General features: G+C 67.4%; 160 protein-coding genes (1 of these 160 only partly in view). 71 read left to right on the top strand and 89 right to left on the bottom strand.

All coding sequences use genetic code 11. The annotated features are described in order from the left end of the window. Window positions 1-118 precede the first annotated feature (118 nt). Window positions 119-634 carry a DUF664 domain-containing protein gene (locus tag HF877_RS13670; protein WP_169621696.1) on the top strand — a complete coding sequence of 172 codons (516 nt, stop codon included), beginning with the start codon at window positions 119-121 and terminating at the stop codon, window positions 632-634. An 8-nt stretch (window positions 635-642) separates the two neighbouring features. On the opposite strand, the gene HF877_RS13665 is transcribed toward HF877_RS13670, so the two are convergent. Further along, window positions 643-2,481: a DEAD/DEAH box helicase gene (locus tag HF877_RS13665; RefSeq protein ID WP_169621695.1), complete on the bottom strand. Its 1,839-nt coding sequence runs from the start codon at window positions 2,479-2,481 to the stop codon at window positions 643-645. A 143-nt stretch (window positions 2,482-2,624) separates the two neighbouring features. Here HF877_RS13665 and HF877_RS13660 point away from each other — a divergent pair, with 143 nt between their 5' ends. The 3 genes from HF877_RS13660 to HF877_RS13650 all read left to right on the top strand — a co-directional run bounded on the left by HF877_RS13660 (window position 2,625) and on the right by HF877_RS13650 (window position 6,583). Further along, window positions 2,625-3,899, top strand: coding sequence for a TrpB-like pyridoxal phosphate-dependent enzyme (locus HF877_RS13660; protein ID WP_169621694.1), 1,275 nt, complete (start codon window positions 2,625-2,627; stop codon window positions 3,897-3,899). 69 nt (window positions 3,900-3,968) lie between these two features. Further along, a complete protein-coding gene (locus HF877_RS13655) occupies window positions 3,969-4,607 on the top strand; it encodes a phosphoribosyltransferase family protein (protein WP_169621693.1) in 639 nt (212 codons plus the stop codon). Between the two features lie 173 nt (window positions 4,608-4,780). After that, window positions 4,781-6,583, top strand: a complete 1,803-nt coding sequence (locus HF877_RS13650; protein ID WP_169621692.1) for a long-chain fatty acid--CoA ligase — start codon at window positions 4,781-4,783, stop codon at window positions 6,581-6,583. Window positions 6,584-6,698: 115 nt separating this feature from the next. Here HF877_RS13650 and HF877_RS13645 read toward each other — a convergent pair whose 3' ends face one another. The 3 genes from HF877_RS13645 to HF877_RS13635 all read right to left on the bottom strand — a co-directional run bounded on the left by HF877_RS13645 (window position 6,699) and on the right by HF877_RS13635 (window position 9,280). Next, entirely contained in the window at window positions 6,699-7,313 is a 615-nt protein-coding gene (locus HF877_RS13645; RefSeq protein ID WP_169621691.1) for an alpha/beta fold hydrolase, read from the bottom strand. A gap of 78 nt (window positions 7,314-7,391) precedes the next feature. Further along, window positions 7,392-8,567: an amino acid deaminase/aldolase gene (locus HF877_RS13640; protein ID WP_169621690.1), complete on the bottom strand. Its 1,176-nt coding sequence runs from the start codon at window positions 8,565-8,567 to the stop codon at window positions 7,392-7,394. 44 nt (window positions 8,568-8,611) lie between these two features. Continuing rightward, complete coding sequence (locus HF877_RS13635; RefSeq protein ID WP_169621689.1) at window positions 8,612-9,280, bottom strand: TetR/AcrR family transcriptional regulator; 669 nt, start codon at window positions 9,278-9,280, stop codon at window positions 8,612-8,614. A 75-nt stretch (window positions 9,281-9,355) separates the two neighbouring features. Between HF877_RS13635 and HF877_RS13630 the strand changes: the two genes are divergently transcribed. Next, window positions 9,356-10,663 (top strand): D-arabinono-1,4-lactone oxidase, encoded by a 1,308-nt coding sequence (locus HF877_RS13630; RefSeq protein ID WP_169621688.1) that lies wholly within the window; start codon window positions 9,356-9,358, stop codon window positions 10,661-10,663. A 15-nt stretch (window positions 10,664-10,678) separates the two neighbouring features. Here HF877_RS13630 and HF877_RS13625 read toward each other — a convergent pair whose 3' ends face one another. From HF877_RS13625 to HF877_RS13610, 4 genes are all read right to left on the bottom strand, one after another. Continuing rightward, window positions 10,679-11,656 (bottom strand): adenosine deaminase, encoded by a 978-nt coding sequence (locus HF877_RS13625; protein WP_346765156.1) that lies wholly within the window; start codon window positions 11,654-11,656, stop codon window positions 10,679-10,681. Window positions 11,657-11,699: 43 nt separating this feature from the next. Then, window positions 11,700-12,461 (bottom strand): crotonase/enoyl-CoA hydratase family protein, encoded by a 762-nt coding sequence (locus HF877_RS13620; protein WP_169621686.1) that lies wholly within the window; start codon window positions 12,459-12,461, stop codon window positions 11,700-11,702. A gap of 113 nt (window positions 12,462-12,574) precedes the next feature. Continuing rightward, window positions 12,575-13,633, bottom strand: coding sequence for an AMP-binding protein (locus HF877_RS13615; RefSeq protein WP_206037057.1), 1,059 nt, complete (start codon window positions 13,631-13,633; stop codon window positions 12,575-12,577). A 94-nt stretch (window positions 13,634-13,727) separates the two neighbouring features. Then, window positions 13,728-15,239 carry an MFS transporter gene (locus HF877_RS13610; protein ID WP_346765155.1) on the bottom strand — a complete coding sequence of 504 codons (1,512 nt, stop codon included), beginning with the start codon at window positions 15,237-15,239 and terminating at the stop codon, window positions 13,728-13,730. Window positions 15,240-15,277: 38 nt separating this feature from the next. Between HF877_RS13610 and HF877_RS13605 the strand changes: the two genes are divergently transcribed. Together HF877_RS13605 and HF877_RS13600 are read left to right on the top strand one after the other, a co-directional pair. Then, window positions 15,278-15,970 carry a GNAT family N-acetyltransferase gene (locus tag HF877_RS13605; protein ID WP_169621684.1) on the top strand — a complete coding sequence of 231 codons (693 nt, stop codon included), beginning with the start codon at window positions 15,278-15,280 and terminating at the stop codon, window positions 15,968-15,970. A 33-nt stretch (window positions 15,971-16,003) separates the two neighbouring features. Continuing rightward, a complete protein-coding gene (locus tag HF877_RS13600) occupies window positions 16,004-17,062 on the top strand; it encodes a glutathione S-transferase C-terminal domain-containing protein (RefSeq protein WP_169621683.1) in 1,059 nt (352 codons plus the stop codon). Here HF877_RS13600 and HF877_RS13595 read toward each other — a convergent pair. Next, a complete protein-coding gene (locus HF877_RS13595; protein ID WP_169621682.1) occupies window positions 17,044-17,493 on the bottom strand; it encodes a VOC family protein in 450 nt (149 codons plus the stop codon). The two genes, HF877_RS13600 and HF877_RS13595, sit on opposite strands and share 19 nt — an antisense overlap. 24 nt (window positions 17,494-17,517) lie before the next feature. Then, entirely contained in the window at window positions 17,518-18,351 is an 834-nt protein-coding gene (locus HF877_RS13590) for an AraC family transcriptional regulator (RefSeq protein ID WP_346765154.1), read from the bottom strand. 45 nt (window positions 18,352-18,396) lie between these two features. Here HF877_RS13590 and HF877_RS13585 point away from each other — a divergent pair, with 45 nt between their 5' ends. Then, the gene (locus HF877_RS13585; protein ID WP_169621680.1) at window positions 18,397-19,086 is read left to right on the top strand and encodes a hypothetical protein; all 690 of its coding nucleotides are present in this window, start codon (window positions 18,397-18,399) and stop codon (window positions 19,084-19,086) included. A 66-nt stretch (window positions 19,087-19,152) separates the two neighbouring features. Here HF877_RS13585 and HF877_RS13580 read toward each other — a convergent pair whose 3' ends face one another. After that, window positions 19,153-20,301 carry a cytochrome P450 gene (locus HF877_RS13580; protein ID WP_169621679.1) on the bottom strand — a complete coding sequence of 383 codons (1,149 nt, stop codon included), beginning with the start codon at window positions 20,299-20,301 and terminating at the stop codon, window positions 19,153-19,155. A gap of 294 nt (window positions 20,302-20,595) precedes the next feature. On the opposite strand from HF877_RS13580, the gene HF877_RS13575 reads away from it, so the two are divergent. The 4 genes from HF877_RS13575 (at window position 20,596) to HF877_RS13560 (ending at window position 30,408) form a co-directional block, all read left to right on the top strand. Next, complete coding sequence (locus HF877_RS13575) at window positions 20,596-21,756, top strand: ATP-binding cassette domain-containing protein (RefSeq protein WP_206037105.1); 1,161 nt, start codon at window positions 20,596-20,598, stop codon at window positions 21,754-21,756. Beyond that, a complete protein-coding gene (locus HF877_RS13570; RefSeq protein ID WP_169621677.1) occupies window positions 21,753-22,532 on the top strand; it encodes an ABC transporter permease in 780 nt (259 codons plus the stop codon). Before HF877_RS13575 ends, HF877_RS13570 begins: the two co-directional genes overlap by 4 nt. Before the next feature lie 46 nt (window positions 22,533-22,578). Then, entirely contained in the window at window positions 22,579-26,415 is a 3,837-nt protein-coding gene (locus tag HF877_RS13565) for an ABC transporter ATP-binding protein (RefSeq protein ID WP_169621676.1), read from the top strand. Window positions 26,416-26,619: 204 nt separating this feature from the next. Further along, window positions 26,620-30,408 carry a multifunctional oxoglutarate decarboxylase/oxoglutarate dehydrogenase thiamine pyrophosphate-binding subunit/dihydrolipoyllysine-residue succinyltransferase subunit gene (locus HF877_RS13560; protein ID WP_169621675.1) on the top strand — a complete coding sequence of 1,263 codons (3,789 nt, stop codon included), beginning with the start codon at window positions 26,620-26,622 and terminating at the stop codon, window positions 30,406-30,408. A gap of 63 nt (window positions 30,409-30,471) precedes the next feature. Here the strand turns inward: HF877_RS13560 and HF877_RS13555 are convergent, their stop codons facing one another. Further along, complete coding sequence (locus HF877_RS13555; RefSeq protein WP_169621674.1) at window positions 30,472-31,185, bottom strand: TetR/AcrR family transcriptional regulator; 714 nt, start codon at window positions 31,183-31,185, stop codon at window positions 30,472-30,474. A 97-nt stretch (window positions 31,186-31,282) separates the two neighbouring features. Here HF877_RS13555 and HF877_RS13550 point away from each other — a divergent pair, with 97 nt between their 5' ends. The 4 genes from HF877_RS13550 to HF877_RS13535 all read left to right on the top strand — a co-directional run bounded on the left by HF877_RS13550 (window position 31,283) and on the right by HF877_RS13535 (window position 35,290). Beyond that, entirely contained in the window at window positions 31,283-32,869 is a 1,587-nt protein-coding gene (locus HF877_RS13550) for an NAD(P)/FAD-dependent oxidoreductase (protein ID WP_169621673.1), read from the top strand. Continuing rightward, on the top strand, window positions 32,866-33,693 hold the full coding sequence (locus HF877_RS13545) for an SDR family NAD(P)-dependent oxidoreductase (RefSeq protein ID WP_169621672.1): 828 nt from the start codon (window positions 32,866-32,868) through the stop codon (window positions 33,691-33,693). The genes HF877_RS13550 and HF877_RS13545 overlap by 4 nt, the downstream gene beginning before the upstream one ends. A 9-nt stretch (window positions 33,694-33,702) precedes the next feature. Continuing rightward, window positions 33,703-34,620, top strand: coding sequence for an alpha/beta hydrolase (locus HF877_RS13540; protein WP_169621671.1), 918 nt, complete (start codon window positions 33,703-33,705; stop codon window positions 34,618-34,620). Between the two features lie 67 nt (window positions 34,621-34,687). Further along, window positions 34,688-35,290 (top strand): DUF1707 domain-containing protein, encoded by a 603-nt coding sequence (locus HF877_RS13535; protein ID WP_169621670.1) that lies wholly within the window; start codon window positions 34,688-34,690, stop codon window positions 35,288-35,290. A 21-nt stretch (window positions 35,291-35,311) separates the two neighbouring features. Here the strand turns inward: HF877_RS13535 and HF877_RS13530 are convergent, their stop codons facing one another. The 4 genes from HF877_RS13530 to HF877_RS13510 form a co-directional block, all read right to left on the bottom strand. Further along, window positions 35,312-35,926 (bottom strand): glycine betaine ABC transporter substrate-binding protein, encoded by a 615-nt coding sequence (locus tag HF877_RS13530; protein ID WP_169621669.1) that lies wholly within the window; start codon window positions 35,924-35,926, stop codon window positions 35,312-35,314. Window positions 35,927-36,090: 164 nt separating this feature from the next. Continuing rightward, window positions 36,091-37,281, bottom strand: coding sequence for an NADP-dependent malic enzyme (locus HF877_RS13525; RefSeq protein WP_169621668.1), 1,191 nt, complete (start codon window positions 37,279-37,281; stop codon window positions 36,091-36,093). A 436-nt stretch (window positions 37,282-37,717) separates the two neighbouring features. Next, window positions 37,718-38,236 (bottom strand): hypothetical protein, encoded by a 519-nt coding sequence (locus tag HF877_RS21370; RefSeq protein ID WP_240952359.1) that lies wholly within the window; start codon window positions 38,234-38,236, stop codon window positions 37,718-37,720. Next, entirely contained in the window at window positions 38,233-39,087 is an 855-nt protein-coding gene (locus tag HF877_RS13510) for a PHP domain-containing protein (RefSeq protein ID WP_169621665.1), read from the bottom strand. The genes HF877_RS21370 and HF877_RS13510 overlap by 4 nt, the downstream gene beginning before the upstream one ends. A gap of 81 nt (window positions 39,088-39,168) precedes the next feature. Between HF877_RS13510 and HF877_RS13505 the strand changes: the two genes are divergently transcribed. Both HF877_RS13505 and HF877_RS13500 read left to right on the top strand, forming a co-directional pair. After that, window positions 39,169-40,251: a magnesium and cobalt transport protein CorA gene (locus HF877_RS13505; protein WP_169621728.1), complete on the top strand. Its 1,083-nt coding sequence runs from the start codon at window positions 39,169-39,171 to the stop codon at window positions 40,249-40,251. Further along, window positions 40,248-42,056 (top strand): hypothetical protein, encoded by a 1,809-nt coding sequence (locus HF877_RS13500; RefSeq protein WP_169621664.1) that lies wholly within the window; start codon window positions 40,248-40,250, stop codon window positions 42,054-42,056. Before HF877_RS13505 ends, HF877_RS13500 begins: the two co-directional genes overlap by 4 nt. Window positions 42,057-42,067: 11 nt before the next feature. Here HF877_RS13500 and HF877_RS13495 read toward each other — a convergent pair whose 3' ends face one another. Both HF877_RS13495 and HF877_RS13490 read right to left on the bottom strand, forming a co-directional pair. Further along, the gene (locus HF877_RS13495) at window positions 42,068-42,664 is read right to left on the bottom strand and encodes a suppressor of fused domain protein (protein WP_169621663.1); all 597 of its coding nucleotides are present in this window, start codon (window positions 42,662-42,664) and stop codon (window positions 42,068-42,070) included. Window positions 42,665-42,710: 46 nt separating this feature from the next. Next, window positions 42,711-43,838, bottom strand: coding sequence for a winged helix DNA-binding domain-containing protein (locus HF877_RS13490; RefSeq protein ID WP_169621662.1), 1,128 nt, complete (start codon window positions 43,836-43,838; stop codon window positions 42,711-42,713). Between the two features lie 73 nt (window positions 43,839-43,911). Between HF877_RS13490 and HF877_RS13485 the strand changes: the two genes are divergently transcribed. Further along, complete coding sequence (locus HF877_RS13485; protein WP_169621661.1) at window positions 43,912-44,757, top strand: chromosome partitioning protein ParB; 846 nt, start codon at window positions 43,912-43,914, stop codon at window positions 44,755-44,757. A 29-nt stretch (window positions 44,758-44,786) separates the two neighbouring features. Here HF877_RS13485 and ugpC read toward each other — a convergent pair whose 3' ends face one another. The 10 genes from ugpC to HF877_RS13435 form a co-directional block, all read right to left on the bottom strand. Then, complete coding sequence (gene ugpC, locus HF877_RS13480) at window positions 44,787-45,962, bottom strand: sn-glycerol-3-phosphate ABC transporter ATP-binding protein UgpC (RefSeq protein ID WP_169621660.1); 1,176 nt, start codon at window positions 45,960-45,962, stop codon at window positions 44,787-44,789. 5 nt (window positions 45,963-45,967) lie between these two features. Further along, entirely contained in the window at window positions 45,968-46,798 is an 831-nt protein-coding gene (locus HF877_RS13475) for a carbohydrate ABC transporter permease (RefSeq protein WP_169621659.1), read from the bottom strand. A gap of 2 nt (window positions 46,799-46,800) precedes the next feature. Then, window positions 46,801-47,682, bottom strand: coding sequence for a sugar ABC transporter permease (locus tag HF877_RS13470; RefSeq protein WP_169621727.1), 882 nt, complete (start codon window positions 47,680-47,682; stop codon window positions 46,801-46,803). Between the two features lie 65 nt (window positions 47,683-47,747). After that, complete coding sequence (locus tag HF877_RS13465; protein ID WP_169621658.1) at window positions 47,748-49,091, bottom strand: ABC transporter substrate-binding protein; 1,344 nt, start codon at window positions 49,089-49,091, stop codon at window positions 47,748-47,750. Window positions 49,092-49,217: 126 nt separating this feature from the next. Then, window positions 49,218-50,450, bottom strand: a complete 1,233-nt coding sequence (locus HF877_RS13460) for a GNAT family N-acetyltransferase (protein ID WP_169621657.1) — start codon at window positions 50,448-50,450, stop codon at window positions 49,218-49,220. Window positions 50,451-50,537: 87 nt separating this feature from the next. Next, window positions 50,538-51,464, bottom strand: a complete 927-nt coding sequence (locus HF877_RS13455) for a hypothetical protein (RefSeq protein ID WP_169621656.1) — start codon at window positions 51,462-51,464, stop codon at window positions 50,538-50,540. A 67-nt stretch (window positions 51,465-51,531) separates the two neighbouring features. Continuing rightward, window positions 51,532-52,020 carry a general stress protein gene (locus tag HF877_RS13450; protein WP_169621655.1) on the bottom strand — a complete coding sequence of 163 codons (489 nt, stop codon included), beginning with the start codon at window positions 52,018-52,020 and terminating at the stop codon, window positions 51,532-51,534. Between the two features lie 88 nt (window positions 52,021-52,108). Next, window positions 52,109-53,071 carry a CoA ester lyase gene (locus HF877_RS13445; RefSeq protein ID WP_169621654.1) on the bottom strand — a complete coding sequence of 321 codons (963 nt, stop codon included), beginning with the start codon at window positions 53,069-53,071 and terminating at the stop codon, window positions 52,109-52,111. A gap of 134 nt (window positions 53,072-53,205) precedes the next feature. Then, window positions 53,206-53,667 carry a DUF6098 family protein gene (locus tag HF877_RS13440; RefSeq protein WP_169621653.1) on the bottom strand — a complete coding sequence of 154 codons (462 nt, stop codon included), beginning with the start codon at window positions 53,665-53,667 and terminating at the stop codon, window positions 53,206-53,208. A 96-nt stretch (window positions 53,668-53,763) separates the two neighbouring features. Continuing rightward, entirely contained in the window at window positions 53,764-54,207 is a 444-nt protein-coding gene (locus HF877_RS13435; protein ID WP_169621652.1) for a DUF4383 domain-containing protein, read from the bottom strand. A gap of 268 nt (window positions 54,208-54,475) precedes the next feature. Here HF877_RS13435 and HF877_RS13430 point away from each other — a divergent pair, with 268 nt between their 5' ends. The 5 genes from HF877_RS13430 to HF877_RS13410 all read left to right on the top strand — a co-directional run bounded on the left by HF877_RS13430 (window position 54,476) and on the right by HF877_RS13410 (window position 59,624). Continuing rightward, the gene (locus tag HF877_RS13430) at window positions 54,476-55,747 is read left to right on the top strand and encodes a CBS domain-containing protein (RefSeq protein ID WP_169621651.1); all 1,272 of its coding nucleotides are present in this window, start codon (window positions 54,476-54,478) and stop codon (window positions 55,745-55,747) included. After that, window positions 55,744-56,268, top strand: a complete 525-nt coding sequence (locus HF877_RS13425; protein ID WP_169621650.1) for a DUF1003 domain-containing protein — start codon at window positions 55,744-55,746, stop codon at window positions 56,266-56,268. Before HF877_RS13430 ends, HF877_RS13425 begins: the two co-directional genes overlap by 4 nt. Window positions 56,269-56,359: 91 nt before the next feature. Continuing rightward, on the top strand, window positions 56,360-57,295 hold the full coding sequence (locus HF877_RS13420) for a hypothetical protein (protein ID WP_169621649.1): 936 nt from the start codon (window positions 56,360-56,362) through the stop codon (window positions 57,293-57,295). Between the two features lie 300 nt (window positions 57,296-57,595). Continuing rightward, a complete protein-coding gene (locus HF877_RS13415) occupies window positions 57,596-58,465 on the top strand; it encodes a lytic murein transglycosylase (RefSeq protein ID WP_296551712.1) in 870 nt (289 codons plus the stop codon). 25 nt (window positions 58,466-58,490) lie between these two features. Next, entirely contained in the window at window positions 58,491-59,624 is a 1,134-nt protein-coding gene (locus tag HF877_RS13410) for an Mrp/NBP35 family ATP-binding protein (protein WP_206037053.1), read from the top strand. A gap of 75 nt (window positions 59,625-59,699) precedes the next feature. Here HF877_RS13410 and tatB read toward each other — a convergent pair whose 3' ends face one another. The 4 genes from tatB to sigE form a co-directional block, all read right to left on the bottom strand. Beyond that, a complete protein-coding gene (gene tatB, locus HF877_RS13405) occupies window positions 59,700-60,095 on the bottom strand; it encodes a Sec-independent protein translocase protein TatB (RefSeq protein WP_169621646.1) in 396 nt (131 codons plus the stop codon). Between the two features lie 81 nt (window positions 60,096-60,176). Further along, a complete protein-coding gene (locus tag HF877_RS13400; protein ID WP_206037100.1) occupies window positions 60,177-61,676 on the bottom strand; it encodes a trypsin-like peptidase domain-containing protein in 1,500 nt (499 codons plus the stop codon). Window positions 61,677-61,845: 169 nt separating this feature from the next. Continuing rightward, window positions 61,846-62,220, bottom strand: a complete 375-nt coding sequence (locus HF877_RS13395) for a zf-HC2 domain-containing protein (RefSeq protein ID WP_169621644.1) — start codon at window positions 62,218-62,220, stop codon at window positions 61,846-61,848. A 16-nt stretch (window positions 62,221-62,236) separates the two neighbouring features. Further along, window positions 62,237-62,872: an RNA polymerase sigma factor SigE gene (gene sigE / locus HF877_RS13390; RefSeq protein WP_240952358.1), complete on the bottom strand. Its 636-nt coding sequence runs from the start codon at window positions 62,870-62,872 to the stop codon at window positions 62,237-62,239. Between the two features lie 284 nt (window positions 62,873-63,156). Here sigE and HF877_RS13385 point away from each other — a divergent pair, with 284 nt between their 5' ends. Then, window positions 63,157-63,792 (top strand): O-methyltransferase, encoded by a 636-nt coding sequence (locus HF877_RS13385; RefSeq protein WP_169621643.1) that lies wholly within the window; start codon window positions 63,157-63,159, stop codon window positions 63,790-63,792. 102 nt (window positions 63,793-63,894) lie between these two features. On the opposite strand, the gene glgC is transcribed toward HF877_RS13385, so the two are convergent. Further along, window positions 63,895-65,109 (bottom strand): glucose-1-phosphate adenylyltransferase, encoded by a 1,215-nt coding sequence (glgC, locus tag HF877_RS13380; RefSeq protein WP_169621642.1) that lies wholly within the window; start codon window positions 65,107-65,109, stop codon window positions 63,895-63,897. Between the two features lie 134 nt (window positions 65,110-65,243). On the opposite strand from glgC, the gene HF877_RS13375 reads away from it, so the two are divergent. Both HF877_RS13375 and glgA read left to right on the top strand, forming a co-directional pair. Further along, window positions 65,244-65,582, top strand: a complete 339-nt coding sequence (locus HF877_RS13375; RefSeq protein WP_169621641.1) for a metal-sensitive transcriptional regulator — start codon at window positions 65,244-65,246, stop codon at window positions 65,580-65,582. Window positions 65,583-65,647: 65 nt separating this feature from the next. Further along, window positions 65,648-66,820, top strand: coding sequence for a glycogen synthase (gene glgA, locus HF877_RS13370; RefSeq protein WP_169621640.1), 1,173 nt, complete (start codon window positions 65,648-65,650; stop codon window positions 66,818-66,820). On the opposite strand, the gene HF877_RS13365 is transcribed toward glgA, so the two are convergent. From HF877_RS13365 to dapE, 10 genes are all read right to left on the bottom strand, one after another. Beyond that, window positions 66,807-67,694, bottom strand: coding sequence for a putative RNA methyltransferase (locus HF877_RS13365; RefSeq protein ID WP_169621639.1), 888 nt, complete (start codon window positions 67,692-67,694; stop codon window positions 66,807-66,809). The genes glgA and HF877_RS13365 overlap by 14 nt on opposite strands. A gap of 88 nt (window positions 67,695-67,782) precedes the next feature. Beyond that, window positions 67,783-67,950 (bottom strand): DUF3117 domain-containing protein, encoded by a 168-nt coding sequence (locus tag HF877_RS13360; RefSeq protein ID WP_006554284.1) that lies wholly within the window; start codon window positions 67,948-67,950, stop codon window positions 67,783-67,785. A gap of 97 nt (window positions 67,951-68,047) precedes the next feature. Next, window positions 68,048-68,677 carry a DNA-3-methyladenine glycosylase I gene (locus tag HF877_RS13355; RefSeq protein ID WP_169621638.1) on the bottom strand — a complete coding sequence of 210 codons (630 nt, stop codon included), beginning with the start codon at window positions 68,675-68,677 and terminating at the stop codon, window positions 68,048-68,050. Next, window positions 68,674-69,123 carry a DivIVA domain-containing protein gene (locus HF877_RS13350; RefSeq protein ID WP_169621637.1) on the bottom strand — a complete coding sequence of 150 codons (450 nt, stop codon included), beginning with the start codon at window positions 69,121-69,123 and terminating at the stop codon, window positions 68,674-68,676. The genes HF877_RS13355 and HF877_RS13350 overlap by 4 nt, the downstream gene beginning before the upstream one ends. Before the next feature lie 59 nt (window positions 69,124-69,182). Beyond that, a complete protein-coding gene (locus tag HF877_RS13345) occupies window positions 69,183-70,100 on the bottom strand; it encodes a glucosyl-3-phosphoglycerate synthase (RefSeq protein ID WP_169621636.1) in 918 nt (305 codons plus the stop codon). Continuing rightward, a complete protein-coding gene (gene folP / locus HF877_RS13340) occupies window positions 70,097-71,038 on the bottom strand; it encodes a dihydropteroate synthase (RefSeq protein WP_169621635.1) in 942 nt (313 codons plus the stop codon). Before folP ends, HF877_RS13345 begins: the two co-directional genes overlap by 4 nt. A gap of 52 nt (window positions 71,039-71,090) precedes the next feature. Next, window positions 71,091-72,875 (bottom strand): long-chain-acyl-CoA synthetase, encoded by a 1,785-nt coding sequence (locus tag HF877_RS13335; protein ID WP_346765152.1) that lies wholly within the window; start codon window positions 72,873-72,875, stop codon window positions 71,091-71,093. A 98-nt stretch (window positions 72,876-72,973) separates the two neighbouring features. Beyond that, window positions 72,974-73,540 (bottom strand): TIGR00730 family Rossman fold protein, encoded by a 567-nt coding sequence (locus HF877_RS13330; protein WP_169621634.1) that lies wholly within the window; start codon window positions 73,538-73,540, stop codon window positions 72,974-72,976. Beyond that, entirely contained in the window at window positions 73,534-74,343 is an 810-nt protein-coding gene (locus tag HF877_RS13325; protein ID WP_169621633.1) for a TIGR00730 family Rossman fold protein, read from the bottom strand. Before HF877_RS13325 ends, HF877_RS13330 begins: the two co-directional genes overlap by 7 nt. 10 nt (window positions 74,344-74,353) lie before the next feature. Further along, window positions 74,354-75,430: a succinyl-diaminopimelate desuccinylase gene (dapE, locus tag HF877_RS13320; protein WP_169621632.1), complete on the bottom strand. Its 1,077-nt coding sequence runs from the start codon at window positions 75,428-75,430 to the stop codon at window positions 74,354-74,356. Window positions 75,431-75,529: 99 nt separating this feature from the next. Here dapE and dapD point away from each other — a divergent pair, with 99 nt between their 5' ends. Together dapD and HF877_RS13310 are read left to right on the top strand one after the other, a co-directional pair. Next, a complete protein-coding gene (dapD, locus tag HF877_RS13315; protein WP_169621631.1) occupies window positions 75,530-76,483 on the top strand; it encodes a 2,3,4,5-tetrahydropyridine-2,6-dicarboxylate N-succinyltransferase in 954 nt (317 codons plus the stop codon). An 80-nt stretch (window positions 76,484-76,563) separates the two neighbouring features. Beyond that, window positions 76,564-77,895 (top strand): amino acid permease, encoded by a 1,332-nt coding sequence (locus HF877_RS13310; RefSeq protein ID WP_240952402.1) that lies wholly within the window; start codon window positions 76,564-76,566, stop codon window positions 77,893-77,895. Here HF877_RS13310 and HF877_RS13305 read toward each other — a convergent pair. From HF877_RS13305 to HF877_RS13270, 8 genes are all read right to left on the bottom strand, one after another. Then, on the bottom strand, window positions 77,864-79,486 hold the full coding sequence (locus HF877_RS13305) for a substrate-binding domain-containing protein (protein WP_346765151.1): 1,623 nt from the start codon (window positions 79,484-79,486) through the stop codon (window positions 77,864-77,866). The genes HF877_RS13310 and HF877_RS13305 overlap by 32 nt on opposite strands. Window positions 79,487-79,584: 98 nt before the next feature. Further along, a complete protein-coding gene (locus HF877_RS13300) occupies window positions 79,585-80,790 on the bottom strand; it encodes a helix-turn-helix domain-containing protein (RefSeq protein ID WP_346765149.1) in 1,206 nt (401 codons plus the stop codon). A gap of 208 nt (window positions 80,791-80,998) precedes the next feature. Next, window positions 80,999-82,441, bottom strand: coding sequence for an acyl-CoA synthetase (locus tag HF877_RS13295; protein ID WP_169621629.1), 1,443 nt, complete (start codon window positions 82,439-82,441; stop codon window positions 80,999-81,001). A gap of 43 nt (window positions 82,442-82,484) precedes the next feature. Then, on the bottom strand, window positions 82,485-83,180 hold the full coding sequence (locus tag HF877_RS13290; RefSeq protein WP_346765147.1) for a rhomboid family intramembrane serine protease: 696 nt from the start codon (window positions 83,178-83,180) through the stop codon (window positions 82,485-82,487). 85 nt (window positions 83,181-83,265) lie between these two features. Continuing rightward, a complete protein-coding gene (gene dapC / locus HF877_RS13285) occupies window positions 83,266-84,351 on the bottom strand; it encodes a succinyldiaminopimelate transaminase (protein ID WP_169621721.1) in 1,086 nt (361 codons plus the stop codon). Window positions 84,352-84,408: 57 nt separating this feature from the next. Continuing rightward, a complete protein-coding gene (gene fdxA, locus HF877_RS13280) occupies window positions 84,409-84,732 on the bottom strand; it encodes a ferredoxin (RefSeq protein WP_072699889.1) in 324 nt (107 codons plus the stop codon). A 186-nt stretch (window positions 84,733-84,918) separates the two neighbouring features. Further along, the gene (locus HF877_RS13275; protein WP_240952395.1) at window positions 84,919-87,474 is read right to left on the bottom strand and encodes a bifunctional FO biosynthesis protein CofGH; all 2,556 of its coding nucleotides are present in this window, start codon (window positions 87,472-87,474) and stop codon (window positions 84,919-84,921) included. An 80-nt stretch (window positions 87,475-87,554) separates the two neighbouring features. After that, window positions 87,555-87,755, bottom strand: a complete 201-nt coding sequence (locus HF877_RS13270; protein WP_169621627.1) for a hypothetical protein — start codon at window positions 87,753-87,755, stop codon at window positions 87,555-87,557. A 210-nt stretch (window positions 87,756-87,965) separates the two neighbouring features. Here HF877_RS13270 and HF877_RS13265 point away from each other — a divergent pair, with 210 nt between their 5' ends. The 3 genes from HF877_RS13265 (at window position 87,966) to HF877_RS13255 (ending at window position 90,747) form a co-directional block, all read left to right on the top strand. Next, the gene (locus tag HF877_RS13265; RefSeq protein ID WP_169621626.1) at window positions 87,966-88,442 is read left to right on the top strand and encodes a PH domain-containing protein; all 477 of its coding nucleotides are present in this window, start codon (window positions 87,966-87,968) and stop codon (window positions 88,440-88,442) included. A gap of 95 nt (window positions 88,443-88,537) precedes the next feature. Further along, entirely contained in the window at window positions 88,538-90,004 is a 1,467-nt protein-coding gene (locus HF877_RS13260; RefSeq protein WP_169621720.1) for a PH domain-containing protein, read from the top strand. Beyond that, window positions 90,001-90,747 (top strand): uracil-DNA glycosylase, encoded by a 747-nt coding sequence (locus HF877_RS13255; protein WP_169621719.1) that lies wholly within the window; start codon window positions 90,001-90,003, stop codon window positions 90,745-90,747. The genes HF877_RS13260 and HF877_RS13255 overlap by 4 nt, the downstream gene beginning before the upstream one ends. Here HF877_RS13255 and HF877_RS13250 read toward each other — a convergent pair. The 5 genes from HF877_RS13250 to typA form a co-directional block, all read right to left on the bottom strand. Beyond that, entirely contained in the window at window positions 90,701-91,141 is a 441-nt protein-coding gene (locus HF877_RS13250) for a hypothetical protein (RefSeq protein ID WP_169621625.1), read from the bottom strand. The genes HF877_RS13255 and HF877_RS13250 overlap by 47 nt on opposite strands. 52 nt (window positions 91,142-91,193) lie before the next feature. Then, on the bottom strand, window positions 91,194-91,352 hold the full coding sequence (locus HF877_RS13245) for a hypothetical protein (protein ID WP_169621624.1): 159 nt from the start codon (window positions 91,350-91,352) through the stop codon (window positions 91,194-91,196). An 85-nt stretch (window positions 91,353-91,437) separates the two neighbouring features. Next, window positions 91,438-92,343 carry an N-acetyl-1-D-myo-inositol-2-amino-2-deoxy-alpha-D-glucopyranoside deacetylase gene (mshB, locus tag HF877_RS13240; protein ID WP_169621623.1) on the bottom strand — a complete coding sequence of 302 codons (906 nt, stop codon included), beginning with the start codon at window positions 92,341-92,343 and terminating at the stop codon, window positions 91,438-91,440. Then, window positions 92,340-94,283, bottom strand: a complete 1,944-nt coding sequence (locus HF877_RS13235; RefSeq protein ID WP_169621718.1) for an ABC transporter family substrate-binding protein — start codon at window positions 94,281-94,283, stop codon at window positions 92,340-92,342. The genes mshB and HF877_RS13235 overlap by 4 nt, the downstream gene beginning before the upstream one ends. A gap of 79 nt (window positions 94,284-94,362) precedes the next feature. Beyond that, entirely contained in the window at window positions 94,363-96,261 is a 1,899-nt protein-coding gene (gene typA / locus HF877_RS13230) for a translational GTPase TypA (RefSeq protein WP_169621622.1), read from the bottom strand. Between the two features lie 354 nt (window positions 96,262-96,615). Here typA and HF877_RS13225 point away from each other — a divergent pair, with 354 nt between their 5' ends. Continuing rightward, window positions 96,616-96,795, top strand: a complete 180-nt coding sequence (locus HF877_RS13225; protein WP_169621621.1) for a hypothetical protein — start codon at window positions 96,616-96,618, stop codon at window positions 96,793-96,795. A 2-nt stretch (window positions 96,796-96,797) separates the two neighbouring features. Here the strand turns inward: HF877_RS13225 and HF877_RS13220 are convergent, their stop codons facing one another. Next, window positions 96,798-97,202 carry a (deoxy)nucleoside triphosphate pyrophosphohydrolase gene (locus tag HF877_RS13220; RefSeq protein WP_169621620.1) on the bottom strand — a complete coding sequence of 135 codons (405 nt, stop codon included), beginning with the start codon at window positions 97,200-97,202 and terminating at the stop codon, window positions 96,798-96,800. Window positions 97,203-97,227: 25 nt separating this feature from the next. Here HF877_RS13220 and HF877_RS13215 point away from each other — a divergent pair, with 25 nt between their 5' ends. Then, complete coding sequence (locus HF877_RS13215) at window positions 97,228-97,524, top strand: 4a-hydroxytetrahydrobiopterin dehydratase (protein WP_169621619.1); 297 nt, start codon at window positions 97,228-97,230, stop codon at window positions 97,522-97,524. Here HF877_RS13215 and HF877_RS13210 read toward each other — a convergent pair. After that, a complete protein-coding gene (locus HF877_RS13210) occupies window positions 97,460-98,743 on the bottom strand; it encodes a mannosyltransferase (protein WP_169621618.1) in 1,284 nt (427 codons plus the stop codon). The genes HF877_RS13215 and HF877_RS13210 overlap by 65 nt on opposite strands. Window positions 98,744-99,121: 378 nt before the next feature. Here HF877_RS13210 and HF877_RS13205 point away from each other — a divergent pair, with 378 nt between their 5' ends. Together HF877_RS13205 and HF877_RS13200 are read left to right on the top strand one after the other, a co-directional pair. Further along, a complete protein-coding gene (locus tag HF877_RS13205) occupies window positions 99,122-99,958 on the top strand; it encodes a hypothetical protein (RefSeq protein WP_169621717.1) in 837 nt (278 codons plus the stop codon). Between the two features lie 207 nt (window positions 99,959-100,165). Beyond that, window positions 100,166-101,605: an MFS transporter gene (locus HF877_RS13200; protein ID WP_169621617.1), complete on the top strand. Its 1,440-nt coding sequence runs from the start codon at window positions 100,166-100,168 to the stop codon at window positions 101,603-101,605. Here the strand turns inward: HF877_RS13200 and HF877_RS13195 are convergent. Continuing rightward, window positions 101,592-102,314: a DUF1906 domain-containing protein gene (locus tag HF877_RS13195; RefSeq protein WP_206037051.1), complete on the bottom strand. Its 723-nt coding sequence runs from the start codon at window positions 102,312-102,314 to the stop codon at window positions 101,592-101,594. The genes HF877_RS13200 and HF877_RS13195 overlap by 14 nt on opposite strands. Before the next feature lie 112 nt (window positions 102,315-102,426). Then, window positions 102,427-103,359, bottom strand: coding sequence for a winged helix-turn-helix domain-containing protein (locus HF877_RS13190; RefSeq protein WP_169621616.1), 933 nt, complete (start codon window positions 103,357-103,359; stop codon window positions 102,427-102,429). Between the two features lie 188 nt (window positions 103,360-103,547). Between HF877_RS13190 and HF877_RS13185 the strand changes: the two genes are divergently transcribed. Next, on the top strand, window positions 103,548-104,936 hold the full coding sequence (locus HF877_RS13185) for a carotenoid oxygenase family protein (RefSeq protein WP_169621615.1): 1,389 nt from the start codon (window positions 103,548-103,550) through the stop codon (window positions 104,934-104,936). 26 nt (window positions 104,937-104,962) lie between these two features. Beyond that, entirely contained in the window at window positions 104,963-105,550 is a 588-nt protein-coding gene (locus HF877_RS13180) for a mismatch-specific DNA-glycosylase (protein ID WP_169621614.1), read from the top strand. Here the strand turns inward: HF877_RS13180 and HF877_RS13175 are convergent. Then, window positions 105,522-105,872 carry a DUF1330 domain-containing protein gene (locus HF877_RS13175; protein WP_169621613.1) on the bottom strand — a complete coding sequence of 117 codons (351 nt, stop codon included), beginning with the start codon at window positions 105,870-105,872 and terminating at the stop codon, window positions 105,522-105,524. The two genes, HF877_RS13180 and HF877_RS13175, sit on opposite strands and share 29 nt — an antisense overlap. A gap of 85 nt (window positions 105,873-105,957) precedes the next feature. On the opposite strand from HF877_RS13175, the gene HF877_RS13170 reads away from it, so the two are divergent. Both HF877_RS13170 and HF877_RS13165 read left to right on the top strand, forming a co-directional pair. Then, the gene (locus tag HF877_RS13170) at window positions 105,958-106,737 is read left to right on the top strand and encodes a helix-turn-helix domain-containing protein (RefSeq protein ID WP_169621612.1); all 780 of its coding nucleotides are present in this window, start codon (window positions 105,958-105,960) and stop codon (window positions 106,735-106,737) included. A 95-nt stretch (window positions 106,738-106,832) separates the two neighbouring features. Next, window positions 106,833-107,048: a maltose regulon activator MalT gene (locus tag HF877_RS13165; protein ID WP_169621611.1), complete on the top strand. Its 216-nt coding sequence runs from the start codon at window positions 106,833-106,835 to the stop codon at window positions 107,046-107,048. A 50-nt stretch (window positions 107,049-107,098) separates the two neighbouring features. On the opposite strand, the gene HF877_RS13160 is transcribed toward HF877_RS13165, so the two are convergent. Continuing rightward, window positions 107,099-107,878 (bottom strand): type II CAAX endopeptidase family protein, encoded by a 780-nt coding sequence (locus HF877_RS13160; protein ID WP_169621610.1) that lies wholly within the window; start codon window positions 107,876-107,878, stop codon window positions 107,099-107,101. Between the two features lie 244 nt (window positions 107,879-108,122). Here HF877_RS13160 and HF877_RS13155 point away from each other — a divergent pair, with 244 nt between their 5' ends. After that, window positions 108,123-109,820: a fumarate hydratase gene (locus HF877_RS13155; protein ID WP_169621609.1), complete on the top strand. Its 1,698-nt coding sequence runs from the start codon at window positions 108,123-108,125 to the stop codon at window positions 109,818-109,820. A 72-nt stretch (window positions 109,821-109,892) separates the two neighbouring features. On the opposite strand, the gene HF877_RS13150 is transcribed toward HF877_RS13155, so the two are convergent. Continuing rightward, window positions 109,893-110,279, bottom strand: coding sequence for a hypothetical protein (locus HF877_RS13150; RefSeq protein WP_169621608.1), 387 nt, complete (start codon window positions 110,277-110,279; stop codon window positions 109,893-109,895). 120 nt (window positions 110,280-110,399) lie between these two features. Beyond that, window positions 110,400-111,146, bottom strand: a complete 747-nt coding sequence (locus HF877_RS13145) for an ABC transporter ATP-binding protein (protein ID WP_240952353.1) — start codon at window positions 111,144-111,146, stop codon at window positions 110,400-110,402. Window positions 111,147-111,575: 429 nt separating this feature from the next. On the opposite strand from HF877_RS13145, the gene HF877_RS13140 reads away from it, so the two are divergent. From HF877_RS13140 to HF877_RS13095, 11 genes are all read left to right on the top strand, one after another. Continuing rightward, on the top strand, window positions 111,576-112,931 hold the full coding sequence (locus tag HF877_RS13140; protein ID WP_169621606.1) for an 8-oxoguanine deaminase: 1,356 nt from the start codon (window positions 111,576-111,578) through the stop codon (window positions 112,929-112,931). A 41-nt stretch (window positions 112,932-112,972) separates the two neighbouring features. Continuing rightward, on the top strand, window positions 112,973-114,556 hold the full coding sequence (locus HF877_RS13135) for an ABC transporter permease subunit (protein ID WP_169621605.1): 1,584 nt from the start codon (window positions 112,973-112,975) through the stop codon (window positions 114,554-114,556). 11 nt (window positions 114,557-114,567) lie between these two features. Continuing rightward, on the top strand, window positions 114,568-115,602 hold the full coding sequence (locus HF877_RS13130; protein ID WP_169621604.1) for an ABC transporter substrate-binding protein: 1,035 nt from the start codon (window positions 114,568-114,570) through the stop codon (window positions 115,600-115,602). A gap of 381 nt (window positions 115,603-115,983) precedes the next feature. Next, window positions 115,984-116,238: a hypothetical protein gene (locus HF877_RS13125; RefSeq protein WP_169621603.1), complete on the top strand. Its 255-nt coding sequence runs from the start codon at window positions 115,984-115,986 to the stop codon at window positions 116,236-116,238. Then, complete coding sequence (locus HF877_RS13120; RefSeq protein WP_169621602.1) at window positions 116,235-116,891, top strand: Rieske (2Fe-2S) protein; 657 nt, start codon at window positions 116,235-116,237, stop codon at window positions 116,889-116,891. Before HF877_RS13125 ends, HF877_RS13120 begins: the two co-directional genes overlap by 4 nt. Further along, window positions 116,888-117,472: a glutathione S-transferase family protein gene (locus HF877_RS13115; protein ID WP_169621601.1), complete on the top strand. Its 585-nt coding sequence runs from the start codon at window positions 116,888-116,890 to the stop codon at window positions 117,470-117,472. The genes HF877_RS13120 and HF877_RS13115 overlap by 4 nt, the downstream gene beginning before the upstream one ends. 20 nt (window positions 117,473-117,492) lie before the next feature. Next, the gene (locus HF877_RS13110; protein WP_169621600.1) at window positions 117,493-117,993 is read left to right on the top strand and encodes a thiamine pyrophosphate-binding protein; all 501 of its coding nucleotides are present in this window, start codon (window positions 117,493-117,495) and stop codon (window positions 117,991-117,993) included. Beyond that, window positions 117,990-118,613: a thiamine pyrophosphate-dependent enzyme gene (locus HF877_RS21365; RefSeq protein ID WP_240952351.1), complete on the top strand. Its 624-nt coding sequence runs from the start codon at window positions 117,990-117,992 to the stop codon at window positions 118,611-118,613. The genes HF877_RS13110 and HF877_RS21365 overlap by 4 nt, the downstream gene beginning before the upstream one ends. After that, window positions 118,600-120,153 carry a GMC family oxidoreductase N-terminal domain-containing protein gene (locus tag HF877_RS21645; RefSeq protein WP_346765144.1) on the top strand — a complete coding sequence of 518 codons (1,554 nt, stop codon included), beginning with the start codon at window positions 118,600-118,602 and terminating at the stop codon, window positions 120,151-120,153. Before HF877_RS21365 ends, HF877_RS21645 begins: the two co-directional genes overlap by 14 nt. Further along, window positions 120,150-121,040 carry an aromatic ring-hydroxylating dioxygenase subunit alpha gene (locus HF877_RS21360; RefSeq protein WP_169621598.1) on the top strand — a complete coding sequence of 297 codons (891 nt, stop codon included), beginning with the start codon at window positions 120,150-120,152 and terminating at the stop codon, window positions 121,038-121,040. The genes HF877_RS21645 and HF877_RS21360 overlap by 4 nt, the downstream gene beginning before the upstream one ends. Then, complete coding sequence (locus tag HF877_RS13095) at window positions 121,037-122,530, top strand: aldehyde dehydrogenase family protein (protein WP_169621597.1); 1,494 nt, start codon at window positions 121,037-121,039, stop codon at window positions 122,528-122,530. The genes HF877_RS21360 and HF877_RS13095 overlap by 4 nt, the downstream gene beginning before the upstream one ends. Window positions 122,531-122,576: 46 nt before the next feature. On the opposite strand, the gene HF877_RS13090 is transcribed toward HF877_RS13095, so the two are convergent. After that, the gene (locus HF877_RS13090; protein ID WP_169621596.1) at window positions 122,577-123,533 is read right to left on the bottom strand and encodes an isopenicillin N synthase family oxygenase; all 957 of its coding nucleotides are present in this window, start codon (window positions 123,531-123,533) and stop codon (window positions 122,577-122,579) included. Window positions 123,534-123,622: 89 nt separating this feature from the next. Continuing rightward, complete coding sequence (locus HF877_RS13085) at window positions 123,623-124,201, bottom strand: helix-turn-helix domain-containing protein (RefSeq protein WP_169621595.1); 579 nt, start codon at window positions 124,199-124,201, stop codon at window positions 123,623-123,625. A gap of 150 nt (window positions 124,202-124,351) precedes the next feature. Here HF877_RS13085 and HF877_RS13080 point away from each other — a divergent pair, with 150 nt between their 5' ends. From HF877_RS13080 to add, 5 genes are read left to right on the top strand one after another with little or no spacing between them, the layout of a single operon-like run. Next, complete coding sequence (locus tag HF877_RS13080; protein ID WP_169621594.1) at window positions 124,352-125,908, top strand: ABC transporter ATP-binding protein; 1,557 nt, start codon at window positions 124,352-124,354, stop codon at window positions 125,906-125,908. Next, window positions 125,905-126,984, top strand: a complete 1,080-nt coding sequence (locus HF877_RS13075; protein WP_240952348.1) for an ABC transporter permease — start codon at window positions 125,905-125,907, stop codon at window positions 126,982-126,984. The genes HF877_RS13080 and HF877_RS13075 overlap by 4 nt, the downstream gene beginning before the upstream one ends. After that, a complete protein-coding gene (locus HF877_RS13070) occupies window positions 126,981-127,943 on the top strand; it encodes an ABC transporter permease (protein WP_169621593.1) in 963 nt (320 codons plus the stop codon). The genes HF877_RS13075 and HF877_RS13070 overlap by 4 nt, the downstream gene beginning before the upstream one ends. A 57-nt stretch (window positions 127,944-128,000) precedes the next feature. After that, window positions 128,001-129,026 carry a BMP family protein gene (locus HF877_RS13065; RefSeq protein WP_346765143.1) on the top strand — a complete coding sequence of 342 codons (1,026 nt, stop codon included), beginning with the start codon at window positions 128,001-128,003 and terminating at the stop codon, window positions 129,024-129,026. A gap of 4 nt (window positions 129,027-129,030) precedes the next feature. Beyond that, window positions 129,031-130,047 (top strand): adenosine deaminase, encoded by a 1,017-nt coding sequence (add, locus tag HF877_RS13060; protein ID WP_169621592.1) that lies wholly within the window; start codon window positions 129,031-129,033, stop codon window positions 130,045-130,047. On the opposite strand, the gene HF877_RS13055 is transcribed toward add, so the two are convergent. From HF877_RS13055 to HF877_RS13030, 6 genes are all read right to left on the bottom strand, one after another. Beyond that, window positions 130,044-130,616, bottom strand: coding sequence for a TetR/AcrR family transcriptional regulator (locus HF877_RS13055; RefSeq protein WP_169621591.1), 573 nt, complete (start codon window positions 130,614-130,616; stop codon window positions 130,044-130,046). The genes add and HF877_RS13055 overlap by 4 nt on opposite strands. Further along, entirely contained in the window at window positions 130,613-131,413 is an 801-nt protein-coding gene (locus HF877_RS13050) for an ABC transporter permease (protein ID WP_169621590.1), read from the bottom strand. Before HF877_RS13050 ends, HF877_RS13055 begins: the two co-directional genes overlap by 4 nt. 30 nt (window positions 131,414-131,443) lie before the next feature. Continuing rightward, window positions 131,444-132,379, bottom strand: coding sequence for an ABC transporter ATP-binding protein (locus HF877_RS13045; protein ID WP_169621589.1), 936 nt, complete (start codon window positions 132,377-132,379; stop codon window positions 131,444-131,446). A gap of 73 nt (window positions 132,380-132,452) precedes the next feature. Next, complete coding sequence (locus HF877_RS13040) at window positions 132,453-133,214, bottom strand: alpha/beta fold hydrolase (protein WP_169621588.1); 762 nt, start codon at window positions 133,212-133,214, stop codon at window positions 132,453-132,455. Continuing rightward, complete coding sequence (locus HF877_RS13035) at window positions 133,211-134,266, bottom strand: isopenicillin N synthase family oxygenase (RefSeq protein WP_169621587.1); 1,056 nt, start codon at window positions 134,264-134,266, stop codon at window positions 133,211-133,213. The genes HF877_RS13040 and HF877_RS13035 overlap by 4 nt, the downstream gene beginning before the upstream one ends. After that, entirely contained in the window at window positions 134,247-135,644 is a 1,398-nt protein-coding gene (locus HF877_RS13030; protein WP_169621586.1) for a nucleobase:cation symporter-2 family protein, read from the bottom strand. Before HF877_RS13030 ends, HF877_RS13035 begins: the two co-directional genes overlap by 20 nt. A gap of 224 nt (window positions 135,645-135,868) precedes the next feature. Here HF877_RS13030 and HF877_RS13025 point away from each other — a divergent pair, with 224 nt between their 5' ends. Next, complete coding sequence (locus HF877_RS13025; protein ID WP_169621585.1) at window positions 135,869-136,243, top strand: helix-turn-helix transcriptional regulator; 375 nt, start codon at window positions 135,869-135,871, stop codon at window positions 136,241-136,243. A gap of 1 nt (window position 136,244) precedes the next feature. On the opposite strand, the gene HF877_RS13020 is transcribed toward HF877_RS13025, so the two are convergent. From HF877_RS13020 to HF877_RS13005, 4 genes are all read right to left on the bottom strand, one after another. After that, the gene (locus HF877_RS13020) at window positions 136,245-136,841 is read right to left on the bottom strand and encodes an ATP-dependent Clp protease proteolytic subunit (protein ID WP_169621584.1); all 597 of its coding nucleotides are present in this window, start codon (window positions 136,839-136,841) and stop codon (window positions 136,245-136,247) included. Beyond that, on the bottom strand, window positions 136,838-137,449 hold the full coding sequence (locus HF877_RS13015; protein WP_169621583.1) for an ATP-dependent Clp protease proteolytic subunit: 612 nt from the start codon (window positions 137,447-137,449) through the stop codon (window positions 136,838-136,840). The genes HF877_RS13020 and HF877_RS13015 overlap by 4 nt, the downstream gene beginning before the upstream one ends. A 74-nt stretch (window positions 137,450-137,523) precedes the next feature. Continuing rightward, the gene (locus tag HF877_RS13010) at window positions 137,524-138,855 is read right to left on the bottom strand and encodes an MFS transporter (protein ID WP_169621582.1); all 1,332 of its coding nucleotides are present in this window, start codon (window positions 138,853-138,855) and stop codon (window positions 137,524-137,526) included. 58 nt (window positions 138,856-138,913) lie between these two features. Then, window positions 138,914-139,387: a VOC family protein gene (locus tag HF877_RS13005; RefSeq protein WP_169621581.1), complete on the bottom strand. Its 474-nt coding sequence runs from the start codon at window positions 139,385-139,387 to the stop codon at window positions 138,914-138,916. Window positions 139,388-139,669: 282 nt separating this feature from the next. Here HF877_RS13005 and HF877_RS13000 point away from each other — a divergent pair, with 282 nt between their 5' ends. Next, window positions 139,670-140,095 carry an ATP-binding protein gene (locus HF877_RS13000; RefSeq protein ID WP_169621580.1) on the top strand — a complete coding sequence of 142 codons (426 nt, stop codon included), beginning with the start codon at window positions 139,670-139,672 and terminating at the stop codon, window positions 140,093-140,095. 129 nt (window positions 140,096-140,224) lie between these two features. Then, entirely contained in the window at window positions 140,225-140,725 is a 501-nt protein-coding gene (locus tag HF877_RS12995) for a hemerythrin domain-containing protein (protein WP_169621579.1), read from the top strand. Window positions 140,726-140,769: 44 nt separating this feature from the next. On the opposite strand, the gene HF877_RS12990 is transcribed toward HF877_RS12995, so the two are convergent. From HF877_RS12990 to HF877_RS12965, 6 genes are all read right to left on the bottom strand, one after another. Beyond that, complete coding sequence (locus tag HF877_RS12990; protein WP_169621713.1) at window positions 140,770-142,203, bottom strand: lipase maturation factor family protein; 1,434 nt, start codon at window positions 142,201-142,203, stop codon at window positions 140,770-140,772. A gap of 75 nt (window positions 142,204-142,278) precedes the next feature. After that, a complete protein-coding gene (gene recD / locus HF877_RS12985) occupies window positions 142,279-144,174 on the bottom strand; it encodes an exodeoxyribonuclease V subunit alpha (RefSeq protein WP_169621578.1) in 1,896 nt (631 codons plus the stop codon). Next, window positions 144,171-147,500, bottom strand: a complete 3,330-nt coding sequence (locus HF877_RS12980) for a UvrD-helicase domain-containing protein (RefSeq protein ID WP_346765142.1) — start codon at window positions 147,498-147,500, stop codon at window positions 144,171-144,173. Before HF877_RS12980 ends, recD begins: the two co-directional genes overlap by 4 nt. 14 nt (window positions 147,501-147,514) lie before the next feature. Continuing rightward, the gene (gene recC / locus HF877_RS12975; RefSeq protein ID WP_169621576.1) at window positions 147,515-150,805 is read right to left on the bottom strand and encodes an exodeoxyribonuclease V subunit gamma; all 3,291 of its coding nucleotides are present in this window, start codon (window positions 150,803-150,805) and stop codon (window positions 147,515-147,517) included. Window positions 150,806-150,964: 159 nt separating this feature from the next. After that, window positions 150,965-151,156 (bottom strand): hypothetical protein, encoded by a 192-nt coding sequence (locus HF877_RS12970; protein WP_169621575.1) that lies wholly within the window; start codon window positions 151,154-151,156, stop codon window positions 150,965-150,967. A gap of 117 nt (window positions 151,157-151,273) precedes the next feature. Continuing rightward, entirely contained in the window at window positions 151,274-151,552 is a 279-nt protein-coding gene (locus HF877_RS12965; protein ID WP_169621574.1) for a hypothetical protein, read from the bottom strand. A 304-nt stretch (window positions 151,553-151,856) separates the two neighbouring features. Here HF877_RS12965 and HF877_RS12960 point away from each other — a divergent pair, with 304 nt between their 5' ends. Together HF877_RS12960 and HF877_RS12955 are read left to right on the top strand one after the other, a co-directional pair. Next, window positions 151,857-152,813: a ferritin-like domain-containing protein gene (locus HF877_RS12960; protein WP_169621573.1), complete on the top strand. Its 957-nt coding sequence runs from the start codon at window positions 151,857-151,859 to the stop codon at window positions 152,811-152,813. Window positions 152,814-152,954: 141 nt separating this feature from the next. After that, window positions 152,955-153,659, top strand: a complete 705-nt coding sequence (locus HF877_RS12955; RefSeq protein ID WP_169621572.1) for a type 1 glutamine amidotransferase domain-containing protein — start codon at window positions 152,955-152,957, stop codon at window positions 153,657-153,659. A 27-nt stretch (window positions 153,660-153,686) separates the two neighbouring features. On the opposite strand, the gene HF877_RS12950 is transcribed toward HF877_RS12955, so the two are convergent. The 3 genes from HF877_RS12950 to HF877_RS12940 all read right to left on the bottom strand — a co-directional run bounded on the left by HF877_RS12950 (window position 153,687) and on the right by HF877_RS12940 (window position 156,454). Next, window positions 153,687-154,715 (bottom strand): alpha/beta hydrolase, encoded by a 1,029-nt coding sequence (locus HF877_RS12950; RefSeq protein WP_346765141.1) that lies wholly within the window; start codon window positions 154,713-154,715, stop codon window positions 153,687-153,689. 117 nt (window positions 154,716-154,832) lie between these two features. Next, a complete protein-coding gene (locus HF877_RS12945; protein ID WP_169621571.1) occupies window positions 154,833-155,321 on the bottom strand; it encodes an FBP domain-containing protein in 489 nt (162 codons plus the stop codon). An 83-nt stretch (window positions 155,322-155,404) separates the two neighbouring features. Next, window positions 155,405-156,454 (bottom strand): ABC transporter permease, encoded by a 1,050-nt coding sequence (locus tag HF877_RS12940; RefSeq protein WP_206037049.1) that lies wholly within the window; start codon window positions 156,452-156,454, stop codon window positions 155,405-155,407. A gap of 150 nt (window positions 156,455-156,604) precedes the next feature. On the opposite strand from HF877_RS12940, the gene HF877_RS12935 reads away from it, so the two are divergent. Continuing rightward, window positions 156,605-157,159, top strand: a complete 555-nt coding sequence (locus tag HF877_RS12935; RefSeq protein ID WP_169621570.1) for a TetR/AcrR family transcriptional regulator — start codon at window positions 156,605-156,607, stop codon at window positions 157,157-157,159. A 221-nt stretch (window positions 157,160-157,380) separates the two neighbouring features. Beyond that, the gene (locus HF877_RS12930; RefSeq protein ID WP_169621569.1) at window positions 157,381-157,905 is read left to right on the top strand and encodes a CarD family transcriptional regulator; all 525 of its coding nucleotides are present in this window, start codon (window positions 157,381-157,383) and stop codon (window positions 157,903-157,905) included. A gap of 53 nt (window positions 157,906-157,958) precedes the next feature. Here HF877_RS12930 and mqo read toward each other — a convergent pair whose 3' ends face one another. Then, complete coding sequence (mqo, locus tag HF877_RS12925; RefSeq protein WP_346765140.1) at window positions 157,959-159,413, bottom strand: malate dehydrogenase (quinone); 1,455 nt, start codon at window positions 159,411-159,413, stop codon at window positions 157,959-157,961. A gap of 94 nt (window positions 159,414-159,507) precedes the next feature. Between mqo and HF877_RS12920 the strand changes: the two genes are divergently transcribed. The 3 genes from HF877_RS12920 to HF877_RS12910 all read left to right on the top strand — a co-directional run bounded on the left by HF877_RS12920 (window position 159,508) and on the right by HF877_RS12910 (window position 161,773). Next, window positions 159,508-160,413, top strand: coding sequence for a LysR substrate-binding domain-containing protein (locus tag HF877_RS12920; RefSeq protein WP_169621567.1), 906 nt, complete (start codon window positions 159,508-159,510; stop codon window positions 160,411-160,413). A gap of 201 nt (window positions 160,414-160,614) precedes the next feature. Further along, window positions 160,615-161,406, top strand: a complete 792-nt coding sequence (locus tag HF877_RS12915; RefSeq protein WP_169621566.1) for a hypothetical protein — start codon at window positions 160,615-160,617, stop codon at window positions 161,404-161,406. Window positions 161,407-161,500: 94 nt separating this feature from the next. Beyond that, entirely contained in the window at window positions 161,501-161,773 is a 273-nt protein-coding gene (locus tag HF877_RS12910) for a hypothetical protein (protein ID WP_169621565.1), read from the top strand. 136 nt (window positions 161,774-161,909) lie between these two features. Here the strand turns inward: HF877_RS12910 and HF877_RS12905 are convergent, their stop codons facing one another. Beyond that, window positions 161,910-163,175, bottom strand: coding sequence for an alpha/beta fold hydrolase (locus HF877_RS12905; protein WP_169621564.1), 1,266 nt, complete (start codon window positions 163,173-163,175; stop codon window positions 161,910-161,912). A gap of 197 nt (window positions 163,176-163,372) precedes the next feature. Between HF877_RS12905 and HF877_RS12900 the strand changes: the two genes are divergently transcribed. The 3 genes from HF877_RS12900 (at window position 163,373) to HF877_RS12890 (ending at window position 166,207) form a co-directional block, all read left to right on the top strand. Further along, window positions 163,373-164,161 (top strand): alpha/beta hydrolase, encoded by a 789-nt coding sequence (locus HF877_RS12900; RefSeq protein ID WP_169621563.1) that lies wholly within the window; start codon window positions 163,373-163,375, stop codon window positions 164,159-164,161. Window positions 164,162-164,223: 62 nt separating this feature from the next. Then, window positions 164,224-165,174: a pseudouridine synthase gene (locus HF877_RS12895; RefSeq protein ID WP_169621562.1), complete on the top strand. Its 951-nt coding sequence runs from the start codon at window positions 164,224-164,226 to the stop codon at window positions 165,172-165,174. A 430-nt stretch (window positions 165,175-165,604) separates the two neighbouring features. Then, window positions 165,605-166,207: a YdhK family protein gene (locus HF877_RS12890; protein ID WP_169621561.1), complete on the top strand. Its 603-nt coding sequence runs from the start codon at window positions 165,605-165,607 to the stop codon at window positions 166,205-166,207. 6 nt (window positions 166,208-166,213) lie between these two features. On the opposite strand, the gene ychF is transcribed toward HF877_RS12890, so the two are convergent. Next, complete coding sequence (ychF, locus tag HF877_RS12885; protein ID WP_169621560.1) at window positions 166,214-167,293, bottom strand: redox-regulated ATPase YchF; 1,080 nt, start codon at window positions 167,291-167,293, stop codon at window positions 166,214-166,216. Between the two features lie 36 nt (window positions 167,294-167,329). Next, window positions 167,330-167,785, bottom strand: a complete 456-nt coding sequence (locus HF877_RS12880; RefSeq protein ID WP_240952346.1) for a hypothetical protein — start codon at window positions 167,783-167,785, stop codon at window positions 167,330-167,332. A gap of 157 nt (window positions 167,786-167,942) precedes the next feature. Here HF877_RS12880 and HF877_RS12875 point away from each other — a divergent pair, with 157 nt between their 5' ends. Then, window positions 167,943-168,639: the 5' portion of an AI-2E family transporter gene (locus HF877_RS12875; protein ID WP_240952345.1), read on the top strand. 530 nt of this gene lie beyond the right edge of the window; 697 of the gene's 1,227 nt are visible here — the first part of the coding sequence; its start codon is at window positions 167,943-167,945; the stop codon falls past the right edge of the window.

Below are 168,639 nucleotides of genomic sequence, written 5' to 3'. Positions count from 1 at the left end.
ACGACTCGGGCGGACCTGCTGCTGATCAAGCAGTCGCGTAACTCCCGTTGGACTCAATCACCTTGACAAGTTCCGATTCAGGACCGAAGTCGTCCGCGTTGGTTCCCACACTGGGGTCATGACTACGAACGAATCGGAACTGATCCTCTCACTGCTCGACAACCAGTACTCGGCGCTTCGCAATGCGGTGTCGGACCTGACCGAGGAACAGGCACGTTCTGTGCCGAGCGCGTCGTCGCTCAGCCTCGCGTCACTGCACAACCATCTCGTGCAAGGGCATGCCGCTGCCGCCGACCGGATCGCGGGCACGGTGAACCCGGACCGCGATCCCGTCGAGGACTGGCAGTCGGCGTGGCTGGTCGACGACACCGACAGCGCGGCAGGCCGGCTCGCACGACTCGACGCCGTCGCCGAACAGTTCGCCGCGGTGCTGCGTGCCGAGCCCGACCTCGACCGTGTCGTCGACCTGCCGGCGGATGTCGCCCGGTGGCTGATACACGACGGCCCACTCACCGTCCGGTTTCTTGCTCTACACCAGATCGAGGAGTGGGCTCGTCATGCAGGTCATGCCGACGTCATTCGTGAATCGATCGACGGCGCGACCGCCGCTACGCTCAGCGGTGCGACGTGGTGACCTGACGGTCAGTCGCGGCCACGGAATCCGCCGCCGCTCTGCTCGCGACGGTCGCCGCGATCCTTGCGGTGGGTGAAGTCTCCGCTGCCGCGGCGCTCGCCACCGCTTCGACGGTCGCCGCCGCGGTCGTCGCGACCACGGTAGTTGCTGCTCGGCCGGCCTCCGGGTGCACCCGAATCGGGCTGCAACTGGATGAGCACACCCGAGATGCGGGTTGCCCGCAGCGCGTCGAGCGTCTGCGCCGGCAGATCCTTCGGGAGTTCCACCAGGCTGTGGTCGGCGCGGATGCTGATGTGTCCGAAGTCGCCGCGGCGGAGGCCGCCCTCGTTGGCGATGGCACCGACGATCGCACCCGGCTGCACGCGGTGCCGCTTGCCCACCGAAATCCGGTAGGTAGCCATCTCCTGGCCGTCGCGACCGACCTTCGGACCGTCGTCGAATCGACGCGCGGGGCGCTCACGCGGCTCGCGTTCACGGCGCGGAGCGGCGACGGGCTCGGGCTCGTGCTCCAGGAGGAACGACTCGCCGTCGCGCGACATCAGGGCCAGAGCGGCCGCGATGTCCGCGAGCGGTACGTCGTGCTCGCGCTCGTAGTCCTCGATGAAGGTGCGGAACAACTGGAGGTTCTCGGACGCGAGCGCCTCGGTGATCGCGTCGTAGAACTTCGACACGCGCTGCGCATTGACATCGTCGATGCTCGGCAACTGCATTTCGGCGACCGGCTGGCGGGTGGCCCGCTCGATCGACTTGAGGAGATGCCGTTCACGCGGGGTCACGAACAGCAGCGCGTCACCGGTGCGCCCGGCGCGACCGGTACGGCCGATGCGGTGCACGTACGACTCGGTGTCGTGCGGGATGTCGTAGTTGACCACGTGGCTGATGCGGTCGACGTCGAGGCCACGTGCCGCGACGTCGGTCGCCACGAGGATGTCGAGCGCACCGCTCTTGAGCTGTCCGATGGTGCGCTCACGCTGCGCCTGCACGATGTCGCCGTTGATCGCGGCGGCGGAGAACCCACGGGCGCGCAGCTTCTCTGCCAGATCCTCGGTGGCCTGCTTCGTGCGGACGAAGATGATCATGGCCTCGAACGACTCGACCTCGAGGATCCGGGTGAGGGCGTCGAGCTTGCGCTGATGGGATACCGACACCCAGCGCTGGGTGGTGTTCGCAGAGGTCGTCGTCTTCGACTTGACGGTGATTTCCTGCGGGTCCTTCAGGTACTTCTTCGACAGACGGCGGATCGCGCCCGGCATGGTCGCCGAGAACAACGCGACCTGCTTGGTCTCCGGGGTGTCGGCGAGGATCCGCTCGACGTCTTCCTGGAAGCCCATCGTCAGCATCTCGTCGGCCTCGTCGAGGACGAGGTATTCGAGTTCCGAGATGTCGAGGGTGCCCTTGGCAAGGTGATCGATCACACGTCCGGGGGTACCGACGATGACCTGTGCGCCGCGGCGCAATCCGGCCAGCTGAACGCCGTAGGCCTGGCCGCCGTAGATGGGCAGCACATGCAGCCCGGGGATGTGTGTGGAGTACTTGCCGAAAGCTTCCGCGACCTGCAGTGCAAGCTCGCGGGTCGGCGCAAGGACCAGCGCCTGCGGCCGCTTCTTCGTGGTGTCGATCCGCGAGAGGATCGGCACCGCGAATGCGGCAGTCTTGCCGGTGCCGGTCTGAGCGAGACCGACGACGTCCCGTCCCTCCAGCAGTGGTGGTATGGTCGCCGCCTGAATCGGCGACGGGGTCTCGTAACCCACGTCCGAAAGGGCCTGCAGCACACGGGGGTCGATGTCGAGATCGGCAAACGTGATAGCTGCGGTCTCCTGGTTGGGGGCGTCTTCGATTTCACTCATTTGACCAGCAGTTTATCGGATCGGTGCGGCTTGCCGCGCCATACCCCGGCTATGAGAGTGCTTTCACCTCCCTGCCAGGGCGTGTTCGCTCACACCTTAGGGCACGCGACCACGCCTTCCCCGACAACGAGAGGACCGCCGCTGTGCCGGACTCCCAGGCCATCCCCACCCACTGGTACAACATCGCCGGAGATCTGGACGTCGCGCCTCCTCCACACCTGCATCCCGGCACCCGCGAACCGGTGACCGCCGACGATCTCGCACCACTGTTCGCGACAGGCTTGATCGAACAGGAGTTGTCCACCGAGACGGACATCGCGATCCCGGACCCCGTCCGCGAGGCGTATGCGAACTACCGCACCACGCCGTTGATCCGCGCCCGCTCGTTCGAGAAGGCACTGGGGACCCCGGCCCGCATCTACGTCAAGTACGAAGGGGTCAGCCCTGTAGGCAGTCACAAAGTCAACTCCGCCGTCGCGCAGGCCTACTACAACTCCCTCGACGGGGTCACCCGGCTGACCACCGAGACCGGCGCCGGGCAGTGGGGCTCGGCACTGGCGTTCGCGTGCGCCAAGTTCGGTATCGACCTCGAGGTGTGGCAGGTGCGCGCCTCGTACGACTCCAAGCCCTACCGGCGCTTCCTGATCGAGACCTACGGCGGCACGGTCCACGCGAGCCCGTCGGAATTGACCGAGGCGGGGCGTGCGGTGCTCGCCCGGGACCCCGACACCCCGGGCTCGCTCGGCATCGCCGTGTCCGAAGCCGTCGAGGTCGCGGTGAAGGACCCGCACGCCCGGTACACGCTCGGCAGCGTGCTCAACCACGTCGTGCTCCACCAGACGGTGATCGGGCTGGAAGCGGTCGAACAGCTACGCGCAGCGGGCGAGGACAACGCCGACGTCGTGTTCGGCTGTGCCGGTGGCGGTTCCAACCTCGCCGGCCTGGCGTTCCCCTTCATCCGGGAAGTGATCCACGGTCGAGCGAGAACGCGTGTCGTGGCCGTCGAGCCGACCGCGTGCCCCTCGATCACGCAGGGTGAGTACCGGTACGACCACGGCGACATCGCCGGACTGACGCCGCTGCTGAAGATGCACACCCTCGGACAGGACTTCATTCCCGATCCGATCCACGCGGGTGGGCTCCGGTACCACGGCATGGCGCCGCTGCTGAGCCACACCGTCGAACTCGGATACGTCGAAGGCCGCGCGGTCCGTCAGACCGACGCCTTCGCCGCCGCGGTCGAGTTCGCGCGGAACGAGGGAATCGCTCCCGCCCCCGAGGCGTCCCACGCGATCGCGGCAGCCGCCGACTACGCCCGGGGGCTCACCGAGCCCGAGGTCATCGTGATCGGCCTGTCCGGACACGGCCAGCTCGACCTGCCCGCCTACGACGCCTATCTCTCCGGGCGCCTGACTTAGCCGATCCGGGCGGTAGCCGATCCGGGCGGCACGCGGTCCACGACGTGCCGTCCGGCCCATACTGGAGAGGTGCCGTATGCCTCTCGAGAGGACGCCGGGCGGAAGCTCGCCCGCGCGGCAAGGCACCTGCGCGACACTCGGGATCCCGTGGTGCTGGCTCTGCCGCGCGGGGGGATCCCCGTCGCGCGGGAAGTCGCCCTCGCTCTGAGCGCACCGCTCGACGTTCTGGTGGTGCGCAAACTCGGGGTGCCGTGGCATCCCGAGCTTGCGATGGGAGCCATCGCGGAGGGCGGGTTCCGCGTCCTCAACGAGGACGTCGTCCGGGTGAGCCGGATCGACGACGACACGATCGATGCAGTCGAAGCGCGAGAGCGCACGGAACTCGAGCGGCGGGCCGCCCTGCTCCGCGCCGGGCACGCGCGACTCGAGTTGTCGGCCCGCACCGCATTGATCGTCGACGACGGGATGGCTACCGGCGCCACGGTCGCGGTGGCGTGCCTGGCGGCGCGTGCGAGCGGCGCCGTCGTCGTGATCGTGGCCGTGCCCGTCGCCTCCCCCGAGGCTGCCCGCCGGGTTGCCCGGGTCGCCGACGAGGTGCTCTGCCCGTGGATTCCGCGCGATACGAACAGCGTGGGTGCCGCGTACGACGACTTCCATCAGCTCGAGGACGACGAGGCCGTCCGGATCCTTCGCAGCACTCGGTTGTGATCTGCAACTCATCGACCATGTAGCATCGTGCCCATTACCCGGCGGTAGGTTGTGTTGTGCACATCACGCTTATCGGACTGTAAATTATTCGCAATTCGGACGCCCGGGTGATGCAAATCCCAATGAACTGTGATGCAATGCACACCGCAGATTCAAAAAGATGGAGGGTCGCAGTGAGTGAGATTGCCGTACCACAGTCGTTCTCGATTCCGGAGAACGTCTCGATGGCCGATTCGGTGTTCCGGCACGAGAAGGAATCCCCGGAGTTCGTAGCGTTCGAGCGGCCCATGGACGGCAAGTGGGTGAAGGTCTCCGCACGAGAGTTCGCCGACCAGGTCCGCAGTGTCGCCAAGGGCCTGATGGCCTCGGGCGTCGAGTTCGGTGACCGCGTCGCGATCCTCTCCGGGACCCGCTACGAGTGGGTCCTGCTGGACTACGCGATCTGGACCGCGGGTGGCGTCACGGTGGCCATCTACGAGACCTCCGCCGCCGATCAGTCCAAGTGGATCCTCGAAGACTCGGGCACCTCGATTCTCGTGGTGGAGAAGGACGAGTACGCCGACGTCGTGCGCGAGGTCGCCGACGCCGCACCCGCCCTTCGCGAAATGCTCACGATCGAGCCCGGCTCCGGCGGCAAGAGCGCCGTCGAGGAACTCATCGCCCGCGGCGCGGCGATCACCGACGAGCAGGTCGAGGAACGCCGGGCTCAGGTCGTCGCGGAATCCGGCGCGACCCTCATCTACACCTCGGGCACGACGGGCCGCCCCAAGGGTGTTCTGCTCAAGCATCGTCACCTCTACGCCGAGTCGACGGCGTGCGCCATCGCCCTGCCCGAGAGCATGCAAGCCGGCCGTCGCACGCTGCTCTTCCTGCCACTCGCGCACGTCTTCGCACGTCTGATCTCGTTCTCGGCCTTCGACAGCCGGGTGACGGTCGCGCACACCTCGGATCTGACGACCCTGCTCGACAAGTTCGCCGAGTTCCAGCCCGACTTCATCCTGTCGGTGCCCCGGGTCTTCGAGAAGGTCTACAACTCCGCGAAGCAGAAGGCCTACGACGGCGGCAAGGGCAAGATCTTCGAGAAGGCCTCCGACGTCGCGATCCAGTACAGCCAGTCGCTCGAGACGGGCGGACCGGGCCTGGGCCTGAAGATCAAGCACGCGGTCTTCGACCGGCTCGTCTACAGCAAGCTGCGTGCTGCTCTCGGCGGCAAGGCGAGCATGGCCGTCGCCGGCGGTGCCGCACTGGGCGCGCGCCTCGGACACTTCTTCCGCGGAGTCGGCGTCAACGTGCTCGAGGGCTACGGCCTGACCGAGACCACCGGCGGCATCATCATGAACACCCCCGCCGCACAGAAGATCGGCAGTGTCGGCAAGCCGTTCAACGGCTGCGCCGCGAAGATCGCCGAAGACGGCGAACTGCTGCTCAAGGGCCCACAGGTCTTCGAGGGTTACTGGCAGAACGACGAAGCCACCAAGGACGCGATCCGCGAGGGCTGGTTCCACACCGGCGACATCGGTGCGATCGACGAGAACGGTTTCGTCTCGATCACGGGCCGCAAGAAGGAACTCATCGTCACCGCGGGCGGCAAGAACGTCGCTCCGGCGATCCTCGAGGATTCGCTGCGTGCGCACCCGCTGATCAGCCAGGTGCTCGTCGTCGGTGATTCGAAGCCCTTCATCGGCGCACTGATCACCATCGATCAGGAGGCGCTGCCGGGCTGGCTCGAGCGCCACAGCCTGCCGGCCGGGACTCCCGTCGCCGACCTGATCAAGAACGCGGACCTGATCGCCGAGATCGACACTGCGGTCGCCGACACCAACAAGAAGGTGTCCAAGGCCGAAGCGATCAAGAAGTACCGGATTCTCGATACCGACTTCAGCATCGAGACAGGCGAATTGACGCCGACGCTCAAGCTCAAGCGGAACATCATCCACGAGAAGCACGGCTCGGAGATCGCCTCGATCTACAACTGATCGAGACAGCTTCGTAGCAACACTGCGCACTGTACCCCTCGCCCGACCGGCGAGGGGCACAGTGCGTTTCACACCAGCTGGGTCACACCATCGGGCACGCCGCCGCCCGGCGCGTTCACGACACCTCGAGCACGAAGCCGGCGACCTCGTCCGTCACGAGCCGGTGTCCGGGCTCGTGCAGCAGGTCGTGCCCGGCATCGGCAAAGTCCCGCCAGCGCAGGGTGGGGATCGACGCGGCCCACTCGCGCACGGGTCCGACGGGAGCCAGCCTGTCGTCGAGGCCGTGCAGTGCGAGGGCCGCCAGGCCGGTCGCGGAGAGCAGAGCCGCGGTCTCCGGAACCGCAGCCCGGCGCGGCGTGCCGCACAGCACCACACCGCGGAACCGTGCGGCATCGGAGCGCAGAAGTGCCAGAGACGACGCCGCGCCGAGCGAATGGCCCATGAGCACGAGCGGCACTCCACTCGGTTCGGCGACAGCGGTGAGTGTCGCCAGATCCGCGGCATGGTCCGCTGTGTCTCCGGCCTGCCCCGGTTGCCCTTCCGACAATCCGTGGCCCGCCAGATCGAGGCCCCACAGTGCGATACCGTGCGCGGCGAGTCCCCCGGCGAATCGGTGGTAGTGACCGGTGTGCTGCCCCATCCCGTGCGCGAAGATCACTCCGGCGCGGGGTTCGTCGACGGACCAGTGCCGCCAATGCATCCGGCCGGTGCTTCCCGGGAAGAACGGCATGGGCGCATCCTTCCATCCGGGTGCTCAGCCCGGGGTCATCGGCCCGAGGTCACCGGCCCTAGCTCACCGGCCGGGCGATCACCAGCAATGCCCCTCGCCACGGTAAGTGGGTACCTCGACGCGGGTCTCGCCGTCCACGACGTACAAACGGTCGAAACGCTCACACAGTTCACCGGCCTTCGCGTGCCGAAACCAGACCCGGTCGCCGATCGGGATGTCCCGTGCCGCACGACCCGTCACCGGTGTCTGCACCTCGCCGGCACCCTCGTTACGGAGCAATCTCAGTCCCGCAGGGCGCACGGGGCGCGGCACCCGCGAGGTGGAGGCCGGTCCCGAGGCGATGTACCCGCCGCCGAACAAGGTCGTGATCGCCGCTGCGGGTTTCCGCACCGCGGGCAACGCGAAGAAGAGCGACGGCTGGGGCGTGAACGCGCGGTAGTGGTCGAACAGGGTGGGGACGTAGAGTCCCGATCCGGCGGTGACCTCGGTGACGACCGCATCGGCGGAGCTGACCTCGAGAGAACCCGTTCCACCGCTGTTGACGATCTCGAGGTCGCCGACGACGGCACGCACCGCGTCGACCACGGCGCCGCGCCGGGTGGCGAGTTCGGCAGCGGACGCGCGTTTGACCCAGCGGACCGGAGCCGAAGAATCCGGGAGACCTGCGATCTGGGCTTCGTAGAACATCACTCCGACTACGGCGAAGCCGGCCGAGTCGGCACGACGCGCCAGCGCGGCCACCTGGTCCGGGGTGCGCAGCGGCGAACGCCGCACCCCCAGATGCACCGGTCCGACGCGAAGCGATGCGTCGACATCCACGCACACCCGTGGCCGTACACGCGCCTGCCCCATGGCATTACGGATGATGCTCAGGTGCGCGTCCGAGTCGATCATCAGCGTGATGGAGTCGAGCGCGGCAGGGCGGGAAGCCAATTCGGCCAGTGCGCCCCGGTCGACGGTCGGGTAGCCCATCAGTACGTCGCGCGCTCCTTGTTCCACGAGCCACAACGCCTCCCGCAGGGAGTACGCCATGATCCCCCGAAATCCCTCACGCTCCGTCAGTCCGGGGCCGAGAACCTCCTCGAGGACCGCGCGGCACCGCACCGATTTGCTCGCGACCCGGACGGGCGTGCCTCCCGCACGCCGGACCAAGTCCCGCGCATTGCCGCGCAGGGTCTGCAGGTCGAGTGCGGCGAAAGGCGGATCGAGCTCGGTGGTGGCGGCGTCGAGTCGGTCGAGGGCAGCGTGGAGCAAGGCACATCCATCCGGTTGTCGGTCGGAAACGTCGGTCGGGTCGATCACGGTCGTTCGATGGCGCGGGAGGCGATGATCTCCGCCAGGTTGTCCAGTTCGATGGTCACCGCGTCGTCGTCCTGATCGACGAGCCAGCGGAGCACAAGCCCGTCGAGTAACGCCAGAGCAAGTCGCGCGAGGCTCGGGACGGGTTCGATCCATTCGGTGCCGGATCGGTCGGCGCACGCCAGCAGGAAGCGGCCGGCATGGTCGTCCATCCGCTGGTACTGCAGTGCCGCGATGTCGCCGCTTGCAACGGGCGAACCCGCACCGGTGGGCGCGATCCCGGCGGGCCGGTGCCGCAACGAGTACGCGGTGATCTCGTAGGTGAGCAGCTGGCGTCCGGCCGTGAACTCGAGAGCGGGCCACGTCGCGGTGAGGCCCGCGTGCAGAAGCTGACGGAGTCCGCCCAGCCCCTCCGGGCCGGGCACGTCGTCGGGAATGTCGAAGGCCGCGTTCATGGCCTCTCCCAGCTGGTCGATGAGCGTTTCCGCCATCGCGACGACGAGCGCTTCCTTGTTCTCGAAGCAGTAGTGCACGACGCCGAGGGATACGCCGGCCTTCTCGGCGACCGCACGGACGGTCACCGCGCCCACTCCTCCCTGCTCGGCGAGCGCGAGCGCCGACTCGACGAGTTGTGTCCGGCGCTCATCCGCGGGCAACCGATTCAGCATGGTCCGATCGTAGATCCCGGCGTCACTCCGGTGTGGCTATTGACCTGAACGCTTGTCCAAGATCATGATTGTGTGATGGCAACCTGGCACAACTGGGCGCGGACCGAAGCGGCGTCACCCCGGCGTTTCGACACCCCCCGCACGATCGACGACCTCGTCGCCGTGGTTGCGCGCGCGTCCCGGCGCGGCGAGCACGTCAAGGCGGTGGGCGCGGGCCATTCGTTCACAGGCGTCGCCGTCACCGACGGCACGCTGGTGTCGCTCGGCGCTCTCTCGGGGATCCTCTCGACGGAACAGACCCCCACCGGAGCCCTCGTGACCGTGTCCGCCGGCACGCGCCTGCGCGACCTGAGTGCGATGCTGTGGGAGATGGGACTGGCGGTACCCAACCTCGGCGACATCGACGTCCAAACCATCGCGGGCGCCATCTCGACCGGAACACACGGCACCGGAACGGGTTTCACGGGCCTCGCGGCTTCGGTGCAGGGATTGACCGTCGTCCTCGCCGACGGAAGCGTGGCGGAATGTTCACCCGAGCACGACCCGGCGCTGTTCGAAGCCGCACGGCTGGGCCTCGGCGCACTGGGTATCCTCGCAACGGTCACCCTCGACTGCGTGCCGGCGTTCCGGTTGCGCGCACACGAAGCGCCGTCGTCCTTGCACGAGACACTCGAAGACATCGAGTCGCTGCGGACCGGCGTGGACCACTTCGAGTTCTACTGGTTTCCCCACACCGACGGTGTGCTGACCAAACACAACACCCGACTCGACGGCGCCGCGCCCACCCAGCCGGTCGGACGGTTCAGAGGACTGCTCGACGACGAGGTCCTCTCCAACGGCGTCTTCGGAGCTTTCCAGCACGTCGGCACCCGCGCTCCCGGCGCCATCCCGCAGCTCAACCGGATCGCCTCGCGTGCCCTGTCCGCCCGCACCTTCGTCGACCGCAGCTACCGGGTGTTCGCGTCCCCGCGCCGGGTCCGCTTCCGCGAGATGGAATACGCCGTCCCGGTCGAGGCCCTGCCGGAGGTGCTCCACGAGATCGACTCCTGGCTGGAGGCAAGCGGCACCCGGATCGGGTTCCCCGTGGAGGTGCGCTTCGCCGCACGGGACGACGTCTGGTTGTCGACCGCGTACGGCCGCGAGACCGCGTACGTCGCAGTGCACCAGTATCACCGGCGCGATCACCGCGCGTACTTCGATGCGGTCGAGTCGATCATGCGTGCCGTGGACGGCCGTCCGCACTGGGGAAAGATGCACGGACGCGCCGCCGCCGACCTGCGTGCGGCCTACCCACGATTCGACGATTTCCTGGCTGTCCGCGATCGCGTGGACCCCGCCCGCATGTTCGCCAATCCGTATCTCGACCGAGTGCTCGGCGCATGACCGGCGCCGCCGCGCTCAGGTGAACGCGGCTCGGATCGAATTGCGCGCGAGGAGCTTCCGCTCCTCTTCGGTGAGACCGAGCTCGTCGTGCAAGGCAGCGAACACGTCGTCGACGTAACCGCCGAAGTACGCGGGATCATCGGAGTTGATGGTCACCGCCAAGCCTGCATCGAGCATCCGGTGCAACGGGTGCACTGACAGCGACTCGACGACGTGCAACCTCACGTTCGACAACGGGCAGGTGGTGAGCGGGATCTGCTCCTCGACGAGGCGCTCGACGAGAGCAGGGTCTTCCAGCGAACGAATCCCGTGGTCGATGCGTTCGGCCCCGAGCAGATCGAGTGCCTGCCACACGTACTCGGGCGGCCCCTCTTCCCCGGCGTGCACGGTGATGTGCAGACCCTCCGCCCGGGCGCGCGCGAAGACGTCTTCGAAGAGTGACGGCGGGTACCCGACCTCCGCCGAATCGAGGCCGAGCGCGACGATCGGGGCCTGAAGCCGCATCAGCTCGCCGAACATCGCGTGGGCGTCCGGTACCGGATGGTCGCGCACGATCGAGGCGATCATGGCCGCGTCGACACCGAACTCCCGGCGGGACACCGCGACGGCATCGGACAGTCCCTCCACCACGTCCTCGAGCGGGACTCCGCGCACCACATGCGCCTGCGGATCGAAGAAGAACTCGGCGTGGGTGATCCCGGCGCGTGCAGCGCGCGCAAGGTAGCCGCGCGCGAGATCGGAGAAGTCCTCGGCGGTACGGAGAACCTCCATGTTCGCGTAGTACAGATCGAGAAACGACTGCAACCCCGAGAACTCGTGCCCGGACAGAAGGTAGTCGACGTCTCCGTGCGGCAACGTCACGTGGTTGCGTTCGGCCAGTTCGAGCATCAGTTCCGGCTCGAGCGTGCCCTCGATGTGCACGTGCAGTTCGGCCAGTGCATCTTCCGGCGACGCGTGCCGATCCACGTCGCCGAGATCGTCTCTCGATGTCACGGGCGTGTCCTCTCTGTCGGCTCTTCCGGCCCTGCTCAGGGCACTAGCGGCCCTGCCACACGGGTGGCCGCTTTTCCGCGAATGCCGTCGCACCTTCGCGCGCATCTTCGGAGACGAACACGGGAGCGGCCAGCTCCATCTGCTTCGAGAACGCTTCGTCCGCCGCCCAGTCCACCGACTTGGCGATGATCTCCTTGGTCACCGCCACCGCCAGCGGGCCGTTGGCGGTGATGCGCTCGGCAAGCGCGAGGGCGCCGTCGAGTGCCGCGCCGGGCTCGGTCAGGGTGTTGACGAAACCGAAGCCGTGGGCTTCTTCCGCGGTGAAGGAGTCGCCGGTCAGAGCCAGTTCCATCGCCTTCTGGTACGGAATGCGGGACGGAAGCCGCAGCAGGCCACCGCCTGCCGCGACCAGACCTCGTTTGACCTCGGGAATGCCGAACTTCGCGTTCTTCGCGGCGACCACCAGATCGGTCGCGAGAACCAGTTCGGTGCCGCCGGCCAGCGCGAAACCTTCGACTGCCGCGATGAGCGGCTTGCGGGGCGGGGCTTCGGTGAAGCCGAGTCCCTTGCCGGGGATCGCAACGTTCTCACCCGCGACGAATGCCTTGAGGTCCATGCCGGCGCAGAAGTTCCCGCCGGCGCCGGTCAGCACACCGACCGAGAGTCCGGCGTCCTCGTCGAGGGTGTCGACCGCGTCGGCGAGACCGCGACTGACCGCCGCGTTGACCGCGTTTCGGGCGTCGGGCCGGTTGATGGTGATGACGAGGACTCGGCCACGACGCTCGAGCAGGACTTCGTCGGACATGAAAACATCCTTCTGTTGTGGGGTGCGGACCGTCCCCGCTCGCTCGGCCGGAGAATTCGGTTACCCGGTGTATACCGGACGCCGGCGGTCGCGAGAATGCCGTGTCCCACCGCTCACGCCACCCGCACGGCCACCGGATAGACGAACCCCTCGTCGTCGATGTACACCTGGTCGCCGGTACGGAACCACCCGTCGTCGGAGAACGTGTCGGCCGTCCCTACCGGGTCGTTCCAATAGCGTCTCGCGACGCTGGGGCCCCGGCACAGCAACTCACCTACACCGCTTTCGGCACCGGGACCGAGGAGACCCACCTCGATTCCCCCGAACGGGACACCCACACTGCGGGGATGCTGCTTGCGGTACTCGGACGGCAGTAACAGCCCGATGCCGCCCGTCTCGGCCACTCCCCACCCGCGGACGCATCGCGCGGAGGGGAACGACGCACGAGGATGCCGCCACGGCACCCTGATTCCGCGCGAACCCGACGCGACCACCGTGCCGCCGAACGCCAAGGTGGGCAGCAACTGCACACTGCACCCGACCGACGTCGACAGCGGCGCGGTGATGACCGTGCGGGCACTCTCGCCCGCCAGATTCATCGCGCGCGCAACTGCTTCGATCGTCGACAGCACGTTGGTGTTGGTCAGTTCGACCCCGTGCATGCCTCCGCCCCATCTGCGCACGTAGTACAGCAGCGCGAGTTCGTCCGGCGACGCTCCGCCGTCGAGGAACGCGATGCCGTCGGGCGGCGGGCCCTGGAGGCAGAGCACCGCACCGCTGTCGGCCACGATCCACTCGAGTTCGGCTTCGCTGCATGCCGGATCGGGCAGAACGGGTACGGCACCGGCGAGTACGACGCCGAGAAACGCTCGCAGCCACTCGAAGCCGTTGCAGTAGTCCACGACCACCCGGTCTGCCGGTCCGACACCTTGGTCGAGCAACCCGCCCGCCACCCTGGCGGCAGCCGACCACAGCTCGCGGTAGGTCAGGGTGTGTCCCGAACGATCAACCGCCGCAACATTGTTCGAGAATCTGAGCGCACTGCGGTCGAGGAGTTCCGCCAGGCACGGTTCGAGCCCTTCGTACTGGAGGATACCTCCGGAACGGCGCGTGACACGCTCGTCCCTCAACCACCCGGCCCCAGCGGGAATCTCCACCACCGCCAATGACATGCCACCTCCCACGGCTGCGCGTGGTTGAACTATATGGCGCGCGTCACACTCGGGGGGCGTGAACGACAAAGCGGCGTAGAACGCACACGCCGGGTCACAGTGCGGCGCTCTCGGCGGCAGTCTGCGCGCCCGCCTCGCGGCGCAGTCTCTGGCTCCGCGGACGTTCGAACGCCAGCGACGCGACGAGCCCCACCAGCAGGACTGCCGTCGGCAGCCACATGGACTGGGCCATCGCCGCCGCGAACGGTTCGTGCAAGGAGACCGGCATCTCGAGGGCATCCATCTCGGACGCACCACCACTGCCCAAGCCGTTCGCCGACAGTCGCGCGGCCATGAGCGATCCCAGTGCCGCGCTGCCGAGTACCGCCCCGACCTGCCGGGTGGTGTTGTACACGCCGGAACCCGCACCGGCCAGGGCCCGCGAGAGGTGGTGGGTGGCGGTCGCCGACAACGGCGACCAGATAGCGGCGCTCGCGACACCCATCAGCCCGATCGGCAGCAACAACTGCAGACTGGACGTGTCCGGCGTCATGACCAGCGACAGCCACGCGAACGCGACGGCGAGGAGGGCGAACCCGGCGGACGCGATCACCCTCGGATGCACCCGGTCGACCAGACGGCCCACGCCCGGCGCGAGCACCCCGCTCAGCACGGCCATCGGAATCATGAGCACTGCCGCGCCGGTCGGGCTCAGTCCCCGCACCGCCTGGGCGTAGAACATGAACGGCAGCATCACGGACGTGATCGCGAAGCCGATCGAGGCGATTCCCACGTTCGCCAGGCAGAAGTTTCGGTCGCGGAACAACACGAGCGGCACGAGTGGCTCGCCGCGGGTGACCGCCTGATACCGGACGAACACCACCAGCAACGCGATGCCGGCACCGATCAGCAACCACACCCGCGCGGACCAGTCGTACGAGTTGGCTTCCTGGATGCCGAACACGAGACAGAACAAGCCCAGTCCGCTCAGGATCACGCCTGGAATGTCGAGGCGGTGGGCGTGAGTCGGCAGAACCGGCACATACCGTACGGCGAGGAGGAAACCGACGATGCCGACGGGGACGTTCACGAAGAAGATCCACTCCCACCCCAGGGCGTCCACCAGAACGCCCCCGGCGAGGGGACCGGCCAACGTCGCGATGCCTGCCACCGCGCCCCACAACCCCATGGCACTGCCACGACGGTCGGGCGGGAAAATCCTGGTGATCACGGTCATCGTCTGCGGGGACATCATCGCCGCGCCGAACCCCTGGAACACGCGCGCCACGATGAGCATCTCGACCGTCGACGACATGCCGCACCACAGCGACGCTCCCGTGAACACGACGAGACCGCCCAGGTACATCCGCCGGGGGCCGAAACGATCGCCCAGGCGTCCGGTGACCAGTAGCGGCACCGCATACGCGAGCAGATAGGCGCTGGTGACCCAGACGACGCTGTCGATGTCGGTGTCGAACGCACGCAGGATCGCCGGGTTCGCCACGGCGACGATGGTGCTGTCCACCAGGATCATGAAGAACCCGAGGCACAGCGCGGCCAAGGCCGCCCATTGCCCGCCGGCCCCCTCCGGTGTGGCCGTACCGCTCCCCTCGGTGACACCGCTCACGAAAACCCCTCCGCTCCTCGAAGGTCTACGGTATCCCGGTGGACCCGCATCTCTCGAGCATCGCCACCTTGGCATGGTGCCGTGCGCTCGGACTCGCCGACAACGCACTCACCACGCCGGGTGCGGTACTGCGCGTGGACGCGACGACGCGCACCCTTCGCATCCTGCGGGTGGGCGAGGCCGTCGCGGTGGTCGGTCCCGAATCGGCCGTGTCGGCGATCGCGGAACTCACGCCGGACCGAATCGACGAGACCGCGGTACGCGACGCCACCGGCGGGCGCGCGGTACGCATCGAGAACCTGGGACTGTGCGCCGATTGGGTGGACGCGACGCGCGTACGCGACCCCCTCGTCTCCCACGAGGCCGAGGACCTCGCCGAACTCTTGCGCCACTGCCCTCCCGACGACGTGACCGAAACCGATCTGCCGCTCGCGTGGCCGAGCCGATCGTTCGTTCTGCTCGACGACGATCGCCGGCCCCTCGCCGGAGCGGGCTACCGCGAACTGCATTCGCTGCTCGCCGACGTGCGTGTGATCTCCGCACCCGAGTACCGGCGGATCGGACTCGCCGCGACCGTGACAACGCTCGCGACCCACGACGCGCTCGACACAGGCCTGATCCCCATGTCCCGTGTGCGGCGGGGCAACGCCGCCGCGCGTGGACTCGCTGCGGTGTCGGGGTACACCGAATGGGGAACACAGATGACCGTGCGACTACCCGCCGACCCCTAATACGCGTCGGCACGAGACAGAGCGAGGTGCGCCGTGGCCGAGAACCGCGGATCAGACAAGAAGACCGGCGGCACCTACGTCGAGCCGGGTTCCGGCTTCACCCGTGACACCCGGTACATCGACACCCGCATCACCGCCGACGGCCGCGACGGCTATCCCGTCGAGCCCGGGCGTTACCGGCTCGTCGCGGCACGGGCGTGCCCGTGGGCGAACCGCGCCGTGATCGTGCGGCGACTGCTCGGGCTCGAAGACGCGCTGTCGCTCGGCTTGTGCGGTCCCACACACGACGAACGCAGCTGGACCTTCGACCTCGATCCCGGCGGTGTCGACCCGGTACTCGGCATCCCGCGGCTCCAGGACGCCTACTTCGCCCGGTTCCCCGGGTACGACCGGGGGATCACCGTTCCCGCGATCGTCGAGGTCCCGACCGGCGAAGTCGTCACCAACGACTACGCGCAGATGACGCTCGACTTCTCCACCGAGTGGACGCGGTATCACCGCGACGGTGCACCCGAGTTGTATCCGGAGAGGTTGCGGGACGAGATCGACGAGGTGTCCGACGCCGTGTACCGCGATGTGAACAACGGCGTGTACCGGTGCGGGTTCGCAGGTTCGCAGGCGTCGTACGACCAGGCGTTCGACCGGCTGTTCGCGCGACTCGATCAGCTCGAGGAACGACTGGGCACCCGTCGTTACCTCGTGGGCGAGTCGATCACCGAGGCCGACGTGCGGCTGTTCACGACTCTGGTGCGCTTCGATCCGGTCTATCACGGCCACTTCAAGTGCAACCGGAATCCGCTCACGGCGTTTCCCGCGTTGTGGGGATACGCCCGAGACCTGTTCCAGACGCCCGGTTTCGGCGACACCGTCGATTTCGTGCAGATCAAACAGCACTACTACCTGGTGCACACCGATATCAACCCGAGCCGGATCGTTCCGCGGGGACCCGATCTGGCGAATTGGCTCAGCCCGCACGGACGCGACGTCCTGGGCGGGAGGCCGTTCGGCGACGGCACTCCGCCACCGCCGCCGCGCGTGGCCGAGAGTGTTCCTCCCGACCACGCGCCGCGTCGTCACTCTCCGAATCCGTGACCGGGGTAGGTGCCGATGCTGAAGTACACGCCGTGCGGGTCGCGGCAGACGAACCCGTGTGATCCGTAGTCCTCGTCACGGAGTTCGACGGTGACGGTCGCACCCGCGTCGACGACCTTCCGGTACAGGTCGTCGGCTATGGAGTCCTCGGGAACGACGAGATACACCGAGCCGTCGTCGGGGTGCTGGCTCAACTCGGTCTCACGCTTGACGGACCCGAGCATGAGTCCGCCGCCGTACGGCCACGTCAGTTCGGCGTGGTCGACGCGGTCCCCCTCCCCGTAGACGGCGCTTTCGGCGAATCCGAGGGTGTCGACGAGGAACCGGATCGCGGCCCGTGCGTCGCTGTAGGACAGGCACGGCCATACTCCGGGGGCGTGGCCGCTGCCGGTGGTTGTCGTGGTTGCTGTGGTCTCCGATGTGTTCGTCATGACCCCAGTCTTCGCGCCGGTGGCTCACTCGTCTTGGACGATTGGGAACACTTCCTCGGCCAGCCAGCGGGACGGCGGCACACCGGCGAGGTCGCGCCACTCCCGGGCCAGGTGGGCTTGGTCGTAGTAGCCGCACACAGCGGCGACGTCTGCGAGGCGGTGCGGTCCCGCGGTTCGCAACAGACTTCGTGAGCGGTGAAAACGCGCGACCCGCGCGACCTCCTTGGGTGGGAGGCCGAATTCTGCGACGAACCGGCCGGTGAGATGCCTACGGCTCCAGCCGAGTTCGTCGGCCACTGCCCGAACCGGACGTCCGGGGTCGGACACCAGCATCCGCCACGCCTGCGAGAGTGCGCTGTCGATTCCCACCTCGCCACTCGCCACGAGGCGTCTGGCGAGGATGCGATCGAGAATCGCGAATCTTTCCGGCCACGTCGGCGTGCCGGCCAGACCGTCGTTCAATTCCCGATAGTCCACACCCAGCACGTCCTCGAGATCGACAGCCCACGACCCCAGTGCGGCAGCAGGTACGCCGAGGAGGGCGCGGGCGCCGGCGGGCGTGAGCGACAACTGGATTCCGTGCTGGAATCCGGTGTGCGCGATGATCACCGGCGCGGACGACAAACCACTCGCGAGTGCGTCGAATGTGTCGGGCGGTCCGACGTCGGGAAGCAAGGCAACCGGCTCGCCAAACGTGATAATTACCGTAACTTCCGGTGACGGCATACCGCGATGGATTCCGGGCGGAAAGCCCGCCAGCCGATATCCTTCGTACCAACGCACGAACGGTCTCAGCAGCGGCGCAGGCCGCTGCCGAGCACCCTGGGAAACCCCGACTGCGCCAGAAGAGCCGGTCACTCGACAAGCGTAACCAGCTCCCGCAGAAAAGAGGACAGAAGCCGAATGAAGGACACCACGGGACCCGTCGAGAAAATGCTCGTGCGGTTGCTCGACAACGGCAGCAAGCTGCAGGGACCCGCAGTTGCGAAGTACGTCGACCTCCTGCGTCGTGCGCATCCGGACGAATCCCCCGCGCAGATCATCACGCGTCTCGAAAAGCAGTTCCTGCTCGGCGTCACGGGCAGCGGATCCGCGGTGGGCGCGACCGCAGCCTTCCCCGGAGTGGGCACCGTCGCGGCACTCGGCGCGGTGGGCGCGGAGACGATCTTCTTCCTCGAAGCGTCGGCTCTGCTCACCCTCGCGATCGCGGCCGTACACGGCATCGAACCCCACGACCACGAACAGCGACGGGCACTCGTGCTGGCGGTCGCGCTCGGCGACACCGGCAAGGAGATCGTCGCGGCGGCCACAGGTACGTCGATGAAGAACTTGCCGAAAGCGCTCACCGGCCAACTCGACAACAAGCAGTTGAAGGTCGTGAACAACTCGCTCGTGAAGGGATTCGTTCGCAAGTACCTCGCCAAACGGAGCGCACTGGTGCTGGGCAAACTGGTCCCCGCCGGAATCGGTGCCGCGATCGGTGGCGCGGGCAACCGTGCGATCGGGAAGCGCACCATCACCAACGCCCGCGACGCCTTCGGCCCGCCGCCCGCGACCTGGAGCGAACTCCGGACGGTGCCTCCCGTGGCCTGACGGTGGACGTGCCGTCCGCGTACGTCCGGCGGCTGTCCCACACCCGGGTACCGATACGGTCCCGGCTCACCTCCGTACGAGCGAGACCGAAACCTCGCTGTACCCGCCGGCCGGATAGGTGGCGTAGACAAGGTGGGCGCCCTCGGCCGCGGTCAGCGAGGTGGTCGCGCCGAGCAGTTCCTCGACGAGCACGGTCAGTTCGAGTCGCGCGAGCGGTGCTCCGGGACACGCGTGGACGCCACGTCCGTAGAGCAGGTTCGGTTCCGGGTCACGGTCGAATGAGAATTCGTCGGGATCGCCGAAGATCTCCTCGTCACGGTCGGCGGACGCCCACAGCACCAGGACGCGTTCGCCCGCCGGGATGGCGCGATCGGCGACGACGACATCGCGCGTCGTGCGACGCCGATTGGCGATGAGCGGCGGCCGGATTCGCAGGATCTCGTCGCACGCGGCGCGGATTCGGTCCGGCTCGGCTCTCAGCACACTCTGCACGTCGGGGCGGGATGCCAGGAATGACGCGACGATGCCGACACCCGCACTGATGGTGCTCAGTTCCCCGACCGTCCAGTTGCGGATCATGGAGACGAGTTCGTCGTCGGAGAGCGGCCTTCCGTCGACCCGCTCTGCGAGCAGTTCGGAGGTCACGTCGTGCGTAGGGTTCTCACGCCGCTCGTCGAGTTGTTCGCGGATGTAGCTGTCGAACTCGCCGGCGACGGCGGCCATCGCCTCACGGTCGAGTGCGAGCGTGGCCTCGCGATTCCTGCGAGCCCACTCGCGGAGCGGTTCGTGCAACCGTTCGGGCCAGCCCATGAATCGGCACTGCATGTGGTTCGCGAACGGCTCGGCCAGAGCCGACATGATTTCCACTTCCCCGTCGCCGAGCGCGTCCAGCAGTCCGCGCGTCACCTCACGGCAGTCGGGTTCGAAGGCGCGCATCCGTTCCGGAGTGAAGTACCGGTCGTTGATGTCGCGGAACAGGGTGTGCTCGGGCGGGTCCATGCCGTTGGGGACGGACCGTCGAGGGGAGACCCGATTGCTGAAGGCCGCGGGGTCGTCGAGGATGCGCACCACGTCGGCGTGGCGGAACACCGCCCAATTGCCGTACGCGCTGTGGGCCACGGGGCACCGGTGCCGCATGTCGTCGTAGGCGGCGATCTGGTTGTCCTGAACGGCAGACGAGCGGGGGTCCCAGTCCACGGGCATTTCGTCGGACATGTGCCCTCCTCGTCGGAGCGGTACGGGCGTGTCCAGTGTGCCGCCCCTGAACCGCTCCCCGGGTGCGTTTGCGTCCACCCTCGTGAACTCGTCGTGTGCCCATTCCCGCCATGCGGACATCGTGAGTCGTCGCGGTCCTGCACGTAAGCTCACGAAGGCTCGTGGCACGGTGCCGCGTGGCCGAGTGCAAGGGGGTTCTCACCGGTGACAACACCGTCAGCGCACACGCCGTACGGCGGTGCAGGATTCGGTGGGCAGCCGTCTGTGCCGCCCGCGGGGATCGTCGTCCAAGGACTGACCAAGGCGTTCGGCACTCACACCGCGGTGGCGGACCTGAGTTTCACGGTTCCTCCCGGTTCCGTCACCGGTTTTCTCGGACCCAACGGTTCCGGTAAGACGACCACGCTGGGCATGGTGCTCGGCCTCATCCGCCCGACCTCCGGAGCCGCTTTCGTCGACGGTGTCCCGTTCGCAGACCTCGAGCACCCCGCACAGACCGTGGGCGCGGTACTCGACGCGCGCAGCGCACACCCGAAACACACGGCTCTGACACACCTGCGCGTGTACTGCGCGGCAATCGGGGTTCCCGACACCCGCGCGACCCAGATGCTCGACCTGGTCGGCCTGGCGCCCGCCGCGAAGCGCCGTATCGGTGAGTTCTCGCTCGGCATGCGGCAGCGCCTCGCGCTCGCGACCGCGCTGCTGGGGCAGCCGCGGTACCTGGTCCTCGACGAACCGGCCAACGGTCTCGATCCCGAGGGCATGGCCTGGCTACGCGATTTCCTCGTCTCCTACGCCCGCAACGGCGGGACCGTGCTGATCTCGAGCCACATCCTGCGCGAGGTCGAACAGATGGCAGACCACCTCGTCATCATCAGCAACGGAGCACTCGTGGCCGCGAGCAGCATGGAGGAACTCCGTGCGACGTACCGGCCACGTGTCCTGGTGGCCGCATCGGACCCTGCCAGGCTCGCCACCGCCCTCGCCGCGGCCCGGCACACCGACGCGCAGGTCCAGCCCGACGGGCGTCTGGCGGTCGTGGGCCTCTCGGTCGACCGGATCACCACGCTCGCCGCCGAATCACAGGTCACCCTCTTCGGCACGACCGTCGAGAGTGTCGACCTCGAGCAGGTGTACCTGTCGATGACCGCCGGTCGCTACACGGCTACGCACCCCGGGCCCGGCGGCCCGTGGAACGGCCCCGGCTGGGGACAGCCGCCGCACCCGGCCCAGCAGTACCCGGGCTACCAGCAGTATCCGGGACCCGCGCAGATCACTCACCCGCCGCAATACGCGAATCCCCAGCACCCCGGGCCCCACCAGCAGTACGCGCCGCAGCCGTACCCCCCGCAGCCGTACCCCCCGCAGCCGTATCCCGCCCAGCCGAACCCGCCACAGCAGTACTACGGCCCACCGCAGCAACAGCCGACCGGATCAGAAGGACCCTCCGCATGACCGCGCTCCTGACCGCCGAGTTCCGCAAAGTGCTGAGCTTGCGCTACTGGTGGATTCTCGGCATCGCTCCGCTCCTCGTCGGACTGTTCTGCGGGGCGCTGACGCTGCCGGTGATGCGTCAACTCGAAGACGTGGTCGGTGAGGACTTCGCGGAAGCCGCCGCAGCGGCAGTGGGCATCTCACTGGCCCTGGCACTGGTGTTCCTCTTCGCGGCATTGTTCGGGGTGGTCAACACCGGCAGCGAATTCCAGCACCGCACGGTGATCACGACGTTCCTCACCACGCGGGGCCGCGACCGGGTTCTCGCAACAAAGCTGGCGGTCGTCGCGATCTTCGGTCTGGCGTACTGCCTCGTCGCCGAAGCAATCTCCGCCCTGACCATTTTGTTGTTCGGCGGCGGGTTCAGCGGTGCCGATTTCGGAACGGTCGGCGCGGTCCTCGGCACCGGTCTGCTCTGCGCCGTGCTGTGGGCGCTGATCGGCGCGGGACTCGGACTGCTCACCGGCTCGATGACGGGTTCCGTTCTCGCGATCTGCGCGTGGATCCCGTTCGGTGAACTGATCGTCTCGCTGGTCCTGCACGGGATCGGGCTGGGCGCGATCGCGCAGTACCTGCCCGGACAGGTCACCTGGTACACGCTGTTCTCGGTGGTCGAAATGCCGGACGACGTCGAGATGGCGGTGCGGTGGCCGCTCGCACCCCTCCTCCTGATTCTCTGGACGGTGCTGTTCTGTGGCCTCGGCTGGTGGCGGACCCGCAACCGCGACTTCGTCTGACCCCGCGCGCTCACCGGTGTCGCCGGGCGGCGATAGTGTCGATCGGATGGCACACCTCACCGCACCGGAGTCGCCTCCGACCGGCTGGATACGCCGGCTCGGAGGCGAAGCCCTGCGCCACCGCACTCAGGCGCTGGGGGCTCTCGCGGTCACGATCGTCGCTGCACTGATCGATATCGCGTTCCCGCTGCTGACGAAGGTCGCCCTCGACAGTGCGACCGGACAGGGCGACGTCGCCCCGGACGACACGCGACTGATCGGGCTGGCCGCGGGTGCGATCGCTGCCGGTGCGGTCGTCCGGTTCGGATGCCAGTACGGCCGGCGCATGCTCGCCGGACGCTTGTCTCTGAACGTCCAGCACGACCTTCGGCTCCGGCTGCTCGGATCGCTGCAACGGCTCGACGGTCACGGACAGGACCGGATCCGGACCGGCCAGGTGGTGTCCCGGTCGATCACGGACCTGCAACTCGTCCAGGGATTGCTCGCACTCGTACCGATGTCCGCGGGTGCGCTGTTGCAGTTCGTTCTCTCCGTCGTGATCATGCTCGCGCTGTCCCCGCTGCTCACACTCGTCGCGGTGGTGGCGGTGCCGATCATCGTGACGGTGGTCCGCGTCGTCCGTCCCACACTGTTCGCGGCCACGTGGTCGGCGCAGCAGCGCGCGGCGGATCTCGCACAGCACGTCGAGGAAACGGTCACCGGCGTGCGGGTGGTCAAAGGTTTCGGACAGGAAAGCCGGGCGGTCGATCAACTCGAGGATCACGGGCGCCGGCTCTACGCCGAACGATTGCGCGCGGCCCGGGTGAACTCCCGGTTCGCCGCACCGATGGGCGCCATCCCCCAGCTGGGACTGGTAGCCACCATTGCGATCGGCGGCTGGCTCGCCCTCGAAGGCACGATCACCGTCGGTACGTTCGTCGCGTTCACTGCCTATGTCGCAACGACCACCGCGACGACCCGGACCCTCGCCCAGGTCGTGATCATGGCGCAACTCTCCCGCGCGGCCGTCGAGCGTGTGTACGAAGTGATCGACACCGAGCCCGATGTCGCCGATCCCCCGCACCCTGCGACCCTCCCCGAGGGTCCGCTCGGACTGGCGTTCCGCAACGTCACCTTCGGTTTCGAACCCGGCCGCGATGTCCTGCGCGGTGTCGACCTCGAACTGTCCCCCGGCGAGACCGTCGCGGTCGTCGGCCCCGCCGGTTCCGGCAAAACCGCCATGTCGCTGCTCGTCCCGCGGTTCTACGCGCCTCACGCCGGATCGGTGTGCGTGACCTCGAACGGCGAGGACGTCGACGTCGCATCGCTGCGCGCCGCCGACGTGCGTTCGGCGGTGAGCCTGGTCTTCGACGAACCGTTCCTGTTCTCCGACACCGTCGCCTCCAACATCGCGCTCGGTCGCCCCGATGCGACCGACGAGGAGATCCGCGCCGCCGCCACGGCGGCACGGGCGGACGAGTTCATCGAGGCGCTGCCCGACGGGTACGACACCGTCGTCGGCGAACGGGGCCTGACGCTGTCGGGCGGACAGCGACAGCGCGTCGCACTCGCCCGGGCTCTGCTCGTCGACCCGCGTGTCCTGATTCTCGACGATGCGACGTCCGCGGTGGACGCGGAAACCGAAGCCGCGATCTACGCCGCGCTCCGGGCACAGCCCCAGCGCACCACCCTCGTGCTCGCCCACCGCCGCTCCACGCTGGCTCTCGCCGACCGCGTCGCGGTGCTCGACGGTGGCCGGATCGTCGACGTGGGCACCGCCGACGAACTCGACGCACGCAGTCCCGTGTTCCGGCGGCTTCTGTCGAGCAGTGAGGTTCTCGACGAGGACCTGCCCGGCGAGCCGGAGTCCCTCGACGCCCATGTCCTCTGGCCCACGGAATTCGAGCCCGAGGCCACCACACCGGCGGCCACCGGGGCACCGCCCGCTCCACGCGGCCCCGGAGGCGGTGGACCGGGCAGCGGCGCACTCGGCGCCGTCGCTCCGACACCGGAGTTGCGCGCAGCGGTGGCCGCACTGCCACCGGCTACCGAGACCCCGGGTGACGCCCCGGCATTGCGTTCGGATGCGCTGCGCCGACCGGATCCCGAGTTCCGCTTGTGGACCACCCTGCGGCCGGTGCGGCTGTTGCTCGCCGCCGTGGCAGTGTGCCTGGCGGTCGAGTCGCTCATCGGAATCGCGTTTCCGACGATCGTGCGATTCGCCGTCGACCGCGGCGTGACGCCCGGCAACCCGCAGGCGCTGTGGGAAGCGGCGTTCGCGGGCACAGTCCTCGCGCTGCTCGGCTGGGCGGCGGTGGCGATCCTGACGATCCTGACCGCCCGGGCCGGCGAGCGGGTCCTGTTCGGACTGCGCGTCCGCAGTTATGCGCACCTGCAGAGACTCGGGCTCGACTACTACGAACGGGAACTGTCGGGCCGGATCATGACGCGCATGACGACGGACGTGGATGCGCTGTCCCAGTTCATCCAGACGGGTCTGTCGACCGCGGTGGTCAGCGTGCTGACGCTGACCGGCATCTCCGTCGCGCTGATCGTGACCGACGGATCGCTGGCCCTCGTCGTCCTGGCGGCGATCCCCGTCCTCATCGCGGTGACGTTCTGGTTCAGGTCTGTCTCACGCGATGCATATGCGCAGTCCCGCGAGCGCATATCGCAGGTCAACGCGATGTTCCAGGAGAACGTGACGGGTCTGCGGGCCGCGCAGGCCTATCGCCGTGAGGAGAACGCGGCCCGGCTGTTCGCCGAGCGTGCCGACTCGTACCGTCGCAGCCGCATGCGGTCGCAGCGAGCGATCTCGCTGTACTTCCCCTTCATCTCGCTGCTTTCGGACCTCGCGCTGGCGGCTGTCGTGTTCGTCGGCGCGCGCGAGGTCGCGTCGGGTGCTGCCACTCCCGGTGTGCTCATCGCCTTCGTGCTCTATCTGAACCTGCTCTTCGCTCCCATCCAGCAGTTGTCGCAGGTGTTCGACGGTTACCAGCAGGCCCGCGTCGGGCTCCGCCGCATCGGCGACCTTCTGCGCACCGAGAGTTCCCTCGAAACCGGGCCGACCGGGGACGTTCCCATTTCCGGTCACCTGCACGGCGACGTGAGCCTTCGCGGCGTCGGGTTCCGGTACAGCGGCGCCGACAGCGATGCGCTCACCGACGTGGATCTCGACATTCCCGCGGGCGCGACCGTGGCGCTGGTCGGCCGCACCGGCGCCGGAAAGTCGACGGTCGTCAAACTGCTGGCGCGGTTCTACGACCCCACCTCCGGTGCGGTGCGCGTCGACGGGACCGATGTGAGGCGTTACCGCCTGCCGGACTACCGCGCAAGGCTCGGCGTGGTGCCGCAGGAGGCGCACCTGTTCACCGGGTCCATCGCGAGCAACATCGCCTACGGCCGGCCCGAGTCGAGTCGCGAGCGCATCGAGAGTGCGGCCGGGGCCGTCGGTGCTCTGGACATGATCGCCGGGCTGAGCGGCGGTATGCACCATCCCGTCGGTGAGCGCGGGCAAGGACTGTCCGCGGGGCAGCGCCAGCTCATCGCGCTCGCCCGCGCGGAACTGGTCGACCCCGACCTGTTGCTGCTCGACGAGGCGACCGCGACCCTCGATCCCGCCACGGAACGCGCGGTGCTCGAGGCAGGGGCGACCGTCACGCGTTCGCGCACCGCGGTCGTCGTAGCGCATCGCCTCGCAACGGCAGCGCGCGCCGATCTCGTCGTGGTGGTCGACGGCGGACGGATCGTCGAAGCCGGACCCCACGAGACGTTGCGTCGTGCGGGCGGTCTGTACACCACGTTGTGGCAACTCGCCAGCGGAGCGCTCGTGCCGGAGACGGTGGGCGACGGCGTCGTACACCCGTCTTCGTCACAGATCACACGTGAGTCCTCGCATTTGTAACGGGGTCCGTTCTGCGGCGATGCACGATTGAGGGAATAATCGGCGGTCGAGAACCGTCGTCGATGGTGACCCCGTCGACTCAGATTGTGAGGTGGCTCTCGGGCATGGATGATCAGTTCGGATCGTCACACACCCACCAGCTAGCCTCATATGCATAGGCGCTCCGATCGGGTACCGAAGAAAGAAACGAGGCGAACAACTGCCGTGAGCAGCAGCTCTACATCACAGTTCGGACAGAACCAGTGGTTGGTTGACGAGATGTACCAGCGGTTTCAGGACGATCCGTCGTCCGTGGACGAGAGCTGGCACGAGTTTCTCACCGACTATTCTCCCGAGGCACACGTGGCCGGAGGCTCCAACGGCGCCGAGGTGAAGACCCCCGAGAAGTCCACTCAGCCCTCCGCCACCAAGACTGCCCCGGCTGCTGCACCCGCAGCGCCGAAGGCGTCCGCCTCGTCTACCAAGGCTCCCGCGAAGTCCTCCGACAACGCCGGTAACTCTGCTGCGAAGCCGGCTGCCGCGCCGGCGAAGGCCGCACCGGCCAAGCCTGCGACCGCGTCCAAGCCTGCGACCGCGTCCAAGCCTGCTCCGAAGCCGGCGAGCGCCTCTTCCGACAAGAAGTCCGAGGAGACCAAGGTTCTCCGGGGCGCGGCTGCTGCCGTCGCGAAGAACATGAACGCCTCGCTGTCGATCCCGACGGCCACCAGCGTTCGCGCGGTCCCCGCGAAGTTGATGTTCGACAACCGCATCGTCATCAACAACCACCTCGCCCGCACCCGGGGCGGCAAGGTCTCGTTCACTCATCTTCTCGGCTACGCGATCGTCCAGGCGGTCAAGGCGTACCCGAACATGAACAACCACTACGCCGAGATCGACGGGAAGCCCAACCTCGTCACCCCCGCGCACACCAACCTCGGTCTCGCGATCGACCTGCCGGGCAAGAACGGTTCGCGTTCGCTCGTCGTCGCCGCAATCCGCAACTGCGAGACGATGAACTTCGCGCAGTTCTACTCGGCGTACGAGGACATCGTCCGCCGCGCGCGCGACGGCAAGCTCACCGGCGAAGACTTCTCCGGCGTCACCATCTCGCTGACCAATCCGGGCGGCATCGGCACCGTGCATTCGGTGCCGCGCCTGATGGGCGGCCAGGGAGCGATCATCGGTGCCGGTGCGATGGAGTACCCCGCCGAGTTCCAGGGCGCATCCGATGCGCGTATCGCCGAGATGGGCATCGGCAAGCTGCTGACGCTGACCTCGACCTACGACCACCGGGTCATCCAGGGCGCCGAATCGGGTGAGTTCCTCAAGACCATCCACCAGCTGCTGATCTCCGACGAGTTCTACGACGAGATCTTCCACACGCTGCACATTCCTTACGAGCCGGTCCGCTGGCGCAAGGACGTGCCCGAGGGCCTGGTCGACAAGAGCACCCGCGTGCTCGAGCTCATCGCCGCCTACCGCAGCCGCGGCCACCTCATGGCCGACACCGATCCGCTGCAGTTCGTCCGCGACAAGTTCCGGTCGCATCCGGATCTCGACGTGATCACCCACGATCTGACGCTGTGGGATCTCGATCGCGAGTTCAACGTCGGCGGCTTCCACGGCAAGCAGAAGATGAAGCTGCGCGACGTCCTGTCGGTGCTGCGCGACGCGTACTGCCGCCACGTCGGTATCGAGTACACGCACATCCTCGAGCCCGAGCAGCAGCAGTGGATCCAGGAACGCGTCGAGGCGCACCACGTCAAGCCGACGGTCGCCCAGCAGAAGTACATCCTCAGCCGTCTCAACGCCGCCGAGGCGTTCGAGACGTTCCTGCAGACCAAGTACGTCGGCCAGAAGCGTTTCTCGCTCGAGGGGTCCGAGTCGGTCATCCCGATGATGGACGCCATCATCGATCAGGCCGCCGAGCACCAGCTCGACGAAGTCGCCATCGCGATGCCGCACCGTGGCCGCCTCAACGTGCTCGCCAACATCGTGGGCAAGCCGTACTCCCAGATCTTCACGGAGTTCGAGGGCAACCTGAACCCGGCCGCCGCACACGGCTCCGGCGACGTGAAGTACCACCTGGGCGCCGAGGGCACCTACATCCAGATGTTCGGCGAGAACGACATCAAGGTGTCGCTCACCGCCAACCCGTCGCACCTCGAAGCCGTCAACCCGGTGCTCGAGGGCCTGGTTCGCGCCAAGCAGGACATCCTCGACAAGGGCGAGAGCGGCTTCACCGTTCTGCCGCTGCTGCTGCACGGCGACGCCGCGTTCGCGGGTCAGGGTGTCGTGGCGGAGACGCTCAACCTCGCATTGCTGCGCGGCTACCGCACCGGCGGCACCGTGCACATCGTGGTCAACAACCAGGTCGGCTTCACCACCGCCCCGGAACACTCGCGTTCGTCGGAGTACTGCACCGATGTGGCGAAGATGATCGGTGCGCCGATCTTCCACGTCAACGGTGACGACCCCGAGGCGTGTGTGTGGGTCGCGCAGCTCGCCGTGGACTTCCGCGAGAAGTTCCACAAGGACGTCGTGATCGACATGATCTGCTACCGCCGCCGCGGCCACAACGAGGGCGACGATCCCTCGATGACGCAGCCGGCGATGTACGACGTCATCGACACCAAGCGCAGCGTCCGCAAGAGCTACACCGAGGCCCTGATCGGCCGCGGGGACATCTCGCTCAAGGAAGCCGAAGACGCCCTGCGCGACTACCAGGGTCAGCTCGAGCGGGTCTTCAACGAGGTGCGCGAGCTGGAGAAGTACCAGCCGGAACCGTCCGAATCGGTCGAGCTCGACCAGACTCCGCCCGCGCGTCTGAAGACTGCTGTCGACAAGGACGTGCTCGAGCGGATCGGCGACGCGTTCGCCGATGTGCCCGACGGCTTCAGCGTGCACCCGCGCGTCAAGCCCGTGATCGAGAAGCGCCGTACGATGTCGCGCGAGGGCCACATCGACTGGGCCTACGCCGAGCTCCTCGCATTCGGCTCGCTCGTCGAGCAGGGCGCACTCGTGCGCCTGGCCGGCCAGGACTCGCGTCGCGGCACCTTCACGCAGCGTCACTCGGTGCTGATCGACCGCAAGACGGGCGAGGATTACAGCCCGCTCGCGGCAGTCGCCGCCGAGGCCGGTAACGGCGGACGCTTCATGGTGTACGACTCGGCTCTGACCGAGTTCGCAGGCCTGGGCTTCGAGTACGGCTACTCGGTGGGCAACCCCGATGCACTCGTGCTGTGGGAGGCGCAGTTCGGCGACTTCGTCAACGGCGCGCAGTCGATCATCGACGAGTTCATCTCGTCGGGTGAGGCCAAGTGGGGCCAGCTTTCGGACGTCGTGCTGCTGCTGCCGCACGGCCACGAGGGTCAGGGCCCCGACCACACCTCGGGCCGTATCGAGCGCTGGCTCCAGCTGTGCGCCGAGGGCTCGATGACCGTGGCGATGCCGTCGACCCCGGCGAGCTACTTCCACTTGCTGCGCCGTCACCACCTGGACGGCATCCGCCGCCCGCTCGTGGTGTTCACGCCGAAGTCGATGCTGCGCAACAAGGCTGCGGTCAGCAACATCGAGGACTTCACCGAGGGCAAGTTCCGTTCCATCCTCGAAGAGGTCCCGTTCGAGGACGGATCTGCCGACCGCTCGAAGGTCGAACGTGTCCTGCTGACCTCCGGCAAGATCTACTGGGAACTGCTCGCGAAGAAGCAGAAGGAAGGCCGCGACGACATCGCGATCGTCCGTGTCGAGCAGCTGTACCCGGTGCCGCGTCGCCGTATCGCCGAGACGCTCGAGCAGTACCCGAACGCGTCCGAGTTCTTCTGGGTCCAGGAAGAGCCGGCGAACCAGGGTGCATGGCCGTTCTTCGGTCTGGCGCTGCCCGAGATGCTCCCGGAGAAGCTGGCCGGGATCAAGCGGATCTCGCGTCGCGCGATGTCCGCGCCGTCCTCGGGATCGAGCAAGGTCCACGCTGTCGAACAGCAGGAGATCCTCGAGAAGGCCTTCACGCGGTAAGAAGCCCCGTTGCGGTCCCTCACGGGGGCCTGACGGTTCTCATGCGAGCCGGGTCGGTTCGTCCTACGGGACGACCGGCCCGGCTCGCGAGGTTTCGACGGCGATCGGCTCCGACGGCAGCCCGCCGATCGAGTCCGGCTGAGCCGACGCCACCACCGCAGGAAGCGCGGCGACCGCCAGATCGACGAACTGCTCGCGGGTGAGTGCGGAGTCGTGGTTCGGCGCGGTGTCCGGGTCGTGCGCCGGAGACGGCGAGATGCCCTGCTCCTGCAGCCACGCGATCGTGATGTCCTCGACGAACGCCACCCAGCCGCGGACCGCGAGGCGGACCATTGCGTCGACATCGATACCGATGCTCGGCAGGTGCGTGACCGTGCGCTCGACCATGGCGCGCCGAGTCTCCTCGAAGACCGCCCGCATGTCGGGGTCGCCGCTGACCGAACCCCGGAGCATCGAGACGTAGGTGGCGGGGCGTTCGGTGACGTAGTCGACGTACGCGACGACGGTGCCGCGCAGCATCTCCATCGGATCCAGGCTCTCGTCGGGAGCGGTCCGTTCGAGCATGTCGCGGCTGATGTGCTGCACGACCGCCACCTGGAAATCGTGCTTGGACCCGAAGTAGTGGAACAGCAGTCCGCGCGACACCCCGGCGCGGTCGGCGATGTCCTCGACCGAGATCTGGTCGAGGGAGCGACTGGCGAGTAGCTCCACGCCGAGCTCGATCAGTTGAGCACGGCGTTGCTGTGGACTCAGGCGGGTTCGCCGCCCTCGTTTCACGGAACTGTTGCCTTTCACCGTTCCATGCAAGCATTCTTATTGAATAATGGTCAACAACCTATTGACCACGTCACGCCGACCCCTTAATCTCAGATACATGAGTCTTCCGGTTACAGACACCTCCGCCGGTGAGAGCACCCGCCGGATCGATACGCTGATCATCGGCAGTGGGTTCGCCGGACTCGGCGCCGCCATCAAGCTCTCGCAGGCCGGCAAGGAATTCCTGGTCCTCGAACGCGCGGCCGAGGTGGGTGGCACCTGGCGCGACAACACCTATCCCGGTGCCGCGTGCGACGTGCCGTCGAACCTCTACTCCTACTCGTTCGCACTCAATCCCGGATGGACACGCTCGTTCTCGCCCCAGCCCGAGATCCAGGCGTACATCACCTCCGTGGCCGACAAGTACGAGGTCCGCCGGCGCACCGTGTTCGGCTGCGACGTCCAGGACGCACACTGGAACGGCGACACGCACCGCTGGGACGTGCGCACCACCCGTGGCGATTTCAGCGCCAAGAACCTCGTCTCCGCGGTCGGCGCCCTGTGCGAACCCTCGCTTCCCGACATCGCGGGACTCGACCGCTTCGGCGGCGAGATCTTCCACTCCGCCCGGTGGAACCACGACGCCGACCTCACCGGTAAGCGGGTTGCCGTCATCGGGACCGGCGCCTCTGCCATCCAGATCGTGCCCGCTATCGCCGGCACGGTCGCGCACCTCGACGTGTACCAGCGCACCGCGCCGTGGGTGCTCCCCCGCGCCGACCGCGAATACACGAAGGCCGAAAAGTTCGCCTTCCGGTACATTCCCGGCTTCCAGCGACTCTCACGCACCCTGCAGTACCTCATGCGGGAAACACAGGTGGTCGGGCTCGCCAAGGCACCCGTCTTCATGAAGCCGCTCGAACTCGCCGCGAGGGCGCAGATCCGCCGGGGCATCTCCGATCGCGCCCTGCGGCGCAAGGTCACCCCGAATTTCGGAATCGGCTGCAAGCGCATGCTGATCTCCAACAACTACTACCCGGCACTCGACCGCCCGAACGTCGACCTGGTCACCGACGGCATCGCCGAGGTCACCACCGACGGCATCGTGACGAAGGACGGCACCACCCGCGAGGTCGACGCGATCGTCGTCGCCACCGGATTCCACGTCACCGACTCCCCGATGTTCGCGGGGATCTTCGGCAAGGACGGTCGCTCTCTCGCAGACGTATTCGACGAAACCGGCATGCAGGGATACAAGGGGTCCACGGTCGCGGGGTTCCCGAACCTGTTCTTCCTCGTCGGCCCCAACACCGGCCTCGGACACACGTCCATGGTGTACATGATCGAGTCGCAGCTCAACTATCTCGTCGACGCGATCGACACGATCGATCGGCATCGTCTCGGCACCGTCGAAGTGCGCCAGGACGCCCAGGACGAGTACAACCGGGGAATCCAGGACGCACTGAAGAACAGCGTGTGGAACAACGGCGGCTGCGCTAGCTGGTACCTCGACAAGCACGGCAACAACACGACGCTCTGGCCCGGTTTCACTTTCGAATTCCGCCGCATCACCAAGCATTTCGACCTCGACGCGTACCGTAGCGTGGCCGAGTCCGATCTCCCGGCACCTGCCGAAGCCGTCGAATCCGCCGGCACCACCACCGAGCGCACCGCGCCCGCATCCAGGAAGGCTGCACTCCAGTGAGCGAATTCGAGGGCCGGGTCGTCGTCATCACGGGAGCCGCATCCGGAATCGGGCGGGCGCTCGCCGTCGACCTCGCCGGTCGGGGCGCCGCACTCGCACTGTCCGACGTCGATACGGTGGGTCTCGCGGAAACCGCGCGCCTGGCAAGCAGTCTCGGTGCCGAGGTGAAGTCCGATCACCTCGACGTCACGCAGCGGGAAGCTGTGTACGCGTACGCCGACGCCGTCGTCGCCCGCTTCGGCAAGGTCAACCAGTTGTACAACAACGCGGGGATCGCCTATCACGGCGAGTTCGAACGGTCCGAGTTCAAGGACATCGAACAGATCGTCGATGTGGATTTCTGGGGCGTCGTCAACGGCACCAAAGCCTTTCTGCCGCACCTGATCGCATCCGGAGACGGGCACCTGATCAATGTCTCGAGCCTGTTCGGCCTCCTGGGCATCCCCGGCCAGACGGCATACAACGCCGCCAAGTTCGCGGTTCGCGGATTCACCGAATCCTTGCGCCAGGAAATGCTGATCGCCAAGCATCCTGTCCGCGTGACCTGTGTGCACCCGGGCGGTATCAAGACCGCCATCGCACGGAACGCGGCAGTGCCCGACGGCGACGACCAGCAGAGCTTCGCGCAGTTCTTCGACAGCAAACTCGCCCGTACCACCCCGGAGGCTGCCGCGAAGACGATCCTCCGGGGCGTCCGGAAGAACCGCCCCCGCGTGCTCATCGGCGCCGACGCCAAGTTGCTCGACGGCTGGGTCCGGATCGTCGGTCCGTCCTACCAGCGTGTCGTAGCGACGGTTGCGGGTCGCATCATGCCCAAGAACTAGGCTGCGCCGATGCCACAGCTTCCACTGCGCCTCGTGCGGACGACCCTGCGTCCCCTCTACCGGCTCACTCTCAACGCGCGGCTGCCGTACTCGGTGCAGCGGCGATTGCTCGAAGCCGCCGCACCGATCCAGCCGTTGCCGGAGGGCACCGTCGTCCGGAAGGTCACGCTCGGCGGACGACCCGCCGAACGGGTCACGGTAGGGGCGACGGAGCGACCCACAGCGGTGCTGTATCTGCACGGCGGCGCATACACCTGCGCCTCCCCCGCCACCCACCGATCGCTGGTCGCGCATCTCGCGGCCGCGACCGGATCGGTGGTGTACGCACTCGACTACCGCCTCGCTCCGGAACACCCGTACCCGGCCGCTCTCGACGACGCGGTGGCCGCGTACATCGATCTGATCACCGAGCACGGCGCAGATGCGGCGACCACCCCGCTCGCCGGTGATTCCGCGGGCGGCGGCCTGTCGGTCGCCACCGCGCGCCGGCTCATCGACCGGCACGGCGTCACACCGGCAGCGCTGGGCCTGCTGTCGCCGTGGGTCGATCCGGGCTCCCGCACCGTGCCGTTCGACCGGGACGTCGTCGTCAACACCGCTTGGGCGTTCTCGTCCGCCGAGGCCTACCTCGGCACAGGCGACCCGGCCGATCCCGGTTACGCGCCGCTGCACGGAGACCTCACGGGACTCCCCCCGACGCTGATCCAGGTGGGCGTGAGGGAAGTGCTGTACCCGCAGATGTCCGAGTTCGCGGAGAAGCTGCGTGCGGCGGGCGTCGATCTGGAGTACACCGAACAGCCCGAGTTGTGGCACGTCGCGCACCTGCAGGCCGGACTCGTACGCGAGGCGGCCGAGGCGGTGGACGATGTCGGAACGTTCCTGCGACGGCACATGTCCGGTGCGGCACCGGCAGGCACACACGACTGACAGTCGACCGGAAGAGCCGATTAATTCTATAGTTGAGATCCGACAATTCGACCGGACGGCGGATCTCATGACGGACGACCCGAACACCCCGGACATCCTGCTCAGCGATAGCGAGCGTCTGCACGCGCTCAACGTCCTGAGTGAGCACTACGCCGCAGGCCGGCTCGACTCGTCGGAGTTCTACGACCGATCCGGCTGGGTCGCGCAGGCACGCAGCCTGTCCGCCGCCCGGCCGGCCTTCGACGGCCTTCCGGGTGGTGTACCGCTGGAAATCGCCGACGGGCATGTCCGGGTGGTCGACGGGTCCGCATCCGTTCCGGCGGTGCGCCCGAACGATGCGCCCGCACCCACCGATCCGGAAACCGAACTCGTCTCGCTGCGCCAACGGGGAAGCGTCGTCGAGTCTCTCGACTGGATCATCATCGGCATCACCCTGATGACGTTTCTCGTGCTGCAGATGATCGTCGATTGGGAGTACGCCTGGGTGGTATGGCCGTCGCTGATCGTCACGCTGAGTGTGCCCCGCATGATCCTGGGTTTCAGCGACGAGGACGAAGAGCTCTACGAGGAGCTCAAGGAATCGAGCGCCGATGAGCGCAAAGCGCGCCTGCGGGAAGCGGCGGAAAGGATCCGGCAGCTCGAGAGCGGCGACAGCAAACGAGAGAAGTGAGGCCCGCCCTCGGCCTGAGTCTCAGCGCGCGGCGAGCCAATCGTCCGCTGCGCGGCCGGGTTCGAGCTCCCCGCGTCGCACCGCGTCCCCCATCTCGGCGAGTTCGTCCGTGGTGAGCTCCCCTGCCACCACGTTCAGCGCCTTCACCTGCTCCGGTGTCAGTGCACCGCTGCGTATCAGCGGGACGACATTCGCGGCCGCCGCGGAGCTTCCGGCGTCCCCTGCATCTCCCGACCCGGGCTGCTCGGCGACCGCATAATCGGAGACCGAGAGCCCCTGCGGCAGCGATCTGTTCAATTCCTCGAACACGTCGTCCGGTTCGACCGCAGTGGCGCCGGGCTGCAACCGCAGCAGCAGCCCTCCCATGTATTCCGGCAGCACGTCGACCGCGCCGGAATCCAGCGCCGCCAGATCCTCGCCTTCGGAGAGCCCGAGCCGGGTATCCACGGGCGACCCGGTTCCGCGCAGCACCGCTGCGTAGATCTCGGCGAGGACCCGGCTGTCGGGCGACTGCCCCGAGCCGACGGTGAGCACACCGGGATCCGAATCCGCCGACAGGACCTGGCCGGTCGAGCATCCGACGAGTGTCGCGGCCGTCGCCATCATCGCCGCGACGCCGAGCATCCGTGTCTTCACCGATCGTCACACTCCTCGAACTCGCCCGTTGCTAGGCCGCCTCCTATCGTCCCATCCGGTTGCGGCAGCATCGGCGGGAGGCACCGCAGCACCGCTTCCTCTCACCGACGCCGAACGCCCGCCCGGAGTCCCGGACGGGCGTTCGGCGAACAGAACAGCTCGGATCAGGCGACGCCCTCGGCCTTGGCCGCTGCCGCAACAGCTTCCGCGACGGCCGGCTCGACCCGCGGATCCAGCGGGCTCGGCACGATCTTGTCGACGGACAGTTCGTCGGCGACGACCGAGAGGATCGCGTCGGCGGCCGCGAGCTTCATGCCCTCGGTGATGCGCCGGGCACCGGCGTCCAGCGCGCCCCGGAACACACCCGGGAACGCGAGCACGTTGTTGATCTGGTTCGGGAAGTCGCTGCGACCGGTGGCGACGATGGCGGCGTACTTGCGCGCGATGTCGGGGTGGATCTCCGGGTCGGGGTTGGACATCGCGAAGATGATGGCGTTGTCGGCCATCGTCGCGATGATCTCTTCGGGGACGGTGCCCGCGGACACGCCCAGGAACACATCGGCCCCGTCGAGAGCCTCGATGAGACCGCCGCGACGATCCGCCGGGTTGGTACGAGAAGCCAGGTCGGCCTTGATCGGGTGCAGGTCGGAGCGATCCGACGAGACGATGCCCTTCGAATCGAGCACCACGACGTCCTCGATGCCCGCGGCGAGAAGGATGTTCGCGCACGCGACACCCGCGGCACCGGCGCCGGAGATGACCACGCGCAGCGTCTTGATGTCACGGTCCTGCACCTTCACGGCGCCCTTGAGCGCAGCCAGCGCGACAATCGCGGTGCCGTGCTGGTCGTCGTGCATGACGGGGCAGTCGAGTGCCTCGATGACGCGCTTCTCGATCTCGAAGCAGCGCGGCGCCGAAATGTCCTCGAGGTTCACGGCACCGAAGCTGGGACGCAACCGGATCAGTGTCTCGACGATCGCGTCGGGATCCTTCGTGTCGAGCACCAAGGGAATCGAGTCGAGCCCGGCGAACTTCTTGAACAGCGCGGACTTACCCTCCATCACGGGCAGCGACGCGCGGGGGCCGATGTCGCCGAGTCCGAGCACGGCCGTGCCGTCGGACACGACCACGACGAGCCGGCTCGTCCAGGTGTACCGCGCGGCGAGCGTCTCGTCGGCCGCGATCGCACGGCTGACCTGGGCGACGCCCGGGGTGTAGGCGATGGAGAGGTCGCGCTGGGTCTCGAGGGGCGCGGCGAGCTCGACCGAAAGCTTCCCGCCCACATGGCTTGCGAAGATCTCTTCGTCGGTCAGCTCGAGCTTCTCGGGGGTATGTGCAGCAGACACAATTGACACGATGACACTCCTGCGTGTTCCGAGACCAGTCCTGGCCTCGGTTACTGCGAAGAAACTGCACTCTCATGCATTTCACATGGAGATACGGTGCTCCGCCAAGGACATATTCGATGAAGCATCCGGCGCGCGATCATGGTTACGGCTGTGGAACGCTGTACGTCTTCCGGAGCGCGATGGCGCCGGGGCGGGTGGCCTCGGCGACAAGCCCTCGAGCGGCTCTGCCATCTTTCTTCCGATACCGGAAGGGTGACTCCGGCCTCGGTCGTGGTGGCGAGTTTGCCACCTTTACAGACCAACAATCAAATCGGCATCGATTGCAAAGGTTTCACCTTTTTGTGGTCTCACCTGTGAGTTTGCGGTAACCCCGGGTACGGCGCAACCCGGTTCCTGGGGATTCTCCGGTGCTACCGGTCGGTAGCACCGGAGCGCCGCCGATTCAGCCCCACCACTGCGTGATCAACAGAATCGATGCAGTGACGATGACCACAACGGGTGCGGCGAACGCGGCGAAGCCCCGTGCGCGGTCGGCGACGATCTGGGCGCCGACGGCCACGAGTGCCGCGACGACGTGGGCCGCCACCGAAGCCGAGCCCGGTCCGGGAAAGCCCCGCTGGCCGCCGAGATACTGCGCGCCGACCACCACCGCAGCCAGCACGAGCACTGCCCCGGCGACCACGCCGGACACGACCCGCCCCGCACGAACCGGCAACGATGCCCTACGCGGCTGCCCGGAGTGCCCGGCCCTGCCGTACTCCCGGTTGTCGTACTGCCGCCTGTCGTACTGCCTGCTGTCGTACTGCCGTCTGTCGTACTGCCGCCTGTCGTACTGCCGCCTGTCGTACTGCCGCCTGTCGTACTGCCGCCTGTCGTACGCCCGGCTGTCGTGATGCTCCGGCGCCGCGGCGAATTCGTCGTCCCGTCCGGCGCCCTGATGCCCCGTCCCCGACGTCCTCATCCCACGACCACCTCGACTCCCTTCGCCCTGTCGAGCAGAGCTTCGTACGCGCCGGGGTCGGTCGTGAACCGTCCGAGCGCGATGTCCTTGTTCCGTCCGTGATAGTCCGACGATCCGGTGACGAACAACCCCAGGCGTTCAGCCATGTCGCGCATCAACCGGGCATCCGCGTCGCTGTGGTCCGGGTGATCCGCTTCGAGTCCGCCCAGGCCGATCTCCGCGAGTTCCTCGATGTGGTCGAGGGCCAGCAGGCGCCCGCGTGCGCGCGCACGAGCGTGCGCGATCACGGTGACACCGCCCGCGGCCGTCACCATCCGCACCGCGTCCGCGAGCGGCGTGTCCGCTTTCGACACGTAATAGCGGCCTCGCGGCGACAACAGTTCGGCGAATGCGTCTCCCACCGTCGCCACCACCCCGGCGTCGACGAGCGCACGGGCGAGATGCGGCCGGCCCGCCGCCGGCCCCGCCTGTGCGAGGACCGCGTCGACATCGATCGGGAGCCCGTCGTCGGCCATGCGCTCGGCCATCGTCCTGATCCGCGACACGCGCTCCCCGCGCAACCGCCCGAGTTCGACCACGAAGTCCGGGTCGTCCGGGTCGAACAGATACGCCAGCAGGTGCACCGCGACAGGCGCGCCATCCTCACCGCGCCCCGTGCACGACATCTCCATCCCGCGCACGAGTCGCAGTCCGGACGGCGTCGCCGCGGCCGCCTCGTCCCATCCGGTGGTGGTGTCGTGGTCGGTCAGTGCCACCACGTCCAGTCCTGCCTCGGCAGCCGCGCGAACCAGCGCGGACGGACTGTCCGTGCCGTCGGACGCGGTGGAGTGGGAATGCAGATCTATGCGCACGTCACCAGTCTGTCAGGTGTGGCGACTAACATGACGGCGCGACATCTCGTGCCGCTCGACCACAACGGAGGGAGGGAGACCATGGCCAACCTGCCCTCCCGATCGGATCGGCACATCTCGGTGGCACCACCCGAGGCGGCCGGGCCGCCCCCACCGGTGCCCACCGAACAGGCCGTGGTGGACTGCGCGGTCTATATCGACGGCCGGCGCGAACCGGGCAAGTACACACACTCCGAGGCGCTCGCCGAAGTGCGTCGCCGCGGAAACGGATTCGTGTGGCTCGGCCTGCACGAACCGGACGAACAGCAGATGACGAGCGTGGCCCGGACGTTCGGCCTGCACGAACTGATGGCGGAGGACGCGGTCCACGCGCACCAGCGCCCCAAACTCGAGCGTTACGACGACCTGTTGTTCCTGGTTCTGCGGACCGTGAGCTATATCGAGCACGAGAGCGTGACCACGACCAAGGACATCGTCGAAACCGGCGAGATCATGCTGTTCACCGGGCCGGACTTCATCATCAGCGTGCGACACGGCGACCATTCCGAACTCTCCCGGGTGCGCAGCCGGCTCGAGAAGAATCCGGCGCGGTTGATGCTCGGTCCCGCCGCGGTGCTGCACGCGATCGCCGACCACGTCGTCGATTCCTATCTCGCGGTCACCACCGCCGTGCAACCCGACGTCGACGATCTCGAAGAACTCGTCTTCACCCCCGACACACATATCGCGGTCGAACAGATCTACCTCCTCAAGCGCGAAATCGTGCAGTTGCGACGCGCGGTCGTCCCGCTCGCCGAACCGTTGCAGCTACTCATCCGGTCGCCGGGCAACCCTGTGCCGAAGGACGTGCGCCGCTACTTCCGTGACGTCGCCGACCACCACACCACCGTCTCCGACCGCATCGCCGCGTTCGACGAGACTCTCGGCACGCTGCTCGACGCGGCCATCGCGAAGGTCACCGTGCAACAGAACACAGATATGCGACGCATCTCGGCGTGGGTCGCGATCGCCGCGGTGCCTACGATGATCGCCGGTATCTACGGAATGAACTTCGACAAGATGCCCGAGTTGCACTGGGATTACGGCTATTTCCTCGTGTGGGGTGTCATCGTCGTCATCACTGTGGGACTGTTCGTCACGTTCCGACGCAACAAGTGGCTGTGACGACCGCACTTTTCGAACGCGGGCCGGGAAGTCCTGCGGCGCAGCACGACCGGGGCCGGATCGTCCTGGTCGTCGCCCTCGCGCTGATCGCTGCGCAGGTGGCGCTCCGGACCGCGATCGCGGTCACGAGCGAGTTCTACTGGGACGACCTGATCCTCATCGGGCGGGCCGGCACCGAGTCGCTGCTGTCGGAGTCCTTCCTGCGGTACGACCACGACGGCCATCTCATGCCCGGCGCGTTTCTCGTCGCAGGGCTCGCCACCATGATCGCCCCGCTGCAGTGGTGGCCTGCCGCGGTGACTCTCGTGCTGGCGCAGGCACTCGCCTCGCTCGCGGTGCTCCGCGTGCTGTGGCTGTTGCTCGGTGCACGGCGCGCACTCTGGGCGCCTCTCCTGTTCTACCTGTTCACCCCGCTGACGCTGCCTGCGTTCGCATGGTGGGCGGCGGCACTCAATTCGCTACCGATGCAGGCGGCTCTCGCCTGGGTCGCGGGCGACGCCCTTCGGTACGCCCGCTCCGGCCGGCGCCGGTATCTCGTGAGCGGCGTACTCGTCACGGCCCTCGCGTTGATGTTCTTCGAGAAGGCGATCCTCGTTCCGTTCGTCGCGTTCACCGTGCTCGCCCTCACCTACCGCGTCGACGGGCAGCGCCGGCCGGTGCGGACCGCGTTGCAGCAGGCGGCACCGCTGTGGCTCGCCTCGGCGGTCGTGCTCGCGGTGTGGAGCGGTCTCTACGTCTCCACGGTCGAATCACGGTTCGGCGTACCGACCGCCGACATGGCGCTCGGATTGAGCCACCACGGCCTGTCGTACGGATTGCTCCCCTCCCTGGTCGGTGGCCCGTGGCAGTGGGACCGGTGGAACCCCGGACCGCCGTGGGCGGACCCACCGGTAGTGCTCGTCGTCGTGGCCTGGGCCGCGCTCGCCGTCGCGCTCGCATGGAGCCTGCGGACACGGCAGCGCACCGGATTCGTCTGGGCCGCGACCGGCGCATACGTCGCGGCATCGATGGTCGCGATGATCAGTACCCGATTCGGGCCCGGCACCACATACGAACTCGCCCAGACGCTGCGGTACTTCGCCGACTCCGCTGTCGTCGTCGCTGTCGCGGCCGCACTGATCCTGCGGGCGCCACCCAGGCCGGATGCGCCGGCGATCCCCACGACTGTGGTGCGGGCGGTCGCGGCCGTGGCCGCAGCAACGTTCGCCGTCGGTTCCCTGTGGTCCACAGTGACCTTCACCCGAAGCTGGACCGATAATCCGACCGGCGAGTACCTGGACAACGCTCGCTCCGGTCTGGTCTCCCGCCCGGACGTGGCCGTACTCGACCATCCGGTCTCGGTGTGGGTCCTCCTTCCCGTGACGTTTCCGCACAACCTGATGGGATCGGTGTTCGCCGCGCTCCCCGACCGGTCCGACATCGGCGACAGCACGACGGAACTACGCGTCCTCGACGAGGCGGGGGCACTCGTGCCCGCCGATCTGATGGCGGTGCGCTGGGTCGATCCGGGCCCCGAACCGGGATGCGGTCGTCACGTGGTGCCCGGCACCACCACGATGCTGCCGACCGGGCCGATGCTGGAAGCGACGTGGACCGTCCAGCTGAACTATCTGGCGTCGGCCGACGGCGAGATCGAGGTGGGTTTCCCGTCGCGGGAACCGGCTCGCGTCGAGGTCACCGAGGGTCCGGGCACGGTGTACGTGCGGGTGCCCGGCGACGGCGACGGTCTACAGGTTCGCACCGCTACCCCCGGTATGAGCGTGTGCGTCGGTGCGGGGCCGGTGGGAGTGGTCGTACCGCGTTGACGCACCCGCCTTCAGAAGCGGGCTTGCGCTCGCTTGGGGTCGCGGAGGTCGATGCCCGCCTCCGTCCACGCCTCGCGCAGTGCGTCCGCGCCGCGTAACCGCTTCCACGCCGCTTCGGTGCCGGTCAGCGGAATCGCGTCGAAGAACCGCACCGGATCGGCCGGCTCGGGCAACACCAGATCCGGCACGTCGCCGCTGCCGAGCAGCACCGCCGTGAACGGTGCACCCTCCCAGAGCGGCTCACCCAGATCGAGCAGGGCGTCGTCGGTCAGCACGACTCCCTCCACCGCCGGAAGCGCGGCGAGCAACGCGAGCGTGCGGTGCACCCCGGTCGTCAGGCCCTCCGCATTACGCAGACTCAGAACCAGTTCGGCACGCGGCCCACGATTGGGGTCCGCGACCATCTCCGTCGGGTCGCCCATGGGATGCCGGGAGCATCCCAACGTGGCGAACCGCAGAAGTCCGGTCTCGGGACTGCGGAACCGCAGCACATCGATGGGTTCGAGTCCCAGGAACGTCACCGACGCGGACTCCGGTTCCCCACCGCCGGGGCCGGAGAGGTGGGCGGTGAGATGGGCGCGGACTGCGTCGAGCACTGCGTCGGTCACCCCTGCAATCTAGTCTGCGCCCGCGACCGGGTGTCGGTCCGTGCCACTAGTGCGCCTCGGGCAGGATCCGGACCTCGCGGTCGTCTGCGCCCGGCGCCGAGAACTTCAGCAGGCGCATCCCTTCGGCCTCGATCGCCGACCGGTTCGCGTTGGTGAGACGGCGCCACGGCGTGACCTCGAGGACCGCCGAACGACGTGTCGTGGTGCGGCGGACCGACCCGGCGACCGTCCCGCCGACGAGGACGGCCGCGTGGACGATCCCGTTCTTCGTGACGAGCCGGCGGCGGTCGGCGTCGGACACCAGCCGGGTGCGGTCGGCGTGCGAGAGCAGCACGTTGTCGTACTGCGCGAGGATGCGAACCGGTGCCGGCGTCGCCGGATCGGGACGGGGAGCGTCCGGCAGGTCGAACAGTTCGACCCCGTTCTCGTCGCGGAAGACGGTGAGATCGGGCCGAAGCGCGTCGAAGATCTCGCCGAGACCCGTGAGCCCCGACCATGCCTGCGCGTCGCGTGCGCTCGCGGGGCCGAACGCCGCGAGGTACCGGCGTACGAGCGCGACAGGTTCCGGTGCGAGCGGAGGAAGGGATTCGCCGCCGCGCCCGACCCAATGGTCGAGAAGCGCGAGTCGCGGTAGACCCGATCGCCCCCACAGTCCGCGCGGAGGCACCTGCACCAGCGGTAGCAATCCGCGTACCGCGTAGGCGAGGGCACCGGGCTCGTAACCGGGGAAACGTTCTGCGAGCAGACGGCCCAGTTCCTGGCCGGTGCGCGGTTCGTGGCGGACCAGCTCTGCGGCGAAATCGGACAGTGCCGTGTGGTCGATGCCCGCGAGGCCCGCGGCGTGTTGCGTATCGGTGCGCAGCGCGCGCGTCAGCAGAGGCTGCATCCAGGACCGCAGCGCGAGGGCGTCGGGCGCTGTCACCGCGAAGACGGTTCCGCGCATCAGCGCGATGCGCACCACCTCGCGGGAGGCGATCAGATCCGACAATCGGTCGGGTGTGAATCCGCGTATCCGTGTCCACAACGCGAAATACGGTGGCTCGGGCGCCTGCGCCTGCAACCCGATCAGGTGCTCGAGCATCTCCGCGGTGGAAAGGTCGCTCCGCCTGAGCAGGTGCTGGCGGGCAAGGGTGGCGCGACCGAGTTCGCGAACGGTGAGGGTCCGGTTCGTCACGGGTCGACTGTCGCACAGGTCTCCGACACGCAGGACGCCCCCGCTGCGGCCCAGCACCCGGTACCGTCGAGGAATGGCGCGCGACACCGGTTTTCCGGTTTCCGATGCCGGTGACGATTTCGCGCGGCAACGTCGCCGCGCCGAGTACGCCCGGCTGATCGCATGGCTGCGGCGCGAACCCGACGATGTCAACACCGTGTTGCCGTTCGACGAAGTCGTTCGTGCGCTCGGCAGGGTCGACGAGCGCCGACTCGGCCTGCAGATCATCGAGGTGTCGTCGATCGTCGGCAGCGTGGACCGCACCGACGACTTCGATCGGCGTTTCCGTCCCACGTCGGCGCGTCTGCGCGAACGCTGGGAGAGGATCGCTGTCGCACGGCGGCGAGGCGAGGCGATGCCGCCCATCTCCGTGTACCGGGTCGGCTCGTTGCATTTCGTGCAGGACGGGCACCACCGCGTGTCGATCGCCTACGCCCAGCACGACCGCACCATCGACGCGTACGTCACCGAGATCATCACCCGGATCTCCGCCGACGGGATCACCGGGCAGTCGGACCTCGTGCGCAAGGACCATTACCGGATGTTCTGCACGCGTGTGCCCCTGCCCGCCGACGCCGTTGACGCCGTGCGGGTCACGGACCCGTGGGACTACGCCGAACTGTCCGAAGCGGTGGAGGCGTGGGGGTTCCGTCTCATGCAGGACCTCGGTGAGTTTCTGACCCGCGAAGATGTCGCGCGGCGCTGGTACGAGGACGAGTTCGTGCCCGTGGTCGCGCTGGTCCGCGCCGCCGGCATGTTGCCGAACCGGACGGACGCCGAGGCATACCTCTGGATCGCGCGCGAACGCTATCGCCTCGTCCGCCGCCACGTGTGGAACGACGACATCGTGGAGACGTTGCGGCGACGCAATCCGCGGTGACGGTCCGTCCGGCCGTCACCGCGGTTGCGTCACTTCTGCAGCGTGACGTTGGTTCCCGTTTCCTGGTCGAAAAGCGCGACTTTGGCCGGGTCGAACCACAAATCCACCGGCTTGTCCTTGGCCACCCCGGATTCGACGGGGAGTCGTGCCACCAGCGTGCCGCCGGCGAGATCGACCGAGGCCGTCGCGGCGGCGAGTTCGTCGAGTTCCTTCGACCGCACCTCGGGGCCTTCCACGGTGAAGTACGCGAACTTGTCCGACCCCATCGATTCGAGGACGTCCACATCGGCCGTGAAGGTCACGCCCTGTTCCCGTTGCGCGGGTTCGAGGAGCGCCGCGTCCTCGAAATGCTCGGGACGGATACCGAGCACCACGTCGCGGGAAGGATTGTGCTGCCGGACCATCTCCCACCGGTCGTCCGGGAGCGCGAAATCCCCGAAGGCGGAACGTATCTTGCCCGACTCCAGTTGCCCCGAGGTGAAGTTCATCGCGGGTGAGCCGATGAACCCGGCCACGAACAGGTTCCGGGGATGGTCGTACAGGTCCTGCGGTGCACCCACCTGTTGCACGAGTCCGCTGCGCATGACCACCACTCGGTCACCGAGTGTCATCGCCTCGGTCTGGTCGTGCGTGACGTACACGGTGGTCGTGCCCAGCCTCTTCTGCAACCGGGCGATCTCCGTCCGCATCTGCACCCGGAGTTTCGCATCCAGGTTGGACAGCGGTTCGTCCATGAGGAACGCCTTGGGGTTGCGAACGATGGCTCGTCCCATGGCGACTCGCTGCCGTTGACCACCGGAGAGATTGGCGGGCTTGCGGTCGAGATGCTGGGTGAGATCGAGGATGCGCGCGGCCTCGTCGACCTTCTCCGCGATCTCGCTCTTCGGAAGCTTCGCCAAAGTCAGTGGGAACTCGATGTTCTCGCGCACCGTCATGTGCGGATACAGGGCGTACGACTGGAACACCATCGCGATGTCGCGGTCCTTCGGAGCCTTCTCGTTGACGCGTTCACCCGCGATCCGCAGTTCACCGCTCGAAATGTCCTCGAGGCCGGCGATCATGTTCAGCGTCGTCGACTTTCCGCAACCGGACGGGCCCACGAGGATGATGAATTCGCCGTCCGCGATCGTCAGATCCACGTCGCGGACGGCTTTGGCGCCGTCAGGGTATTCCTTCGTCACCTTGTCGAGCACGATCTCGGCCATGACGCTCACCCCTTCACCGCGCCGGACGTCAGTCCGGCGACGATACGACGTTGGAAGATCAGTACGAACACGATGATCGGGATGGTGATGACCATCGCGGCAGCGGCGATGGAACCGGTCGGTTCCTCGAACTGCGAAGCCCCGGTGAAGTTCGCGATCGCCGCAGGTGCCGTGATCGACCGCTCCGTCGATGTCAGCGAAATCGCAAACAGCAGGTCGTTCCAGCAGAAGATGAACACCAGAATCGCGGCGGTGATGATTCCCGGTGCAGCCAGTGGCGCGATCACCTTCCGGAACGCCTGCGCCGGGGTGGCGCCGTCCATCTTCGCGGCCTTCTCGAGTTCCCAGGGGATCTCCCGGAAGAAGGCCGAGAGCGTATAGATCGCGAGTGGGAGCGAGAAGGTGATGTACGGGATGATCAGCGCGGCCCAGGTGTCGAACAACCCGATGCTGCGCATGATCTCGAACAGCGGGCTGACCAGGGAGATCTGCGGGAACATCGCGATGAGCAGGGCGACCCCGACCAGCACCTTCTTGCCCGGGAAGTCCAGGCGGGCGACGGCGTACGCCGCCATCGTCCCGAGGATCACGGCGATGAACGTCGCGATCAGCCCGATCCCGATGGAGTTGATCAACGCGCTCGTGAACGCGTTGGTCTTGAAGATGCCCCGATAGTTGTCGAGGGTCCACTGCTGCGGGATGAAGTTGCCGTCCTGGATGGTGCCGGGCGGCTTGAACGACAGGCTGGCGATCCACAGCACCGGCACGAGCGCGTAGAGGAGCACGAGCACGTTGACCGCGGACCACGACACGGTCTTGTTGCGGGTATCCGCCATCGTCACCGCTTCCCTTCGTCCGACCCGGGCGCCGACGCACCGAACAACTTGATGAACACGAACGCGATGATGGCCACACACACGAAGATGAGCACGCTGATCGCAGATCCGATACCCAGGTTGAACGCCCTGAACAGGTTGTCGTAGCCGAGGATCGACAAGGAGCCGGTGCCGTTGGAGCCGCGCGTGAGCACGTAGATGTTGTCGAAGATCCGGAACGCGTCGAGTGTGCGGAACAGCAACGCGACGAGAATCGCCGGTTTCATCAGCGGCACGATGATGCGGATCAGCCTGGTCCACGCTCCCGCGCCGTCCACCTGCGCGGCCTTGAGCAGGTCGTCGGGAACCAGGGCGAGCCCTGCGAGCAAGAGCAACGCCATGAACGGTGTGGTCTTCCAGACCTCCGCGAGCACGATGATCGCCAGCGACGGGAGTTGGTCGGTGAGCGGCGCACTGCCGTCCGGCAACAGGTTCGCAAGGTACCCGGTTCCCGGCGTCCACGCGTAGTACCAGCTGTAGGCGGCCGCGACGGTGACGATGCCGTACGGGATGAGCACGACGGTGCGTACCAGTCCCTTGCCGAGGATCGTGCGCTGCATGACGAGAGCGATTGCCAGGCCGAGGACGAACTCGATCGCCACCGAGACCACGGTGATCCCCAGCGTGACGAAGAACGCCTGCCACCAGAACCCGTCGGTGAGCACGTCGACATAGTTCGACAGGCCGACGAACGTCCGGTCGTCGGGGAAGCGAAGGTCGTAACGCTGCAAGCTCAGCCACACGGCGTAGGCGACCGGGTAGGCCGTCACCGCGACCATCACCAGAGCAGCGGGTGCGACGAGCCAGAGACCGAGGCGCCGCTCTGCCTTCTTCCCTTCGGACAGAGCAACTTTCGCCGGGCGAGCGCTGTCGTCCTGCTCGTCGCTCTGTTTCTGCGATTCGACTGCCGTCACGGAACCAGCCCTTCCGAGTTGACCGCTTTGCGGACCTGTTCGGCGAGTTCGCCGACGGTCTTCGGCGGGTCGATCCGGTCCACCGGGTTGAGGATGGAGGTCACCAGCGTCGAAATACTCTGGTATGCAGGCGAAGCGGGGCGTACGGCCGCGTTCTCGAGACTGGCCCGCACCTCCCGCCACGCCGGATACGCCTCCTGGAAAACCGGGTCGTCGTACAGCACTTCCAGAGTCGGCGGTACGCCACCGCCGATGGCGTTGTTGCGCTGATTCTCTTCGTTGCGCAGGCACGTCATCGCCTCGAAGGCGAGGTCGGGATGAGTGCTCGTCCGCGCCACGGCGATGTTGAATCCACCGATCGTGACCTTCGCCGGCTCACCCGGAATCACGGACGGGTACGGCGCCGGAAGGAAGTTCTGCTCCCCGTCGACGGTGAGGACCGTGTTGCCGGTGTTCTCGGTGGTGACATTGCCGTTCTCGTCGATGAACGGCAGGTCGGCGGCATTCTCGAGGATCCCGGGAAGCACGAACGGCCAGTTCACTTCGAACGCCGTGCGGCCGCTCTCCATCCCCAGTCGCACTGCCGCTTCGTCGGCCTGGTTCAGGGAGGGGTCGACTCCCGGCGCGGTCGCCACCCTTTTCATGATGTCGAGGGCGGTCTCCGCCGCATCGCCGTCCTCGAGTGTGACGGTGGTGCCGTCGTCGGCGACGACGGACCCACCGGCGCTGGCAAGAAGGGTGTTGAACCACACCATGAGACCTTCGTACTGGCGTCCCGTGACCCCGATCCAGCTCGGTAGCCCCTCCTCGGCGAGGCCGCTCGCGATCTCGATCATTTCGTCCCATGTCTGCGGCGGCTGCCCGTCCGGCATCAGATCCTGGCGGTACCAGAGCAGTTGAGTGTTGGTGTTGAGCGGTGCGGCGTAGAGGACGTCCTGCCAGGTGGCCGATTCCAGAGGCCCTCGGAGGGTCCCTTCGGTCACGTCGGCCGCAATGTCGGGAGGAAGCGGTAGAGCCCATCCCGCTTCGGCGAACTCGGCGGTCCAGACCACGTCGAGCGTCATCAGGTCCAGACTCGCATCGCCGCCGGTGAGCCGTCTCGCCAGCTGCAGGCGCTGGTCGTCTGCGTTCTTCGGCAGCGTCCGCTGCTCGACCGTGTAGCGCCCCTGAGCCTGCTCGGTACACACGGCCGCTGCCTGCGCGTACTGCTCGGCACCGTCCGCTGCCGTGTAGAAACTCAGGACGGTACCGCTGCTGTTGTTTCCGCAGGCCGTCAGACCGGCTCCGACAAGCACAGCAACGGCGCCGGCCGTGACGTGTCTTGCCCACTTCCGTCGCATACCGCCTCCGCCCGCACTGCCGAGACAGTGACTTGTGTCACCGAAATCGACAATATCGCTTGGGGTCGCACAAGCGGAGCAAAACGGGCTTTGGGCGCATGCCGCCGGGAGGGAGGTGCGGGTCGCTCAGAAAGAAGTACCGGCGAACGGTGCCGGGACCCATCCGAAGAGCCGGTCCGCGACCGGCACCGCGTCCGCGTGCCGAACCTCGATCCGGCCCGCCGCGGCCAACGTGCGACAGGCGACGCCGCCCAGCAGGAGCGACCCCAGCTCGGCCACACCGATCCGCAGATCGGCCTGCCCGTCGCTGCGCGCCGCGCCGTCGGCGGAGATCGTGTACGTACCCTCGTTCTCCGGGAACATCGGGTCGACGACGCCGAGCGTCACCGTCCCGTCTCCCGTATAGACGCGGGACGCCAGTGCCCGCTCCACGTCGAGCACCCGCAGCCACGTCTCGTCCTCGATCGACCGGGTGCGTACCGCACGGTGGTCGCGCAGAAGCCAGGGCATCGGATCGTCCGTGGGCAGTTCGGCGAATCTCACGCGGGCGACGAGGTCGAGGCCGAGCAAGAAGCGCACGAGGCCGGCGTGCGCTTCCACGGACGGTGCGAAGAAATCGTCGACGACGATCGTGGGGGTCTCGCTGGTGAACCAGTCGTGGGGGTCGGCGGTGCTGGGGCGGTAGCGCACGAACCCGTCCTCGTGTCCGGGTTGCCCGTGAACAGCAACGTAACGTGCCCCCGAGGTCGACTGCGCACGCATTCTCTGGGAGTTCCACCACTGCGACCACCGTTCGAGAGTGCCCGGACGAAGGGGAAGGTGGCGGGAGTGGATGTGCGGCAACAGATCCCATGCCTCCGATCCGGTCAGCAGCCGAACGGGGCCGCCTTCCGGCGCCCCGGGCCGAAAGGCCGCCCGGCGCAGGTCCACCTCGGACTCCACCGACCACGAGGCGATTCCGTACCCGAACCTGCCGTAGATCGTCGCCTCGGAGGCCCGAAGTGTCGCCACCACGTCGCCGCGGGTACGCGCGTCGCGCAGTTGCTGCCGGACGAGCGCAGTGACGACTCCCCGGCGTGTGTGGGTGGGCAGCACGCCGATGTGGGTGACGGCGGCGTGGGCGACCCGCGCGCCGCCGGGAAGGACGATCTCCCCCGAGAACGCATCGACCGTGCCGGCGAGGACACCGTCCACGAACGCCCCGAAGGTACGGCCGGGTTCGAGATAGTCGTGGATCGTCCCGTCGGGATAGGTCGGTGCCGGCAGTCCCACCATCGCTGTCCGGAACAATGCCATCGCCTGCACCAGTTCGGCCTCCGACTCGAGGACCCGCACCTGCGGCTCTGCGTTTTCACCCATCCCGGGACCCTAGCCCGCGCCGGCTCCTCCCCGCGACCGGGTATTCGGCCTGCGGCACGGACGCTTCGGCACCGCAGCGGTGTCTCATCACCGTGTCGCGTTCTGCAAGCGAACGAGTTTCGTCTCGGCGGCGGACGCCACCCGCTCCGCAGACGTCACTTCCTTCTTTGCGCGGGCCACGGCTCGTCGTGCGAACTGCCGTTGCTGCTCGGCATGGTCGAGTTTCCGGCGCAGGTCGGCGACCTCTCGTTCGGATCGTTCGAGCTCGGCATCGGCGTCCCCGGCCGCAGATCGCGCCTGCTCGGCCGACGCACGCGCCGACTCCGCCTCTGCTGCGACCGCGTCGACTTCCGCCTCTCGTGCCTCACGTTCCGCCTTGTCGCGTGCGGCTTTCTCGGCCGTCTCGCGCGCGCCGGCGCTCCGGCCGCGTTTCGATGCGGCGGTCCGTTTCCCGGAGGTCCTGGGCCGCTCGGGCGCGGGCGCCTCCGTCGTGTCGTCGTCGGAGGTCTCGGGCACGAGCGTCAACGGCACGGCGGACAGGTCACCGAACCCGCTGTGCTCGACTATCGACGAGAGTCTTCCCGCGCGGACCTCGTCGGCCACCTCGGGATCGGCGAGCGCCGCGTTGAGCGTCTGGCTCACTTCCCTGAGGGCGCCCTCGGTGGCACGGCGCCCGTGGTCGTCCGCGAGGTCGGCCGCCGCCTTCTCGAGCGCTGCCACCACCTTGCGCCGCTGCGCCGACAGCGCACGCATGTCGCTGCCGGACAGCCGCCGTTGCGCGGTGCGCAGTGCGTCACCGAGATCGAAAAGTGCTGCGAGTTCGTCCCCGCGTTCGCGTGCGAGCAGATTGACCATCCATGCCGCCACCGTCGGCTTCCGGAGCCTGCCGATAGCGGCGGTGAGTTCACGGTCGCCCGCCCGGCGGGCTTCCGCCGCACATTCGTCGCGGGCGGAGACGAAGTCACCGGGATCGAGACCGTAGAGCCTGTCGGCCACCGAATCGAGATCGGGCATACGACCGACACTAGTGGCGCGGGCCGGGCCGGTGCAGCCCTCGTCGCCGCCCGGCCCGCACCGAGGGTTACAGCGCGAGCTTGGCGAGCAGGTCGCGGGCCTGCTCGGCCGTCCTCGGCTTGCACAGCACGTCGTACCGCCCCGCGACGAGTTGCATCGTCGACGAGAAATCGCGCTGCCCACGGGTCGCGGCGTACGGGATCGAGGCCGAGATCAGGCCGAAGATGATGCCGCCCACGAGACCGACCAGCAGCGGGCCGAGGAAGTCGGTGGAGAAGATACCCAGCAGCAAACCGAAGAACACACCGAGCCAGGCGCCGGAGACGATTCCGCCCCCGATGACCTTCGGCCACGTCAGCCGTCCGGTGACCCGTTCGACCTGCATGAGATCCACCCCGACGATCGTGACGTCCTCGACGGAGAAGTTCTGATCGGACAGGTGGTCGACGGCGCGCTGCGCCTCGGCGTAGGTCGTGTACGACCCGACCGGCCAGCCGGTCGGGGGTTCCGGAAGGCCCGGCACCTGACGGCCGCCAGGTCCGATGGGGTTGGTCATGAGTATTCGGCTCCTTCTCGATGGCCGCGTGCCGTCTTCACCGGCACGCCCGCTGTCCATTCTGCCCGGACCGGCGGCGAGAACACGATTACTCGCCGCGGGGAGGCTCGAACGTTTCGGTGCGAGACATCCCTGCCGCTCGCCCCTTGGCCGAGATGACGAGTGCCATCTTGCGGCTGGCTTCGTCGATCATCTCGTCGCCGAGCATCGCGGCACCGCGCGCGCCGCCTTCCGCCGAGGTGTGCCATTCGTACGCGTCGAGGATCATCTCGGCCTTGTCGTAGTCCTGCTGCCGCGGGCTGAAAACCTCGTTCGCGGCATCGATCTGACTCGGGTGCAGTACCCATTTTCCGTCGAAACCGAGCGCGGCGGTCCGTTGTGCGGAACGACGGAACGCGTCGACGTCGCGGATCTGGAGGTACGGGCCGTCGATGGCCTGCAGGCCGTGAGCGCGCGCCGCCATCAGGATCGTCATGAGGATGTGGTGGTACGCGTCGCCACGGTCGTACCCGTCGGGCTGCTCCCCCACCACAAGCGTGCGCATGTTGATGCTCGCCATGAAATCCGCGGGCCCGAACACGAGTGTCTGTACGCGCGGACTCGCAGTGGCGATCGCGTCGATGTTGGTCAAGCCGAGAGCGTTCTCGATCTGGGGTTCGATGCCGATGCGCCCGACCTCGAGTCCGTGCGCCTTCTCCACCTGCGTGAGCAGGAGATCGAGCGCGTGGACATGGCTCGCGTCAGGCACTTTCGGCAGCAGAATCGCGTCCAGATGCGCACCGGCGCCCCCGACCACTTCGGCGACGTCGAGGTACGTCGAATCGGTGGTCCAGTCGTTGACCCGGACAACCTTGAGCTGGTCTCCCCACCCGTCCTCGTTGAGCGCTTCGACGATCGTCGTGCGGGCCTCGGCCTTGGCGAGCGGCGACACCGCGTCTTCCAGATCGAGGAAGATCTCGTCGGCGGGCAGACCCTTGGCCTTGTCGATCATCTTGCGGCTGCTGCCCGGAACCGCGAGTACCGACCGCCGGGGCCTGAAAGAAAACGACATGACCGCACAGACCTCCACGTTCGGAAACGACACGAGCCACGAGCCCACGGCCCGACGGCGGTGCTCATGCTACCGCTGCGGAGACCGGCGTTCGGGACCACAGAGACCGGCGTTCGGGGACCGCGAATGCGCCCTCACGTGTCGCTGCGGGAATCGTTCCCTACTGCGAATCGCTCGTGGTACCGGCGCGACGCCTCTTCCAGGACGGCACGACCCAGTCGTGCGAGTGGACGGATGTCGGTCAGCAGCGGCTCGTGATCGGGTCCCCGGCCCACGACCGTTCCTTCCAGCAACCACGCGAATCTGCCGTCCTCTTCACCGAGCTCGCCGTACTTGCAGATTCGGCGCGCCAGCCAATCCTCCAGCGGTCCCGGCCACCACGGTTCCGGGGCGAGGGTGGTCACAGACAAGCCGGGCAACGTGACACCGGCTTCGTAGTCCCGGCTCGGACCCGCGGCCTCGTCGGCGGCGGGACCTTTGGAGTACCGGACATGGATATCCGGGTTTCCCGCGACGAAGTCGGCGACCTCCCGCAAGCTCGAGAGGAGCGGGATTCCGCCTGGGACAGAGTGTGTTTCACTCAGAGTGCTGCTCATGACGTTCTCCGGACCGATCCCGAACGACGCGGGAAGCACGTCCGTCAGCGGGCCGACACCGTACGTCGGCCCGCTGACAAACAAACCTTCCCGCGTCTAGACGGCGGCGCGGCGGCGCGGCGGCAGCAGCACCCCGAGTGCGATCATCGCGACCGCGAGCACGAAGTGCAGCCAATCGTCCGCCGTGTTGAGCGGCACGAAGTTCGCTGCGCTGTCCTTGTCGATCAGGAGGCCGTAGATCCACAGGACTGCGTAGATGACACCGCCACCGATGAGATACGCCTTGGCGCCGGAGATCGTCCGGCCCAAGGCCAGTCCGGCGACACCGAAGAGCAGATGCACGATGTTGTGGAGAATCGACACTTCGAAGATTCCGAGCAGCATTGCTCCGGAATGGTGGCCTGCGAAGGTCATGGTGTCGTAGTCGGTGGTGACTCCCGGGATGAACCCGAGGATCCCCACCAGCAGAAACACCACGCCGAAAACCATTGCGGCAAGCTGGACCGGCGTTCGATTCGCTCGCATTACACGTTCGGCCATGGCCGTCCTTTCTCCATCACGAAGGAATGAGACGTGCACGGGCTACCCCTCGTCCGCTGCATGAAACCGGCGACGCGCATCGGTTTTGCCGATCGATGCCGACGCACGGGAAGCCGGGGCGACGATGCGTACGATGACTACGGTTCATGCGGCCCACCGCGAACGTCCGTCCGCAGTGGCCGAGAGGCCCTGGACGGTGTGTCCGCACCGCCCGGGGCCGCTTTTATGCTGAGCTCCGCGCGGCACCGATACGGTTGGGAGTGACCTCTTGGCAGCAGTGAGCAAGGTCTTCGTCGCAAGGCTCACGGGTCTGGTAGTTCTCGGGCCCGACGGGGAATCCGTGGGCCGCGTGCGCGACGTGGTCCTCACGATCCGCGTCGGTCGTCAAGCACCACGCGTCCTGGGACTCGTCGTGGAGTTGCCCACGCGAAAACGCATCTTCGTCCCGATGCTGCGAGTCACGGCCATCGAACCGGGATCGGTCACGCTCGTGACCGGCAACGTCAGTCTGCGCCGGTTCACGCAGCGCCCCTCCGAGGTGCTGGCACTGGCACAGGTGCTCGACTCGAAAGTGCGCGTCGACGACCCGGAACTGCCCGACCTGATCGGTGTGGACACCGTGGTCGTGGACCTCGGCATCGAGCTCACGCGCACCCGGGACTGGGTGGTCGCGCGGGTTGCGGTGCGCCGGCATCGCGGCCGGCTCGCGCGGCGTGCCCCCATCCACATCGTGGAATGGCCGCACGTCCACGGTCTGACGCAGCAGGCGCTGTCCCTGCCCGGCCAGGGTGTCGCGCAACTGCTCATGCAGTTCGAGGACATGCGGCCCGCCGATGTCGCCAATTCGTTGCGCGATCTGCCCGCCAAACGGCGCACGGAAGTCGCAGTGGCCCTCGACGACGAGAGGCTCGCCGACATCGTGCAGGAACTCCCGTCCGACGACCAGACGGAGTTGCTCACCGAACTGGGTGTCGACCGTGCGGTGTCGGTGCTCGAAGCGATGGATCCCGACGACGCCGCCGACCTTCTCGGCGAGTTGCCCGAAACGGATGCGGAGTCGTTCCTGCAGCGGATGGACCCGGAGGACTCCGAGCCGGTGCGGCGCCTGCTCGAACACTCCCCCGACACCGCCGGTGGTCTGATGACCCCCGAGCCGGTCACACTCAGTCCCGCGACGACCGTCGCGGAAGCACTGGCGCGGGCACGGCACCCGGACCTCACTCCGGCGCTCGCCTCGATGATCTTCGTGGTGCGGCCACCGACCGCGACACCCACCGGCAAGTATCTGGGCTGCGTCCATCTGCAACGATTACTGCGCGAGCCCCCGGCGACTCTGATCGGCGGCATCATCGACAACGATCTGCCGCGCCTGGATCCCGGGGACGCGCTGACGACCGTCACCCGCTACTTCGCGACCTACAACCTCGTGTGCGGTCCGGTGGTCGACGACGAGCAGCACCTGCTCGGGGCGGTGAGCGTGGACGACGTGCTCGACCATCTGCTGCCCGAGGACTGGCGTGACGAGGAGACCGAAGGATGAGTGACCGACTCTCGCAGGGCCGATCGCGTCTCGAGACACCGCAGTCGTCCCGGTTCCGCTGGAACTTCGATGTGGAGGCAGTAGGACGGGTCAGCGAACGCGTCGCGCGTTTCCTCGGCACCGGGCGGTATCTGGCGATCCAGACCATTTTCGTGGTGGTGTGGATCGCCCTCAACATGACCGCGGTCGTCGGGCGATGGGACCCCTACCCGTTCATCCTGCTCAATCTCGCGTTCTCGACCCAGGCTGCGTATGCCGCACCGCTGATCCTTCTGGCTCAGAACCGGCAGGAGAACCGCGACCGGGTGTCGCTCGAGGAGGACCGGGCCCGGGCCGAGCAGACGAAGGCCGACACGGAGTTCCTCGCACGGGAACTCGCTGCTCTGCGCCTCGCGGTGGGCGAGGTGGCGACCCGCGACTACCTGCGGCGAGAACTCGACGATCTCCGGTCGCTGCTCGTCGACGAGGACGAGGACGACGCGGCATCCGGTTCCGGAAAGGGACGCACGCCCAGGCGCTGACACCCGGAATTACACATAAGCCGACCCGGTTATGTAACGTTCGTCACAACACCAACCGATGTGGCAGACGGATACAGAAGGGGGCGGTCGGGTGCGTTGGACGGCGACATTGGCGATTCCGGTGATCGTGGCGGCCGGACTGGCTGCGACGGCGTCGTCGGCAGCACCGAGCGTCGCCGAGAACGTACCGGAGCCTGCTGCGGCCGCGCTGACGGCTCCTGCTACCGCCGTCGGCCTCGCACCTGCCGAACCCGCGTCGCCGATCACGTTCCGCACCCCGGGCGAACCGTCCGATCCGGTGCTCCAGCGCCCACCAGCGGCACCCGCCGGGGCCGTCCCCTCCGTATTCGGTGAGGGTCCGGCCGCAATTCCCGAACTCGTCTACTACGCGTACCGGGCCGCGGAAATGCAGATGGCCGTGGACAGTCCGGAATGCGGAATGCCGTGGCACCTGCTCGCCGCGCTCGGGCGCCTCGCGTCCCAGCACGCCGACGGTGGACGCACGGACATCCTCGGCACGCTGACCACGCCCGTCGTCGCACCCACCGGAGCCCTCGGCCCGATGCTTCTCCCCGCCGCTGCCTGGGAGCAGCATCGCGCGGACGGGAACGCAGACGGAAACGCCGACGCCCAGAACGTGTTCGACGCCACGCTGGCCGCGAGCGCCTGGATGTGCGCGGACGGCGCCCGGCTTCGCGAGCCGGACGGGGAGGCGCGCGCGGTCGCACTGTTCAACGGGTCGCCCGAGTTTCTCGCGAACGTGCGCGAGTGGTCGGCTACGTATGCCAAGGGCGCCGAAGTCGCCGAGTCCGCCTTGGCGCCGGCTCCGGCGCGGCCCCTTCCGGCCGCCTCCGACATCGCCGCTCCGGCACCCGTTCCGGCCCCGCAGAGCGCTCCCGGCGACCCGGCCGCAGCAGACGAGACCGGCGAGCCCGGAGGCGACGCTCCGGCGCCGGCCCTTCCGCCCTTGCCGCAGTTGCCCGAACTTCCGCCGGTTCCCTGCCTCGTACCCGCCTTCTGCGAATGACCCCGTAACGGGGCACTGCCCGTACCGAGACACTGCCCGTAGCAAGACACTGCCCGGGGGACCTTCTGCCGGGGGCGTGCAGGTACCCAGCGCGGCCCGAGGCGACACGCCGCCCATATTATGACGCGGGTCACACTTGGATAACCGCGGAGCCGCCTCAACGGCACAAACCCCTCTGGCATACCCCTAAACCAGGCGTTACATCACGTTTAAATAACGGAACGGCTACGAACCGTGTACTGTCAGCCCCGTAAATAACGGAGGCATCTCGGGTTCGAGATTCGCCCGAGGGAGGTACGAGTGGGCCGGCACGCCAGACCGACGGATTCCAAGATCCGCCGCAATTCAGTGATCGCGATGACAGGTTTGGTACCGGTAGGCCTCGTTGCCGCCGCCGCGACAACTGCGGGTGCATCACCGCGTGCGCTGCTCGGAGTCCACCAGGACGCCCAGGCGACCACGATGGGGAACGCAGTCCCCGAGACGCTCCCCCAGGTCCCCGAAGCCGTATCCGTGGCGCAGTCCATCATGCTCGAGCCCGCCCCGGCACCGGCGCTGGCACCGAAGTCCGCATCCCAGCCGGCGCCCGCACCCGAGACGAAGGTGCTTACCGAGGGGCCTCTCGGCATCCCCGGCATCAACTTCGACGCATACCGCAATGCCGAGCGCATCCTGTCCGAGGAGAACCCGGGCTGCGGGATGTACTGGACACTGCTCGCCGGTATCGGCAAGGTCGAATCCGGTCATGCCAACGGCGGCAAGGCAGACGAGAAGGGCAATCTCTTCGAACCGGTGATCGGCCTGCCCCTCGACGGCAGCCTCCCGGGCCAGGCCACCATCGCGGACACCGACGGCGGCGTTCTGGACGGCGACGCCGTGTACGACCGCGCCGTGGGGCCCATGCAGTTCATCCCCACGACCTGGAATCAGTACGCGGGCGACGGCGACGGCGACGGCGTTGCCGACCCGCAGAACCTCTACGACTCGACGCTCACGACCGCGCGGTACCTGTGCGACGGTGGCCTCGACATGCACAACCTCGGCCATGCGACGAAGGCAATCCACCGGTACAACAATTCGATGGCCTACGTCGCCAACGTGCTGGCGTGGTCGGCGGCCTACTCCACCGGTGTGACGCCGAGTCCGGCCGACCTGCCGCGCATCCACTGACAGGCACCCACCTACCATGGGCGTCATGGCAGTCAGTGAGTCCGACGTCCGCAGTGCACTCGCCCGGGTACAGGATCCCGAGATCCGGAAACCCATCACCGATCTCGGCATGGTCAAGAGCATCGAGATCCGCGACGACAGCAGCGTCGATATCGAGGTGTACCTGACCACCTCGGGATGCCCGATGCGCACCGAGATCACCGATCGCGTCACCAAGGCGGTCGCCGACGTGGCGGGAGTCGGCCCGGTCCGCGTCACTCTCGACGTGATGAACGACGAGCAGCGCACCGAACTACGCAAGTCCCTCCGCGGTGACTCCGCCGAGCCCGTCATCCCGTTCGCCCAGCCCGGATCGCTGACCCGCGTGTATGCGGTCGCGTCCGGTAAGGGAGGCGTCGGCAAGTCGTCGGTCACCGTGAACCTCGCGGCGGCGCTGGCCGCACGCGGCCTGTCGGTCGGTGTCCTCGACGCCGACATCTACGGCCACTCGATCCCCCGCATGCTGGGCACCTCTGCGAAGCCGACACAGGTCGAGCGGATGATCATGCCGCCGGTCGCGCACGACGTGAAGATGATCTCGATCGCGCAGTTCACCGAGGGCAACACCCCGGTCGTGTGGCGCGGCCCGATGCTGCACCGGGCGCTCCAGCAGTTCCTCGCGGACGTGTTCTGGGGCGACCTCGACGTGCTCCTTCTCGACCTGCCCCCGGGCACCGGTGACGTGGCGATCTCGGTGGCCCAGCTGATCCCGGGTGCCGAGATCCTGGTCGTGACGACCCCGCAGCAGGCCGCGGCCGAGGTGGCCGAGCGTGCAGGCTCGATCGCCTTGCAGACGCGCCAGCGCATCGCGGGCGTCGTGGAGAACATGTCGTGGCTCGAACTGCCGGACGGGACGCGCATGGACGTGTTCGGCACCGGTGGCGGCCAGGCCGTCGCGGAGCGCCTCACCCGCGCCGTCGGGGCCACAGTGCCCCTGCTGGGCCAGATCCCGCTCGACCCCGCCGTCCGTGAGTCCGGTGACGCCGGAACGCCGATCGTGCTGTCGGCTCCGGAGTCGGCGCCTGCGATCGCGATGTCGGAGATCGCCGACAAGCTCGCGGTGCGCAAGCGTGGACTGGCCGGCATGTCGCTGGGAATCGACACCACCCGGCACCTGTAAACGCACACGGTCGCCGCAACGATGTTGCGGCGACCGTGGAAAGTCCGGGCCGGGGAACTCAGGCGGAGTGACGACTCACGTCGCGTCCGGATCGATCGGGGGCCTCTCGTCGCGTGCGAGGGGCTTCGTCAGGTTGGGCGTCGAGGGCGACGATCCGTTTGCCGGCGCACCCGGTGTCTTGCCCATGTCGTTGAACAGAGAACCGTCACCGTCGAGCAGGTGTTTGGTGATGACGGCCTTGGGGGTCATGCCGCGGAGTTGGTTGAGTTCGGCGAGCGGCTGACGGAAATCGTCGAACTCCGGACCCAGCTCTTCCTTCAGCTGATCCCGTGCGCCCGAGGCGTAATCGCGCACCTGTCGCAGTGACTTGGTCACCCAGGAGACAGCACCTGGCAGCCTCTCGGGACCGAGCACCACGAGGGCCGCCACGAGGAGGACTACGAATTCACCCCAACCGATGTTGCCGAACACGGGTCAAGACTACGTGTTTCCCGCCGGAATTCAGCGCGAGCGGGCTCAACTCACACCGGAAGCACCTCCGGAACCGGTACGTCAGTCCGATTCCGGGGTGACCTCGATGTCCACGAGGCGTCCGCTCCGGACGATCTGGACGGTCACGGGCTGGTCGATCTCCTGAGCGTGCACCGCGACCACGAGCTCGTCGGCGGTGGTGACCTCGCGGTCGCCGACCCGCACGATCACGTCGCCCTCGACGATTCCCGCACGCTGTGCCGGGCTGTTGCTCTGGACGTTCGCGACCTCTGCCCCGCTGGCGACCTCGTTGACCACCGAGCGGGCATTGACACCGATCTCCGGATGGCGCATCTCACCGTTGCGGATGAGTTCCCCCGCCACTTCGGTCACGTCGTCGATGGGGATCGCGAAGCCGAGACCGACGGACCCGCCGGTTTCGGACTTGATCGCGGAGTTGATGCCGATGACGCGACCTTCGATGTCGACGAGCGGCCCACCGGAGTTACCCGGATTGATGGAGGCATCGGTCTGGACCGCGTCGATCACGGCGTCGGTGTCGGTGCCCTGGCCGCTCAGCCGCATGGGCCGATGCAGCGCGCTGACGATGCCGCGGGTGACGGTCTTGCTCAGGCCGAGCGGGGAACCCACGGCGACGACGTCCTCACCGACCTGCACGTCCTCGGATCGCCCGAGTTCGGCCACGACCAGGTTGTCGACGTCCTTGACCGCAAGTACCGCCAGATCCGTCTTGATGTCCCGTCCCACGACCGTCGCGGGGACCTTGGTGCCGTCGTCGAAAGTGACCTGAACCTTCGCGTCGGGATTGGTCGCCGCCATGGAGATGACGTGGTTGTTGGTGACGATGTATCCGGCCCCGTCGATGACGACGCCGGAGCCTGTTCCTGCCTCTTCACCCATGGTGACCTGAATGGACACGACCGACGGCAGAACGGCGTCGGCAACCTGTGCGACGGTCCCGGCGGGCACTTCCCCGTCCGACGCGACCTGCGACAGCGACACGCCTCGGCTGGTGAGTGAGCCGTTGTCGGACGTCACCACCGCCACGGCCAGCCCGCCGACGACCGCGATCGCGAGTGCGAGCGCTGCGAGGGAGACCAGGGCGCGGGGCTCGACGCGACGGTCGAACAGGACCTCACGCAGAGTCAGCTTGGGGGCCGGCGGCAGATCCTCTTCGTCCTCCGCTTCGAGCGGCGCACCGAGCCGGACGGCGGAGTCGGGGTCGCGCCACGGGTCGGACGGGACCGGGTCGTCCCCGACGCCGTCGTCGGGTGTGGAGGGCGGCCGCTGCAGCGTCTCGTCCGCCGACTCCGGCTTTCCGTATGCCTCGGCGAGGATGGCGTCGGTCGGCGGGGCGTGCCGGATTTCGGGTTCGGACGCCCGCGCGCCGGGTGTCGTCCCGAAGGGGCCCTCGGTACCGGCCGGTCGCCCGAAGACGCGCTCGGCGGCGGGGTCCACCCTGGGTCGGTACACCGGTCGCGGGTCGAGGCGCGGCGCGTCGGCGGGGCGCTCGATGGCGCCGTTCGCCTGTTCCTGCCTGCCGGACGAGGCGTCCGGCAGGTCGGTGTCGTCGCTCGCGCGTCGGCCGTTGTGCTCCACAGAATCCGCGGTCACGCGTACCCGTCTCCCCCGTGTAGGTCCGTCACAGAGCCCAGTATCACCGATGGCCTCGGGTGCCCTGTGATCGACCGGTCTCCGACCGGCCGGGCTGTGGTGACCTTCCTGCCGATCACCGCCTGCGACGGATCGCCCATCGCCGCGCTGCGAACCACGCCTCGGACTGCGCTGCGTCGACCTCGGGGGCCTTCGCGCCGTTCCGGGTCCGATCCGCTCCGGGGACGTCGAAGAGGTGGCTGGGGATGCTGCAGAGTGCGCCCCGGAGGGAACTCGACATCTCGGGTGCGTCCTCGGCGGCGGCACGCAGGGCGCGACGGGCCTGCTGCTGCGCCTCGACCTCGGCCGCGCACTCGGGGCATTCCGCCAGATGCTGTGCAGCCCGAAGGTACGGCGCCATCCGGAGCTCGCCGTCGACGTACGCGGCAACCGCCTCGCTAGCCAAGTGCTCCGTGGAACCGAACCTGCGAGGTGGCTGCACCATCGTCATCAAAACCTCCCGGCGGCTACCCCGCATCGACGCGAACGACTTCGGCCTTCCCATTCTCGCGCAGGTACTCGCGGAGTGCCTGGCGACCTCGGTGGATGCGACTGCGCACCGTCCCGAGTTTCACCCCCAGTGTGGCACCGATTTCTTCGTAGGACAGACCTTCGATGTCACACAGCACCACCGCGGCGCGGTACTCCGGACCGAGCGAATCCAGGGCGGATTGCAGGTCGGCGCCGAGTCGCGCGTCGTGGTAGATCTCCTCGGGGTTCGGCCCTTGGGCCGGGACCCGATCGTAGTCCTCCGGCAGCGCTTCCATCCGGATGCGGTTCCGGCGACGCACCATGTCGAGGAAAAGGTTGGTCGTGATGCGGTGGAGCCAGCCCTCGAACGTGCCGGGCTGGTAGTCCTGCAGTGAACGGAAGACACGGATGAACGTGTCCTGGGTGAGGTCTTCGGCGTCCTGTGCGTTACCCGAGAGCCGGTAAGCCAGCCGATAGACGCGGTCGCCGTGCTCGCGGACGAGTTCGTCCCACGAGGGCATGGACGCACGATCTCCCGTCGCGTCGAACACCGCGGTTCCGCTCAGGTCTTCCAGGGAGGCTTCGTCGAACGGGACGGCATCGGGCGGGAGAACGGTGCGGGATTCGGGCATGTGGATCGCTGGATCCTCCTCTTCGGGACCGCTACGCGGAACAGTGGTGGAAGGTTCAACATCCGGGCCCTGAGGTTTGTTCCTCACCACTAGGGTCCCATGAGGCCTACTCCACCGAAGCTCCGTGTCCTGCCGGCCTTCGACTTCGTGACCCGAGTCTTTCCTATGGGGATGTGCTGGTCGTGTGAGTTACCTGAAACGAAGCTGAGAAAACATCGCCACATCCTTGCCCACATCTGCGAGCCTGCCCGCACAAACATCCCGGCGCGGATAGCCTCGGTCTCGTGCAGACCAATGCAGACCGCATTTTGACCCACGCGGAGAACATCGTCGTCGAGGACGAACAGCTCGCCGTCGCGCGGGAACGCGCCGAGGACCTCGGCGCGGATCCGGTGTCCCCGTCGGTGGGGGCTGCTCTCGCGATGTTCGCCCGCATGCTGGACGCGAAGACCGTGGTGGAAATCGGTACAGGTGCGGGAGTGAGCGGGCTGTGGTTGCTGCACGGCCTGCGCGAGGACGGCGTCCTCACCACGATCGACAGTGAACCCGAACATCAGCGGGCTGCCAAGCTCGCATTCCGCGATGCCGGTGTCGTCGCTTCCCGCACGCGGCTCATCAACGGCCGTGCGCTCGACGTACTGCCGCGACTGGCCGACTCCGGCTACGACCTGGTGTTCGTCGACGCCACCCCGTCGGACCACCCGCACTACGTTCGCGAGGGCGTGCGTCTGCTGCGGCCGGGCGGCGTCATCGTGCTGCACAACGCGCTGCTCGGCGGCCGGGTCGCCGATCCGTCCGCACGCGATTCGACCGTGCTGGCCGTCCGAGAGGCAACACGGGCCGTCTCGGACGACGAACGGCTCGCTCCGGTGGTCCTGCCGCTCGGAGACGGGCTCCTGTGCGCGGTGCGGCTCAGCTGAGCCCGACGGGCCGCACGACTCCCGGCCCGTCGGGTCGCACCGGCCCGCGGAGTCGCACCGGCCCGCGGAGTCGCACCGGCCCGCGGAGTCGCACAGCTCCGGTCAGATCCACACGCCCTTGCCGACGGCGACCACGCCGCCGCCGCTGACAGCGAATCGTTTACGGTCGCGCTCGAGGTCGACGCCGATGATCTCGCCGTCGCCCACCACCACGTTCTTGTCGAGGATCGCGCGTCGCACCACCGCGCCCTTGCCGATCCGGACACCCGGCATCAGCACGCTGCCCTCGACGGTGGCGCCGTCCTCGACCATGACGTTGGAGCTGAGCACCGAATTGCGGACGGTGGCGGCGGACAGGATGCTCCCCGCACCCACGATGGATTCCTGGGCGAGACCGCCCTGGACGAACTTCGCGGGCGGCAGGTTCTCCGCGGCGCCTCGGATTGGCCAGCGCCGGTTGTAGAGGTTGAAGATCGGGTGGACCGACACCAGGTCCATGTGCGCGTCGTAGAAGGCATCGAGCGTCCCGACATCGCGCCAGTAGGCCCGGTCGCGTTCGGTCGCGCCGGGAACGACGTTGTCGTTGAAGTCGTAGACGTGTGCGACGCCGTCGGCGACGAGTGCCGGAATGATGTCGCCGCCCATGTCGTGATCGGAATCGGGGTTCTCGGAGTCGGCACGCAGCGCTTCGACCAGAACCTTCGTCGAGAACACGTAGTTGCCCATGGAGGCGAAGGTGACATTGGGGTCGTCGGGCGTCCCCGGTGGGTGCGCAGGCTTCTCGAGGAACTGGGTGATTCGGCCCTGCTCGTCGCTGTCGATGCATCCGAACGCGAAGGCTTCGTTGCGCGGCACCCGGATACCCGCCACCGTGACACCGGCTCCGGACTCGATGTGCTGACGCACCATCTGTTCGGGGTCCATCCGGTACACGTGGTCGGCGCCGAACACCACGATGTACTCGGGGTCCTCGTCGTAGACCAGATTGAGCGACTGCAGGATCGCGTCGGCGCTACCGGTGTACCAGCGCGGTCCGAGTCGCTGCTGGGCCGGCACCGGGGTGATGTACTCCCCGGTGAAGCCCGACAGACGCCACGTCTGAGAGATGTGGCGGTCGAGGGAATGCGACTTGTACTGCGTGAGTACGCAGATGCGCAGGTAACCGGCGTTCACCAAGTTGCTGAGCACGAAGTCGATCAGGCGATATGCGCCCCCGAAGGGCACTGCCGGCTTCGCACGGTCTGCGGTCAGAGGGTAAAGACGCTTACCCTCGCCGCCGGCAAGCACGATTCCAAGCACATGTGGCTGGCTCCTCACACGCCCAACCTATCGGTCGCCCAACACTGCCGCCAGCGAAGCGTGATCTCCGTCCCGCCCGGCGAGAGGTTCCGGACACGAGCGCACAACGTCCAGCCAGGGTATATACCCCTCTGGGGTATAGAATGGGTGTTATGAACGACTCACTTAGCCCGGTGACCGAGACCACCGAGGACGGCGGCTCCTGCCACACCCACGGCTACATCGGCGACAAGAAGAAATATCTCGCGCGCGTCAAGCGGATCGAAGGGCAGGCCCGGGGCATCCACCGCATGGTGGACGAGGAGCAGTACTGCATCGACATCCTCACTCAGATCGCTGCGTTGACCAGCGCCCTGGAAGGCCTCGCACTCAACCTGATCGACGATCACCTGCGGCATTGCGTCGTGGACGCCGCGAAACTCGGAGGCGAGGAAGGCGAGGCGAAACTGGCGGAAGCATCGGCCGCGATTGCACGCCTCGTGAAGTCCTGAACCGCATTCGCGCCTGCGGCGGGGATCGATTGGCTGTAACTCGAACGGCCCGATAGTTTGAGGCGATGCAGGTGGCGATGATGACGCGGGAATATCCGCCGGAAGTGTACGGCGGTGCGGGTGTTCACGTCACCGAGCTCGTCGCGCAGCTCCGGAGACTGTGCACTGTGGACGTGCATTGCATGGGTGCACCCCGCGACACCGCGACCGTGCACGCGCCCGACCCCGCGTTGGCAGGGGCGAATCCCGCTCTGACGACGCTGTCGGCAGAGCTGCGCATGGTTCACGCGGCCGCGGGCGTCGATGTCGTTCACTCTCACACCTGGTACACCGGTCTCGCCGGGCATCTGGCAGCCGAACTCTACGACGTGCCGCACGTACTGACCGCGCACTCGCTCGAACCGCGCCGGCCGTGGAAGGCCGAGCAACTCGGCGGCGGTTACCGGATCTCCTCGTGGTCGGAACGCAACGCCGTGCAGTACGCCGACGCGATCATCGCGGTGAGCGAAGGCATGAGGCTCGACGTCCTCGACGCCTATCCGTTCGTCGACCCCGCTCGCGTGCACGTCGTGCGCAACGGGATCGACACGACGACGTGGCATCCCGGCCCGGCCGAACCGGGCACCGAGTCGGCGCTGGAGCGCATCGGGGTCGATCCCGATCGTCCGATCGTCGCCTTCGTCGGGCGTATCACGCGGCAGAAGGGCGTCGGGCACCTGATCGCCGCGGCGCATCACCTCGACCCCGACATCCAGTTGGTGCTGTGTGCGGGCGCCCCCGACACTCCCGAGATCGCCGCCGAGACCGCACGTGCCGTCGCCGAACTCCAGGCGGCACGCGGGAACGTCTTCTGGGTACAGGAAATGCTTCCCGTCGAGTCGGTGCGGGAAATCCTCTCCGCCGCGCGCGTGTTCGTGTGTCCGTCCGTCTACGAACCGCTCGGCATCGTCAACCTCGAGGCGATGGCATGTGAGACCGCCGTGGTGGCGTCGGACGTGGGCGGTATCCCGGAGGTCGTGCAGGACGGCGTCACGGGCGTCCTGGTGCACTACGACTCGTACGAGCCGCAGGCGTACGAGCGGGCTCTCGCCGCAGCCCTCAACGAGGTTGCCGGCGACGCGGTCCGTGCCGCCGAGTACGGCCGGGCAGGTCGCGACCGCGCCATCTCCGAGTTCTCGTGGGCGCAGATCGCCCGGCAGACCCTCACGGTCTACCAGGGTGTGATCAACCGCCCCTGACAGCGGTGTCGCCGTGCCCGCCGGGCACCGTCACGTCTCCCCGCCGGGTCCATGTCGACACCGTGACGGACACGGTGACCTCGAACGGGTCCGGGAGCGCTGCCAGCAGGTCCGTGCGCTCCGGGGCGGACAGGTGATGGGCCGACGGGCCCATTCCCGCCAGGTCCGCGAGTGCTCGACGCGGCAACGCCGCGGAGAACTGCACGGGAATCCGCGCCGTGCGCTCGAACAACCCCGACAGCGCCGCCGACAACCGTTCGGTCTTGTGCTCGTCGACGCTGACCATCCCCGGCAGCGACACGAGTTCGCGCAGGTGTTCCGTGGTGGGCGTCGCCACGACGAGAACGCCGCCGGGCGCGAGTACCCGATGACTCTCGGCAGCGTTCCGGGGCGCGAAAATCGACAGCACGTGGGTGAGCGACCCCGACCGCACGGGTAGCTGCCGCCACACGTCCGCGAGCACCGAACCCGCGCGCGGGTGAGCGCGCGCGATACGCCGGACGGCGGGTTTGGATACGTCCAGTCCGATGCCCCGCGCGGCGGGCAGGGCGTCGAGGACGGTTGCGAGGTACTGGCCCGTTCCGGCGCCGACCTCGAGAATGCGGGAGTCGTCGCCGGCGGCACTCGTGCACGCGGACGCCACGGCAGTGCGGACGGGGTCGTAATACCCCGTGTCGAGAAAGTCGCCGCGCGCCGCGATCATGTCGGCGGTGTCGCCGGTGAACGGCGTGGCGGATCCGGTGAGCAGAGAGACGTAACCCTGGCGCGCCACGTCGAAGCTGTGGCCGCGTTCGCACAGCACCGCGGCATCGTCGAGATCCATCGAACCGTCGCAGTGCGGGCACGCGAGAAGGTCTATGACGGCATCGAGCACGCGGACTCCTCACCCGTTCCCGGTACGGACAGCTCCGGGCCCCGCGCGCCGAGGAGCGCGGGGCCCGGGTTGCCCGAAGAGGGGCCGATCAGCTGGTGACACTCTTGAGTTCGTCGCCGAGGGCCGCAGCCTCTTCCGGCGTGAGCTCGACGACCAGACGTCCGCCGCCCTCGAGTGGAACCCTCATGACGATTCCTCGTCCCTCTTTGGTTGCTTCGAGGGGACCGTCCCCGGTCCGGGGCTTCATGGCCGCCATCCTCTGCTCCCTCCAAATCTGCACCCGACCGCCGGGCGCGTGGGTTACCGTGTGGTTGCACCACCGACCTCGATGATGCGCGCTATCCCATTCTTCCCTATTGCGGTGTGCGTCGGGTAGCTGACTCCGCCGTAAGGGCCGGTCGTGCCCCTTCTCGGGCCTGCGACACCCAGCACCCGGCGAGGTGATCATCGACCATTCCGGTGGCCTGCATCAACGCATATGCAGTGGTGGGGCCCACAAAACGTAGTCCGAGTCGCTTCAGTTCACGGGCCATTGCGGTGGACTCCTCCGTGACCGCCGGAATCGATTCGACACTTTTCGGACGTCGCGCGCGCCGCGCGGGTGCGGGCGCGAACGACCACAGCAGAGTGTCGAGATCGGTGGGCAGTTCGAGGATCGCTCGTGCGTTCGCGATCGTCGCTTCGATCTTGCGGCGATTGCGGATGATGTCCGCGTTCGCGAGCAACCGGTCGACATCCGTTTCGGTGAAGCGGGCGACGACATCGACGTCGAAGCCGGCAAAAGCTTCACGGAACGCCGCTCGCTTCCGCAGGATCGTCAGCCACGACAGGCCCGACTGGAATGCCTCGAGGGCGAGTCGCTCGAACAGCGCGTCGCGGCCGTGGAGTTCGCGCCCCCACTCCTCGTCGTGATAGTCGCGGTAGATCGTGCTCCCCGGGCGGTCGACAGCCCACGGGCACCGCACGAGTCCGTCGTCGTTCACGGCTTCTCCGGGTGGTCGACGACGCGGACTTCCTCCGTGACCGCTTCGTCGCCGGACGCGTCCCCGGCGCCGTCGTCCTCGGTGTCGGCGGTGTCCTCGATGTCGGCGGCGTTCTCGGGCGCCGCGTGCAGCTCGGGCGCGGAGTCTTCCCCGGGCAGCGGCTCTCCGGCGGTCCGTGCGAGTTCGGCACGCAGATCGTCGATTTCGCGGGCGAGCCGGTCGAGGGCCCAGTCGACCTCGCTCATCTTGTAGCCCCGCCACGTCTGCTGGAAACGCAGGTCGCGCACGTCCGTGCCGGTGACGTCGGCTGCCGGGAGCACCGTCGTCGTCGTGCCGGGCGGGATCGGCGCGAGAACCTCGCTTCGGCCGAACACAGCGGAAGCGATGAAGAACAGCACGGCGCCGACAACCACCATGACGACCACGTACACCAGAACCGTCACCATGTACCGATCTTGGCACGGCCCGCCGACGGCTTCGAGGTCGGCGGGCCGTGCGAAGAAGATCAGCCGGTGATGGTCTTCATCGGCGGACGGTCCTCGAGGTTCACATCGGTGTCGAACGACACGAACGACTCACCCTCGACGAGGAACTGGGTCAGCGGTGCCCCCGAGTCGGGGATTCCGCACCGGCCGAGCATCGTGCCGACGATCTGCCGGCTCATTGCGCCCAGCTCGGACAGCGGCCGGTTGCGGTGCTTACGCACACCGAGGTTGACCTGCGCGATCGCGTTCAGTCCGAGGCGGTCGTAGGTGTCGAGCAGCAGCCCGATCTCCACGCCGTACCCGGGCGCGAACGGCACCGCCTCGAGCAGTTCCCGAGTGCCGGCGTATTCACCCCCGAGTGGCTGGAGCACGCAGGTCAGCTCGGGTCGCAGCGCCGCGAGGAGCGGCCGGGCGACGAGTTCGGTGACGCGTCCTCCCCCGTTCGAGTCCTCTCCCCCGGCGACCCGGAGGGGACGGCGGTAGTAGCCCTTCACCAGATGGATGCCGTCGCCGAGCAGGAGCGGTCCGAGCAGTTTCGGTACGAACGCCGGATCGGGGTTGATCAGGTCGGAGTCGACGAACGCGATGAGGTCGCCGGATGTGCCGGCGAGCGATCGCCACAGCACTTCTCCCTTGCCCGGTGCCGGGGCGAGTCCGGGTACTGCTTCCTCGCGGGAGACGACGCGCGCTCCCGCGGCACGCGCGCGGGCCGCGGTCTCGTCGGTCGATCCGGAATCGAGCACCACGAGCTCGTCGACGAGTCCGCCGAGCAACGGGTGGATGGTGTCGATCACCCCCGCGACGGTTTCCTGCTCGTCGAGCGCGGGCAGCACCACGGTCACGGTACGTCCCGCCTTGGCCCGTTCGAGTTCGGCGACGGTCCATGTCGGCTGGTCCCAGCTGTTCGCCTCTGTCCAGATGCGAGTCGGTGCGCTCATGCCAGCCCCCTCACTGTGCGGGCCGGCGGACGTGTGCCCGCGATGGCCGCCACCATATCGACCACCCGGCGGGTGGCCGCGACCTCGTGTACCCGGAACATTCTCGCTCCTGCTGCTGCGGCCAATGCTGTCGCTGCCAAGGTGCCCTCCAACCGGTCTTCGAGTTCGACACCCAGAGTCTCGCCTACGAAGTCCTTATTGCTCAGCGCCATAAGCACAGGCCACCCGCTGTTTACAAGAACTTCCACGCCCCGCAACAGAGCGAGCCCGTGATAGGTGTTTTTCCCGAAATCGTGGGTGGGATCGATGAGGATCGAATCGGTCGCGACACCCGCTCGCGCCGCGCTCTCGGCCGCCGCGACGACCTCGCCGGTCACCTGCGCGACGATGTCTTCGTACCGGACCCGGTGCGGCCGGGTACGCGGGATCGCGCCCCCGGTGTGCGAGCACACGATGCCGGCGCCGAGTTCGGCCGCGACCTCGACGAGCTGCGGGTCGGCCCCGGCCCATGTGTCGTTGATGAGGTCGGCGCCCTCGGCGACCGCGTGACGCGCCACCTCGCTGCGCCACGTATCGACGCTGATGAGCACGTCCGGGTACCGCTCGCGGATCGCAGCCACGAACGGGACGACGCGGCGGATTTCCTCCGCCGTGTCGACCACGTCACCGGGGCCGGCCTTGACCCCGCCGATGTCGACCAGGTCGGCACCCTCGGAGACGGCGCGGTCGACGGCCGCGAGCGCCGCGTCGTCGCTGAAGGTGGCGCCGCGGTCGTAGAACGAGTCCGGTGTGCGGTTGACGATCGCCATGACGAGTGCGCGATCGGTCGCGACAGGACGCCCGCACAGCGTCGGCGGTAGAGGTCCCGGAGGGGTCGGGACGTCGCCGCCGGGTGTGACGGGCGGATGCTCGGGAACATCGACAGCGGAGCCGCTCATGCCTTCATCCTGACACGAGCGCCGATTCAGGCCCTCCCGGTGTCCGGCCCGTTCAGGGCTTCGGCAGATCCCCTCGTGCCACCCCGTCGACGTACCCCTCGAAGATCGGCGCGAAGCCTTCGCTGCGGCTCGCGAGGACGTACAGCTCGTCCGACCCGATGTCGGTGTACCCCTGCTCGCGCAGATCCACCTTGCGGCTCTTGAACGTCGACGTGTACTCGAGTTCCTCGACGACCCGGACGAACAGGGGGACCGCGTATCCCGGCAGGGAACGATGCAGGGACTCCGCGAGTGCGGCACCGTCCAGTTCCGCGCCTTCCTTCAGTGTCACTGCTGCCATGCCCGCGCGTCCGTCCGTGCCCGGCACCTCGACGCCGTAGACGACGACACCCGAAACCGAGTCGTGCGACGAGATCGCACCCTCGACCTGCGTGGTCGCGACGTTCTCACCCTTCCAGCGGAACGTGTCACCGAGCCGGTCGACGAACGCGACGTGCATGTAGCCCTGGCTCCGGACGAGGTCGCCGGTGTCGAACCACACGTCACCGTCGTCGAACCCGTCACGGACGAGCTTGGATTCGGTGGCGTCGGGGTCGGTGTACCCGTCGAACGGTGCACGGTCGGTGATCTTCGCGAGCAGTAACCCGACCTCGCCGCGCCCCACGCGAACCAGTCGTCCGTTCGCGTCTCGCCGGGCCGAACCGGTCTCCGGGTCGTACTCGACGACCGCGTACGGCAAGGGGCATACGCCCGCGGTGCGCGGCTGGTTGAGCGCGTTGATGAAGGCGATGTTGCATTCGCTCGCGCCGTAGAACTCCGCGACCCGGTCGATGCCGAAGCGCTCGGTGAATTCGTCCCAGATCTCGGCGCGGAGGCCGTTGCCCACCATCAGCCGGATGCCGTGGTCGCGATCGGTGGGCCGCTCGGGCTGCCCGAGCAGGTAACGGCAGAACTCACCGATGTAGATGAACGCCGTCGCCCCGTTGCGCTCGGCGTCCTCCCAGAACTTCGACGCCGAGAACTTCTTGCCCAGCGCGAAGGTCGCACCCGCACCGAGCACCGACGACAGCGCGACCGTCAGCGCGTTGTTGTGATAGAGCGGCAGGCAGCAGTAGAGAGTGTCGTTGCGGCGCAACCGGACACCGAGACTGCCCAGTCCCGACATGGACTTGAGCCAGCGGAAATGGGACATCCGGCTCGCCTTGGGCAAGCCGGTGGTTCCGGAGGTTAAGATGTAATACGCGATCTCGGACGCCGAGAGCGTCTCCGTCACTGCCGGGTTCGCCGAGTCGGCGTCCGCGGCGAGTGCGTCGAGTTCGGCGAGACGCATCACCGACCCGGCCTGCGGTTCGGAGTCGAGCGTCTCGAGGGCCTCTGCGCATTCTTCGTCGACGACGAGAACGCGGGAGTCGAGCAGCGACAGGCTGTGCTCGAGCACCTCGCCGCGCTGGTTGTTGTTGAGCATGCCTGCCGCGGCACCGAGTTTGACGGTGGCAAGCGCGAGCAGCAGCGCCTCGGGCTTGTTCTCCATGAGAATGCCCACGACGTCTCCGGTGCGCACACCCTGCGCCGTCAGGACGTTGGCGTAGCGGTTCACCTGCGCGTTGGCTTCGCCGTAGCTCAGGGTGTCGCCCTCGAACCGCAGGAACGGGCTGTCGGGCCGGCGGGCGGCCTGCTTCTGGAACACCGATCCGATGGTCTCCCGCGCACTCGGCTTCCGGGTCATCCCAACGGCGCCGCGCAACAGACTCGGCAGGTCGGGGAGCATCCCGGGCAGCGCGGCCACAAGACCGGGAAGGGAGATGGTCGATGTGCTCTCGGCGGGGGCGGTTTTCACTGGCGGATCCTCACTACGACGTCGGGTCTGTCGGGACTACGGCGGCAATGCCTCCCGAACTTACCGGAGAGTAGGGAACGAATGGTCGATTCGGTCCCTCAGTGCTCCCCGCTCGACTCCGCACACCGGTCCAGAGCGTCCTCCAGATCGGACGTGACATGAAGCCCGTCGAGCGCGCGTCGCGCCACGAAGCCCGTGTCGACCATCGACTCGAGCCAGGTGAGCAGTCCGTCGAAATGCCCGAGCGGGTCGAGCATCACGACCGGTTTGTCGTGCATACCGAGGTACCCGGCGGTCCATGTCTCGAAGAGTTCCTCGAGCGTGCCGATGCCGCCGGGCAGCGTCACGAACGCGTCGGCGCGATCCTCCATGATGCGTTTGCGTTCCCGCATCGTCTCCGTGACGATCAGTTCGTCGGCGTCGACGTCCGCCACTTCCCGGTGCACCAGCGCCTTGGGGATCACGCCGACCGTGTGAGCACCCGCTTCACGGGCCGCCTCGGCGACAGCGCCCATCATCGACACGTTGCCGCCGCCGGATACCAGCTGCCACCCGCGCCGGCCGATCTCCGTTCCCAGTGCCGAGGCGAGCTCGAGGTACTTGCGGTCGACCGGTCCCGACGCGCAGTACACGCACACCGATACCCGCCGCGGTTCGCTCACCACGACGTCTCCTCTCCGAACAGCAGGGTCTCCTCGTTGCCGCGATGTGCCTCGCGGATGATCCGGACCGCCTCGTCGACGCTGTCGGTCACCGACAGCAGATCGAGATCCGACTCGAAGATCTTCCCCTCCCGCACCATCGTCGCCCGCAGCCAGTCGACCAGCCCCGACCAGTACTCGGTGCCGAACAGCACGATCGGGAAACGGGTGATCTTGCCGGTCTGGACGAGTGTGAGCGCCTCGAACAACTCGTCCATGGTGCCGAAGCCGCCCGGCAGGCACACGAAAGCCTGTGCGTACTTGACGAACATCGTCTTCCGCGCGAAGAAGTACCGGAAGTTCAGGCCGAGGTCGACCCAGTCGTTGAGACGCTGCTCGAAGGGAAGCTCGATGCCGAGCCCGATCGAAAAACCCCCGGCTTCGCACGCGCCGCGGTTCGCGGCCTCCATGACCCCGGGGCCACCGCCGGTGACCACGGCGTACCCCGCCTCGACGAGCGCTTCACCGAGCCGCCGGCCGGCCTCGTAGTCGGGATGGTCGACGGGAGTGCGGGCCGAACCGAACACCGCCACCGCGCGCGGCACCTCGGCCAGTGCTCCGAAACCTTCGATGAACTCGCTCTGGATGCGCAGCACCCGCCACGGGTCGGTATGCACCCAATCGGACGGGCCCCGCCGGTCCAGCAACCGCTGATCGCGGGTCGTGGTGTCGCGGGCACGCTCACCGCGCAACTGAACGGGGCCACGCTGCACGACATCGTCGCGCGAGCCGGACCGATCGGAGGAGGAATTCGTATCTCCGGGCATGACGGCAACGCTATCGCGTCAGGTAATCGCGCAGAACGGTGGTGACATCGGTGATGCGCTGAACCTCGACGTGCTCGTCGCGCTTGTGAGCGAGATTCGGGTCGCCCGGACCGTAATTCACCGCCGGTATCCCCAGCGCCGCGAACCGCGACACATCCGTCCATCCGTACTTCGCCCGGAACTTGCCACCGGCAGCGTCGACCAGGGCCGCCGCAGCCGGGTGGGACAGTCCCGGAAGCGCGCCCGGCGACATGTCGGTCGTTTCCATCGTGATCGGGAGACCGGCGAAGACCTCCTCGACGTGGGCGAGCGCATCGCCGGGACTCCGGTCGGGAGCGAATCGGAAGTTCACATCGAGTTCGGCCGCGTCGGGAACCACGTTGCCCGCGACGCCACCACCGATACGCACAGCCGACAGTCCCTCGCGGTACACGCACCCGTCGATATCGACCGAGCGCGCCTCGTAGCGTGCAAGCCGCTCGAGCACCGGAGCGAGCTTGTGGATCGCGTTCTCCCCCAGCCACGACCTCGCGGAATGCGCGCGGACACCGTCGGCCGTGATCCGCACCCGCAACGTGCCCTGGCACCCGGCTTCGATCTCGCCGCCCGTCGGTTCGCCGAGAATCGCGACGTCCGCGTCCAGCCAGTCGCGCAGGTCACGCTCGATCCGTCCGAGGCCGTTGTAGGTCGCCGCGATCTCCTCGCAGTCGTACATGACCAGGGTCAGGTCGTGCGCCGGGTCGGCGATCGTGGCCGCCAGATGCAAGAACACCGCGTCGCCGGCCTTCATGTCCGAGGTGCCGCAGCCCCACAACACGCCACCGTCGAGCCGGGAGGGCACGTTGTCGGCGATGGGCACGGTGTCGAGGTGCCCGGCCAGCATCACCCGGCTCCCGAGCCCGCGGTGGGTACGGGCGAGCACGCAGTTGCCGCTGCGCACGACCTCGAACCCGTCGGTCTGCTCGCGCAGCGCCTTCTCGACCGCATCGGCGATGAGCGTCTCGTCCTGCGACACGCTCGGAATATCGACGAGGGCGGCGGTCAGTTCGATCGGATCGGCATGCAGGTCCAGGTGCGGTACGGCCATACGTGAACGATACGGAGCACGGTGTCTCCCGCGCGGGCCGCGTCGGGTTTTCCCAGGGCCTGATCGGCCCGATCCTGGGCTCAAGTACGATTCTCGACCGTGAGTGCACACGGAGCAGCAGCAGTAGGCATCGCGAACATTGCGGCCGACGGGACCGTTCTCGACACCTGGTATCCGGCGCCCACGCTGGGCGAATACGCCGAAACGGGAACGGTGCGGCTCGAGGGCACCGACATCCCGTCCGACTTGGCGCTCGTTGCCGGCGCCGACGAGGCGCGGGACGTGAACCAGGTCGTGGTGCGCACCACGATCGCAGATCTGTCCGCGCCGCCGGTCGACACGCACGACGTGTACCTGCGTCTGCACCTGCTCTCCCACCGCCTGGTCAAGCCGCACGGACAGAGCCTGGACGGCATCTTCGGGTTGCTCGCCAACGTCGTGTGGACCAACTACGGCCCGTGCGCGGTCGAGAACTTCGAGACCGTCCGATCGCGTCTGCGCATCCGCGGACCCGTCACCGTCTTCGGTGTCGACAAGTTCCCGCGCATGGTCGACTACGTCGTGCCGACGGGAGTCCGCATCGCCGACGCCGACCGCGTGCGACTGGGCGCCCATCTCGCCTCCGGCACCACCGTGATGCACGAGGGCTTCGTGAACTTCAACGCCGGCACTCTCGGAAACTCGATGGTCGAGGGCCGGATCTCCGCGGGAGTCGTCGTCGACGACGGTTCCGATGTCGGTGGCGGCGCGTCGATCATGGGCACGCTGTCCGGTGGCGGCAAGGAAGTCATCTCCGTCGGCAAGCGTTGCCTGCTCGGCGCGAATGCCGGTGTGGGCATCTCGCTCGGCGACGACTGCATCGTCGAGGCCGGCCTGTACGTCACCGCCGGCACCAAGGTGACGGGCCCGGACGGCACGGTCGTCAAGGCCAAGGACCTGAGCGGAGCGTCGAACCTGCTGCTCCGCCGCAACTCTGTGAGCGGTGCCGTCGAGGTCGTGCCCAACAAGGGCACAGGCGTCGAACTGAACGCCGCACTGCACGCCAACGACTGAGGAAGATAGTGAGCCAAGTTCCACAAACGGACGATCCCGAGGACCTCGGGAGCGGACTGAAAGTCCGGCATCTGACGATGATGGGACTCGGCTCAGCGATCGGTGCCGGACTGTTCCTCGGGTCCGGCGTCGGTATCCAGGCGGCCGGCCCGGCCGTGCTCGTCTCCTACGTTCTCGCCGGCATCATGGTCATCTTCGTGATGCGGATGCTCGGCGAGATGGGCGCTGCTCTGCCCGTCAGCGGATCGTTCTCCCACTACGCCCGCATCGGTATCGGCCGCTGGGCCGGCTTCTCGATGGGCTGGCTCTACTGGTTCATGCTGATCATGGTGCTCGGCGTGGAGATCACCGGTGCGTCGGCGATCGTGCAATCCTGGTTGCCGGGGGTGCCGCAATGGACGGTCGCGCTGGTGTTCGTGAGCTTCTTCGCGGTCATCAACCTCGCCCAGGTCGCGAATTTCGGTGAATTCGAATTCTGGTTCGCCGCGCTCAAGGTCGCTGTCATCATCGGCTTCCTGATCATCGGCGTCCTGCTGGTGTTCGGGCTGCTCCCGGGGACCGAACCGGTGGGGACCGAGCATCTGCTGGGCGACGGCGACGGATTCGCACCCAACGGCATGGCCGGAATCGCGGCCGGCCTGCTCGCGGTCGCCTTCGCGTTCGGTGGCATCGAGATCGTGACCATCGCCGCGGCCGAGTCCAAGGATCCCGAGCGGTCCATCGCGGTGGCCGTGCGCACGGTGGTCTGGCGGATCACGCTGTTCTACCTCGGCGCGATCTCCATCATGGTGCTGGTCCTGCCCTGGACCACGGCGAGCGGCGAAACGTCTCCGTTCATCGCGGTGCTGGACGTCGCGGGCCTGCCCTACGCATCCGGGCTCATGGAACTCGTCGTGGTGGTCGCACTGCTCTCGGCGTTCAACGCCAACGTGTACGGCACCTCGCGGATGGCGTACTCGCTGGCCCGTGGCGGCGACGGACCGGCATTCCTCGGCAAGCTCACCCACCGTGGTGTTCCGCGCAACGCTGTTCTGCTCTCGGTGTTCTTCGGCTTCGTGAGCGTGCTGCTCAACTGGTTGCTGCCCGACACCCTGCTGGAGATCCTGCTCAACGCTGTCGGGTCGGCGCTGCTGGCCATCTGGATCTTCATCGTGGTCGCGCACCTGCGTTTGCGGCGACGGTTCGAGGAAGAGGGAACGCTGCGGCTGCGCATGTGGGCCTTCCCCTACCTGAGCTGGTTCACCCTGGCGATGCTGATCGGCTTCATCGCCCTGATGCTGTCCGACAGCAACGCTCGCGTTCAGCTCGCGTCGACGTTCGTCCTGTTCCTGTTCATCACCGCACTCGGTTTCCTGTGGCATCGCAGGCAGGACGCACGGGTCAGCGACGACTTCGGTCTGCCAAGGCACTGACGAGGATCTGGGCCAGTTCGCTGGGGTCGCCCGCCAGGTAGCTCGAGCCCCCGGTTGCCGTCGCGATCTCGGCGAGAACGTCTCCGTCGGCGGTGTCGGTCACTCCGACGGTCAGCACCGGTACGGGCCGGGCGGGGTCGCGGAGTCGGCCCAGAGCGGCGAGAAGTTCGTCCTTCCCGATCCCGCCCGGATCATCGTTCCCTCCGTCCGTCACCACGATCACGCTGTTGACGGCTCTCGGGTCGTATCCGGCCTGAGCCGTACGGAAGGCCTCGAGCACGGTGTCGTAGAGCGCCGTACCGGTGCCGGTGGAGTCGGGAACCCACTTGTCGAGCGAGGTCACGATCTCGCGCTGGGTCTCGCTTCCGATCATCGTGTCGAAGCGGCGAACGGGCGCGATCTCCACGTAGTCGCGTCCCGGGACGCCGATGTCGCTGGCGAACATCCACAGTCCGGCAGACACGCTGTCAGGGAACACGTCGTCGGCGGCCCGCGCGGCCTGCGCCACGAGTTCGAGCGGGGTGGTGCCGTCCACCGGCCGCCGCATCGACTCCGAGACGTCCACCACGATCAGGGTGCGCACCGGCAGCGCGAGCAGAGTCCAGGTTCGCATCGCCTCGCTCATGATCGCGTCGTCCTGAAGCTCGAGCACCGGGACGGTTCCCAGTCCGCGGATATCGGGCAGTGCGTGTCCTACTCCGTCACGGAAGCCTTCGCGCGACAGGATCGCGCGCGCATCCGCCGCGTGCAGCGCGTCGGCGAGCGCCGCGCCGGTGCGCGCCGCACGTGCGTTGCGGTCCGGGTCGGGTGCGGTCACCACGATCGGATAGTCGACCATCACGGTGCCGTTCTCCGGTATCCACACGTCGAGGTCCCGCTCACGGGTCCGGCGGTGCACCTGCACCTGCTGCTCGGTGGTCACGATGACGTCGTCGCCCTCGATGCGCTCGAGTGCCGCCTGACCGGTCGGCGGTTCCTCTCGGCGTGCACCCTCACGCTGAGCGTGCACGGCGAGCGCCGAGCGCACGGTCCCCACGGCGACCGGGTTGTCGGCGGTTTCGGCGAGGGCAGCCCGGATCACGCCTGCTGCCGTACCCGTGCGCAGGGGGTTGCCGAGGTCGAGGCCGGCGAGACCGAGTGCCGACCGCCAGTTGGGGGCTACCGGCACGGCGTCCGGGGCACCCGCGAGAACCAGCGGCGACGTCGCGAGCGGAAACGAGATCGTTCGCACCGAACCGGCAGCGTTGTCCTGGGCCCGTCGCGCCCACCATCCCCCTTCGGGGATCCACAGGTCGGGCGCGCCGGCCCCGGTTCCCAGCCTGCTCGCGACGTCGCCGGGTTCCTCCGCGGTGATCTCGAAGGCCGCGCATCCGGTGTCGGCACGAGCGAGCGCCTCACCGACCGCGGGAGCCAGCGCAGGCGCCACCGCAAGCGCGTACTCGTCCGTCGTGGAGCATCCGATCCCCCATTGCCCCGACACGAACGACAGCGCCGCGACGGCCAGTGCCGCCACCACGATCCCCACCAGAACCATTCGCGCACGATCGGAATTTCTCCGACGCCGCGACGTCGCGCCGGGTTCGTCCGTCACGTGTTCCCCTCCCGCCACGATCGGCCGTCCACCCCGACCCGTGTGAACTAGGCCACATGGTATCGGGTGAACTTCCGATGCGTAACGAGACGGTGAGGTCAGCTCGCTTCGGGATACAGCCCTTCGAGCCTGCGGGCGATCAGAGCGGCCTGCAACTGCCGCAGGCCCGACGGCCGGGTGGGATCGAAGCCGGTGAGCTGCGCGACCCGCTTGAGGCGATAGTCGACGGTGTTGGCGTGCACGTGCAGCGTGCGCGCCGTGAGCTGCCGGCTGAGATCGTGCGCGATGTGCGTCTCGAGGGTCTCGACGAGTTCTGCGGCGTCGTCGAGCGGTTCGAGCACGCGGGCGAGATGCTTACGCGCCGGGCCGGGCCGGGTGAGCTGATACTCGAGGGCGAGGTCCGCGATGCTGTAGGCCCCCGCCGGCCGGCCCAGGCGGCGCACCAGATCGAGGAGTTCGTGCGACTGTTTCGCGGCCGACGGGATCTCCGGAACCTCCGCGTGGACGAGCGCGACGGTCACCTCCACCCCCGCGACGGTGCCGATCCGCTCCCGGAACTCGTCGATGAGTGCGGTAGCCGACGAACCGGGCAGCAGGACGGTGCCGCCCTCCGGGCCGAGCAACGCCAGATGCTTGCCTTCGCACAGCGTTTCGAGTTCGATCTCGACGCGGCGCAGGGTGCGGCGCGCCACCACCTCCGGCCGGACGTGGGGATTGCGTTCGTCGGGGTGCCGCGCAAGCGAGACTGCAAGAACCGTGTAGCCGTCGGCAAGCTGGAGACCCGAGCGTTGCGCGACCGATGCCGCGTCCTGTCCGCTGAGCAGCGCGGTCACCAATTCCTGGGCCGCGACATCGCGTTCACGCCGAATGGCGTCGAGTTCCGCGACGAACCCGGTGGTCGCGGCTACCGTGACCTTTTCGAGGAGCGCCATCCACAACCGTGACGCGTCGGCGACCGCGGCGACGTCACCCTCGCGTGCCTTCTCGGTGACGAGTTCCCAGCCCAGGCGGATGCCCTCGTGGTAGATGCGCAGCATGTATTCGAGACGGAACCCGGCGCGTGCCCATTGCGCGGCGCTGCTGCGCAGGTCGGCAAGATCCGAGTCCGACGGCAACTCTCCGGCGTCGAGCAGATGGATCGCGATACGAAGACAGCGGACGGTGACCTCGGTGACGTCGCCTCGCAGCGACTCGCCAGGGCGCAGCGAACACGGCGCGACATTGTCCGCGAAGTGCGCCACGAGCTTGCGCGCGACGGCGGGCAGATCTCGCAGCGGTACCGACGCAGGCTTCCCGTCGACCACGAATCTGGGAACCTCGCTTTGACGACCGCCACCCCGGCCGTGCTCCGCTATACGGATCTGATCCGTTACAGACATCCCTCGAACCCCCATCGAAGTAACAAACCTATATACCGTGCAGTAGAGAATCCGCCTCGTACCGCGGCATGCGCAACCCCTGGGGCGTCTTTTCTATGATCCGGAGTCGCACGAAACGCTGTACGACCGGCGGTCACGGGGCGTCGGACGCCAGTTGCTTCTTCTGCACCTTTCCCATCGCGTTACGGGGCAGCGCGTCCACGACACGCACCTCGCGCGGGCGCTTGTGAACCGAAAGTTGTTCTGCAACATAGCTTATCAATGTGTCTTCGTCCACCTCCGGGCCCGAGGGCGCGGGGACGACGAACGCCACGATGCGCTGCCCCAGGTCGGCGTCGGGCAGGCCCACCACGGCCACCTCCCCCACCGACGGATGGCCGAGAAGCACCGTCTCGATTTCTCCGGCGCCCACCCGGAAACCGCCGGATTTGATCAGATCCGTCGACTCGCGGCCCACGATCCGGTGGAAACCGGCGCCGTCGACGACCGCCACGTCGCCTGTGACGAACCACCCGTCCTGGGTCCAGGAGGCGGCCGTCGCGTCGGGCCGGTTCAGGTAGCCGTCGAACAGCATCGGCCCACGCACCTGCAGGACGCCGATGCTCTCGCCGTCGTGCGGCACGTCGGCACCGTGCTCGTCCCGCAGTCGCGTCTGCACGCCCGCGACCGGCGTCCCGACCCAGCCGGGACGGCGCTCACCGTCCACCCGGGTACTCAGGGTGAGCATCGTCTCGCTCATGCCGTACCGCTCGATGGGCGTCAGGCCCGTCAGCTCCCGAAGTTTCTCGAACACCGGAACCGGCAACGGGGCACTTCCGGAGACGAGCAGGCGGGCACCGCTCAGCGCGCGGGCCGACTCCTCGTCCTGCACGATGCGCGACCACACCGTCGGAACACCGAAGTACAGGGTGCCGCGTGCGCGTGCGTACGCCTCCGGGGTGGGAGTACCCGTGTGGATCAGGCGGCTACCGATCCGCAGCGGGCCGAGCAACCCGAGCACGAGACCGTGGACGTGAAACAACGGCAGGCCGTGCACCAGTGTGTCGCGGTCCGTCCAGTCCCATGCCTCGGCGAGCGCATCGATTCCGGCGGCGATCGCGCCGCGGCTGAGCAGGACGCCCTTCGGCGCACCCGTGGTACCCGAGGTGTAGAGCACGAACGCGGTGCGACGCGGCGACGGTTCGGGCACGTGGTGCCAGTCGCGGGCGTGGAGTCGCACGGGGAGCACCGGGAGTTGCGGCACCTCGGGGTGCTGGGTGTCCGGAGCGGCGCCGACCCACGCCTGAGCGCCGGAATCCTTCAGAATGTGCGACAGTTCCGCCGGTCCCGAGTCCGGCGGAACCGGCACGACCGTCACCCCCGCGAGAAGGCACCCGACGATCGCGACCACGGTCGTCGCGGTGGGGTGCGCGAGCACCGCGACCCGCTCGGCCCGCGCGACCCTCGCCGCGAGCGCGGTTCCGGCACCGAGGACGTCGCTCCGGGAGAGGGGGTGGCCGTCGATGCGGACGGCGTCGGGAATGTCGTCGCCGCGAGCGACGGCCAGTGGATTCAGCGAACGGAGGAGTGCAGACACACGCGACAGGATTCCATACCTCCCGGCGGCACCGGCACTCTCGTCACGACGCGACGCCGCCGAGCGACCCCGAGTTGAGCACCGCCGGACGCCGGGGCGGCAGCACGGTTCCGAGCACGGCGCCGAGCAGCATCCCGATCAGCACGGCGACACCGTGGGCATCGTCGAACGCCACGAGCACCACCCCGAGAAGAAATGTGGCCGAGGAGGCCAGCAGCAATCGCCGCCGCGCCCCGACCACCGGCCAGAGCCCCGCGATCGACGCGGCGAGGGCCAGTGTGGCGCCGGAGGTGCCGGCACCCACCGACGGAGAAACGAAGGTCGTGAACAGCCCCCACAGGATCTGTCCGACGACGAAGAGCGCAGCCGCGCGGTACCAGCCCCATATCCGCACTGCTGCGATGGCGACCACCGCGAGCAGGACAAGGTTCGCGGCGGTCACGACGACACCGCCGTCCTCGACGAGCCCCGCGGTCAGCACGCGCCACCACTGTCCCCCGTCGCGCGTGCGGACCGGTTCACGCCGGAACAACTCGACCAGGGACGGCACGATCAGCCTCGTCACCGACGCCACCGCAACCACGCCCCACAGCACGACGGCGGCCATCGGCGGGGGCCACCACCACGCGCGCGCCGCCGCGCGGGACGAGCGAGGATCGGGCATCGCGGCGAGGGCGGTGAGCGCTACGACGGCAGCGTAGAACGCCCACAGCAATGGGTCGTCGCCGGATGCACTCACGCGCTCAATCTACCGGCGATCCGGGTAACGGGCACACGGCAACGCCGCCGCGCCGGAGCGTAGGCGCCGGGTACCGGACGGAGCGTCAGCGCAGTCGCCGGGCGGCAGCGTCGATCGCATCGTCGGTGGCGGTGAGCGCGATCCGCACGTGCAGCACGCCGCCGGGACCGTAGAACTCTCCGGGCGCCACGAGGATGCCCCGCTCGGCGAACCAGTCGACCGTCGCCCGGCACTCTTCGCCGCGGGTCGCCCAGAGGTACAGGCCCGCCTCCGAGTGATCCACAGTGAAGCCCGCGCCGCGGACGGCAGCGAGCAGGACGTCGCGGCGTGCCCGGTATTTCTCCCGCTGGATGTTCTCGTGCTCGTCGTCGTTCAGCGCGGCGGTCATCGCCGCCTGGATCGGCAGCGGCAACATCATGCCCGAGTGTTTGCGCACCTCGAGCAGGTCGGCGACGAGTTCGGCATCGCCGGTGACGAACCCGGCGCGATAGCTCGCCAGGTTCGACGTCTTCGACAGCGAATGCACCGCGAGCAGGTTCGTATGGTCTCCGTCGCACACGCTCGGGTGCAGGATCGAGAGGGCTTCGCCCTCCCAGGTCAGCCCGAGGTAGCACTCGTCGGATACGACGATCGCGTCGCGGCTTCGCGCCCAGTCGACGACCTTGCGCAGGTGGTCCAGCCCGAGCACCTTGCCGGTGGGGTTCGACGGCGAGTTGACGAAGACCAGCGCCGCGCCTTCGGGGCCGAGCCGGTTGAGTCCGTCGGCGCGGATCAGGCGCACCCCGGCGAGCAATCCGCCCACCTCGTACGTCGGGTACGCCAATTCGGGGATGACCACGAGGTCGTCGGCGCCGAGGCCGAGCAGCGTGGGCAGCCACGCGATCATTTCCTTGGTCCCGATCGCGGGGAGCACCGCTGCGGGATCGAGGCCGGTGATGCCGTAACGGCGCGCGAGCGCGGCCACGGCCGCCTCCCGCAGTTCCTCGGTTCCGTGGTTGGTGGGGTACCCCGGTTCCGCGGCGACCGATGTCAGTGCATCGCGGATGACCGGAGCGACCGGATCCACCGGGGTGCCCACCGACAGGTTCACGATCCCGTCGGGGTGCGCGGCGGCCTTGGCCTTCGCCTCGGACAGCGAGTCCCACGGGAAGTCCGGGAGATTCCCGGCCACCGACCGGCGTACGCGTGCCTTCACCGCAGCACCGCCCGTTCGTTCATCGAGCGACACCTACTCCTCGCCCATGGGAGGGAGGTTCTTGATGAACGGCGGGTCGTAGGCGACCTTGCCGAGCTTCGCCGCTCCGCCGGGCGAACCCAGGTCGTCGAAGAAGTCGACGTTGGCCTTGACGTAATCGGACCACTCGTCGGGCACGTCGTCCTCGTAGAAGATCGCCTCGACCGGGCACACCGGTTCGCAGGCTCCACAGTCCACACACTCGTCGGGATGGATGTACAGCATGCGTCCACCCTCGTAGATGCAGTCGACGGGGCACTCCTCGATACATGCCTTGTCCAACACATCCACACACGGTTCCGCAATCGTGTACGTCACTGCTGTCTCCCTGCCTCTCTGTCGGCCCGCCGACCCGGCCGCACCGGCGATCCGCCGGCCGTGCGCGGTCCATCGTTCGTGGCGCACTCACCACTCGTCCAGTATCCCCCGTTGTTCGGGCACGCCTGTGCATTAGGGTGCCCTGACCCGGCAACGTGTACCCGCGAGTACCCGGACTCCGAAAGCCTACCGAACTGTGACGTCGAGCCCCCGGGGCGCGTACGCGGTGGTGCGCTGACGCGCGGGACGGCCGATGCCCTCGGCGATCGCGACGAGTTCTTCGACGGACTTCTCCGAGCCGTGCTGTGAACCCGCCATCCGGGAGATCGTCTCTTCCATCAGCGTGCCGCCCAAATCGTTGGCGCCGCCTTCGAGCATCGCGCGCGTTCCGGCGACACCGAGCTTGACCCAGCTGGTCTGGATGTTGTCGATCCGGCCGTGCAGCATCACGCGGGCCAGAGCATGCGCGGCCCGGTTGTCGCGCATCGTCGGACCAGGGCGCGACGCACCGGCCAGATACAGCGGCGACGACTGATGGACGAAGGGCAGCAACACGAACTCGGTGAACCCGCCCGTGCGGTCCTGGATGCCGCGAAGCACGTTCAGATGCCCGACCCAGTGGTGCGGCTGGTCGACGTGCCCGTACATCATCGTCGAACTCGAACGCAGACCCACTTCGTGCGCGGTCGTGACGACTTCCACCCACTCGGCGGCCGGCAATTTGCCCTTCGTCAGCACCCACCGGACCTCGTCGTCGAGGATCTCGGCGGCTGTTCCGGGGATGGTGTCGAGTCCGGCCTCGCGCAGATCGATCAGCCAGTCGCGGATCGACGTACCGCTGCGTGCCACGCCGTTGACGATCTCCATCGGCGAGAACGCGTGCACGTGCATGGACGGAACACGTGCTTTGACCGCCCGTACCAGGTCGGCGTACCCGGTCACCGGCAACTCGGGGTCGATACCACCCTGCATGCAGACCTCGGTGGCGCCGGCGACATGCGCCTCCCAGGCGCGGTCCGCGACCTCCTGGGCCGACAGCGTGAACGCGTCCGCGTCGCCCTTGCGCTGCGCGAACGCGCAGAAGCGGCAACCGGTGTAGCAGATGTTGGTGAAGTTGATGTTCCGGTTGATCACGTAGGTGACGTCGTCGCCGACGGTGTCGCGGCGCAACTGGTCGGCGAGCGCGACCAGCGCTTCGAGACCGGCTCCGTCCGCGTTGGCGAGCGCGACGTACTCGTCGTCCGAACATCCCGCGGGATCGCGCTCGGCCGAGCGAAGTGCGGCCAGCACGTCGCTGTCGAGCCGGACCGGAGCCGACTCACCGAGGGCGAGCACCTGTTCGCGCACGGTTTCCCAGTCACCGAACGCACTGCCCAGGTCGGAGCGATACTCGGTGTTGCGTCCGCTCACGTCGATCTCGGAGTTGAGGTCCACCCGGCCGGACGACTCCCAGTCGATGTCGGGTTCCTGCCACGGCAGGCCGGTCGGCAGCACGTCGCGGGCCAGTCCGGTCTCCGGGTCGGCCAGGGCGCGCACGTGCGTGGTGATCCGGGGATCGATCCACGGCTGCCCCGCCAGGACGTACTGGGGCTGGGCTGCGATCCGCTCGGTGAGGACGTAACCCGCGTCGGCGCTCACCGCGGCGAGCGTGTCGAGGTTCGGCCACGGCCGTTCGGGATTGACGTGATCCGGGGTCAGCGGCGAGACTCCGCCCCAATCGTCGACTCCGGCGCCGAGAAGAGCGCGGCACTCGTCGACCGAGACGAGGTTGGGCGGCGCCTGGATACGCATGCCCGGTCCGAGGACCAGCCGCGACACCGCGACCGCCGCGAGGAACTCACCGAGATCGGCGTCGTCCGCGTCGCGCATCACGGTGTCGTCCTTGGCGCGGAAGTTCTGGACGATCACTTCCTGGATATGGCCGAATGCTTTGTGCGTCTTCCGGATCGCGTGGATCGAGTCGGCACGCTCGGCGACGGTCTCACCGATACCCACGAGAATTCCCGTGGTGAACGGCACCGACAGACGCCCGGCGTCGGTGAGCACGCGCAAGCGCACCGCGGGATCCTTGTCGGGGCTGCCGTAGTGGCACTGTCCCTTGTCGGTGAACAGTCGCTCCGAGGTGGTTTCGAGCATCATGCCCATCGACGGCGCGACCGGCTTGAGCCTCGACATCTCGGCCCAGCTCATGACGCCGGGGTTGAGATGCGGCAGCAGGCCGGTCTCCTCGAGAACCCGGATCGACATTGCGCGCACATAGTCCAGCGTCGAGTCGTAGCCGCGCTCTTCGAGCCACTGCGCAGCCTCGGGCCAGCGCTCCTCGGGCCGGTCCCCGAGCGTGAACAAGGCTTCTTTACAGCCCAACTCGGCGCCCTGGCGCACGATCTCGAGGATCTCGTCGGGTTCGAGGTACATTCCGCGGCCTTCGGCGCGGAGTTTTCCCGGCACCGTCACGAATGTGCAGTAGTGGCAGCGATCCCGGCAGAGCCGGGTGATCGGGACGAAAACCTTGCGGGAGTAGGTGGCGGTACCGGGCCGTCCGGCGGCGAGCAGACCCGCATCACGCACCCGGGCCGCGGAGGCACACAGGTCCTCGAGATCGGATCCGCGTGCCTGCAACAGAACTGCGGATTCGTCGACGTTGAGCGTGACGCCGTCGCGCGCCCGGCGCAACGCCCGACGCATCGCGGAAGGCGCCGGCGGCGGTACCGCCCCGGGACGCACGGCGGGCGTCGGGAGCATCGCGGACTGCGCGGTGTCGTCTGCGGAATCGGTCATTGGCCGATCATCCGCCTCACCCGGCGCCCATGCCACCTCGGGGTCTATTCCCGCGGGTAGTCGTCGTCCGACGGCACTTCGCGGTGCTGTTCGTAGGTGTCGACGGGGTCGGCTTCGAGGGGCACATCGGAGGGCGGCACGTCTGCGGGTTCCTCACCCACAGGAATAGCCTGATCGATGCGATCGGCTTCGGAATCGTCACCCTGAGGGATGTCGATGTCGAGAGCGTCCGACGATTCGGTCATGGCGATCCTCCTTGTGCGATTCCGGCCCGGACGGGCCGGGCTCGAGTTCCGGCATCAGCCTAGCCTGGATGCCGACACGGATGTCGGGCCGCCGTCACAGGCCCCGGCGAGTATGGGAGGGCCATAGTGAACAGCGATGCCGAGGTGCGTTCGGAACCTCCGGTGGAACAGACGCCGCCGCGGGCCGAGGCGCCGGTGTCACAGGTTCGAATGGCCGACCCGGCGTGGCGCCCGAGCGACAAAGCACGCTTGTTGTGGTCGATCAACGCCGCTCTGCTGTGGGTGCCGGTCGTCGTCGCGCAGATCGTGTGGTGGGTCGTCGATCCCCGTCTCACGCTCTGGCATGTCGCCGCCGCCGCGGCGACCGTCGTCGTCGGCGGACTGCACATCGCGGTGGTGCCGCAGTGGCGGTACCGCGTCCACCGCTGGGAGATCAGCGATACAGCTGTGTACACGCGATCCGGATGGTTCACCCAGGAACGGCGCATCGCGCCCATCTCGCGCATCCAGACGGTCGACACCGAGCGCGGCCCCATCGACCGCCGGCTCGGCCTGGCCACCGTCACCGTCACCACCGCGTCGTCCGCAGGTGCCGTCGAGATCACCGCACTCGACGTGGCCGTCGCGGACGAGACAGTCGCGCGACTGACCGACATCGCCGGCCGCGACGGGGTCGACGCGACGTGACCACCGATCCGCACCCCGACCAGGACCGGGTCGCCGCGGTGTCCGCGCCCGACCGGACCGACGAGCCCGCATCGTGGTCGAGGCTCGACCCGCGCATGCTGCTCGTCCACCCGGTCGAAGAGATCCTGCGCCTGCTGCCCGTGCTGGTCGGCACGGTCGTGCTCGGCAGCAGCAGCGGCAACCCGTACTGGGGACTCGCAGCCGCCGCGGTGCTCGTGGTGATCGGCTTGTCCCGGTGGTTCACGACGACGTACCGCGTGGGACCTGTCCACGTCGAACTCCGGCGCGGGCTGCTCCAGCGACAGGAACTGTCGATCCCGCGGAGCCGGATCAGGTCGGTCGACGTCGAGCAACGGGTCCTGCACCGGCTTCTCGGTCTCGCCGTCGTGAAGATCGGGACCGGCCAGTCCGCCGGCGCCGGCCGCGACCGCAACCGGTTCGAACTCAACGGACTCGCCGCCGACTCCGTTCCGGCGTTGCGCGACGCCCTGCTCGGCGACAGGTCGGCGCGCACCGACTCCGGCGATGCCGACGCCGCAGCGACGGCACCTTCGGCGGAAACGTCGCCCGAAATCGAGATCGCCCGGTTCGATCCGCGCTGGGTTCGGTACGCCCCTTTCTCCGCGACCGGCCTGATCGGTATCGCTGCCGTGGTGGGCATCGCCTTCCAGTACGGGCTGGGCGAGCGTCTCGCCGAGTCCCGCAGCGTCGAACGCGGTGTCGCGGCATTCGAGGCTGCCGGTGTGGCGGTCTCGGTCGCGGTCCTCACGCTGGTCGTGCTGCTGATCGCGAGTATCGGCGCCTGCGTGCGTTACGTGTTGCTCTACGGAAACCTGCGGGTGACCGACGACGGGCGCATGCTGCGCATCGGCCACGGCCTCGTGAAGGTCCGTCATTCGACCCTCGATCGCGAGCGCTTGCGCGGCGTCAACCTGCGTGAGCCGCTCGCTCTCCGGCTCGCCGGCGGCGCGCGTCTCGACGCGATCATGACGGGCGTGGCCGCGGAAAGCGGCGAATCGTCGCTGGTACTGCCGTCGGCGCCGGAACGCGACGTGCACCGCGTCGCCGCACAGGTGCTCACCGATCCACTCCCCGTACACGTGCCGCTGCTCGCCCACGGTCCCGCGGCGCGTCGCCGTCGTTACACGCGCGCACTCGTCCCTGCGGGTCTTGTCGCCGCCGCCGTGATCGGCGCTCTGGCGGTGACCGGGCGCTCGTTACCGCTTCCGGCAACGGTCGCGGTAGCCGTAGGACTCCTCGCGGGGGCATGCGCACTCGCATGGGACCGTTATCGCGGACTCGGCCACGCCGTCGTGCCCGGTCGTCTCGTGACGCGGAGCGGATCGGTGGACCGGCAACGCGTGAGCCTGGACGCCGAGGGGATCATCGGCTGGACGGTGCGGCAATCTTTCTTCCAGCGCCGGGCAGGCGTGGCCACGGTCGTCGCCGCGACGCCGGCCGGGGCAGGACACTACGAGGTGATCGACATTCCCGAGGAACTCGCATGGTCGCTGGTCGAGGCGGTCACCCCCGGCTGCGCCGACTCCTGGACGCGGCGATGAGGGGCCCGCTGCCCGGCCCGGAACCGGACAACCTCGAACAGATGGACGCCGAACTCGTCGAGTGCCGGGCGTGCCCGCGGCTGGTGGCATGGCGCGAGCAGGTCGCGCGGGAGAAGCGTGCCGCCTTCCGCGACGAGGAGTACTGGGGACGGCCGGTGCCCGGCTTCGGGCCGGACGACGCGTCCCTGCTGATCGTCGGGCTCGCGCCTGCGGCGCACGGAGGAAACCGCACCGGGCGGATGTTCACGGGCGATCGTTCGGGTGACGTGCTGTACGCGGCGCTGTACGAGGCGGGTTTGGCGTCGCAGCCGGTCGCGACGCACCGCGGCGACGGTCTCGAACTGTTCGGAACGCGCATCACCTCACCGGTGCACTGTGCTCCGCCGGCGAACAAACCGACGGTCCTCGAACGGGACACGTGCCGCCGCTGGCTCGAACAAGAACTCGATCTGCTGTCACCGACCCTGCGGTCGGTGGTCGTACTGGGCGGGTTCGGGTGGCAGTCACTGCTGCCGGTACTGGCCTCCGCGGGATGGACGGTGCCCACGCCACGGCCGAAGTTCGCCCACGGGGCGCATGTCGTCCTGGACCCGGTCTCGGACGCGCGGCAGCCCCTCCACCTGTTCGGGTGCTATCACGTGAGCCAGCAGAACACCTTCACCGGGCGGCTGACGCAGGACATGGTGGCGACGGTGCTCAGGGACGCTGCTCGGGCGGCCGGACTGCCCGTGAAATCTCCTTGATGCGAACCGAGAACAGGTACACACCCGCCGGCGCGAGGGCCGCGACCGGCAGGAGCAGGATGCGCCAGTCGGCGACGACCACCTGGTCGCCGCCGGGACCGCCCGCCAGGCACAGCAGGAACACGACGCCCCACGCCACCAGCGGAAGCGCGGCGCGGCCCAGCGATCCCGTCTCGGTGCGCATCGCTGCCACCAGGAGAAGATTCAGCACGGCGGCCAGCACGATGACAATGGGGAACGGCACCCCGCCGAGATAGAGGCCCAGGTAGAACACGGACAGTACGGCGCACAGCCCGCCGCTGATCACGAGCAGGGCGACTACGCCCCTGCGCGGTGCGGGTTCGGATACGGACGCGGGACCACCGGACAGCCCGGTTGCGGGATCGACCGTCATGACACGATAGTGCGCCACACGGCCACGAGCGGCGCAACCGGGTCCTGTGCGATCACGGGACGGGCGGGTAGCCGAGCATCGTCAGCAGGGCACTCTGCTGATCGGCGAAGTGGTAGAGGGCGTCGTAGTACTCCGCGCGGATCTCGCCTGCGTAGGGCCGCAGCGAGTCCACGAACGCGACGATCTGGTTTTGCACGGACCAGTTGTACATCGAACCCCCTGCGGTGAGGCCGCCCCCGCGCGGCAGTACCTATGACCGCGGCGCCAGGACCGCAGTATCTATGACCCAGGTCACACTAGCCGATGCCGGCGAACAGGTCATCCTCACGACCGGTGTCGTCGACGCGACCGCGTTCCCCCCGGGCCAGCACGAAGTACTCCTCGGCGAACACCGGTTGCGCCACCATGTTCGACAGTGCGAACGCGCCCCCACCGGGAGCCAGGACGACCTGGGTCGCATGGGCGGCCATCGCCGAACGTTTCGCGTCGAGCACACCGCTGACGTCGACGACGGTGGTCACCTGGTCGTCGGGCACACTCGGAAGCTCGTCCGCTTCCGGCATGCGCCAGCCTTCGGGCAGGTGGTCCAAAGCGGCGATTCCCGCGTCCAGAGCCGAGCGTTCGGTGACGGTCCAGTACACCTTCGCGGGAGTCCAGGGCGCACCCGCCTCCGGAAAGTCTTCGGTGCCGGACACTTCGACGGCAGCGGTGACGCGGTCGTGGACCGCGATGTGATCGGGATGCCCGTACCCACCGCGCGGGTCGTAGGTGACGACGACATGTGGGCGGGTCTCCCGGATCACCGCGACGAGCGCCTCCAGCACCTCGTCGGCGTCGGCGTTCACCCACGCCCTCGGGTTCTCGGCCGAGGGTGTCCCGGCCATTCCCGAGTCGCGCCAATGGCCTGCACCGCCCAAGAAACGCGGGCCCTCCACCCCGAGCGCCGCAAGAGCGCGACCGAGTTCGAGGATGCGGTACCCGCCCAGTTGGTCGGCCTGATCAGCGGCCAATTGCGCCCAGCGGTCCCCGATGACCTCACCTTCCTCGCCGAGCGTGCAGGTCACGACGGTGACCTCGGCGCCTTCTGCGACGTAGCGGGCGATCACGCCGCCCGTGGTGAGCGACTCGTCGTCGGGATGGGCGTGAACCAGCAGCAGCCGACGATCCGCAACGTTCGGCGTCTGAACGAAATCTGTTGTCACGGTGTACTCCTCCACCACAAATGTGCGTCTCCGACGATGCCGGCGGGAACCGAACCGGCCAGCGACACGTTGTCGATCTCCGGCCCGGCCGCGACCACGGTGCGATCCTGCAGGATCGGGAGGTTCACGGCGAGCGCCCACAGGGCGGGCTGCGCGGCGGTGATGACCTCGCGGGGGTCGGCGGTGCCGCGCACCGCAGCGAGCAATTTTTCCTCGAGTTCGGGATCGCACGCCCCGGACAGGTTGCTCGGCGCATCGAGCATTGCCCGTATCTCGTCTTCTTCGTCGTCCGAGCTTCCACCGGTCGACCCGGTAGTGCGGGCGGCCTCCGTGGCCTCGTCACCGGGGTTCGTGGAGTCCCCGCCCTCTGCCTTCGGCGGATCGGTGGCGCGGGCAGCGCCCTCGACGACGGGCAGCACCGGCGGACACCCGAACCGGGACAGCGCTGCGGTCGCGGGATCGTCCCCCACCCGCATCCATCCCAGGACCGCATGCACGCTGCCGTCGACCAGCGACTCGCCGTACAACTCGTCCGGGGGTAGCTCCGTCACGGTCGCGGCGATACCGGCGTCGCGCAGGACATCGGCCGCCGTGCGCGCGACCGCGAGGGTGGTCTCGGCGTCTTCCGGCACTCCGATCACGAAGTTCAGAGGTTCGCCGTTGCGGAGAAGGAGAGTGTCGTCCGCTTCCGGGGCGGGCGGTGCGCCGGTAGGTGACGACGTCGGGTCGGCAGACGGACCGTCGGCGTCGGCGGGCGGTTCCTCGGGCAGGGGTTCCGGAGCGACGGGCATGTATCCCGCTTCCGCGAGCAGACCGAGTGCCTCTTCCCTGCTGGGTCGCGGCGGCATCGTGGGCGCGTATCCGGGATCGGACGGCGCCAGCACCTGGGCGCGTGCCGGGACGACGCTGGTCTGAGTCCCCGCACCGACGAGTGCGAGTAGCTCCGGGTCGAGCAGACCGAGGATCCCCCGGCGCACGCGCAGGTCGGCAAGTTCGTCCGCACGGGTGTTGAGGGTGAAGTCGAGCGTGCGCGGCTGCAACTGGACGCCGGTGCGGACGCCGGGCACCGCGTCGAGTTGGGCGAGCAACGCCGCCCCGCCCCGCGCTTGTGCCACCTGAGCGTCACCGCTGCGCAGAGACTCGGCGAACTGGGAGTCGGTGCCCCCGCGGCGCATCAGGATCTCGTCGGGCACAGCGGGAGTGCCCCAGAACCGATCGTTGCGTTCGAGGAGCACCTCGCCGCGGCCACGGTCGACGGCGTCGACGTGGAATCTGCCGCCCGAGACCGGAATCGTTTCGGACAGTCCGCTCAGGAACCCGCCGGGGGTGTCCTTGACGAGATGTGCGGGCAGCAGGTCGGTGAACAATTCGCGCCAGGCCGGATACGGCTCGCGCAGCGTGACGGTGACAGTCTTGCCTCCGCCCGACGAACGCACGTCGTCGATGAGCCGATAGCCCGCGGGATCGACGACTCCCGGCTGCGTGATCATCTGCTGCCACAGGTACCGGAAGTCCTCGGCCGCGATCGGGGCGCTGTCGGACCACTGCGCCTCGTCGCGCACCTGGTACGTGATGGTGAAGGGATCCTGCTCGGTGACCTCGGCGGAGATCAGCACGGTCTCGTCCGGTACCCACAGCGTCGCCGCCGGATTCTGCGGATCGGGCACGGCCCGGAACGCGCTGGGCAGTACCAGGCCCGCGACAGCGTTCGCGACGGGCGACTGGTCGGACAGCAGATGCGGATTGAAGCCGGTATCGACCCTGTCGATCGCCACGACCACGGTGCTGCGGGGTCGCGTCGGAGCCGGAGGAGTCGTCGGCTCGGCCTGTTCGATGGGCGGCGGCGGATCGGCGGTACACGCCGTCAGCACCAGGACCGCCGATGCGAGGAGCGCCGGGACTCCGGCTCGCCACCGGCGACGGACACGCGTACGCAACACTCCGGCTTCCTTCCCGTCGACCAGACGGTACGTGGCGGTCCCGGCCAGCACACTGCTCGCCGGGACCGCCACATCCTTACTACTTGTTACGGGCCTTCTCGCGCGACCGCGCGCGCTGCCGGTCGGTCGCCGAGAGATGCACCTTGCGCACGCGCACGATCTCGGGGGTGACCTCGACGCACTCGTCGCCGGCACAGAATTCCATAGCAGCCTCGAGGGTCAGCTCGATGGGCTTGGCCAGCGTCTCCATCACGTCGGCGGAAGACTGACGCATGTTGGTCAGCTTCTTCTCGCGGGTGACGTTGATGTCGAGGTCTTCCTGACGCGGGTTGATGCCCACGACCATGCCCTCGTAGGTGTCCGCACCGGGCTCGACGAAGAACGTGCCGCGGTCGGCCAGCTGGATCATCGCGAACGGCGTGACGGTGCCGGTCCGGTCGGAGACGAGCGAGCCGGTATGGCGGGCGCGAATCTCGCCGGCCCACGGGGCGTAGCCGTGGAACACGGCGTTGGCGATGCCGGTGCCGCGCGTTTCCGTGAGGAAGTCGGTGCGGAAACCGATCAGGCCGCGGGACGGGACGAGGAATTCCATCCGCACCCAGCCCGCACCGTGGTTGGTCATCTGCACCATCTTGCCCTTGCGGTTGGCGAGCAACTGCGTGATGGCACCGAGGTACTCCTCGGGGGTGTCGATGGTGAGCTCCTCGAAGGGCTCGTGCAGCTTGCCGTCGACCTGCTTGGTAACCACCTGCGGCTTACCGACGGTCAGCTCGAAGCCTTCGCGGCGCATCTGCTCCACGAGGATGGCCAGCGCCAGCTCGCCACGACCCTGGACCTCCCAGGCATCGGGACGGCCGATGTCGAGCACCTTCAGCGACACGTTGCCGACGAGTTCCGCGTCGAGGCGGGACTTGACCATGCGAGCGGTGAGCTTGTGGCCCTTGACGCGCCCGACCAGCGGGGACGTGTTGGTACCGATCGTCACCGAGATCGCGGGCTGGTCGACGGTGATCCGGGGCAGTGCCACGGGGTTCTCGAGGTCCGCGAGGGTGTCGCCGATCATGATGTCGGGGAAACCTGCGACGGCGACGATGTCACCGGCGACGGCGGACTCTGCGGGATGCCGCTCCACACCGACGGTCGCGAGCAACTCGGTGATCTTCGCGCGGGTGACGACGGGCTCGCCGTCGACTTCGCGCATCCAGCTCACGGTCTGGCCCTTGCGGAGCTCACCGTTGTGGATGCGGACGAGCGCGAGACGACCGAGGAACGCGGACGCGTCGAGGTTGGTGACGTGTGCCTGCAGCGGTGCCGCAACGTCGCCCTTCGGCGCCGGCACGTACTCCATGAGGACGTCGAACAGATCGTCGAGGTTCTCCGCGTCGGGCGCTTGGCCGTTCTCGGGCTGCTTCCGCGACGCCTTGCCCTCACGGCCCGATGCGTAGAGCACCGGAAGTCCGAGCGCGAGTTCGGCAGCCTGGGCGGCTTCGTCGTCGAGATCGGACGCGAGGTCGAGCAGCAGGGTCTGGCTTTCCTCGACGACCTCGGCGATGCGGGCGTCGGGACGGTCGGTCTTGTTGACCACGAGGATCACCGGCAGCGACGCGGCGAGTGCCTTACGCAGCACGAACCGGGTCTGCGGCAGCGGTCCCTCGGAGGAATCGACGAGCAGCACGACGCCGTCGACCATGGACAGGCCGCGCTCGACCTCTCCACCGAAGTCGGCGTGGCCGGGGGTGTCGATGACGTTGATGACAGTCACGCTGCCGTCGGGGTGGTGACGGTGCACCGCGGTGTTCTTCGCGAGAATGGTGATGCCCTTCTCACGCTCGAGGTCACCGGAGTCCATGACCCGGTCCACGAGTTCCGCACGTTCGGCGAACGCGCCCGACTGGCGCAGCATGGCGTCGACGAGGGTGGTCTTTCCATGGTCGACGTGCGCCACGATGGCGACGTTCCGAAAATCAGCGGTGCTCACGCGATGGCTCTCCTGGCTGTTGTCCGCGGCCACACGGCACTGGACCCGGTCGGCACCTCGCCCGTACGGCGCATATTGTTCGAAGCCGCTACGCGATTGCGATACGCCCACACCCGGCCTGAGACGGCCCGAGCAGGCACTGCGGCCACGAACATCCTACCGCTCTTCCGGGGGCGCCTGCTCCGGCCCCTCCCCGTAATGCCAGGTCACGACGCCGGAACGTGAGATTCACCACGCGAGGACGCCGTTATGCGAGCGTTACAGCCCTCCCAGGAGGTCTACAACCGCCTCTTGCGTTCCCGTAAGGGCACGCTAACCTGACACCCGGATGCTGCGACGAGGGCGGGACGATTCATGGGCAAGAAGATCAAGCCGAGCAAGGTCGCCGGCCTGAAGCCGAAGAAGAAGTGCTGCCGCAAGAAGACCCGCTGCGTGAAGTGCCCCGTGGTCATCATGCGCATGAAGAAGGTCGCGAACGACGACCTGAGCAAGAAAGAACTCCGCAAGCACCTGGAGAAGGCGCGCGCCGCCTGAACTCAGCCGGCGAGCAGCGCCCGCAGGTCCGGCAGCCACACCCGGTCCGCTGCCACGAGGTCCACGTCGTCGAGTTCACCGGCATCGACCCAGCGCACCGCGGCGTGATCGAGCGCGCGGGGTTCTCCGTCGAGCAGGTGCACCCGGTACGCACACATCACCAGACCGCCGCGAAGGTGAACTTCGGCGCCGAAACGTTCTCCGCCGCGGACCTCGACACCCAGTTCTTCGCGCAGTTCGCGGCGAAGCGCCTCCTCGGCACTCTCCCCCGGTTCGACCTTCCCTCCGGGCAATTCCCACTGGCCGGCGAGTTCGGGCGGCCGGGTCCGCTGAGCGAGGAGTACGCGCCCGTCACGGACTACAGCCCCGGCGACGACGTGTCCCGTCGGCGGTGTCGTTGCGGTCATGCCGTGCATCGTCCCAGAATGGTTCATGGCCCAGTTACTGACGGACGGCGAGATCGACGCGGCACTGTCCGAACTCCCGCACTGGCGACGAGCAGGTGCGTCCCTGATCCGAACGATCGAGGCTCCGACGTTCCCCGAGGCGATCGCGCTGGTCGACAAGGTCGCGGAGGCCGCCGAAGAGGCGGACCACCATCCCGACATCGACATCCGATGGCGGAAGGTGACCTATTCGCTGTGCACGCACTCCTCGGGGGGGATCACCGAATCGGACGCGGAGATGGCGCGCCGGATCGATCAGTTGGCTCAGACGGTCGGTCTGTAGGGGTCGCGGCGTCGGAGGCTTCTTCTGCGACGGTAACCGTCGCGGCGTGCTCAGTCTCCGAGGCCCGCAACTTCCGCGCGCCCACGATCATCCAGACGTAGACGAGGACCGCACCGGCGACGTAGACCGTGCCCAGCCACGCCAGGGGCGCGGGCCGCCCCACCGTCCAGATCGAGTCCTGCGCACTGCTGAGCACCCACGGCACGCCGACGAGCGTCACGACGGCCCAGAACGCGGCGAGGATACGAGTGCCGGTGAGCCCGGCCAGCGGGCCGTACAGGAGCCAGATCAGCATCGGAACGACCCACACCCAGTGATGGGCCCACGAGATCGGCGAAACCAGCAGACCGAGGAGTTGCACCACGAGCAGGGTCCCGAGCAGATCGTCCTTTCCGAGCGAACGCCACGCGGCGAACGCGAGTGCGGCGCACACGACGACAGCGACGAGCCACAGCGGTCCGGTCTCGACGTCCTCCCCCACGATGCGGCTCAGCGCGCCGCGGAGCGACTGGTTCCACACCGATCCGACCGGACCGATCCGGTCGGCGTCGCCGAACAGGGTGGTGAAGTAGGTCAGTCCTTGCTCGCCGAGCGTGAGCACGCTGACCAGGACGGTCACCGCGAACGCGACGGCAGAGAACACGGCTTCCCGCCATCGACGCCGCGCAAGGAAGTAGAGGCCCGTGATGGCGGGCGTCAGCTTGATTCCGGCGAGAATTCCTACGAGGCCGCCGGAAAGCCACCACCGGGAACTGCGCACCGCGACCATGACGCCGAGGACCAGGAAGACGTTGATCTGTCCGTAGTCGAGGGTGGTGCGCAGGGGTTCGGTCCAGATGCCGACGGCCGTCCACGCGAGGGCGACCCCGGTCCACCGCCGCGTGCGCGCTTCGGGCCCGATCACAAGTTCGAAAGCGATACGCACAACGAAGAACAGGGCCGCGACCGTGAGCAGTTGCCACGCCACGCCGAGCACCGCGAACGGCACTACGTGCAGCGGGAGGAATACCAGCGCTGCGAACGGCGGATACGTGAAGGGCAGTGGGAAGTCCGGGGTGTAGCGACTGTAGGTGAAGTTGTAGAGGTCGCCGTCGAGGAGAGCGGCGGAGCCGTCCACATACACATGCAGGTCGACGAGGTTCATCCCGTTGGGCGTGAACAACGTCCAGGCGAGTCGTGCCGCGACGGACACCACCAGCAGTGCCGCGCACCACCGCACCGGACACGAAGGAACTCGTCGTGGCACCGCGGTGCAGCCTCCCGTCGTTCCCTGGCCCGGATGTCCGGACCTTCGGCTCTAGAGACTACCGGCGAACACCCAGCCCTCCGAAACCCTGATTCACTCTGGTAACAATCTCATCTCTACTCACAACAGTCACAAAGGAAACACGTTACCGTCTACCGGGTACCGCCATTCGGAACAAACTGTGGCTACACTCCCCCGAAGGCAACCGCCAACCCGGGTTCGGCACGGTGGGTTGTCCTGCGGGAGGGGACTCCATAGAGTGTCGCCTCGAGCCGTCAGTACCGGCTGGTCTTCCAGGCCTACCAGGTGCTTCAACGACAAGGATGGGGAACAGTGCTTCGTACTCGAGGAATGCGGCGTGCGCTCACAGCGTGCGCACTTGCCGCCACTGCGGGACTGGCGGTGCCGTCGCACGCCTTCGCGCAACCGGCGCCCCCGGCGCTGCCCGACCTGACCCAGTTCGTCGAACTCCCGCAGTTCGAGGTCCCGGCCGACCTGTCCATCGAGTCGTTGACACGTCTGATCCCCGAAATCCAGGCAAACCCCGAGCAGGTGGAAGCACTCGCATCGCTCGCTCCCGCCATCGTCGGAGCTGCGGCAGGGCCGTCGGATGTTGCCGACGTCGCGGACGGCAGCAACGACCTGCTCGCACAGGCGAAGGAACTGCTCGCGAATTCCGAGCTTCCGGAGTCCCTGAAGGGCACCCTTCAGCGCGTCATCACCTTCCTGGACGGCAGCGGCGGCGGCGGCCCCGACATTCCGGCACCGGGCACGGTCGTGATCTCGCAGTTCCTGTACCCCACGCTCGGCCAGGATTGCATCGGTGACGGACAGGACTCCGTGGGCAGCGCGCTCGCAGTGGCCGGTCCTGCTCAGTTGCCGCCTCCGGGCCCGGCCGCCGGTCAGGTCGGATTCGTCTTCACCGCGCTCGGCACCGCGCCTACCGCTGGCGAACAGGACCTGACCCTGAGCTGGATCAATGTCTCCAACGGCCGCAGCGGTACCCAGCCGCTCACCAACGAGGCACGTATCAACCCGGACGGTCCCGCAACGTTGACCGCCATCGCCGACACCGGCGCCGGCCAGGTCGTAGCGGTCGTCTCGGGTGGCATCACCACCCAGAAGGAAGGCGCGGACCCGCGTTCGTGCACCTTCCTCCCCACCCTGGGCCTGGTGTCCGTGCCCTGACGGACACCGATAACAGAACAACCGAAGGCCGCCGGGATTCTTCCCGGCGGTCTTCGCGTGTCTGTACAGAGCTTCGGTCCGGTGCGCTGGACCGAAACCGGTTGTACATCGGCGGTATCCCCGTGCTAGACACGGTGGACCAACTAGTTGATATGGCGCACTAAAGTTTTCGGCCGCGATCTCGCCGGCCCCTGAGCGAGGAGAGGCATGGCCGTCGAAACTCCGATCCCGACGCGGGAGCAACCCGCTCCTTCCGGGATCGTCGCGGTCCTGGCCATGTGCGGGATCAGCGTCGCCCTCATGCAGACCCTGATCGTGCCGATCCTGCCCCGGCTGCCGCTCCTCGTGAACGCATCTCCGGAGAACACGTCCTGGGCAGTGACCGCGACACTTCTGGCCGGTGCGGTCGTCACCCCGATCAGCGGCCGGCTCGGTGACATGTTCGGCAAACGCCGGATGCTGCTCGTCAGCCTCGGCATGATGGTGCTCGGTTCCGCGGTGTGCGCGATGGCGAACACACTCCTGCCCCTCGTGATCGGTCGGACTCTCCAGGGCGCCGCCGTAGGCGCGATCCCCCTCGGCATCGCCATCCTGCGCGACGAGCTTCCGGCCAAACGGGTTCCCGGCGCGATGGCCACGATCAGCGCGACCATGGGCGTGGGCGGAGCAATCGGCTTGCCCCTCGCGGCACTGGTCGCCCAGCTCACCGACTGGCACATGTTGTTCGTGGCCTCGCTGGTGCTCGGCGCGGTCGGCATCGCCGCGGTATGGAAGTTCGTCCCGGAATCACCGCGACGCAACCCGGGCCGGTTCGATTTCCTTGGAGCGGGTCTGCTCTCGTCCGCCCTGATTCTCCTTCTCGTTCCGGTGACGAAGGGAAATTCGTGGGGTTGGGCTGAGCCGGCCACCCTCGCCATGCTCGGCGGAGCGCTGCTGGTCTTCCTGGGATTCGGCTGGTACGAGTTGCGCGTCGACCGGCCGCTGGTCGATCTGCGACTGTCCGCCCGCCGTCCCATTCTGATGACGAACCTGGCGTCGATCGCGCTGGGCTTCGCGATGTACGCGAACGTCCTCGCGTTCCCCCAATTGCTCATGGCGCCACCCGAAACCGGCTACGGACTCGGGCAGACGATGGTCGCTGCCGGTATGGCCCTCGCGCCGAGCGGACTCGTCATGATGGCGTTGTCTCCCGTGTCGGCACGGATCACCACCACGTTCGGCCCGCGTGTCACCCTCGCCTGCGGCGTGGTCTTCGTGGGCGCCGGTTATCTCACGGCGTATCTGCTGCACCGGGAGTTGTGGCACATCATCGCGGCATCGATGGTCATCGGAGCCGGTGTGGGTCTCGCCTACGCCGCCATGCCCGCGCTCATCATGAGTTCCGTCCCGCTCCACGAGTCCGCGGCGGCGAACAGTCTGAACACGCTGATGCGGTCCATCGGTACCTCGACGGCGGCAGCGGTGATCGGTGTCGTGCTCGCAGCGATGACCGTGCAGGTCGGCGATGCAGTCGTGCCGGAACTCAGCGGGTTCCGCACCACCTTCCTCATCGCGGCGCTCGCGTCCGTCCTGGCCCTGGTGTTCACCGCGTTCATCCCGCCGCCACCTCCGCGAGTACGCGAGGTCGGACCGGCTAGAGGCGTGTAAGCGACCACTGTCCGTAATCCGCGCTGAAGACGCGGTTGACGTCGATACCGATTCCGTCGATGGTCCCGCCGCCCTTCTGGTGCAGGTGTGCGCGCGGATGGACGTAACCGGCCGGCGTGCCCCAGTCGTGCTGCCAGTAGAACGCGCCGAGGCCTACCGCGGACGCCCAGTCGATGGTCGGAGAGTTCGCGTACACGCCGGTGTTCGCGGGGCCGACTACCTCCTGCCACGCGAGAAGGTAGGGCACGATCCGGGTGGTGAACTGCTCGAAGTTCGGGTTGTCGTCGATCGACGCGTAGATCGGCCGGTCGGCGGGTCCGCCCGCCGCGCGGTGCAATTCCAGACCGCGTCGCGCGTGCCTCAGTCCTGCGTCGTAGCCGCCGAGCCAGTCGGCGGTCTCCGCCTTGCCGAACTGGTAGCACGACACCACTTCCAGTCCGTTGTCGAGCAGGGCGCCGGCTTCTCCCCGGGTCAACGGCTTACCGAGCATCCAGTCGGCTCCGGGCCGACGGTCGGATACATACCGGATCGCCCCGATGTGTCCTGCGGCCCTGATCGACGCCGCCGACGGCACACCCGCCGAATAGTCGACGATGGTGCCGAGGACGTCCCGGGCCTGCGCCGCCCCCGGGGCCATGACCGCGGAGGCCACCACGGCGCCCGAGCCGATCGCCGCGTACCGCAACATGTCTCGACGAGAAAACGTCATGGCGCCCCCGTTCCGGAATGTGTGATCGTGCCTTCGGATTGCACCACATTCACACCTGCCACACGCAGCACATCGGTAAAGGTGCTGGTCGGACCTACGCTGCGAACGGTCCTCAGCGGCCCGCCAACTCGGCGAAGAACGCGGGCACGAGCGCGACATCTTCGACGGTGCGCACCGTGGTGCGTATGCCGAGTCCGTGCTCCTTGAGGAGGTCGCACAGACCCTCGCCGTCGACGAGATCGATGGGCGGAGCGCCGTGCCGGTGTGCCTCCGCGCGCGCATCGTCGGTGAAGGATCCGGTGGACACCAGCAGACCCTTCTCCCCGCGACCGACCATCGCCGCACGGAATTCGCGAACGACGTCGGCGCCCGCGCGCTCCTGTCCGCGGACGAACCGGAAGAACACCGAGAAGCTGAGCAGCGAGACACGCAGGATGCCGGTGCCCTCCACCTGCGCGTCGGAGTCGGTGCCCCCACCCGGAGCGGGGACTGTCAGAGTCGTGAAGCCCGCGGACCGCAGCACAGCGGTGACGAGGCGCTCGAAACCCTCCGCGGGAAGGTCGGCGACCGCCCCGAGTACCGGTTCTCGCCACAGCTCGGGATCCTCGGGTGCAGCGGCGAGCGGCACGACCTGCGCGCCTTGGGACGAGTTGCGGACCAGGCGTCGGCGTCGCTTCTCCGCGGTGTACGCGACCTGCATGGGCTTGATCTCGGATTCGCGGACCGCGCGACCGTCGTCGGTCACGCTCCACACGCCTCGACGGGTGTTCGACAGCAGGCCCATGCCCTTGAGGTAGGTGCGCGCCCAGGCGATCCGGTACTCGATTTCGGTGCCGGGACCGTCACCGTGCAGTACGGCCCGGTCCGCCTCGGACAAACCGACCCGGGCGATCACGGCCCCGTCGATCTCCTCGATGACCCCGGATCCGCCGATTTCGATCACGGCCTGCAGCGTCGGCCACAGGAGATCCGTGTACGGCGGCAACGCGGATTCGTCGCCTCCGGTGTTCCGGACGGAATTACCGATCGCGTTCCGGCGCTGCACACCTTCCCCTAACGTTGCGGCCACGCGGCCGCGGCTTCGGTCCTGGACGTCGGAAAATACCCTAGCCGATTGGTCACGGACCCCGGCCGTCGCGCTCCGCTCCGAAACCGTCCGCTCGCACCCGGCCGGCGACCTACCATGCGAGACGGGGACTCCACCCCTTTCTCCGCTTCGCATGAGGTGACCTCATGAACCGACCCGCACCCGTCGACATGGCCCACCACGCGCACCTGAGCGGCATGTTCGCGCCGCAACGCGACGAGGTGGACGTCCGCGACCTCGTGGTCGAGGGACATCTGCCCGACGACCTGGAAGGCAGCTACCTGCGCAACGGCCCGAATCCTCGATTCGATCCGATCGGGCAGTACGTCTACCCGATCGACGGGGACGGAATGGTGCACCGCGTCGAACTGTCCGGCGGTACCGCGCGCTACACGAACCGGTTCGTGCGGACCCCGCAGGTCGTGGCCGAGGAGAAGGCGGGACGAGCCCTGTGGGCCGGCATCACCGACCCTTATTTTCCGCCCGCCGACGAGGTGGGGCCCGATCTCGCGAACACCATGCGCGAACTTCCCGACATCAACGTGGTCCGTCACGGCGGGCGGTTGCTCGCGCTGGCCGAGGCCGCGCCGCCGTACGCGCTCGGTTCGGAACTCGAAACGCTGGGCCGGGAGACATTCGGCGGGGCGTTACCTGTCGGCCTTACCGCCCATCCCAAGATCGATCCGCGCACCGGCGAGATGGTCGCGTTCTGCTACATGCTCGACGCGCCGTTCCTGACATGGTCGGTGTTCGGCCCGGACGGCGCGGTCGTACGCGCGGCCACACCCGTCGACGGTGCCGACCGCCCTCTGATGGTGCACGACATGGCTCTCACCGAGACCTATATCGTGCTGATCCTGGCACCGATGGTCTTCGACCTGGAAAAGATCTTCACGGGCGCCTCGCCCCTCGACTGGCAACCCGAACTCGGGGTCCGGGTCGCCCTCGTCCCCCGCGACGGTGGCGCAGTGCGCTGGTTCTCCACCGACTCCTTCTGGATGTGGCACACCGCCAATGCCTTCGACCTCCCCGGAGGAGACGTCGCGGTCGACTACGTCGAGTGGCGGTATCCCGGCGCGTTGACCCAGCACGACGGACCCAACCCGTCGCTGTTGCGCCGCGCCGTCATCGGGCGGCACGGCGTCGCCCGCACGACACTCCACGACCGCGACATCGAGTTCCCCCGCATCGACGAGCGTCTGTCGACGGACCGACACCGCATCGTCGCCACGCTGGGCCGCAGCGGGTCGCAACGATTGCCGTCCGGCTCCGCCGACGCATTGTTCTGGTTCGACGTAGATTCCGGCGCCGACACGGTGTGGTCCGGGGGCAGGCTCTCCCCCGGCGAGCCGGTGTACCTCACGAGCACGTCCGGCGCCGGTTACTGGGGTTCGATCGCGACCGACTTCACCGATCTGACGAGCTGGTTCCTGGTGTTCTCCGCCGATGATCCCGGCACCGGACCGCGTGCACGGGTGCGGTTACCGATCCGGGTGCCGGCGGGATTGCACGGCACGTGGGTGCCCTCGGGGTAGGGGCAGCCACCGCTTACTGTGGACCGATGGGTTTCACACGTGCCGAACTCGAATCCTTCCGCGACGCCGTGGTTCCCGACCTCGTCGGGCCGGGATGCCGCTTGCTGTTCGTCGGGATCAATCCCGGGCTGTGGACTGCGGCGACGGGTGCCCACTTCGCGCGACCCGGAAATCGGTTCTACCCCGCGCTTTTTCGGGCCGGGATCATCACACACCCGATCGCCCCGTCGGAAGGAATGAGTGCGGCCGATCGCAACCACCTGATCGAACGCGGCGTGGGCATCACCAACCTGGCTCCGCGGGCGACCGCCCGCGCCGACGAGCTGACGTCGGACGAATTGCGTGCGGGCGCCGAACGATTGGCGTCGGTGGTGACCGAGTTCCGCCCGCGGGTCGTCGCGGTTGCGGGGATCACGGCGTACCGGGCGGCGTTCGGCAAGCGCACGGCGCGGACGGGTCTTCAGGACGACACCATCGGGGGCACACCGTTGTGGGTGGTACCCAACCCGAGCGGACTCAATGCCCACGAGACCGTCGAGTCGCTGGCGGTGGCCTACGCGGAACCTGCTCGGGCCGCGGGGATCCTCAGCGCTCCGAGTTCACCCGCCCGCTGATCTTGTCGAGGTAGCCCGCCGCGCGATAACCGGGCGCGGTGCCCTCCACGAGAATCGCCGAACCGTCCGAGTTCTCGGTCCTCAGCGGAAGGATTTCCTGATACTCGGGCGAGTCGTACCACCCGCGTGCCCCTTCGAGGTCGGGGAACTCGATGAGCACCAGGTGGCCGGGCCATTCCCCTTCGAGGACGTGGGGGTCTGTTCCGTGGACGAGGAACCGGCCGTCGAATGCACGAACGGTGTCGTCGATCTTCGTCAGGTATTCGGCGATGGCGTCTCCGAAGTCGACGCTGCGGAGGTGGGCTACTGCGTATGCGGTCATGCCTCGAGCGTGCCGCGCCGGGCGGCGCCGGTCGATTACCTCGGAGGTAATGGCGGCCGTTCCCGGCGGCTCTATTCTCGACAACATGACGGTCGTCGAGGGGGTCCGGCCCGGGGCGTTGCTGCGCGCGTGGCGGGAACGCCGGGGAATGAGCCAACTCGACCTTGCGCATCGGGCAGGCATCTCGTCGCGGCACATCAGCTTTGTCGAGACAGGGCGGTCGCAGCCGTCCCGGGACATCGTGGTGAGACTGAGCGAGCATCTCGATATTCCCTTGCGGGAACGAAACTCGATTCTGCTCGCCGCGGGACTCGCGCCCGCCTATCCGGAGCACCGGCTCGACGACGTGCCGTTGAGTGCGGTCGCCGATGCCATCACCCGGATCCTGGAACTGCACCGGCCGTTTCCCGCGCTGGTCGTCGACCGGCACTGGACGATGGTCGACGCGAACGACGCCATCACGGCGCTGGTCTCGGACTGTGCGGCGGACCTGCTCGAACCGCCCGTCAACGTGCTGCGGCTGACACTCCACCCGCGGGGACTTGCGCCGCGTATCGCCAATCTCGGCCAGTGGCGCGCGCACCTGCTGGCACGGTTGCGCCATCAGATCGCGGCGACCGGCGATCCCGTGCTCGCGCGCCTGCACCGGGAACTCGAGCAGTATCCGTGCGACGACCCGGTCTCGGCCACGGATCCCCACGCGCTGGTCGTGCCGCTGCAGTTACGGGTCGACACCGGCGTGTTGTCGTTCCTGAGCACGACCACGCTGTTCGGGACCCCCCTGGACGTCACGGTGTCGGAATTGGCCATCGAAGCGTTCTATCCCGCGGACGCCTGGACGGCTTCGGCGCTGCGCGCCGGGTAGGCACCGGAGAGGTTGCCGAAGCGGTGTCGTGGCGGTGTCGTGCGCGCTACCGTTGGGACGGAAACTGTGTTCGAGCAGATCCGAAAGGCTTCGTCATGAGCACTACGAAATGGTGGGTCGTCGACGGACGCGACGACGGTTTCGCTCTCGAGCAGCGTGCCACCGGGGACATCGTGATCATGAACAACGCGACGTCGGAAGAGCATGTGCTGCCGGGATACGTATGGAAGCACTCCCCGAGTTTCGGCTTGCAGATTCAGAGCGACGGGCCTCCGCCCTATGGCTCCTGGATCGAGAACCCGGAAGAGTGACGTCACGGAAGTGACAAGACGGGAGCGGCACGCCTGAAGGGGAAGGCTCGTCAGCCCATCGAGATCTGCCACACGAGGGCTGCCGCCAGCGCCCCGACGCCGTTGAGCGACCAGTGCAATGCGATCGGAGCGAGGATGCTCCCGCTGCGCCGGCGTAGCCAGGTGAAGACGAACCCTGCGGCGGCGGTCGCAATCACCGCACCGGTGACGCCTGCGACCTGCCCCAAGACGCCGGACCCGAAGATCGCCGCCAGGCCGGCATTGCCCGCGGTCAAACCGAGGGAGGACGCGACGTGCCACAGACCGAACAGCAACGACCCGGCAGCGAATACTCCGCGAGCACCCCATACGCGTTCGAGGGTGCCGTGAAGCACGCCGCGAAAAGCGAGTTCTTCGGGAATCACGGTCTGTAGCGGAATGATGATCATCGATGCGACGAGCGCGCCGGACAGTGTTGCGTAGCGCTCGGACAGGAAGAACTGCCGGGTGAACGGGAGCGCGATGCCGATCGCCACGACTGTGAGAACGAGCGCGACTGCGGCCACCGAATAAAGCGTGCCGCGCTTCCAGTGGCGCGGCGACAAGCCGAGTTCCGACCACCGCATACCTCGGCGCCGCATCAGGACGACCAGGATCGCGGCGGAGACCGGCACGGTGGCGATCGACGCCCATACGGTCGTGAAGTGCGCGATCACATTGGTTGCGATCAGGACGCAAACCACTACCGCGACATCTATCCATGCGTGGAAGCGGGGCAGCCAGGCCCAGGAGGGCAATGGTGAGGCTTCAGCGGTCACGCGGTCTTCTCCCGGGGTTTCTCGTGCATCCATACCAGTGTAAGGATTTCGACCGGCAGACTGCATGACGCGCGTCACCTCCGAGTTGCGAGATCGGGCACGGATCTGTGGACCTGGGATGACCGCAGCCCCACACATCCCGAAACTCCCCGATGTTCCGGAGATGCGGGCCACACCACCTGCATGTGACGCCTGCGTCACATGCCCCGTTGTCGAGGTCACGATCTTGCGCGACTAATCTGTCTCCGGAACACCACCCCCTCTTCCAGGAGAAACAATGGCCGACTTCCTCTACGAGGACCTGCTGCCGATCGGGGAAGACCCCACCGAGTATCGGCTGCTGACCAGCGAGGGGGTGTCCACCGTCGAAGGCCCCGACGGCCGCACCTTTCTGAAGGTCGAGCCCGAGGCGCTGCGCCTGCTCACCGAAACAGCGCTGCACGACATCTCGCACTATCTGCGGTCGGATCACCTGAAGCAGCTCGCGAGCATCCTCGACGATCCCGAGGCATCGGACAACGACAAGTTCGTCGCGCTCGATCTCCTGAAGAACGCGAACATCGCCGCGGCAGGCGTGCTGCCGATGTGCCAGGACACCGGCACCGCGATCGTCATGGGTAAGCGCGGCCAGCAGGTGCTCACCCCCGGTGACGACGAGGAGTCGATCGCACGGGGCGTGTACGACGCCTACACACGGCTGAACCTGCGGTACTCGCAGAACGCTCCCCTGACCATGTGGGACGAGAAGAACACCGGCAACAACCTGCCCGCACAGATCGAGCTGTACGCGGACACCGCGAAGGGCCACGAGAACTCCTACAAGTTCCTGTTCATGGCCAAGGGCGGCGGGTCGGCCAACAAGTCGTACCTGTACCAGGAGACCAAGGCGATCCTGAACCCGGACTCGATGATGCAGTTCCTCGAGGCCAAGATCCGGTCGCTCGGCACCGCAGCGTGCCCGCCGTATCACCTCGCGATCGTCGTCGGCGGTACGTCGGCAGAGTTCGCACTCAAGACCGCCAAGTACGCCTCCGCCCACTACCTCGACGAACTGCCGACCGAGGGCGCCATGACGGGTCGCGGTTTCCGCGATCACGAACTGGAGAAGAAGGTCTTCGAGCTCACCCAGAAGATCGGGATCGGCGCGCAGTTCGGCGGCAAGTACTTCTGCCACGACGTCCGCGTGGTGCGCCTGCCGCGCCACGGTGCGTCGCTGCCGGTCGCGATCGCCGTGTCGTGCTCGGCCGACCGCCAGGCGAAGGCGAAGATCACCCCGGAGGGCGTGTTCCTCGAGCAGCTCGAGTTCGACCCGGGCCGCTTCCTGCCCGAGATCACCGACAGCGCGCTCGACGCGGAAACGTCCGGTGTCTCCGGGACCGGCAAGGGCGCCGCCGTGAAGATCGATCTCACCCGCCCGATGCCCGAGATCCTCGCCGAACTGTCGAAGCACCCCGTCAAGACGCGCTTGTCGCTCACGGGACCTCTCGTCGTCGCCCGCGACATCGCGCACGCGAAGATCAAGGAGCGTCTCGACGCGGGCGAGGAGATGCCGCAGTACCTCAAGGACCACCCCGTGTACTACGCCGGCCCGGCGAAGACTCCGGAAGGTCTCGCGTCCGGGTCGTTCGGCCCGACCACAGCAGGTCGCATGGACTCGTACGTCGAGCAGTTCCAGGCTGCCGGCGGCTCGATGATCATGCTCGCCAAGGGAAACCGGTCCAAGCAGGTGACCGATGCGTGCCACAGGCACGGTGGTTTCTACCTCGGTTCGATCGGCGGCCCCGCGGCACGCCTGGCACTGGACTGCATCAAGAACGTCGAGATCGTCGAATACGAAGAACTCGGTATGGAGGCGGTCTGGAAGATCGACGTCGAGGACTTCCCGGCGTTCATCGTCGTCGACGACAAGGGCAACGACTTCTTCGCCCACACCGGCGAGGTGACGCTCACCGTCGGCAAGCGTCCGGGACTGTAAGACCCGGCGCCACAGCGTGATCGGCCCCGGTGGGAGTTTCTCCCACCGGGGCCGATTGCTCGGGTTCGACTCTCAGGCCGCGCAGGCGTGCGTCCGCGAAAGCACCGCCGGCGACTGGGCGACCACCCGCAGGAGGAAGTCGACGATGGTCGCGGGCGTGGGCTCGGCATCCGGCGCGATCACCTCGCACAGCGCGCGATAGGTGTCGGCATCCAGCACCGGCACGGCGCGGAAGTGCGTGGTCATCGCGAGCGTGAAGTCGATGCCGTGTTCACGGGAACGAATGTTGAACTCGGGACCGTGTGCGCCCGCGATCACGCACACATCGAGCACGGCACCCGGCGCGAGGTACTCGAACGAGGCGCTGTGTACCCCGTTGCGCAGCATCTGGCGATACAGCGGCCGCAGCCCACCGAGCACCAGCGGCGGCAGGGCGACCGATCGGTCGACACTGAACATGTGACTCTCTCCTTCTCCCCCCGGCCCCACATGATCCGGCTTTTCTGTAATTAATCCAGTTTTGGAATTATTACAGGAAAAGGAGGGAGGTGCAACTCATGGCCCCTCGTACGCCCGGTCTCACCCCTCGCCGGATTCGCCACTGAACAGCAACTTGCTCAGGGCATCCACATAGCCGTGGAATTCGGCGCTCCGCATCGTCTCAGCGGTGCGCGGCCTGGGGAGATCGATGGGCACCACATCGATAATTCGGCCGGGGCGTGCACTCATGACAGCCACGACATCGGAGAGCAGGACAGCTTCGGCAATTCCGTGCGTGACCATCAAGGTGGTGGCGCGCCGTTCGGTCCAGATCCGCTGCAACTCCAGGTTCAGGCGTTGCCGGGTCATGTCGTCGAGGGCACCGAACGGTTCGTCGAGCAGAAGCACAGAAGGCCGCAACACCAAAGCGCGCGCAATCGACACGCGCTGACGCATTCCGCCGGACAGTTGCGCGGGCTTGGACTTCTCGAACCCACCCAGCCCCACCAGGCCGATGAGTTGCCGAACCAACTCGGGATCCGACGGCAGCCCGGCGACTTGGCGCGGAAGGGCGATGTTCGCTTCGACACTGCGCCACGGCAGCAAGGCGGAATCCTGGAATGCGACACCGAGTTCATGACCCTCGCGCAACTCCTGCGGGCTCATGCCGTTGACAAGGACACGGCCGGCGTCGGGGCGGTCGAGACCCGCCAGAATCCGCAGGACGGTGGATTTGCCACATCCGGACGGACCGAGCAACGACAGGAACTGCCCCTCCGAGGTTCGGATGTCGACGTCGTCGAGCGCGGTGACGCGCGATCGTCCCGACTGGAACGTCCGGGTCAAACCGCTGATATCCAGGCCGGTACCCGGAGGGCGAAGTGCGCCCGCCGAATCCGGCGGGACAACGGATGAGGAGAGAGAAGTCACGGTGCCGAACTCCGATCCGTAGGAGATGCATTGACGAGCGTGTCACGACAGACACCGCCGACGGGCTGTTGATCGCGATGCCCGGGAGGATCTCTACGGTGCCGCGCCCACCATCGCGTGTCAAGAGGGCCGACGAGTAACCCATCATTTACATCCGCGCAAAGCTATCGTCCAAGAGTACTCGTAACTTCTTGCGCCATAGGGCATCAGAGAACGAGCCCGCCGTCCGTCCGGCGCGACCGGTACACGATCTGGAGCTCCCCTCCAGAGGAGGACACCCTCTCCGGTGATGGGTGCGAGGGCCATCACAGACAGGTCCGGTCTGCCAGGAGAGGGAGAACAACCATGCACGATCTGCTTGTGCGCGATATCGGCTATCTGGTACTCGAGCCCGGATCCGAGATCGCGGACGCCTGGCTGGCAATTTCCGCCGGACGTGTCGCCGCAGTCGGGACCAGAGGAACCGAACCTGTTGCACAGCAGACTGTCTCAGCGGGGCAGAGGACGGTCACCCCAGGACTGATCAACACGCATCACCACATGTATCAGAATCTCACGCGGTCCTACGGGCCGGCGGTGAACGGATCGCTGTTCGACTGGCTCACCGGCCTCTATCCGATCTGGGAGAACCTGGACGAGGAGGCCGTGTACGTCTCGACGTATGTCGGACTCGCGGAACTCCTGCTGGGCGGCTGCACGACCTCCACCGACCATCTCTACGTGCATCCGCGGCCCAATCTGATCGACGCTCAGGTCCGTGCGGCTCGTGATATCGGCTTCCGCTTCTACCCCACTCGCGGGTCGATGTCGTTGTCGGTCGAGGACGGTGGCCTCCCTCCCGCGAGTGTGACGCAGGATGCCGACACCATTCTCGCGGACAGTCAGCGCCTGATCGACACGTACCACGATCCGGAACCGGGTGCGATGACTCGTATCGCTCTCGCGCCGTGCTCCCCTTTCTCCGTCGACGACGCCTTGATGCGCCGCACTGCAGAGCTGTCGGAACGGACAGGGGTGCGCTTGCATACTCATCTTGCCGAAGATCTCGACGAACACACCTACTGTACGGAACGGTACGGCCGCACCCCCGTCGAACATTTCGAAGATGTCGGATGGGCCGGAAACCGTTCGTGGGTCGCACACTTCATCCACCCGTCCGACAGCGAGACGCGGCGGCTGGCCTCCGCCGGAGTCGGCGTGGCGCACTGTCCCAGCTCGAACATGCTCATCGGCTCCGGAACGGCCCGCGTGGCGGCCTTGCACAGCGAGGGTATGGCAGTCGGACTGGGCTGTGACGGCTCGGCGTCGACCGATCACGCGTCACTCTGGCTCGAAGCCCGTACCGCGCTGCTCCTCGGTCGATTCATCGGGGGGCCGACCAGCATGACGGCGCGCGACGCACTCGGAATCGCCACAGTCGGATCGGCCCGGTGCCTCGGGTGGGACGACGAACTCGGCAGACTCACACCGGGGTCCGTTGCCGATCTCGTCGCGTGGCATATGGATCCCGTGTCGCTGGCCGGAGCCCATACCGATCCGGTCGAAGCCCTGTTGCGTTGCGGGCCGGCGCGCGCGTGGATCACCGTGGTCAACGGCCGCGTTCTCGTGGAGTCGGGAGAGTTGCGTGTCGCCGGACTGGCCGACGCGCTGGTCGAGCACCGCCGCATCTCGACGCGGATGCAGCACTCGTTCGCGCACTGAGTCCGAGACATTCCCCCTGCTCAGGATCGAGGTATGAAGCCGTGTCGATATTCAGCTCCACCCGTCAGGGGAATCTCACACTGCAACAGCACAAGTGGCGAGCAACCCATCGCGTCGCGGGAATCCTCGCGATGCTGGCGGTGTGGCAATTGCTCGCCGCCACTGTCTTCTCGTCCTACTTCGCCCTACCGACTCCTACTGCGATCGTCGCCCAAGCGGTGACGGATTGGTCGATGGTTTTCCCGAACCTCGTACAGACCGCCTCGGAAGCCGCGCGCGGGTGGTTGTTCGGTAATGCGGCGGCATTCGTCTTGGCCACAGTGTTCATTCTCATCCGGCCGATCGAGAGAGTTGCGACCCAAGTGGCGCTCGCGTTGTACTGCCTCCCCGTGATCGCGATCGCTCCGATTCTCACCGCGGTGCTCGACGGCGACCGACCCCAAGTTGTCATCGCCGCACAAAGCGTCTTCTTCACGACGCTCGTCGCGGTCATGGTCGGCGCGAAGGCCGCAGACCAGGCGGCGATCGATGTGGTACGCACGGCCGGGGGCTCGCGCCGGCAGGAGTTCGTCCGGGTAACTCTGCCGTCTGCATTACCGGCGACCTTCGGTGGCTTGAGGATTGCAGCCCCGGCAGCGGTACTGGGCGCAATCATCGGTGAGTATCTCGGCGCGGACTCAGGACTCGGCGTTGCGATGGTCTATGCGCAGCAATCCCTGGACGTGGAACGCACCTGGGCACTGGCGCTGTACGCAACGATGCTTGCGGGTGCGGCGTATCTGGCCACTGCGGCAGTCGAACGCCGTGTGTGCTCCTGGTCGGCGACCATGACCGGCGGAACCGTCCCGAGGACAGCATCGGGATCGATCCCCAAGAGGATTGCCCTCACTGCGGGTACCGCAGCCGGAGCCGTACTCGGATCGCTGGTGTTGTGGCAGGTCGCGATCATGGGGCTGAATCCGTACTTCGCAAAAGGACCCGCGGACGTGTGGCGTTATCTTGCCACGCCGGGTAGCGAACGAGACCAACTGATCTCGGCGCTCGGCACGACAACACTTCACGCGAGTTACGGGTATCTGGCCGGGACTGTCGCCGCGTTCGTCGTCGCCGTCTCAGTACTCTCGTGGCCCGCTGTCGAAGCTGCCGTGATGCCGGTAGCGGTAGCTCTCCGCGCCGTACCACTGGTTGCGATGACGCCGTTGATCGCGTTGGTCTTCGGCCGCGACGTCGCAACCGTTGTCGTGATCGCAGGAATCGTCACCTTTTTCCCGTCGCTGGTCACTATTGTCACCGGGCTCCGTTCAGTGCCGTCGGGAGCAATCGATCTGCTCAGCGCCTACGGCGCTTCCAGATTCGACCTGATGGTTCGCGCCCGAATTCCGTACGCGTTGCCGAGCGTGTTCGCCGCGGCACGAATCGCGGCCCCTTCTGCCGTGATGGGGGCACTTCTGGCCGAATGGCTGGCGACCGGGGACGGAATCGGTTTCCTCATGCTCAGGGCATCTACCGGCGCAAATTACGGCCGGCTGTGGTCCTCGGTGGTCCTCATCACGGTCGTATCACTTCTTGCCTACGCTCTCGCCACCGCAGCCGAGAACGCGCTCAGTCGCAATCGCTTCCACTAAGGAGTTCTACGATGACCCCTGCGAAACATCCCCTTTCGCGTCGCACTCTGCTCCGCCGTGGGCTCGGCCTCGGTGCGCTGGCCCTCGGAGGGCCCACCCTTTTGTCTGCATGCTCATCCGGGAGCGGCGCAACCACCGCGCCGGACGGGACCACCGCCCTCAACTATCAGCTCAGTTGGCTTCCCACCACCGAGCACTCCGGAAGCTGGATCGCCGCCGACCGCGGCTACTACCGAGAGAACGGGCTCTCGGTCAACTTCCTCAACGGCGGCCCGAACACAAGCCCCGACACGGTCGTGATGTCCGACAAGGCGCTCATCGGCGGCAGCAACGCCGACGTCGTGTCGAAAGCGGTGGTACAAGGCGCAGATCTGCGAATCTTCGGCACGCGATTCCAGAAAAGCCCCTTCTGCCTCCTCTCCCGTGCCGACAATCCCATCAACTCGCCCCAGGACATGATCGGGAAGAAGATCGGTGTCGCCGCGTTGAACGAGACTGCGTTCAACCTGCTACTTCAGATCAACGACATCGATCCCGGGTCCGTCGAGGTCGTTCCGGTCCAGTTCGATCCGTCACCCGTCGCGAACCGCGAGGTCGACGGGCAGGTCGTGTTCGTGATCAACGAACCTACCCAGCTGGAAGTCAAGGGCATCGAGACCCACACGTTCCTCTTCGCCGACTACGGATACGCCGTGTTCTCCGGTGTCTACTTCGCAAAAGCACGGACGGTGCAGGACAATCCAGAGCAGCTTGCCGCCTTCCTCCGAGCAGAACGGCGCGGATGGGAAGCCAATCTCGCCGATCCGGAGCTCGGGACGAACCTCACCGTCGACGTGTTCGGTAAGGACCAGGGATTCGACCGGGCACAGCAACTCCTGGAATCGAAGATCCTCGAACAGATCATGGTTACGCCGGACACGGACTCGCTCGGATTGCTTGCACTTCCCCCGGCGTTGATCGACCAGAACATCAAGACGCTCAATGCTGCCGGGATCGACGTGTCTGCCGACCAGTTGTTCACGACCTCTGTTCTCGACTCGCTCTGACGCACCGGATCCGGTGGCGACGCGTCTCGCGACCCACCGGATCCAGTGCACAGGGGCGCCGTCGGCGGTCTGCCGCCGTGCTGCACCGGCGGCACCCGCCTGTCGCACGCGAAAGTCACACGGCCGTAACGGGAATTTCATCCCCGGCGGCGGTTTTCATTCCAACGCTGTGTAATACTTTGAACCGCATCGCAAATCGAGTCGATGCTGTCCGTCCGGCACTGCCGGCGAACGATCCGGAGCTCCCCTCCGGAAGAGGACATCTCCGGAGACGGGTGCGAGGGCCGTCCCAGACGAAGCACCACACGTCTCCCGGAGGACTCATGAATCACACAGCCGCCACCGCAATCGGACTCGGCCGGCACACCTGCTCCTGTTGACATGAGCAGCGCAATCTCGTCCACGCTCACGCTCGTCGGACGATTCGATCCCGCTGTCATGATCCGGTTCTCGGTGTCCCGAGCCGAGCTTCTCCGCATTCACGCCACTGTGGTGACCGCGACCGAACACCGGATCGAACTCCACACCCACGGCGACCCCGACCTCGTCGGGGCATTCGAGGCAGCGTGCGCGCTCGCACCCGACGACAACGTCGTCCTCGACCTCACATCGACCGAGAGGAGAGTCCTGCCATGACCGTCTGGCTTCCCGTCGCGCTCGGTCGCGACATCGAACCGGGTGCCGCGACCGGCACCACCGTTGACGGGTCGTCCGTCGCCCTGTGGCGCGATGCCGGCGGCACGCTCCACGCCTGGGCCGACCGCTGCCCGCACCGCGGAATGCGCTTGAGCTTCGGATTCGTCCGCGACGATCGGCTCGTATGCCTTTACCACGGTTGGCAATTCGACGGCGACGGCGCATGTCGTCATGTGCCCGCACACCCACGAATGGAACCTCCGGGCTCTGTCCGGCCGACGCGGTACCGGGCGTTCGAGCGCGGCGGTCTCGTCTGGGTGAGTTCGGCGGATCCCGCCGACGACACCGAACTCTCCCGTATCCCCTCCGTGGCCACCCCCGTCCGCTCGGTCTGGATCCGGGAAGGTAGGGAGCAGGTCGTCGATCGGTTGCGTTCTTTCACCGAAGACTTCCAGGACAAGGGCACGGTCGCAGTGGGCATCCTCGACGGAACCGCGATCCTCGCAGGAATTCAGGTAGTCGACGCGCAGACCACCGCCCTGCACCTGATCGCTCCGGGGGCGGTGCCGGACGACACGGTGCGTGCGCTGGTCCGCCGGATACACGACATCCGCGAGAGTGCGACCGCCTTCGCACCGATGGTCGCATCATGACGATTCCGGTACTCCACGACTTTCCGCTCGACCCGCGCTGTTATTCGGTGCGACTTGCGGCGTCGGTGCTCGGTTACGAACACCGGATCGAACCCGTCGATGTGATCCCCGGCGGGGCGCATCTGACCGGCCGGTACCGCGAACTCACACCGTCCGGTGTGCTCCCGGTACTCGAGACCGGTACCGCCGTACTCGTCGGCACCATGGCCGTTCTCGAACACCTGGCAGCTGGAACCGATTGGGCACCAACGACACCGGAATGGCTGACGTTCGCGTCGGGTCCGCTCGAACACGTCTACGCCTGCCGCGACACCGCGCTCTACACCACCGACGCCGTCGACACGCGCGCTGCGCTCACGGTTCTCCAGACATTGGACGACCACCTCGCTCTCCACGCCGACCACGACTGGTTCACCGCCGACCGGCCCACGGTCGCCGATCTGGCGCTGTACCCCGCCGCTGCGCTGAGCCGGGACATCGGCATCGACCACGACACGTTCCCCGCACTCCGGCGCTGGATGCGGCAGGTCAAACACCTGCCGGGCTTCGTCGAGATGCCCGGAATCCCCGTCTTCCCCTGACCACCACCGGAAGGACCGACATGCAGCAATCCACCGTCGACGCGGTGATCCGCGGCCTCGAGCAGGCCGGCGTGAGCACCGTCTGCTATCTACCGGATTCCCTGTTCAAAGAGTTGTACCCCGCACTCGACGCACACCCGGGGATCCGCACCATCCAGGTGACCAACGAGGGTGAAGGTGCCGCGATCTGCGGCGGAATCTTCCTCTCCGGCAAGCGAGCCGCGCTCATCATGGAGAACTCCGGACTCCGCGCCTCGGTCGAACCCCTCGCCCGGATGGGACTCGGAGCCGGCATCCCGGTCATCATGCTCATGAGCTACCGCGGCGAACTCGGCGAGAACAACTGGTGGGCCGTACCGCACGGGATCACCATGGAACCGATCCTCGACGCTCTGCGCATCCCGTACCGCATCGTGCGCGAGGAAGAAGGCATCGAGCGCGCCATCCGCGACGCATTCGAATGGTCCTACTCGGCCTACCACCATTCCGCCATCGCTCTCGGAGGAGGACTCGTCCGATGACCACCATGCGCATGACCCGATTCGAGTGCATGCAGGCACTCGCCGCCCGCCTCGAGGACGAACTGGTCATCCTCTCGCTCGGCTCCAGCGTCGACGAGTGGTACAACGCCGCTCCACACATGCGGCAGGCGAGCCTGTTCCAGCAGCAACTCGGTTGTGTGACCCCGCAGGCGTTCGGACTCGCCGTCGGCTTGCCGCACCGCAGAATCATCTCCCTCGACACCGACGGAGGCATGCTGTTCAACCTCGGCATCCTCGCCACACTGGCCAACGAGAAGCCACGCAACCTGTTCACCGTCGTGTGGGACAACGAGTGCTACCAATCCATCGGTGGCCCACCGACGCATACGGCCCGCGGCAATGTCGACATCGCGGCGATCTCTCGCGGTTGTGGAATCGAGAAGTCCTATACAGCAACGACGCTCGAGGAGTTCGACAAGCACTGTGTTGCCGGACTCGCCGCCGACGAACCCTATGTGCTCGTCGCCAAGGTCTCGAGCAGCGTGCAGCCGGGCATCAAACGCAAGCACAGCGACGGACGCGAAGACAAGTACATCTTCGTCCGCCACGTGGAGGCGACGGAGGGCATCACGATTATGGGGCCCAGTGAACACAATTGACCGGTACGACTACGTCATCGTGGGAGGCGGGTCGGCCGGGTGCGTGCTGGCCGCCCGCCTGACCGAGAGCCCGGACACCACCGTGCTGCTCGTAGAAGCCGGTCCGGACCACACCGGCGCAGCCGCGCTGGACCACCCCGGAACGTGGGCGGATCTCCTGGGGAGCGAGTACGACTGGGGGCACAGCTACGCTCCGAACCCCCTGCTCGACGGCCGTGCCGTCCTCATTCCACGCGGACGGGTGCTCGGTGGGTCGAGCAGCATCAACGCGATGCTCTGGTATCGCGGCCACCCGTCCGACTACGACGCCTGGGAGGGAGCGGGCGCGAAGGGCTGGAACTTCGCGTCCCTGCTCCCCTACTTCCGCCGGGCTGAGGACTGGGAAGGCGGAGCCACCCTGTTGCGGGGGTCCGGAGGACCGATCCGCATCACGCGCCCCTCGGATCCGCACCCCGTCGCACTCGGATTACTGGGAGCCGCAGCAGAACTCGGCATGGCTGTGCTGGACGACTGCAACGGCCCCGAGATCGAGGGCGCCGCGCTCGCGAATCTCACTGTCGACGACGACGGGCACCGCGCGAGCACCGCCCGTGCGTATGTCGAACCGGTGCTGTCCCGTCCCAACCTGACGATCCGTACCGACTCGACCGTCACCGGTCTGGTGTTCGACGGTGAGCGGTGCACCGGCGTGCGCGTAGGCCGGGGCGAACACGCGACCGAGATCCACGCCGACATCGAGACCGTGCTGTGCGCCGGTGCGATCTCGAGTCCTCATCTGTTGCTCCTCTCCGGCATCGGCGATCCCGTGCAACTGCGCTCGCACGATGTGCCCGTCCGCGTTGCGCTGCCGGGGGTGGGACGCAACCTACAGGACCATCCGCTGCTCATGGGCGTGAACTTCCGCGCGCGTGAGCCACTGGGACCGGTGCGGGACAACGGCGGTGGAGCAATTCTCAACTGGCGCTCCGACGCGTCCCTCGACCTCCCCGATCTGCACGCGTTCGTCGTCCAGGGACGTCACGCAACCCCGGAGATCGCCGACCGTTTCGATGTCACCGGAGACGTATTCGCGATCTCACCGGGACTCATGCGGTCCCACAGCACCGGGGAGCTGACGCTGCGGTCGCCGGACCCGGAGGTGTCGCCGTGCATCGACCCCAGGTACCTGTCCGATCCCCGCGACCGCGACGCGCTCGTCGCCGGGCTCGATCGTGTCTTCGACCTGGCCGAGACCACTGCCCTCGCGGCACTGATCGAATCACCGGTCGCACCCGACCGGCGTCTCGGGCGCCGAGAGGCCGAAGCATTCGTACGCGCAAGTTGCGCGACGTTCTTCCACACCGCCGGCACCTGCGCGATGGGCTCGGGCCCCGACGCGGTCGTGGACCCGGATCTCCGGGTCCACGGCGTGACAGCCCTGCGGGTGGTGGACGCGTCTGTGATTCCGGTCCTGCCGTCGTGCAACACCAACGCCCCCGTCATCGCGCTCGCCGAACGGGCGGCAGCCATCATCTCCGGAACAGAAGGGAGTACCTCGTGACCGGTCCGGTGACCTCGCCGATCTGTGACGACCCCGTCGTGCTCGACCAGTGGTATCCGGTGTGCGCCGAGAACGAAGTCTCCGGTGCAGCTGTGCAGACGCGGCTGCTCGGTGCCGAAGTCGAGATCAGCGTGGGCAGCGACGGGGAGCCCACGGTGCTGGCCTACGGTCGACACCTGCCCGTACGGCGGCGGTTCGGGTTCGTGTGGACCACTCTCGGCGCCCCGGAGCGAGACGTCTTCACCATCGACGAGGCGGACGAGCCCGACCGCCGCTACGTGCCCTGCGGCTGGGTCACCATGCGCAGCTCACCCGGCCGTGTCGTCGAGAACTTCCTGGACATGGCGCATTTCCCGTTCGTGCACACCGGCATCCTCGGCGGTGAGGCTGCCACCGAGGTTGCGCGCTACAAGTGGGAGATCCGCAAGGAGACGGACGAAGTGTGGGCTACGGACTGCACGTTCTTCCAACCGCAGGTCTCCGCCACGTCCGAAGGGTCCTTCGCACACCTGACATACCGTGTCCCTGCGCCGTATCAGGTGATGCTGTACCGGGTCTCACCGTCCGATCCCACCCGCCTAGACGCGATCGCACTGCTGATCCAGCCGATCGACGAAACACTCTGCCGTGCACAGCCGGTGATGTATCTCGTCGACCCGGATTCGCCGCACACCGACCTTGTGCAGTTCGAGCAGGTTATTTTCCTTCAGGACCGCATCATCGTCGAGAACCAACGTCCCCTGCTGTTGCCCCTCGATCCCCGCGACGAGATCCCTACCCGGGCCGACGCGTCGTCTGTCACCTATCGGCGCTGGCTCAAAGCCAAGGGCTTGCGCTGGGGTGCGCTGCCGTTCCGCCCCGTCCACTCCCGAGGAGCCGACTCATGACCACCGCCGTCCTGCCGCGCTACAGCGCAACCTTCCTCACCAGCGGCGACAAACGTCTACTGGTCGACGGCGAATGGGTCTCGGGATCGGGCACACCGTTCGAAACGATCGATCCTGCTACGGGAAAACCTCTCGCCGTCCTCTCCTGCGCCGGCCAGGACGAAGTGGACGCCGCCGTCATCGCTGCCCGCCGGGCGCTCAGGGAGGAATGGGCGGCACTCACCCCCTCGGCTCGAGCACGGGTGTTGTGGCGGATCGCGGAAGCGATCGACGATCATGCAGACGAACTCGCCGAGCTCGAAACCCTCGACCAGGGCAAATCCTGGGGAACGTCCCGCTTCGCGGAGATACCCTCTGCCGCGGAACAGTTCCGCTACTACGCGGGTTGGGCAACGAAGATCACCGGGACCACGGTGACACCGTCGATCACCTATCAGCCGCTGGGCAAGCAGGTCATCGCTCACACGCTCCGTGAACCGGTAGGTGTGGTGGCTGCGATCGTGCCGTGGAATTCGCCGTTGCTGATGGCTGCCATGAAACTGGCACCGGCATTGGCTGCGGGGTGCACGGTGGTACTCAAGCCGGCTGAGGACACCTCGCTCACCGCACTGCGACTGGGGGAACTGCTCGCGGAGGCGGGGCTTCCCGCCGGGACGGTGAACATCCTCACCGGCGGCGCCGAGGTGGGGCGGATGCTGGCCGAGCACCAGGGCGTGGACAAGGTGACTTTCACCGGGTCGACCGAAGTGGGCAAGAAACTCGTGACATCGGCCGGTGCGGGCCGCCTTGCGCGGCTCACCCTCGAACTCGGCGGCAAGTCGCCCGCGGTGGTGTTCGGCGATGCAGAGCTGGCGCAGACTGTGCCCGGTCTCGCTCGCGGCATCTTCGCCAACTGCGGGCAGGTGTGCGTCGCAGGGTCGCGGGTATATGCCGAGCGTGCCGTCTACGAGCAGGTGGTCGACGGTCTTGCCGAGGCTGCCGCCGCACTCCGACTGGGACACGGACTCGACAGTGGTACCGACCTCGGGCCGCTGGTGAGCATGCGGCACCGGCAGACTGTGGCCGCCTACGTCGACGACGGTGTGCGCCGGGGCGCGACTGTCGTGACGGGTGGCCGCGCGGTGGGCGAGTCCGGCAGCTTTTACGAGCCGACGGTCGTAGTCGACGCCGCACCGGATCTACCCATGATGCGCGAGGAGATATTCGGGCCCGTCGTGACCGTCACCCCGTTCGACGACACCGACGAGGTGATCTCCTGGGCCAACGACACCGACTACGGTCTCGCCGCGAGCGTGTGGACAGCGGATCTCTCCCGAGCCCACCGGATGGCCGGCGCGATCCGCGCCGGCACAGTGTGGATCAACTGCCACTCGTACTTCTCCCCTGAACTGGTCAAGGGAGGCCACAAGCAGTCCGGGTGGGGGTACGAGAACGGTGCGGCAGGACTGGAGAACTACCTCGAGACCAAGACCGTGTGTCTTACCGTCTGACGATCCGGACCCGTATCCCGAACCATTCCGGATCGGGGCCGACACCTCATGAGGCCTCCTTCTTGAGGTAGTCGTGCGTCGCGTCGAAACGCGAGAGCATGTACTCCCCGACCGTGATGGGCGGGTAAATCGGCTCCGCCCCCTGTTCCACGCACGTGGGGATCGCCTCGATCACCGCATGGAAATCCGGGGCCACGAAGTACGGCAGTGAATACCGGTCCTTCCCAACGGGGTTGAGCACCCGGTGGAGGGTCGACACGTATCGGTGATTGGTCCACCGCGCGATCATGTCGCCGAGGTTGACGATCAGCGCGTCGGGCGGGGTGGCAACATCGATCCATCCTCCCCCGCGCGCCGCGACCTGCAGCCCCCCGACATCGTCCTGTGCGAGCAGGGTCAGCGAACCGTAGTCGGTGTGCGCACCCGCACCCGGCGCGACTTCTCCCGGGCCGGCCGGTGCGTAGTGCAGCATGCGCAGGGAGGCGATGGGATCGGTGAACATGGGCTCGAAGGCCTCGCAGGTCAGGCCGAGGGCGAGGGCGAGCCCGCGCATGAGGTGCGTGTTGATCTCGAGGCAGGCGTGCGCGTACTCGTCGGCGACGCTCTTGAATTCGGGCATCAGTGCGGCCGGCCACTGCGCCGGCCCGTGCAGCGGTGTGCCCGCGACGACCTCCGGGTGGTCGGGGCCACGGTCGTAGGTGATGTCGAGCGCTTCCTTGGCATCGGCACCGATCGCCTCGTCGAGAGTCTCGGCCTTCGGCGGGACGTATCCGCTGTGGCACGGCGACTTCGCGATAGAGATCTCCATCTTCTCCTCGAACGGCAACGAGAAGAACCGGTGCGCCTGCTCCATCGTCTCGGCGCGGAGTCCCGGCTCGAGGCCGTGTCCTGTCACGACGAAGAACCCGAGGTCGGTGCACGCGGCGTCGAGCGCGCGAACGACCGTGTGCGGGTCGCTTCCGTCACGTAACGGCCGGAGGTCGATGACGGGCAGTGCGTCCATGGGTGCTCCTGGAAAGAGGGTCGGCAAGTGATCGCTATCAGTTAATTCCTGCGATGCTGCCGTGCCGTCTCGTTCCGGTGAGGTGCGTGTTACGACGGCTCCCGCGGCGCGCCCACGCACAGCACCACCCGCGCGCGTTCCACTCCCCGGTGCTCCCACTGCATTTCGGTGCCGGCGACGGCGAACAGGCAGTCCCCTTCTTCGAGGACGACGGATTCACGGTCCCGCATTCGCACTTCGAGGCAACCATCGGTGATCACGACTACGAGGTCGTCCGAGCGGCGAAACCACCCGCTGACATCGTCCTCGGGGGCGATGACGTACTGGTACACCTCGCCGATCGCTCCGTTGCCCTGTGCCATCCACGTCGTCGGGGTGGCCGGGGCCCCGGTCACAGCCTGCGCGACGCGCCGTTCCGCCCGCACCACCAGCACGTCTCCTTCCGGCGCCGCGTCGAGAAAGTGCGACGGCGAGCACTCCAACGCATCTGCGATCTTGTACAGCGTCGCCAGCGACGGCACGTTGAGTCCTCGCTCGACCTGACTCAGGAACGCCTGGCTGATCCCGGCGCGCGTCGCCAGCGTCCGAGCGCTGAGTCCCGCCTGTCTGCGGGCAATGCGAACAGCCCGTCCGACCCGGGCAACCCGATCGTGTTCCTCCGGTGTCACATCTCCCCCTCCACGTCGCAGGTTCCGCACAAACGAAACCGAACCCCGAACCCCGAAACACAAACGTCACGGATCGGACATGGTCTCTCAACCCGGACCCTGGATCGTCTCGCCTTAACAAATAGCGAATTACTCGGAAGGTCACACCGAATGGTGACACCAGCTTCAACATCCCGCATCACGACCGCACCGGCGGCCGAACTCTCCGGCGCCGACGACGGCGTCGTGATGCAGGGCATCGCGCGGTCGTTCGGAGACAACATCGTCCTCCGCGACGTCTCGCTGCACATTCGGCCCGGTGAGGTCTACGCACTCCTCGGCGAGAACGGTGCCGGCAAGTCCACGCTGATGCGGATCCTCACCGGCCTGCTGCCTCCGGATGCGGGCACCATCACCGTCGACGACCTCACGCTCGACGCCGGAGGCAGCGACCGAATCGCTATGGTGCACCAGCATTTCATGCTGGTCCCGTCGATGACGGTTGCCGAGAACTTCCTCCTGGGGCGCTCGCGGGGAGTTGTCGGCCGAGGACGGCTGCGCCGCACGTGTGACGAGATCTCGGCGCTGGCAGCCGAAACCGGGCTTGCCTGCGACCCGTCGGCACGCGTCGACACTCTGTCGGTGGGCGAGCAACAGCGCGTCGAGATCCTGCGCGCCCTGCACCTCGGCGCCCGCTATCTCCTGCTCGACGAACCGACCGCGAATCTCGCTCCCGCGGAGGTACATTCACTGCTGGCACAGATTCGCGATCTGGCGGTCGAGCGGGGTGTCGGAATCGTGCTCATCACGCATCACCTCGAAGAAGTGCTCGAAGCGGCAGACCGGGTGGGTGTGCTCCGCGGCGGACGGCTGGTCGCGGAGAAACCGGTCGCAGAGGTCACCACCGCCGAACTCGCCCGCGACATGGTCGGACGCGACGTCGGTCTCGGCATTCGCCGCGCCGCTGCGGAACCGTCCGGAGGACGCACGCTCGAACTCGTCGGGGTCTCGGTGCCCGGAAAGCTGGACGAGGTGACCCTGCGGGTCGGGGCCGGGCAACTCGTCGCGGTGGCCGGTGTCGAGGGCAACGGGCAGTCCTCGCTCGAGGACGTCCTCTCCGGCCTCGCTGCCGATGCGTCCGGTGCGGTGCGCATCGCCGACCGGGAGGTCGACATCTCGAGTCCGCGCTTTCTCCGCGATGCCGGGGTCGGCATCGTTCCCTCCGACCGCTACACCCGCGGCCTGGTGAAATCGCTCGGCATCGACACGAATCTCGCGGTCGACAGTTACACCACCCCTCCCCTCGCGCGGCGCGGGGGCCGACTGTCCCGCAGCGCCATCCGTGAACGCGCCGAACGCATCATCGCTGCCCTGTCGGTGAAGGCCTCGAGCCCCCGCACGCTCGCGGGCACGCTCTCCGGCGGCCACGCCCAGCGTGTGGTGCTCGGCCGGGTTCTCGACGGCGCTCCCGCCGTGCTGGTCGTGGCCCAGCCGACACGCGGTCTCGACGTCGGCGCAACGGAATTCGTGTGGGACACCCTCGTCGAACACCGGGCGCGTGGTGCCGCGATCCTGCTGATCTCCTCCGACCTCGACGAGATCTGCAGTCTCGCAGACCGTGTCGTCGTCCTGTATCGCGGCCGCATCGTCGCGGAATTCGACGAGGGCCCGTTCGACCGCGAGGCTCTCGGTTCCGCGATGGGCGGATTCCAGGAAGTGGCGGCATGAGCACCGGCATGCTGAGTCCGCCGACGGCGGCACCGACCCCGGACCCGGCGACGAGTTCGCGCCTGCGCGGCCTCCTGACCACCGTCGGGATCCCGTTCCTCGCAGTGGTCGTGGGTCTCGCTGTCGGCGCGGTACTGATCGTCCTCGCCGGGGGCAACCCCGGACAGGCCTACGCGACGATGCTGAACGCCGCACTCGGCGGCGACACCCAGCTCGGACGTCTGCTCACCGGCATGACACCGCTGGTGCTCATGGGCCTCGGCTACGCGATCGCATACCGCACGGGATTCATCACCATCGGCGCGCAGGGCCACTACGACGTCGGAGCCATCACCGCAGCGGCAGTGGTGCTGAGCATCCCACTCGGCACGAGCTGGGTCGCGATCCCGGTCGTGGCCGTCACCGCGGCCGCCGCCGGCGCGTGCATCGGCGGTATCGCAGGCGTGCTGAAGGCACGACTCGGGGTGAACGAGATCATCTCCTCGCTCATGCTCAACTACCTCGTGTTCTATGCCCTGGCCTGGGCGGTGCGCAAACCCCTCGCCAATCCCAACGGGTTCACCCCGGAATCCGAACGCATCCCCGAGTGGGCGGCCCTGGCGACCATTCCGGGCACGCGGATCCACATCGGCGTGTTCGTCGCTGTCGCAGCGGTCCCGCTGGTCTGGTGGCTGATGCGCTCGACCCGGTTCGGATTCTCGTCTCAGATCGTCGGTGAGAGCCCCAGCGTGGCTGCGGCAAACGGCATCTCGGTTGCGCGGACCATCGTCACCTCCGCACTTGTCAGCGGCGCGCTCGGTGGCATCGCCGGAGCGATCATGTTGCTCGGCAGCGAGTTCCGCCTGTCGCTCGCCGTCTCCTCTGGCATCGGATTCACCGCGATCGTGGTGGCCCTGCTCGGACGGCGGAACCCGTTCGGCATCGTCCTTGCGGCGGCCCTGGTCTCGGGGCTGACCCTCGGTAGCCAGGCCGTGCAGCGCACCCAGGAGATCCCGGCCTCGATCGGCACCGTCGTGCAGGCCGTGATGATCCTGACGGTGCTGCTCGCCAATCGAATCGTGGAGCGTGCCCGATGAACTGGTCCGACGTCCTGGGCGCCGGAGCGCTCGTCCCCCTGCTCACGGCCGCGCTGCGCCTCGCGGTGCCCATCATCCTCGCTGCTGCGGGAGCCTGCCTGGCCGAACGTTCCGGCCTCATGAACCTGGGTATCGAAGGCCAGATGATGGTCGGTGCCATCACGGCATTCGTGACCGTCTACTACACCGGAAACCCTCTGTTCGGGGCCGTCACCGGCGCTGTCGCCGGCCTCCTGACCGCTGCGATCGTCGGCTACCTGACGATCACGATGGCAGTCGACCAGATCATCACCGGAATCTCGGTGGTCATCCTCGGGACCGGACTCGCGTCGTTCCTCTACCTCCAGGTCTTCGGGATGACCGGCACACCCCCGCGCATTCAGGGCAGCACGCCCGTCGACCTGCCCGTGCTCTCGGACATTCCCGCGATCGGCCAGATCGTCTTCTCCCAGTCGCCCCTCGTCTACGCGGCACTGCTGCTGGTGGTGGCGCTGTGGTGGGTGCTCTCGCGCACCGCGTTCGGACTGTCCGTGCGCGCGGCGGGAGAGAGTCCCGAGGCTGCCGATTCGGTCGGCGTCTCGGTTCCCCGCACCCGCTGGATCACCCTTCTGATCTCCGGCGCAACAGCGGGCATGGCCGGCGCTCTCGTGATCGACGGACTCGGCTTCTTCCAGGACGGCATCACCGGCGGACGAGGCTGGATCGCCCTCGGTGTGGTGATCCTGGCCAGGTGGAACCCGCTCGGCGCCATCGCCGGCGGCTTCATGTTCGGCCTCGTCGATGCCTTCCAGTTGCGCGTGCAAGCAGCGTCCGGTGGTCAAGCGACCTCGGTGCCGTACGAACTCTTCCAGGCGATGCCGTACGCGGTAACCCTCGTCGCCGTTGTCGTGACCACCGTGGGTTTCGCCCGCAACAACGCACCCAAGGCACTCGGCGTTCCCTTCGTTCCTGCCAGATAACTACCCCCCCCGAGACAGGCTCGTGTACACGAGTCTCCGTTCCCCTAGGAGAAACACGTGAAGAAACTGGGTACCGCTGTTGCGGTGATCGCCGCGGCCGGAGTCGCCGTTTCCGGATGCTCGTCGAGTTCGGAGTCCGGAGCATCGTCGTCGTCCGACGGCGTCGTCAAAGCCGCCATCATCACCTCAGGCCCGGTCAACGACCTCGGGTGGAACCAGGGCATGGTGGAAGGCGCCGAGAAACTCGAAGCCGAGGGACTCATCGATCTGACCGTGGTGCAGCAGGATTCGGGCGCCACCTCCGAACAGATCGCCCAGATCGTGACCGACCTCGCCGAGGACGGCCACGACCTCGTCGTGGGACACTCGTTCAACTACGGCGAGCCGATCAAGGGTGTCATCGCGGACTACCCAGACGTGTTGTTCGCCTACGCCGGCGGGTTCGGTGACATCACTGCCAACCTCGCCGACTACAGCCAACCGTTCTACGAGGGCTCCTTCCTGTCGGGCATTCTCGCCGGTGACCTGACGAAGTCCGGAATTCTGGCCGGCACAGCCGGTTTCGAGATCCCGGTGCGCAAGGCGCAGATCGAGTCGTTCGCCGACGGTGCCCGCCTGAGCTACAAGGGACCGGGCGAAATCCAGCTCCGGCCGTCCTACATCGGCGGATGGTCCGACGCTGCGGCCCAGACCCTCGAGGCTGTCAACGCGCTCGTCGACCAGGGCGCCGATCAGTTCACCACGTGCGGCGTGGACGCGGCCACGATCGAAGGTGCCAAGCAGCGCGGCGTGGGTGTCGCCGGTTACGCGATGGACCAGACGCCGCTCGCCCCCGAGAACGTCGTGTCCTCGATCGTGTGGAATCTCGACGAGGTCCTCCGCGCGATGGTGGCAGACGTCGAGTCGGGCAACATCGATCCCGCCAAGTACTACGACGTGGACTTCGCGGAGGGCGGCGTCGACGTCGCGGTGAACCCTGCGTTCGCCGACAAGATCTCCCCCGAGGCGATGGCGCTCTTCGAGGAGTACCGGGAGAAGATCAAGTCCGGCGAGTTCGAGGTCGAATACAAGGGCGGAGCGTAACCCGATGACGGTGACCCTCGAGGCAGTGCGGGCGCTGCCCAAGATCGAACTGCACCGCCACCTCGAGGGCACCGTCCGCCCCGACACGGTGCACGCACTCGCCGCAGCCAACGGCACGCCGCTGCCCGTGGACGACATGCGCACGCTCTACACGTACCGCGACCTGCGGCACTTCCTCGACGTGTACGACACGGTGTGCAGCACGATCGTCTCCCCCGCGGACTTCCACCGCGTCGCGTACGAATCGGTGCTCGACGCAGCCGCCACAGGCATCGTCTACACCGAGATGTTCTTCACTCCGCACGTGCATCTCTCCCGAGGTGTGCCCGCCGCGCACCTGTGGGACGGGATCACCGCGGGGCTGCGAGACGGAATCGCAGAGACCGGGATCGGCGTCCGAATGATCATGGACTGCACCAAGTTTCTCGGTCCCCACCTCGCGCTGCTGGAACTCGACCTTCTGACCTCACTGCCCGATCCCGACGGGTTCCTCGTCGGGATCGGGGGTGACGGCATCGAAGCCGGCGTCGACGACGCCGCGTTGGCCCCCGTGTTCGCGGAGGCCGGCCGGCGCGGGCTTCGCCGGACCTACCACGCCGGCGAGTTCGGGGTACAGAGCGTCGCCGACGCGATCCGCGTGCCCGGCTGCGAACGGATCGACCACGGTCCACTCGTCGTCGAGGATCCTGCGCTGGCCGCAGAAGCAGCCGATCGCGGGATCGTGTTCACGCTGTGCCCCAGTTCGGACGTCCTGATATCCCAGGTCTACCCGTCGGTGCGTGACCACTCCCTCCCGCGCATGCTCGAGGCCGGGCTGCACGTCACCGTCAACAGCGACGACCCCGCGATGCTGGGCCGCGATATCAGCGACGAGTACGTCACGGTCGTCGAAGAAGGACTGGTGACGCCGGAACAGTTGTGCGACATCGCGATCGGCTCCGTCGACGCCTGCTGGCTACCGGACGACGACAAGGCCGCGCTCCGCGCACGACTCGGTGCCGCCTGGGGCACCGCGTTCTAGCCGACCCCGTCGGGGCGTGGCCGTGCGCCGTTCAGGAACAACTCCGTGATCCGGCGTGCAACGGCAGATCCGCCGGACTCCGTCGCGCGTGCGAGGTGAAGGAAGGCGTTCATCAAGAACTCGGGTTCCCCGGTGAGTTCGTTCCTGTCGACGGCGTCGGCAAACAGGGCGACAACCGGGTCGAGGACTTTGCGGACATAGAGTCCGGAAATCTCCTCGCGGGTCGTCTCGCCCACCTGGTCGAGGGCGTCGTAGATCCGTTGCTCGAACGTGATCGTGGACCGGTGGTGCTCGGAGGAGACAACGGCGAGCGCGGTCAGACGATCGTCCAACGGTCCGTCGCTTCCGAGCGCCTCCAGGATGTGCACGTGGAGACCTTCGATGAACTCTTGCGCCACTGCCCGGTAGAGGTCTTCCTTCCCACCGGGAAAGTGGTGGTAGATCGAGGGTTTGCGGATCCCGACGTCGTCGGCCACCCCCACGAGCGAGATGCCGGAGTAACCGGTCGCGGCGAGTTGGTCGGCGAACGCCCTCATGATCTGCGTCCGGGTATCGGTTCCGTCGATCATCGGTTCCTCCGGGCATGGTTCGACGACAGGACACAGGCAAGTGCACCCGCTACCAGGAGCGTAACGAGCACGGCGGTCGCGAGGGGCGCCGCCTCGAGGGCGGCTCCGCTTTCCAGATGGCGCGCGGTCTCCACGAGGTAGGTGATCGGGTTGATGGTGGCGACCGCACGCATCCACCCGGAAAGCTGTTCGACGGGAGCGAAGAATCCCGTGAAGAACGACATGCCGAACACTACGAGGGTGACCAGGTTGATGCTCGATGTCGAGGCTCCGCGCACGGCGAGTGCCACCGTGAACAATGCCACCGCGAGGCCGAGAACGAGCATGAGACCGAGCATGGCAACCACTCCCGGCAGCGCCCCCGGGCGGTAACCGACCAGTACGGCGCCTGCGACGGTCACGACCTGCTGGAATGCGACAACGATGAGGGTCGCGACGAGTGTCCCCGCGAGAAAAGGCGCGGACGTTCCGTGCGCCATGCGGAGCCGGTCGAGATATCCGCTCGACACGTCCTGATGGACCAGGGTGCCCGCCGCTCCGGCACCGGTCGCGACTCCGGTGACGAGAATCAGTGGCAGGAGAAAGGCGATGAAGCTACCGCCGGGCAGATAGGTCTCTCCGACGGTGCTCAACTGACCGGTGTAGACGAGCAGGAAGAACAGCGATTGTGCAAGGGGGCTGACCAACAACGCCGGGGAACGCAGCAGCGTCCGGAGCGAGCGGATCGTCGCTGCCGTGACGACCGTGATCGGGATGGCGGCCGGGGTGTGAACGGGAGATGTTGCAGTGGAGATCATTCGTGTCCTTCGAGCAGAGAAGCCGACGTGTCAGCGAGATGCGAGTGCAACGAACACATCGTCGAGAGATGGTTCCGACAGCCTGATTTCACGTACCGCTCCCGCCATGGCACCGATGTCTTCCAGGGCGGTCTCGAGCACGTTCGAATCCTCCGGCAAAGCGAGGCGAACGAGGTCTTCCGCTCGAGGCTCCGCCTGAAATGCCGTACGAGACTTAGTGATCAGGTGCTGCGCGGCGGCCCGGTTCGCCAATCCGAGAGTGAGAGTGCGCTCACCGACCCGTCGTTTGAGAGTGTCGGGCGTGTCGTGCGCGACGACACGGCCCTCCCGGAGCACCACGATGTCCGTGGCGAGGACCTCCGCTTCGTGCAGGTCCTGCGTCGAGATCAGAAGAGTGCGGTTCGGGTCGCTGTCGTTCAGTCGCGTCAACTCGTTCCAGAAATCCAGACGGGCGAGTGGGTCCAGTCCGGTTGTCGGTTCGTCGAGAACGATGACGGGCGGTTCGCCTATCAGCGCGACCGCCAGATCGACCTTGCGCCGGGTGCCGCCCGACAGCTGCGCGATTCGTTTGCGGCTGTGTTCTCCGAGGCCGAACAGTTCGACGAGTTCGCGCGCGCGTTCGCGTGCGCCTCGCCGGCCCATTCCGAGCGCGAAGCCCTGGAACTCGAAGATCTCCGTCGGGGTGGCAAGGGGATCGAGCGCATTCGACTGGGGTGTGAGTCCGATCGAACGTCGTGCGTCCCGCAGGTGTTCGCGGGAGTCGTGGCCTTCGATGCGAACACTTCCCGAGGTCGGGGTACGGATAGTCGCGATGATCTCCAGCAGGGTGGACTTTCCTGCGCCGTTGGGGCCGAGGACGATCGTGCGACTACCGCGGGCAACATCGACCGACACGTCGTCGAGGACGACGCGGTCACCGTAGGACTTGGTCAGGGCGTGGATTTCGATCGCGGGTGAAGTAGGCACGAAACCAGACTACCTACCGGAAGGTAGGGCAGCAAACAAGCGGCCCCTGCAACCGAAACCGGGCAGTGCCGTCCTACCGCGACCCCACTGACACGGTTGCTGCAGGTAGCACGGCCGAACACCACTCCACGAGTGCCCGCGCAAGCTCGGTGCGCGCGGACAACTGGGGGGCATGGTCGGTGTCCAGGCTCACGACCGTCGCTCCCGGAACGAGCCGCTGCATCTCCCTCTGCGCGGCGAGTGGGACCGAACGGTCGCGTAGCGCCTCGATGTACAGCCTCGGCAGCGATCCGAATCGATCCGCCGTCCAGATGGGCGCCATGAGCCGCGCAGCCTCGAGTTGCGGACGCAGTCTGCGCGCCGCCTCCATCGCATCGACGGCGTCGGCCTCGTGAAAGAAGACTGCGGCAGCGGCTTCGGGCGGCACCACGGTTCCGCGACCGTCGGCCGTGACCTGCAACCACTTCGAAATCCCCACCGGCGGTTCGAGTCCCAGACCGTCGCACAACTGCCCGAAGTCGACGCCGGACGGCAGCATCATTCCCGCCACGTACGCGACTCCGGCGACACGGTCGGGCATCATCTCCGCGACCTGTGTCGCAACGATGCCACCACCGGAGTGCCCGACGACGAACACGGTGCCTTCGAGTCCGGCCACGTACTCGGCGACGTGTCCGGCAACGTCGTCGAGCGTGACATCGCGGTCGGCCCACCGGCCCACCCCGGGCAGCGACAACGCGTGCGGTGTATGCCCTGCCGCGGTCAGTGGTTCCGTCACCGTGTCCCAGACCCAGCTACCCGCCCACGCCCCGTGAACGAGGACGACATGGCTCACGATCGGTTCTCCCCCGCTGCGGCGAGCACCCGCGCCGCTTCCCGCTCTGCCGCGGTGTTCTTCGTGCCGTGCCGGGAGCCGGCAAGCTTCGCCTTGATGTGGTCCCGCACGACGACGGGTTCGTACGGATCGGGACCCGCATACTCCGGCAAGGTGGAGACGACCGCGTCGACGTTGCCGTCGTGGAAGTAGGCCACCGAACGACGACGCTGAATGCGACCGTCCACGACGGGAGGCTTGACCCGATGCAACGTGGACATCCAGTGATCGTCGGTGATGCGGGCGGTGAGGTCGCCGAGATTGACGAGCAGCGCTCCCGGCGACGGGGACACGTCGTGCCAGATGCCGTCGCTGCCCAGCACCTGCAAACCCGCAACCCGATCGGCCCACAGCACGGTGACGATCCCGAAGTCGGTGTGCTCCCCCATGCCCGTGAGGTCGCCGTCGAGGTTCACGGTGCCTTCGGGCAGGGCGTAGTTGTTCATCCGCAGCACGTCGATCGAGTGATCGGTCAGGTCGGCGAAGAAGTCCGGTGATTGGCCGAGCGCGTCGGCGAAGATGCGCGTGAGGGTGCGGGCGACCCGGCCGGCCTCGGCGTAGTACGCCTGCACCCGGTCTTCGAAGCCGGGCACGTCGGGCCAGAGGTTGAGTCCGTAGTCGTCTTCGGACAGGTCCAGGTCCGGGAAGGACCGGGCTTCGGTTCCGACGTTGTATGCCTCGAAGAAGTCGTTCATGCGACTCGCGGACTCGACACCGAGGCTCAGGCTGAGCGACTCGCTTTTCGGCGGGCTGTAGCCGCGGTTCGCTCCTTCGACCCGATACTCGCGCTTGACCTCCATCGAGAGACCGAAGAAGTCGTCGACGGCGGAGGTGAGTCCGGCGATCGCCGTCTCCGGAATGCCGTGGCCGAGGATCTGGATGAAGCCGACCCGCGAGCATGCGTCGTCGACCGCACGGGCGACGGCGGCACGCTCGTCGGCGCTGCCACCCCTCACATACGGGTCGATGTCGACGGCGGGAACCTCGAACGGCTCAGACGGTTGCGGGCTCACGTACCACTCCTACGGGTGAAGGAAGATCGGCCGAGGTCTCGGGGGCCGGCGTACCAGGGCCGGACGCGGCACGTGCCATGCGCCCGAGCCGCGTGTGGTTGAAGAGCAGGTTCAACGAGAAGGCGGTGATGGCAGCCAGGGTGATACCGCTGCCGAGCAGGATCTGCGCTGCGGACGGGAACCTGCTGAATAGTCCTTCGGATAGTTCGGGCAGCAGACCCACGCCGACCGCGACCGCGGCGATGGTGGAGTTGATGCGGTCGGACAGGTCCACCGACCGCAAGGTGTTGATGCCGACCAGGGCGACGGTCGCGAACAGGATCAGACCCACACCGCCGACCACGGGCTTCGGCAGGCCCGCGACGACCGCACTCACCTTCGGCAGCGCGCCGAGAACCACCAGGATCGCTCCCGACGTCGCGGTCACGTAGCGGCTGTACACCCGTGTGGTGGCGACGGCACCGACGTTCTGGGTGAAGACGGTATCGACGAAGGCGTTGAAGATACCGCCGAGCACGGCAGATGCGCCGTCGCCGGCGAGGCCGCGTGCGATGTCCCCCTTCGACACTCGTTTGCCGGTGATCTCGCTGACGGCGAGCATGCTCGCGGTGGACTCGGCGAACACGACCGCCATGACGATGCTCATCGCGACGACTGCGGTGATCGGGAATTCGGGCGCCCCGAAGTGGAACGGTGACGGCAGGCCCACCCAGGACGAGCCTGCGACGCCGCTGAGGTCGATCATTCCCAGCGGTACGGCCGCCGCTGTACCGACGACGAGCGCTATCAGCACACCGAGTTGGGCCCAGATGCCGCGGCCGAGACAGAGAAATCCGATGGCGACGGCCATGACCAGGACGGCGAGCAGAATGCCCGCGGGCGAACCGTACGACGGAGCAGAGGGATCGCTGCCGACGATCAGCCCACCGGCGACACCGATCAGTGAGATCCCGACGACAGTGAGCACGGCACCGGTCACGAGAGGCGGGAAGAACCGGATGATCGTGGCGAACGGCCAGGCCAGTGCGAGACCGATGATGCCGCCGACCAGCATGGAACCGTAGACCGCCTGAAGCCCGTATTCCTCGGCGATCAGGATCATCGGAGTGAGACCCGCAAAGGTGGCGCCACAGACGATCGGAAGCCGCACGCCGGCGAGTTTCCCCACCCCGAGGCTCTGCACGATGGTGATGAGACCGGCGATGAGTAGATCAGCGCTGATGAGCATCGCGATGGTGTCTTGGTCGAGTCCGACCGCGGCGCCGAAGACGAGCGGGACGGTGATGCATCCGGTGTACATGATGAGGACGTGCTGGATACCGAAGGCAAGTTGCCGGAAGAACGGAAGTCTCGTGTCTACGGGGTGCGGTGAGGTCATCTGCTCGCTCCCAATTCGTATGCGGGGCTGTATACGCTGCCGGATACATCCTGGGGCCCGAAGTTTTCCGGCTCGAGTCCTCATGTTTCGCGTAGGTAAGGACAATCTCACCGCGGAAATACCGGCCCGACGCTCGGGCACGACGAACAGTGTCCGGCCGCGGAGAGTGTTCATCGACAGCTGAACCCGGAACGCACGGGCGGTCGTGGGAGCAGAATGACGCCATGGATCCGAAGCAGGACTCGGTCGTCGATCTGGCCGCCGCCCGCGCCACGCGCACGTCCCGGCGGCCCGAGCCGCGCGCCAAGGCGCCGCAACCTGCACTGCTCCGGCAGATCTACGGCGAGATCCTGCGTGACGAGCGCCGCGACCAGGATCGCAGCCTCGACGATGTAGCCCGGGCGGTGGGCATGTCGAAGCAGTATCTGTCGGAGGTCGAGCGCGGCCGCAAGGAAGCATCGTCGGAGATCCTTCGGTCGGTGTGTGACGCGCTGGAACTGCCGATAGAGCAGTTGCTCGGCCGGGGGATCCGCCGGATGACAGCGCACCGCACGCTCCGGGCGCCCCGGAGCGCCGGCATCGAACTGTGCGCGGCGTGAACTAGAAGCCGTCCCGCTCGAGCAGGACGTGATCGGCCAGCCCGTACGACACGGCTTCCTCGGGCGAGAAGATGCGGTCGCGGTCGGTGTCTCGGCGCAGTTGCTCCACGTCGCGTCCGGTATGCGCGGCAAGGATGTTCTCGGTCTGCGCCCGCACGCGCATCACTTCTGCGGCTTGCAGTGCGAGATCGGAGATGGTGCCCTGCCCTTGCGCCGACGGTTGGTGCAGCAGCACCCGGGAGTGGGCGAGCACGTGCCGTCGTCCCGGTGCGCCGGCGGAGAGAAGCACCGCCGCCGCCGAAGCCGCCTGGCCCATGCAGTACGTGGCGACGCGTGCCCGCACGAACTTCATGGTGTCGTAGATCGCGAGCATCGCGGTCGACGATCCGCCCGGAGAATTGATGTACAGGCCGATCTCGAGATCGGGGGTCTCGGCTTCGAGATGCAGCAGCTGCGCCATCACGACGTTCGCGACACCGTCGTCGATTTCGGTTCCCAGAAAAACGATTCGCTCGTTGAGGAGCCGGCTGAAGACATCGAACGAGCGTTCCCCCGCCGGCGTGCGTTCGATGACGCTGGGGATCGTGTAGGTGCTCATGACAGTCCGATCGGTCGGCCCGCGCCGAACGGCGCGAGTTCGGCGAACGACGCGGCGACGGCGTCGATGATCCCGTACTCACGTGCCTGATCCGGGGTGAACCAGCGGTCCCGGTCGCTGTCCCGCTCGATCTCCTCCACGGATCGGCCGGTGGCCTCGGCGAGAATCTGCTGCGACTGGCGCTTCATGTATTCGAGGTTCTCGGCCTGGATCTCGATATCGACGGCAGTGCCCGCAAATCCGGCCGACGGCTGGTGCATCATGATGCGGCTGTGCGCCAGTGCACTCCGTTTGCCCTTGGTTCCGGCAGCCAGCAGGACCTGGCCCATGCTGGCGGCGAAGCCCACGGCGACGGTTGCCACGTCGTTGGGCACGAGCATCATCGTGTCGTAGATCGCCAGCCCGGCGTGCACGGACCCGCCGGGTGAGTTGATGTGCAGGACGATGTCCCGGCGGTCGTCGGCGGAGGCAAGGAGGACCAGCTCCGAGCAGACACGCTCGGTCGTCTCGTCGTTCACTTCGCCGGTGATCTGCACGATGCGCTGACGGAGGAGCCTGTCGGCGAGCTGGTCGCGGTAGTTGGTCGGTGGGGGCGGTGGAATGGTCATGGATCCACCTTCGCCGGATCCGGCACCGCGGCAGCGCCTTTGTCCGCTCACGGCAGACGAGCACCGGGGCAACCCTATTCGAGAACGGTTCCGGCCTTTTCGGGAAGTGTGATCGCCGCACATGCCGCCACGACGAACGACGCCGCGAATACACCGAACACCAATGCGTTGCCGCCGGAGTCGAGCAACAGGGGCACGAGCAGCGGCGCGACGATCGATGCGAGTCGGCCGAATGCGGCCGCCGAACCTGTGCCCGAGCCGCGGACCGATGTCGGATACAGCTCCGGGCCGATCGCATACAGTGCGCCCCACGCACCGAGGTTGAAGAATGACAGCGCCATCCCTGCCGCGATGACGGTCCCCGGCGTCTCGGCGAGACCGAACAGTGCCGCCGCCACTGCGGAACCGGCGAGGAAGGTCGCGAGGGTTGCGCGCCGTCCCCACACCTCGATCAGCCATGCGGCCACGGCGTAGCCGGGCAACTGCGCCAGCGTGATGATCAGTGTGTAGCCGAACGAGGTCACGAGGTCGAACCCTTGGGCGACCAGCAGGCTCGGCAACCAGATGAACGCACCGTAGTACGACAGATTGATGCCGAACCAGACGATCCACAGCGCGCCGGTGCGCGCGCGGAGGTTCGGAGCCCAGATCGAGACCCGGCCGGTATCCGTCGGTGCGGTGGGTTCGCCGGAGTCCGGCGGGGGCGAGACTCCGGGATCCCGGGTGGTGGTGGCGCGGCCGGCCGACTCTTCGTAGTCACGGACGATCGCTTCGGCTTCGTCGTATCGGCCCTTGCTCTCGAGAAACCGCACCGATTCGGGCATCCCGAACCGGACGACGAGCGCATACGCTGCGGGCACGAGGCCGACAGCGAGCGCCCACCTCCACCCGTCGTCGTTCAGCGGCACGACGAAGTACCCGATCAGCGCCGCGAGAAGCCAGCCCACGGCCCAGAACGCTTCGAGCGCGACGACCACCCGGCCGCGGATCTTGCGGGGCGCGAATTCGCTGACGAGTGTGGAGGCGACCGGAAGTTCGGCGCCCAGCCCCAGACCCACGACGAACCGGAGGGCGATGAGCATCGCCACCGAGGTCGACAACGCGGCCGCGCCGGTCGCGAGCCCGTACACGAGCAGAGTCGTCGCGAACACCTGACGACGGCCGATCCGGTCGGCGAGCAGTCCACCCACCGACGCACCGATGGCCATCCCGGCGAAGCCGATCGACCCGATCCAGGACAACTGCGTCGACGACAGATCCCACTGCACCGCGAGCGCGGCCATGACGAACGAGATCAGGCCGACATCCATCGCGTCGAGCGCCCAGCCGGTGCCGGAACCGGCGAGGAGACGGCCGTGCCTGCCGGTGAACGGCAAATCATCCAGGCGCTGCGTGCGTGTGGGCATAACCGCGAAAATTACACGGCACCGCGCCGGGCAGGCGCGGTCGGGCACCTACGGGGTCTCATCCCCGCGCTGCGGCCTCGAGCGTCGGCACGTCGATCTTCCGCATCGTCAGCAACGCGTCGGTCACGCGTTGGGCCGCGGCCCGGTCGGAGGAGCCGAGCAGTTCGTCGAGCCGCTGCGGCACGACCTGCCAGGACAATCCGTACTTGTCCGAGAGCCAGCCACACTGCGACTCTTTTCCGCCGTCGGCCGTCAGGGCGGTCCAATAGTGGTCCACCTCGTCTTGGGAAGCACAGTCGATCTGGAAGGACACCCCCTCGTTGAAGGGGAACTGTGGGCCGCCGTTGAGCCCGTAGAACACCTGGCCGTCGAGGACGAACTCCACGGACATCACCGTGCCCTCGGGCACCGGAGCCCCTTCCCCGTAGTACGTGATCTCTCCGACCCGCGAGTTGGGGAACACCGTCGTATAGAACTGTGCGGCGTCCTCGGCATTCATGTCGAACCACAACCACGGCGTGATCTTGGGCATGGTGTTTCCTTCCCGGACGGTCTGTCTTCGGTGTCGACGGTGGTCCGCTGTGGCCACCATTCATGGAGTACGACCCGGAACGGCGACGGAAATCATCACCGGAGTCACAACAATGTTTCTTTCGTGATCATCAGGATGTGGATTCATGCATCCGGTGGGGTATGCCTGCTGCGTGCAGTTGCCCAAGAGTGCCTCCGAATCAGCCGGCTTCGCAGTGTGTACGCAGGGGAAACCCGGTGTGCCGGCAGCCGGACCGCTGTCCGCCGCCCGAGTGGGTCTCCGATGCTGACGGACAGCAACGGCACTGCATCCTTCGCGTCCGGGGGGATCTTCTTCCGGGGTGTCCGCGCCGATCCCGCCTACATCTCGGATCTCCGTCGTGCCGTGCGGCAATGGCTCGAGCAGCTCGATGTCGACGACGACCGCAAGCACGATGTCGTGCTGGCAAGCTACGAAGCCTTGGCCAACGCGGTGGAACACGCATACGACCCCGGTGACGCGTCCGCTTCCCTCGACTTCGAGGCGACATATCTGCCCCTCGATCATGTTCTCGAGGTCCGGGTTGCAGACCACGGTTGCTGGCACGACGCCGACGGGTCCCCCAGCTCGCGAGGCCACGGTCTTGCCTTGATACGCGGTCTTGCGACCGACGTGGTCATCACCCCGAGCCCGCAGGGCACGCACGTCACCATCCACTGGTCGCTGTAGCGCGGGTCTCGTCACCGCGACGTCCGGTCGGCCTCGGTGGGAAGTGTTTGCGCCCAGTCGAGCTCGGGTATATCGGCCGGTACTGCGCCACTGCCGACCCGCCGGCGGGCCCGATCCTACGAGGTGTCCATGTCCACCGATGCGCTCGTCATCCTGAAGAACGACCACAAGGAGATCCGGAAGTTGTTCCGCGATTTCCGTAGCGCCGGCGACAACGCGGTCAAGACCAAATCCGCGATCGTCGACAAGATCATCACAGCGTTGACGGTCCACACCTACATCGAGAACGAGGTGCTGTATCCGCGGGTTCGTGACCTCGTCCCCGACCTCGAGGACGACGTCCTCGAGTCGTACGAAGAACACCACGTCGCCGATGTGCTCATCTCCGAACTCGCTGCGATGTCGCCCGACGACGAACGTTTCGATGCCAAGACCACCGTGCTGATCGAGAACGTCGAGCACCACATCGAGGAAGAAGAGGACGAGTGGTTCCCGCAGGTACGCGAGAGCCTCGGCCGTAAGACGTTGCAGGAGATCGGGGCGGAACTTCTCGAATGCAAGGAGAAGGCGCCCACATCACCCGCGCAGCCGTCGGCACTGAAGAAAGCCGTGGACGCGGTCGCCTCCTAGCGCAGTCGTCTCCTGGCACGCGGCGCGGACCGTATCCCGTCCCGTCACGGCATCTGCATGTCCGACAACGCCATCGGCATCATGAAGTCTGCGACGGGCTCGCGCACCCACCACGCTCCGGTCGCCCTGCGCTCCGTTCGAGTGGCGTAGCGGTACCGGAACAGCCGCGCCCGGACAAGAACCGGCGGTTGATCAGGGAACGGGTTGTGCCGCAGCAGCTTCAGAGTATCCCGATCGTTTTCGAGTAGCTTGCGCACGAAGCGGGGAAACCAGACAGCGGCGTAGTCCCGCGAGATCGCGGCGAACCACATCAGCCAGTCGAGGCGGAGGTGGTACGGAGCGTATTGGCGGGGCCGCCGCCGCACATCCCCCGGTTTTCCCTTGAACTCGTACTCCCGCCATTCGGTAGCGGGCGTGTCCACCCGGTCCGCCGTCCCCTCCACGATCACCTCACGGCGGGTCCGGGTGATACTCCCGAAGGCCCCGTAGGCGTTGACGAAATGCCATTGATTGAACGATGCGTTCATCGCTTGCCGCTTCGACGCGAGGTTCCGGGCCGGGCGGTAACTGAGCACCACCGTCACCACCGTCAGGGCCACCACCGCCACCGTGAACGGGAGCGGGGTCGGCCGGTAATCCGTTTCCACGGGGATGAACCGGGCGTAGAACTCGTCCGGCAGTACGGAGAACGCCAGGACGATGGTGATCCAGTTGAGCCAGGCGAAGTTGCCGCTGGCCACCAGCCACAACTGGGTCAGGATCATCACCGCGGCCGCGATTCCGGCCACAGGCTGCGGGAGGAACAGCGCGAACGGAACCACCAGTTGCGTGACGTGATTTCCGGCCACCTCGACCTTGTGCACGGGCCGGGGCAGCAGATGGAACCAGCGGCTCAGCGGTCCGGGCATCGGCTGTGTCTCGTGGTGGTAGTACAGGCAGGTCAGATCGCGCCAGCAGGGATCGCCGCGCATCTTGATCAGCCCGGCCCCGAACTCCACCCGGAACAGCACCCAGCGCATGAGGATCAGCACGAGAAACGGCGGTGCGACGTCGGCGTTGCCGAGAAAGATCGCCAGCACACCCGCCTCGAGCAGCAGCGACTCCCAGCCGAACGAATACCACGCCTGGCCGACATTGACGATGGACAGATAGAACGCCCACATCACGAACCAGACGCCCATGCACACGACCAACGGCATCCGCTCGGTGAACCCGACGAGCGTGAGCGCCGCCAGGATCGCGCCGACCGTGGCGAGGGTCGCGAAAAGACGGTCGGAGTACCGGAAATGGAACAGACTCGGCGAACTCCTGAAACTGCGTGCGGCCAGGTAGTCGGGCACCGGAAGCAGTCCTCGCGTACCGATCAGCGCCCGGAACTGCAGAAGTGCGGCAAGGAATGCGACCAGGTACAGCGCGGCGAGCCCGCGGGTGACCAGAAGCCGCCCGATCGTGTAACCGTCCGCCGCCGCCCACTCCATCACGTCAGCCCGTGTCCGCTCCGGTGTCCCCGTCCACCTGTACGAGCATGGCACCGCCGGAGCCGGGCGGGACGACTACGCCGGGATTTCCCGACGTAGGCCGCTCGCTCGCAGCACCTGCCGTGCCACGCCGGCGCGCACCGATTCCTCGGTACCGATGACCCGGACGTGGACGCGCGCCCGGGTGATCGCGGTATAGAGCAGTTCCCGGGTGAGGAGCGCGGACTTTGCTTCGGGCAACACCACCGACACCGTGCCGTACTGGCTGCCCTGGCTGCGGTGAATCGTCATCGCGTAGACCGTGTTCACGGCGGACAGCTGGCTGGGGTGCAGCAGATAGGGCTCCTCCCCCCGCGCGAAAGCCGCGACGAGTTCGTCTCCGCGCCGGACGACCACGCCGGTGTCACCGTTGTAGATGCGCATGTCGTGGTCGTTCGCCGTGACGAGCAACGGCTGTCCTGGATACCAGCGTTCCGGATCGAGATAGCGTCCGGTGGCGGCCCCGATCCATTCGGTGGCCTGGCGTGCCCACCGTTTCACACCCGCCGGACCGTCGCGGTGCGCACACAGCAACCGGTGGCTCTCGAACCGCTCGAGTGCTGCGGCGACGTCGCCGCGCTCTGCTGCCGCCGTCACCTCCTCGGCCGACCGGACCACGTCGGCCCGGAGTGCGGTGAGATCCGACGGGCTCACGAACGACACCTCGGGGCTGCCGCTCCCGAGGATCTGCATGACCTTGTCGCCGTCGCCCTGCCGGACCGCTGTCGCCAACTCTGCGATTGCGCCGCCGAAGCGTCGTCCCCGGCTCAGGCGCACCACACCGCCGCGCAACCGTGCGTGTTCCCTGACGCTCAGCCCGCGCTCCGCCAGATCTCCGGGGGCGGCAAGATCGCGCGGGACGGCGAGGTCGTGCGGGACCGCACGCTCGAACACCGGGTTGAGCGTGCCGGTGATGGGCCGGCCGACCAGGTCGGCGAGCACCGCACCGGCATCGACGGACGCGAGCTGATCGGGATCGCCCACCAGCACCAGCCGCGTGTCGGGACGTACCGCTTCGAGCAGGCGGCACATCATCGTCAGCGACACCATCGACGTCTCGTCGACCACGATCACGTCGTACGGCAGGTGGTTGCCGCCGTGATAGCGGAAGCGGGTGCGGCCGCGTTGCCATCCGAGCATCCGGTGCAGGGTCATCGCCGTGAGGTCCGGAGGAAGTTTCAGCTCGGTTTCCTGCTCGCGCACCGATTCCTGCAGGCGGGCCGCGGCCTTTCCGGTGGGAGCGGCGAGGCCGATTCGCAGGTCGCGCCCGTGGAGTGTGGTGAGCAACGCGAGGATGCGTGCGACCGTGTGGGTCTTGCCTGTGCCCGGGCCACCCGCGATCACCGTCGTCAGATGGGTGGCCGCGAGCGCGGCGGCGATACGCTGCCGATCGGGGGCAGGAGCGGGAAGCGACGGGTCCGCCTGGTCCCGGAACAGGTTCGTGAGAGCGGAACGGAGTTGCTCCTCGTCTACCTCGGGGAAGCGGCCTTCACGCTCGGCCAGAACCCGCCGGATCGTTTGCTCCTGCCGGAAGTACCGGTCGAGGTACAGCAGCGGCCCGTCGGCGGTCTCGACCAGACGCAGTGGGCGCAGTGCGCCCGGGCCGCCGCCCACGACGAGCGGGCTGCGGCGCAGGGCGGCGAGGACGTCCTCGTCTCGCGGCCACGGGAGGTCTTCGGGAGCGACCAGGGGGTTCCCGTTTTCGTCCTCCTCCACGGTGACATCACGCAGGCGGGTCAGGTCGAGGCATACGGAACCGGCACGCACCGCGCGGACCGCGAGTGCGGTAGCGAGATGCACGTCTGTGTCCGTTTCCCCGCCGAGGGTGGCGAGGCGCACGGCGACGTGCACGTCCGCGGCGGCGAGGGCGCCCGCCTCGTTGAACGTCCGGAGGGCGCCTTTGCCGCGCTGGGCTATTCGCGCATCTGTCACGACACGGCCTTTCCGGCGAGCAGGTCCGACAGATCGGCGACGAGGGCGGCCGGAGGCTGCCAGTCGAAGACACCGCTGCCGGGTGGGCTTTCCGGGCCGGCCATCCCCCGGACGAACAGGTACTGCACCCCGCCGAGATGCACCTCGGGGTCGTATCCCGGCAGACGCCAGCGCAGGTATCGATGCAGTGCCACCGCGTACAGCAGGGCTTGCATCGGGTAGTGCGCACGGATCATCTCGGCGGCCATCGCCTCACGGGTGTAGTGCGCGGTGGTCAGTTCATCGACCCGCGCGAGACGGTTGGTCTTGTAATCCACTATGACGAAACGGGATTCGGAGGTGCGCAATACCGCGTCGATACTGCCGGTGAGGTAGCCCCGCAGCGGCACCGGCTCGAGGTGTCGCACCGCATCGGCATACGGCAGCATCGGATCACCGGGGGCGAGGTGCCGGCGCATCAGGCTCGCCACGCCCTCGAGCGTGACCGTGATCGGCGCCGGGGTGTCACCGCCGGTCAACGGCAATTCGAAATCCAGTTCCGCGAGCCTGTCGGCGGGACGGAAGTCGGCGAGGGTCCGGCCGAGCGGGCCGAGCGGGGTGCGCAGCACCGGGAGCAACGCGCCGGCCAGTTCGTCGGCGTCGATCTGCGACAACCGTTGCGCGACGACCTCCCGGCAGCAGGCACGAAGTTCGGCTTCCAGGTCGGCAGCCGAGGTATCGACGACTTCGAGCACCGCGTGCACCAGGGTGCCGAACACCGTGCCGCCGGGGAGATGGTTCATCGGGGACGGAATACCCGCGACTGTTGCCTCGGTGGCGGTGTCCGCGGCGACGAGCGGAGCCTCTTCCGGCTCGTCGTCCTTCTCCGGCTGTTCCACCTCGCTGCCCACACCCGGCTCGTCGTGCGCTGCGGCGGTGAGCGCCGAATAGGATGTGCGACGCCATGTTTCGTCGATCACCCGATCGAACTTCGCCGCGGCGAGGCGGCCGTATTCTTCCCGGGGCGCCGACCAGGTGAGGTGGGGAATCGGGAACTGTCCCACGGGTTCGACGGCGATCAGTCCGCCCGCCGGGGCAGCCCACCTGTGGAACTCCTCCGCCATCGCTTCGTCGTGGGGCACTCGACCCTCCGCGGCCAACTCCGGTGAGCCCGGTTCGCGGGCGAACAGCAACCGGTGCAGCGGTGAGCGCGACGTGGGAGTCGACGGCGCCCAGGAGAGCGTGAGCTGACATTTCGCCCGGGTGACCGCGACATACAGCAGTCGCAGTTCTTCACCGGCCTCTTCCTCGTCGTGCGTGCGCTTGCGTTCCGCGTAGCCGGGACTGCCTTTGCCGCCCACGTCGAGGATGCGACGTCCGTTCTCGTGGAGCAGGAGTCTGTCGGGCTCGGGATTCTTCGCGGCGTCCCAGCCGTACGGAACGTAGACGACCGGGAACTCCAGGCCCTTGCTGCCGTGCACGGTCAGGATCTGCACGGCAGCGGCGTCGCTGTCGAGACGACGGATGCGGTCGGCCGACCCGCCGTCGGGGTCGTTGATCCTGTCTTCGAGCCACCGCGTCAGTGCCGCGAGACCGAGTGATTGACCGGCCGCCGCATGTTCGAGCAACTGTGCGACGTGCCGTAAGTCGGTGAGCCGGCGTTCGCCCGACGGCTCCTCGAGCAGTCGCGCCTCGAGCGCACCGTACGCTCCGATGCGTTCGAATACCGCGGAGAAACCCGATCGGATGTACACCGCGGACAACTCGCGCAACAAGCCGCCGATTTCGGCGACCAGTTCGTCGCCGCGTTCGTCGACGTCGGACACGGTGCGCCCGAGCAGCGGGGTCAGTGCCGCGAGCCGGACGCGATCGGCCCGGTGCGGCTGCTCCAGCGCGTAGAGCACCCACAACCACTCCCTGGCCGCCGAGGTGGAGAACACACTCGTCCCCCCGGCCAGTACGCACGGCACGCCGGCGGCCACGAGTGCGTCGTGGACGAGGGACACCTGCTTGTGCTTGCGCAGCAACACCGCGATGTGAGCCGGCTCGACACGCTCCGGACCACGGCCGAGATCGACTGTGACGTCGTCGTTGTCGAGGATCTTGACGATATCTGCCGCGACATCCTGGGCGACACGCGCCCGGAGCCCGTCCAGGTTCCTGGGGAATCCCCAGTCGTTGAGGGGGCCCGCGCCGGCACGCGGCAGATGCCTCAGCCGTATCGGGGCGAGACCGGTCATCCGGGATCTGGGTTGTGCGGCATCGACGCGGTTCGCGACGATTCGCGGATCTCCCAGCGCCGCACCGCCGTACACGTACTCGCACGCTGCCACCAGGTCGGCGTCGCTGCGCCAGTTGGTGGTCAGCTCGCAATGCGCGTCCGACGAGGACACTGCGTCGAGGTAACTCAGTACTTCCGCGCCGCGGAAGGCATAGATCGCCTGCTTGGGGTCGCCCACGAGCACGAGCCGGCAGTGCCCGTGGAACGCCCGCCGCAGGATCTCCCATTGCTTGGGGTCGGTGTCCTGGAACTCGTCGATCAACACGACACCGAACCGGTCGCGCACACGGCGACACGCGTCCTCGCCGTGGTCGGGGTCGAGCAGAACGCGGTGCAGGAGAGCGAGTTGGTCGTCGAAGTCACGCAACCCCATACGCCGTTTACGGTGCTCGACCTCGCTCCGCACCTCGCGCGCGAAGTCCACCCGCTCGCCCGCGGGAGTGCCGTCGGCGCCCTCGGGAGCCAGTTCGGATTGGGGATCGAAGATCGCGGCGCGTGCTGCGGTCTTCGCCTCCGCAAAACGGATCGGTGCCTCGCTCCGCCCGTAGCGGCGCAGGTACAGATCGGTGACCACCTCGGCGGTGAGGTCGTCGACGTTCTCGACCACCGTGACGTCCGGCTCGCGTTCACCGGCGATACCCAGTTCACCGAGCATCCTCTGACAGAATCCGTGCGTGGTGGAGATGGTGCCCGCGTCGAAATCCGACAACGCCTGACGCAGTCGCGCGCGGCGGTCGTGGACGTCGTCGGCGGCGAGGTAGCGGATCAGCGGATCGGCGCTCCCCCGGGCCGTGTCCGGGTCCGCGAGAGCAGTCGCCACCTCCGCAAACCGGTTACGGGTACGTTCGCGCAGTTCCTGGGTTGCGGCACGGCTGAAGGTCACCAGCAGAAGCTGGGACAGGTCGACCACACCCTCGGCCACGAAACGCGTCGCGAGTCCGACGATGGCGTAGGTCTTGCCCGTACCGGCACTGGCTTCGAGGACGGTGGTGCCCTCGGGCAGGGGGGCGAGCAGATCGAAACTCGCGGTGGACACGCTCGATGTCGCCGACGACGATACGGACACGAGATTTCCTTCCGTCACGGCCTGGCCTGATTCTCCGACGCGAGCAACGGCTCCCACAACCGGCGCGCGAGGACACCGAAACGACTGGGATCGTCGAACCAGGAACGTTCGTCGTCGAGTGGCTTCGGGTCCGTGAGAGCACCGAGCGTCACTCCCGATCCGTGCAGGTAGCTCACGTGCCGATCCTGCCCGTCGCCGAATGCACCGCCGAAAGCCCGGCTCGCCGCGGTGATCGCCATCTCGACCGAGTCGCCCCGGTGCCGCCGCTCGGCGTATTCGGAAGACGCTCCGGTCACCATCGGCAACGGTGTCCGCAGTCCCCGGTCGCGCAGGTCTACGAGGCGCCTCAGTTGTTCCGCGGCGTCGGCGGGGGCGAGCAAGGTGGACCGCCACGCCGGCAGCCGCGAGCGGCTTCGCCCGGTGGTGACGGCCTGCCACTGCCCCGGCCGGCCGGACGCCGCAACGGCAAGCAACTGCACCCACGCGGTGAGTCGATGTTTGGGACCGAGCTTGGAGTACGTACTCCGGGCTACGACCGTCCCGTGCACGCCGCTCACTGTGCCGGTGAATCTGCGCCCGTCCCCGAGATCGAAGACGACGTCGACGGTCTGTGCGCGTCCGGCATGGACCGGCGCACATGCCGCGACGAGGCCTTCGACCTCGTACGTCACATCGTCGAGCACCTTCTCGCCGAGCGCATACGGTGGCAGCGTGCCGCGGCGCCACTCCGCTGCCCGGAAATCCGCGGCCGACATTCCCGCCAGCCGCGCTTCGAGCATGCGGTCGCCGAGGTTCCACTTTGCCAGCGGGTCGAGTTCGACATCGAGAGCATCCACGATGCCTTCGTCCAGCTCGGGGATTCGTACGCCGAGGCGTTGCCGCAGAAAGCCCTGGCTCGGGTGAACCAGGAACGCGACGAGGTCGTCGAGGTCGACGTCCGTGAGCACCGGAGGAGCGAGCGTCTCCACCGCCAAACCGGACGGCGCTACAGGATCGCGCGAATGCCGTTGTGTTGCTCGGGCTCCCGCGAGTTCGGCAGCATCGAAACCGAACGGGGCGTCGGCCCGGAAGTTGCGGGGATCGAAGGGCTGCAACGGATGACGGCGCACGATCGCCTCGTCGTCGGCGGTCGTGCCGGCCATCGTCGTGATCACGTCGCGAATCTCCGTGAGCGGAATAGCCGGTGGCCGTGCGGCACCGGTGACCGCGTCCGCGCCGGTGTAGAACAAGAGAACCCGCTCGGTCGCGGACATCATGGCATCGAGAAGCAGCTGACGGTCCTCGCTGCGGGAATCCCGTTCTCCGACACAGGGATTCTGCGCAAGCACATCGTCGCCGTCGACGTGCGCATTGCGGGGGAAGACGTCGTCGTCGAGCCCGAGCAGCACCACCACGCGATGAGGTACCGACCGCATCGGCACCATCGTGCACACCGTGAGTTCACCCGTGCGGAAATTGGCTCGGGTCGGGCGTCCTGCGAGGCGGCTCGCGAGCATGGCGCGCACATCGGCCAGCCGCAGTTCCGCGCCGCCCGCGTGCTCGACAGCGGCACCGATCTCACGGTGGGCCTGCGCGAGCTGCCATGCGTCGGCGGGCGCGGCATCGGTGAGCAGATCGAGCGCCTGCATGAGCGCGGCCGACCACTTCTCGGCCGGGTGCGGACCGCGGATCCCCAGCAGCGACACCGTGAGCCTGTCGATGTACTCGGCGAACCTGCCGGCCAGATCGATGTCGTTGCTGTCGACGTCGTCGAGGGGCAGTGCGAGGGAGAGCCATTCACCGCCGGACTCGTCGGCGGCGACGCCGAGGAGAATCCGGTCGAGGGCTGTCCCGAAGGTGTTCTGCGGGAAGTCGGCAAGACCGAACGGGCGGCGTTGCCACGTGCCGAGTCCCCAGCGTGCTCCGGTCTCGGCAGCCCATTCCTGGAGCCGTTCGAGATCGTCGTCGTCGAACCCGAACCGGCGCCGAACCGGGGCCGCGGCCGCGAGATCGAGCACTTCGCTGGCCGTGACGCGGGCGTCGGCGAGGCCGAGGAGGGTGTCGAGCACCGACAGGACCGGATTGGTCTGGCGCAGCCCACGATCGGCGAGTCGCACCCGCAGCGTGTGCCCCGCGTGCTCGCCCACTCCCCGCCCGAACGCGGCGTGCACGAGAGGGGCATAGGTCTCGACGTCCGGGCACATCACGACCACATCGCGCGGCTCGAGGGTGGGATCGTCCTGGAACAGGTGCAGCAGACATTCACGAAGGACCTCGACCTGGCGGGTCGGTCCGTGACATGCGTGGATCATGACGGTGCCGTCCGCCTGCGCGGAGCCCGGCTCCGGGGCGCGGTCCGCCCGGATGTCCGACTGCACTCGGCCGAGCAACGTGGCGGGCGGCTCGGGGGCCGCGTGGGTGATCTCGGTGGCCTCGAGGCCCGACAACCGCCTTTCGAACTCGCGCACGTCACGTCCGAGCGCTGCGAGCAGCGGGTGACGGACACGGAGCGCGCTGTCGTCCTCGGCGCGACGCAGCGGGGTCTTTCCGTCCGCGAGCGCACTCCACATGGCAGGACTCGGGTGCGGAACCCACAGGTGCACGTCGCGGTGGGCACCGAGCGCCGAGACCACCGCGAGTTGCACCGCGTCGAGACGGGTGGGGCCGAACAGCGACACACGGCCGGGCAGGCCGACGATCTCCGGTTCGGCACGCAACCGCGCGCACAGGGTGCCGAGTTGCTGGGACGGACTGTCGGTGCCGATGCGGTCGCGCACGCGACGCCACAGTTCGGCCTGCCAGCGGAGGTGGTCGGCGAGCGGGGCGCCCGTTCCGTCGGTGTCCCGTCCGGCCGCCCACTCGGCGATCATGTCCGGACGTTGCAGTCCGTAACTGCGCAGGAGGTCGGCGAGATGTGCGGCGGTCGCATACCGGCGCCCCGCCCGATGGTCGTCGGCGCCGTGGCCGAGGTGCCGGGCCAGCGCGGCGCACCACGGCTCTCCGACGGAGTCGTCGATGACGTCGAGCACGGTCCACAACACTCGGGAGTGGAGCCAGGGGTCGTCTTCGGCGGTGGTGTCCGACGCGGCGGCGAGCACCTCCGCGACCAGCCGGGACGGGGACGGGAAATCGATGTTGGCGGCGACGCCGTCGCCGTGTGTTGCGCCCAGCACCGTGGACAGACGCTGTGTGAGCCAGCGTTCGATGCCGCGAGCGGGCACGGCGACGATGTCGCGTGCGAACGGGTCGTCGAGCGGCGCCGTCAGCAACTCGCCGAGCGCGTCGGCAAGGATGTCGGTGCGTTCGGCACGGTGCAGCGTGAGCACGCGTGGGCCCCCTCGTGGTCGACTCGGTCGTCGCTACGGCTTACCACACGCGACGGACACCGCAACGATTGTGCAGGTCGAACGCGAGGACCGCCTGAGCGCACATACGAGACCCGAGGCGGGACCTGGCTCGCAGGACGGGGTGCAGTGTGGAAGAGGTCACTCGGGAAGGTCGAACAGCGGAATCTGGTCGCGCATCGTCAGGCGATCGATCTCCGCCCGGTATCTCTCGCCGAGTTCCTCGGCGACATGCGGCGGGCATCCCAGCTCGCTACCGATCTCTTCCCAGCTGTGACCGGCTTCGCGGCGCTCCCACGCGAAGCCGCCGTCCTCGTCCCACGGCGCCGACATGAACAGATACTGCACGTGCGCACGCCGGACCGCAGCGGAAATTCCGAACGAAAGTGTCGTGCATGTCCGGGGCCCGTGAACCGGGACCTCCCCGTCGTGCGGCGACGACGACGCGGGTCAGAGGCAGGCGACGAGGATTGCTGCGAGACCGCCGATCATGGCGGCGAATGCCATGCCCGCACCGAGGGATCCCATGAGGACACCTCCGGCGATACCCCCCAGCAGTACCAGGCACGCGAACAGTGCGGGGCCGGCCCAGGAGTGCTCGACGAACGCGGTCTCCGACAGGTCCGACGCGCTGCGACGCGTACCGGCGACACTCGGCTGCGCCCAAGAACCCGGACTATTGGGACTTTTCGGGCCTGCCAATGGGTTAGGGGGTACTACGGTCGTCATTCGCTGTCTCCAACTTTCGTCTCACTCGAGTGCCGAGCAGAACCCGGAGAGGCCTTGCGGCTCGATCTCGTAGATTCTCTGGCTCACCGACGTGCTGGGAGCTATGCCCCGGACGTCGCACCCCTAAACAACGCGCGCACGCCCCTGGCCCGGGAGACCGGACCGTGAAAGGAAATTTCTGCTGGGTCAAGAATACTCGATTGTGTCCTGCGTCACGCGATGTTCGGGATCCATCTCGTCGGGTAGCCGTTACAAGTGACATCGCTGGAGCCCATCGACCCCAAGTGCGAAGGAGCAACACACGATGACCCAGACCAACACCGCGGCGCTGCTCACCCAGCTCCGCACCTTGCACCAGCTCACCCACGCCGAAACCCAGGTGGCAGAGACCCGTGTCGCACAGGCCCGTACCGAAGCGGTGCGGCGGGAGCTGACCGAGAACGCTCAGAACTGCCGCGTCCGCGCCGTTGCGATCGAGGAAGCCATCCGCGAGCTCGGCGGGCTGCCCGACGTGATCGGCCCGGTCCTCGGCCGCGCGACCACCGCCGTCAAGACACTGACCGAACAGGCGCAGCCGTTCGACGAGGCACTGCTCGGTGACCTCGCTCTCGAACACCAGCTGCTCGACCGCGCCCGCTACGTCAAGGCGCTGGCGACGGCGGACGGCAACTCGTCGATCGTGTCGCTCGCGAACAAGCTCATCAAGGCTCACAGCGCGACTGTCGAGTGGCTGACCACCGTGATCGCCGAAGAGGCACTCGGTGGGCCCGCAGCCTTGCGGCGCACACCGCTCCAGGCGGCAGCCGGCGCGGCCGTGCGCTTGGTGAATACCCCGGTCAACTGGTCCACCCGCGGCCTCGACCGTGCCATCGACGCAGCCCGCTCGACCCGCCCGCGGATCGAGTCGATCCTGACACGCGGCGCACATGCCGGTGACGTCGCGGCCAAGACCCTCGGAGCCAGCCGCGATTCGGCTCTCGAGACTGCGGAACGGGTCAGCCGACGCGAGGGTGCGGACGGCACGGCGGAAGCCCTGCACCGGGTGCGCACCGCATCGGGTGTCCTCGCCGCGGACGAGTTGCCGATCGAGGATTACGACAAGCTCAACGTCAGCAGCGCCGTCGCAGCGGTGAAGGAACTCACCGAAGCGTCCGACATCCGCGCAATCGTTGCGTACGAGGAAGCACACAAGAATCGTCACGGCGTCGTATCCGCCGCCCAGACGCGCCTCGCGGCCATCGCCCAAGAGGTGCTCAGCTAGCCCGCACCAGGGCGCACACCCGAGCGAGTCGCCGGGTCCGGAGTCTCCGGGCCCGGCGATTTCCGTTCGTGCAGTACCTCGTGTCCACCGCACCCCGAATGGGTACGCGGCAGGACGAGGAATCAACCGGAGAGGACCATCATGACCAAGTTGCTTTTCGCGGTCTCCGCGGCCGACCACTGGACGCTGAGCGACGGCACGCAGCATCCCACAGGGTTCTGGGCCGAAGAGCTGGTCGAGCCGTACAACGTGTTCGACCAGGCAGGTTACGACATCACGGTCGCCACGCCGGGCGGACGTACGCCGGTCGTCGACCAGGCCAGTCTCGAGCCCGATGCGGCGGGCGGCGAGGACCGCGCCGCGGAGCTGAAAAAGGCATTGGAGGAGCTTCAGCCGACGCTGGCCGGCGCCGCAGTCCTCGAGGACGTCGACGCCGCCGACTACGACCTGCTGTTCGTCCCCGGCGGTCACGGACCCATGCAGGACCTCGCCGTCGACGAGCGGTTCGGTGAACTCGTACGTCACTTCACGGAATCGGGGAAGGTCGTCGCGATGGTGTGCCACGCCCCCGCCGCACTCTTGCCCGCGTTCGCCTCCGGTGGCCGCTGGTTGTTCGAGGGCTACAAGCTGACCGGGTTCACCAACATCGAGGAAGTACAGGCCGGACTGGCCGGCAAGGCACCGTGGCTTCTGCAGGACCGGCTTCAGGAAGCCGGCGCCCTGTTCTCCTCGGGAGACGCATGGCAGCCGCACCTGGTGGTCGACCGCACGTTGTACACGGGCCAGAACCCGGCCTCGTCGCGGCCGCTCGCAGAACGTGTGGTGAGCGACCTCGCTGCACGGTGAGCGCTGCGCCGTTCGGGCGGTGACCGCTCAGGCGGTCACCTTCCGGGCGAAGGCGATCGTGCGCGCGAGCGCGTCCCGAGCGTCGGGGGTGGAGAGGTCGAACTGGTACTCGTGTTCCAATTCCGGCTCGTGGCCGTCCGGGTAGAACAGCGAATCCACCTCGACGCCGAGGCCGGTCAGCCTCTCCGCGAACGGCCGGGACTGCGTCGCGGTGAGCGGGTCGCCATTGCCGCCGGTGATGTAGGTGGGTGGGAAGTTCGCGGTGACGAGAGCGAGAGTCGACATCTGCCGCGCGGCCTCCGACTCCGCGAACTTTCGTTCCCCGAGGTAGGCCCACATCGCTTGCTCGACGCCACAGCGGATCAGGTCACTGCCGCCGCCCAGGGCAGCCACGTTGTAGATTCCGCAATTGAGAACCACCCCCCTGACCTGGCCGGACGCGAAGTGGGGACTGATACCGAGCCTGGCGGCATAGGACGGGTCCGTCACAGCCAGGGCGAGCTGGGCCGTCAGCTGAGCGCCGGCCGAATCTCCCGCCAGAACGATGCGCTCGGTGTCGATGTGGAGTTCTTCGGCGTGGTCGAGCAGGTAGCGTTGCGCGTCCGCCAGCTGTTCGACCGCAGCGGGATAACGGTGTCGCGGCGCGAGTGAATAGCCGACGGAGACGACGGTGAACCCGGCGTCCGCCAGGCGCCGGTAGTAGCCGGCGTAGTCGGCGCGGCTACCGGCGATCCAGGCTCCGCCGTGCACCCACACGATCGTCGGGAGCGCCGAGGTTGCCCCGGTGGGACTGTAGACATCAAGGCAGGCGTCCACGTCCCCGTCCCGATACCGGAGACCGCCGACGAACTGCGTCTCGGGGGCTCCCTCGTCGAGTTTCGCCGTGAGCCGCTTCGCGTCGCGCTCGAACACGGCCCGGACCACGAATGCGCCGGGAACCGGCGTCAGGGCCAGCGCGGAGTAACCCCGGGCGACCGCGTCGGCGATAGCCCCGACCATCCGTGGTCCGGCGCCGCGACGCGGAGTAGGGGCCGTATCCGTTTTTGCTTGCGACACCCGTGGCTCCTACTCGTCGTTACCGTGGAAACCCGCACCGTCCGGGACCCCACCGATCATGCCAAACAATGCGGCGGCGTCCCGGAACACGGCTGTCGGCGAGGCTGCACGCCACCGTCAGTGAAAAAGCCTGTCCACGAAGGCGTGGAGATTCTCGCGAACGCGCGCGATCTTTTCTTCGGGGCCGAGATCCTCGCGGTACCGGCTTCCGAGTGCGGGCTTCTTCTTGCCCCGCGCATACAGCGAACATGCCAGGTCGATGCACATGTAGGTGCCGAGGGTGTTGCCTGCGCGACCCGCGTCACCGACCTTCCCGGCACTCATCAAGGCGATCCCGCCTCGCGTGTGGGTGGTCAGGCACACCGTGCACATCTGCGACTTACCGGAACCGTTCGGTTCGAATCGCATCGCGATCCCGACGAGACCGGTCTCGCGGGTTACGACGATGTATCCGCGGCCTGGATACGCGGGGTCGGTCCATCCCAGGAAATCCAGATCCTCCCAGGGCCGGTCGGCGAGGTCGCGGGGCGCCGGCAGCCGCTTGGCCTCCCCTTTGGAGCAGTTGACGAACGAGGCTCTGATGTCCCGCTCGGTGATCGCGTCCATGCGGTGTCTCCTCAATCGTTTGCACGGCTAACCGAAGGGACGGTACGCGCGGAGGCCGAGCGGGGACAAACGTTTTTCGGTCCTCAGGCTGCCGGAACGGCGGAGGCGGCCACAGGAGCGTCCACCCGGGTGCGACGCATGCCGATCACGTACAGCGCAAGTCCGACGACGATCCATGCCGCGAGAGTGCACGCCGCCACGAGCCCGCCCGTTCCCTGGAAGTAGGCCGCGGAGCGCACGAGGGTCCCGGCTGCGCCGGGGGGAAGGATCTGGCCGAACGTGCCGAGCCCGCTCGGGAGCCATGCAGAGGTCGTGGAGATTCCGGCGAGGGGATTTCCGAGGAACATCATCGCCATCGCACCGATGGTGAAACCTTTGGCCCCGAACAGTTTCTGGAGCCCGGCCAGCGGGAACGCCAGTGCCGCAATCCCCATGGCGATAGAACCTGCCACTGCCCAGAATCCCGTGTCCACGCTGCCGAACGCGTAGGTGAGAACGGCGGCGACGATGGTCCCACCGACGGCGGCGAAGGTGAACAGCCCCGCCAGATACCAGCCGTTGCTGCGCGGGAGAATTTTGCGGAACGCGACGACCGGGACGATGCCGCCGAACACGAGAGGGAAGGCCAGTCCGCCGATTCCGACACCGGTGGGGTCCGACGCAGGCAGCGGGACCACGTCCTCCACCGTGACCGGCGAGGCCGTCACCTGGCCGACAGCGTTGGCCGTACCGGCGAGTGTGCCGGAGATCGTGGCCGAACCGGCACTGGCAACCAGCGCGTGCACACCCGACTCTTCGACGACGAACCCTCCGACGATCTCTCGGTCGAGGATGGCGTCGCGCAGATCCTGTTCCGAGTCGTACCGCTGGGGTGTGTAGGCGTCGGGAGCGGCGGTCACGAGGGCCTGCTCGAAGTCGTCGACGACCCCCGACGTCCCGGCCAGGCCCACGCTCAGGTCGTGCGCCCCGCTCTTCAGCGACGGCATGATGAAGACCATCAGCAGGAGAACAAGGATCACGCCGAGGCCGGCGGTCATACCCAGCAGCATGAACGCCGAGTGAGGTGTGCGCTTGTTCACGACGGTGGACGGGTCCGCGTCACGAGCGGGCGTATCGGCGGTCAGGTGGGACATCGACTCTTCTTTCACAACGAACCCGGCTATAACCGGATGACATTCCTCCGATTATAGCGGAAGATAACCCTCCGGTTGGAGATCTGGTGTCAAATGGAACACGACCCGTCCCTCGTGCAGCCATCACCGGCACCCGACGAAAGAGAACTCATGCGTTCCGATGCCGCCAAGCGTCGCCAGGCGATAATCCGGGAAGCACGGCGCCTGTTCGCGGCAGAAGGAAGCGACGTCGCACTCGAGCACATCGCGGAGGCCGCGGGAGTGGGGATCGCCACTCTGTACCGCAACTTCGACTCGCGGGCCGCCCTGGCCGACGAGGTCTCGCTGTCCATCCTCGGCGAGATCCAGGACGCCGCCGACGAGGCACTCGATCTGATCGGCAGCGCTCCGGACACCGCATGGGTCGACTTCGTCCACCGGCTCGTGGATTTGGATCTGGGTGCCCTCGCCGCGGCACTGGCCGATTTCGTCGCAGACGAGATCTCCGGGCCCGTCCGGGATTCACAGGCGCGAACGCTCGCCGGGGTCGAGAATCTGCTCGCCGCCGCGCGATCCGAAGGACTCGTCCGCCCGGATCTCGGCGCACTCGAACTCGTCCTCGCGATCGGTATGATCACCCGCCCCCAGCCCGACGCGATTCGCCGGGCGACGCCCGGCCTTGTGCCGCAACTCGTTTCGATATTTCTGGCGGGGATGCGGCCGTGACACACACCGCGTGAGAGATCTCACCCGCCACGACACGTCGGACAAGTGGGACAATAGAAGAGTCGGCTCGCGGGCTCCGGCACGTCCATCCGTATGGGTGCGGCGCCCCGTGTCTGCGTCACTGCGTTCCCCCGCAGATGGCACGACAATCGTCTCGGTGCCGCGATAACGCCCACCGGACGGTCGATTCCGACACCCGCGTGCACAAGAAAGCAGTCCCCATGCAGTTCTCGACCGGTCAAATCGTTGTCCATCCCCACCACGGCCCAGCAACCGTCACCGAGATCTTCGACCGGACGATCAAGACCACTCGGCTGTCCTATCTCCGGCTCGCCATCCACCGGTCCGATCTCACGATCGACGTACCCGTCGCCAAGGCGGAGGAACTCGGGCTCCGGGAAATCTACGACACGACGGAACTCAAAGATCTCTTCGAGGTTCTCCACGCACCCACACCCCCCGAAGACAACGGCTGGTCGCGCAGGTTCAAAGACCACCAGGACAAGCTGAGGCTCGGCGACCTCCTCGTCACCGCAGGCGTCGTCCGGGACCTGACTCGCCGTGAGCACCGGTGTGGCCTCTCATTGGGTGAGAAGAAGATGCTCCGGTCTGCCCGCAACGGCGTGCTCACCGAGCTCTGCCTGGCGCTGTCCATCCCGGACGAACAGGCCGAGACGCTGCTGGACTCGGCCATCCTCGCGCCCCGGCCGGCCCTGGAACAGCAAGCTCTCGCTGCCGCCGGCTGAACAGGCGGACAACACGTACGCGTCCGGCGCGCGCCCTCCCGACCGCCGTCCGTTCATACTCGGCTCTCCGACGGTTCGTCGCCGGCGCTCCCGGGCAGCGCGAGTCCCGGCATCAGCTGCTGCAGCGTCGCCTCCCAGTGGCGAGCCCGGTCCGGGAAACACGCCGTGAGCACGTCGACCATGGCGGCAGGCGCGACGGACGCGCCGGGTGACGCCCCCAGCAGACCCGCGATGGAACCGTCCGCGCCGGTGACGATCTCGGTTCCGAACGTCAGCACTCCCACCTTGCGCCGATCCGGCTTGATCAGTTGTGCGCGCTGACCCGCGTCGATCGAGTACCACTCGCCGGGCGACGCTGCCGGATGAAACCGTTGCAACTGACCGAACTTCCGTTCCGGTGAAGCCAGAAGCTGTCCGACGAGGTAGCGAACCAGCGACACGTTCTGGAGGCCCACCGCGAGAAGCGAACAGATGTTGTGCAGTCGAATCGTCGTGAGCAGGTCGGTGAGCCGCCCGTGTTTGAGCAGACGCGTACTGAAGGTCGCGTACGGGCCGAACATCAACGCGCCGTGGCCATCGACCACCCGCTTGTCGAGGTGCGGCACCGACATCGGCGGGGCGCCCGAGTCCGCCTGGCTGTAGACCTTCGCGTCGTGACGGGCCACCAGATCGGGGTTGTCGGTGCGGAGGAACTGCGCTCCTATCGGGAAGACCGCGTAACCGCGAACCTCCGGGATGCGTGCCTTCTGGAGGAGTTTGAGTGCGTACCCTCCTGCCCCGACGAAGACGAACCGGGACCGCACCGTGAATCGGTGGTCCCCGGTGTTGCCTCGCCCCGACACGGTCCATCGTCCGTCTCTATCGCGGCGTAGCCGCGTCACCTCGTGGCCGGTCCGAACTTCCGCGCCGGACTCGCGCATTCCTTGGAGCAAACCCTGTGTCAGGGCGCCGAAGTCGACGTCGGTGCCGCGCTCGTCGCGGGTGGCCGCGACAACTCCGGACCCGGTTCGACCGTCCATCAGCAGCGGTGCCCATCGCGCGATGATGTCGGGATCCTCGGTGTACTCCATGTCCGAGAACAGCGGCGACCGGCGCAGTGTTTCGTATCGCTGTCGCAGATAGCGCACGTCCTGCTCCCCGAACACCACGTTCATGTGGGGCGTCGCATTCGTGAACGACGCTGCGAGATCACCGGATTCGACGAGTGACCCCCAGAACTGACGAGAGATCCGGAACTGCCGCCCGATTTCTGCGGCGCGCGACGGATCGCCGGGATCGGGCATGTAGTTGAGTTCGCAGAATCCCGCGTGGCCTGTTCCGGCATTGTTCCACGCGGCGCTGCTTTCGGACGCCGTGTCGTCGAGGCGTTCGAGAACGAGGATCGACCAGTCGGGCTGGAGCCGGGTGAGCAACGCCCCCAGCGTCGCGGACATGATGCCGCCGCCGATCAGTACGGCGTCGTAGATCTCCGGTTGTGTCGGCCCACCGGTGGCGCGAATCTCCTGCACGTCTGCACACCTGCTTCCGTATCGAGGTCCTTCCAGAGTGCGCGCCAGGTGACCATTCCGTCCAATGACATCGTCGCTGGAATATGATCCGGATATGGATCGATTTCTCTCGGACGAGACGGCCTCGGTAGTGCCATTGCTCGCTGCGTTCGACGCGGCAGCGAGAGAGGGGCACATCACGCACGCCGCGGACAGGCTGGGCGTCCCGCAGTCGTCGGTCAGTCGCCGCATCAAAGCCTTGGAACACACGATGGGCGTATCGCTGTTCCAGCAGATAGGACGCGGGGTGGCGCTGACAACGGCCGGGCGTGAACTGCACGCGCGCACCCGGGAGACGATCCGGGAACTCGACGACGCGATCAACACCGTCCGCAGCCACGCCGATCCCGACAGTGGGATCGTCCGGTTCGGCTTCCCCCTGACACTCGGCCCGGTCAGCGTCCCGTCGCTCCTCGCCGAATTTCATCGCGACGCCCCGCGCATTCGCCTCCACCTCGTTCAGGCACACGGTGAAGCACTGGCGGCGATGGTCCGAGACGGCCGGCTCGATCTGGCTGTGATGATCCCGCCACCGGAGGATCTCGTCGTCACCGTCCTCGGCAGTCAACCGTTGTTGCTGCATGTCGCCGACACCCACCCGCTCGCGGAGCGAGACCGCGTCGACCTCGGTGAACTCGCCGACGAACACTTCATCGCCGGCCCACCCACATACCACGTCCGCACCGAACTCGACAATTACTGCCGTGCAGCCGGATTCGATCCCTACATCGCGTTCGAGATCAGCGAGTTCGACACGATCCGCGCACTGGTCGCACAAGGCCTCGGCATTGCGCTCCTGCCGCGAGCGGAGATCCCACAGCCCGGTGTCGCGACCGTGCACGTCAGCGGCATCGCCGACCGCCCGATCGGACTGGCGACGGGCACACGCCATCCCTCCCCCGCGGCCCTTCGGCTGCACACACATGTCACGACGCGGGCACAGTGGCCGCCGGAACCGTAGCCCGACCGGAACCGAACTGCGTCGTGCGCGGCCGTAACAGCCTCACCCGGACACCGATATCCCGGAAAGGACAGCACCCGCCCGACCGAAGGAATACGGATGTCGACGCAACCTCCCCCCGATGGGTATGGGTACGGGTACGGACCGCCCCCGTTCGAACAGCCACCCCGGCGGCCGAAGTGGCCATGGGTTGTGGGCGGAGTGATCGTCGTTGCACTCATCGCGACTCTCGCCGGCCTCGCCGTCGTGCTCGTTCGCAACTCGGCCTCCGAGGCCGAGGACACGGCGGCTGCCGGTTCGCCGGCACGCACGGTCACCGTCACCGCCGACTCGCCCACCACGTCCGCGCCACCGCCGGCAGCAACCGAGTCTGCGACTGCGGAGCCACAGACACTGCCGACCGACGGGATCTTGAAAGTCGGAGTGGACATCGCACCGGGCGAATACGCAGTACGTCCCACCCGGTCCTACGGCGGTTACTGGGAGCGCCTGTCGTGCTTGACGGGCGACTTCACATGCCTGCTGGCGAACGACAACGTGGAGGGCGACAGCTACGTGGTCGTGCTTCCGGGAGATGTCGCACTGCGGATCGACGGCCTCGAACTCGTTGCGACGGGCAATCCCGCCCCCGGCACGGCACCCCCGGCCGCGGGACCGGCACCGTCGAGTCCCCCGCTCGACAACACGGACGGCCAAGGTTTCGTCGGCGTGCCGCAGGCACGCTGCAATCACACCAACGCCGCCGTCTTCGCCGGACAGACCACCGAGTCGCTTGTTGTGGTCTGCGAGACCGGAGTGGGACGCTTGTACTACAAAGGGGTCCGACTCAGCGACGGAGCTGCCCTGGAGATCGACGATCCCGTGGCGTCGGGGAACGGTTTCACCGCGACCAACGACGGTGTGCAGTACCGCATCTCACCCGACGCACTTGTCATCACCGAGGGCTCGTCGCTGCTCGGCGAGGAACCGATGCTCCAATACTGGACCCGGTAGCGCTGTGCCACGTATTCGTTCTCACATCTCCGGAACCGGTAGTGGTCGGTAGTAACCGACAAACGGCGCCGGTGGGTCAAGTAGATTTCTCATCATGGCGAAGAACGAAATACCGCACCAAGATCTCAACCTTTCCCATATCGGCAAGTACGTGCGCGTGGACCTGAAGAACACGGTCACCGAGCACGAGACCCTGGCGGCAGGTGTTCTCACGCGCATCACCCATCACCTGAGCATCGAAGAAGACAACGCGCCGATCACCCGGATCACCGTCGAACTCGCCGGTACCGACGTGGACTTCGCGCTGCGCGACGACTGCCCCGTGCGGATCGCGGACAGTCTGAAAGAGTTGTTCGGCAACACCTGAGCCCGGCCGAGCGCACGGTCCCGGAAGGTCCCTGAACGGCCGCCCCGGGGCCGTGCCGCAACGGGAGCGAACGGACACCGTGAGCCCGATGGTTCGTCGCCGCTACCGGCGATCTCTCCGAAGCCTCCCGACGCCGCTAGGATCCAGCGCGAAACGGAAGCCGGGACGCGACCGTGGCCGTCCACCGACCGACGACGACCGCGCCGATGATCGCTCGCCGCATCAGATTCGCCGCCCCACGCCGGGGCAACCCGGCGATATGATGCTCCATCGTCGCCGGAGACTCGGACCTGTTGTCCGCCAGCATCTTTGTCACATACACAGCCGCGAGCTGGTGGGAATCCATGGCACTGTGACCCAGGATCGGTATCGACACCAGCACCGCGCGGGGTACCAGATCTACGATCTTTTCTGCGATCGGAGGTGGTGTCCGCAGGTCGCGGCCTCCGGAGATCACCGCGGTCGGCCACGAGAATGCCGGGATCTGCGCGGGAAAGTCGAAGGGTTCCCCTACGAACTCCGGATGCCGCGCCGCGGCAGCCGCGAAAATCTCCTGCTGGTCGAGCAGTTCACCGTCGGGCGGTAGCCCATATCCGAGCTCGCGGAAAGCAATCCGCGAAACAAGATCGGGTTCGAAGAAGAACGGTGCTCCTCCCCCGTCTATCTCGGCCGAGCCGGCGTTTGCCATCCGATTCCAGATGCGCCGTAACCGTCCGTTGCTCCGCTGGACGAGTAACTCCCGGAGAAGGTCCGGACCTCCGTACTCGTATGCGATCTGCACGACCACGTTGATCTCCGGCTCCGGCACCCCACGCGCGAGCGCGGTACGCAAGGCTTCGACTACCGGCGCCAGATCCGGATCGGTCGCTTCGAGAAACAGTCCGCGCCGGTACGAGCGTGCACCCTCGATGTCATCCGCAACGGACAGCATCGGCGAATCGAGGACCATTCCCACCACCCGATCCGGATACCGGACCCCGAAGCCCTGTGCAAGGTACGTGCCGTAGGACGAGCCGTAGACGATCACACGCTCGACCCCCGCATCATCGAGGACCGCGGCGAGATCCTCGACCACGTGGTCGACCGTGACCGCTTCGCTCGGCAGCTCGTTGCCGTGCAGATCGCGGCGCGACAACCCGACACCGCGATGCTCCATCATCAGGACGTCGAGTCCTGCATGCTCTGCTCGACGGCGCAAACTGCGATAGGGCAGGACGGAAGCAAGTCCCGGTCCGCCAGGCACCATGAGCACAGGAACTTTCCCGCGTGGGCCGGTCCGGACGTAGGCCAGCGGAAATTGTGTCTCGGTGCCGTCTCCGACCGGTCGCATCACTTCGTGCCCGTGGCTACCGGCGATCTTGCGGGCCGCCCTCTTCAGCACGGTTGCCTGGAGTGAAGCCATGTGCCCACTCAACCACGACGGACCGCCGTGCGAACAGAAGTGCTCCGAATCAATACTCGACATGTCCGTTGTGCGACCAATACAGTGGCGCCCGTGAAGCCGCGCCCGAGACTTCTCCCCTGCGCCGACGTTTCGACGAAGTCGCGTACCTCTTGTTCGACTCTGGGACTGCGCTGCACCGGGACGGATCTCGTCCGATGACGGGCTCCGGCCACTGGGGTCTGGAACACGGCCCCCGAACGGGCGAAACGATCGTCCTACTCCACGGCAACAATGCCGGGGGCTGGATGTGGGGCCCGCAGATCGAACGCCTCCCCGAGCGTCATCTGCTGACCCCGGATCTACCGGCGCTCGGCGAGCGCTACGGGCTGCGGTGGCCGGGGATGCGCGCTGCCGCCGACGACATCGCCGAGATCATCCGCAAACACGCAATCGGCGGAACCGCGCACGTCGTCGGCCTGTCACTCGGTGGGTTCGTCGCCGTTCATCTCGTGCATCGTCACCCCCAACTCGTTCGCAGTTGCATGATCACAGGCGTTGCGTTCACCGGGCTGACGTCGCTCGAACGCTTCCTCATCCCGCCTCAGATCCCGTTGTGGCGCAAACGTTGGTACTGGCGAGCACAGGCTGCGGCGTTCGGGGTTCCGGCCGATGGGAGGGACCTGTACGTCGACTCTGCCGTCCGTGTTGCGCCGGACACCAACCGTCGCATATTCCGTGAGGTCGCCGAAAGCTCCATCCCTCCGGAGCCTTTCGCGTATTCCGGCCCGATATTGGCTGTCGCGGGCGAGAAGGAACAGCGCTCCGTGCGTGACGCCTTCCCCGCCCTGGGGAAAGCGCTCCCTCGACTGCAGACGTGGGTAGCGCCGGGGATGCACCATCCGTGGAACGTCGAAGATCCGGACCTCTTCACCACGGTCCTCCGCACATTCGCCGAGACCGGGGAACGGGAAGCGGCCGACGAGACCACCCGCCGCAATCCCTGACGGCGGGTCTCGACCCGCATCGCGGTGAGCCCGACCGACGGTGGGATCATTACCAGGTGCCGATGCCCTCACCGCTCCCCGTCAGAGACGGCGTGGGACCGACGCGGCTGCAAGTACCGACTTCAGGGCCGTGGGAGACGATCGCCGAGTACACGGTGACGAGATTCGGCCATCTGGACCCCGACGAGCTGTACCGGCGGTTCGATGCGGGCGAGATCGTGGGCCGCGACGGCCACCCGATCGGCCGTCACACCGCGCTGGGTGTGCATCCTTTCGTCTGGTACTACCGCGACCTGCCGGCCGAGGAGCCGATTCCCTTTCACGAGGAGATCCTGCACACCGACGACAACCTCGTCGTGATCGACAAGCCGCACTTTCTTCCGACCACCCCGGGCGGTCGGTACCTGCGCGAGTCAGCACTCGTCCGCCTGCGGCTCCGTCTCGACAACCCGAACCTGACTCCGATCCATCGTCTCGACCGCGCGACGGCCGGCGTGGTGATGTTCTCTGCCCGGCCCGACACTCGCGGTGCGTACCAATCCATGTTCGAGAAGCGTCAGGTCACAAAGGTCTACGAGGCGGTGTCGACCCAGCCGACGTGGTGGGACGCCGACGCACCGGCGCTCGGCGAACACACGCTTCCTCTGCTCTACCGCAACCACATCTCCGTCCTGCGCGGGGAGCTTCGGTGCGTGGTCGACGACGCCCGTGAACCCAACGCCGAGACGCTGATCGACGTGCTCGGATCCGGGGTGGGCGTCTCCGGACGCGCTGTGCTGCATACGATTCTGCGTCCACGCACCGGACGGATGCATCAGTTGCGAGTGCACCTCGCGGCGCTCGGGATCGGGATCCTGGGCGATCGCTGGTATCCCGAACTATTGCCCGAGGCACCGGACGACTATTCGCAGCCTCTCCAATTACTCGCGCGGGAAGTCGAATTCACCGATCCGCTGACGGGCGCCCCACGCCGGTTCGTTACGCGCCGCACGCTGAGCGAAGCGCCTCGCTAGAAGGTCGCGTCCCGATTCGACCGACCGGCTGAAGCGCACCGCGTCGAGCCGGCGACCCCCCTTCGGCTGCGGACCGACTTCGTGGAAGTCATCTGTTTCTGCGTCGGGCGCGGACGGTCGTCGCGCCCGAGCGAGCCGATGTGCACCCTTGCAGCGATACCGGTAGGGGGTATACGTTGGATTGCGCCACATACCCCCGGCGGGTATAGGCAGAGGGACGACGATGACCGTCGGCGAGACCAGGCGACCGATATGGCGTGCGGGCACCGCGAAACGTCCGTGCGTGAGAAGATCGGCGAGATCGCCGGTGTCGCAGGCATCGAGGTCCTCGCCCGAACCGGCAGGCTCGTTGTGAACGCGGACAGCCCGATCGACGACGAGAAGGTCCTCGCCGCTGTCGAGAAGCCGGCTACACACCGAGGAGGCTCTGATGAAGACCCCAATCAAGCTCGCGCTCTTCGGGGCCGGACTGGTGGTGGCTTTCGGTGCGGTCCTCGGACTTGCCAGGGTCGTCGGTTCCGACAACGTGGCAGGGTCGGGCACGAACATCAGCGATATGCACGAGCACCACGGAGAACATGACGGCGGTGCGACCGGTCACGACCACGCGGCGGACGGCGGCGCACCACCGCCGGGTATACGAACGGCGATCGACCCGAGGTACCCGGTCGGCACGACGGTGCTACTGACCGCGGATCACATGCCCGGCATGAACGGCGCGCAAGCCACCATCTCCGGAGCGTTCGACACCACGACCTACTCCGTGAGCTACACCCCGACAACCGGCGGCGAGCCTGTGGTCGACCACCGATGGGTCGTCCACGAAGAACTCGACAACCCCGGCCCGGCGCCGCTCGCCGATGGGACCGAAGTGGGACTGCAGGCCGAGCACATGGGAGGAATGAACGGCGCCCGGGCGACGATCGACAGTTCCACCGACGAAACCGTCTACATGGTCGATCTCGAAGCCGATGGCATGGAGATGACAAACCACAAGTGGGTCGTCGAAAGCGAGATCACGCCCGCGCGGTAACAGCCGCTACACGTTGAAGCGGAACTCCACGACATCGCCGTCGGCCATGACGTAGTCCTTGCCTTCCATCCGGACCTTGCCCCGGGCCTTGGCCTCAGCCATCGAACCGGCGGCGTCGAGGTCGTCGAACGAGACGATCTCGGCCTTGATGAAGCCACGCTCGAAGTCGGAGTGGATGACGCCGGCGGCCTGCGGTGCGGTGTCGCCCTGGTGGATGGTCCACGCACGCGCCTCCTTCGGACCCGCCGTGAGGTAGGTCTGGAGGCCGAGGGTGTGGAAGCCGACGCGCGCGAGGGAGGCGAGGCCGGGCTCGTCCTGACCGATCGAGTCGAGCAGTTCCTGAGCTTCTTCCGGCTCGAGTTCGATCAACTCGGACTCGACCTTGGCGTCGAGGAACACGCAGTCCGCGGGAGCGACGGCCTCACGCAGTTCCTGCTTCTTCGCGTCGTCGGTCAGCACCGTCTCGTCGGCGTTGAAGACGTAGAGGAACGGCTTGGTGGTCATGAGATTGAGCTCGCGCAGCAGCGCGTAGTCGAGGGTGTCCTTCTTCGAGAACAGGGTCGCGCCCTCGTTGAGGACGGCCTGCGCCTCGACGGCCTCCTCGTACTGCGGCTTGAGGTCCTTGTTCTTCTTCGCTTCCTTCTCGAGACGCGGCAGCGCCTTCTCGAGGGTCTGGATGTCGGCGAGGATCAGCTCGGTCTCGATGATCTCGATGTCGGCGAGCGGGTCGACGCGACCGTCGACGTGGATCACGTCGTCGTCGGCGAACACGCGCACAACCTGGCAGATCGCATCCGCTTCGCGAATGTTGGCGAGGAACTTGTTGCCCAAGCCTGCGCCCTCGGACGCTCCCTTGACGATGCCGGCGATGTCGACGAACGACACGGTGGCAGGCAGGATGCGCTGCGAACCGAAGATCTCTGCGAGGCGATTCAGCCGCGGATCGGGCAGTTCGACCACGCCGACATTGGGCTCGATGGTGGCGAACGGATAGTTCGCAGCCAGCACATCGTTCTTGGTCAGCGCGTTGAAAAGCGTCGACTTGCCGACGTTGGGAAGACCGACGATTCCGAGGGTAAGGCTCACGGGTTCAATATTCTACGCAGACCCCGCGCGGTCGCCTCATCCGCACGCTACCCGCACCAACTGCGCGATCCGCGCGGCCTGCTCATCGTCGGGCACGGACGTCCCGTCGGCGGCGAGTTCGCCGACCTTGTCGTTGACGTCCTGATCGCCGACGCCGTTCTCGATCAACGGGCACGTCTCGGTGACGATGGACTCGATCGACGAGGTCTCCCGGTCGGCGGACAACTGCGGGTAGCCGGCACGGAACGCCGCTACGAACGCACTCATCTTGGCATCGTCGAACGCTTCTCCGGCTTTGTCGGCGGCATCGGAGGCTGCCTGCTGCACCGAGGACAGGACCCCGCCGGCTTGTTCCTGCACATTCGTCGCGGCGTCGCTCGCCGAGGAACGCGCCCCGTCCGACGTCCGCGCGTCGTCCGAGCTGCACGCGGTGAGAGCACCGGCAACAGCCACCGCGACCAGCATGATCGATGCCCGAGTCCTCCGGGACATGCCCGTTCCATTCGTCACGTTTCGAGAGTGCCACGAACGGGGACTCTCGGTCGGGCAAATCCGACAACCCGCTCATGCTCGGATTCCGGGCGTGGTGACCGTAGATTTACGGACGTCGGGCACGTCGACTCGCACAGACATGTCGGAAGGACCAGCGTTGACCGAATCGAAATCCAGCCCATGGGGTACGAACCCCGCCTCGACATCGTCGAAGACTCCTGATCGGGCCACCCTCATCGGTGCCGGCGGAATGTGGCTCGCGAAGTGGTCCGCGATCCTTGTCGTGATCGCTGCGGGTGCCCTCGTGCTCGGCTGGATCATCCAGAAAATGTGGGTGATCGTGCTGCCGGTCGCCCTCGCGATCGTGGTCTCGACGATTCTGTGGCCGCCGACCCGGGCGATGACCAAACGCGGGCTCCCACCCGCACCGGCCGCGTCGATCACGCTCGTGCTGTTCTTCGCGATCGTGGGCGGCATCATCGCCGGCATCGTGCCGTCGGTGGTCAACCAGGTGCCCGATCTGGCCAACAAGGCCACCGAAGGCATCAACACGGTCCAGGACTGGGTGAAGGGCCCGCCCATCAACCTGCAGGACGAGCAACTCGACAACGCCGTGGACGCGGTGGTCGAACGTGTCCAGGGCAGTGCTGCCTCCATCGCCGGGGGCGTGTTCTCCGGGGTCACCACCGCCGGGTCGCTGCTCATCACGTTCGCACTCGTCCTGGTGCTGTCGTTCTTCTTCATCAAGGACGGACCGCGTTTCCTCCCCTGGCTTCATCGGGTCAGCGGCAGGACTGCCGGGCGGCACCTCGAAGAGGTCCTGACCCGGATGTGGATCACCCTCGGCGGGTTCA

It is taken from the genome of Rhodococcus sp. BL-253-APC-6A1W, from assembly GCF_012843405.1.
In the GTDB taxonomy this organism is placed as follows: domain Bacteria; phylum Actinomycetota; class Actinomycetes; order Mycobacteriales; family Mycobacteriaceae; genus Rhodococcus.
This window is presented reverse-complemented; position numbering and strand designations above follow the sequence as displayed.

What these genes read in the sequence shown, in the direction of transcription:
- HF877_RS13345 (WP_169621636.1), bottom strand. Translation starts at nt 70,100, where the DNA reads ATGAGCGCACCGACTCGCATCTGGACAGAGGCGAACAGCTGGGACCAG.
- HF877_RS13615 (WP_206037057.1), bottom strand. Translation starts at nt 13,633, where the DNA reads ATGTCATTGGCGGTGGTGGAGATTCCCGCTGGGGCCGGGTGGTTGAGG.
- HF877_RS13165 (WP_169621611.1), top strand. Translation starts at nt 106,833, where the DNA reads ATGAGCACTACGAAATGGTGGGTCGTCGACGGACGCGACGACGGTTTC.
- HF877_RS12900 (WP_169621563.1), top strand. Translation starts at nt 163,373, where the DNA reads ATGACGGGCTCCGGCCACTGGGGTCTGGAACACGGCCCCCGAACGGGC.
- HF877_RS13475 (WP_169621659.1), bottom strand. Translation starts at nt 46,798, where the DNA reads ATGGCGGATACCCGCAACAAGACCGTGTCGTGGTCCGCGGTCAACGTG.
- HF877_RS13140 (WP_169621606.1), top strand. Translation starts at nt 111,576, where the DNA reads ATGCACGATCTGCTTGTGCGCGATATCGGCTATCTGGTACTCGAGCCC.
- HF877_RS13445 (WP_169621654.1), bottom strand. Translation starts at nt 53,071, where the DNA reads ATGTCGTTTTCTTTCAGGCCCCGGCGGTCGGTACTCGCGGTTCCGGGC.
- HF877_RS12930 (WP_169621569.1), top strand. Translation starts at nt 157,381, where the DNA reads ATGCAGTTCTCGACCGGTCAAATCGTTGTCCATCCCCACCACGGCCCA.
- HF877_RS13565 (WP_169621676.1), top strand. Translation starts at nt 22,579, where the DNA reads ATGGCACACCTCACCGCACCGGAGTCGCCTCCGACCGGCTGGATACGC.
- HF877_RS21365 (WP_240952351.1), top strand. Translation starts at nt 117,990, where the DNA reads ATGACCACCATGCGCATGACCCGATTCGAGTGCATGCAGGCACTCGCC.
- HF877_RS13460 (WP_169621657.1), bottom strand. Translation starts at nt 50,450, where the DNA reads ATGGGTGAAAACGCAGAGCCGCAGGTGCGGGTCCTCGAGTCGGAGGCC.
- HF877_RS13635 (WP_169621689.1), bottom strand. Translation starts at nt 9,280, where the DNA reads ATGCTGAATCGGTTGCCCGCGGATGAGCGCCGGACACAACTCGTCGAG.
- HF877_RS13110 (WP_169621600.1), top strand. Translation starts at nt 117,493, where the DNA reads ATGCAGCAATCCACCGTCGACGCGGTGATCCGCGGCCTCGAGCAGGCC.
- HF877_RS13025 (WP_169621585.1), top strand. Translation starts at nt 135,869, where the DNA reads ATGGATCCGAAGCAGGACTCGGTCGTCGATCTGGCCGCCGCCCGCGCC.
- HF877_RS13485 (WP_169621661.1), top strand. Translation starts at nt 43,912, where the DNA reads ATGGCGCGCGACACCGGTTTTCCGGTTTCCGATGCCGGTGACGATTTC.
- HF877_RS13595 (WP_169621682.1), bottom strand. Translation starts at nt 17,493, where the DNA reads ATGACGAACACATCGGAGACCACAGCAACCACGACAACCACCGGCAGC.
- HF877_RS13070 (WP_169621593.1), top strand. Translation starts at nt 126,981, where the DNA reads ATGAACTGGTCCGACGTCCTGGGCGCCGGAGCGCTCGTCCCCCTGCTC.
- HF877_RS13585 (WP_169621680.1), top strand. Translation starts at nt 18,397, where the DNA reads ATGAAGGACACCACGGGACCCGTCGAGAAAATGCTCGTGCGGTTGCTC.
- HF877_RS12995 (WP_169621579.1), top strand. Translation starts at nt 140,225, where the DNA reads ATGTCCACCGATGCGCTCGTCATCCTGAAGAACGACCACAAGGAGATC.
- HF877_RS13250 (WP_169621625.1), bottom strand. Translation starts at nt 91,141, where the DNA reads ATGACGGTCGATCCCGCAACCGGGCTGTCCGGTGGTCCCGCGTCCGTA.
- HF877_RS12990 (WP_169621713.1), bottom strand. Translation starts at nt 142,203, where the DNA reads ATGGAGTGGGCGGCGGCGGACGGTTACACGATCGGGCGGCTTCTGGTC.
- folP (WP_169621635.1), bottom strand. Translation starts at nt 71,038, where the DNA reads ATGAGCGGCTCCGCTGTCGATGTTCCCGAGCATCCGCCCGTCACACCC.
- HF877_RS13075 (WP_240952348.1), top strand. Translation starts at nt 125,905, where the DNA reads ATGAGCACCGGCATGCTGAGTCCGCCGACGGCGGCACCGACCCCGGAC.
- HF877_RS13465 (WP_169621658.1), bottom strand. Translation starts at nt 49,091, where the DNA reads ATGCGACGGAAGTGGGCAAGACACGTCACGGCCGGCGCCGTTGCTGTG.
- HF877_RS13055 (WP_169621591.1), bottom strand. Translation starts at nt 130,616, where the DNA reads ATGATCGACGGAACCGATACCCGGACGCAGATCATGAGGGCGTTCGCC.
- HF877_RS13645 (WP_169621691.1), bottom strand. Translation starts at nt 7,313, where the DNA reads ATGCCGTTCTTCCCGGGAAGCACCGGCCGGATGCATTGGCGGCACTGG.
- HF877_RS13260 (WP_169621720.1), top strand. Translation starts at nt 88,538, where the DNA reads ATGCTGCTCGTCCACCCGGTCGAAGAGATCCTGCGCCTGCTGCCCGTG.
- HF877_RS13130 (WP_169621604.1), top strand. Translation starts at nt 114,568, where the DNA reads ATGACCCCTGCGAAACATCCCCTTTCGCGTCGCACTCTGCTCCGCCGT.
- HF877_RS13020 (WP_169621584.1), bottom strand. Translation starts at nt 136,841, where the DNA reads ATGAGCACCTACACGATCCCCAGCGTCATCGAACGCACGCCGGCGGGG.
- HF877_RS13095 (WP_169621597.1), top strand. Translation starts at nt 121,037, where the DNA reads ATGACCACCGCCGTCCTGCCGCGCTACAGCGCAACCTTCCTCACCAGC.
- HF877_RS13195 (WP_206037051.1), bottom strand. Translation starts at nt 102,314, where the DNA reads ATGACGTTTTCTCGTCGAGACATGTTGCGGTACGCGGCGATCGGCTCG.
- HF877_RS13150 (WP_169621608.1), bottom strand. Translation starts at nt 110,279, where the DNA reads ATGTTCAGTGTCGACCGATCGGTCGCCCTGCCGCCGCTGGTGCTCGGT.
- HF877_RS13450 (WP_169621655.1), bottom strand. Translation starts at nt 52,020, where the DNA reads ATGACCAACCCCATCGGACCTGGCGGCCGTCAGGTGCCGGGCCTTCCG.
- HF877_RS13670 (WP_169621696.1), top strand. Translation starts at nt 119, where the DNA reads ATGACTACGAACGAATCGGAACTGATCCTCTCACTGCTCGACAACCAG.
- HF877_RS13410 (WP_206037053.1), top strand. Translation starts at nt 58,491, where the DNA reads ATGGCAGTCAGTGAGTCCGACGTCCGCAGTGCACTCGCCCGGGTACAG.
- HF877_RS13180 (WP_169621614.1), top strand. Translation starts at nt 104,963, where the DNA reads ATGGGTTTCACACGTGCCGAACTCGAATCCTTCCGCGACGCCGTGGTT.
- HF877_RS13030 (WP_169621586.1), bottom strand. Translation starts at nt 135,644, where the DNA reads ATGACCTCACCGCACCCCGTAGACACGAGACTTCCGTTCTTCCGGCAA.
- HF877_RS13080 (WP_169621594.1), top strand. Translation starts at nt 124,352, where the DNA reads ATGGTGACACCAGCTTCAACATCCCGCATCACGACCGCACCGGCGGCC.
- HF877_RS13175 (WP_169621613.1), bottom strand. Translation starts at nt 105,872, where the DNA reads ATGACCGCATACGCAGTAGCCCACCTCCGCAGCGTCGACTTCGGAGAC.
- ugpC (WP_169621660.1), bottom strand. Translation starts at nt 45,962, where the DNA reads ATGGCCGAGATCGTGCTCGACAAGGTGACGAAGGAATACCCTGACGGC.
- HF877_RS13005 (WP_169621581.1), bottom strand. Translation starts at nt 139,387, where the DNA reads ATGCCCAAGATCACGCCGTGGTTGTGGTTCGACATGAATGCCGAGGAC.
- HF877_RS13090 (WP_169621596.1), bottom strand. Translation starts at nt 123,533, where the DNA reads ATGGACGCACTGCCCGTCATCGACCTCCGGCCGTTACGTGACGGAAGC.
- HF877_RS13245 (WP_169621624.1), bottom strand. Translation starts at nt 91,352, where the DNA reads ATGTACAACTGGTCCGTGCAAAACCAGATCGTCGCGTTCGTGGACTCG.
- HF877_RS13620 (WP_169621686.1), bottom strand. Translation starts at nt 12,461, where the DNA reads ATGTCCGACGAAGTCCTGCTCGAGCGTCGTGGCCGAGTCCTCGTCATC.
- HF877_RS13350 (WP_169621637.1), bottom strand. Translation starts at nt 69,123, where the DNA reads ATGGTGACGGTTCTGGTGTACGTGGTCGTCATGGTGGTTGTCGGCGCC.
- HF877_RS13205 (WP_169621717.1), top strand. Translation starts at nt 99,122, where the DNA reads ATGCGGCGTGCGCTCACAGCGTGCGCACTTGCCGCCACTGCGGGACTG.
- HF877_RS13255 (WP_169621719.1), top strand. Translation starts at nt 90,001, where the DNA reads ATGAGGGGCCCGCTGCCCGGCCCGGAACCGGACAACCTCGAACAGATG.
- HF877_RS12945 (WP_169621571.1), bottom strand. Translation starts at nt 155,321, where the DNA reads ATGGACGCGATCACCGAGCGGGACATCAGAGCCTCGTTCGTCAACTGC.
- HF877_RS13265 (WP_169621626.1), top strand. Translation starts at nt 87,966, where the DNA reads ATGGCCGACCCGGCGTGGCGCCCGAGCGACAAAGCACGCTTGTTGTGG.
- HF877_RS13160 (WP_169621610.1), bottom strand. Translation starts at nt 107,878, where the DNA reads ATGGATGCACGAGAAACCCCGGGAGAAGACCGCGTGACCGCTGAAGCC.
- HF877_RS13115 (WP_169621601.1), top strand. Translation starts at nt 116,888, where the DNA reads ATGACGATTCCGGTACTCCACGACTTTCCGCTCGACCCGCGCTGTTAT.
- HF877_RS12955 (WP_169621572.1), top strand. Translation starts at nt 152,955, where the DNA reads ATGACCAAGTTGCTTTTCGCGGTCTCCGCGGCCGACCACTGGACGCTG.
- HF877_RS12880 (WP_240952346.1), bottom strand. Translation starts at nt 167,785, where the DNA reads ATGTCCCGGAGGACTCGGGCATCGATCATGCTGGTCGCGGTGGCTGTT.
- HF877_RS13225 (WP_169621621.1), top strand. Translation starts at nt 96,616, where the DNA reads ATGGGCAAGAAGATCAAGCCGAGCAAGGTCGCCGGCCTGAAGCCGAAG.
- HF877_RS12970 (WP_169621575.1), bottom strand. Translation starts at nt 151,156, where the DNA reads ATGTCGGCGCCGTGGGACGAGGACGGCGGCTTCGCGTGGGAGCGCCGC.
- HF877_RS13220 (WP_169621620.1), bottom strand. Translation starts at nt 97,202, where the DNA reads ATGACCGCAACGACACCGCCGACGGGACACGTCGTCGCCGGGGCTGTA.
- HF877_RS13200 (WP_169621617.1), top strand. Translation starts at nt 100,166, where the DNA reads ATGGCCGTCGAAACTCCGATCCCGACGCGGGAGCAACCCGCTCCTTCC.
- sigE (WP_240952358.1), bottom strand. Translation starts at nt 62,872, where the DNA reads ATGCCCGAATCCCGCACCGTTCTCCCGCCCGATGCCGTCCCGTTCGAC.
- HF877_RS12935 (WP_169621570.1), top strand. Translation starts at nt 156,605, where the DNA reads ATGCGTTCCGATGCCGCCAAGCGTCGCCAGGCGATAATCCGGGAAGCA.
- HF877_RS12910 (WP_169621565.1), top strand. Translation starts at nt 161,501, where the DNA reads ATGGCGAAGAACGAAATACCGCACCAAGATCTCAACCTTTCCCATATC.
- HF877_RS13325 (WP_169621633.1), bottom strand. Translation starts at nt 74,343, where the DNA reads ATGCCCGGAGATACGAATTCCTCCTCCGATCGGTCCGGCTCGCGCGAC.
- HF877_RS13375 (WP_169621641.1), top strand. Translation starts at nt 65,244, where the DNA reads ATGAACGACTCACTTAGCCCGGTGACCGAGACCACCGAGGACGGCGGC.
- HF877_RS12905 (WP_169621564.1), bottom strand. Translation starts at nt 163,175, where the DNA reads ATGGCTTCACTCCAGGCAACCGTGCTGAAGAGGGCGGCCCGCAAGATC.
- HF877_RS13455 (WP_169621656.1), bottom strand. Translation starts at nt 51,464, where the DNA reads ATGCCCGATCTCGATTCGGTGGCCGACAGGCTCTACGGTCTCGATCCC.
- HF877_RS21370 (WP_240952359.1), bottom strand. Translation starts at nt 38,236, where the DNA reads ATGAGGACGTCGGGGACGGGGCATCAGGGCGCCGGACGGGACGACGAA.
- HF877_RS13505 (WP_169621728.1), top strand. Translation starts at nt 39,169, where the DNA reads ATGGCCAACCTGCCCTCCCGATCGGATCGGCACATCTCGGTGGCACCA.
- HF877_RS13000 (WP_169621580.1), top strand. Translation starts at nt 139,670, where the DNA reads ATGCTGACGGACAGCAACGGCACTGCATCCTTCGCGTCCGGGGGGATC.
- HF877_RS12895 (WP_169621562.1), top strand. Translation starts at nt 164,224, where the DNA reads ATGCCCTCACCGCTCCCCGTCAGAGACGGCGTGGGACCGACGCGGCTG.
- HF877_RS13155 (WP_169621609.1), top strand. Translation starts at nt 108,123, where the DNA reads ATGGCCGACTTCCTCTACGAGGACCTGCTGCCGATCGGGGAAGACCCC.
- HF877_RS13120 (WP_169621602.1), top strand. Translation starts at nt 116,235, where the DNA reads ATGACCGTCTGGCTTCCCGTCGCGCTCGGTCGCGACATCGAACCGGGT.
- HF877_RS13310 (WP_240952402.1), top strand. Translation starts at nt 76,564, where the DNA reads ATGGGACTCGGCTCAGCGATCGGTGCCGGACTGTTCCTCGGGTCCGGC.
- HF877_RS13535 (WP_169621670.1), top strand. Translation starts at nt 34,688, where the DNA reads ATGACGGACGACCCGAACACCCCGGACATCCTGCTCAGCGATAGCGAG.
- dapE (WP_169621632.1), bottom strand. Translation starts at nt 75,430, where the DNA reads ATGGCCGTACCGCACCTGGACCTGCATGCCGATCCGATCGAACTGACC.
- HF877_RS13215 (WP_169621619.1), top strand. Translation starts at nt 97,228, where the DNA reads ATGGCCCAGTTACTGACGGACGGCGAGATCGACGCGGCACTGTCCGAA.
- HF877_RS13270 (WP_169621627.1), bottom strand. Translation starts at nt 87,755, where the DNA reads ATGACCGAATCGTCGGACGCTCTCGACATCGACATCCCTCAGGGTGAC.
- HF877_RS12965 (WP_169621574.1), bottom strand. Translation starts at nt 151,552, where the DNA reads ATGACGACCGTAGTACCCCCTAACCCATTGGCAGGCCCGAAAAGTCCC.
- HF877_RS13395 (WP_169621644.1), bottom strand. Translation starts at nt 62,220, where the DNA reads ATGACGATGGTGCAGCCACCTCGCAGGTTCGGTTCCACGGAGCACTTG.
- HF877_RS13360 (WP_006554284.1), bottom strand. Translation starts at nt 67,950, where the DNA reads ATGGCGGCCATGAAGCCCCGGACCGGGGACGGTCCCCTCGAAGCAACC.
- HF877_RS13425 (WP_169621650.1), top strand. Translation starts at nt 55,744, where the DNA reads ATGAGTGACCGACTCTCGCAGGGCCGATCGCGTCTCGAGACACCGCAG.
- HF877_RS13440 (WP_169621653.1), bottom strand. Translation starts at nt 53,667, where the DNA reads ATGAGCAGCACTCTGAGTGAAACACACTCTGTCCCAGGCGGAATCCCG.
- add (WP_169621592.1), top strand. Translation starts at nt 129,031, where the DNA reads ATGACGGTGACCCTCGAGGCAGTGCGGGCGCTGCCCAAGATCGAACTG.
- HF877_RS13630 (WP_169621688.1), top strand. Translation starts at nt 9,356, where the DNA reads ATGGCAACCTGGCACAACTGGGCGCGGACCGAAGCGGCGTCACCCCGG.
- HF877_RS13010 (WP_169621582.1), bottom strand. Translation starts at nt 138,855, where the DNA reads ATGCCCACACGCACGCAGCGCCTGGATGATTTGCCGTTCACCGGCAGG.
- HF877_RS13540 (WP_169621671.1), top strand. Translation starts at nt 33,703, where the DNA reads ATGCCACAGCTTCCACTGCGCCTCGTGCGGACGACCCTGCGTCCCCTC.
- HF877_RS13580 (WP_169621679.1), bottom strand. Translation starts at nt 20,301, where the DNA reads ATGTCCGACGAAATGCCCGTGGACTGGGACCCCCGCTCGTCTGCCGTT.
- HF877_RS12890 (WP_169621561.1), top strand. Translation starts at nt 165,605, where the DNA reads ATGAAGACCCCAATCAAGCTCGCGCTCTTCGGGGCCGGACTGGTGGTG.
- HF877_RS12960 (WP_169621573.1), top strand. Translation starts at nt 151,857, where the DNA reads ATGACCCAGACCAACACCGCGGCGCTGCTCACCCAGCTCCGCACCTTG.
- glgA (WP_169621640.1), top strand. Translation starts at nt 65,648, where the DNA reads ATGCAGGTGGCGATGATGACGCGGGAATATCCGCCGGAAGTGTACGGC.
- HF877_RS13570 (WP_169621677.1), top strand. Translation starts at nt 21,753, where the DNA reads ATGACCGCGCTCCTGACCGCCGAGTTCCGCAAAGTGCTGAGCTTGCGC.
- HF877_RS12940 (WP_206037049.1), bottom strand. Translation starts at nt 156,454, where the DNA reads ATGTCCCACCTGACCGCCGATACGCCCGCTCGTGACGCGGACCCGTCC.
- HF877_RS13050 (WP_169621590.1), bottom strand. Translation starts at nt 131,413, where the DNA reads ATGATCTCCACTGCAACATCTCCCGTTCACACCCCGGCCGCCATCCCG.
- HF877_RS12920 (WP_169621567.1), top strand. Translation starts at nt 159,508, where the DNA reads ATGGATCGATTTCTCTCGGACGAGACGGCCTCGGTAGTGCCATTGCTC.
- HF877_RS13170 (WP_169621612.1), top strand. Translation starts at nt 105,958, where the DNA reads ATGACGGTCGTCGAGGGGGTCCGGCCCGGGGCGTTGCTGCGCGCGTGG.
- HF877_RS13275 (WP_240952395.1), bottom strand. Translation starts at nt 87,474, where the DNA reads ATGCTCCCGACGCCCGCCGTGCGTCCCGGGGCGGTACCGCCGCCGGCG.
- HF877_RS13550 (WP_169621673.1), top strand. Translation starts at nt 31,283, where the DNA reads ATGAGTCTTCCGGTTACAGACACCTCCGCCGGTGAGAGCACCCGCCGG.
- HF877_RS13185 (WP_169621615.1), top strand. Translation starts at nt 103,548, where the DNA reads ATGAACCGACCCGCACCCGTCGACATGGCCCACCACGCGCACCTGAGC.
- HF877_RS13015 (WP_169621583.1), bottom strand. Translation starts at nt 137,449, where the DNA reads ATGACCATTCCACCGCCCCCACCGACCAACTACCGCGACCAGCTCGCC.
- HF877_RS13435 (WP_169621652.1), bottom strand. Translation starts at nt 54,207, where the DNA reads ATGGCCGAACGTGTAATGCGAGCGAATCGAACGCCGGTCCAGCTTGCC.
- HF877_RS13125 (WP_169621603.1), top strand. Translation starts at nt 115,984, where the DNA reads ATGAGCAGCGCAATCTCGTCCACGCTCACGCTCGTCGGACGATTCGAT.
- HF877_RS13665 (WP_169621695.1), bottom strand. Translation starts at nt 2,481, where the DNA reads ATGAGTGAAATCGAAGACGCCCCCAACCAGGAGACCGCAGCTATCACG.